The 230,686-nt window shown below is 54.3% G+C and carries 218 protein-coding genes, 3 tRNA genes, 2 pseudogenes and 1 other annotated feature (2 of these 224 only partly in view); of the genes and pseudogenes, 88 read left to right on the top strand and 135 right to left on the bottom strand.

From position 1 onward, the window contains the following. The 4 genes in view from BFG58_RS02195 to BFG58_RS02180 are tightly spaced (at most 34 nt apart) and all read right to left on the bottom strand, a layout consistent with a single transcriptional unit that may run on beyond the window. Nucleotides 1–1,305, bottom strand: partial view of a DUF4055 domain-containing protein gene (locus BFG58_RS02195; protein ID WP_069719110.1) — the 5' portion only. It extends 84 nt beyond the left edge of the window; the window shows 1,305 of its 1,389 coding nt (coding positions 1–1,305); the start codon lies at nt 1,303–1,305; the stop codon falls past the left edge of the window. A gap of 1 nt (nt 1,306) precedes the next feature. Continuing rightward, a complete protein-coding gene (locus tag BFG58_RS02190) occupies nt 1,307–2,614 on the bottom strand; it encodes a terminase family protein (RefSeq protein WP_069719109.1) in 1,308 nt (435 codons plus the stop codon). Then, the gene (locus tag BFG58_RS02185; RefSeq protein WP_069719108.1) at nt 2,592–3,581 is read right to left on the bottom strand and encodes a terminase small subunit; all 990 of its coding nucleotides are present in this window, start codon (nt 3,579–3,581) and stop codon (nt 2,592–2,594) included. Before BFG58_RS02185 ends, BFG58_RS02190 begins: the two co-directional genes overlap by 23 nt. 34 nt (nt 3,582–3,615) lie before the next feature. Then, entirely contained in the window at nt 3,616–3,819 is a 204-nt protein-coding gene (locus tag BFG58_RS02180) for a hypothetical protein (RefSeq protein ID WP_048244212.1), read from the bottom strand. Nucleotides 3,820–4,234: 415 nt separating this feature from the next. Between BFG58_RS02180 and BFG58_RS02175 the strand changes: the two genes are divergently transcribed. Continuing rightward, nucleotides 4,235–4,597: a hypothetical protein gene (locus BFG58_RS02175; RefSeq protein WP_083261448.1), complete on the top strand. Its 363-nt coding sequence runs from the start codon at nt 4,235–4,237 to the stop codon at nt 4,595–4,597. Nucleotides 4,598–4,624: 27 nt separating this feature from the next. Here the strand turns inward: BFG58_RS02175 and BFG58_RS02170 are convergent, their stop codons facing one another. From BFG58_RS02170 to BFG58_RS02120, 12 genes are all read right to left on the bottom strand, one after another. After that, on the bottom strand, nt 4,625–4,918 hold the full coding sequence (locus tag BFG58_RS02170; protein WP_069719107.1) for a hypothetical protein: 294 nt from the start codon (nt 4,916–4,918) through the stop codon (nt 4,625–4,627). Nucleotides 4,919–5,000: 82 nt separating this feature from the next. After that, nucleotides 5,001–5,462, bottom strand: a complete 462-nt coding sequence (locus tag BFG58_RS02165) for a lysis protein (RefSeq protein WP_069719106.1) — start codon at nt 5,460–5,462, stop codon at nt 5,001–5,003. Next, nucleotides 5,459–5,953, bottom strand: a complete 495-nt coding sequence (locus BFG58_RS02160; RefSeq protein ID WP_069719105.1) for a lysozyme — start codon at nt 5,951–5,953, stop codon at nt 5,459–5,461. Before BFG58_RS02160 ends, BFG58_RS02165 begins: the two co-directional genes overlap by 4 nt. Continuing rightward, nucleotides 5,931–6,155: a class II holin family protein gene (locus tag BFG58_RS02155; RefSeq protein WP_069719104.1), complete on the bottom strand. Its 225-nt coding sequence runs from the start codon at nt 6,153–6,155 to the stop codon at nt 5,931–5,933. Before BFG58_RS02155 ends, BFG58_RS02160 begins: the two co-directional genes overlap by 23 nt. A gap of 668 nt (nt 6,156–6,823) precedes the next feature. After that, nucleotides 6,824–7,015, bottom strand: a complete 192-nt coding sequence (locus BFG58_RS02150; protein ID WP_069719103.1) for a hypothetical protein — start codon at nt 7,013–7,015, stop codon at nt 6,824–6,826. A gap of 89 nt (nt 7,016–7,104) precedes the next feature. Next, nucleotides 7,105–7,178 (bottom strand) — tRNA-Arg (locus BFG58_RS02145). Between the two features lie 342 nt (nt 7,179–7,520). Further along, nucleotides 7,521–8,354: an antitermination protein gene (locus BFG58_RS02140; protein ID WP_069719102.1), complete on the bottom strand. Its 834-nt coding sequence runs from the start codon at nt 8,352–8,354 to the stop codon at nt 7,521–7,523. Further along, complete coding sequence (rusA, locus tag BFG58_RS02135) at nt 8,351–8,713, bottom strand: crossover junction endodeoxyribonuclease RusA (protein ID WP_069719649.1); 363 nt, start codon at nt 8,711–8,713, stop codon at nt 8,351–8,353. The genes BFG58_RS02140 and rusA overlap by 4 nt, the downstream gene beginning before the upstream one ends. 2 nt (nt 8,714–8,715) lie before the next feature. After that, on the bottom strand, nt 8,716–8,916 hold the full coding sequence (locus BFG58_RS24245) for a hypothetical protein (RefSeq protein ID WP_083261447.1): 201 nt from the start codon (nt 8,914–8,916) through the stop codon (nt 8,716–8,718). Nucleotides 8,917–8,920: 4 nt separating this feature from the next. Continuing rightward, complete coding sequence (locus BFG58_RS02130; RefSeq protein WP_069719101.1) at nt 8,921–9,523, bottom strand: DUF1367 family protein; 603 nt, start codon at nt 9,521–9,523, stop codon at nt 8,921–8,923. A gap of 388 nt (nt 9,524–9,911) precedes the next feature. Then, entirely contained in the window at nt 9,912–10,136 is a 225-nt protein-coding gene (locus BFG58_RS02125) for a DinI-like family protein (RefSeq protein WP_069719100.1), read from the bottom strand. A 375-nt stretch (nt 10,137–10,511) separates the two neighbouring features. Continuing rightward, nucleotides 10,512–10,961, bottom strand: coding sequence for a VOC family protein (locus tag BFG58_RS02120; RefSeq protein ID WP_069719099.1), 450 nt, complete (start codon nt 10,959–10,961; stop codon nt 10,512–10,514). 487 nt (nt 10,962–11,448) lie between these two features. Between BFG58_RS02120 and BFG58_RS02115 the strand changes: the two genes are divergently transcribed. Together BFG58_RS02115 and BFG58_RS02110 are read left to right on the top strand one after the other, a co-directional pair. Next, nucleotides 11,449–12,630 (top strand): diguanylate phosphodiesterase, encoded by a 1,182-nt coding sequence (locus BFG58_RS02115; RefSeq protein ID WP_069719098.1) that lies wholly within the window; start codon nt 11,449–11,451, stop codon nt 12,628–12,630. A 270-nt stretch (nt 12,631–12,900) separates the two neighbouring features. After that, complete coding sequence (locus BFG58_RS02110; protein WP_069719097.1) at nt 12,901–13,557, top strand: TetR/AcrR family transcriptional regulator; 657 nt, start codon at nt 12,901–12,903, stop codon at nt 13,555–13,557. 45 nt (nt 13,558–13,602) lie between these two features. On the opposite strand, the gene BFG58_RS02105 is transcribed toward BFG58_RS02110, so the two are convergent. Further along, nucleotides 13,603–14,592, bottom strand: a complete 990-nt coding sequence (locus BFG58_RS02105; protein ID WP_069719096.1) for an MDR family oxidoreductase — start codon at nt 14,590–14,592, stop codon at nt 13,603–13,605. A gap of 422 nt (nt 14,593–15,014) precedes the next feature. Here BFG58_RS02105 and BFG58_RS02100 point away from each other — a divergent pair, with 422 nt between their 5' ends. Continuing rightward, nucleotides 15,015–16,607, top strand: coding sequence for a sensor domain-containing diguanylate cyclase (locus tag BFG58_RS02100; RefSeq protein ID WP_069719648.1), 1,593 nt, complete (start codon nt 15,015–15,017; stop codon nt 16,605–16,607). Between the two features lie 218 nt (nt 16,608–16,825). Here BFG58_RS02100 and BFG58_RS02095 read toward each other — a convergent pair whose 3' ends face one another. Continuing rightward, a complete protein-coding gene (locus BFG58_RS02095) occupies nt 16,826–17,872 on the bottom strand; it encodes a GlxA family transcriptional regulator (RefSeq protein WP_069719095.1) in 1,047 nt (348 codons plus the stop codon). A 71-nt stretch (nt 17,873–17,943) separates the two neighbouring features. Here BFG58_RS02095 and BFG58_RS02090 point away from each other — a divergent pair, with 71 nt between their 5' ends. Genes BFG58_RS02090 through BFG58_RS02080 form a run of 3 tightly spaced genes read left to right on the top strand, consistent with a single transcriptional unit; the run spans nt 17,944 to nt 19,696 of the window. Further along, nucleotides 17,944–18,723: an alpha/beta hydrolase gene (locus BFG58_RS02090; protein WP_069719647.1), complete on the top strand. Its 780-nt coding sequence runs from the start codon at nt 17,944–17,946 to the stop codon at nt 18,721–18,723. A 25-nt stretch (nt 18,724–18,748) separates the two neighbouring features. Beyond that, nucleotides 18,749–19,384, top strand: a complete 636-nt coding sequence (locus BFG58_RS02085; protein ID WP_069719094.1) for an FMN-dependent NADH-azoreductase — start codon at nt 18,749–18,751, stop codon at nt 19,382–19,384. Nucleotides 19,385–19,387: 3 nt separating this feature from the next. Next, nucleotides 19,388–19,696, top strand: a complete 309-nt coding sequence (locus BFG58_RS02080) for a YciI family protein (RefSeq protein WP_069719093.1) — start codon at nt 19,388–19,390, stop codon at nt 19,694–19,696. A gap of 119 nt (nt 19,697–19,815) precedes the next feature. On the opposite strand, the gene BFG58_RS02075 is transcribed toward BFG58_RS02080, so the two are convergent. The 4 genes from BFG58_RS02075 to BFG58_RS02060 all read right to left on the bottom strand — a co-directional run bounded on the left by BFG58_RS02075 (nt 19,816) and on the right by BFG58_RS02060 (nt 22,282). Next, a complete protein-coding gene (locus BFG58_RS02075) occupies nt 19,816–20,502 on the bottom strand; it encodes a replication protein P (protein WP_069719092.1) in 687 nt (228 codons plus the stop codon). Next, on the bottom strand, nt 20,499–21,416 hold the full coding sequence (locus BFG58_RS02070) for a replication protein (RefSeq protein ID WP_069719091.1): 918 nt from the start codon (nt 21,414–21,416) through the stop codon (nt 20,499–20,501). Before BFG58_RS02070 ends, BFG58_RS02075 begins: the two co-directional genes overlap by 4 nt. 84 nt (nt 21,417–21,500) lie before the next feature. After that, entirely contained in the window at nt 21,501–22,052 is a 552-nt protein-coding gene (locus BFG58_RS02065) for a toxin YdaT family protein (RefSeq protein WP_069719090.1), read from the bottom strand. Nucleotides 22,053–22,054: 2 nt separating this feature from the next. Then, nucleotides 22,055–22,282 (bottom strand): YdaS family helix-turn-helix protein, encoded by a 228-nt coding sequence (locus tag BFG58_RS02060; protein WP_069719089.1) that lies wholly within the window; start codon nt 22,280–22,282, stop codon nt 22,055–22,057. A gap of 102 nt (nt 22,283–22,384) precedes the next feature. Here BFG58_RS02060 and BFG58_RS02055 point away from each other — a divergent pair, with 102 nt between their 5' ends. The 11 genes and pseudogenes from BFG58_RS02055 to ttcA all read left to right on the top strand — a co-directional run bounded on the left by BFG58_RS02055 (nt 22,385) and on the right by ttcA (nt 31,662). Continuing rightward, entirely contained in the window at nt 22,385–22,759 is a 375-nt protein-coding gene (locus tag BFG58_RS02055) for a helix-turn-helix domain-containing protein (protein WP_069719088.1), read from the top strand. Nucleotides 22,760–23,022: 263 nt separating this feature from the next. Beyond that, nucleotides 23,023–23,319 carry a hypothetical protein gene (locus BFG58_RS02050; protein ID WP_069719087.1) on the top strand — a complete coding sequence of 99 codons (297 nt, stop codon included), beginning with the start codon at nt 23,023–23,025 and terminating at the stop codon, nt 23,317–23,319. 4 nt (nt 23,320–23,323) lie between these two features. Then, the gene (locus tag BFG58_RS02045; RefSeq protein WP_139125287.1) at nt 23,324–23,848 is read left to right on the top strand and encodes a hypothetical protein; all 525 of its coding nucleotides are present in this window, start codon (nt 23,324–23,326) and stop codon (nt 23,846–23,848) included. A 346-nt stretch (nt 23,849–24,194) separates the two neighbouring features. Beyond that, nucleotides 24,195–24,350 (top strand): annotated as a pseudogene (locus tag BFG58_RS24235) (hypothetical protein); the annotation flags it as partial. Then, on the top strand, nt 24,343–24,507 hold the full coding sequence (locus BFG58_RS24055; protein WP_050736725.1) for a YdaE family protein: 165 nt from the start codon (nt 24,343–24,345) through the stop codon (nt 24,505–24,507). The pseudogene BFG58_RS24235 and the gene BFG58_RS24055, both read left to right, overlap by 8 nt. A gap of 140 nt (nt 24,508–24,647) precedes the next feature. Then, nucleotides 24,648–27,785, top strand: a complete 3,138-nt coding sequence (locus tag BFG58_RS02035; RefSeq protein WP_069719085.1) for a RecE family exodeoxyribonuclease — start codon at nt 24,648–24,650, stop codon at nt 27,783–27,785. Nucleotides 27,786–27,794: 9 nt separating this feature from the next. Beyond that, entirely contained in the window at nt 27,795–28,880 is a 1,086-nt protein-coding gene (locus tag BFG58_RS02030) for a RecT family recombinase (RefSeq protein WP_069719084.1), read from the top strand. Nucleotides 28,881–28,918: 38 nt separating this feature from the next. After that, nucleotides 28,919–29,161, top strand: coding sequence for a DUF4060 family protein (locus tag BFG58_RS02025; RefSeq protein WP_069719083.1), 243 nt, complete (start codon nt 28,919–28,921; stop codon nt 29,159–29,161). Nucleotides 29,162–29,225: 64 nt separating this feature from the next. Then, the gene (gene xisR / locus BFG58_RS22950; RefSeq protein WP_072060267.1) at nt 29,226–29,438 is read left to right on the top strand and encodes an excisionase family protein; all 213 of its coding nucleotides are present in this window, start codon (nt 29,226–29,228) and stop codon (nt 29,436–29,438) included. Nucleotide 29,439: 1 nt separating this feature from the next. Continuing rightward, complete coding sequence (locus BFG58_RS02020; RefSeq protein WP_063149584.1) at nt 29,440–30,678, top strand: site-specific integrase; 1,239 nt, start codon at nt 29,440–29,442, stop codon at nt 30,676–30,678. A gap of 48 nt (nt 30,679–30,726) precedes the next feature. Further along, on the top strand, nt 30,727–31,662 hold the full coding sequence (ttcA, locus tag BFG58_RS02015; protein ID WP_048223561.1) for a tRNA 2-thiocytidine(32) synthetase TtcA: 936 nt from the start codon (nt 30,727–30,729) through the stop codon (nt 31,660–31,662). Between the two features lie 42 nt (nt 31,663–31,704). Here ttcA and dbpA read toward each other — a convergent pair whose 3' ends face one another. From dbpA to BFG58_RS02000, 4 genes are all read right to left on the bottom strand, one after another. Next, on the bottom strand, nt 31,705–33,078 hold the full coding sequence (gene dbpA, locus BFG58_RS02010) for an ATP-dependent RNA helicase DbpA (protein WP_069719082.1): 1,374 nt from the start codon (nt 33,076–33,078) through the stop codon (nt 31,705–31,707). A gap of 27 nt (nt 33,079–33,105) precedes the next feature. Further along, nucleotides 33,106–33,270: a hypothetical protein gene (locus BFG58_RS24230; RefSeq protein WP_304665500.1), complete on the bottom strand. Its 165-nt coding sequence runs from the start codon at nt 33,268–33,270 to the stop codon at nt 33,106–33,108. 291 nt (nt 33,271–33,561) lie between these two features. Next, a complete protein-coding gene (zntB, locus tag BFG58_RS02005; protein ID WP_023292275.1) occupies nt 33,562–34,545 on the bottom strand; it encodes a zinc transporter ZntB in 984 nt (327 codons plus the stop codon). 165 nt (nt 34,546–34,710) lie between these two features. Continuing rightward, on the bottom strand, nt 34,711–35,853 hold the full coding sequence (locus BFG58_RS02000) for a methyl-accepting chemotaxis protein (protein ID WP_069719081.1): 1,143 nt from the start codon (nt 35,851–35,853) through the stop codon (nt 34,711–34,713). A gap of 457 nt (nt 35,854–36,310) precedes the next feature. Between BFG58_RS02000 and BFG58_RS01995 the strand changes: the two genes are divergently transcribed. From BFG58_RS01995 to BFG58_RS01980, 4 genes are all read left to right on the top strand, one after another. Then, complete coding sequence (locus BFG58_RS01995) at nt 36,311–38,434, top strand: bifunctional diguanylate cyclase/phosphodiesterase (RefSeq protein ID WP_045908853.1); 2,124 nt, start codon at nt 36,311–36,313, stop codon at nt 38,432–38,434. A gap of 92 nt (nt 38,435–38,526) precedes the next feature. Then, complete coding sequence (locus BFG58_RS01990) at nt 38,527–39,759, top strand: sensor domain-containing diguanylate cyclase (protein WP_069719080.1); 1,233 nt, start codon at nt 38,527–38,529, stop codon at nt 39,757–39,759. Nucleotides 39,760–39,833: 74 nt separating this feature from the next. Then, nucleotides 39,834–39,974, top strand: a complete 141-nt coding sequence (locus BFG58_RS24050) for an Ecr family regulatory small membrane protein (RefSeq protein ID WP_045909000.1) — start codon at nt 39,834–39,836, stop codon at nt 39,972–39,974. 217 nt (nt 39,975–40,191) lie between these two features. Beyond that, the gene (locus BFG58_RS01980) at nt 40,192–40,758 is read left to right on the top strand and encodes a DJ-1/PfpI family protein (RefSeq protein ID WP_083261465.1); all 567 of its coding nucleotides are present in this window, start codon (nt 40,192–40,194) and stop codon (nt 40,756–40,758) included. Between the two features lie 133 nt (nt 40,759–40,891). On the opposite strand, the gene BFG58_RS01975 is transcribed toward BFG58_RS01980, so the two are convergent. The 3 genes from BFG58_RS01975 to BFG58_RS01965 all read right to left on the bottom strand — a co-directional run bounded on the left by BFG58_RS01975 (nt 40,892) and on the right by BFG58_RS01965 (nt 45,619). Next, on the bottom strand, nt 40,892–41,230 hold the full coding sequence (locus BFG58_RS01975) for an STAS domain-containing protein (protein ID WP_069719078.1): 339 nt from the start codon (nt 41,228–41,230) through the stop codon (nt 40,892–40,894). Between the two features lie 91 nt (nt 41,231–41,321). Next, nucleotides 41,322–43,739 carry a glycogen/starch/alpha-glucan phosphorylase gene (locus tag BFG58_RS01970; protein WP_069719077.1) on the bottom strand — a complete coding sequence of 806 codons (2,418 nt, stop codon included), beginning with the start codon at nt 43,737–43,739 and terminating at the stop codon, nt 41,322–41,324. A 263-nt stretch (nt 43,740–44,002) separates the two neighbouring features. Continuing rightward, on the bottom strand, nt 44,003–45,619 hold the full coding sequence (locus BFG58_RS01965) for an ABC transporter substrate-binding protein (protein ID WP_045908857.1): 1,617 nt from the start codon (nt 45,617–45,619) through the stop codon (nt 44,003–44,005). 185 nt (nt 45,620–45,804) lie between these two features. Here BFG58_RS01965 and mpaA point away from each other — a divergent pair, with 185 nt between their 5' ends. Further along, complete coding sequence (gene mpaA / locus BFG58_RS01960) at nt 45,805–46,518, top strand: murein tripeptide amidase MpaA (protein ID WP_045908858.1); 714 nt, start codon at nt 45,805–45,807, stop codon at nt 46,516–46,518. Here the strand turns inward: mpaA and ycjG are convergent. Beyond that, entirely contained in the window at nt 46,509–47,474 is a 966-nt protein-coding gene (gene ycjG / locus BFG58_RS01955; RefSeq protein WP_069719076.1) for an L-Ala-D/L-Glu epimerase, read from the bottom strand. The genes mpaA and ycjG overlap by 10 nt on opposite strands. Nucleotides 47,475–47,581: 107 nt before the next feature. Between ycjG and tpx the strand changes: the two genes are divergently transcribed. Both tpx and BFG58_RS01945 read left to right on the top strand, forming a co-directional pair. Further along, on the top strand, nt 47,582–48,088 hold the full coding sequence (gene tpx, locus BFG58_RS01950; RefSeq protein ID WP_023335907.1) for a thiol peroxidase: 507 nt from the start codon (nt 47,582–47,584) through the stop codon (nt 48,086–48,088). A gap of 276 nt (nt 48,089–48,364) precedes the next feature. Then, a complete protein-coding gene (locus BFG58_RS01945) occupies nt 48,365–49,573 on the top strand; it encodes an aldose 1-epimerase family protein (protein ID WP_069719075.1) in 1,209 nt (402 codons plus the stop codon). Nucleotides 49,574–49,617: 44 nt separating this feature from the next. Here the strand turns inward: BFG58_RS01945 and tyrR are convergent, their stop codons facing one another. The 3 genes from tyrR to BFG58_RS01930 all read right to left on the bottom strand — a co-directional run bounded on the left by tyrR (nt 49,618) and on the right by BFG58_RS01930 (nt 53,718). Further along, on the bottom strand, nt 49,618–51,159 hold the full coding sequence (gene tyrR, locus BFG58_RS01940; RefSeq protein ID WP_008501254.1) for a transcriptional regulator TyrR: 1,542 nt from the start codon (nt 51,157–51,159) through the stop codon (nt 49,618–49,620). 112 nt (nt 51,160–51,271) lie between these two features. Continuing rightward, on the bottom strand, nt 51,272–52,324 hold the full coding sequence (locus BFG58_RS01935; protein ID WP_069719074.1) for a YcjF family protein: 1,053 nt from the start codon (nt 52,322–52,324) through the stop codon (nt 51,272–51,274). Beyond that, complete coding sequence (locus tag BFG58_RS01930; protein WP_069719073.1) at nt 52,321–53,718, bottom strand: YcjX family protein; 1,398 nt, start codon at nt 53,716–53,718, stop codon at nt 52,321–52,323. The genes BFG58_RS01935 and BFG58_RS01930 overlap by 4 nt, the downstream gene beginning before the upstream one ends. A 155-nt stretch (nt 53,719–53,873) precedes the next feature. Here BFG58_RS01930 and BFG58_RS01925 point away from each other — a divergent pair, with 155 nt between their 5' ends. Continuing rightward, nucleotides 53,874–54,884 carry a LacI family DNA-binding transcriptional regulator gene (locus BFG58_RS01925; RefSeq protein ID WP_032674909.1) on the top strand — a complete coding sequence of 337 codons (1,011 nt, stop codon included), beginning with the start codon at nt 53,874–53,876 and terminating at the stop codon, nt 54,882–54,884. Between the two features lie 34 nt (nt 54,885–54,918). On the opposite strand, the gene BFG58_RS01920 is transcribed toward BFG58_RS01925, so the two are convergent. From BFG58_RS01920 to pspA, 15 genes are all read right to left on the bottom strand, one after another. Beyond that, nucleotides 54,919–55,833, bottom strand: a complete 915-nt coding sequence (locus BFG58_RS01920; RefSeq protein ID WP_045908864.1) for an OmpG family monomeric porin — start codon at nt 55,831–55,833, stop codon at nt 54,919–54,921. A gap of 66 nt (nt 55,834–55,899) precedes the next feature. Next, nucleotides 55,900–56,982: an ABC transporter ATP-binding protein gene (locus BFG58_RS01915; RefSeq protein WP_048223583.1), complete on the bottom strand. Its 1,083-nt coding sequence runs from the start codon at nt 56,980–56,982 to the stop codon at nt 55,900–55,902. Between the two features lie 13 nt (nt 56,983–56,995). After that, nucleotides 56,996–57,661: a beta-phosphoglucomutase gene (gene pgmB, locus BFG58_RS01910; protein WP_069719072.1), complete on the bottom strand. Its 666-nt coding sequence runs from the start codon at nt 57,659–57,661 to the stop codon at nt 56,996–56,998. Then, nucleotides 57,651–59,930, bottom strand: a complete 2,280-nt coding sequence (locus tag BFG58_RS01905) for a glycoside hydrolase family 65 protein (protein WP_069719071.1) — start codon at nt 59,928–59,930, stop codon at nt 57,651–57,653. The genes pgmB and BFG58_RS01905 overlap by 11 nt, the downstream gene beginning before the upstream one ends. Beyond that, nucleotides 59,924–60,982 (bottom strand): Gfo/Idh/MocA family protein, encoded by a 1,059-nt coding sequence (locus tag BFG58_RS01900; protein WP_139125286.1) that lies wholly within the window; start codon nt 60,980–60,982, stop codon nt 59,924–59,926. Before BFG58_RS01900 ends, BFG58_RS01905 begins: the two co-directional genes overlap by 7 nt. Nucleotides 60,983–60,993: 11 nt before the next feature. Continuing rightward, nucleotides 60,994–61,782, bottom strand: coding sequence for a sugar phosphate isomerase/epimerase (locus BFG58_RS01895; protein ID WP_069719069.1), 789 nt, complete (start codon nt 61,780–61,782; stop codon nt 60,994–60,996). Nucleotides 61,783–61,799: 17 nt separating this feature from the next. Then, nucleotides 61,800–62,852 carry a zinc-binding alcohol dehydrogenase gene (locus tag BFG58_RS01890; protein ID WP_048029783.1) on the bottom strand — a complete coding sequence of 351 codons (1,053 nt, stop codon included), beginning with the start codon at nt 62,850–62,852 and terminating at the stop codon, nt 61,800–61,802. A 28-nt stretch (nt 62,853–62,880) separates the two neighbouring features. Continuing rightward, complete coding sequence (locus BFG58_RS01885; protein WP_008501243.1) at nt 62,881–63,723, bottom strand: carbohydrate ABC transporter permease; 843 nt, start codon at nt 63,721–63,723, stop codon at nt 62,881–62,883. Next, the gene (locus BFG58_RS01880; RefSeq protein ID WP_045908871.1) at nt 63,710–64,591 is read right to left on the bottom strand and encodes a carbohydrate ABC transporter permease; all 882 of its coding nucleotides are present in this window, start codon (nt 64,589–64,591) and stop codon (nt 63,710–63,712) included. The genes BFG58_RS01885 and BFG58_RS01880 overlap by 14 nt, the downstream gene beginning before the upstream one ends. 22 nt (nt 64,592–64,613) lie before the next feature. Further along, a complete protein-coding gene (locus BFG58_RS01875) occupies nt 64,614–65,906 on the bottom strand; it encodes an ABC transporter substrate-binding protein (protein WP_069719068.1) in 1,293 nt (430 codons plus the stop codon). Between the two features lie 14 nt (nt 65,907–65,920). Next, nucleotides 65,921–67,618: an alpha-amylase family glycosyl hydrolase gene (locus tag BFG58_RS01870; protein WP_069719067.1), complete on the bottom strand. Its 1,698-nt coding sequence runs from the start codon at nt 67,616–67,618 to the stop codon at nt 65,921–65,923. Nucleotides 67,619–67,814: 196 nt separating this feature from the next. Further along, nucleotides 67,815–68,039: a phage shock protein PspD gene (gene pspD, locus BFG58_RS01865; protein ID WP_069719066.1), complete on the bottom strand. Its 225-nt coding sequence runs from the start codon at nt 68,037–68,039 to the stop codon at nt 67,815–67,817. A gap of 12 nt (nt 68,040–68,051) precedes the next feature. Then, nucleotides 68,052–68,411, bottom strand: a complete 360-nt coding sequence (pspC, locus tag BFG58_RS01860) for an envelope stress response membrane protein PspC (protein ID WP_023617934.1) — start codon at nt 68,409–68,411, stop codon at nt 68,052–68,054. Beyond that, entirely contained in the window at nt 68,411–68,635 is a 225-nt protein-coding gene (gene pspB, locus BFG58_RS01855; protein ID WP_023312045.1) for an envelope stress response membrane protein PspB, read from the bottom strand. The genes pspC and pspB overlap by 1 nt, the downstream gene beginning before the upstream one ends. A gap of 49 nt (nt 68,636–68,684) precedes the next feature. Next, nucleotides 68,685–69,353: a phage shock protein PspA gene (gene pspA, locus BFG58_RS01850; protein WP_023617933.1), complete on the bottom strand. Its 669-nt coding sequence runs from the start codon at nt 69,351–69,353 to the stop codon at nt 68,685–68,687. A 166-nt stretch (nt 69,354–69,519) separates the two neighbouring features. Here pspA and pspF point away from each other — a divergent pair, with 166 nt between their 5' ends. Both pspF and BFG58_RS01840 read left to right on the top strand, forming a co-directional pair. Continuing rightward, nucleotides 69,520–70,497: a phage shock protein operon transcriptional activator gene (gene pspF / locus BFG58_RS01845; protein WP_045410368.1), complete on the top strand. Its 978-nt coding sequence runs from the start codon at nt 69,520–69,522 to the stop codon at nt 70,495–70,497. A gap of 81 nt (nt 70,498–70,578) precedes the next feature. Further along, entirely contained in the window at nt 70,579–70,854 is a 276-nt protein-coding gene (locus BFG58_RS01840; protein WP_063621854.1) for a hypothetical protein, read from the top strand. A 62-nt stretch (nt 70,855–70,916) separates the two neighbouring features. Here BFG58_RS01840 and BFG58_RS23690 read toward each other — a convergent pair whose 3' ends face one another. Further along, nucleotides 70,917–71,465: a hypothetical protein gene (locus tag BFG58_RS23690; protein WP_139125285.1), complete on the bottom strand. Its 549-nt coding sequence runs from the start codon at nt 71,463–71,465 to the stop codon at nt 70,917–70,919. Nucleotides 71,466–71,842: 377 nt separating this feature from the next. Between BFG58_RS23690 and sapA the strand changes: the two genes are divergently transcribed. From sapA to BFG58_RS01810, 6 genes are all read left to right on the top strand, one after another. Beyond that, nucleotides 71,843–73,483, top strand: a complete 1,641-nt coding sequence (gene sapA, locus BFG58_RS01835) for an ABC transporter substrate-binding protein SapA (RefSeq protein ID WP_069719065.1) — start codon at nt 71,843–71,845, stop codon at nt 73,481–73,483. Continuing rightward, a complete protein-coding gene (gene sapB / locus BFG58_RS01830) occupies nt 73,480–74,445 on the top strand; it encodes a putrescine export ABC transporter permease SapB (RefSeq protein ID WP_069719064.1) in 966 nt (321 codons plus the stop codon). The genes sapA and sapB overlap by 4 nt, the downstream gene beginning before the upstream one ends. Further along, entirely contained in the window at nt 74,432–75,322 is an 891-nt protein-coding gene (gene sapC / locus BFG58_RS01825) for a putrescine export ABC transporter permease SapC (RefSeq protein WP_045908876.1), read from the top strand. The genes sapB and sapC overlap by 14 nt, the downstream gene beginning before the upstream one ends. Further along, nucleotides 75,322–76,314 (top strand): putrescine export ABC transporter ATP-binding protein SapD, encoded by a 993-nt coding sequence (gene sapD, locus BFG58_RS01820; protein ID WP_008501228.1) that lies wholly within the window; start codon nt 75,322–75,324, stop codon nt 76,312–76,314. The genes sapC and sapD overlap by 1 nt, the downstream gene beginning before the upstream one ends. Before the next feature lies 1 nt (nt 76,315). Continuing rightward, nucleotides 76,316–77,122: a putrescine export ABC transporter ATP-binding protein SapF gene (gene sapF / locus BFG58_RS01815; RefSeq protein WP_008501227.1), complete on the top strand. Its 807-nt coding sequence runs from the start codon at nt 76,316–76,318 to the stop codon at nt 77,120–77,122. Nucleotides 77,123–77,270: 148 nt separating this feature from the next. Beyond that, nucleotides 77,271–78,212: an ATP-grasp fold amidoligase family protein gene (locus BFG58_RS01810; RefSeq protein ID WP_069719063.1), complete on the top strand. Its 942-nt coding sequence runs from the start codon at nt 77,271–77,273 to the stop codon at nt 78,210–78,212. On the opposite strand, the gene BFG58_RS01805 is transcribed toward BFG58_RS01810, so the two are convergent. Together BFG58_RS01805 and BFG58_RS01800 are read right to left on the bottom strand one after the other, a co-directional pair. Then, a complete protein-coding gene (locus BFG58_RS01805; protein ID WP_069719062.1) occupies nt 78,193–79,257 on the bottom strand; it encodes an ATP-binding protein in 1,065 nt (354 codons plus the stop codon). The genes BFG58_RS01810 and BFG58_RS01805 overlap by 20 nt on opposite strands. Next, a complete protein-coding gene (locus tag BFG58_RS01800; RefSeq protein ID WP_069719061.1) occupies nt 79,254–79,958 on the bottom strand; it encodes a response regulator in 705 nt (234 codons plus the stop codon). The genes BFG58_RS01805 and BFG58_RS01800 overlap by 4 nt, the downstream gene beginning before the upstream one ends. A gap of 271 nt (nt 79,959–80,229) precedes the next feature. On the opposite strand from BFG58_RS01800, the gene BFG58_RS01795 reads away from it, so the two are divergent. The 6 genes from BFG58_RS01795 (at nt 80,230) to pdeR (ending at nt 90,345) form a co-directional block, all read left to right on the top strand. Further along, nucleotides 80,230–80,616, top strand: a complete 387-nt coding sequence (locus BFG58_RS01795; RefSeq protein ID WP_069719646.1) for a transporter — start codon at nt 80,230–80,232, stop codon at nt 80,614–80,616. Between the two features lie 95 nt (nt 80,617–80,711). Continuing rightward, a complete protein-coding gene (locus BFG58_RS01790; protein WP_069719645.1) occupies nt 80,712–83,807 on the top strand; it encodes a multidrug efflux RND transporter permease subunit in 3,096 nt (1,031 codons plus the stop codon). Between the two features lie 270 nt (nt 83,808–84,077). After that, nucleotides 84,078–84,866, top strand: coding sequence for an enoyl-ACP reductase FabI (gene fabI / locus BFG58_RS01785; protein ID WP_003856831.1), 789 nt, complete (start codon nt 84,078–84,080; stop codon nt 84,864–84,866). 154 nt (nt 84,867–85,020) lie between these two features. Continuing rightward, nucleotides 85,021–86,007 carry a CMD domain-containing protein gene (locus BFG58_RS01780; protein ID WP_069719060.1) on the top strand — a complete coding sequence of 329 codons (987 nt, stop codon included), beginning with the start codon at nt 85,021–85,023 and terminating at the stop codon, nt 86,005–86,007. 88 nt (nt 86,008–86,095) lie between these two features. After that, nucleotides 86,096–88,030, top strand: a complete 1,935-nt coding sequence (locus tag BFG58_RS01775) for an exoribonuclease II (RefSeq protein ID WP_032647557.1) — start codon at nt 86,096–86,098, stop codon at nt 88,028–88,030. A gap of 323 nt (nt 88,031–88,353) precedes the next feature. Then, nucleotides 88,354–90,345 carry a cyclic di-GMP phosphodiesterase gene (gene pdeR, locus BFG58_RS01770; RefSeq protein ID WP_045908882.1) on the top strand — a complete coding sequence of 664 codons (1,992 nt, stop codon included), beginning with the start codon at nt 88,354–88,356 and terminating at the stop codon, nt 90,343–90,345. Here pdeR and BFG58_RS01765 read toward each other — a convergent pair. After that, nucleotides 90,342–91,211 carry a crotonase/enoyl-CoA hydratase family protein gene (locus BFG58_RS01765; protein ID WP_032674921.1) on the bottom strand — a complete coding sequence of 290 codons (870 nt, stop codon included), beginning with the start codon at nt 91,209–91,211 and terminating at the stop codon, nt 90,342–90,344. The two genes, pdeR and BFG58_RS01765, sit on opposite strands and share 4 nt — an antisense overlap. 193 nt (nt 91,212–91,404) lie before the next feature. Between BFG58_RS01765 and BFG58_RS01760 the strand changes: the two genes are divergently transcribed. The 3 genes from BFG58_RS01760 to osmB all read left to right on the top strand — a co-directional run bounded on the left by BFG58_RS01760 (nt 91,405) and on the right by osmB (nt 92,863). Beyond that, complete coding sequence (locus BFG58_RS01760; RefSeq protein ID WP_045908883.1) at nt 91,405–91,587, top strand: hypothetical protein; 183 nt, start codon at nt 91,405–91,407, stop codon at nt 91,585–91,587. 44 nt (nt 91,588–91,631) lie between these two features. Further along, nucleotides 91,632–92,384, top strand: a complete 753-nt coding sequence (locus BFG58_RS01755) for a DNA-binding transcriptional regulator YciT (RefSeq protein WP_045908884.1) — start codon at nt 91,632–91,634, stop codon at nt 92,382–92,384. A gap of 260 nt (nt 92,385–92,644) precedes the next feature. Further along, complete coding sequence (osmB, locus tag BFG58_RS01750; protein WP_008501216.1) at nt 92,645–92,863, top strand: osmotically-inducible lipoprotein OsmB; 219 nt, start codon at nt 92,645–92,647, stop codon at nt 92,861–92,863. Between the two features lie 105 nt (nt 92,864–92,968). Here the strand turns inward: osmB and yciH are convergent, their stop codons facing one another. The 5 genes from yciH to pgpB form a co-directional block, all read right to left on the bottom strand. Beyond that, a complete protein-coding gene (gene yciH / locus BFG58_RS01745) occupies nt 92,969–93,295 on the bottom strand; it encodes a stress response translation initiation inhibitor YciH (RefSeq protein ID WP_045908885.1) in 327 nt (108 codons plus the stop codon). Further along, on the bottom strand, nt 93,295–94,032 hold the full coding sequence (gene pyrF / locus BFG58_RS01740; protein ID WP_045908886.1) for an orotidine-5'-phosphate decarboxylase: 738 nt from the start codon (nt 94,030–94,032) through the stop codon (nt 93,295–93,297). Before pyrF ends, yciH begins: the two co-directional genes overlap by 1 nt. Before the next feature lie 185 nt (nt 94,033–94,217). Then, complete coding sequence (gene lapB, locus BFG58_RS01735) at nt 94,218–95,387, bottom strand: lipopolysaccharide assembly protein LapB (protein WP_063621868.1); 1,170 nt, start codon at nt 95,385–95,387, stop codon at nt 94,218–94,220. 6 nt (nt 95,388–95,393) lie between these two features. Next, entirely contained in the window at nt 95,394–95,702 is a 309-nt protein-coding gene (locus BFG58_RS01730; RefSeq protein WP_008501212.1) for a LapA family protein, read from the bottom strand. 148 nt (nt 95,703–95,850) lie between these two features. After that, the gene (pgpB, locus tag BFG58_RS01725) at nt 95,851–96,618 is read right to left on the bottom strand and encodes a phosphatidylglycerophosphatase B (RefSeq protein ID WP_048029766.1); all 768 of its coding nucleotides are present in this window, start codon (nt 96,616–96,618) and stop codon (nt 95,851–95,853) included. Nucleotides 96,619–96,815: 197 nt separating this feature from the next. Here pgpB and ribA point away from each other — a divergent pair, with 197 nt between their 5' ends. Further along, complete coding sequence (gene ribA, locus BFG58_RS01720) at nt 96,816–97,406, top strand: GTP cyclohydrolase II (RefSeq protein WP_008501210.1); 591 nt, start codon at nt 96,816–96,818, stop codon at nt 97,404–97,406. Nucleotides 97,407–97,441: 35 nt separating this feature from the next. On the opposite strand, the gene acnA is transcribed toward ribA, so the two are convergent. The 5 genes from acnA to topA form a co-directional block, all read right to left on the bottom strand. Next, nucleotides 97,442–100,117: an aconitate hydratase AcnA gene (gene acnA, locus BFG58_RS01715; RefSeq protein WP_032674926.1), complete on the bottom strand. Its 2,676-nt coding sequence runs from the start codon at nt 100,115–100,117 to the stop codon at nt 97,442–97,444. A 161-nt stretch (nt 100,118–100,278) separates the two neighbouring features. Next, nucleotides 100,279–100,377 carry a small membrane protein YmiC gene (gene ymiC / locus BFG58_RS24225; protein WP_069719644.1) on the bottom strand — a complete coding sequence of 33 codons (99 nt, stop codon included), beginning with the start codon at nt 100,375–100,377 and terminating at the stop codon, nt 100,279–100,281. A gap of 310 nt (nt 100,378–100,687) precedes the next feature. Further along, nucleotides 100,688–100,828, bottom strand: coding sequence for a YmiA family putative membrane protein (locus BFG58_RS01700; RefSeq protein WP_213327741.1), 141 nt, complete (start codon nt 100,826–100,828; stop codon nt 100,688–100,690). Nucleotides 100,829–101,166: 338 nt separating this feature from the next. Beyond that, entirely contained in the window at nt 101,167–102,141 is a 975-nt protein-coding gene (cysB, locus tag BFG58_RS01695) for an HTH-type transcriptional regulator CysB (protein ID WP_008502814.1), read from the bottom strand. Between the two features lie 187 nt (nt 102,142–102,328). Then, the gene (gene topA / locus BFG58_RS01690) at nt 102,329–104,926 is read right to left on the bottom strand and encodes a type I DNA topoisomerase (RefSeq protein ID WP_059365098.1); all 2,598 of its coding nucleotides are present in this window, start codon (nt 104,924–104,926) and stop codon (nt 102,329–102,331) included. Nucleotides 104,927–105,325: 399 nt separating this feature from the next. On the opposite strand from topA, the gene BFG58_RS01685 reads away from it, so the two are divergent. Further along, nucleotides 105,326–105,577: a YciN family protein gene (locus tag BFG58_RS01685; RefSeq protein ID WP_003856804.1), complete on the top strand. Its 252-nt coding sequence runs from the start codon at nt 105,326–105,328 to the stop codon at nt 105,575–105,577. Between the two features lie 34 nt (nt 105,578–105,611). On the opposite strand, the gene sohB is transcribed toward BFG58_RS01685, so the two are convergent. Beyond that, the gene (gene sohB, locus BFG58_RS01680; RefSeq protein WP_063621870.1) at nt 105,612–106,658 is read right to left on the bottom strand and encodes a protease SohB; all 1,047 of its coding nucleotides are present in this window, start codon (nt 106,656–106,658) and stop codon (nt 105,612–105,614) included. Between the two features lie 250 nt (nt 106,659–106,908). Here sohB and BFG58_RS01675 point away from each other — a divergent pair, with 250 nt between their 5' ends. Both BFG58_RS01675 and cobO read left to right on the top strand, forming a co-directional pair. After that, the gene (locus BFG58_RS01675; RefSeq protein WP_069719059.1) at nt 106,909–107,670 is read left to right on the top strand and encodes a YciK family oxidoreductase; all 762 of its coding nucleotides are present in this window, start codon (nt 106,909–106,911) and stop codon (nt 107,668–107,670) included. Further along, the gene (cobO, locus tag BFG58_RS01670) at nt 107,667–108,257 is read left to right on the top strand and encodes a cob(I)yrinic acid a,c-diamide adenosyltransferase (protein ID WP_069719058.1); all 591 of its coding nucleotides are present in this window, start codon (nt 107,667–107,669) and stop codon (nt 108,255–108,257) included. The genes BFG58_RS01675 and cobO overlap by 4 nt, the downstream gene beginning before the upstream one ends. A gap of 35 nt (nt 108,258–108,292) precedes the next feature. Here the strand turns inward: cobO and rluB are convergent, their stop codons facing one another. The 3 genes from rluB to rnm all read right to left on the bottom strand — a co-directional run bounded on the left by rluB (nt 108,293) and on the right by rnm (nt 110,763). Further along, the gene (gene rluB / locus BFG58_RS01665; protein ID WP_008502809.1) at nt 108,293–109,168 is read right to left on the bottom strand and encodes a 23S rRNA pseudouridine(2605) synthase RluB; all 876 of its coding nucleotides are present in this window, start codon (nt 109,166–109,168) and stop codon (nt 108,293–108,295) included. Between the two features lie 96 nt (nt 109,169–109,264). Beyond that, nucleotides 109,265–109,885: an L-threonylcarbamoyladenylate synthase gene (locus tag BFG58_RS01660; RefSeq protein ID WP_003856793.1), complete on the bottom strand. Its 621-nt coding sequence runs from the start codon at nt 109,883–109,885 to the stop codon at nt 109,265–109,267. Next, nucleotides 109,882–110,763: an RNase AM gene (gene rnm / locus BFG58_RS01655; protein ID WP_069719057.1), complete on the bottom strand. Its 882-nt coding sequence runs from the start codon at nt 110,761–110,763 to the stop codon at nt 109,882–109,884. Before rnm ends, BFG58_RS01660 begins: the two co-directional genes overlap by 4 nt. A 139-nt stretch (nt 110,764–110,902) precedes the next feature. On the opposite strand from rnm, the gene trpL reads away from it, so the two are divergent. The 9 genes from trpL (at nt 110,903) to BFG58_RS22930 (ending at nt 119,663) form a co-directional block, all read left to right on the top strand. Beyond that, nucleotides 110,903–110,947 carry a trp operon leader peptide gene (gene trpL, locus BFG58_RS24420; RefSeq protein ID WP_106993556.1) on the top strand — a complete coding sequence of 15 codons (45 nt, stop codon included), beginning with the start codon at nt 110,903–110,905 and terminating at the stop codon, nt 110,945–110,947. Next, nucleotides 110,924–111,017: a sequence feature (Trp leader region), on the top strand. It overlaps the preceding gene by 24 nt. 25 nt (nt 111,018–111,042) lie before the next feature. Beyond that, complete coding sequence (locus tag BFG58_RS01650) at nt 111,043–112,605, top strand: anthranilate synthase component 1 (RefSeq protein WP_069719056.1); 1,563 nt, start codon at nt 111,043–111,045, stop codon at nt 112,603–112,605. Then, the gene (gene trpD, locus BFG58_RS01645) at nt 112,605–114,200 is read left to right on the top strand and encodes a bifunctional anthranilate synthase glutamate amidotransferase component TrpG/anthranilate phosphoribosyltransferase TrpD (RefSeq protein ID WP_069719055.1); all 1,596 of its coding nucleotides are present in this window, start codon (nt 112,605–112,607) and stop codon (nt 114,198–114,200) included. The genes BFG58_RS01650 and trpD overlap by 1 nt, the downstream gene beginning before the upstream one ends. 3 nt (nt 114,201–114,203) lie before the next feature. Further along, nucleotides 114,204–115,562, top strand: coding sequence for a bifunctional indole-3-glycerol-phosphate synthase TrpC/phosphoribosylanthranilate isomerase TrpF (gene trpCF / locus BFG58_RS01640; protein WP_063621874.1), 1,359 nt, complete (start codon nt 114,204–114,206; stop codon nt 115,560–115,562). A 10-nt stretch (nt 115,563–115,572) separates the two neighbouring features. Beyond that, nucleotides 115,573–116,766 (top strand): tryptophan synthase subunit beta, encoded by a 1,194-nt coding sequence (trpB, locus tag BFG58_RS01635; protein WP_024907111.1) that lies wholly within the window; start codon nt 115,573–115,575, stop codon nt 116,764–116,766. After that, nucleotides 116,766–117,575 (top strand): tryptophan synthase subunit alpha, encoded by an 810-nt coding sequence (gene trpA / locus BFG58_RS01630; RefSeq protein ID WP_023312082.1) that lies wholly within the window; start codon nt 116,766–116,768, stop codon nt 117,573–117,575. Before trpB ends, trpA begins: the two co-directional genes overlap by 1 nt. A gap of 181 nt (nt 117,576–117,756) precedes the next feature. Next, nucleotides 117,757–118,968 carry a selenium metabolism membrane protein YedE/FdhT gene (gene yedE / locus BFG58_RS01625; protein WP_069719054.1) on the top strand — a complete coding sequence of 404 codons (1,212 nt, stop codon included), beginning with the start codon at nt 117,757–117,759 and terminating at the stop codon, nt 118,966–118,968. Next, entirely contained in the window at nt 118,965–119,198 is a 234-nt protein-coding gene (gene yedF, locus BFG58_RS01620) for a sulfurtransferase-like selenium metabolism protein YedF (RefSeq protein ID WP_003856774.1), read from the top strand. Before yedE ends, yedF begins: the two co-directional genes overlap by 4 nt. Nucleotides 119,199–119,324: 126 nt before the next feature. Then, the gene (locus BFG58_RS22930) at nt 119,325–119,663 is read left to right on the top strand and encodes a hypothetical protein (RefSeq protein WP_083261444.1); all 339 of its coding nucleotides are present in this window, start codon (nt 119,325–119,327) and stop codon (nt 119,661–119,663) included. Between the two features lie 46 nt (nt 119,664–119,709). On the opposite strand, the gene ompW is transcribed toward BFG58_RS22930, so the two are convergent. Then, complete coding sequence (gene ompW, locus BFG58_RS01610) at nt 119,710–120,342, bottom strand: outer membrane protein OmpW (RefSeq protein WP_032674934.1); 633 nt, start codon at nt 120,340–120,342, stop codon at nt 119,710–119,712. A 282-nt stretch (nt 120,343–120,624) separates the two neighbouring features. Between ompW and BFG58_RS01605 the strand changes: the two genes are divergently transcribed. The 4 genes from BFG58_RS01605 (at nt 120,625) to yciA (ending at nt 122,894) form a co-directional block, all read left to right on the top strand. After that, nucleotides 120,625–121,029, top strand: coding sequence for a YkgJ family cysteine cluster protein (locus tag BFG58_RS01605; protein ID WP_032674935.1), 405 nt, complete (start codon nt 120,625–120,627; stop codon nt 121,027–121,029). A gap of 25 nt (nt 121,030–121,054) precedes the next feature. Beyond that, entirely contained in the window at nt 121,055–121,798 is a 744-nt protein-coding gene (locus BFG58_RS01600; RefSeq protein WP_033145752.1) for a YciC family protein, read from the top strand. A 56-nt stretch (nt 121,799–121,854) separates the two neighbouring features. Further along, on the top strand, nt 121,855–122,394 hold the full coding sequence (locus BFG58_RS01595; protein ID WP_069719052.1) for a septation protein A: 540 nt from the start codon (nt 121,855–121,857) through the stop codon (nt 122,392–122,394). A gap of 104 nt (nt 122,395–122,498) precedes the next feature. Next, on the top strand, nt 122,499–122,894 hold the full coding sequence (gene yciA, locus BFG58_RS01590; RefSeq protein ID WP_008502796.1) for an acyl-CoA thioester hydrolase YciA: 396 nt from the start codon (nt 122,499–122,501) through the stop codon (nt 122,892–122,894). A 38-nt stretch (nt 122,895–122,932) separates the two neighbouring features. On the opposite strand, the gene tonB is transcribed toward yciA, so the two are convergent. Next, nucleotides 122,933–123,655 carry a TonB system transport protein TonB gene (gene tonB, locus BFG58_RS01585; protein ID WP_023617069.1) on the bottom strand — a complete coding sequence of 241 codons (723 nt, stop codon included), beginning with the start codon at nt 123,653–123,655 and terminating at the stop codon, nt 122,933–122,935. A 220-nt stretch (nt 123,656–123,875) separates the two neighbouring features. Between tonB and BFG58_RS01580 the strand changes: the two genes are divergently transcribed. After that, nucleotides 123,876–124,172, top strand: a complete 297-nt coding sequence (locus BFG58_RS01580; RefSeq protein ID WP_023327637.1) for a YciI family protein — start codon at nt 123,876–123,878, stop codon at nt 124,170–124,172. 40 nt (nt 124,173–124,212) lie between these two features. Here BFG58_RS01580 and BFG58_RS01575 read toward each other — a convergent pair whose 3' ends face one another. The 3 genes from BFG58_RS01575 to BFG58_RS23680 all read right to left on the bottom strand — a co-directional run bounded on the left by BFG58_RS01575 (nt 124,213) and on the right by BFG58_RS23680 (nt 126,180). Next, a complete protein-coding gene (locus tag BFG58_RS01575; RefSeq protein ID WP_069719051.1) occupies nt 124,213–125,166 on the bottom strand; it encodes a helix-turn-helix domain-containing GNAT family N-acetyltransferase in 954 nt (317 codons plus the stop codon). Nucleotides 125,167–125,259: 93 nt separating this feature from the next. Continuing rightward, a complete protein-coding gene (gene leuE, locus BFG58_RS01570) occupies nt 125,260–125,895 on the bottom strand; it encodes a leucine efflux protein LeuE (RefSeq protein ID WP_069719050.1) in 636 nt (211 codons plus the stop codon). A 111-nt stretch (nt 125,896–126,006) separates the two neighbouring features. Next, complete coding sequence (locus tag BFG58_RS23680) at nt 126,007–126,180, bottom strand: YciY family protein (protein ID WP_021240326.1); 174 nt, start codon at nt 126,178–126,180, stop codon at nt 126,007–126,009. Between the two features lie 144 nt (nt 126,181–126,324). Here BFG58_RS23680 and cls point away from each other — a divergent pair, with 144 nt between their 5' ends. Then, the gene (cls, locus tag BFG58_RS01565; RefSeq protein ID WP_008502791.1) at nt 126,325–127,785 is read left to right on the top strand and encodes a cardiolipin synthase; all 1,461 of its coding nucleotides are present in this window, start codon (nt 126,325–126,327) and stop codon (nt 127,783–127,785) included. A 33-nt stretch (nt 127,786–127,818) separates the two neighbouring features. Next, entirely contained in the window at nt 127,819–128,148 is a 330-nt protein-coding gene (locus BFG58_RS01560) for an HI1450 family dsDNA-mimic protein (protein WP_006810881.1), read from the top strand. 31 nt (nt 128,149–128,179) lie between these two features. Here the strand turns inward: BFG58_RS01560 and BFG58_RS01555 are convergent, their stop codons facing one another. The 7 genes from BFG58_RS01555 to BFG58_RS01525 all read right to left on the bottom strand — a co-directional run bounded on the left by BFG58_RS01555 (nt 128,180) and on the right by BFG58_RS01525 (nt 136,065). Then, nucleotides 128,180–129,049, bottom strand: a complete 870-nt coding sequence (locus BFG58_RS01555; RefSeq protein WP_175430160.1) for an ion transporter — start codon at nt 129,047–129,049, stop codon at nt 128,180–128,182. Between the two features lie 14 nt (nt 129,050–129,063). Further along, nucleotides 129,064–130,068, bottom strand: a complete 1,005-nt coding sequence (oppF, locus tag BFG58_RS01550; RefSeq protein ID WP_008502789.1) for a murein tripeptide/oligopeptide ABC transporter ATP-binding protein OppF — start codon at nt 130,066–130,068, stop codon at nt 129,064–129,066. Then, complete coding sequence (locus BFG58_RS01545; RefSeq protein WP_024907097.1) at nt 130,065–131,078, bottom strand: ABC transporter ATP-binding protein; 1,014 nt, start codon at nt 131,076–131,078, stop codon at nt 130,065–130,067. Before BFG58_RS01545 ends, oppF begins: the two co-directional genes overlap by 4 nt. 11 nt (nt 131,079–131,089) lie before the next feature. Next, on the bottom strand, nt 131,090–131,998 hold the full coding sequence (gene oppC / locus BFG58_RS01540) for an oligopeptide ABC transporter permease OppC (protein WP_008502787.1): 909 nt from the start codon (nt 131,996–131,998) through the stop codon (nt 131,090–131,092). Nucleotides 131,999–132,010: 12 nt separating this feature from the next. After that, the gene (gene oppB / locus BFG58_RS01535; RefSeq protein WP_008502786.1) at nt 132,011–132,931 is read right to left on the bottom strand and encodes an oligopeptide ABC transporter permease OppB; all 921 of its coding nucleotides are present in this window, start codon (nt 132,929–132,931) and stop codon (nt 132,011–132,013) included. 84 nt (nt 132,932–133,015) lie between these two features. Beyond that, a complete protein-coding gene (gene oppA, locus BFG58_RS01530) occupies nt 133,016–134,647 on the bottom strand; it encodes an oligopeptide ABC transporter substrate-binding protein OppA (protein WP_008502785.1) in 1,632 nt (543 codons plus the stop codon). A gap of 770 nt (nt 134,648–135,417) precedes the next feature. Then, nucleotides 135,418–136,065: a YchE family NAAT transporter gene (locus BFG58_RS01525; protein WP_008502784.1), complete on the bottom strand. Its 648-nt coding sequence runs from the start codon at nt 136,063–136,065 to the stop codon at nt 135,418–135,420. Nucleotides 136,066–136,543: 478 nt separating this feature from the next. On the opposite strand from BFG58_RS01525, the gene adhE reads away from it, so the two are divergent. Further along, the gene (gene adhE, locus BFG58_RS01520) at nt 136,544–139,222 is read left to right on the top strand and encodes a bifunctional acetaldehyde-CoA/alcohol dehydrogenase (protein WP_028013432.1); all 2,679 of its coding nucleotides are present in this window, start codon (nt 136,544–136,546) and stop codon (nt 139,220–139,222) included. A 68-nt stretch (nt 139,223–139,290) separates the two neighbouring features. Here adhE and tdk read toward each other — a convergent pair whose 3' ends face one another. After that, the gene (gene tdk / locus BFG58_RS01515; RefSeq protein ID WP_021240332.1) at nt 139,291–139,905 is read right to left on the bottom strand and encodes a thymidine kinase; all 615 of its coding nucleotides are present in this window, start codon (nt 139,903–139,905) and stop codon (nt 139,291–139,293) included. Between the two features lie 549 nt (nt 139,906–140,454). Here tdk and hns point away from each other — a divergent pair. Then, complete coding sequence (gene hns / locus BFG58_RS01510; RefSeq protein WP_008502781.1) at nt 140,455–140,868, top strand: histone-like nucleoid-structuring protein H-NS; 414 nt, start codon at nt 140,455–140,457, stop codon at nt 140,866–140,868. 202 nt (nt 140,869–141,070) lie between these two features. On the opposite strand, the gene galU is transcribed toward hns, so the two are convergent. From galU to rssA, 3 genes are all read right to left on the bottom strand, one after another. Further along, complete coding sequence (gene galU, locus BFG58_RS01505) at nt 141,071–141,979, bottom strand: UTP--glucose-1-phosphate uridylyltransferase GalU (RefSeq protein WP_008502780.1); 909 nt, start codon at nt 141,977–141,979, stop codon at nt 141,071–141,073. A 200-nt stretch (nt 141,980–142,179) separates the two neighbouring features. Continuing rightward, complete coding sequence (gene rssB, locus BFG58_RS01500) at nt 142,180–143,193, bottom strand: two-component system response regulator RssB (RefSeq protein WP_032647605.1); 1,014 nt, start codon at nt 143,191–143,193, stop codon at nt 142,180–142,182. A gap of 91 nt (nt 143,194–143,284) precedes the next feature. Then, nucleotides 143,285–144,187, bottom strand: coding sequence for a patatin-like phospholipase RssA (rssA, locus tag BFG58_RS01495; protein WP_045908968.1), 903 nt, complete (start codon nt 144,185–144,187; stop codon nt 143,285–143,287). Between the two features lie 114 nt (nt 144,188–144,301). Between rssA and BFG58_RS01490 the strand changes: the two genes are divergently transcribed. The 4 genes from BFG58_RS01490 to BFG58_RS01475 all read left to right on the top strand — a co-directional run bounded on the left by BFG58_RS01490 (nt 144,302) and on the right by BFG58_RS01475 (nt 146,011). Then, nucleotides 144,302–144,760: a YchJ family protein gene (locus tag BFG58_RS01490; protein ID WP_069719048.1), complete on the top strand. Its 459-nt coding sequence runs from the start codon at nt 144,302–144,304 to the stop codon at nt 144,758–144,760. Between the two features lie 46 nt (nt 144,761–144,806). Then, entirely contained in the window at nt 144,807–145,649 is an 843-nt protein-coding gene (gene purU, locus BFG58_RS01485) for a formyltetrahydrofolate deformylase (RefSeq protein WP_023312104.1), read from the top strand. Nucleotides 145,650–145,806: 157 nt separating this feature from the next. Then, a tRNA-Tyr gene (locus BFG58_RS01480) sits at nt 145,807–145,891 on the top strand. A gap of 35 nt (nt 145,892–145,926) precedes the next feature. Continuing rightward, nucleotides 145,927–146,011, top strand: a tRNA-Tyr gene (locus BFG58_RS01475). A 77-nt stretch (nt 146,012–146,088) separates the two neighbouring features. Here the strand turns inward: BFG58_RS01475 and BFG58_RS01470 are convergent. Then, nucleotides 146,089–146,532: an Lrp/AsnC family transcriptional regulator gene (locus BFG58_RS01470; RefSeq protein WP_069719047.1), complete on the bottom strand. Its 444-nt coding sequence runs from the start codon at nt 146,530–146,532 to the stop codon at nt 146,089–146,091. Between the two features lie 107 nt (nt 146,533–146,639). Here BFG58_RS01470 and BFG58_RS01465 point away from each other — a divergent pair, with 107 nt between their 5' ends. After that, complete coding sequence (locus BFG58_RS01465; RefSeq protein WP_069719046.1) at nt 146,640–147,536, top strand: DMT family transporter; 897 nt, start codon at nt 146,640–146,642, stop codon at nt 147,534–147,536. Here the strand turns inward: BFG58_RS01465 and narI are convergent. The 5 genes from narI to BFG58_RS01435 form a co-directional block, all read right to left on the bottom strand. Next, nucleotides 147,533–148,210 (bottom strand): respiratory nitrate reductase subunit gamma, encoded by a 678-nt coding sequence (gene narI, locus BFG58_RS01460; protein WP_023312107.1) that lies wholly within the window; start codon nt 148,208–148,210, stop codon nt 147,533–147,535. The genes BFG58_RS01465 and narI overlap by 4 nt on opposite strands. Next, nucleotides 148,210–148,920 carry a nitrate reductase molybdenum cofactor assembly chaperone gene (gene narJ, locus BFG58_RS01455; RefSeq protein ID WP_045908972.1) on the bottom strand — a complete coding sequence of 237 codons (711 nt, stop codon included), beginning with the start codon at nt 148,918–148,920 and terminating at the stop codon, nt 148,210–148,212. The genes narI and narJ overlap by 1 nt, the downstream gene beginning before the upstream one ends. Continuing rightward, nucleotides 148,917–150,452 (bottom strand): nitrate reductase subunit beta, encoded by a 1,536-nt coding sequence (narH, locus tag BFG58_RS01450; protein ID WP_048223640.1) that lies wholly within the window; start codon nt 150,450–150,452, stop codon nt 148,917–148,919. The genes narJ and narH overlap by 4 nt, the downstream gene beginning before the upstream one ends. After that, a complete protein-coding gene (locus BFG58_RS01445) occupies nt 150,449–154,192 on the bottom strand; it encodes a nitrate reductase subunit alpha (protein ID WP_069719045.1) in 3,744 nt (1,247 codons plus the stop codon). Before BFG58_RS01445 ends, narH begins: the two co-directional genes overlap by 4 nt. A gap of 379 nt (nt 154,193–154,571) precedes the next feature. Then, nucleotides 154,572–155,969 (bottom strand): NarK family nitrate/nitrite MFS transporter, encoded by a 1,398-nt coding sequence (locus BFG58_RS01435; RefSeq protein ID WP_045908975.1) that lies wholly within the window; start codon nt 155,967–155,969, stop codon nt 154,572–154,574. Between the two features lie 309 nt (nt 155,970–156,278). Here BFG58_RS01435 and narX point away from each other — a divergent pair, with 309 nt between their 5' ends. Both narX and narL read left to right on the top strand, forming a co-directional pair. Continuing rightward, nucleotides 156,279–158,075 (top strand): nitrate/nitrite two-component system sensor histidine kinase NarX, encoded by a 1,797-nt coding sequence (gene narX / locus BFG58_RS01430; protein ID WP_048223642.1) that lies wholly within the window; start codon nt 156,279–156,281, stop codon nt 158,073–158,075. Further along, nucleotides 158,068–158,718, top strand: a complete 651-nt coding sequence (gene narL, locus BFG58_RS01425; protein ID WP_008499531.1) for a two-component system response regulator NarL — start codon at nt 158,068–158,070, stop codon at nt 158,716–158,718. Before narX ends, narL begins: the two co-directional genes overlap by 8 nt. A gap of 3 nt (nt 158,719–158,721) precedes the next feature. Here narL and BFG58_RS01420 read toward each other — a convergent pair whose 3' ends face one another. Further along, entirely contained in the window at nt 158,722–160,128 is a 1,407-nt protein-coding gene (locus BFG58_RS01420; protein ID WP_069719043.1) for a YchO/YchP family invasin, read from the bottom strand. Between the two features lie 177 nt (nt 160,129–160,305). Between BFG58_RS01420 and BFG58_RS01415 the strand changes: the two genes are divergently transcribed. The 3 genes from BFG58_RS01415 (at nt 160,306) to BFG58_RS01405 (ending at nt 163,001) form a co-directional block, all read left to right on the top strand. Continuing rightward, on the top strand, nt 160,306–160,659 hold the full coding sequence (locus BFG58_RS01415; RefSeq protein WP_069719042.1) for a DsrE/DsrF/TusD sulfur relay family protein: 354 nt from the start codon (nt 160,306–160,308) through the stop codon (nt 160,657–160,659). Between the two features lie 106 nt (nt 160,660–160,765). Then, nucleotides 160,766–162,550 (top strand): methyl-accepting chemotaxis protein, encoded by a 1,785-nt coding sequence (locus BFG58_RS01410; protein ID WP_069719041.1) that lies wholly within the window; start codon nt 160,766–160,768, stop codon nt 162,548–162,550. Between the two features lie 211 nt (nt 162,551–162,761). After that, nucleotides 162,762–163,001 carry a DUF1883 domain-containing protein gene (locus BFG58_RS01405; protein WP_013096243.1) on the top strand — a complete coding sequence of 80 codons (240 nt, stop codon included), beginning with the start codon at nt 162,762–162,764 and terminating at the stop codon, nt 162,999–163,001. 30 nt (nt 163,002–163,031) lie between these two features. Here the strand turns inward: BFG58_RS01405 and BFG58_RS01400 are convergent, their stop codons facing one another. Beyond that, nucleotides 163,032–163,727: a gamma-glutamylcyclotransferase gene (locus tag BFG58_RS01400; RefSeq protein WP_023618421.1), complete on the bottom strand. Its 696-nt coding sequence runs from the start codon at nt 163,725–163,727 to the stop codon at nt 163,032–163,034. A 177-nt stretch (nt 163,728–163,904) separates the two neighbouring features. Continuing rightward, a complete protein-coding gene (gene chaB, locus BFG58_RS01395) occupies nt 163,905–164,135 on the bottom strand; it encodes a putative cation transport regulator ChaB (RefSeq protein ID WP_045908986.1) in 231 nt (76 codons plus the stop codon). A 270-nt stretch (nt 164,136–164,405) separates the two neighbouring features. Between chaB and chaA the strand changes: the two genes are divergently transcribed. Continuing rightward, nucleotides 164,406–165,506, top strand: coding sequence for a sodium-potassium/proton antiporter ChaA (gene chaA, locus BFG58_RS01390; protein ID WP_024907071.1), 1,101 nt, complete (start codon nt 164,406–164,408; stop codon nt 165,504–165,506). A gap of 115 nt (nt 165,507–165,621) precedes the next feature. Here the strand turns inward: chaA and kdsA are convergent, their stop codons facing one another. The 6 genes and pseudogenes from kdsA to hemA all read right to left on the bottom strand — a co-directional run bounded on the left by kdsA (nt 165,622) and on the right by hemA (nt 170,666). Further along, nucleotides 165,622–166,476, bottom strand: coding sequence for a 3-deoxy-8-phosphooctulonate synthase (gene kdsA, locus BFG58_RS01385; RefSeq protein ID WP_023312123.1), 855 nt, complete (start codon nt 166,474–166,476; stop codon nt 165,622–165,624). A gap of 36 nt (nt 166,477–166,512) precedes the next feature. Then, nucleotides 166,513–167,322: an invasion regulator SirB1 gene (sirB1, locus tag BFG58_RS01380; protein WP_024907069.1), complete on the bottom strand. Its 810-nt coding sequence runs from the start codon at nt 167,320–167,322 to the stop codon at nt 166,513–166,515. 29 nt (nt 167,323–167,351) lie between these two features. Continuing rightward, nucleotides 167,352–167,474, bottom strand: a pseudogene (locus tag BFG58_RS24220) (siroheme synthase); the annotation flags it as partial. Then, a complete protein-coding gene (prmC, locus tag BFG58_RS01375) occupies nt 167,456–168,286 on the bottom strand; it encodes a peptide chain release factor N(5)-glutamine methyltransferase (RefSeq protein ID WP_069719040.1) in 831 nt (276 codons plus the stop codon). The gene prmC and the pseudogene BFG58_RS24220, both read right to left, overlap by 19 nt. Continuing rightward, the gene (prfA, locus tag BFG58_RS01370) at nt 168,286–169,368 is read right to left on the bottom strand and encodes a peptide chain release factor 1 (protein WP_021240360.1); all 1,083 of its coding nucleotides are present in this window, start codon (nt 169,366–169,368) and stop codon (nt 168,286–168,288) included. The genes prmC and prfA overlap by 1 nt, the downstream gene beginning before the upstream one ends. Before the next feature lie 41 nt (nt 169,369–169,409). Beyond that, nucleotides 169,410–170,666: a glutamyl-tRNA reductase gene (hemA, locus tag BFG58_RS01365; protein ID WP_024907067.1), complete on the bottom strand. Its 1,257-nt coding sequence runs from the start codon at nt 170,664–170,666 to the stop codon at nt 169,410–169,412. A 201-nt stretch (nt 170,667–170,867) separates the two neighbouring features. Between hemA and lolB the strand changes: the two genes are divergently transcribed. From lolB to dauA, 4 genes are all read left to right on the top strand, one after another. Beyond that, nucleotides 170,868–171,479 carry a lipoprotein insertase outer membrane protein LolB gene (gene lolB, locus BFG58_RS01360; RefSeq protein ID WP_063621904.1) on the top strand — a complete coding sequence of 204 codons (612 nt, stop codon included), beginning with the start codon at nt 170,868–170,870 and terminating at the stop codon, nt 171,477–171,479. Beyond that, nucleotides 171,476–172,345, top strand: coding sequence for a 4-(cytidine 5'-diphospho)-2-C-methyl-D-erythritol kinase (ispE, locus tag BFG58_RS01355; RefSeq protein WP_069719039.1), 870 nt, complete (start codon nt 171,476–171,478; stop codon nt 172,343–172,345). Before lolB ends, ispE begins: the two co-directional genes overlap by 4 nt. A gap of 125 nt (nt 172,346–172,470) precedes the next feature. After that, on the top strand, nt 172,471–173,418 hold the full coding sequence (prs, locus tag BFG58_RS01350) for a ribose-phosphate diphosphokinase (protein ID WP_003856663.1): 948 nt from the start codon (nt 172,471–172,473) through the stop codon (nt 173,416–173,418). Nucleotides 173,419–173,542: 124 nt separating this feature from the next. Beyond that, nucleotides 173,543–175,222, top strand: a complete 1,680-nt coding sequence (gene dauA, locus BFG58_RS01345; protein ID WP_069719038.1) for a C4-dicarboxylic acid transporter DauA — start codon at nt 173,543–173,545, stop codon at nt 175,220–175,222. Here the strand turns inward: dauA and BFG58_RS01340 are convergent. Together BFG58_RS01340 and ychH are read right to left on the bottom strand one after the other, a co-directional pair. Further along, on the bottom strand, nt 175,208–176,266 hold the full coding sequence (locus BFG58_RS01340) for a MerR family transcriptional regulator (RefSeq protein ID WP_069719037.1): 1,059 nt from the start codon (nt 176,264–176,266) through the stop codon (nt 175,208–175,210). The two genes, dauA and BFG58_RS01340, sit on opposite strands and share 15 nt — an antisense overlap. A gap of 120 nt (nt 176,267–176,386) precedes the next feature. Next, a complete protein-coding gene (gene ychH / locus BFG58_RS01335) occupies nt 176,387–176,662 on the bottom strand; it encodes a stress-induced protein YchH (RefSeq protein ID WP_024907062.1) in 276 nt (91 codons plus the stop codon). A gap of 274 nt (nt 176,663–176,936) precedes the next feature. Here ychH and pth point away from each other — a divergent pair, with 274 nt between their 5' ends. After that, on the top strand, nt 176,937–177,521 hold the full coding sequence (gene pth, locus BFG58_RS01330) for an aminoacyl-tRNA hydrolase (RefSeq protein ID WP_023336005.1): 585 nt from the start codon (nt 176,937–176,939) through the stop codon (nt 177,519–177,521). Between the two features lie 126 nt (nt 177,522–177,647). Beyond that, nucleotides 177,648–178,742 (top strand): redox-regulated ATPase YchF, encoded by a 1,095-nt coding sequence (ychF, locus tag BFG58_RS01325; protein ID WP_003856650.1) that lies wholly within the window; start codon nt 177,648–177,650, stop codon nt 178,740–178,742. A gap of 76 nt (nt 178,743–178,818) precedes the next feature. Here the strand turns inward: ychF and comJ are convergent, their stop codons facing one another. The 32 genes from comJ to BFG58_RS01155 all read right to left on the bottom strand — a co-directional run bounded on the left by comJ (nt 178,819) and on the right by BFG58_RS01155 (nt 217,780). Continuing rightward, complete coding sequence (gene comJ, locus BFG58_RS01320; protein ID WP_032652283.1) at nt 178,819–179,301, bottom strand: competence protein ComJ; 483 nt, start codon at nt 179,299–179,301, stop codon at nt 178,819–178,821. Next, nucleotides 179,301–183,644, bottom strand: coding sequence for an RHS repeat-associated core domain-containing protein (locus BFG58_RS01315; protein WP_083261443.1), 4,344 nt, complete (start codon nt 183,642–183,644; stop codon nt 179,301–179,303). Before BFG58_RS01315 ends, comJ begins: the two co-directional genes overlap by 1 nt. Before the next feature lie 3 nt (nt 183,645–183,647). Next, nucleotides 183,648–184,088 (bottom strand): DcrB-related protein, encoded by a 441-nt coding sequence (locus BFG58_RS01310; protein WP_069719036.1) that lies wholly within the window; start codon nt 184,086–184,088, stop codon nt 183,648–183,650. Nucleotides 184,089–184,161: 73 nt separating this feature from the next. Continuing rightward, the gene (locus BFG58_RS01305; protein ID WP_069719035.1) at nt 184,162–185,238 is read right to left on the bottom strand and encodes a hypothetical protein; all 1,077 of its coding nucleotides are present in this window, start codon (nt 185,236–185,238) and stop codon (nt 184,162–184,164) included. A 3-nt stretch (nt 185,239–185,241) separates the two neighbouring features. Beyond that, complete coding sequence (locus tag BFG58_RS01300) at nt 185,242–185,796, bottom strand: hypothetical protein (protein ID WP_254665182.1); 555 nt, start codon at nt 185,794–185,796, stop codon at nt 185,242–185,244. Nucleotides 185,797–185,871: 75 nt separating this feature from the next. After that, nucleotides 185,872–186,369 (bottom strand): hypothetical protein, encoded by a 498-nt coding sequence (locus BFG58_RS01295; protein ID WP_254665181.1) that lies wholly within the window; start codon nt 186,367–186,369, stop codon nt 185,872–185,874. Continuing rightward, entirely contained in the window at nt 186,362–188,284 is a 1,923-nt protein-coding gene (locus BFG58_RS01290) for a type VI secretion system Vgr family protein (protein WP_069719033.1), read from the bottom strand. The genes BFG58_RS01295 and BFG58_RS01290 overlap by 8 nt, the downstream gene beginning before the upstream one ends. Nucleotides 188,285–188,347: 63 nt before the next feature. Then, a complete protein-coding gene (locus BFG58_RS01285; protein WP_244940610.1) occupies nt 188,348–188,785 on the bottom strand; it encodes a hypothetical protein in 438 nt (145 codons plus the stop codon). Nucleotides 188,786–189,149: 364 nt separating this feature from the next. Next, nucleotides 189,150–190,220: an ADP-ribosylarginine hydrolase Tri1 gene (tri1, locus tag BFG58_RS01280; RefSeq protein ID WP_069719031.1), complete on the bottom strand. Its 1,071-nt coding sequence runs from the start codon at nt 190,218–190,220 to the stop codon at nt 189,150–189,152. 315 nt (nt 190,221–190,535) lie between these two features. Next, nucleotides 190,536–190,946 (bottom strand): hypothetical protein, encoded by a 411-nt coding sequence (locus BFG58_RS01270; RefSeq protein WP_223539133.1) that lies wholly within the window; start codon nt 190,944–190,946, stop codon nt 190,536–190,538. A gap of 233 nt (nt 190,947–191,179) precedes the next feature. Beyond that, on the bottom strand, nt 191,180–192,598 hold the full coding sequence (locus tag BFG58_RS01265) for a serine/threonine-protein kinase (RefSeq protein WP_069719029.1): 1,419 nt from the start codon (nt 192,596–192,598) through the stop codon (nt 191,180–191,182). 24 nt (nt 192,599–192,622) lie between these two features. Beyond that, the gene (gene tssH, locus BFG58_RS01260) at nt 192,623–195,238 is read right to left on the bottom strand and encodes a type VI secretion system ATPase TssH (RefSeq protein ID WP_069719028.1); all 2,616 of its coding nucleotides are present in this window, start codon (nt 195,236–195,238) and stop codon (nt 192,623–192,625) included. A 38-nt stretch (nt 195,239–195,276) separates the two neighbouring features. After that, nucleotides 195,277–196,320 carry a type VI secretion system baseplate subunit TssG gene (gene tssG, locus BFG58_RS01255; protein WP_069719027.1) on the bottom strand — a complete coding sequence of 348 codons (1,044 nt, stop codon included), beginning with the start codon at nt 196,318–196,320 and terminating at the stop codon, nt 195,277–195,279. After that, a complete protein-coding gene (gene tssF / locus BFG58_RS01250; protein WP_069719026.1) occupies nt 196,317–198,188 on the bottom strand; it encodes a type VI secretion system baseplate subunit TssF in 1,872 nt (623 codons plus the stop codon). Before tssF ends, tssG begins: the two co-directional genes overlap by 4 nt. 2 nt (nt 198,189–198,190) lie before the next feature. Further along, a complete protein-coding gene (gene tssE / locus BFG58_RS01245) occupies nt 198,191–198,754 on the bottom strand; it encodes a type VI secretion system baseplate subunit TssE (protein ID WP_024909842.1) in 564 nt (187 codons plus the stop codon). Then, nucleotides 198,747–199,559 carry a type VI secretion system accessory protein TagJ gene (locus BFG58_RS01240; protein ID WP_069719025.1) on the bottom strand — a complete coding sequence of 271 codons (813 nt, stop codon included), beginning with the start codon at nt 199,557–199,559 and terminating at the stop codon, nt 198,747–198,749. Before BFG58_RS01240 ends, tssE begins: the two co-directional genes overlap by 8 nt. Before the next feature lie 9 nt (nt 199,560–199,568). Beyond that, nucleotides 199,569–200,567: a hypothetical protein gene (locus tag BFG58_RS01235; protein ID WP_069719024.1), complete on the bottom strand. Its 999-nt coding sequence runs from the start codon at nt 200,565–200,567 to the stop codon at nt 199,569–199,571. Nucleotides 200,568–200,583: 16 nt separating this feature from the next. After that, the gene (locus BFG58_RS01230) at nt 200,584–201,381 is read right to left on the bottom strand and encodes a PP2C family serine/threonine-protein phosphatase (RefSeq protein ID WP_069719023.1); all 798 of its coding nucleotides are present in this window, start codon (nt 201,379–201,381) and stop codon (nt 200,584–200,586) included. Beyond that, nucleotides 201,378–203,141 carry a type VI secretion system-associated FHA domain protein TagH gene (gene tagH / locus BFG58_RS01225; RefSeq protein ID WP_069719022.1) on the bottom strand — a complete coding sequence of 588 codons (1,764 nt, stop codon included), beginning with the start codon at nt 203,139–203,141 and terminating at the stop codon, nt 201,378–201,380. Before tagH ends, BFG58_RS01230 begins: the two co-directional genes overlap by 4 nt. A gap of 86 nt (nt 203,142–203,227) precedes the next feature. After that, entirely contained in the window at nt 203,228–203,644 is a 417-nt protein-coding gene (locus BFG58_RS01220; protein ID WP_083261442.1) for a hypothetical protein, read from the bottom strand. Next, nucleotides 203,638–204,627 carry a hypothetical protein gene (locus tag BFG58_RS01215; RefSeq protein ID WP_069719021.1) on the bottom strand — a complete coding sequence of 330 codons (990 nt, stop codon included), beginning with the start codon at nt 204,625–204,627 and terminating at the stop codon, nt 203,638–203,640. The genes BFG58_RS01220 and BFG58_RS01215 overlap by 7 nt, the downstream gene beginning before the upstream one ends. A gap of 593 nt (nt 204,628–205,220) precedes the next feature. Further along, on the bottom strand, nt 205,221–205,703 hold the full coding sequence (locus BFG58_RS01210) for a type VI secretion system tube protein Hcp (protein WP_008502640.1): 483 nt from the start codon (nt 205,701–205,703) through the stop codon (nt 205,221–205,223). Between the two features lie 180 nt (nt 205,704–205,883). Then, nucleotides 205,884–206,321, bottom strand: a complete 438-nt coding sequence (locus BFG58_RS01205; RefSeq protein WP_229226048.1) for a T6SS amidase immunity protein Tai4 family protein — start codon at nt 206,319–206,321, stop codon at nt 205,884–205,886. A 321-nt stretch (nt 206,322–206,642) separates the two neighbouring features. Then, a complete protein-coding gene (tssC, locus tag BFG58_RS01195; RefSeq protein WP_021240385.1) occupies nt 206,643–208,142 on the bottom strand; it encodes a type VI secretion system contractile sheath large subunit in 1,500 nt (499 codons plus the stop codon). A gap of 3 nt (nt 208,143–208,145) precedes the next feature. Then, nucleotides 208,146–208,670, bottom strand: coding sequence for a type VI secretion system contractile sheath small subunit (gene tssB / locus BFG58_RS01190; protein WP_008502644.1), 525 nt, complete (start codon nt 208,668–208,670; stop codon nt 208,146–208,148). A gap of 75 nt (nt 208,671–208,745) precedes the next feature. Further along, a complete protein-coding gene (tssA, locus tag BFG58_RS01185) occupies nt 208,746–209,762 on the bottom strand; it encodes a type VI secretion system protein TssA (RefSeq protein ID WP_069719019.1) in 1,017 nt (338 codons plus the stop codon). Nucleotides 209,763–209,773: 11 nt separating this feature from the next. Next, the gene (gene tagF, locus BFG58_RS01180) at nt 209,774–210,490 is read right to left on the bottom strand and encodes a type VI secretion system-associated protein TagF (protein ID WP_045908265.1); all 717 of its coding nucleotides are present in this window, start codon (nt 210,488–210,490) and stop codon (nt 209,774–209,776) included. A 16-nt stretch (nt 210,491–210,506) separates the two neighbouring features. After that, nucleotides 210,507–214,127 carry a type VI secretion system membrane subunit TssM gene (tssM, locus tag BFG58_RS01175; protein ID WP_069719018.1) on the bottom strand — a complete coding sequence of 1,207 codons (3,621 nt, stop codon included), beginning with the start codon at nt 214,125–214,127 and terminating at the stop codon, nt 210,507–210,509. A gap of 3 nt (nt 214,128–214,130) precedes the next feature. Beyond that, nucleotides 214,131–215,369, bottom strand: a complete 1,239-nt coding sequence (locus BFG58_RS01170; protein ID WP_069719017.1) for a DotU family type VI secretion system protein — start codon at nt 215,367–215,369, stop codon at nt 214,131–214,133. A gap of 17 nt (nt 215,370–215,386) precedes the next feature. Beyond that, the gene (tssK, locus tag BFG58_RS01165; RefSeq protein ID WP_029740099.1) at nt 215,387–216,730 is read right to left on the bottom strand and encodes a type VI secretion system baseplate subunit TssK; all 1,344 of its coding nucleotides are present in this window, start codon (nt 216,728–216,730) and stop codon (nt 215,387–215,389) included. A 28-nt stretch (nt 216,731–216,758) separates the two neighbouring features. Further along, a complete protein-coding gene (gene tssJ, locus BFG58_RS01160) occupies nt 216,759–217,262 on the bottom strand; it encodes a type VI secretion system lipoprotein TssJ (protein ID WP_069719016.1) in 504 nt (167 codons plus the stop codon). Between the two features lie 23 nt (nt 217,263–217,285). Then, nucleotides 217,286–217,780, bottom strand: coding sequence for a hypothetical protein (locus BFG58_RS01155; RefSeq protein WP_023344390.1), 495 nt, complete (start codon nt 217,778–217,780; stop codon nt 217,286–217,288). Nucleotides 217,781–218,782: 1,002 nt separating this feature from the next. Here BFG58_RS01155 and BFG58_RS01150 point away from each other — a divergent pair. Both BFG58_RS01150 and BFG58_RS01145 read left to right on the top strand, forming a co-directional pair. Beyond that, a complete protein-coding gene (locus tag BFG58_RS01150; RefSeq protein WP_069719015.1) occupies nt 218,783–221,071 on the top strand; it encodes an FdhF/YdeP family oxidoreductase in 2,289 nt (762 codons plus the stop codon). Nucleotides 221,072–221,093: 22 nt separating this feature from the next. Beyond that, entirely contained in the window at nt 221,094–221,990 is an 897-nt protein-coding gene (locus BFG58_RS01145; RefSeq protein WP_048223686.1) for a LysR family transcriptional regulator, read from the top strand. Here the strand turns inward: BFG58_RS01145 and BFG58_RS01140 are convergent. Together BFG58_RS01140 and BFG58_RS01135 are read right to left on the bottom strand one after the other, a co-directional pair. Continuing rightward, nucleotides 221,969–222,727: a phosphate/phosphite/phosphonate ABC transporter substrate-binding protein gene (locus BFG58_RS01140; protein ID WP_069719014.1), complete on the bottom strand. Its 759-nt coding sequence runs from the start codon at nt 222,725–222,727 to the stop codon at nt 221,969–221,971. The two genes, BFG58_RS01145 and BFG58_RS01140, sit on opposite strands and share 22 nt — an antisense overlap. Further along, complete coding sequence (locus tag BFG58_RS01135) at nt 222,720–223,691, bottom strand: fatty acid desaturase (protein WP_069719013.1); 972 nt, start codon at nt 223,689–223,691, stop codon at nt 222,720–222,722. Before BFG58_RS01135 ends, BFG58_RS01140 begins: the two co-directional genes overlap by 8 nt. A gap of 149 nt (nt 223,692–223,840) precedes the next feature. Here BFG58_RS01135 and BFG58_RS01130 point away from each other — a divergent pair, with 149 nt between their 5' ends. Continuing rightward, entirely contained in the window at nt 223,841–224,821 is a 981-nt protein-coding gene (locus BFG58_RS01130; protein ID WP_069719012.1) for a GlxA family transcriptional regulator, read from the top strand. Between the two features lie 78 nt (nt 224,822–224,899). Next, a complete protein-coding gene (gene gap / locus BFG58_RS01125) occupies nt 224,900–225,910 on the top strand; it encodes a type I glyceraldehyde-3-phosphate dehydrogenase (RefSeq protein WP_048223692.1) in 1,011 nt (336 codons plus the stop codon). 41 nt (nt 225,911–225,951) lie between these two features. Here gap and BFG58_RS01120 read toward each other — a convergent pair whose 3' ends face one another. After that, nucleotides 225,952–227,139: an MFS transporter gene (locus BFG58_RS01120; RefSeq protein WP_069719011.1), complete on the bottom strand. Its 1,188-nt coding sequence runs from the start codon at nt 227,137–227,139 to the stop codon at nt 225,952–225,954. Between the two features lie 115 nt (nt 227,140–227,254). Here BFG58_RS01120 and BFG58_RS01115 point away from each other — a divergent pair, with 115 nt between their 5' ends. Beyond that, nucleotides 227,255–228,211 (top strand): AraC family transcriptional regulator, encoded by a 957-nt coding sequence (locus BFG58_RS01115; protein WP_048029460.1) that lies wholly within the window; start codon nt 227,255–227,257, stop codon nt 228,209–228,211. Between the two features lie 13 nt (nt 228,212–228,224). On the opposite strand, the gene BFG58_RS01110 is transcribed toward BFG58_RS01115, so the two are convergent. Then, entirely contained in the window at nt 228,225–229,562 is a 1,338-nt protein-coding gene (locus BFG58_RS01110; protein ID WP_069719010.1) for a carbohydrate porin, read from the bottom strand. Between the two features lie 425 nt (nt 229,563–229,987). Here BFG58_RS01110 and BFG58_RS01105 point away from each other — a divergent pair, with 425 nt between their 5' ends. After that, nucleotides 229,988–230,686: the 5' portion of an alpha,alpha-trehalase gene (locus tag BFG58_RS01105; protein ID WP_069719009.1), read on the top strand. 987 nt of this gene lie beyond the right edge of the window; only the first 699 of its 1,686 coding nucleotides appear in the window; it begins with the start codon at nt 229,988–229,990; its stop codon lies off the right edge, out of view.

Here is a 230,686-nt window from a genome sequence, read left to right as displayed (position 1 = left end):
TTTCTGCAGTGCGCGAATCATATCGCTATCGCGCAGCGCACCGGACTGCCAGGCGTTGACGATTGCCGTCACCATGCCCGACTCGGCGACCTTCGCTATGAATTCCTGATTGATGGTGTAACTCGTCGTTTCGCCCTTGATGCCGAGGTATTTCGCACACCATCCCAGCGCCAGCGTATAGGCCTCAGAAACGTTCGAAACGCAGATACCGAGCACCGATGTGGAAGATGTTTGCTCACCACTCGCCTGCGTCGCAGTCTTCGCCGTGGCGTTCTGCTCAATCAGTCGGGCGCCCAGTTGCACCATGTAATCGCGCTTACTGTCCATGGCCTCTTTAGCCAGCATGTTCGGCTGCGCCTGGGCATAGCCAAACGAGCCCTCCTTGGGAAGCAAAAGCGGTGATCGGGAACCAATTTTCACGCCCTTCTTCTCGAGGTGATCGCGCCAGCCGGTATCGAGCCCGGTCATGTACGGCTGCACCTGGCCACAGAACCACACGCTGTCCTCATAGTCAGCACTGTTTCGGTAATGACCGTGGTTTATCTCCACCAGTGCAGCCAGCGGTGAATCATCGATAGTGGGATCGTTGTTCTGAGCGCCGACGAAGGTAAACGGAATTTCATCCCAGTAGTCCTTTCCTTTAGGCTTCGGATGATATTCGCTGTCAACGGTGTAGGTTCCGCTTGCAGTGCCACCAGCCCGGCGCCATACGCGGCATATGAACCGCCCTTCTTCCAGCGCCAGCTCGCGGTACTGTATTTCATCCTTGTAAGCATAACCATCCGGCTCTTCTACGCATTCGCGCAGGACCACCAGCACCAGCTGATCGCGTCCGTTAATTCGCTTTGTTCGCCAGTTAATAATGTTCTCTGCCGGATAGCGGAGGATGATCGCTTCATCGGAGGCTTCAGCGTAATCGACATAAAGCCCCTCACGCGCAACTTCCAGCACGTTCTCAGCCACCAGCTGTGACTGCTGATAGATGCTGGTTCCGGCCCCGTCAGCATTGTCCAACAGGTACTTCAGCTTCTCAGGACCGTTAAACGTGGGGTCCTTGCGATACGCCATCCCAAGCATGCCGATCTTCGTATTGCCGGCAATGGCGTAGAACACCGCTCGGCTCAGATAATCTTCGTTGCGTTTGCGGTTGCGTGTGGATTTATCGGTTGGGTCGAGATAAGGCAGATATTTATTACCCGCCGCCTTTACGGCCTCAGCTCCTTTGCAGAAGTCCCTGTATTTCCTCCAGGCAGCAGAAGCCGCCCGGTGTTCTGGTCGAACCCAGGTGATGTCGTCGTTTGCCATATCAGAAAGTGGTGTCCATGGTGATTGAGTATGCCGGTTTCACGATCGGGTAATCCTTCACGATGAAGTACCCACCAGCATCATTGGGGTGATCGTTATCTGCTGATTTGTCCGGTTCGCCATTGGCCGCCCAGATTTGCTGCTCGAGACTTTCGGTGTAAACCGGGCAATTCTGCACATTCACCAGGTAGCGACGCTCGCCGTTCGCATTGCAGAACATGGCGTTCATCGAGTTGATGCGGTCCTTAACCGGCGGGTTGGCATCATCAACAATGACGCTGAATCCAGCATCGTTAAGCTGAGCAATATCGGTCTTGCTAGCATTCTGCGATTTGCGGGAGTCGCCAGAGGCATCCGGATAGATATAAATCTCCCGGCTCTTCACGTAGCGACCGTCCTCATAGCGCCAGAACTCTTCCTGAATGCGCTTAATCATCGCCGGAGTATCGTAGACCTTCACTAACTCACGAACAGCGCGCGGCAGACCGTTACGCTTTACGTGAACAATCGCGGCCATTTTCCCCACGTTGAAGTCCATGCCGATAAACAGCGGATCCCCATCCTGAACCTCATCAGAACAGTTATTCAGCTTACGGTTGAAGGTGTGATAAATGGTCCCGCTGTTGAGGTTCGTGAACTTCCCTCGCAGGTATGCCTGAATCAGTTCGTCAGGGTAAGAGCTCAGCAGCGATGGGATGTAATCAGGCGGTAGATTCTTTGCATTGTCGAACGTGCTGGCCTGAATCAGTCCGTATAGAGCCGCAAGCTCTGGCTTTTCACGTACCGCCTTCACGAACTGCTGGTAGACGAACTTGAACCCTTCCGGCGTGGTCGTGACGTCAATTCCATTTCTCAGACCGGGAATGTTGTAACGCATACGGGCGATGATTTTTCGCCACGCCTGCTGCGCTTTGGCAGCCGCCATGACGTCCAGCTCATCCACCATCGCGTTACCGATTTTGAAACCGACTATCGAGCCGGGTTTCTCCATCGAACGGCAGATGGTTGTCCCACGGTAGCGCCGCCCCTCGTAAAAGTGAACCTCTTTGTTCCCCTCATTGATTTTGACGTTCAAGCCCCAGTCAAAGGCCACCTCTTCAATCGTCGGGTAGAAGATGTCACGAATCTGCGGGTACGTCGGCGCGAAATAGCCCTGGTTAATTTTCGGATGCTCCCACATCCCCTTACAGATGCCGCCACAACCCACCCACGTCTTACCGGAACCGAACCCGGCGACATAGGCTTTGAATTTGTGCTGCATCGCGAGAAAGCGCGCCTGAGGAATGTTAAGTGTCGGGCTGATCCCCATCATCTGCCCTCGCGTCCACTACGTTGATATTGATCTGCACTGGGGTTGGTTCATCGTCCTCACCATCACCGGCCAGCTCTTTACGGAGTTTCTCAACCTCCAGCTGCCGACGTTCGATTTCAATCTGCTGCAGGCGCTGCGCGAACTCGCTATCGGCCAGGCCGAGTCGTTTCATTACCGCTTCGAACATTTTTTCGCGGCTGATGGCTGTAATTTCGACGCCGTTCTTGCCAACCTTCACGCCGGAGTAAGCGAGACGGGAAGCTGCCGGAAGTTTGCGAGTATCAGGGAAATAAGGCTGGCCGATGCCATCGCCATTGCAGCGCGGGCATTCGGGGTTTGGTTCTCGATTGTGGTCGTAACCGTAACCGCCGGAATCTTCGGGTTCACGTCTGTCACGCTCAACAGCCTCGAGTCTTTTCTCTTCAAACTCAACTGCATCCCGCCACTGGTAGTGATGACCGAAGCCCCAGCAGTAACGACAGGCACCGCGGCGGAATTGTGAGAGTTGGTTTGCATCGAAAGTGGCGAGCTGCCACATCTGGGCGAGGACTTCATCGGCACTGCCAAGCATGCGCACAATGGAGGCTTTCTGCTGCTGCGCAATAGCCTGCGCAACGTTAGGATTCGCTATGAGCTGACGACCATAGTTTGGATCACTATAACCAGCACGTGCAGCGGCGGCAGTAGCGTTGTTGTCCTTCAGGTACTCCGCGACAAATAAGCGCTGCTGAGTTGTAAGTCCATCATCATCCACCAGCTGCTCTGCGCATTTTTCCTTTTGCGCAGTGCGCATTTTTTTATGAGCAGATTTGTAAGCAATTTGCGCAGAAGATTTTTTGATGTATCGGCGGGCAGTCGCATAGTTCAGTCCCTGCGCTTCACACCATTCCTTCGGGGATACGCCGGTTGCGGCATGTTCGGACAGGAACCGTTGCTGAAGCTCGCCCCAGTCCGGTTTTGCCATTGCTTACTCCAATAAAAAAACCGCCCTGAGGCGGTTAAACTTTGTTGAATGCTACGCACTGTATCCAGAGGTTTTCTCGCAGCCTCTGTTTTTCAGCCATTAAGGACTCGAATATTTCACCTGAGGATTGTCCACCATCGCAACTGTAGACTTCACCATACGAATACGCCGGTAAGTGCTCCCATGTGGTTGCATCGTAAGCATTCCATGAAAAAAACCACTGCTCTTTCTCTTCCATAACCCCTCCATATGACGAGGAGTTATTGTGCATTATCACAGGCACTCAGTGAATGCCTGCTGTAATGCCTGCCAAACTCTCGCAGTGGCTGCGCTCATGCCCTTGAGTTGCTGTCGCTTCATCGCCGCTTATAACCGATGCGCGTATGGCGTACGTGCTGCTTTACCGGAGCATGTTCCCTTATTTATTCTCACATCGGTCTGCTATAACTGCTCGCCATTACGCGACTCGGGGCAGCTTAATGACTGCTGCATTGCCTTTCGGCTACGGACTATCCGCTTCAGTGCTTCATGGGCTTACCCTCATGTGGGGATATCATTGTCGTTATCCCTTATCATGGATATTACCCTAACGATGGATCTCTCCGGGTGGATTGCAATAATATGCTTACCTTGAAAAAAACCATGGAGGTGACATGTTTTCCTTTCTCAATACATTTAAGCGGCTCATAAGTAAGCAGCAGGAAGCTCCAACCACTCAGCCGGAGTATTCAAATGAACAGCTTTTGCAATGGGCCACAGGATGCATGCTAGAGGGTTTACCCGACACGTTTTACGAAGCGAGGATTACCTGTTTTCGGAGCATTGACTATGACGGGCGTACAGCAATTGCGGCTATACATGACTTCAAGTTAACTAGTGAAAGCGAATATATCTCTTTCACTCCACCAGATGGCCTTTACGCCACACACTGCATAGAGAAAATTCTTGCTGGAAAAAACTGGAACCAAGCCACCATAACTTTCACGCCACAAACGACACGATTCCTGTGGCAATAAAAAACCGCCCGTAGGCGGTTACAGTTACTACAGTCTGTCTCGATGTTCCTGAAGTCGATCTGTAATGGTGTTTTCAAAACCTGGATCCGCGTTCATTTTCACAATCGATCGATCACCGACCTGATATCTTGCATTGTATTCAGCACGAGTTATTTGGAACTCGGCAACTTGAGAAATTAAATCTGGTGTTGAAATCCCGTGCTGCTGATTGTCGAACACCTTCACGTGGTAAGTGTCGGAGTCAATACTAATTACGTCGTAACGCATTAAGTTTGCATCAGTCTTGCTGTTGATGTAGTAGGTGGTCACATCATAAATCATTGTTATTGTCCTTTTTTAACATGTGAACCTACATCATGGGGGCGGTCGAAATGCGATCAAGACACAAAAACTTTTTTTATGGCTATTTGAGACATTGCTCACTAATGTAATCCTGCAGATAGCCAACCTGCTTCGTTACAGTAACGATTCGCTTTCTGAGGGTGAAATAATCCCGTTCAGCGGAGTCAGTAAGTCTGGGGCCGGAAGCATTGCCCATGCCGCCGGTGCCGGCCGTTCCGTTCGCGGGACATCTGGCGTTGACGTGCAGCCCACACTTGCCAGAGCTAACGCAACGCTGCAGATCTTCAAGCTGAGATTTCGCATCGGCTAATTCCTTTGTGTATTTAGCATCCAGCGCAGCGACATCTCGCTGGCGGGTCTGCATGTCTTTGATGGTGGCGTTCGCCAGGATGAGCTGTTCAGTGAACCTATCGCGCTGGTTTTTATAAGCGATGGCGTTGTCGCGGTAATGGTTTATCGCCCAGGCCATGGAAATCAGCAGGCAGATAACGACAGCACAGATGATGGCTGTTATTCGGCTCATTTCTGGCCCCACTCGCAAACTTCACGCTCAATCTCGCGCCGGGTGATCAGCCCCTTCCACTCCTTGCCACCGGCATACGTCCAGCGCTGCAGCTCTTTGCATGCTCCCGGAACATCACCGGCATTCAGTTTCTTCAGCAGCGTCGATCTGCTAAATGCGCCCGCTCCTGCGTTATACGTGAAGGAGTAAAGCGCGGCGCGGGTAGGTTCAGGGATGTGGACCTTAATCAGCGGGTCGATAGCTGCAGCTACCTTGCGCAGGTCAGATTGAAGCAAAGCGTCACATTCGTTATCGGTGTAACGGTGACCGCGGCGAATGTCAGTACCGGTGTGGCCATCGCAAACAGTCCAGATGCCGACCACATCCTGATAGGCGTAATAACGTCGCCCTTCAAGACCATCTGCATTGCCCAACATTACGGCAGCAATAGTGATTGCTCCGGATCCGCCGACAATTGCACCCACCAGCTTATTTCTGAGTGTCGTATTCATCTCGGTTCCTACTGCGGCGGTTGTCTTCTCGGATCTTGAAATAGAGATTTGTCAGGTACGTTAGTACGGCAACGATGATACCCACCAGCACGCCGATTGCGTTCCATTGCTCGGGACTGTAGGTATTCAGCACGCCGTTAAGGATGCTACCAGCTGAAGCGCCGTATGCAGCGCCGGTGGTTAATTTGTCCATGCGATACATGCTCTCACCTCGCTTTGTGCGGGTGTTGGGTGGAGGAAATAAAAAAGGCCGCCGAACGACAGCCTAGTGATGATTTTTACTTTCCGTAGCTACTTTCTAGCTAGGAAAGCAAAAAATTAAAGGATCCTTAAGAAGAGCCATTTACATGAGAAAATAATTAACTATCCACATAGTTTAAAAATGTTATTATTTACATTAAGGCATGACTTTAGCTTAAGTGGATAAAAGAAAGACAATCGGGCAGAAGATGGAATTATTTTTGCGGAGAGGAGTGATGTCGTTCTCCGCGCTTTTTTGTTTCATACGAGCATGTAATGTTTCGAGGATCGTTTTGCTAAAACACGTACTGAGGTTTAGCACCCTTTCTTAGCCCTGAGGTCTCTTACAAAACACAAGGGAAAAATAAAAAAAAACCTGCTCGGACAAGCAGGCATAAATAGCTTAGTTGGCAATAACTGAGGGAGTGGTGCCGGGTGCCCCCCGGTGGAAATGATCACAGCATTCATTTCCGCGCGCTGGTTGGACACTCTGGAGAAATGTCCTGCTGAACCGCCCCTCCGCTTAGGGGGAGCCACCAAAAAAACGCTTTCAGAAACATCCATACCGAAGGATGTTTAAGAAGCATATGTGCAATATGAAGAATCTGCCACGTAATCAGATGAATATATTCATTTAAATGGTACAGGCAGAGGGCCTTCAATCACCTCGGCCTCTCCGTTGTCGCAGATGTCGTCACCCTGTGTTAGGTGCCAAATACCATTAAAAGTAAGTCCCGTCTCAAGGTCTTCAGTAACACCATTGCTGAAGTAAGCAACCTGTACTCTGCCGTTGTGTTGAATCCAGTAAAAGCCTTCTTTCATTGCTACACCTCCGTTAGGTAAACAGAGTTTAGCTTTATCCGCATCGTTATAGCGTTAGAAATACTAAATAAAAATTAAGTATGCGCTGATCCGCCATCGAGGATTCGAACCCCGAACCACAGAGGTAGAAGCTCCGTGCTCTCTCCCGTTGAGCTAATGGCGGAAAAAAAAGACCAGTTGGAGAGCACTGGTCAACGGGTCATGCAGTTGTCTCTGCGATTTGGGCTTACACCCAGATAAATCTAGTTATGGTATCGAGAGCATTATCAAATGCCTTTTAAAAAGTAGCAGTTGAAATGAAATTTATGATACTGAGATAAACCATAAGCAGCCCTTTAGGATTTTTCTTACCAATGGCCTTTTCATAAAAGAAGAGTCTTTGTGCAGCGATAAAAAAAGCCCCACGGTGAAAACCGCAGGGCTTTAAACGAAGGCAATAATCCATCGTTAGAGCAAAATTACCACAGTTTCGGGAAAAGTAAATAGCTCACGATAAAATAACACCCTATTTTGTTAGCTGCTTAAGCTGCGCATCAGCCCAGGCTTCTTCGATATCAAACTTGGTGATGAGCTGGTCGTAGAATGGCTTAACAGACTTCTTCCAGGTATCGAGGCTGATTGCATCCGTTATCTCCCTTAAAGCTGCATAAGCCTCCGTTGATGGAATTCGCTCAAACCCCCGCCCACTGCAGCGCTTGCAATCAGCCAGTACCGGAACGCCCTGCTGCTCTGTAAGAGCCTGATTAACAGCTTTCCCGCGGCCATGACAATCTCTACAGGCACAACTAACAACCTTCTTCCCCTTACACTGAGGGCAGAGAACGCGTGCTACCTCCCTGACCTGCCTCCGTACCTCATACTCAGAAGGTCGAATATTTTCGACACCCATACTCAGCGACATCTTCACGAATTTCTTCTCTTTTGCCGGAGTGTGGGACTTCATGCTGAAAACCTCAGCGTCAATAATCCCTTCCCCATTGCAGCCATCGCACTGCTTCACACTGGCGGCGCTGCGGGAATAGTCCTCGAACGCGAAGGTGGCCAGTTGGTGCATTACCAGTGGTTTAACCACTGCATCAAGCTTTCGTAATGCCGCAACCCGATCGCACTTAGTCAACGCGTACTGGGCCAGGAGCTCGATCGCCCTCTCCCGGTCATTGTTGCTGATCCCCATCTTTCCGAGAAAAGCGCTGTATCCCAAAGCTGCCCGTTCCTGCGTCATGCCCATCGCAGCCATGATATCCGTTCCGGTTAATGCATCTGATGCCGTAGCGCGCGGAGAGTCGCTAATCATCGTCGATTTGGCGAAGTGATATTTGAGTGTATTTTCGAGATTCATGCGGTCTCCAGTTCGGTAATGGTGAGTTCTAATTTCCCGCCCTTAACGACAGGCATTTTCACAACGCGATAATCCACAATCTGGCAGTCATCCAGCCAGAATCCCGCCTTGGTTAAAGCGTCGAATGCAGCTTTCTGCAGGTTATCCAGATCGCGGCGCCGGCGGTCGGGCATGTGACATTCAATTAGGATTTTGAGTGGTGCAGCCGTCCGGATATTAAGACGAGCGCTTCGAATGACACTGGCCACCGCATAGCGATACGCGACACCATCAGCGCTAATGTGCGTGCGCCCGCGGTTGTGCCGGTAATACCGGTTATTGCTCGGCGGCCAGGGTAAAGTGATTTGATATGTCTTCACGTTCACCCCCACACCCGGTTTCGCCAGCGGCTGTCCGGGCGCGCTGGAGTATTTGAGGTCGGCAAGAATGCACTGACAGTCCATGTCACGTAGTCAGGGTTAAGGCTACGCTCAACTAGTATCCCGCGGGCCTTGTAACGCTTAACCAGTTCGTCGGCCTGTTCGGTGCTGCAATCGGTGTGGTGGAACCAGGTCTTCTTCATTCCATCACCCCGCAAAGCCAAGCAGCTGAGCGGCGACATTTTCGGCCTCATCGCGACTGCGGAATGAACGGGACAGAACCCAGCGCCAAAGAACATCGAGCGCGGCCTTATAGAGTTGCTGAAACTCGAGCTCGTCCATGTTGGCAAACGAGATGCTGCGAGGATGCTTTTTGAGTGTTCCGTCTGGCAGCTGAATGGCATCAAAGTGCCCTGCCTCAACGATTACCCATGAGCGGTAAGCATCGAAGGATTTGCACAGGCTAATGCCATTCGTGACGCGCCGGTAAGCAACCTGCTCAAGATACTGTTCAGCAGCATCGATAAGCGCGCCCTCATTCCCGCCATAAGAAGCCAGGAATTTTGCGTAGCCGGTGATCAGCTTCCTCTCGTTACTCGAGATAGCCCCTCCGGTTGGTTTCCAGTATTCAAAACCGAGATTGAGAAGAGCGAAAAAGCGCCGGTGAAATGCTGGGTTACGGACCCGCCTAAACTCGGCAACAAGAACATCACCGAGCCGGGTTTTGGATTGCAGAATATCGCTGGTCTCGGGCGTAGCCGGGATCAGTATTCCTGAGTGGTGTTTGATAAGTTGTAATTCTAGCGCCATGGTTCTCTCCGTGGCGCATCAGGTATAGGGTGTTCAGGCCTATGAAAGAATAATATCAGACGGTGGTGTAATTCGGTACCCAAGCCGTTTTGCAAATTGCATAAATCCGTTGAGAGTGAATATTTCTTCCTCTTCGAGTAACGGTCTTAATGAAACTATTCCATTTACTCGATAAACCAGATATCTCCCTTCCGCCGGGAAGCTATAGATAACTGCTTTATCGGCCCTTCTGACCACGTCGTACCATTGATCATCTGCATTAAAGGCATCTGCACTACACACTATTTCCCCCAGAGCGACTTATTGACGCGGTAAACAGGAATCGGGAACAGCCAGGGGAACGCAAACAGCGATACTCTTTGAAACTGCTCCAGTGAAATTCACGCGATTAATAAAACCACTCGTCCGCGCTTTCCCAGGTCTCCTGCACAATATGTTCGACCTCTTTCTTGTCGCCCCCGAAAACATTCAAACTGTCATTACTGGCACGCTTAATCGTAAGCTGGCAATTGTCGAACTGTTTACTGAGCCTTTTGAACAGTTCTGACTCGAGTGCAGGTATAGCTTCATCAGGAAGTTTCTTCATGCGATCAATGGTTAACTCGATTTTCATTTTCCCCTCCGCAACGAACAACTGTATGCATATACAGTATATTTATAAACGTATCTCACGGATTTTGCAACGATTAAAGAGTGTTAGCACTATGGAGCTCTTGCAGGCTTGCAGGCTTGCAGGTATCTGTATTAAGGACACTATGGGAGGGAACTCAGATTTGGTCGTCAACAATCAACAGTTATGTTGAATAGCTTTCACCAGAGTTTTGTGCAGTTTCGCTACTAAATTTTGATTTTGAAATGAAATTAATAAGATGAAAATTTGCAAAGGCGATTATGGAGCTTGCTGTTACTAAGAAAAAATTAGTCAGCAAGCTCTAAAACGACATGAAACATTACCAAAGCGTAATGTAATCCAACCGGTTATCGAAATTTACTGAGATGCAGGCACTCTATCATCTTGACGGAAAGCCTCGATCCCGACTTTCTGACCATAAGAAAGTTCAAGTGTGTTGCCATCAGGATCAGCGAAGAAGACATAATAACCTACCGGTTCGCCTGCCTGAGTCGGTTCTTTTCGCAAGATGCCTTCCATTCTGGCCATCGCTACCTTATTGTCGATTTCTTCAATGCTTGAACAAGCTACTCCCAAGTGACCAAAATTACCTAAAGGGGTGTCAGTCACAGCATCAACCTGGACAAGGACAAGCGCAAAAGGGCGAGTTCGGTCACTTAACCATGCGACTCTACGTGCCTCCGGAAGGTCAGGCTCTCGACTGTGTACGACTTCCATGCCAGCATAACGGCCGTAAAAATCGATACTTTTTTCCAAATCTCTAACAACAAACGCAACGTGCGTAAAACCGACATCAATCTCTTTCATTAGGCTAATCCTTTAACTATCTCCAGAATCGCCATCTTAAAAGCTCAAGTTAACTTGAGGTCAAGAGACTTTCAATCAGTGATTTTGCTGGATTTCTTGCACGTATTGTTCAATGTCGTTCAGGGTTGCAGCCTATGCTAACTAACTCCAGCAAAATGAAGATAAGGCCCGCTACACACAGAAGAAAAGATAAAGTTAAAGCCGCAATAAAAACCATTCGAAACTCCATGTAATCATTTTCACTACCAAAATCTTAGAATCAATTTTTACTTTGTCACGTGCGCATACCAGGCAATTTTTATGTTGCAGAGCCAAACATATCTCGCGGGCTTTAACCACGGTTATTGAATGGTTTTTTGTGAAGCATTTTACTCTTCATGGACAATTTTAATGTTACCGGACTCTTTTTTGTAAATTTTTCAGTTAAATAGCCCTAACTGACCTTTCGCATGCTACTTTAGTAGAAAATCCTTTAAAGTGTGCAACTATGCTTACCACTCTCATCTACCGAAGCCACCTGCGAGCTGATACACCAATTCAATCCATAGTTGACATGGTTAGTGAAGCCAATTCCCGAAATGAACGTGCGGGGGTAACTGGTGTTTTACTTTTTAATGGCGTTCATTTCTTACAGCTTCTGGAAGGAGATGAAATCGCTGTAATGCAAATCTATAAAAAAATTTGTATGGATGCACTTCACTTTAACATTGTAGAACTCTTATCCGATTATGCCCCCTATCGACGATTTGGTCGCTCAGGCATGGAATTAATTGATATAAGACTATTCAGTAAAGAAGAGTGTCTGGACAGGGTTCTTCAACGTGGAACAACCCAACATAAATTGCTTTACAACGACAGAGCATTACGGTTTTTCCGTACATTTATAGATTCTGCTGAGACAGACAGCTATTATGAACTTCCTGATAGATTCAGTTGGTTTTTTTCATCCGATCAAATAAATGTATCATCGGTTGATCCCGATATTATCGAAGACATGCATGCAGTTATAGACCCTCTGGCTGCTCAAATTCATTCTTTTGTCTTGAGTGCAAAATCAGATAAAGACGATATAAAAGCCAATAATTTATTTTTTGATTTGGAATCGAAGAGAGACTTGTTAAAAATCGCAGGGAGTTTCATTACCTCTTCACAACGAGTATCAATAACACTCCTGCCTTTAACCTTACTGAGGGTACCTAATGCGATTGAGATATTGCTCGATTACATCAGAGAAAGTAACTTATACCCAGAACAAGTTATAGTTGAGTTTTCAGAGAGCGAAATAATCCCTGAAGTTGATGAGTTCGCGCATTCAGTGCAGATACTCAAAAGTTGCGGTTTAAGCGTTGCTATTAATGACTTTGGTGTAGGAAATGCAGGTTTATTGTTTCTTTCAAAATTTCAGCCTGAGAAGCTAAAAATACACCCTCAACTAATCCAAAACATACATAAAGACGGTTCCAAACAGGCGATACTGCAAAGCTTAATACGTTGCGGCGAACTTTTAGAGATAAGGATTTGTGCAACAGGTGTCGAACAACCAGAAGAATGGATGTGGTTAGAATCCGCTGGGATATTTTGCTTCCAGGGCAATCTTTTTTCAAAATATGATAAAAATGGATCTTTAACGATCTTCTGGCCAGAATCTAATGAGTTTAAAGAATGTTAAAATGAAACTTTAGACATTCTTCTGTGATAAGCAAAGTGTAATGTCCGATAAGTACACAAAGCGGGCGCAGCCAATTCGTTGCTGCACTCACTAATAAAATTTGACATGAGGGACAGCAAGGTCGCTCAAACGCGCTGCAGTTGAATTAAGTAGGACGGTATTAAGACTTGTAGTTGGCAACGGTCCCCTTCAAAATGCCGAGGTGAAACTGGTTGTAGCTCTTAGGCAAAATCACTTATTCTTTGCCGCTAACCATGTAGGAGAAGATCCATGACCAGTGAAATCCGCAGACGGGGAAGACCACGGAAAACAGAGAGCACCTATGCAGATACTCGTAATGATCTGATCCGCAGCGGTCTTGAGTTGCTGACGCAGAATGGTTTTCTTGCAACTGGAGTCGATGCCATTGTCAAAAATGCCGGTGTTCCTAAAGGCTCGTTTTATTATTACTTCAAGAGCAAAGAGGAGTATGCGCAGGCCGTCCTCCATGCCTATGACAGTTTCTTCGAGCATAAACTTAAAAAACATCTTCATGAACCTTTATGCCCACCAATGTTACGGCTGGAAAATTTTATCCACGATGCCTGCAACGGGATTAAAAAGTACAATTTTACCCGAGGCTGCCTTGTTGGAAATATGATGCAGGAAAGTCCGGGACTGCCACAATCCTTTATCCAGCAGCTACAAGATGTTCTTGAGAACTGGCAAGAACTTGTTGCTTCCTGTCTGTCCGATGCACTAACTTCAGGCGAAATTTGCTCCGAAATGAACGACAAACAACTGGCAGCAATTTTCTGGAGTGGCTGGGAAGGTGCCGTTATGCGTTCCAAACTTTATAGTTCAACCCAACCTGTGTACGATTTCTGGAACTATTTCAAAGCATCTGTCCGTTACCAGTCGTCGCAGGAAGCAACTGAAGCACAGTAAAAGAGGAGCCGGTAGCGGCCCCTCGTTCGATCTGCAACTCCGTATCTATATTTGGCTACATTCAATTACCGCTCGGCCGCGAATTCCGCCATTCAGAAGTTTTTCGGCTACAGTGATGGCCTCACTTAGCGGATATACAGTCGTCAGGCTATCCAGCCTGGACTCTGGCAAATGCTTTAACGCCTGCTGCCAGATCGCCGCTCTTTTCTCTTTCGCGAACATGACACTGTCAATCCCTTTCAGCGTAACACCACGCAGAATAAACGGAGCCACATTTCCCATCAACTCCATACCCTGAGCCATGCCACAGGCTGCAACAATACTGCCATAGCGTACCCCTGCACAGGCGTTACAGAGCGTGTGGCTGCCGACTGTATCAATGGCAGCAGCCCAGCGTTCTTTTTGTAACGGTTTGCCCGGGCTTGAAAGCTCAGCCCGGTTAATGATGTCGTTCACCCCGACCGTTTTATATAGCCACGAGGATTCTTCCGGCCGACCGGTAGAAGCAGTCACATGGAAGCCCATAGACGAAAGGATCATGGCCGCAATACTACCGACACCTCCGCTGGCACCGGTAACAAGTACGGACCCATCTTCAGGCTTAACACCATGATTGAGCAGCGCGTCGACACACAACATCGCGGTAAACCCAGCCGTCCCGATAGCCATGACGTGTTTGCTATTTGCGCCTGCCGGAAGCGGCGTCAGCCAGTCGCCTTTCACTCGCGCTTTTTCAGCCAGCCCACCCCAGTGCTTTTCCCCCACACCCCAGCCGGTCAGCAGGACTTTATCACCGATCCGAAAATCAGGATGTGCGCTGTCAGACACGGTACCAGCAAAATCGATGCCTGGAACCATCGGGAAATGGCGGACAATGGGGCCGCGTCCGGTAATTGCCAAAGCATCTTTGTAATTGATTGAAGAGTGATCAATGTCGACCGTAACATCTCCTTCAGGGAGTTCACTCTCGGCGATTTCAGCAATCTGAGTAGTGTATCGATCTTCGGTGCGGTTGATGACTAGCGATTTAAACACTTTTACCTCGTCTTTCGGGTTGAATGATGACTCATTTTCCGGAGTCTAGAATAATATTGACCGATCGTCTAATAATCAGCGACACTATCCCTAAGTTTCAGTAAAAATCAATTATTTTTATGTTTTTCAGAAAGAAACAGAGCGCGGGGTTGATATACATCAAGAAATTCACGACCTGGTTACGAGAGTAAAGGGGTTCAATGAATCATGCAGAATTGCTACCAGTTGGAGATTGCTCGCTTGAACATAATGAGCCTCACCTGAGCCCTTATGCATTATGAGGTTGAGCCTTGGTCAGGTATGCTTTCAGCGCAATAAAGTGCTGATTTGTGCTGTTGAATGCTCCTTTCAACCCGATGATAGTTTGTGAAAAGGATGAACTTGTTTACACTGTTACCTCCTCCTCTGATGTGCTGACTCTCATGCGAAAAAAACAATTTCGTTTCAGGACTTTGATGTTGATTCTCTCTGTAGGAGGGATATTACTCACCTCTTTATTGTTGTTGAGCGCTTTGACTATCTTCCAAAATGCAAATATTGAAGAAAGCCTGCTTAAGAGCAATGTGGCCTATGCACGAAAACTGGCCGATACGACCGATCAATATTTAAGCACCGCTCAGCAGGAGCTTTCTTACAGTGCTGGATTGATTAAAGATCTTCATGACCGAGTCCGGTTACAGGGAGAAGCTGATCGACTTCGTCTTCAGTCTGGTTTTTTCAATTCTGTCGTCATTGTGACAGCCAATGCAGTAGTTGCCGCAACCTCTCCAGAAAGCCTGAAATTACTTGGTGTAAAACTGCAATCAGAGGCCAGTCGTCAAGCCATCACTACCCAAAAAGCATTTATATCCCAGCCATTTATTTCAGCTGCAGGCAACTATGTCGTTTTTCTTTCACAACCAATTATTTCAACTGATGGAAAATATCTCGGTTATCTGGGCGGCACAATTTATTTGAAAAAAAAGAGTATGCTTAGCGATCTTCTCGGCCAACACTTTTATGGAAATCAAGCCGATGTAAGTATAGTCACTAAAGACGGCCTCGTTATTTTTAACAAAGATCCTAAATTGATTGGTAAAGTTATAGATTTTGAACCTCTATCTCAAGTTCGTTTGACACAAGAAGATAATGGTTATTTCACAGAGAGTGAAAAAGGAAAACAAAATCTAATTGGCTACGCAAGCATGCAGAAAGCCGAATGGAAAGTATTCATCTCAGGAACTTCGGATAATGTGTCCCGCATTCTATTGGAAACCATTATAAATGCATTCTGGTTTACTCTTTTCATCCTTATACTGACGACAGGAACTGTAATTTTCTTTTCTGGTGTAATATCCCGCCCCCTTGAAAAACTGGCCAGTTATACACGAACTAATGACAGTGAAAAAGCGCTAATGAATCTTGCTCGCCTTAATACTGGTTATCAAGAAGCCGAACAAATCAGGGAAGCTTTCAGTCAACATTTAATAATGATGACCAAACAGGTGAGTCTCTTGAGTGATGAGGCGATGACCGATCAACTGACAGGACTATATAACAGAAAAGGTTTCTATTCCCGAATCAAAAGACATGAACTAACGGATAAACATGCAGTGATTGCCATCGACATTGATCACTTCAAAAGAATCAATGATCGCTATGGCCATGAGGGTGGCGATTCAGTCTTGGTGAATCTGAGTAAAATGCTCCGACTGTTAACAAGTCAAGATGACATCCTCTGTAGATTCGGTGGTGAAGAGTTTATTATTTTTCTGCCTAATGTGACTCTGGAGGAAGCCTCGACTGCGGCAGAACGTATCAGAGGACTCGTAGAGAATACAACCTTCCCGGGCGCTATAAAAATCACACTATCCGCAGGAGTTGCCGAGTTATCACAGTGTCGTGGTGACATTAAAAGAGCCCTTCATTGTGCTGATTTAGCTATGTATGCCGCTAAAATGGCCGGGCGTAATTTGGTGTTCTATAGTGATCATGATAGTACCCATATTTACGATAAACTTGGTAATGGTGATTAGGCAACATTGACTAAACTCGAGAGCTGCTAAATCACCTGAAGGTAGAATTTACGGTCATACACAGGCTGAGACGTCAGCTTTGTGCCAGTAGCGGACAGTCCCGGATTAAAGGTATGTTGCTCTGCATACCGGTCAGAAATTAAACTCGTTCAGATCGGCAACTGAGCAGAACATCATCGTGAGGTGAAAGTTCAACGCGTTCATTCGCAACTCGAATGTCACGTGCTCTTTATTAAAAGACGCTTTCTGAAACTTCCAGGGGACATCCCCATTATGGTGCTAAAGGCGCGCCTGAACGCTGTTTCATCGCCGTACCCGCATGCACTTGCGATCTGAGAAATAGTTTTTCCCGGGCTTTCCAGCAGCACGGATGCCGTTTCAATACGAACTCGGGTAATGAAGTCTTTTGGGCTTTCCTGGACGAGTATTTTCATTTTACGGTTTAGAGTCCGGGTGGTCATATTCAGAGCTACAGCAAGTTGCTCAACCGTCATTGCAGGATTTTGATAACGAAGCAGGTTCTCTGCTTTTGTCAGCAAAGGATGTCTTGAATTGAGGAAACCTGCGGGCGCATAAATTTGCTGTGACAGAGGCTGGCTGTCAGCAACGGCCATGTCAGCTGTTAACTTTGCCAGCTCATTACCTGCGTGTTTGCGAACGAGGTATATGACCAGATCAACCCATGAAAGTGGTCCACCCACAGTGACCACATTGTCCTGCTCGGCCAGGGTTTTTCCCCATACAGGTTTTGCCAGTGGATAGCGTTCAGCGAAAGTGGGATATAACCACCACGTTGTGGTGCAGACCCGTCCGTTGAGTAAACCAGCTTCTCCCAGTACAAAACCGCCTGCACAGGTTGAGGCAATACAGCTTCCCTCTGAATACTTCACTTTCAGCCACTCGGCTGCATTTGATACAGCGACTCTGTCAACGGGAAATCTATGCTCATCCAGCTGCATACCGCTGGCAATAATCACCCCAAAGGTATCAGGTTCACTAAATGCGCCATCACTTTCAATACTGCGTCCCTGAACATCCCTGACCGGCTGACCATCAGCGGTAATCGTCCTGACGTCGAATAAAGGAACATCTCTGGATAACTCAGGATTTACCGTAGGGTTCATTCTGACCACCTGATTCGCCAGCCAGAACATATCAGCCAGCCCCGCAAGCGCCGAACGCATGCTGCCTGGAAGAGCTAGTAACGCAACGCGCATGTTTAACCCCGTCATGAAGAATGTCTGATTTCGCATGTTACCTGTCATTAATGACACTTCATACCCTCTGTAAGGCGGATTACAGTGCGTGAAACGAAAAAACTATGGGAAATACAGTCATGCGTATGAAAAATTTAATGTCAGGCGCGCTGCGAAAAGGAACATTTGCTTTGTGTCTTTTATTTATGAGTAATCCGCCGCTTATGGCACAGGATTTGGGTATAAAAAATATCGTACTGGTTCACGGTGCCTTTGCTGACGGTTCGAGTTGGTCAACCGTCATCGCCCTCCTTCAGGAACGGGGCTACCACGTTACTGCTGTTCAGAATCCCCTAACTTCATTAAAAGATGATGTGGCTGCAACAGAGCGTGTACTTAAGCGCCAGAACGATAACGTTCTGCTCGTTGGCCATTCATGGGCAGGGGCGGTGATCACCCAGGCTGGAAATGCGACGAACGTAAAGGGACTTGTCTATTTGTCCGCCCTTGTTCCGGACAGCAATCAGTCAGTTTCTGACGCACTTGCACGCTTCAATGCCCCTATGAAAGGTATGGAAGCCGATAATAACGGTCTTATCTGGCTTGATAAGCCAGAGTTGTTTCATCAGGTTATGGCTAATGAGCTGAGCATAAAACAGAGCCTTCTGCTTTCATCCGTGCAACAGCCTATCGCCGCTGCCGCTTTTAACGAAAAAGTGAATTCAGCAGCCTGGCGAGAGAAACCCTCTTGGTATCTCATCACAGAAAACGACAACGCGCTGGCCCCGTCCGTGCAGGCAGATTTTGCCCGTGAAGCAGGTGCACACATCACGCGAATTCACTCAGATCATCTGTCCATGATTTCTCATCCCAAAGAGGTTGCCGCACTGATTATAAAGGCGGCGCAGAGTATCCATTGATCCTTACAGACCAGGAATGTATGCAATGAAAATTCTCCATCTTGATTCCAGTATAAACCATGAATTTTCAGTAACCCGACTGCTGTCGGCTGAAATAGTGAAGCAGTTGATGGCAACCGGTCAGGAGCATCAACTGACTTACCGAGATCTTGTGAAAGACGAAATCAGTCATCTTACCGGGGAGATTGCTTCAGGATTCAGGCCTGTTGCCGGACGGCCGATAACTACAGATGAGCTGGAGTTTGAGCGACAATTATCAGACGCTCTGGTCTCAGAGTTTCTTGAAAGCGAGATGATTGTTGTCGGCGCGCCAATGTACAACTTTTCTGTGTCCAGCCAGCTGAAGGCCTGGATGGACAGAATTGCTCAGCCAGGGAAAACCTTCAGCTATACCCCAACTGGGCCCGTTGGTCTTGCGGGGAGCAAAAAAGTCATCATCGCCTCAGCGCGGGGCGGTTTTTATGCTGGTACGGGACTGGAAGATATGGATTTTCAGGAGCAGTTCCTGCGCAAGTTTCTGGGCTTCCTGGGCATCTCGTGTGTTGAATTTGTCCGTGCTGAAGGCGTGTCGAAAGGTGAGGACGTAAAGCTCAGAGAAATTTCCCGTGCTTTGTCCTTAATTCCACAGGCCATTAATGCGATTTCTGCCGCTAAGGAATGAACCATGCTGTACGCCGTAACGCTGACTTACCTGACACAACCCGATGCAATTTCTACTCATCTTGACGCACATAAGCAATGGCTGGTCAGGGGTTTTAAAGAAGGCAAAATCCTTTTTGCAGGCCCCCTCAGCAATCATACCGGCGGCTACATACTTTTTAAAGGAGGCAATACAAGTGAAATTCAACACTGTCTTCAGGATGACCCCTTCATCATGCATAACATTGCCGATGCAGAAATAATGGGCATTGAGCCAGTGCTATGTGCGCATGGATTCCCTGAGACATGGGCAGGGAAAGCCCGTTTCATTTGACTATTAATCGCTGTAAAGCGCCCTGCATCCTGTGAAATGACCCCGTTAGAGTTATTTGGAGGGCGCTTTAACTTATCATTTTAATGTCCGCTTTTCGCTCATAGCAGACTAATTCATCCCTATACCCTCCCATCGGCCTTCATCCGCTCGTATTTGGCTTTGAGAAGCTCTGCTGGTGTCGGTCCCTTCGACGATACTGGTGCTACCAACGCTCTACGAACTGGCGGGATTGGCTTCCCGGCCAGCACCCGCTTTTCCCACATATCCAGAATATCACCGGCCTCACGCTCAAGCTCTTTGTGACTGAGTTGGCCATCAGTTCCGCGCCGCCGCAGCTCGAGGCAGATGTGGTAATAAACCGGTTTCGGCCACGGATACTGCTCGCTGTTCGGATAACGAAATACCAGCTTACGCCACTTCCAGTATTCAGCCATCACGTCAGCGGTGGTGATCCCCAAAACACAGCGCCCTTCCCTGCACCACTTGATGAACTGGCCTGGCGACGGTAAGAATGGACGATCCTGGCGACGCACCATGCGCATACCAGCTTCAACTTGCTCAATGGTATTAATCCCGTTTTCTTTAAATGCCAGCACCCATTGCCGGCGGATCTCGTTCACGTCTTCCTGGCTGCGATTAACCAGGCTTGCCGGAAACGCGGCCGCCAACTGTACGAATAACCCGTTGATAATCTGCGCCACCTGCTGCGTTTGTTCGCGTTCGGTGTACTGCTCAGGCATGTTGTGTGCCACACGGCGTGCCTGTTCCCGGTCAAAATCGCGAATACTCTCGGCAAGGTTTTTCATTTCAGCACCCCGTCAATCCAGTCGGTGTTATGCAGGTCAATGCCGCCCCGGGATGGCTTTGCCGTTCCGGTTGCGCGCAGCCGCTTGGTGGTGAGCTGATCCCACTGCTTGCGCAGACTGGAAGGACTCAGGATGTTGTCTTTCCAGAACTCGTCCCGGTTAGCCCACTGGAACAGGTCACAGATTTCGTAGTGAGTACGCTTGTCCTGGACACGCATCAGCCTGATGGTATTTGCCCATTCAGCCCAGTTTGGTTCGGATAGCGAAGCGTTGACGGTGAGAAGCCTGTCGTAAATCCAGTGAGCGGCCTTGAGGTCGTCAGCGGATCCCCATGATTTACCTGCCGGGGTGTATATCCCGGCGGCAGCTTCAGGGTGGCGTGAGAGAAACTTTTGAGTTTGCTGGTTTCGGGATTCGGCAGAATTCCGAGACGAGGATCTTTTAATATTGTTCTTGTTATAGTCTTGGGTGTCTACCGTTTCCGGGAAGGTTTTTCCCGTTTTCGGTAACACTTTTCCCGATTTCGGGAAGACTTTTCCCGTTTTCGGTTTGTCTAAAATCCAGGCTGAAAGGTCAGTATTTATACCGACCGTTTTCATCACGCCCTGCTTCTGACTGAAGATAATTTTGCGTTCTGCAAGTGATTTGAGCGCATCAGAAACGTGGGAATCACTCAGCCCAGTAAGCTCGGCGATCACCGTGTTCGTAACGCGGTCCTGCTTCTTGTTCCAGCCGTAGGTAAGCCAGATCACCGCCTCAAAACATTGCCACTCCCGGCCTGACATTCTCAGACGAGGCTTAAGCTGTTGGATCTCGTTAGCGACCTTGGTATACCCGTTCGACAGGTCGGCCATACGACCTCCCGGTTGTTCGGTTCTGTTGGGGAAATTGATAATTTCAGCCGTGTTTGACATACTTAGCTCCGCAATTACACTCCGTTTTTGCACCTGAAAGCCGTTGGTGTTCGAGCACCGCGGCTTTCGCCTTTTCTGAAGTATTCACATTGCCCCCAGCATGGTTGTGACCATCGCCAGTAAAGGCGCCGTAAGGTCCGGATCGACTCTGAACATTTCAAAAATCCCCTCGCCTAACTCCTTCAGTTTTTCCTTCTTCGGTGCATCGAGCATCAGAGCTTGCTTCGCCTCACTGACTTCTTTTTCTAATCTGGCCATGCGATACGCAAACGAGTCGTTCTTTACGACGCGGTCGCGGTACCGAAGCGGTAATACAGACATGATCGCGGGCACCAGCTGTTCGACGTTCTTTCGGTAAGATGCGGAGTCTTCTTTGTTGTCCAGCCATCGGAACAACTTCACGTTCCAGACATCGGCCTGGCCTGAGAAGTCCACGCCATTAAGCTGAAGTTCTTTTGCCGCTTCTTGGATTTGAAGTGCTACAGCTACGCGCCCTTCTGCTGCCGCCCACGCCCGGACCGCAGAGCAGAGGTCACGATGAACAATATCCTGCGCTGTAGATTCGCTTTGTTGACACTGGAATATCAGAGGATTAGAGGAAGCTCTGCTACTTTGTTGAAATGAAACAGTTTGCATAGTTAAGGCTCCTGTTTAGGTAAACCGTCTGTTGGGTTTGGGTAGAGATCTGGGCGCAGTTCGTGGGGGGTTATGCCTGTCAATTTAAAAATGGGAAAGACGTAGTTTGGTGGGACGATCCCGCGATCACGATTTTTCCAATGACTTACGGACATACTTGTCACGCCCAGCACGGTGCTGAGCTTTCTGGCTGAGCCAGCGGCTTTAATTGCTTTATCTAGTGGGGACATATATTTCTCCTGTGTAATGACAATAGGAGTAAACCACAGATTTACAATCCATGCAAACCTTGGATTTATTGCGTGTATAAACCAAATATTTAGAATGATTCTATGAGAAAAGAAGAACCTAACTTAGTTCTGGTAGAGCGCCTGACTGAGATCGCTGAACGCGGTGTTACCAAAGCAGACATGGCTCGTATAGCTGGAGTCACCCCTCAGGCCGTAAACGGTTGGTTCAAAAAAGGGGTTATAAGTAAAAAATCAGCCCTAGCTATCGCTGATGCAGTTGGCATTTCTGTCGCCTGGCTTCTTGGTGAGGACGTGGGTGAGAAAGATGGACTTAAGCCGGACGAGCAGCGTCTTTTGGAGCTTTATCGTCAACTCCCTCAAGATGAACAGCAAAACATGCTTCGGGTCTTTGCGCTACGTTTAAAAGAGTTGGATACCCTTTATGACAAATACATAAAGGGCCGGATTAAAAATTAGGTGTATGCTCTCTTATGTCATTCTTACACATCATCTTTTTTAACTCCCTTGCTTTAAATTGAGCGTCTTGGAATTTAATGTGTTTTTCACCACCACTAGGTCAACCTACTGATTAGTTAGCATTATCAAGGACTTACCCTGTTTTTTTAGTTTTTGCTGGCATAACATCTAAAAAATTTAAGACTAATTTTTGTCAACGCTCATAAAGCATTGAAAATAAACCAATTGATTAATCACACAGTAAATACGGATGATTCAAACGCATGAAAATTGTAAATGAAGATTTAAAGTCATTAGAAATTCCAACGTTTGCAACTACTGCTGCGGCCGCTAGCTATAAAGTAGGTACTGAAGGATATGTTGATCTGATGTTCATGAGATCTCATTTTATCATAGATAATCAGGATGATTCGTCACCTGTTGTTGGTAAGCAAGATCTACATGAACAAAGGGCGAGCCTTGTTTTTTCCAGAGTAGCAGCCGTAACCATGACTGCTGAGCAAGCGAAAGCATTAATTGCTAACATAGAGTTGCAACTTAACAATCTCGAAAAGGTCTAAAATAGTGATGGAACTTGACTTGATTTCCCCTGTCAAACCATCTAATAAATTGATTGTTGCATCGTCCTCGCCCACTGTCGCAATACAAGTTGATATCCCATCAGAAATCGATGCTGGTAACTACATAACTTATCTAATGTCACGTATAGCTAGTGACTTTGAGATAATTAACACTAGTATTAAAGCAGTGGAACAAGCTACAATTTCATCGAAGCATGAGGATGCAACCTCATTTGGAGTGGAAATGAGCGAAAGAATTGCCAAAATTGAGACAAGCTTAGAGCATCTCTCGGCAACTATGAAAGCAATGGATGCTAAGCTTGATAAGTTGATCGCTGTAGCAGGCGATGAGAAAAAAGTTAATGCTGTCATGTTGGATAAATTCTCTGAATATGACAAAAAACTAGATAAGAAACCCAGTAAAGATGAAGTCGGCAAACTGATTGCAGAAGCAACCAACAAGCAAATTCTTTGGACTATCGCGACCATCATTGCAGTTGCGCTTATCGTTTACAAGTTGTTAACTTAGCTATAGTAGTAATTTACATTTAACGAATGACCCGGCCGCAGTGCCGGGTTTTTTTATATCCCACTTCTGCCAGTTCCATCCCGACTCCCCATCCTCTCACTCTCCTAATGAGAATGTGGAGCCGAACCTTTTCCTACGTTTCGTCTGTTAACTCACAAAAACCAACGATATAAACCACTCCTTCACAACCAAAACAAACCACAGATTGACATATATATAAACCAGTGATTTAATTCATTCCATCAAGACGCACTACAAACCACCAAGGCAGGACGCCCACGAAGTAGCCGCCGACGGCATACGAATAGTCGGATGAGGTGGAGAGATTAACGCGCATCAGGTGTAAACGTTCCGCTGGCCGGCGATAAGGCAAACGAGGGTGAGAATGATTGATTTCGCACGCAAACCAGGACGGCAGCAGGCCGTAAAGCTGAACTTCTTCGAGGTGATTCTTCGCCGCTTGTGCTACCTGCTGGCGCAAAAGGGGAATCCAGATGTGTAACTCAACGAAATGCGGGTACTGCGGCAAGCCGGTTGAACCGGAGAAAGTAGTAAAAAGTACCCTTCTCTATCGCAACGGCTCACAGCTGGCGCGCAAAGAAAAAGAATACTGCTCTGAACGTTGTGCTTCGTACGACCAGATGGCCCACGAGGCATAACGTAAAAGCCGCGCAAGGCGGCCCGTACGTCCGGTGCTCCCGACCAAAGTTACACCGGAAAACTACTTAAAAAACCAAAGTTCACCCAATGGGCGCTATCTCTGGCCCGGGGATCTTACATCCAAAAAAGAGGATCTCACATGGAATTTTTCTATGTAGTGAAGGCTACGCAGAAATCTGGCAAAGAAGACGCAGTGATTTGGTTCACTGCGAAATCAGAAGCCCGTGCAAACCTGCAGCTCGATGTCGAGCTGGAAGATGCTGGTATTGAAACCGGACGCGGTAAGGATTACGCCAAACCGGTTCGCACCGATTTCCCGGTGTATAACGACCTCCCGGAAGAAAGCACCGTGGATTACACCTGGTACAAACGCTACGAACTGCAGGACGATGGACGCACCTGGCTGCCAAAGGCTGGTGCTGAGTCTACTGGAGCCATGGACAACACAGCGGCACCGGAAACGTCCGTTAAAGTCGAAACTACCGTCGAGAGTGTCCCGGTTGAGAACCGCACTCCAGCAGTTCGTTATGCCGTCCACCTGACCAGCGACAAATACCAGTCACATATCAATAAAGAGCAGCAGCTGGCTGCCAGCGAAATGTCACTGGATGAAGACAACACCTATCTCCAGAACCTGCTACAGGCGAAGAACGATATCCCTGAAGTTGACGAACTCAGCCTGAACGCTGAGTGGAAACTGGTTCAGGCGATTAAGCAGGTATTTGCGCCAGATGAAGAGCACGAAGTAAAGCTACTTGCTGCTTTCATGGCCGACTGGTTGAGAGTAAATGCAGGTGACCGCAATGAGTTAGTTAGGGAGTGGAGAAGCGGAAAGCTTACACTTCTCAAATCAGAAAGCACCAGCAACTCCGACGTTACAACCGATCAGGTTCTGGAACCTGATAACGGTATCCAGATTGACGAGAATGATGACGAAACCACTCGTTATCCAGTCGTTCGTATGCCCTTCCGGAAGCAGCTACTCGCCCAGTTCACCGCCGACGAACTGCGCCACCACTTAACCCGCGAAGAATACGAAGGTATCAGCGCGCTGGAGATGGACACTGACAACAGCTATGTCCAGAACCTGCTGCTGGCGGCAGAAAACTGCGAAGAGGTTAAGGGTTACGACACCAAAGACCTGTGGCGCTATACCGACGCCATTCGCAAGGTGTTTAGCCAGGAGAAGCGCCACGAACTCGCTTTGGTTCTCCGATTCACCAGAATCTGGGCGGCGACTGATTACATAGACCGCGGCATTCTCGTTCGCGAATGGGCTGCAGGTAATCGCATCAGTAATGTTCAGCGTACTGATTCTGGTACCAATGCAGAAGGTGGCTATGTGACGGATCGCGGCGAAGGCGCGCACCACACTCTGGACACTCTCGATCTTGAGATCGCCTGTGCCCTGCTGCCTATGGATTTCCATCACTTTGAAATCCCCTCAAGCGTTTTACGTCGCGCCAAAGAAATCGTGGCGAAGAAAGAAGAACCATGGAAATCATGGAGCGCCATCCTGCGTAATCAGCCCGGCGTACTGGCGGTGAACCGTGCGGCAATCTTCAATCTGATCCGCATAGCGCCGGAAAACATCCACCACACGCCAGCGGCTCATCTTGAGTTTGTGAATAAAACCATGACTGCTGAGTTTAACTCTGCTGTGGAGTTACTGCCGTTGCCTACCCCTGCAGTTGAGACTGAAGCCCCAGGTGAACAACCGCAGGTTGAAAATCTCGGCAGCGGCGTGTTCTCCATCGATGGCCTGATGGGTGGAAATACCGATCCGGTCATCAACACCACCTCAAATGAAGTCGAAAAAACGGAAAACGCAGCGGAGACCACCAACGATGTGCAGATGGAAACGGCTAAGCCAGAGAAAGACGAAGATGTTGATTCGGTACAACCAGGCGAAGGCGCTGATGCAGCTAATACGCAAACAGTTACCGTAGCGCCGGAAGATCAGCAGTCAGAGCCAGTAATCGAATACCCGGCTTACTTCGAGCCTGGCCGCTACGAAGGTCTGCCGAATGATGTTTATCACGCAGCAAACGGTATTAGCTCAACCCAGGTAAAAGATGCCCGCGTCAGCCAGATGTACTTCAACGCGCGCCATGTGGCTAAAACTATCCCGCGCACAGCATCCAAAGTGCTGGACATGGGAAACCTGGTGCACGCCCTTGCATTGCAGCCGGAAAACCTCGAAGTAGAGTTCAGCGTAGAACCGGAGATCCCTGAAAATGCATTTACGACCACCGCTACTCTGCGTGAGTTCATCGACGGGTACAACGCAAGCCTGCCGGCGCAGCTAAGCGCTGACGAGATTAAAGCGTTGCTTGAACAACATAATGCATCCCTTCCCGCTCAAGTGCCGCTTGGCGCTAACCTGGAAGAAACCGCGCAGAACTATATGGCGCTGCCAGCTGACTTCCAGCGTATTGATGGTGACCAGAAGCAGACAGCTACGGCAATGAAGGCATGCATCAAAGAGTACAACGCCACCCTGCCCGTACCGGTTAAAACCAGCGGCAGCCGTGATGCGTTACTCGAGCAATTAGCAATCATCAATCCAGACCTGGTGGCGCAAGAAGCACAGAAACCGACACCGCTGAAGGTATCGGGTTCCAAAGCAGACATGATCCAGGCAGTTAAATCAGTTAAGCCCGATGCCATATTCGCCGACGAACTGCTGGATGCCTGGCGCGACAACCCTGGCGAAAAGATTTTGGTTACCCGCCAGCAGTTGGCCACCGCGCGAGCAATTCAGTCCGCACTACTGGCGCACCCGACCGCGGGCATGCTGCTGACACATCCAAGCCGCGCCGTTGAAGTGAGCTATTTCGGTTTCGACGACGAAACCGGATTAGAAGTGCGTGTACGCCCGGATCTCGAGATTGAACTGGACGGCGTGCGAATTGGCGCCGACCTGAAAACCATCAGTATGTGGAACGTGAAGCAAGAAAGCCTACGCGCCAGACTGCACCGGGAAATCATTGACCGGGACTACCACCTCAGTGCGGCTATGTATTGCGAGACCGCGGCGCTGGACCAGTTCTTCTGGATTTTCGTCAACAAAGACGAGAACTACCATTGGATCGCCATCATTGAGGCATCCACCGAACTGCTGGAACTGGGCATGCTTGAGTACCGCAAAACAATGCGCGCCATCGCCACAGGTTTCGACACGGGCGACTGGCCAGCGCCGATCACTACCGATTACACCGATGAACTGAACGACTTTGACCTGCGCCGCCTCGAAGCGCTGCGCGCTCAGGCTTAAGGGGGATTTATGCATAACACTAACGTTACCGTTGCTGACCAGAACACCGTTATTAACTCCAACGTGGCTCTGTTCGATTCCCAGTATCTGAACGCCATCAGCACATTTGCGCAGATCATGGCGCAAGGCACCGCTACCGTTCCTAAACACCTGCAGGGCAACCAAGCCGACTGCATGGCTGTCGCGATGCAAGCAGCACAATGGCAGATGAATCCCTTTGCCGTGGCGCAGAAAACGCACCTGATTAACGGTGTGCTCGGGTATGAAGCGCAGCTGGTTAATGCCGTCATTTCACGAAGCGGCGTGCTGGCCAGCCGCTTTGAGTATGAATGGTACGGGCCATGGGAAAAGGTCGTTGGAAAATTCAATATCCGTAAAGGCGACAAAGGCGAGTACCGCGTTCCGGGTTGGACCCTGGCTGACGAAGCCGGGATCGGCATCATTATCCGCGCAACGCTTAAAGGTGAAGATCAGCCAAGGGAACTCGATTTGCTGCTGGCTCAGGCACGAACCCGAAACTCTACCCTGTGGGCTGATGACCCACGTCAGCAGCTGGCATATCTGGCTGTCAAACGCTGGGCCAGACTGTTCTGCCCGGATGTGATTCTGGGCGTTTACACCCCTGATGAACTGGATGATCGCCGAGAAGAACGAGAGGTAAACCCGGCACCGGCGCAGCACGTTAGCCTTGCAGTCATTTCAGGTGACAACGTCACTACGACTCAAACGGCTCAGGAATCAGCTCAAAATATTGATGCACTTGCTGATGATTTCCGTGACCGCATCGAGGCGGCTCAGGATGTGGATAGCGCTAAAGCTCTGCGCGCAGATATTGAAACCGTGAAAGCAACGCTGGGTTCTGCCCTGTTCACTGAGCTGAAAAACAAGGCCGTGAAGCGTTATTACCTGGTTGATGCTCGCAACAAGGTGGAAGCGGCAATCAACTCCCTGCCTTCTCCAGATGAACCCGGTGCAGCAGAACGCTTTGGCGAAGCTGAACGCGTGCTGGCATCTGTGAAACGCCATTTAGGAGAGGAACTGCATGGTCAGTTCAGCATCACCCTGGCGGATATGAAACCGGAATACGTGGACTAACGAGATCGGGAGGGGAAACCCTCCCTCAAGGAGAAGAAATGCGACTGATTAATCGAGGCAGTAAGCAATCCCCTTTGGCTCGCCAGGCATGTGAAATCGCACTCGCAACCCACCAGCAAAGATACGGTGACTATGGGCGCAGCAAGATGAAAGAGACTTATACGGTGAGAGTGGAAGGTGTGAAGGTCTGGGTTGAAGTGGTCAACCGCAAGGCAAGCTACGTGGCCACAGCAATGACCGGCATGCGCCGACTGCGTTCCCTGCCCGGCCAGGCAAACTGAAACTGAAATATCAACGACTACAGACCGGCATATCTATACTCATGCCGGTTACCTGAGGTGAACCATGTCGCAGGTAATTTTTAACGAAGAATGGGTTGTTGGCGCAAGGCTCACAGAAAAAACAGGCCTGACCGAACGACAGATTGAGAAGTATCGCCAGGGCTGTTGGGTGGAAGGTATCCATTTTAAACGGGTTTCTCCTTCCGGAGAAAAAACCTTGCGTGGCACAACCTGGTACAACTATCCGAGAATTAATCAGTTAATAAGGGATGCGTAATATGGCAGCTTTGCCTACAGGTGTCGAAATCAGAAACAATAAGATTTGTATCTGGTTTATGTACCGGGGAAAGCGTTGCCGCGAAATTCTCAAAGGTTGGATTAACACCCCGGCGAACATCAAAAAAGCCGGGAATCTTCGGGCTGTGATCGTTAGTGAGATCAACCTTGGAGAGTTTGATTACCACCAGCGCTTTCCTTCATCGTCCAGAGCAAAAAAAACCGTAACCACTGTTTCAGTTCAAACCTTTTCAGAGCTGTGTGAACTGTGGACGAGCATTAAAGAAACCGAAATTAGCGCGAATACCATGCGTAAGACGCGCTCACAACTCGGTACGTTAATGCACATCATTAACGGAGATACGCCTGTTTCAACTATACGCCACAGCGACATTCTTAAATACAGAAAGGAGCTGTTGAACGGTGAGACACTTTACCTGGCAAATCCGAGAAGTAACAAACAGGGACGCACTGTGCGTACCGTGAATAACTATATATCGCTTCTGTGCTCCCTTCTTCGGTTTGCACACAAATCTGGCTTTATCAGTGGCAAACCCTTTGAAGGGATCAAGAAACTACACAAAGGGAAAGTAAAACCGGATCCTTTAACGAAGCAGGAGTTTAGTTTGCTTGCGGAATCCGAGCGTGGCCAAAGCCTCAATATGTGGACGTTCGCAGTTTATACTGGTGTCCGTCATGGAGAGCTTGCAGCTCTTGCCTGGGAAGATATCGACTGGGAAAAAGGTACGGCTCATATACAGCGCAACCTTAATGCGCTAGGAATGTTCGTCCCACCAAAAACCGATGCAGGTGATCGAGTTATCACGCTATTAGAGCCAGCACTAGAGGCCTTAAAGGCACAGCGTACGCTGACTTCGTTACAGCCCAAAACCGAGATTGTTTTTCATCACCGCGAGTATGGTGCGATGGAATATCAGAACCTTCGGTTTGTTTTCATGCCCAGGATGCGCAAGGGCATACAGAAGGCCTACTACTCTTTATCGAGTATCGGCTCCAGATTTAACGCAGCTGTAAAACGTGCTGGTATTCGCCGCCGGAATCCGTACCATACGCGGCATACTTTTGCCTGCTGGCTTTTATCTGCCGGCGCTAACCCGTCTTTCATAGCCAGCCAGATGGGGCATGAAAACGCGCAAATGGTTTATGAAGTCTACGGTGCGTGGATTGAAGAAATGAATGGCGAACAGGTGCTGATGCTTAACGATAAGCTGGCACGCTGAAAAATTTTGCCCCTATTATGCCCCTATTGGCTCCGAAGGTAGTAATAAATGCAAGAAAATCAATCAAATACAAAGAAAGAGCAATACAACCTGAACAAACTGCAAAAGCGACTGCGCCGTAACGTGGGCGAAGCCATTGCAGACTTCAACATGATTGAAGAAGGCGACCGCATTATGGTTTGCCTGTCAGGGGGTAAAGACAGCTACACCATGCTGGAGATCCTGCGTAATCTTCAGCAAAGTGCGCCGGTGAAATTTTCCCTGGTGGCGGTCAACCTTGACCAGAAACAGCCGGGCTTCCCGGAACACATTCTGCCGGAATACCTCGAGAAGCTGGGCGTTGAGTACAAAATCGTCGAAGAAAATACCTACGGTATTGTGAAAGAGAAAATCCCGGAAGGGAAAACCACCTGTTCTCTGTGCTCTCGTCTGCGCCGCGGCATTCTGTATCGTACCGCGACGGAGCTGGGCGCGACCAAAATTGCGCTGGGCCATCACCGCGACGATATTCTGCAAACGCTGTTCCTCAATATGTTCTACGGCGGCAAGATGAAAGGTATGCCGCCTAAGCTGATGAGCGATGACGGCAAACACATTGTGATCCGCCCACTTGCCTACTGCCGTGAAAAAGACATTGAGCGTTTCTCACAGGCGAAAGGGTTCCCGATCATTCCATGTAACCTCTGCGGCTCTCAGCCGAACCTGCAGCGTCAGGTGATTGGCGACATGCTGCGCGACTGGGATAAGCGCTATCCGGGTCGTATCGAAACCATGTTCAGCGCCATGCAGAACGTCGTCCCTTCCCATCTCGCGGATGTGGAGCTGTTCGACTTTAAAGGCATCAACCATGACTCAGACGTGGTGAATGGCGGCGATCTGGCGTTTGACCGGGAAGAGATCCCGATGCAGCCAGCAGGCTGGCAGCCGGAAGATGATGACAATCAGTTTGAAGAGTTGCGTCTGAACGTGCTTGAAGTGAAGTAAGCGATTAGCGTCTCAGAAACACCTTCTGAGACGCTTCATGCTCTATTTCAGCAGACGTACGCGGCAGGTTTTACCCTTAATTTTCCCGTTTTGCAGCTGCTTCCATGCCTTATGGGCAACCGCCTGGCGAACCGCGACGTAGACATGCGCCGGATGGACAGCAATCTTACCGATATCCGCCCCGTCCAGACCCACATCCCCGGTCAGTGCACCGAGAACATCACCAGGACGCATCTTGGCTTTTTTACCGCCATCGATGCACAGGGTCGCCATTTCGGCCTCGAGCGGCACAAGGCTGACGCCGGCTGGGGGATTCATCCAGTTCAGCTTAATCTGCAGCATCTCAGAGAGAATATTGGCGCGCTGCGCCTCTTCAGGTGCGCAGAAGCTGATCGCCAGACCGCTGTTTCCTGCGCGCGCGGTACGGCCAATACGGTGCACGTGTACTTCCGGATCCCACGCCAGCTCAAAGTTCACCACCAGCTCAAGCGATTTAATATCCAGACCGCGCGCAGCAACGTCGGTCGCAACCAGCACGCGGGCGCTGCCATTCGCGAAACGGACCAGCGTCTGATCGCGATCGCGCTGTTCCAGATCGCCATGCAGCGACAGCGCGCTCTGCCCGGCGGCATTCAGGGCATCACAAACCGACTGACAGTCTTTTTTGGTATTACAGAACACCACGCAGGAGGCAGGCTGATGCCGGCTCAGCAATTTCTGCAGGAGCGGTATCTTCCCCTGCTGCGAGGTTTCAAAGAACTGCTGTTCGATCGCGGGCAGCGCATCTACGCTGTCAATTTCAATGGTAAGGGGATTTTTCTGCACGCGGCCGCTGATGGCGGCAATGGCTTCCGGCCAGGTTGCGGAGAACAGCAGCGTCTGGCGATCGGCCGGTGCAAAACGGATCACCTCGTCAATGGCATCGCTGAAACCCATGTCCAGCATGCGATCGGCCTCATCCATGACCAGCGTTTGTAACGCATCCAGCGAGACGGTGCCCTTCTGCAGATGATCGAGCAGACGGCCAGGCGTCGCGACAATAATGTGCGGGGCATGCTGGAGTGAATCACGCTGGGCGCCGAACGGCTGCCCGCCGCAGAGGGTTAAGATCTTGGTATTGGGCAGGAAACGCGCCAGGCGACGCAGTTCACCCGCGACCTGGTCTGCCAGTTCGCGGGTCGGACACAGCACCAGAGACTGGGTCTGAAAAAGCGCCGCATCGATATGCTGCAACAGGCCAAGGCCGAATGCCGCCGTTTTTCCACTGCCCGTTTTCGCCTGCACGCGCACGTCACGGCCCTCGAGAATGGCAGGTAAGGCGGCCGCCTGAACAGGCGTCATCGTCAGGTATCCCAACTCGTTGAGGTTATCGAGTTGGGCGGCGGGCAGAACATTCAGGGTAGAAAAAGCGGTCACTGTAGTCTCTCGTGGTGATCTTTGCAGTCAGATGGCGCGTATCCTCGCAGATCTCGCGGTTCGATGCGACAATTTAATCGGTTCTTCATCGGGTGGCGGGTCCGGCATCGGCTGCGGACGCGGGATGGGATCGGGCATGGGTACCGGATCGCTGGGGATAGGATCGGACTGACGCGATTGTGGCAGTAGCAGAGCGTTAAGGATGCTCATCATTCCCTCCAGAATTTGCTGTCGTCCCTTTTAGGGTAGACGCTGAGAATCTGGAGGCAAAAAAAAGCCGACTATGAAGTCGGCGTCGTACGAATCAATTGTGCTATGCAGTAATTCAAAAAAGGAAGTAAGACAATATGGAGCGCAACGCCCATCGCTTGACGTTGCATTCACCTGCGGGAGTAATATTGCACCTTACGGGGTAGATGTTTATTGACTTCGCTCAATTAAAAGAGCGTTTTAATCCCGGAAAAAGATGAAAAAAGCGTAAATTTACAGCCATTTACTACGATGCAACCACCATGCAACACCCCCAATCAAAACAACTAACATCACGCAAAAGGCCGTAAAGCCGTAGCGATAAGCGCCCCCGGGAATTCCCCCCAGATTGACGCCAAACAGCCCGGTCAAAAACGTGCTGGGTAAAAACACCATCGCCATCAGGGACATCGTATAGGTTCTTCGCGCCAGCGACTCCTGCATCACCTGCGCGATTTCGTCCGCCATCACCGCCGTTCTGGCAATACAGGAATCAATTTCATCCAGCCCGCGGCCCAGCCTGTCGGCAATATCCTGCATTCTGCGTCGATGGTCGTCGTTCATCCAGGCGAGCCTTTCGCTGGCCAGCCGCGCATACACGTCGCGCTGCGGCGTCATGTAGCGGCGCATAACAATCAGCTGTTTACGCAATAAGGCCAGAAAACCGCGCGGCGGGATCTGCTGATCGAGCAGGTTATCTTCCAGGTCGATGATTTTGTCGTGCAGTTCTTCGATAAACTCGCTCGCGTGATCGGTAAGCGCGTCACAGACGTCCACCAGCCAGCTGCCGCAGTCGATCGGCCCGGTGCCCTCTTTCAGATCGTTGACGATGTCATCCAGCGCCAGAACCTTACGCTGTCGGGTGGAGACAATCAGCCCATCGTCCATATAGACCCGCATCGCAACCAGCTGATCCGGACGTTCATCCGTGCTGCCGTTAATACAGCGCAGGGTGATCAGCGTCCCGTCCCCCATTCGGCTCACGCGGGGGCGCAGGCTTTCACCGGCCAGCGCATCGCGCACATTGTTAGGCAAGAGCGGGGTCGACGCCAGCCAGTCAGCGCTGTCCGGGTGGGTGTAGTTCAGATGCAGCCAGCAGGGATGCGCACTGTCGATCACATCATTGTCTTCCAGCGGCCGGGCACCGCCGCGACCGTCCAGCACCCACGCAAAAACTGCGTCTGGAACGTTTAGTTCAGATCCTTTAATGCTTTCCACAGCTCCTCCGCCTTTTAGCTCTTTCGGTGTCAGTCTAGCTTTCATCAGGGGTTAAGCAACAACTATGTATCCCATCGCGCTGAAATCGTTCATGAAAGGCAGAGTGTAGGCCGGGTAAGCGCAGCGCCACCCGGCAAGAAATATGGCGAGAATGTTGCGGTTTTGTCAGAGAGAGTGCTCCGGCCGCGGGAGGAAGGATGGCGAGCCGCCAGGTAATGAGGACAACGATCCCTGATCCAGTCTGAAATTACGCGTGCGGGCCTGCAGCTCGATCACCTGATTGCGCAGGACATCAGAGGAGCCGTTGAGTTCCTCCGCCATCGCCACGTTGCTTTGCGTGACCCGCTCCAGCTCCGAAAGCGCCAGCGTGATCTGGGAAATGCCTTTCTCCTGCTCAGAGGTCGACGCGGAAATTTCATCCATCAAGCGGCTGACGTTCCCCGAGCCCGTCACGATTTCATGCATATTCTTCTCTGCCTGTGACACCACGGTCGCACCCTGTGTGACGTTACTGCTAGTGACTTCAATCAGCGCTTTGATATTCTTCGCGGCCTCTGCGCTGCGGTGTGCCAGGTTTCTGACCTCTTCCGCAACGACAGAAAAGCCTTTTCCGTGGTCGCCTGCCCTTGCTGCCTCAACGGCCGCGTTGAGCGCCAGAATATTGGTCTGGAACGCAATGCCGTCAATCAATGAAATAATCTCCGTCATCTGCTGGGCGCATTCGGTAATGGACTGCATATTGTTGGCGACCTGCCCCATCAGCTCCCCGCCCTTGCGCGCCTGCAGCGTCGCCACATTCGCCTGTTCGCTCGCCAGGCGGGTGTTATCGGCATTGTTTTTGGTGCTCGCCGCCATTTGCTCCATGCTGGCTGCGGTTTGCACTAAAGACGCAGACTGCTGTTCGGTTTTTACCGAGAGCTGAGCGCTACGGGCCGAGAGCTGATCCGATAAGGTCATGGCGGTTTGCGACGACGCCCTGATCTCGCGCACCAGCGTCGCAATGTTGCCGGAAAGGCTATTGATCCCGGGAATTAGTCGACCCGCGCAGTTATTGCCAAACTCCGGGATAGAAACCCCAAGGTTGCCTGCTGTCACCTCTTCAATACTTCTCTTTACCGTATTGATCGGCGTCACGAGATAGCGGGTCATATAGACCCAAAGCAAAAATAGCGCAACGAAATTGATAACGTTAAGGGAAATAAAGAGAGAGGACTTGCTGGAAATTAGAACAACGACACCTGCGTTTACCAAAAATAGCGATAAAAGGAACCCGATAATAAAGGTCCTGACACTAATATTTCTTAGCATGATGATACCCACGTTTTATATTTTGGTCGGCATCTAGACTTATAGCATTGGCTCAGACGTTTTTCCTCGCAAACTTCACGGGATTGTTTTTTCGCCGTTAGCAACCTGGGATTTAGCTTAAGTCAGATAAAAAAAGCGTATTAGTGAAAATGTTCTTCGCAGCGTGCTGTGATACTGGTCTGCCGCCACGTTAAGCGATACCATCCGCTGCGGCGCACTGATACAATCGCCGTTATATTTAAGGAGCTTTGCTACTTTTATTCGCTCTTGTTTAGCAATGCTTAATACGTTAACAATGAGAATATATTTTATATTCTTAATACGTTTTAGAGTATTAATATGACTGGTCATTTTACACGATAAAAAACTAATATTGTTTGAAAGCGCATGTTCGTTGCCAGATAAAGATGTGCCCGGCAGGCGAAATCGGTAACCCTCTCAGGCGTGGGATTGCATAATGCTCAATATATCGTGGGACCCTGTGTTAATCGCTATCTCTTATCTGGTGGCGTTTATCGCCTCCTTTGTGGCGCTGGACAGTGCCGGAAAGATTCCCCTTTCCAGCCGAAAGGCTGCCCTGTTCTGGCGTATGGCCGGCGGCATCTCGCTCGGCATCGGCATCTGGTCGATGCACTTTATCGGCATGCTGTCGATGCAGATGCCCATGATGATGCGCTATGATCTCTGGTTAACCCTTGCATCCCTGGGCGTCGCGGTTATTGCGTCGACCACGGCCCTTGATATTGCCGTCGCGGGAAAAAAACGGTCTCTCTTTCGCCCCATCGTTGCCACCGCAATCCTGAGCGCAGGCGTGGTATCCATGCACTATATCGGTATGGCGGCCCTGATGCTGGATGGCAGCATCATCTGGGATCGCCGTATTGTGGGGTTGTCCGTGGTCATTGCCGTGGTGGCTTCCGGCACTGCGCTGTGGCTGGCTTTCCGCCTGCGAGACAAAGGGGTTTTTATTGAGCGCCTTCTCGCGGCCCTGGTCATGGCCGCCGCCATTTGTGCGATGCACTATACCGGCATGAGTGCCGCGCATTACCCGGAAATGTCGCATACCCTTCCCGGTGGGATCGGCGAGCTCGGGTTATCCATCTGGGTTTCGGTCACCACGCTCTGCCTGCTTGGCGTGATGTTAATTATTTCCCTTGTCGACTCTCACCGGCGTACCGGCCGGCTGACGGACAATCTGCGGCAGCTCAATCGGCAGCTTGAGCTGCAGGCGCGCTTTGATGCGCTCACCGGACTCGCGAATCGCCATCAGATGGACATCCGCATGCAGGACTGCCTGCGCAGCGCGTTGCTGAGTAACAGGCAATTTGCCGTCATTTTCCTGAACGTCGATCATTTCAAACGCGTCAACGATACCTGGGGTCACAGCGTCGGCGATGAGTTATTGATCACCGTTGCTCAGCGCATCACTTCCCGTCTCACGCGTGAGATGACCCTGGCAAGGCTGGGAGGTGACGCCTTTATTCTGCTGGTACCGGAATGCGACGACGACAAACTCAACGCCCTGCTCGCGTCGTTGCTTGAGGATGTGCGACGTCCTCTTTCGATCTGTGGTCATACGCTAAGCACGACAATCAGTGCGGGCGTCAGCCTCTATCCTCAGGATGGCGAAACGCTGCATGAGCTAAAGCTCAAGGCGGATGCAGCCCTGCATCACGTCAAAGACGACGGCCGGAACGGCTGGGCGCACTACCGCTCCGAGATGTCGACAGCAATCCCGGCAAAACCCGGTTTTCTGCAGGAACTCTCTCAGGCGCTTGAGCGCGATCAGTTTGAACTCTGGTACCAGCCAACCTGGTATGCACAAGAGAAGACTATCCATGGTTTTGAAGCCCTGCTGCGCTGGCGGCACCCTGAGCAAGGCGTTGTTCTGCCGGGCCTGTTTATCCCCTCGCTGGAACAAACCGGCTTAATTATTCCGGTGGGCAACTGGGCCATTGAAGCGGCATGTCGACAACTGCATTTCTGGACTGAACAAGGGTTCAGCCAGTGGACGCTGTCGCTCAACCTGTCCCCCGTCCAGTTCGAACAGCCGGACATTTTCCACATCGTATCGTCGATGCTGGAAAAATATAGCTTGTCCCCATCCAGGCTGATCCTTGAGGTTACGGAGAGCACCGCGCTGAAAAATCTCGACCGCAGCATTGAGTTACTCAACGCGTTTAATCATGCGGGGATCACCGTCTCGATTGATGATTTCGGTACGGGCTACTCGAACCTGCTGATGCTGAGCGTGCTGCCGGCAAAAGAGCTCAAGATCGACAAAAGCTTTGTAACGTCGATGCTGGAAAATGAAAAAAGCTACAAGCTGGTTGAAACCATCATGAGTATCGCCCGAACCATGGAGATGAACGTGGTAGCTGAAGGGATTGAAACCCAAGAGCAGCAGGAGGTTCTCACCCGTCTCGGCTGCGACTACCTGCAGGGTTATCTTTTCTCCCGCCCCTTACCTGCCGAGCAGGTGCCGTGGCTGCTTCTGCAGATAAACTCCGACAGGCAAATTATACCCATTAATAAAATTCAAACGGACCCCGCATTTATTTCACAAAAAAACCATGCCTGATGGGGTTGAGTAGAGTATGTTTCAAAGCAGTAGACACTCGTCACGTCTGTCATGATTGTCAGGCGCATTGAGCCGATGAACAGGAAATGCCTATGTCGCAAAACGGTTTTGAAGCGCTGAACGTCATTAAAACACCCGTATGGCTGATTTCCCCCGCTTCGGAAGCGATCGTTTTTGCGAATGTGACCGCAACGCAGCTTATGGGAGAGAAGACGCTGAACCAGTTGCGTAAAGGTCTCTATTCCGCGAATGCACAGCACCTCCTGTCGATGTATGTACCTGAACTGAAAACCGGGCAGGAGATCGTCGAAATCTGGACAATAAGCCGGGATGGACAGGATACGCCGCTAAGCTGTCGTCTCTCGCTTGCCCATTATGCCCCCTGGGGAGATGTGATTGTTTTCGAGGGGATCGCCCAGCACATTCTCTCTGGGCTAAAGGCCAGCCGCTCCGCAACCTACCGGCGGAAAAAACAGGGGTTTTACGCCCGTTTTTTTCAGACCAACAGCGCGCCGATGCTGTTAATCGATCCGGCCCGCGATGGCCAGATCGTTGATGCTAACATGGCCGCGCTCAATTTTTACGGTTACTCACATGATGACATGTGCAGTAAACATACCTGGGAAATCAATACCCTGGGGCGAGACGTCTTGCCCATTATGACCGCGATTGCCGCGCTGCCCGGCGGCCATAAGCCGCTCAACTTTGTTCACCGCCTTGCCGACGGCTCTACCCGCCACGTTCAGACGTATGCCGGCCCCATTGAGATCTATGGTGACAAGCTGATGCTGTGCATCATCCACGATATCACCGAGCAAAAAAGACTGGAGCAAGAGCTGGAACATGCCGCACTACGTGACTCCATGACCGGGTTACTTAACCGTCGCCAGTTCTACGCGATTACCGATCCCAACAACCTGAATCATCTTCCTGCCCAACAGCAATTTAGCCTGCTGCTGGTGGATACCGATCGCTTCAAAAACATCAACGACCTGTTTGGTCATCTGAAGGGCGATGAGGTGCTTATCGCCCTCTCCCGAACGCTGGAAGCCTGTAGCCGGGAGAATGACCTGGTGTTCCGCTGGGGAGGCGAAGAGTTCGTTATCCTGCTGCCGCATACCGCTCTCGACATCGCGTTGCAGATTGCCGAGTCGATCCGTGCAGCCGTTGCCCGCATTACGATTCCGGGCTTACCGCGGTTTACCGTTAGCATTGGCGTGGCGCGACATAACCAGGGCGAGACGATTGATGAGCTGTTTAAGCGGGTAGACGACGCGCTGTATCGCGCTAAAAATGACGGACGCAATAAAGTCCTTGCAGCATGAAACTGGAGTATACGGGAAAGCCCCGCTACAATGCCTGCCTCGACTCAATTAACTTCAGGTGGGTAAAATCTGCAATGGGAAAAACAGAAATAATACTCACCTTAATTATTTTGCTCCTTATTATATTTGGCTTATGGTTTATTTTTAGCGGTGAGATCTGGTATCTCGTCGAATTTCTCGAAAATAGTCTTTACCCGACCTTCGATGCACCATAACGCACGTTTAATATCTTGTTTCACCTACTGAATTTGTCAGGTATCTGCAAGCCTGACAGCCGCGTAAGATACGCGCCGTTATCCTCCAACTACGTTGATAACGAATCACTTATTCATTTGCTTATGTTGCCCGTGCTCTGACGGGCTTTTTTATTTCCGGCATTTCAGCCACGCCAGGCTATATCTTAATCATCTTTAATGACAAGGGAGAGGAATGATGAGCAAGAAGATCCTGATGCTGGTGGGCGATTATGCCGAAGATTACGAAACCATAGTGCCTTTTCAGGCTTTGCAGATGATTGGCCATCAGGTGGATGCAGTCTGTCCCGACAAACCAAAAGGCGACTACATCATGACGGCAATCCATGATTTCGACGGCACCCAGACCTATAGCGAAAAACCCGGTCACCGCTTTACCCTCAACGCCGACTTTTCCGCCGTAAAGGAGCAGGACTACGACGCACTGCTCATCCCCGGCGGCAGAGCGCCCGAGTATCTGCGGCTAAATGAGGATGTGTTAAAGCTGGTACAGGCATTTGACGCCGCGCGCAAACCGATTGCTGCAGTGTGCCATGGCCCGCAGCTGCTCGCTGCCGCGGGCATCCTGAAAGGCCGTACCTGTAGCGCCTACCCGGCTTGTGCACCTGAGGTACGCCTCGCGGGTGGACACTACGCCACGATCGGCATCGATCAGGCCCATGTCGACGGCAACCTGGTGACGGCTCCCGCCTGGCCCGCCCATCCGCAGTGGCTGGCGAAGTTTAGTGCGTTATTAGCACAATAGCGCGCCGGTATCAGCCCGGGTGAATACCGTGCGGGTGGAGCGGAGCCATGTTTTCAGGACTGGCGCGAGAATGCGTCAGTTCTCGTTTTAACCGTTGGCACATCCCGCTTTCTCCCCGAAGAGCGCTGTGATATTAGCCCATCAACACCTGCAGGGCATCCTGCCGATTGGCCCTGATAGAAAAAATACGATCCATCCTGGTCAGCTTAAAGAGAGCGTGTGTATTGCTGTTAAGCGAACACAGCACCAGCTCACCCTTGCCGTTTAAACTCTTGAGTATGGATACCAGCGCGCCGAGACAGCTGCTGTCAATAAAATCTACGTGGCTGAAATCCAGCAATATCTTTTTATTACTTTTTTCAATCACCTCCAGCACCTGCTGCTTAAAGGTCTGCTCGACAGAAGCATCCAGCCTGCGAACCAGCGGAACGACAATCTGTACGTCATTTTCACTCTGTATTTCAAAGTTCATAATCAGCCTCGCATCAGGGGCGTAACGTGTTCCCGAATGATGATCATAGTGCACCGATATCGCTCCCGGAAGGCAACCGGAAGCATGACCATCAGCAATTTATTCCCCAAATATCCCTTGCATAGCCCTGAATGGTTCTGTCACTCGAAAACTCTCCCATTCGGCTAATATTTAGCAACGCTTTTCGATGCCACTGGCGGGGATGTTCAAAATCAGCCATTGCCTGACGTTGGGTTTGACTGTAGCTGTCAAAATCCAGCAGATGACAATAATGATCGGCTGTTGTCAACATATGGTGTAGCGGTGCAAAAATTTCGCGATCGGCGCTAAATTCACCTGAAATAAGCGTATCCACTATACGCATCATTCGAGGATCGCTCTGACGATAGAAACGATTATTATCGCCATTTGAACGCATTTCATTGACTTCTTCAGCCGTCGCGCCGAAAAGATAGAAGTTTTCTGCCCCAACAGCATTAAGAATTTCAATGTTGGCACCATCATACGTACCCATTGTTAACGCACCATTCAGCGCGAACTTCATATTACTGGTTCCAGATGCCTCCGTACCTGCTGTGGATATTTGTTCAGACAGGTCTGTTGCCGGTATTATGCTTTCGGCTAAGGAGACTTTGTAATCCTCAAGAAAAATGACTTTCAGCTGTCCGGCAATACGCGCATCGCTGTTGATTTTATTCGCAACAGCATTAATTAACTGAATAATAAGCTTTGCCATTCGATAACCGGGTGCCGCTTTACCTGCAAAAAGATGCACCTTAGGCGCTATGGTTCTCCCATTCTCTTTAATATCAATATAGAGAGAAATGACGTGCAGAATATTCAGAAGCTGGCGCTTGTATTCGTGAATGCGTTTTACCTGGCAATCAAACATTGCCATCGGGTCCAACATAATCCCATAACGATGTGAAACAATCTGGCTCAGCGCGGATTTATTTTTGAATTTAATGCCGCGAATATGATCGATCACCCCCGTATCATCCGCATGCTTCTCCAGCTGTCGAAGCATATGTAAATCCGTCGGCCATCGGGTACCCAATTGCTGATTCAGAAACGCGGCAAGATTTGGGTTAGCCTGCTGCAACCATCTGCGCGGTGTAATGCCGTTGGTCTGATTAATGAATTTATCTGGCGTAATAAAATAAAAATCGGGAACCAGGTGCGTTTTGATAAGCTCGGAATGGAGCATTGCCACCCCATTAACACAGTGACTCCCGACGATGGCCAGATTTGCCATCCTGATGCTTTTCTCGTTGTTCCCCGAAAACAGTGACAAGGAGGTCAATAAGTGCGGTTTGTCTGGCCATCGGGAGGCGACATCCGCAAGAAAACGGTGGTTAATCTCAAAAATAATCTGCAAGTGTCGCGGCAACAATTTTTCGAACAACGCCACTGGCCAGGTCTCCAGAGCCTCGGGCATCAACGTATGGTTGGTGTATGCACAGGTTCTTTGGGTGATATCCCAGGCCTGGTGCCAGGGAAGGCTGTACTCGTCGACAAGTATTCGCATCAACTCGACAACAGCCAGCGCGGGATGCGTATCATTTAGCTGGATGGCGACATGCCGCGGCAGTAACGAAATGTCAGTTTCAATCTCAGCGTATTCGCGAAAAATATCTCGCAAGGTACATGCTACAAGAAAATACTCCTGAGTCAGTCGCAGCTCCTTGCCCGAGAGGATCTCATCAGAAGGATAGAGTATTTTTGAAATATTCTCGGAGGCGATTTTTTCACTGACCGCTTTGATGTAATCGCCATGGTTGAAAATATGAATATCAAAAGAGTTAGAGGCTACGGCACTGTATAAACGAAGCTTATTCGTGGTGCTACCTCTGTAGCCAGAAACGAAACAGTCATTTGGGATACCAACGATGGTATTCCACCCCAACCACATTGGATTATAATTCCCGTCAGCATCATCTGCATGCTCGATATATCCACCAATTGGGATCAGCATTGCCTGGCTATGGTGTTCAACCAGCCAGGGGGAATGCATGGAATGCCAGTCGTCCGGATGTTCGATTTGCTGACCATTCTGAAAAGACTGCCTGAATAAACCATATTCGTATTTTATGCCATGACCTGAGGCAGCAATGTCTAACGTTGCCATTGAGTCAATAAAGCAGGCAGCTAACCGCCCAAGGCCACCATTTCCAAGCGCGGCATCGGGCTCTTCGTCAAGAATACCATCGAAATCAAACCCCAGGTCAGTGACAACCTGACGCATATCATCAAGCAAATTCAGGTTCATCAGGTTATTGCGTAATGACTGCCCAAGCAAAAATTCCATCGAGAGATAATAAACGCGTTTTTTCTTTTCCACGCGTTGCCGGGCCTGACTATCGAGAAAGCGATCTTGCTGAAAATACCGCACTGCCAGCGCCACAGCATTGAATATATCGCCGTTGGTAGCCTTGTCTATGCTAACGCATAACGTATATTTTAATTGTGTTTCGACAAGTTCACGCAACTCTCTGTTAGTGAAAGACATGTTGACCTCACTGGAGTTACTGCATGTTTTTAATATGCAGAACACAAGATATTATTTTGTTCAAGTGTAGACGGCGATATTCAACTCATGCAATTTTTACCCACCATTGCGTATGGTGTTGTTTTTGTATCGCCCGAGAAATATCAGCAGTAAGTATCGTCAGGAAAGTGCGACGTTCTGCTGTGGCGGGAGAGAATCAGAAGGAGCAACTGGCGCTAAGCTCCGCGCCAGTTCTGGATTTGGTAGCAGCGAACCCCTACTCGTCAGTGCTTCTCAATATACATCGTCCGGCTATACGCCACGTCTTCCGGGTTATTAATCGGGTACCCTTTCACCCACGGCTTAATCAGTCGACCGTTGGTGTACTGGTAAATAGGCGCGATAGGTGCTTTCTCCATAAGGATTTTCTCCGCCATGTTGTAGTCGGTGTTACGCGCTTTCGCCGTGGTTTCGAGCGTCGCCTGGTGGATAATTTTATCGTAAGCAGGGTCATTAAAACGCGAGATATTGCCGCTGTGGGTTGAGGTCAGCAGGGACAGGAAGGTCGAGGGCTCGTTGTAATCCCCCACCCATGACGCGCGGATCACATCAAAATTGCCGGTATTGCGGCTGTCGATGTAGGTTTTCCACTCCTGATTTTGCAGCTTGACATCCACACCGAGGTTTTTCTTCCACATGGACGCCACCGCAATAGCTATTTTCTGGTGGTTTTCCGACGTGTTGTACAGCAGGTTCAGCTTCAGCGGACGCTGAGGGCCGTAGCCTGCGGCCTGGAGCAAGGTTTTGGCCTGAGCGTTCAGCTCCTGCTGGGACATCTGCTCGAACGGCGAAGGTTCAGGCGTGAAGCCCGCCGTCACGTCAGGGGTAAAATGCCAGGCCGGTTTTTCGCCGGTACCCAGTACCTTTTCCGCCATAATGCGGCGATCGATAGTCATGCTCAGGGCAAGACGAACCCGGGCATCGGCCGTCGGCCCCTTTTGCGTATTAAACGCGTAGTAGTAGGTCCCGAGCTGAGGCGGCGTATACACCTGTCCCGGAATGTCCTTCAGGAGCTTCTGATACATGTTTTTCGGGAACGATTCGGTAATATCGATATCCCCTGCCAGATAGCGTTTCGTGGCGGACGATTCCTGATTAATCGGAATAAAGGTCACTTTTTGCAGGACAGTTTTCGCATTGTCCCAATAGTGGGTGTTCGGCACGACAACCAGTTTTTCATTCACCACGCGGTCGTTCAGGACGTAAGCGCCATTACCGACCAGCGCTCCCGGACGCGTCCACTCTTTCCCGCTTTCAACGTTCGCTTTTTGCACCGGATAGAAGGCGAAGTTTGCCGTCAGGTTGCTAAACCACGGTAGCGGTTTATCCAGCTGGACGCGCAGCGTCCTGGCATCCACCGCCGTCACGCCCAGGGTATCAGGCGCTGCCTTACCGTCGATGATAGCCTGCGCATTGTTGATACCTGCCAGCGCTGCAAACCAGGCAAACGGAGAGGTCGTTTTTGGGTCAACCAGACGCTGCCAGCTGTAGACAAAATCCTGCGCGGTGACCGGCGTACCGTCAGACCATTTTGCGTTATCACGCAAGGTGAACGTCCAGGTACGGTTATCGTTACTCTGCCAGCGCGTCGCCACGCCCGGGGTCAGTTCCCCTTTCTCATTCTGATTCACCAGCCCTTCGAAAAGATCGCGAATCACCTGAATCTCTGGCAACCCCACCGCTTTTGCCGGATCGAGCGAAGCCGGTTCATCTTTAATATGTCTGACCAGCTCCTGTTTTTGCGCCAGCACCGTGCCCTGTGGGACATCAGCAGCGTATGAGAGTGTAGAGAGCCCGCACAGGCACAGTGCGGTGAAAAGACGCGAAACAGGATGCTTCATAAGATCCCCTTTAAAAAATTCAGGTAACAAGCAGATGCGTAATTATTTGTTTCGACAATAAGAAATGCAAATAACTTACGCCTGAATAGTGATTTAAGGCAATTCTCAGCCGCTACGGAAACTATTTGATTAACAGCGGCTTTTGCACAACACTGCCAGTAGAGACTTCTTTATCAGGATTTCGTATGGCAACCACCCGACCCCGCGCGGAACGCGGCGCCTTCCCTCCGGGCGCTGAACAATATGGCCGCTCATTTTTAGGCGCATCGCTGATCTGGTTCCCGGCACCCGATGCCGATCGCGAAAGCGGTTTGATTATTGCCGGCACACACGGTGATGAAAACTCGTCTGTCGTCACGCTCTCGTGCGCCCTGCGGACATTGACCCCTTCATTACGACGTCATCACGTGATTCTTGCCGTCAATCCGGATGGCTGTCAGTTGGGATTGCGGGCGAATGCGCGGGGCGTCGACCTGAACCGTAATTTCCCGGCAGCAAACTGGCGCGCTGGCGAAACGGTTTATCGCTGGAACAGCTCCGCCGAGGAGCGAGACGTGGTGTTGCTGACGGGAGACAACCCTGGCTCAGAGCCGGAAACGCAGGCGCTGTGCCAGCTTATCCATAAGATCCACCCCGCCTGGGTTGTCTCCTTCCACGATCCGCTGGCCTGCATTGAAGATCCGCGCCACTCTGACCTGGGCGCGTGGCTGGCTCGGGCGTTCGACCTGCCGCTCGTCACCAGCGTGGGTTATGAAACACCCGGATCATTCGGGAGCTGGTGCGCCGACTTAAGCCTGCCCTGCATTACCGCTGAGTTCCCGGCGATCTCCTCCGACGAAGCCAGCGAAAAATACTTAAAAGCCATGATGGAGCTTCTGCGCTGGCAGCCTCAGAGATGAAGCACGCCGCTGGTAAATTTCAGGGCCGGTGAAACGTCAACCGCCAGCCACGTCGGGCCATCCAGATCGGCGAAACGGACCTGATTGACCAGCGGCAGCGCCGCGCCGATCGCCCGGGAAGTGCAAAGCATGCATCCCAGCATCAGGGCGAACCCCTGCGCCCTGGCGTCCGCCGCCAGAGCCAGGGCTTCAGTCAGTCCGCCTGCCTTGTCGAGCTTGATATTGACCATGTCATAGCGGCCCTTAAGCTCGCTCAAATTCTCGCGGGTGTGGCAGCTTTCATCCGCGCACACGGGCAACGGATGGATAAAATTCTTCAGCGCCGCATCCTCTTTTACCGGCAGAGGCTGCTCCAGCATCGCCACCCCCAGATCGGCCAGCAGCTGGCATCGCGCGGCCAGCCCTTCGGGATGCCACGACTCGTTGGCGTCCACAATCAGCGTGGCTGAGGGGACCGCCGAGCGAATGGCGACCATCCGCTCGCTGATCAGACGATCGTCTAGCTTCACTTTTAACAACGTGGCTCCGGCGTCATAGAGCGCTTTCGCACTGGCGGCCATCTGCTCCGGCTCACCAATCACGACCGTTTGCGCGGTCACGATCGATTCGGGCACGACCACGCCCAGCAATGACGTCAGCGATTTTTGCTGCTGAGCGGCTTCAAGGCTCCAGAGCGCACAGTCGATGGCGTTGCGCGCCGCCCCGGCGGGTAAACGCTGCTGTAATGCCTCGCGCGTGAGCCCTTTTTGCAGGTCTGGCACCAGGGTCATGATCTGCGCCATCACAGATGCAAGGCTTTCCCCATAGCGCGGATAAGGCGTACATTCCCCGACGCCTTTCACACCCTCTTCTTCAATTTCAACCACGACCACGCTGGCTTCACTTCGGCTGCCGCGCGAAATCACAAACGGGGTATGCAATGGCCAGGCTTCTTCATAGACCTTAACGCTTCTCATCACTGACTCCTTGCGGTCCGGAAAGGCGAAAAATTTGGTTTGCCGTGTTATCTGCTGATGGCATACACTAGCCACGACGTTAACTATATGTAAACAGGAAGATATCTATGTCACAACTCGTTCATTTCCAGGGCAACCCGGTTGCTGTAGCAGGTTCCATTCCGCAGGCTGGCAGCAAAGCGCAGGCATTTACTCTGGTGGCTAAAGATCTGTCTGACGTCACACTGGCTCAGTTTGCGGGAAAACGCAAAGTGCTGAACATTTTCCCAAGCATTGATACCGGTGTTTGTGCCGCATCCGTGCGTAAATTCAACCAGCTGGCGACTGAAATGGACAACACCGTTGTGCTGTGCATTTCCGCTGACCTGCCGTTTGCCCAGTCCCGTTTCTGCGGTGCCGAAGGCCTGAGCAACGTCATCACCCTCTCCACCCTGCGTAGCGCAGATTTCCTCGAAAAATACGGCGTCAGCATTGCGGAAGGCCCACTGAAGGGTCTGGCAGCACGTGCTGTACTGGTTCTGGACGAAAACGACACTGTCGTCTTCAGCGAACTGGTTAACGAAATCACCACCGAGCCGGACTACACTGCCGCGCTGGACGTGCTGAAAGCATAATAAGTCCTTAGCATTCTATACAACTTATTCTCAACCTCGCTTCGGCGGGGTTTTTTATTATTTCAAAGCTGAATCGTTAAAGCATAAATACTCGCATGTCACATTAATCCTGCAATAATCAGAACACTATGTAACATGATCGTGATCAACAACGCATAATAATCGTTAAAATCCCCTATTTTCATCCCGAGTGAAGCCCATCACATTTCCCTTTTTGTCTAAACATTAGATTTGCTTACGAAAGAAGATAATCGTTTCAGCAAAAAAGGATAAATTATGAAGATCAAATTCGCTTTTACGCTCCTGGCGGTCCTGGTTTCTGGCCATGCCGCGGCTAAAACCTGGGTGCTGACAAGTGCTGAAAGCAGCGTAGAGAAAGGAAACTGGAAGATTTCCAGTGATGAGCTGAAAGTTAAAGATCAGACGTTCAGCATTGAGCAAAAAATCTTACACGGCGGCAAGCAGGAAGGCAGTAAAGTCATCATTATTAGCAGTAAAGATGGCCTGACGATTACCCTGAGCCCGACACGCGGCATGAACCTTCTGCACGTTGAAGGGTTTGGCACCCGACTGGGATGGAATTCACCCGTCAAAGAGGTCGTCAATCCTGCCTACATTAATCTTGAAAGCCGAAACGGTCTCGGCTGGCTGGATGGATTCAACGAGATGATGGTGCGCTGTGGCTACGAGTGGACAGGTCATCCGGTCACCGCAGATGGGCAAATTTACACCCTTCACGGCAGGGCCGGAAATACACCGGTATCGCAGGTGGAAGTTGAGGTGGCGGATACCGCCCCGCATGAGATCCGAGTTCGGGGTTTAATCAAAGAGAGCACGTTCAAAAAAGCGGATCTGCAAACCATGACCGAACTGCGCTACGTTCCCGGAACTAACCAGTTCAGTCTGCATGATGTTCTGACCAACCATGCCGATTACCCTCATGATTATCAAATCATCTATCACAGCAACTTCGGCACGCCGATCCTCGAAGAAGGCGCACGTTTCCTTGCGCCGGCGGTGAGCGTGAGCCCATTCAATGACTACGCCAAAGCGGGCGTAAACGACTGGCAAACCTACGCCGGGCCGACAAAAGGCTTTGATGAGATGGTCTTTAATATTCAGCCGCTCGCCGACAACAACCACGAAACGCTCGCGGCAGTGGTCAATAAAGCCGGTGATAAAGGCGCATCCATCCAGTTTGATACGCGCCAGCTGCCCGTGCTGACCTTATGGAAAAACACTGACACGCTGAAGCAGGGTTATGTCACGGGCATTGAACCGGGCACCAGCTACGCCTACCCCGTCACGATTGAACGCGAACAGAAGCGGGTCAAGCAGCTGCAGCCTGGCGCCAGCGCGCAGTTTGATCTGACCTATACCCTGCTCCACAGCCCGCAGCAGGTGAAAGAGGTTGCAAACAGGATTGCGTCGATTCAGGGCGAGACAAAAACAGACATCGTTAACACGCCGCTGGCGAAGGAATAAATCTAAAGTGAAAAGTAAAAAGCCTCTTTGCAGAGGCTTTTTTGTTATTCGTCACCTTTCTTATGATTCAAACCATATTCACGTAGCTTATTTGCGATCGCGGTGTGCGACACGCCAAGGCGTTTTGCCAGCTTGCGGGTGCTGGGATAGCTGCGGTACAGCTGCGTCAGCACAGAGCGCTCGAAACGGCTGGTGATATCATCCAGCGACCCTTCCATCGCCTCTTCGCCTACGGATACCGTCCCGGCGTCGTAATCCGGCAACAGGATATCCTGCGGACGCAGCTCATACCCTTCAAGCTGGGTCAGCGCACGATAAACGGCGTTTTTAAGCTGACGAATGTTACCCGGCCAGCCGTAGCGCATGAGCACCGTGCCCAGATCGGCAGACAGCTTCGGACGCGGCACACCCTGCTCGTCGGCAAAGCGGGCGACGAACAGCTCCGTAAGCGGCATGATGTCCTGCGGGCAATCGCGCAGCGGCGGAATGTTCAGCGTCAGGACGTTAAGGCGGTAATAGAGATCCTCGCGGAAGATCCCCTTTTGCACCAGTTCCACCAGATTCTTCTGGGTGGCGCAAATGACGCGCACGTCCACATGCACTTCGTGATCCTCACCGACGCGGCGGAACGTGCCGTCATTCAGGAAACGCAGCAGCTTAGCCTGCATACGCGGCGACATTTCGCCGATCTCGTCCAGCAGCACGGAGCCACCGTTAGCCTGCTCGAAGAACCCTTTCTTGCCCTCCGGCGCGTGACCAAACAGCTCACTTTCAACGGCATCTTCCGGGATAGAGGCGCAGTTAAGTGCCAGGTAAGGCTTGGCCGCACGCGGGCTTGCCAGATGCACGGCGTGAGCCAGCAGGTCTTTCCCGGTGCCGGTATCCCCGGTAATCAACAGCGGCGCGGTCAGGCTTGCGAGCTTACGCGCCTGATCAACCACATGACGCATTTTCGGGCTGACGGCAATAATCTGGCTGAATGCGCCAACGTCCTGACTGGAGAGGTTTTGCAGCTGACGACCCATGCGCAGCGTCGAGCGCAGCATGATCACCGCCCCGGTCAACACGCGGGTATTCCCTTCCCCTTTCAGATAGACCGGCGTGATCTCCATCAGGAAATTCTGCCCGTTAATCACCACATGCTCGCTGTGCGTGTTCTGCGGATTGCTGTCCAGCCAGCGCTGGAAGTTAAAACCGGGGATCAGCTGCGCGGCGTGATGATTGCTCAGCTTCTCCTGACTCTGTGCGAAAAGCTGGCAGCTCGCGTGGTTAACGCGCTCAACTTTGCTTTTCAAATCCAGGGAGAGGAACGGTTCAGGCATGGCTTCCAGCAGCGCGCTCAGCGCCAGGTGCTCACGCTCGGACGGCATCCAGGGAATGGTGCGCACATCCGTAACGCCAGCGATACGGCGGATTTCCGCCATCAGGCTACTGAAGGTATTAAATTCAATTTCGGCAAAATTGAGGTAAATTCGCCCGACAGGATCGATCTCAATGCCACGTAAATCAATGCTACGTAAAACAAGAAGATCGAGTAATTCGCGGGTCAGACCGAGACGGTCTTCACAGAAGACTTCAAGACGCATGGGAAATTCACCGTTTTAAGCCAATAACAGTAAAATGATATGTCAGAACACGGTGATCCGGAAGATGGCTGTCAACAAATATTGACAGCCAGCACGATTAGTGAACAAAACCTCATGGCGCAGGTTTTTTATTGAGCGTCTCTTTGAGCTGGCCGATCAGTTCACGCCTGAAATCCCCCAGACGGGGCTTATCGCCATCGATCCACGGCAGCGGACGGCAGACTTCCATCGCTTTAATCCCCAAACGCGCGGTTAATAATCCCGCACCGATGCCCTGAGCCGCACGGGCAGAGAGACGCGCCGCCAGATCCTGCGACATCCAGTCCATTCCCACTTCGCGCACCAGCTCACTCGCCCCGGCAAACGCGATATTGAGCAGGACCAGCTTAAACAGTCTGAGCCGACTGTAGTAACCCAGCTCTATACCGTAAAGGTTCGCGATACGGTTGATCAGGCGCAGGTTACGCCAGGCGATAAAGGCCATATCGACCAGCGCCAGCGGGCTGACGGCAATCATCAGGGTGGATTCCGCCGCAGACCGGCTGATTTCGCGCCGCGCCTGAGCATCCAGCACCGGCTGAACCATGTGGGAATAGAGCGTCACCACTTCCCGGTCATTCTGGGTCTCATGGATGGCGGCGTACCAGCGCTGAAGCGCCGGGTGCGACTGATCGATTCCGGCCTGACTCGCCAGCTTTTCACAGAACGCGCGACCTTTCCCGGTGCCGTGGCTGTGGAGCAGATCCCGCGCTTCATCACGCTCGTGCGCGCGCTGGCGCAAACGCCAGAGCCGACGCCACTCGGTGGCAACCGACCCGACGCCCGCCCCCACAATCAGCGCGCCCGCGGCGCATCCGCCCAGCGCGACCCAGTCCTGAGTTTGCCAGGCATTCATCGTCCACTGCACGCCCTGACCCACCACGCTTACGCCAAACAGCGCCAGACCGGCGGTAACCATCCTGCGCCACAGGCTGCGTTTTGGACGCAGCGCGGCGTCCACGACCGCCTCCGCCGGACCGTCCTCAACAGCGGGCTCGTCCTGCAGCGCCGGGGCAAAGTTATCGGCCTGGGTTCCGCTGAACGTCTGCGCCGTTTTGAACGCCTCCTGAGCGTCCTGCTCAAGCGTTCCGGTAAAGTCAATGCGCGGTTTTAACGGTTCCGTCATCGCAATTTATCTCCAATCAAAAACTCCAGCGCCGCATCCAGACGGATGTGCGGTAATGGCCTGTCGACGCTCATTGCCTGCGGGCGGAAGGCTTCAAACTGGAAGCCCTGATTCTGCCAGAAGGCCTGACCCGGCAGCCGCGCAGGCACTTCGCCCGGATACACGGTAAGCGGTTCACCGTCGCTGAGTCGGTTCCCGCGTAATGCCGGTATTTTCTCGCCGTTAAGGTCAATCAGCCCACTTTGCGTCGCCTGCACCGACGCGAGCCCAAGGCAATCCATGCTGATCCCTTCGAAGGCGGCGTTTTGCCAGGCGTCCTGCACCAGCTGCTGCAGCAGCGACACCATATTGGCATGCTGGTCGACCGTGACGTGATCGGCTTTTGTGGCCGCAAAGAGCAGTTTGTCGATCACCGGTGAGAAAAGACGGCGGAACAGCGTCCGCTGCCCGTAGTGAAAACTTTGCATCAGCTGCGTCAGGGCAAGGCGCATATCGTTGAATGCCTGTGGCCCGCTGTTAAGCGGTTGCAGACAATCCACCAGCACAATCTGACGGTCAAATCGTAAAAAGTGGTTCTTATAAAATCCCTTAACCACTTTTTCACAGTAGTAATGGTAACGCTCGCGCAGCATCCCGGCGTTAGTGTGCTTATCAGCCTGCGCCAGCGTCGACTCGCCAACCCCGTCCACATCTGGCCAGGGGAAAAACTGAAGCGCAGGCGCGCCTGCTAAATCACCCGGCAGAACAAAGCGCCCCGGCTGAATGAAGTGTAACCCTTCCTGTTTACACTGATGTAAATACGCCGTCCAGGCGTCGGCAATGGCCGCCAGACGGTTTTCATCTGCTGGGGCAAGCGGGTCCAGTCCTTCGCACAGCTGCCGCCATTTGGCTGACCACCCGGCGCGCTGCCCCTGCAGCAATCCCGTCATCTGGCGTGACCAGCTGAGGTAATCCTGCGCCAGCATCGGCAGGTCGAGCAGCCATTCGCCGGGGTAATCGACGATTTCAAGGTATAGCGTGGAGGTATCCTTGAAATGGCGCATCAGGGATTCATTCGAGCGGAAACGCAACGCAAGACGAATTTCACTGACCCCTCGCGTCGGCGTCGGCCACTCGGGCGGATCGCCATAAAGCTGCGCCAGCCCTTCGTCATAGGTAAAACGGGGAATACCAAAATCGCGCTGAGGGACGCGCTTAACGCCCAGCAAACGCTCTTCCCGCACCGCGCCAAGCAACGGCAGACGCGCCCCGGCGTGCAGGTTCAGGAGCTGGTTCACCATCGCGGTGATAAACGCCGTCTTACCGCTGCGGCTCAATCCTGTCACCGCCAGTCGCAGATGACGGTCAACGCCGCGGTTTACCAGTGAATTGATTTCGTTTTTAAGTCGCTTCATCGCCGTCCTTCGTTGCCTGGAAGCCTTGAATGCATGGCTTCAGAATACAATAAATGGGGGCAGATCGTTGATTATCAATTCTTATTTATTGCTATTGCCGTTTTTTCTCCAGTAAGATGAACGACATTGCTGTCAGTTCTGAGTGAGTAAGGTGTATGTCACCCACCATTTATGATATCGCACGGGTTGCGGGCGTATCGAAATCAACCGTTTCCCGCGTTCTGAATAAACAAACGAATATTTCTCCCGAAGCACGTGACAAAGTGCTGAAGGCGATTGATGAATTAAATTATCAGCCCAACAAACTGGCTCGCGCCCTGACCTCTTCAGGATTCGATGCCATTATGGTTATTTCGACCCGTTCAACCAAAACCACTGCCGGCAACCCATTTTTCTCCGATGTCCTTCATGCCATTACAGCAAAAGCGGAAGAAGAAGGATTCGATGTTATTTTACAAACCTCAAAAAGCAGTGAAGACGATCTGCTGAAATGCGTGAGTAAAATAAAACAGAAGATGATCAAAGGGATCATCATGCTGAGTTCGCCCGCAAATGAATCCTTTTTCACCACGCTGGATGCGTATGGCGTACCGGTAGTGGTGATCGGTAAAGTGGAAGGTGAGTATCAGAATATTTACTCCGTCGACACGGATAATTTTCATGACAGCGCCACGCTGACGGAAACCTTTATTAAAAACGGCCGCAAGAAAATTGCCTGTCTGCATGCGCCGCTTGATTATCATGTTTCGATCGATCGCCTGGCGGGTTATAAAGCCAGTCTGGAAAAGCACCATATTGCGATGAACCCGGACTGGATCATGGACGGCGGTTATACCCATGAGAGTGCGCTTAAAGCGGCTCTGGAATTGCTCTCATCACCCACGCCGCCTGATGCCGTATTTGCTACCGACAGCATGAAATTACTCGGTCTATATCGCGCGGCGGATGAGTTGAATCTGATGATTCCGGAACAGGTGGTGATAGCCGGATACAGCGACCCGATGCTGTCGCTCATTTTAACGCCCGCACCTGGCGGCTTTGATATCCCCACCCGAAAACTCGGGGAAGAGAGCTGCGATCTTCTCTTCAGGCGTATCGCGGGCCATCCCGCCCCGCAAAAAGTGCTTGTTGATACCCATTTTTTACTGGCGGCTTCGCTGCGCTAAAACCAGGGGCTTGTAGCCCCTGGAAGCCCCTCGGTCAGAACGCGTAATTTACCCCAACGCCCGCATAGTGGAAGCGGTCGTTGTCACCTTCGTCATGGTTTTCCCATTCATAGGCGTATTCAAGCGTCATGGATAAACCGTTGTTGAAGTCATAGGCGTACTGCATACCCAGGCGGTTGAAATCATGCCCCTCACGCTCAGGATCATCCTGCCAGTCCCAGTTCGACCAGCGATCGAGCCCCAGTCGGGTGTAAGGCGTTAAGGTCGTCTGGCCCAACGAAATAGGGAGATAAGCGCGAATTTCCTGGGTGGAGAACTCGCCGTTATTACGTGAACCGTCCATATTGAAACCGCGCTCTAAATAGTAATTTACTTTAGCGGCAAAGGTTTCGTTAATGGTCCAGGTAAAGCCCGTTTCGGTTTCGACGCGGCTGTCCGAATAGCCGGTTTTTTCCAGATCGTTGGCAAACTGATACATGGCAAACCAGCCGCCAAAACGCCAGTCGTCGGTTAATTTTATATCCCAGTCAGGCTGAATTTTGTAGCGCTGCATATTTGCGCTGCCGTCTCTGGCACCGTGTTCATCCTTAAAGTGATAACCATAATTACGGAAGCCGCCGGTCAGACCGAACGTAAAATCATCGGTTCCGATAAAGCGATAGCGTAATTCAAATTCCGGGCGATCAAAATAGGTGCCGCGGGTCATGCTGCTATAATCAACCGGCCCTTCCTGATACATTGCCAGCGAAATAGTCCAGGCATCCCAGGTTGCATTAAACCACACGGAAGGTTCATATAACCCGTCTTTATCCTCCCCCTGGCCTTCGACGTTTTCTATTTCATACATCGCGCCAATATTAAATTCCCACTGTTTAGCCGTTTCTGTTGCATGTGCACAGCTAACCCCTGCGCACAGCACGAGCGCAGCACTTTTTAGTAGAGTACTCATCAAATATTCCCTTTATAAGTAACAAACAAAAAAACCGGAAATGGGTATTTCCGGCGAACACCTTTCTTATCTAATAGCCGCTTCGGTTTCAGCGTCGAAGAAATGGCACTTATTCATATCGAACTGGATGCCGATATTATCCCCCGCGGCATAATCATTCGCGGCTCCCGCGCGAACAACCAGTTCATGGCCGCCAACGGTGGCGTAGAGCATGAACTCTGCACCGGTCAGTTCGGCCACGCTGACTTTTGCCGCGATGTTTTCACCGCTACTCTGCTGGGTGAGAATATCTTCCGGGCGGATCCCAAAGACCACGGCTTTACGCTGATACCCTGCGGCATGCAGTGACGCGAGCTTGTCTTCCGGGATCTCGAGACGCAGCGTTTCCGTGACGAAATAGCGGTCGTCGATGGCGCCACGAACAAAGTTCATGGCTGGCGAGCCAATGAACCCTGCAACAAACATGTTTGCCGGCTCGTTGTATACCTGCTTCGGTGCACCAACCTGCTGAATAATGCCGTCTTTTAAGATCACAATCCGGGTCGCCATCGTCATGGCTTCCGTCTGATCGTGGGTCACGTAAATCATCGTAGTATTGAGCTTCTGATGGAGCTTGCTGATTTCAGCCCGCATCTGCACGCGAAGCTTGGCATCGAGGTTGGAGAGCGGTTCATCCATCAGGAAGACGCCCGCTTCCCGAACTATCGCCCTGCCCAACGCCACGCGCTGACGCTGGCCACCGGACAGCGCGCCGGGTTTACGCTTGAGGTACTCCCGTAAGCCGAGGATCTGTGCCGCCCAGTTAACGCGCTCTTCGATAACCGCCGGGGCGATTTTCTGCATCTTCAGGCCAAAGGCCATGTTGTCGTAGACCGTCATATGCGGGTAAAGCGCATAGTTCTGGAACACCATGGCGATGTCGCGTGACTTGGCGGGCACGTCGTTCATGCAAACGCCGTCGATGACCAGTTCGCCAGCGGAGATCTCCTCCAGCCCGGCAATCATGCGCAGCGTTGTCGATTTACCGCAGCCAGACGGACCGACAAAAACGATAAACTCCTTGTCCTCGATTTCGAGATTAAAATCCTTCACCACGTGGACCTGGTTATCGTAAATTTTCTGAATATGTTTCAGTGACAGTTGTGCCATTTTTAATTCCTTATCAATACGCCCGGGAGGCCCAGAAATCGGTCAGGCATTTCCAGGTCAGTTCCTGCGTTGAATGAAGCTGTAATCCCGCATGGGTCAGGCCTGAGCCAATCCCGACCGACAGCATGCCCGCCGCGTTGATCGCCGCCACGCCTGCGGGCGCATCTTCGACCCCGATGGCCGCATAGGGGCAGACGTTCAGGCCAGCACACGCGGCGAGGAAGATCTCCGGATCCGGTTTTGAACAGACAATGCGGGAGGCATCAGCGCAAAAATCAAAGGCGTCATGAATACCCAGGGCATGCAGTATTCCAGGTGCATTGAGGGAAACGGAGGCGAGCCCAATTTTGACCTCTGCCGCCCGAATGTCCGCCAGCACCTCCCGGATACCCGGCAGCAGCGACGCCTCGGTCAATGACGACAGCGATGCGACATAGAGCGCATTTTTCTTCCCCGCCAGCGCCAGGCACTGTTTATCGTCAAACGCCCCCTCTTTCCCACCGTGTCGCAGGATCCGCTGCAGGGATTCCATGCGGCTAATTCCCTTCAACTCCTCGTTAAACACCTCATCGATAGTGATGCCGATCTCCTGCGCGACCGAACGCCAGGCGAGAAAGTGCAGATGTGCGGTATCGGTGATAACCCCATCAAGATCGAATACAACGGCTTCAGGCTTCATCGCTGGCCTCCGTGGTAGCGGTCCCATTAAAAGATGTAAGAAATTCCCTACGAGAGAATGCCTGCCGCTCCGATACGCAAACCGTTTTTCCCCACAGCGTTAACGTGACGGGCGCGGAGGTATCGATGGTTAAAACGTCATTTTCAAACGAGAAGCGCAAGCGTGCGTTCTGCCAGCGCAGCGGGAAGGCAAGTTTTCGCCAGTGAGCGGGTAGCTTCGGCGCAAGGTGCAGCTCGCCCTCAACAATCTGCATGCCGGCAAACCCCTGAATGACGCCGGACCAGATGGCCCCCGTGGCCGCGGCATGAATGCCGTCATCGCTACTGTGCGGATCGTCGCCCAGATCGATAGCCACGCCAGCGCGCCAGAAGGCGTAAGCCCCTTCCGTATCGCCACAGCGGGCGGCCACAATGCCGTGAATAGCCTTGCTCAGTGAAGAGTCATGGATCGTCCGCGGCTCGTAAAACGCCAGGTTGGCCGCGCACTGGGCTGGGGTAAATTTCTCCGGCAACAGGTAGTTAAGCATCACCACGTCAGCCTGCTTGAGGATTTGCATCTCGTTAACTTCCGCGCGAGAGTAATCCAGCAGGATGGTCTGCTTACCCGCTTTGGCTTTATAGCGGCTTAAATCGATGGCGGGTTTCGCCATGAACGAATCGTCCTGCGGGATCACTCCCCCGGCGTCGGCTTCCGGCAGCCACAAGCGGGCCAGGAAGGTGGTCGCCTTCTCCATGAAGCAGGCCTCTTCACGCTCAAACATCGACATAAACCGGCATGCGCTGGCCACGTTGTGCCAGGCAAGATAGTTGGTGTAGGCGTTGTTATTCACATGCTCGGTGTATTCGTCCGGCCCAATCACATCATGAATTTCCAGGCGCCCGTTGACCTCCGTGGCGCGGCCCATCCAGAACGTTGCCGTCTCCACCAGCAGGGTCAGCCCTTCATTACGCATAAACGCGTCATCACGCGTGGCCTGCCAGTAGGCCACAACGGCCCAGGCAATGTCCGCCACGATGTGGTGTTCGGCCAGGGCGGAGGCCACTTTCTGCCGCATGCCCGTACGGATGTTGATAGCCGCAAACTCCGGCGTCTCCTCTTTGCCGCTCGCGGCACTCTCCCACGGGAACAGCGCGCCCGGCCAGCCGTTGCGGCGGGCTTTTTCCCGGGCCCCGGCCAGGTTCAGCCAGCGATAGCGCAGCAGACTGCGGGCCACTTGCGGACGAGTGAAAAGATGGAAAGGCAGCAGGAATATTTCGGTGTCCCAGAAGACATGGCCTTTATACCCCTCGCCGGTCAAGCCCTTAGCGGCAATGCTGCTCCGCTCATCATGGGCTGGCGTCATGGTGGTCAGATGCCAGACGGCATAGTCCAGCGCCATCTGATCGTCAGGAGATGCAGAAGCCACTTCCACCCTGGCGTCACGCCAGACGTCTTCCCATGCGCAGGCTGAACTTTCCAGCAGCGAGGCATAACCCCTTGCTGCACAAACCTTGAGATCCGCCAGCGCGCCGCGCGCGAAAGATTCCTGTGACAGGGCTTTATCGCTGCGATGGACCACCCAGACAAACTTATCCAGCGTGACAGTGTCACCCTGCGGTATCGTCAGGGAATAGTGAGCAGAGAGCCGACGATTTTTAGCGGTAAAGCAGCTTTCGCTGTCGGCTGATAGCTGACAAAAGGCTGAGATGACAACATCAGCGGCCCGGTCCTGCGTTTCATACACACCCTGCATATAGTGCTGGTCGAACACCCTGACGGAAATTTCATCCAGATGTTGCCGGCCCGTATTGGTTTGTGTCGCATCAATGCCGGTTTTCATCACCACCTGCGAGGCATCATCCAGCGGGGTGATCGCAAGCTGCATGGCCAAAAGCGGCAGCTGATCCAGAGAGACAAAACGACGACTCTCCAGGCGATAGCGCTTTCCGTTGGGCGAACGCCAGACGACGCGGCGATGCAGTTCGCCGTTGGCAAACGCCAGCTCGCGCTGCCACTCAAGAATGTCCCCGGCCAGAAGGGTGTAATTCACCCCGTCCAGCTCAACCTCGATACCGGTGATATCGGGCAAATTGATCAGCTCAGTGGTCTCGTTACGTCCCGCCTGATGATAGAGGCCCGCAAGATACATTCCTCGGGTTTGCTGGGTGTAATCTTCTTCATGCGCAGCGCGAATGCCCATGTAGCCGTTACCGCATGCCATAATGGATGCGTACTTATTCAGACTGTGCGGACAAAAGCCCGGATCGGTTAATACAGACACGCTCAGCATAATGTTACGCTTTCCCCTGTTTCTGCCGATTGATAAAGCGCCGCGACAAGCTGCTGAATCACCAGCCCCTGTTCAGCATCTGCAATCATTACGGGCTCTCCCTGCACGTGGCGGACAAAGGCCTCCAGGCTGCGTAAATGGCGCTGATCGTCAGCCTCTTCACGCTGAACCAGGGTTTGTAACGTCCCGGCGTCATCCTGATAAACGTGGGCCGGGAAAAGCGTCGCCCCCGCCTTTTCACCGCAAAAGGCGACATTCATGATCGACTGCTCGCGGATATTCAGCGCGAACGAGGTGTCCAGACGCAAAATGCCGCCATTGCAGAATTCGATAGTGCCAAACAGGGCATCTTCCACCGTAAACTGTGCGGGATCCCACGCGCCGAACTGGCCGCTGCTTTTTTGGGTTCCCAGCCTCTGGAAGCCGTGCGCCGTGACTCTTTTGACCGCCGGGAAACCCAGTACGTACATCGCGGCATCCAGCATGTGAATGCCAATGTCAATCAGCGGCCCACCGCCCTGCAGCGCTTTGTTAGTGAAGACGCCCCAGCCCGGCACGCCGCAGCGCCGCAGCGCCTGCGCCGAGGTGAAGTAGATTTCGCCCAGCGTTCCGTTCATCACGGCCTCGCGCAGCAGCTGCGTGTCGAGCGCGAAGCGGTGATGAAAATCATATGCCAGCACCTTCCCCGCCTTGCGTGCAGCCATCCGCATCTCATCGGCCTCTTGCGGCGTCATGGCGGGCGGTTTTTCGCACATCACATGACAGCCAGCCTCCAGCGCCGCCATCACATGCTCAAAATGAAATCGGTTTGGCGAACAAACGCTCACCACGTCCGGCTTAACCGCCTCCAGCATGGCGCACGCGTCCTGCCACGCCGACGGTATGGCATGACGCTCCGCAAAAGCCTGTGCCTGTTCGAGGCGGCTGTCCATGACAGCCACCATCTGAACATCACTGCGCGTGGCGTAATACGAGGCATGCACTTTGTCCGCAACCTGCCCGGCGCCAATGATGGCGACGCGCAGTGGCGACGTTGTTGAAGCACTCATCACGCTCGTCATCCTTAGCATTCACGTAAATAAGTGAGGGAATCCCGATAAGCCTGAGCGGGATCTTCAGCACGTACGCGGCACTCGTAAACCACATAGCCCTGGTAATTATCCGCACGCAGCTGATCGAACAGGCTGGCAAAATCGAGGCTACCGCTTCCCGGCTGGTAACGGTGGTTATCAGCGATGTGCACATGGCCCAGCAGATCGCGATGCTGATGCAGCGCCTCCGTCAGCGAATCTTCTTCAATGTTCATATGATAGAAATCACCGATGATCTGCACGTGCTTGAGGGCGTTCTCTTCGATATAGCGTCGTGCGTCAGCCAGGGTGTTGATCATGTGATCCTGATAGCGGTTCAGCGGCTCCAGATAGACGGTGGTTCCGGTGCGCGCTGCCACCTCATCCAGCCGGCGCAGCGAAGCACTTACCGCTTTGCGGTCGCCTTCGAGGCTGCGTGGTGAGGTCATTGGCGGTAAACGGAAGGTGAACATGCCCCAGGCTGCAGGTACGATAATGCCCTTGCCGCCCACTTCGGCCAGCGCTTCCAGAATGCGTTCAATCTGCGCTAAGCCGTTCAGACGACGCTCTTCGATAAAGTCACCAATCCAGCCATCGTATCCGCCGCAGGCGGTCGTGACCGGCAGGCCGGTGGCCTTAATCGCCGCTTTCACCTCGGCGAGGTTTTCCACCAGCACTTTGCCGTCAATTTCATAGCCATCAAAACCCATCGCTTTGATGTACTCGAATTTCTCCAGGATATTGCCCGGGAAAAAGGCCTGATTTTGTGTTGCGATTTTCATGAGTTGCTTTCCTTAGCTTAAAAAGTGACGCCCATTTTGATGCTCAGTTCCGGATGCTGATCCACATATTTCATGTAGCTTTCAGCGCTGCTGGTGAAGGTCACGACCGGGTCGATCAGATCTTCACAATTCAGATAACCGTTCATCAGCAGTTCCCAGCAGGTCTCTTCAATACGCTTGCGGCTCCAGCGCGGGTAGTCCGGGTTTGGCTCACTGCAGGCGCGGGAGAAGACAATCTTCGCGTTGTTGAAGTGCGCTTCACGCCCCAGATTGAAGCCTGCAGCGAACGGTTTAGCGAACGCAACGTAGGAAATGGTGCCGCCGTAGGCGAGGCCGCGCAGTGCGGACTGCAGCGCATCGGCAAAGCCGCTGGTCTCGATGATCACATCTGCGCCCTGCTTTCCGGTCAGCTTTTTAATTTCCAGACCGACATCTGTGCCGATTGGGTTCAGGCAGTAGTCCGCGCCATGACGGCGGGCAATGTCGCAACGGTGTTCGATAGGATCCACGCCGATGACGACTGACGCGCCGGCTTTTTTCGCCAGTTGGATCGCAATCTGCCCAATCGCGCCGAGGCCTACCACCACGACAAAGTCCCCGACCCGCACGTTGGCATCACGCACGCCGCTCATGGCAAACTGTGCCGGATCGTAGCAGACGGCGTTCTTCCAGGAGGCACCCTGCGGCATTTTGCGCAGCTTGTAGTTGTTGACGGCATTCACGATGACCGTCTCCTGGAGCGGCCCGTAACAGCAGACGCGATCGCCCGTCTGGTATTCCGTGACGTCAGCGCCGCATTCGATAATGTCGCCGACAATCATATTGCCCAGCTGGAACTTACCGAATTCTATCCCGCGGGCAGCCCCCTCTTCGCGCGGGGTAAACATCTGCCACTCCGCATTGAACTCTTCATCGATAAACGGACTTGCCGCGCGGAAATCCACCACTTCGGTACCGTGTTTCGGTGCGCCAAAGCAGGCACGAATTTTCACTTCATGTCCCGCAACCGGGCGATCTTCATACTCTACGAGCGCCGCCACGCGTGGCGCTGTCGCAACTAATTTTTTCATGATTGACTCCTTGTTAAAATTGGCCGCCTCAGCCCTTCACGCCACCGGCGGTCAAACCACTTTTAATAAAACGTTCAGACAGGGCGTACATGATGACCACCGGAAGTGCCGTCACCAGCGATGCCGCCATCATGCGACCCCAGATATAATCAGGTGTGCTAAAGAGCGTGTTCAGCCCGACCGGCAAGGTGAAGTTGCTGGCGCTGGACAGGAAAATGGACGCAAACAGGTAGTCGTTCCACGCCACCATGAAGCAGTAGACAAACACCGATACGAGCCCGGATATCGCCAGCGGCACGGTAATACGGAAGATGATTTGCAGGCGGTTAAGGCCGTCCATCATTGCGGCTTCTTCTATTTCGTCCGGGATGGTGTCGAAGTAGCTGCGCAGCATGAACACCGCCGTCGGTAACGTCTGCGTCACCATGGTGATAATCAGCGCCAGCTCGGTGTCGTAGATCCCCAGCGCGGTGATGATTTTGAACAACGGCACCACCAGCAAGATGCCGGAGAACATGTAGACGGTGTAAAAACTCGCATTGATCGTCGTGCGGCCCTTAAAACGCAGCTTGGACAAGGCGTAAGCGCCCAGCGTACCGAGAAACACGGCAATCACCGATGAGGTCAGCGACACCACCATGCTGTTTCTGAAGTAATCCACAAACGGGAAGATCAGCGGGTTAAAGATGTCGATGTAATGCTGCAGCGTCCACGCCTGCGGCAGAATGGTCGGATGGAGCGAGATCGCCTCTTTGGCGCTCTTAAATGACGTCATCAGCATCACGAAGAACGGGAAAAGCGTGATGATCAGAAATACAGCCAGGCCCAGATAAAAACCAATACGGCTCAGTACGCGTTTATTTGTTGCCATTGAGGTTCACCCTTTTTCTGGTCAGCAGAATCACAGCGAAGATAATCACGAACAGCACCACAGAGATCGCCGCTGCTTTGCCCAAATCGTTGAAAGCGAATGCGGTTTTGTAGAGATAGACGCCCAAAATATCGACCTTCGTGGTCAGCAGGTAGACGTCAGCAAACATGTAGAACATCCAGATGGTGCGAAGCGTGACCACCGTGGCCAGCACCGGCATAATCGCGGGCAGCGTGACGATACGAAAACGCTGCCAGGCATTTGCGCCGTCCATTTCCGCCGCTTCATACAGGGATTTATCAATGGTCTGTAAAATCGCCAGGAATGAGATAAACGCGTACGGGAAGTAACGCCAGATCGCGAACAGCACCACCAGTACGAAGCTGCTGTTCGGGTTGTCAAACCACAGCGGCGCCTGGTCATACAGGTGCAACAGGTCTACGCCCAGATAGTTCACGATGCCGTAGCCGTTGTTGAACATGTATTTCCAGGCAAACACCAGCGAAATAGACGGCGTGACGTAGGATAAAATCACCAGTGAACGTGCCGTCTTGCGCAGGCGAAACTCGCGATTGAAGAAGATGGCGACGGCAAGACCCAGCACCGTGCTGCCAATTACGACCAGCGCCGTGTACCAGAAGGTCATCCACAGCGAATGCCAGAAAGCGGCATCGCTGAGAATGCGAATGTAATTGTCCAGTCCGACAAACACGGCGCTAATGCGCGGATTGAGCGGCAAGCGTAAAAAACTGATTTCAATATTGGAAATCATTGGCCAGGCCACAAGGCCCCCCAGCAGAATCAGGCTGGGGGCCAACAGCAGCATGGCGAAAGGCATATCTGAACGACCAGAAAACAACGTCTTCATAATTTCCTTCCGCAGAGCGCTCCTATCGTTGTGTAATGAGATCAGTCAGTCGCTTCTGGCTGCTGCTTAACGTTGTGTTAAGGTCCTTCTGCCCCACCGTGACGTTATGCACCATGGAACTGATAATGCCGGAGCCCGTCACGTCGCCCATGCGGGTGAAGTTTTTATCCCCCACGGCGCCAAACACCTGCACGTTCGGGAACTGCGCAATCAGCTCATAAGGCAACTGCCCAAACGCTTTAATCACGTCGTTGTTTTTCCAGGTCTCCGTGCCCACCACCAGTTTGTTTACCGGCAGCGCCGCGCCCGGCGACATCATGACCCAGTCCGTCGCGTTTTGAGCCTGTTCCATCCAGGTAACAAACTTCTCGGCCGCTTTGGTCTCCGCTTCGGTTTGTCCGGTGGTGATCGTGAGCGAGGTGATCATGCCGTACACCGCCGATGACGTTTCAGTCGGGACAACGAAGCCCAGATTAGAAGGGTTTCCGTCCTTGTAGACGGCAGGCAGGATGTAGGTGGAGTAAACCGCCATCGGCGCAGAACCGTTCATGAAGGCGTCTTTGATCTCCATGACATCGTTCGAACCCGGCATGGTGGTCGCAGCCAGCGCTTTATAAAACGCCAGCGCTTTTGCCATTTCCGGGGTATCGATATCGACATTGCCTTTTGCATCAAACACGTTCGCGCCACCGGAAAGGGCAAACTGAGAGAATGACTGCTCGGTCATCACGCTTTCCGCCGTCGGCAGCGCGATGCCGTAATGCTTTTTAGCCGGGTCGTTCAGACGCTGGCTGGCTTGCAGAAGCTGTTCCCAGTTATGCGGCTCCTCAATGCCCGCCGCGGCCAGCACATCTTTGTGATACCAGACGCCGGAAAGCCAGGCGCTAACCGGCACGCCCGTCCAGGCTGCGCCATCTTCCGTACGGACTACGCGTAAGATTCCGTCATAGAAGGTGTTTTCCCCCACCGCCTTAACGGCTTTAGCGATAGCGTCACGATCCAGAAGCTGTTCTTTATCCATTACTTTTGCGTAGTCATGGCTGACCTCAATCACTTCAGGCAGCGCGCCGGTTCTTGCCAGCGTAATCACCTTGGTGTTGTAGGCATCCTCTTCCACCGGTACCTGTTTTACCGTGATGTCAGGGTTCTCTTTCTCGAATTTTTCGATCAGTTTCGTAATAACGGCCTGACGCTCCTGCTCTACCGACGAGTGCATAAACTCAATGGTGACAGAGGACGCTTTGTCATCCTTACAGCCTGATAACAGGGCGCACGAAACCAGTGCTGATATCAGCACAATTCTGGGTGTTTTCATGTTTAAGGTCCTTTTTAGTTTTCTTTAATCCACAAAACCTGCCATGGATTTAGGGTCAGAGTCGTATCGGTAATATCTTCTCCGCTAATCAATTCCCTTCCGGCGTGAATATCAGTTCCAACCGTTTGAGGAGCATCACTGAAATTAAATAGCGCTGTTATTTTTTCACCACAATCCGCCACGCGAACAATTTTTAAAACATGCTCACCTGACGTGCTAAAATAAGCCTGACTGTCAGGGTGAAATGCTTTTTCCGCACGACGCAGTACGATTAACTGGCTTAACGCACAATAGACCTGATAACGCAGACTATTTTTATCTTCAAGCGCACTATCAATTTGTCCTGCGGTATATTTTTCGCGATTTATCGCACGGTTATATCCCAGACGCTCTACGCCGTCATAATCATTACGGGAGCCGAGAATACTCTGGATATAAATCGCAGGCACACCGGGGAAGCTTAAAAGGACGGCATGGGCCAGAATAAACCGGGCAATGCGATCGCTATCATGACTTTCTCGCGTACTTAATGCATCCAGATAGGTCACATTAATTTCATAAGGGCTTCGTGTGCCATCCGGATTATTTTTCCAGTTAACCAACGCGCCTTCAGACTGAAGCTTCTCTACAAGCGAGAGGATCTCCGACTCAGGTAATATTCCGCGTAATGGGTTAAGACCAATGCCATCATGCGAGGCCAGGAAGTTGAACCAGGTGGTTTTGGTGGAAGGCAACGCCAGCGACGCCGCCCACTGGCTCAGCGTGCGCACATTCTGACAATGCATCGCATGCAGCACCAGCGGGGGCAAAGAGAACTGATAAACCATCTGCGCTTCATTTTCGCCGTTACCGAAGTAAGAGACGTTATCTTTATGCGGAACATTCGTCTCGGTGATTATCACCGTGCCGGGGGCAACCGCCTCGGTAATGGCGCGGAAAAGTTGGATGAGCTGGTGGGTTTGCTCAAGGTGAATGCAGCTCGTTCCCGGTATTTTCCACATGAACCCAACGGCATCCAGTCGAATATATCGCGCCCCTTCAATAAGGTAATGCAGCAGCACGTCGACCATCGCAATCAGCACCTGCGGAGAGGCGAAGTTGAGATCAACCTGGTCCTCACTAAAGGTGGTCCACAAATGTCGCACGCTGCCATCATGAAGCGTGAAAGGCGTAAGAAGCGGTAAGGCACGCGGACGCGTCACCGCGGATAAATCTGTTTCAGGATCGACAGAAATAAAGAAATCATCATACCCTGGCATTTGCTTCAGGTAATTAGCAAACCAGGCACTTTTGGCCGACATATGATTGCAGACGAAATCAAACATCAGGCTGGCTGACTGTTTTAATTCAGCAACATCTCGCCATGTTCCGGTTTCAGGCGCAACTTCATGATAATCAATGACAGAAAAGCCGTCGTCTGAGGACCACGGATAAAAAGGCAAAAGATGGACATGAGAAAAAGAACGCGAAAGCCATTTGTTATAAAAACGTGTAAAAACAGGGAGTGCTTTCTCCCCTTTCGCTGAAAACTGGTCGGCATAGGTTATCAGAACGACATCTTTTTCATCCCAGCCCATTTTACGCTTTTCTGTAATAACAGAGGCGGCCTTTTCAATATTTTCCAGCAACACATGAAGATGTGCTTCAGAAAACGTTTTTCCATAAACAAGATTAATGAGTGCTTTAATTTTTTCGTTCACTTGATTTTCCATGGTAGCGGTCCCACGGAGTGGCAATCTACTCCCATGAAAAATATCTGTCAACGGACCGGGCAGGAGAAAAACACGATTGCAAAGCAGCTCAGCACAATATTGTGAGCTGCCGCAAAGAAAGCAGGGTTAACGAGGAAGTGCGGTTAATCATCGCCAGCCCCTCTCCTGGAAGAGTAAGGGCTAACGCGTGAGGGAATTACTGGGACAAGTAGCGGCGCGACAGCCGTTTTGCCACTTTTTGCAACAGCGGTTCGAGCGCCACGGCCAGAACCATTCTGACCGGCTTGCGGGCAACGGATTTTATCGCCCACCCCGCCACGCCTGCCGGGCCGAAACGTAACGCGGTCAGCAGGACCAGTTTACCTGCGATTTTGAGGCCGGGTTTAACCTTCTGACCGGCCTGTTGCCAGTGTTTTTTCATCTCTTCTCTCTCTTAAAGCTGACGAAAACGACTTCTCAGCGTAAAAGTATCCGACGTGACATAGCGTTCCATTTCCCGTAACCGCTTCTCCCCGGCAGCGAGTTGTTCATCAACAGCATTAAGGAGATCGCTGCTGGTGGGGGCGCCTTCCGCCGCCAGTTCTCCTTCCGGCATCGGGTCAAGAACAAACGACAGCACGATGTACGCGACCAGGGTAATAAATGCCAGACCAAAGAAGATCGATAGCACCGTCACCACGCGTACCAGCTTAACCGGGACGTCAAGATAATGAGCCAGCCCGGCACAGACGCCGCGTACCATGCCCTGCTGTGGAATTCGCCACAGCTTTTTGTTCAGATTCAGTCCAGACATTAACGGTCCCTCCAGTTTGGATGTTCAGCATCCAGGATGGCTTCCAGCGCCTGAATGCGTTCGCGCATTTTGTTCGCCTCGTCGGAGAGCTGTACCAGACGCTGTTGTTCACTCTGGGAGAGTTCACCCCGTGAGGAACGGTTGCTGTAGTGCAGCCATAGCCAAATCGGCAAAACGAACAGCACGAAAATAGTCAGGGGAATAGCCAGAAAAAGCGCGCTCATGTGTACTCCTTGTCTTACGATGCGGCACGTTCAGGTGCCGCACGAATTATTATTGGTTATCTTGCTTCATTTTGGCTTTCAGTGCCGCCAGCTGCTCGCTGATTTCATCATCGGCCTTGAGGTCAGCAAACTGCTGATCCAGCGACTTCTGCTTACCGATACCGTGACTTTCGGCTTCCGCTTCCATCTGGTCGATACGACGCTCAAACGACTCAAAACGGGCCATCGCTTCATCCAGCTTACCGCTGTCAAGCTGGCGACGCACGTCGCGGGAAGAGCTCGCCGCCTGGTGACGCAGGGTCAGCGCCTGCTGGCGCGCGCGGGTTTCGCTCAGCTTGTTTTCCAGCTCGCCAATCTCTTTCTTCATGCGGGTGAGCGTGTCATCCACCAGCGTCACTTCATGCTCGAGCGTCGCGACCATGTCTGCCAGCTTCTGTTTTTCGATCAGCGCCGCACGGGCCAGATCCTCTTTGTCTTTGCGCAGCGCGAGTTCTGCTTTTTCCTGCCATTCGTTCAGCTGAGCGGTGGCCTGTTCAATACGACGCGTAAGCTGTTTTTTCTCCGCCAGCGCGCGGGCGGAGGTAGAGCGGACTTCAACCAGCGTGTCTTCCATTTCCTGAATCATCAGACGCACCAGCTTCTGCGGATCTTCCGCTTTCTCCAGCAGTGAGTTGATGTTGGCGTTCACGATGTCGGCAAAACGAGAAAAAATACCCATAATTGACTCCTCATAGTTCTGTTATCGGGCGATGCCCTGCTGCACAGATAATACAAATCTCATGCCAACTTTTTATCTTATTGATTTAACAGGCCATGGTTGATTTTCATGCAGTGAAGAACTATTCTTGCCTGGTGAATATCGCTAAGGAGTGGTTAATTTCATCATGCCTGGATACAAAGACAATTTACTCGGCGAAGCAAACAGTTTTCTGGAAGTGCTGGAACAGGTTTCTCGCCTGGCGCCGCTCAATAAACCGGTGCTGATTATCGGCGAGCGCGGTACGGGTAAGGAACTCATCGCCAACCGTCTGCACTACTTATCCGGGCGCTGGGACGGCCCCTTCATTTCCCTTAACTGCGCGGCGCTGAATGAAAACCTGCTCGATACCGAGCTCTTCGGCCATGAGGCGGGCGCGTTTACCGGCGCCCAGAAACGCCATCCCGGACGCTTTGAGCGCGCCGACGGCGGTACGCTGTTTCTTGATGAGCTGGCCACCGCGCCCATGCTGGTGCAGGAGAAACTGCTGCGTGTGATTGAATACGGCGAGCTGGAGCGCGTCGGCGGTAGCCAGCCGCTGCAGGTGAACGTGCGCCTGGTGTGCGCCACTAACGCCAACCTGCCGGAGAGGGTGGCGGAGGAAAAATTCCGTGCCGACCTGCTCGACCGCCTGGCCTTTGACGTCGTGCAGCTTCCTCCGCTGCGCGAGCGAAGAAGCGACATTATGCTGCTGGCAGACCAGTTTGCGATTCAGATGTGCCGCGAGCTCGGACTGCCGCTGTTCCCCGGCTTCAGCGATTATGCACGGGAGACGCTGCTCGCGTACCACTGGCCGGGCAATATCCGCGAGCTGAAAAACGTCGTGGAGCGCTCCGTCTATCGCCACGGCAGCAGCGAGACGGAGCTGGACAACATCATTATCGATCCTTTTCAGCGCAGCGCCCCGCCCTTGCCCGCACCAGCATCTCCAGGCGACGCCCCTGCTCTTCCCCTTGATCTGCGCCAGTTCCAGCACGACCAGGAGAAACAGCTGCTGGAGCAAAGCCTGAAGATGGCGAAATACAACCAGAAACGGGCAGCTGAACTGCTGGGTCTGACCTACCATCAGTTAAGGGCATTGCTCAAAAAGCATCAAATGCGATGACAGTGTCTATCACTTTAAAATTCACTTATTTTATGAAAAAAAAGCAATAGATGAATCAAGAAGAATAAGGATATTATTAAGATGGCTATTTTAGATTTTTTGATTTCTCTCGCATTCTGCTTAGGCGGTATTTTCTACATCTGGCATACAAGTAAAGCTCTGAGGACAGGAGTTTTTATTGGCTGGCTCAACGGAACCTATGAGAAGTATTATGTTCATTGCTCTAAACACCCCTGGAAATTCTATTTTAACCTTTTAACCATGGCGAGCGGTGGTTCGTTACTTTTAGCTGTCGGCATCATTTCACTTGATCAAAAAAACTTTATTTTCAAGACACTAAGCTCACTATTCCAGTGATGCGCTTGCTTCTGGGCACTATTATTATTCATTATGTAGCTATCTCAGGACACTCTTTTGAATTAGTGAATTGCCTCATGGCTTATTATTTTACCGCCGTGAGCATTGACTTTTTTGACTACACGAATAGAGTCTGTGTAGAAAAAAGACGAAGCGTCATCCCACTGGCAGAATTCAATTTCACGCTTTAAGAATTCGTCATAATAGACAACCCCAGCCTTGCAACGGCAATGTTTTCCGCATGAAGGTCCTGGGTAGTTCATCCTGAAAGGGTAAGTTCCGCTAACTGTTTGCGTTGCACTTGAAACGATGATTGCTTCAGTGCTTTCCCAGAGTGTGAAAGATACGACACCCACTACAAACACAAAACAAGCCAGGAAAAACTTAACGCGCTCCAGTTTACCCTCTTTGCTTTTGACGCGTGACGAAACGCGCCATGATGCAAAGGCACCTATAGCGACTGAAATCAAGATAATTGGACAATAAACAGAACCTGGTTCTATCAAGTACGCATCGCTTGTATAGATGTCAAGCCGACACATCCCGTAAAACCATAATCCCAGGCAAAAGTATGCAAACACTTCGCGTTTGGCGGGTAGTTTGAATGCCATAACTTGTTTTACTTTAGTAAAAAATCATAATATATCAGACACATATTAGAATTAAAATGATATCGCACCTGGAATGTACCCTGCATTCCTGTCATTTTACCCAGCGAAGACGTAACTATACCGACTGACTTTGCGAAACCCTGTCTGCCGGGTTAAATCCTTCGTTTATAGCGAGTCAGATACGCCACGAAAATGCTAAGATAGTCCATGAGGTATATTCAAAGTGGATTGCAGGTATGAACGTGCATCGGGTTGTGACGCTGAGTGACCGACTGCAAACGTTACTGCCCCCATTATGCCCTCAGGCTTAAACGATACTGGATAATGTCGTTTAAAATTAGTAGGATAGCCACTTCATATTTAATACCTTAAAAATTATGCGTCTGGTTTTATCGTCCTTTTTTGCACTTGGTCTGTTTAGCAGCCAGGCCTTTGCCGCGCCCGGGCAAACGCCGCAGCCTGACATTCGTGACAGCGGCTTCGTCTATTGCGTAAGCGGCCAGGTGGATACATTCAACCCGCAAAAAGCGGGCAGCGGCCTGATCGTGGATACCCTTGCCGCGCAGCTTTATGATCGTCTGCTTGATGTTGATCCGTACACCTACCGTCTGGTGCCCGAGCTTGCGGAAAGCTGGGAAGTGCTGGATAACGGCGCAACCTACCGTTTTCACCTGCGCGATGATGTCGCGTTTCAGCGCACGCCGTGGTTTACCCCCACGCGCAAGCTGAACGCAGATGACGTGGTCTTCACCTTCCAGCGTATCTTCAACCGCAACCATCCGTGGCATAACGTTAACGGCAGCAATTTCCCCTATTTCGACAGCCTGCAGTTTGCCGACACCGTGAAAAGCGTGCGTAAGCTCGACAACCGCACGGTTGAATTCACGCTGACGCGCCCGGACGCCTCCTTCCTCTGGCACCTGGCAACCCACTATGCATCCGTCATGTCGGCCGAATACGCGGCTCAGTTGACGAAAAAGGATCGTCAGGAACTGCTCGATCGCCAGCCGGTTGGCACCGGTCCGTTCCAGCTGGCCGAATATCGCGCCGGTCAATATATTCGTCTGCAGCGCCATGAACACTTCTGGCGCGGTACGCCGCTGATGCCGCAGGTGGTGGTCGATCTCGGCTCTGGCGGAACGGGGCGGCTCTCGAAACTGCTCACTGGGGAATGTGACGTGCTTGCCTGGCCCGCGGCCAGCCAGCTCACGATTTTGCGCGACGATCCGCGTCTGCGTCTGACGCTACGCCCGGGGATGAACATCGCGTATCTGGCCTTTAACACGGATAAGCCGCCGTTGAATAACCCTGCCGTTCGACATGCTCTGGCGCTGGCCATTAACAACCAGCGCCTGATGCAGTCGATCTACTACGGCACGGCGGAAACCGCCGCCTCAATTTTACCGCGCGCCTCGTGGGCCTACGACGGTGAGGCTAAAATTACGGAATACAATCCGGCAAAAGCGCGTGAACAGTTGAAGGCGCTGGGGGCGGAAAACCTGACGCTGCAACTTTGGGTGCCCACCAGTTCCCAGGCGTGGAACCCCAGCCCGCTCAAGACCGCCGAACTGCTACAGGCAGATATGGCGCAGGTAGGCGTCAAAGTGATCATCGTACCGGTAGAGGGCCGTTTCCAGGAGGCGCGCCTGATGGATATGAATCATGATTTAACCCTCACCGGCTGGGCCACCGACAGCAACGACCCGGACAGCTTCTTCCGGCCGCTGCTGAGCTGTGCGGCGATAAACTCGCAGACCAACTACGCCCACTGGTGTAACCGGGAGTTTGACGCCGTGCTGCAAAAAGCGCTGGCTTCCCAACAGCTGGCCTCGCGCATCGACGCCTATGATGAAGCGCAGAAGATCCTTGCTCAGAAACTGCCGGTGCTGCCGCTGGCCTCTTCCCTGCGCCTTCAGGCGTATCGCTATGATATTAAAGGCCTGGTGCTGAGCCCGTTTGGCAACGCCTCGTTCGCCGGCGTGTCGCGTGAAAAAGAACAAGAGGTGAAAAAACCATGATTATTTTTACCTTGCGTCGGCTCCTTTTGCTGCTGGTGACGCTCTTTTTCCTGAACTTTGTCGGCTTTAGCCTGAGCTATTTCACGCCCCACGCCCCGCTCCAGGGATCGTCGCTGTGGGATGCCTGGCTCTTCTGGTTTAACGGGCTGCTGCACTGGGATTTCGGCGTATCCAGCATTAACGGGCAGCTTATTTCCGATCAGTTGAAAGAGGTTTTCCCGGCCACGATGGAATTGTGCATTCTGGCCTTCGGTTTTGCCCTGATGGTCGGGATCCCCGTGGGCATGCTAGCCGGGATATATCGCAACAAATGGCAGGATAAGTTTATCAGCGCCCTCGCCCTGCTCGGCTTCTCCATCCCGGTCTTCTGGCTGGCGCTACTGCTGACGCTTTTCTTCTCGCTGACGATGGGCTGGCTACCGGTTTCTGGCCGTTTTGACCTGCTCTACACGGTTAAAACGGTGACGGGCTTTGCCATCATCGATGCGTGGCTGTCTGATTCGGTGTGGCGTCACGAGATGATCGTCAGCGCCCTGCGCCATATGGTATTGCCGGTGCTGACGCTGGCGGTTGCGCCAACAACCGAAGTGATCCGCCTGATGCGCCTGAGCACCATCGAGGTGTTTGACCAGAACTATGTCAAAGCCGCCGCCACGCGCGGACTGTCGCGCCTGACCATCCTGCGCCGCAACGTCCTGCACAACGCGCTGCCGCCGGTTATTCCGCGTCTGGGATTACAGTTTTCCACCATGCTCACGCTGGCCATGATCACCGAGATGGTCTTTAGCTGGCCTGGCCTGGGACGGTGGCTGATTAACGCTATCCGCCAGCAGGACTACGCCGCGATTTCCGCAGGCGTGATGGTGATTGGTTCGCTGGTGATTATTGTCAACGTGTTGTCCGATATTTTGGGTGCCATGGCCAACCCATTGAAGCATAAGGAATGGTATGCCTTACGATAGCGTATACAGTGAAAAGCGCACGCCCGGTGTGCTGCGTACCGTGTGGCGTAAATTCTATGGCGATACCACGGCAATGATCGGCCTTTATGGCTGTGCCGGTCTGGTGTTGCTGTGCGTCTTTGGCTCCTGGTTTGCGCCGTACGGCATTGACCAGCAATTCCTTGGCTATCAGCTGCTGCCGCCGTCCTGGTCCCGCTACGGGGAAGTCTCCTTCTTCCTGGGAACGGACGACCTCGGACGTGACGTGTTGAGCCGCCTGCTGAGCGGTGCGGCCCCGACGGTGGGCGGCGCGTTTGTGGTGACGCTCGCGGCCACGATCTGCGGGCTGGCGCTGGGTATTTTTGCAGGATCCACGCATGGCCTGCGCTCGGCGGTGCTTAACCACATTCTGGATACGCTGCTGTCGATTCCCTCTCTGCTGCTGGCGATCATTGTGGTTGCCTTTGCCGGTCCGCACCTGTCGCATGCCATGTTCGCCGTCTGGCTGGCTATCCTGCCCCGCATCGTGCGCTCGGTTTACAGCATGGTGCATGACGAGCTGGAAAAAGAGTATGTCGTCGCTGCGCGTCTGGACGGCGCGACCACCTTCAACATCCTGTGGTTTGCCGTGCTGCCTAACATCGCGTCCGGGCTGGTCACCGAGATCACCCGCGCCCTGTCGATGGCGATTCTGGACATCGCGGCGCTCGGCTTCCTCGACCTCGGCGCGCAGCTGCCGTCGCCTGAATGGGGTGCGATGCTCGGTGACGCGCTGGAGTTAATTTACGTGGCGCCGTGGACGGTTATGCTGCCGGGTGCGGCCATTATGGTGAGCGTGCTGCTGATCAACCTGCTGGGCGACGGTATTCGCCGTGCAATTAACGCGGGGGTGCAATAATGCCGCTTCTTGATATTCGCAACCTCACCATTGAATTCAAAACCGGTGAAGGTTGGGTTAAAGCCGTCGATCGCATCAGTATCACCCTCGCGGAGGGTGAAATCCGCGGGCTGGTGGGGGAATCCGGCTCAGGCAAAAGCCTGATCGCCAAAGCCATCTGCGGCGTGGCGAAAGATAACTGGCGCGTGACCGCCGACCGTATGCGGTTTGATGATATCGACCTGCTGCGCCTCTCTCCCCGCGAAAGGCGTAAGCTGGTCGGTCATAACGTCTCGATGATTTTCCAGGAGCCGCAGTCCTGTCTCGACCCGTCCGAACGCGTGGGCAAACAGTTAATGCAGAACATCCCCGGCTGGACCTATAAAGGCCGCTGGTGGCAGCGCGTTGGCTGGCGCAAGCGTCGTGCCATTGAGCTTTTACACCGCGTCGGGATCAAAGATCACAAAGATGCGATGCGCAGCTTCCCGTACGAGCTGACCGACGGTGAATGTCAGAAAGTGATGATTGCCATCGCGCTGGCTAATCAGCCGCGTTTGCTGATTGCGGATGAACCGACGAACGCGATGGAACCCACCACGCAGGCGCAAATCTTCCGCCTGCTGTCGCGTCTCAACCAGAACAACAACACCACCATTTTGCTGATCAGCCATGACCTGCAAATGCTCAGCAAATGGGCGGATAAAATTGACGTGATGTACTGCGGACAAACGGTCGAAACCGCGCCGAGTGAAGACCTGATCACCGCGCCGCACCACCCGTATACGCAGGCGCTAATCCGCGCGATTCCCGATTTTGGCAGCGCCATGCCGCATAAGAGCCGCCTGAATACCCTGCCCGGGGCGATTCCGCTGCTGGAATCGTTGCCGATAGGCTGTCGTCTGGGGCCGCGTTGCCCGTATGCTCAGCGTAAATGTATCGAGACGCCACGCCTGACCGGGGCCAAAAATCATCTTTACGCCTGTCATTTCCCGCTGAACATGGAGAGAGAGTGAAATGGTCGAAACCTTGCTTGAAGTCCGCAACCTGAGTAAGACCTTTCGCTACCGCACGGGGCTGTTTCATCGTCAAACTGTCGACGCGGTAAAACCGCTCAGCTTTACCCTGCGTGAAAAACAGACCCTGGCGATCATCGGCGAGAACGGTTCCGGGAAATCAACCCTGGCGAAAATGCTTGCTGGCATGGTTGAACCCACGGCTGGCGAAGTATTGATTGACGATCACCCTCTGACGTTCGGGGATTACTCTTTCCGCAGCCAGCGCATCCGCATGATCTTCCAGGATCCGTCGACCTCGCTCAATCCGCGCCAGCGCATTTCGCAGATCCTCGATTTTCCGCTGCGTCTGAACACCGACCTGGAGCCCGAGGCGCGCCGTAAGCGTATCTTCGAAACCCTGCGCATGGTTGGGCTATTACCGGACCACGAAAGCTACTACCCACACATGCTGGCCCCCGGCCAGAAACAGCGTCTGGGTCTGGCGCGTGCGTTGATTTTGCGCCCGAAAGTGATCATTGCTGACGAAGCGCTTGCCTCGCTGGATATGTCGATGCGTTCGCAGCTGATTAACCTGATGCTGGAGCTGCAGGAAAAACAGGGCATCTCGTATATCTACGTCACCCAGCATCTGGGGATGATGAAACACATCAGCGATCAGGTGATGGTTATGCACCAGGGTGAAGTGGTCGAGCGCGGCAGCACGGCGGATGTAATGGCCTCCCCGCTTCACGAGCTGACAAAACGGCTGATAGCCGGTCATTTCGGTGAAGCACTCACAGCCGATGCGTGGCGCAAAGACCGGTAAACAAACGTTGCACCGCTTAATAAGGATTAAATAGCCTTAATACGCTGTTTAATCCTTAACTTTTTCATCTCCATTGCTGCTCCATACTCTCAGCAAAATACATCAACAGTTCTTCTCCAGAATATCCGGACATTACGGAGGAGAAGAAATGAACAACGCCACTTACATTCTCAAATATACCGAGTATCTCATCAGAAAATGTCGTTCATTTTTAATGACAGACCTGTACTTTCATACTGTGAGGCTCAAGAAAACATCGGGGCAGCATCCTGACATTAAATCCCCCACGACGTTGAGTGAAAAAATATGTCATCGTCTGGTTTATGACCACAATAACGTCTATACCCTGCTTGCCGATAAACTCGCCGTTCGGGAATACGTAATCTCCAGAACAACGCGAGTCAAAACGGTGCCATTACTCGGCGTCTACAGTAAGGTGTCCCAGATTGATTTTTCGACGCTCCCTGAAAAATTTGTCCTTAAGTGCAACCATGACAGTGGCAGCACAATAATATGTACAAACAAAGCGCAATTTAACGTCAGGGAAGCGTGTAAAAAACTCAGTCTCGCGTTAAAGAAAAATATGTACTACACCACGCGCGAATGGCAGTACAAAAACATTACGCCAAAAATACTTTGCGAACCGTATGTCGATCTCTTCGATGATGCAGACAGGAACACAGCGCCCGAAATGCTGAGGTTCCATTGCTTTCATGGCGTTGCCCACTATGTTGAAGCGGATTTTACCGATGACAGCGGCAAAGGTTTCATCAACGTTTACGACAGGTACTGGAACTTACAACCCTTTCAGATGGAATATCCGAATACACCGTTGGCACCAGGCGAGCCGGCCTTGTTCCGACAAGCGTTGCTGGCATCCCAGGAGCTGGCGGATGGCATTGACTACTGCCGCGTTGACCTCATGCTAAAAAAAGATGAAATCTATTTCAGTGAAATAACCTTAAGCCCGAGACGCGGTAAACTGTCGATTACCCCGCAGGAATGGGATGCTAAGCTAGGAAAAATATGGCATTTACCGCCGGCAGGCACATTTGACCTGCCGCTGACGCTCACGAGTCGGGCCAGGTGAGTTTAAATATCGAGTGGTTTTGCGTGGATAAGGTATAGGTAACATCGCCACCATGCGCCAGCATGATGGCTTTTACCACCGACAAGCCCAAACCACAGCCTTCCGGGTTCAGCTGTCTGGCGCCGTTATCGCGCTGAAAGGGCTGAAACAGGAAGTCATGAAACTCCCTGGGAATACCCGGTCCCCCATCCTGAATCAGGATAAAATTGCCTTTATCCGAAACACCATTTTTTACCGTGAGCTTGCGCGAAGTTGAATAGTGTAAGGCATTGTCAAATAAAACGGTCAGACACTGATTGATGCGTAAGGGATCGAATACGCACTGCTGCTCCCTCAGTTCAATATGGACGGTAAATGCCTTACGGTTGAACTCGGGCATGAAGGTATCGAGCGCGTCCTGTATTGTCCCTTTCAGATCCGTTCTGGCCTGGTATAACGTGTATCCTGCCCCGCCATCCGAACTGATAACCCGGAGATCTTCAATCAGACGGGTTAATCCTTCCGTCTGTTTGAGGAGGTTAGTAAACAGCACCGGGTCCGGGGTAAACACCCCGTCAACCAGCCCCTGAAGCCTTCCGCGTAAAATGGTGACCGGGGTTCTGAGTTCATGCGCAATCGCAGCATTCCAGGATTTCCGCTGGATATCCAGCGTTTGCAGCTTTTCTGCCATTTCATTGAAATCCGTAACCAGGTGATTGATCTCTCCCAGCCGGGAACTGGCACAGAATGCTCTGGCGTCCAGATTGCCCTGAGAAATTTTTTTCAGGCTGGACGCGACCGCGTTTAGCGGGGTGAGTATTCGCGATGAAAGTTTGACCGTAAAGAATACGGCAATGATCAGGCTGATCGTTGTCGCGGTCCCAATCCATACCCAGTCCCACATCGTCATCTGCTCGTCATCACCCGCAGCAGGGCCGCCGGGAAGATGATCCAGAATAAAGGAGTAAAAAAACCAGGAGCCCAGTATGGCGATGCCAATTATCGTAAACGTCAGCAACAGCATATACGTTAAGATCTGACGACTCAGGACAGATTCTTTATTCATTTCTTTTCCCCAAGCCGGTAACCCATGCCCCTGATGCTCTCGGGAACGCCATAAAGACCGGCCAGCTCCAGTTTTTTTCGCAGCTTGCTCATATGGCTGTCGACGGTTCTGTCGAGCGTATCGCCTTCCGGCAAACACGCGTTAAGCAACTCTTCACGGGAACAGACCTTGCGCGGATACCGCACCAGGTAAGATAGCAATTTAAATTCGGTCGTCGTTAAGACCGGGGAGATAACCTCGGGCCCCGCAGTAACCTCCACGTAGAAATCATCCGGATAGACCGTAATGAATGGCGTTCTGAGCGGCAGGGCCCCCGCCTGCTGAAGCGCAGGCTTTGTTCTACGTAGCACCGCCTCAACCCGTGCGACAACTTCCGAAGGGTTGAAGGGTTTGATGACGTAATCATCCGCGCCGAGCCTCAGACCCATAAGTTTATCGACGTCCTGATCGAGAGCGGAAACCATAATGACGGGGACAGTACTTTCATGGCGGAGCGTGGTAAGCACGCTCCAGCCGTCACACACGGGCAGGTGAATGTCCAGCAAGATGAGATCCGGTTTATGGAGGCGATTGAGCGTTATCGCCTGCTCGCCCTGCCTGGCCCTGAGCGTTTTCATTCCCGAACGCTCTAAGTAGCTCATCAGTATATCGGCGATTTCGTCTTCATCTTCAACAACAAGGATCAGCGTATTTTTGTTCATATTATCTCCGCGGGTGAAATCCCTTTAAGCACGCTATCAGATATCTTGAGCACAATAAGACACAGCCTCCGGGAAAAAGTGCCGTAGTCACGAAAATTTCCCGGTTGGTTTAAATGCCCGGTTATTTCTCCACACAGCCTACACATTCAGTCAATAAAGACTCGACAATGTCCGTTCAAAATCGCTAATGAGGCATAACGCGTTGTGCATTGCGCGCTGCAAATTACCACTGTTTCTTAAAGATTTTATGAAGTTGGCTGAAATAATGAACATGGAATTTTCCAAATATTTTTCTCCTCAAAAACTGGGCATATATTTCCTGTTTCTGCTGCTGTCGTGGGGATTACTTTATACCTGGCTGGTGCTGGTACACAGAATGGATGAGAAAGTCGCCTCGACGCTGCTCTCCTCACCCCTTATCTATGGCTGCATCGCATTGTCAGTGGTTTTTCTGGTCATACAAAATAAAGCCGGCGCGTTCATTGAGCTACTTATCATCGCCTTCTGGCTGATGGTGATTTTTGTTTATCTCATTATTACGTTCACCGTGCTGTTAAACGCGATGCCCGATATTGAGGATCTGATCTTTTACTATGAATGTTATTTGATCATTTTTTTTGGTGGAGCACCGCTGTACCTCATTATGAGAATGATCTGAGCCCTTGCTCCACACGGCCTCCATAAACCGCCCACTTCCGCTAAACAGGTGCGCGGTAGAGTCTCTGCCTCACTCTTTTGCACAAAAATAACCCAATGCCTCATTTTTTTATCGAACGTCCCATTTTCGCCTGGGTTGTGGCGCTGTTTATCGTCCTGACGGGTCTCCTGTCTATTCCTCGTTTGCCGGTTGCGCAGTATCCGGCGGTGGCTCCGCCAGGCATTATTATTTCCGTCAGTTACCCGGGGGCCAGCCCCGATATCATGAATACGTCGGTGATATCGTTAATCGAGCGCGAAATCTCTGGCGTAGATAATTTGCTCTATTTCGAATCATCCAGCGACACAACCGGTTCGGCATCGATTACCGTCACGTTTAAACCCGGCACGGACATCAAGCTGGCACAGATGGATCTGCAGAATCAGATAAAGATCGTCGAGCCTCGTCTTCCTCAGGCGGTAAGACAAAACGGCATTAACGTGGAGGCCGCTAATTCCGGATTTTTAATGATGGTGGGGCTGAAGTCCACCAGCGGTCAATTCGAGGAAGCCGACTTAAGCGACTATTTTGCCCGAAACGTCAGTGACGAGCTTCGTCGCGTGCCCGGCGTAGGGAAAGTTCAGCTGTTTGGCGGCGAAAAAGCGCTGCGTATCTGGCTGGATCCGATGAAGCTCCACAGCTACGGCCTTTCGGTGAGCGATGTGCTTACTGCTGTTGGCCAGCAAAATGCCCTGGTTTCGCCCGGCAAAACGGGAGATGAGCCAGCATCTGCGGGACAAGGCGTAACATATCCCATCACCGTGAAGGGGCAACTCACTTCGGTAGAGGCGTTCAGAAACATTACCCTGAAATCAGATGCATCGGGCGCGAGGCTGAAACTGTCCGACGTCGCGCGCGTTGAGTCCGGCCTGCAAAGTTACGCTTTCGGTATCCGCGAAAATGGCGTGCCCGCAACGGCTGCGGCAATCCAGCTCTCGCCGGGTGCCAACGCAATGAGTACGGCTTCAGGCGTACGCGCGCGCATCGACGAGCTTTCCCAGGTATTACCGGAAGGAATGACGTTTACGGTTCCCTTCGATACCGCGCCGTTTGTGAAACTGTCTATCATGAAGGTGGTTCAGACCTTTGTAGAAGCGATGGTCCTGGTCTTCCTGGTGATGCTTCTGTTTCTGCATAAGATACGCTGTACGCTTATCCCGGCGATTGTTGCTCCCGTCGCACTTCTTGGCACCTTCACGGTGATGTTATTAAGCGGATACTCCATCAATATTCTGACGATGTTCGGCATGGTGCTGGCGATAGGGATTATCGTTGATGATGCCATTGTGGTTGTGGAGAACGTCGAACGACTGATGGCGGAAAAAAGCCTCTCGCCACGGGACGCTACCCGGCAGGCCATGCAGGAGATCACCCCGGCGATTATCGGGATCACTCTGGTGCTCACTGCCGTCTTTATCCCCATGGGGTTTGCTGAGGGTTCGGTCGGGATTATCTATCGACAATTTTGTATTTCTATGGCGGTCTCCATACTGCTGTCCGCGTTTCTAGCCCTGACACTAACGCCTGCCCTGTGCGCCACGTTACTCAAGCCGCACAAGGCAGGAAAGAGCGGAAGTGGAAGGTTCGCGGCCAGGTTTAACGCGCGCTTCCGTTTGCTCACCATCTGTTACGAAGCCGGGCTGGGTGCCGTTCTGAAGCGAACCGGGCGTATGCTGCTCCTGTACGTTGCGCTTTGCACAGCGCTGTTTGTTGGATTGTCTTCGCTACCGTCGTCCTTTCTGCCGGATGAAGATCAGGGCTACTTTATGTCCTCTATCCAGCTGCCTTCTGATGCCACGATGCAGCGCACCCTCAACGTGGTTAAAAAATTTGAAGCGGAAATTGCGGCCCGGCCGGACATTGAAAGCAACATTATGATCCTGGGGTTTGGTTTTTCAGGTTCAGGACCGAATTCGGCCATGGCCTTCACCACGCTGAAGGACTGGAAAAATCGGCAGGGCTCGACGGCTCAGGATGAAGCCGACCACATACAGGCCAGCATGACGAACGTCACTGATGCCGTCACAATGAGCCTGCTCCCGCCGGCCATTTCGGATCTGGGCACCACCTCGGGCTTCACCTGGTACGTTCAGGACAGAGCGGGAGCGGGCTATGAGGCTCTGAAGAGGGCCGCCGACGCGCTGGTTCTGCAGGCTAATCAACGCCCTGAACTCAGTGATGTCTATATAGACGGTCTGCCGGAAGGAACCAGCCTTGCGCTTCTGGTTGACCGGGAAAAGGCGGAAGCGATGGGCGTCTCATTCGATGAAATCAACCAGACGCTTTCCGTCACCCTGGGCTCAAATTACGTCAACGACTATACGAACAACGGCCGCGTTCAACAGGTGATTATGCAGGCCGATGCCCCCTACCGAATGCAGCCTGAGCAGATACTGAAACTATCAGTGAAAAACCGGATGGGTGAGATGGTGCCGGTATCAACGTTTGCGACGATCTCCTGGAAGGTTGCGCCGCAGCAGTTGACGCGATACCAGGGTTATTCTGCTATACGGATTACCGGAAGTGCGGCGTCAGGCGTATCCAGCGGCACCGCAATGAAGATCATGGAGGGTTTGTCCAGGAGCCTGCCTCAGGGCATGGCGGGTGAGTGGGCCGGGAGTTCGTTGCAGGAGAAAAAATCGGAATCCCAGCTTCCGGGCCTGATCGCCCTGTCGATACTGGTCGTGTTTATGGTGCTCGCCGCCCTGTATGAGAGCTGGTCTATTCCTTTTGCGGTCATGCTGGTTGTTCCACTGGGCCTTATCGGGGCGGTGATAGCGGTGTTTGTTGCCGGCATGACCAATGACGTGTTCTTTAAGGTCGGTCTGATTACGCTTATCGGCCTGTCGGCCAAGAACGCCATTCTGATTGTGGAGTTTGCCAGGCAGCTGCATCGCGAAGGGCAACCCCTGCTGGCGGCGACCATTCATGCCGCCAGTCAGCGCCTGCGCCCCATTCTGATGACATCGTTAGCCTTTACCTTAGGGGTTGTTCCTCTGATGCTGGCCAGTGGTGCAAGCGACAGTACGCAGCATGCCATCGGTACCGGCGTATTTGGCGGCATGATTAGCGGTACGCTTCTCGCGATCTTCTTCGTACCGATTTTCTTTATCGTTATTGCGCGCTTCATCAGCAACATCAGGAAAGCGTGAACACCCTTGCGGGATCGCGCCTCCTCGCTGGTTGGATGAGGCGAAGCTGTTGCCGGGTGATATACTGGACGAATGCTGAAATTTCGCGCCCCCGCGTGTCCGCGACGCATTCTTCGGGACATGCGACTTCGGAGAAGTGCGAGAAATATCGTGACACAAGGGGCTGTGAGTGGGCTATAATTTCGAGCTAATTTCGAATGATTTTGAAATACTGCCTGTAACGCTATGAATTACAAGGCAAAATAAGCAATGAATATAAGGATTAAAGCTATGGGTTTTCTTTCCGGTAAGCGCATTCTGGTGACTGGCGTTGCCAGCAAACTGTCCATCGCATACGGCATCGCACAGGCAATGCATCGCGAAGGCGCTGAGCTGGCGTTCACCTACCAGAACGACAAGCTGAAAGGCCGTGTTGAAGAGTTTGCCGCGCAGCTGGGTTCCAGCATTGTTCTGGAATGTGACGTTGCACAAGACGAAAGCATCGACGGCATGTTTGCTGAACTGGCAAAAGCATGGCCGAAATTCGACGGTTTCGTTCACTCCATCGGCTTCGCTCCTGGCGACCAGCTGGACGGCGACTACGTGAACGCGGTAACCCGTGATGGCTTCAAAATCGCGCACGACATCAGCTCCTACAGCTTCGTTGCGATGGCGAAATCCTGCCGCGCGATGCTGAACCCGGGCGCAGCCCTGCTGACCCTGTCCTACCTGGGCGCTGAACGTGCTATCCCTAACTACAACGTTATGGGTCTGGCTAAAGCGTCTCTGGAAGCCAACGTACGCTACATGGCGAACGCAATGGGTCCTGAAGGCGTGCGTGTTAACGCCATCTCTGCGGGTCCTATCCGCACCCTTGCCGCTTCCGGTATTAAAGATTTCCGTAAAATGCTGGCACACTGCGAAGCGGTTACCCCGATTCGTCGTACCGTTACCATTGAAGATGTGGGTAACTCTGCAGCATTCCTGTGCTCTGACCTTTCCGCAGGTATCTCCGGCGAAGTGGTTCACGTTGACGGCGGCTTCAACATCGCTGCAATGAACGAGCTGGAAATTAAATAAGTTGTGACTCTCTTCCCGCCCGGGAAGAGAGTATTTCCCCCCGCGTCACCCCTTCGTTATTCCGTTCTGCTATTTGTTATCACCTAACAATATTTTTCCCTTTATCTGCCTTACGCCAGGATATTGATCGCCATTTTGAGATCAAGGAACGCACATGGAACAACGCCGTTTTTCCGGCAAAGGCCACTGGTATCATGAAACCCAGTCAAACCACGCGCAGACGGATGTTCTGCCCCTGGTGCCCGAAGCCGCTAACGTCGACGATCGTTTTTTGCTCGATTTAGCCCTGCCTGATGAGATTGTCGCCGCCTGTTCTGGCTGGCTTACTCCTGCCAGAGCCTTATGCCACCAGCTGTTTCCACTCTCAATTCCCGTGAACCGACTGCATACGCTCAGCGCTTACGATCGGCTCAGTACCGCATTAACGGTCGCACAGGCCTGCGGCGTTCAGCGGCTCTGTAACCACTACGCCGCCCTCCTCGCCCCGCTTCCCGGCCCGGACTCCTCGCGCGAAAGCAACCGCCGCCTGGCGCAAATCACCCAGTATGCCCGCCAGCTCGCCAGCTCACCTGATGTCATTGATGATAAAGCCCGAAACCAGCTTGATGAGGTGGGCCTGTCCACGTACGACATCGTGGTAATTAACCAGATTATCGGCTTTATCGGTTTTCAGGCGCGCGTGGTCGCGATTTTTCAGGCGCTATTGGGACACCCTGTTCGCTGGTTGCCGGGGCATCATATTCAGCCGCACACGCTTCCCGCGAGCCACGATGCGTGGATGCCGCTTTTACCCGTCGTCGAGCTGCGCTACGCGAATGCGCATCAGCTGGAGTCCCTGTCCCGCTGGCAGTCCGAACCCGCGCTCGAGGCGTTGACGCCGGTGCTTTGTCATGAGCCGACGCTGCTCGACCTGACCGGAGAAATCCTGTTAAACAGCCGCGCGGAGATCCCGCAGACCTCCCCCGCACTTTCGGCAGCGGTCGAACTGCTGACCCGCTCTCCGGACCGCTTCAGCGCCGCGCAGTTTACCCCGCTCACGGATCAAGGACTCCAGGGCGAATATGCCATCACGCTGCTTACCCAAAGTGCGTTTGATGGCTGGCTCAATCGTCTGAAAGTGGCGTTTGGTAAAGAGGAATAACCACACTCATTACCCAAAGACCGCTTGCTGAGACAGTGAGAATCGCGTAAAACTGTCAGCCGCTCAATGGCTACGAAAATAGAACATTATGTTTCAGGACAACCCGCTGCTAGCGCAGCTTAAACAGCAACTGCATTCCCAGACGCCGCGTGCAGAAGGGGTCGTAAAAGCCACGGAAAAGGGCTTTGGCTTCCTTGAAGTTGACGCGCAGAAAAGCTACTTCATTCCGCCACCGCAGATGAAGAAAGTGATGCATGGCGATCGCGTCATGGCCGTCATTCATACCGAGAAGGATCGCGAGTCCGCCGAACCGGAAGAACTGATCGAACCGTTCCTGACCCGTTTTGTGGGTAAGGTGCAGCGAAAAGACGATCGTCTTTCTATCGTGCCGGATCATCCTCTGCTGAAAGATGCCATTCCCTGCCGCGCCGCCCGTGGTGTTGAGCATGATTTTAAAGAAGGTGACTGGGCCGTAGCAGAAATGCGCCGTCATCCTCTGAAAGGCGATCGCGGTTTCTATGCGGAACTGACCCAGTTCATTACCTTTGGCGCCGATCATTTCGTGCCATGGTGGGTCACGCTGGCACGCCACAATCTTGAAAAAGAAGCGCCGAACGGCGTGGCAACCGAGATGCAGGACGAAGGTCTGACGCGTCGCGATCTTACCGCGCTGGAGTTTGTCACCATCGACAGCGCCAGCACCGAAGATATGGACGATGCGCTCTACGCTGAAGAGAGTGCCGACGGCAAACTGCACCTGACCGTTGCCATTGCCGATCCCACCGCCTGGATTGTTGAAGGCAGTAAGCTTGACGAAACGGCGAAAATCCGTGCGTTCACGAACTACCTGCCGGGCTTCAACATCCCAATGCTGCCGCGCGAATTGTCAGACGATCTCTGCTCGCTGCGTCCGAATGAAGTGCGTCCGGTCCTTGCCTGCCGCATGACCATTGCTGCGGATGGCGCGATTGAAGACGATATCGAGTTCTTTGCCGCCACCATCGAGTCGAAAGCCAAGCTGGCCTACGATAACGTCTCCGACTGGCTGGAAAATACCGGTAGCTGGAAACCTGAATCAGACGCCATTGCCGCGCAGATCCGTCTGCTGCATCGCATCTGTCTGAACCGCGGCGAGTGGCGTCAAACCCATGCGCTGGTGTTCAAAGATCGCCCGGATTATCGCTTTGTTCTGGGTGAGAAAGGCGAAGTGCTGGATATCGTGGCCGAACCGCGACGCATTGCGAACCGCATCGTTGAAGAGGCGATGATCTCCGCCAACATCTGTGCCGCACGCGTGCTGCGCGACAAGCTGGGCTTTGGCATTTACAACGTTCATACCGGCTTTGATCCGGCGAATACCGAAGCGCTGGCAGCCCTGCTGAAGAATCACGACGTGCACGTCGATCCGGAAGAAGTGCTCACGCTGCCGGGCTTCTGCAAGCTTCGCCGCGAACTGGACGCGCAGCCATCGGGCTTCCTGGACAGCCGCATTCGTCGCTTCCAGTCCTTCGCAGAAATCAGCACTGAGCCTGGCCCGCACTTTGGTCTCGGCCTCGAAGCCTACGCGACCTGGACGTCACCGATCCGTAAGTATGGCGATATGGTTAACCACCGTTTGCTGAAAGCGATTATCAAAGGCGAAACCGTTGCCCGTCCTCAGGAGGACACCACGCTGCAGATGGCCGATCGCCGTCGTCTGAACCGCATGGCGGAACGTGACGTTGGCGACTGGCTGTACGCACGCTTCCTGCAGGATAAAGCCGGTACGGATACCCGTTTCGCCGCAGAAATCATCGATATCAGCCGCGGAGGGATGCGCGTCCGTCTGGTCGATAACGGTGCTGTCGCGTTTATTCCTGCGCCATTCCTGCATGCTGTGCGCGATGAAATGGTCTGTAGTCAGGAAAACGGTACGGTGCAAATTAAAGGTGAAACAGTTTACAAAGTCACCGACGTGATTGACGTCACCATTGCTGAAGTCCGTATGGAAACCCGCAGTATTATCGCGCGTCCTGTCGCCTGATAACCTGTTCAATTGTCGGTCATTTCCTTTCCGGAAGGGCCGACAATTTTTCTTTTTACCCCCGCCACAAAAGCATTATTTTTTCTTACTATTTTCAGTCTCCCATCGCCCAAATTCGCCATAATTATCTACAGTAAAAGAGTGTCGTTATATTCGGTTACGTGAATTTTTATACGTTCAGTATCCTTTTTAACCTGACTCGTTTTATTATCAGAAATCAGGGAAAAACAATAAGTTCACTTCGGTTTTACCGCTGTTTCTCAACGGAAAAGTCGACTGCAAATGAATAATTTGTGCGCTAATGAACAGCTGCGGGAGAAAACATGATGGACGATCTGGAGCAGAATTTGCTGTTTCGCTACATGGGGACTCACAGCCCATGGTGGCGTTTGTCAGCTGACAGCAATGCTCTGCACCTTGCCGCCAGTGAAAATGCCGATGTCACTCAGGTGATTGCGCTGGACGACGATCAGGCCGACCTTATCCGTCACTTAACCGTGATTACCTCCAGCATTTCCATGACGCTCTCGTTATTCGGGGAAGACCTCCCGGTTCACCTTGTTGGGCGGAAAATTACGCGTAACGAGTGGGCCGGTACCGCTTCCGCCTGGCATGATACCCCCTCCGTGGCGCGCGACCTGGCTCAGGGACTCTCTTTCGCGGAACAGGTCGTTTCAGAGGCTAACTCCGTCATTGTGATCCTCGATCAGAACGGCAATATTCAGCGCTTTAACCGACTAAGCGAAGAATATACCGGCCTGAAAGAGCAGGAAGTGATTGGCCAGAACGTGTTTAAGCTGTTTATGAGCCGCAGCGAAGCGGCAGCCTCAAAGCGCAATATTTCCGGTTTCTTCCGCAACGGCAGTTCCTACGAAGTCGAGCGCTGGATCAAAACGCGTAAAGGGCAACGACTGTTTCTGTTCAGAAACAAATTCGTTCACAGCGGCAGCGGTAAAAATGAAATTTTCCTTATCTGTTCCGGTACCGATATTACCGAGGAACGCCGCGCTCAGGAACGGCTGCGCGTGCTGGCCAATACCGATACCATCACTGGCTTGCCAAACCGCAATGCAATCCATGACCTGATTTCTGACGCCATCACTCACCGCGGCGACACGCAGGTTGGCGTGGTGTATCTCGATCTGGACAACTTTAAAAAGGTCAACGACGCTTACGGGCATATGTTTGGCGATCAGCTGTTACAGGCTGTCGCGCTCGCCATTTTGAGTTGTCTGGATGAGGAACAGGTGCTGGCACGACTTGGCGGTGATGAGTTTATCGTCATGGCCACCAATACCTCTCAGGGCTCTCTGGAAGCGATGGCGTCGCGCATTTTAACCCGCCTGCGCCAGCCGTTCCGAATCGGTCTGATTGAAATTTACACCGGCTGTTCCCTGGGCATCGCCCTCGCCCCGCAGCATGGCAACGACCGGGAAAGCGTCATTCGCAACGCCGATACCGCCATGTACACCGCCAAAGAGAACGGCCGGGGCAAGTTCTGCGTCTTCTCGCCTGAGATGAACCAACGCGTGTTTGAGTATCTCTGGCTGGATACCAACCTGCGTAAAGCGCTGGATAACGATCAGCTCCTGATCCACTACCAGCCAAAAATCACCTGGCGCGGCGAGGTCAGAAGCCTGGAAGCGCTGGTCCGCTGGCAATCACCTGAACGCGGTTTGATCCCACCGCTGGAGTTTATCTCTTATGCCGAGGAGTCGGGGTTGATCGTGCCGCTAGGCCGCTGGGTGATGCTCGATGTGGTTCGCCAGGTGGCAAAATGGCGCGATAAGGGAATAAACCTGCGCGTGGCCGTGAACGTCTCTGCGCGTCAGCTGGCCGACCAGACTATCTTTAGCGACTTAAAGCAGGCGCTGAAGGATCTGAACTTTGAATACTGCCCGGTGGACGTCGAATTAACCGAAAGCTGTCTTATCGAGAACGAAGAGCTGGCGCTCTCCGTGATCCAGCAGTTCAGCCGGCTGGGGGCGCAAATTCATCTCGACGATTTTGGTACCGGCTACTCTTCCCTTTCGCAGCTGGCCCGCTTCCCCATAGACGCCATAAAACTCGATCAATCGTTTGTCAGGGATATTCATAAGCAGTCCATCTCCCAGTCACTGGTGCGCGCCATCGTTGCGGTGGCGCAGGCGCTAAACCTGCAGGTGATTGCCGAAGGGGTCGAAAATGCGAAAGAAGACGCCTTTCTGACCAAGAACGGCGTCAACGAACGGCAGGGTTTTCTGTTTGCTAAGCCGATGCCCGCTGCCGCATTCGAGCGATGGCTAAAACGCTATCAGGCGCGAAAACAGCATTAACTGGCTTTACGCAAGCCCGCCGCGTGATGGCGGTTTTGCAGCATCACCAGACGCTCCATATAGGCGATATCTTTCGGTTCAAGGCAGAAAGCCGCGTCTACCCAGTCCTCCGTGATGTCCATCAGTTCACTGCGCGGCAATTGCAGAACGCGCGTCCGGGCGCGCAGCATCGCCCTCACGCCATTCAGTTTTGGCCGTAGCGTGTCGATGAAGGTTCGGGTGGAGACATAGCTTTGTCCGGGTTCAAACAGGAGATCCACCAGGCCGTGCTGTTCGTACCATTCCGCCGTATGGGATTCCCCTTTGTAGATGAGCTCCTCTGCCAGCTTCATGCCTGAACGGCGTGCAACAAGGGAATATCCCCCCATGCCCGGAAACAGGTTAAAGGCAATTTCGGGGAAACCTAAACGGGCATCGCGCTGAGCCAGAACGAAATGGTGCGCAAGAGCGGCCTCAAACCCGCCCCCTAACGCGCTGCCTTCAACCATGGCCAGAGAGATGGCCCCCGTATCAAATCCCCGCGAGGCCGCATGCACGCAATCAACGCAGGCGCGCGCATAGGCCCGTAACGCTTCACGTCGACCGTGCTGAATGCACTCAACGAAGAACTGCAGGTCACCGCCCGCGTTATACATTTCGGGAACCAGCGATCCGGTCACCCAAAAATCAACCGCAAAACCAGACTGGCGGACGAGCCATGAAAAATTCATGATCTCCTCTATCAACGCATGGTTGAAGCAAGGCCGTGGCTGAGCCCGTAACATCATCCAGACGGTATGTCGCTCCGCCTCGTAATACCCTGACAGCTGGGTGAACCGTTCAGTATCGGTAAACAGTGTACAGGTAGGCTGATTGATAACTGTCATAGTCTACTTCCTCCTATAAAAAAGCGCGTTGCGCGCAGTTTTAGACTAATCCACTCAATAAGCCCGCTGTATGAGGGGGAATAATTTTATCACTTCCGTTTATGTAATTTAGTTATTGCATTTTTTCCCTTCTCTTTTGAACCCAATTTCTGCATCATTGAAAATATTAACTTTTCGCGCCTGGGGTGAGATTATGTCTACGATTGACGCACAAGCTGTAGCACAACGAATTGATACCGTGCTGGATATCCTGGTGGCGGGCGATTATCACTCTGCTATCCGTAATCTTGAGATCCTGAAGTCTGAACTTCTTGCTCAGCATGGCGCTGACGCTGCGCCCGAAAACAGACAGCCAAAAGCGCCGTGGGAAGTTTAACGCCCACCGTTTCCGACCTCGTTTCGCTTTATTAAATGGATGCTATGAATTCCCGACAACAACTCATTTTGCAGATGGTCATCGATCAGGGACGCGTAAGCGTAGTCGATCTCGCGAAAACCACTGGCGTTTCTGAAGTCACCATCCGTCAGGATCTTAATCTGCTGGAAAAACAGAGCTACCTGCGTCGCGCGCACGGCTATGCCGTCCCGCTGGACAGTGATGACGTTGAGACGCGCATGATGAACAACTACGCGCTCAAACGTGAACTGGCGGAATTTGCTGCCTCCCTGGTGAACAACGGTGAGACCGTCTTTATTGAAAACGGCAGCAGTAATGCCCTTCTGGCGCGAACACTTGCCGATCAAAAAGACGTTACCATCATTACCGTCAGCAGCTATATCGCGCATCTGCTTAAAGAGACGCGCTGCGAGGTGATTCTGCTGGGCGGTATTTATCAGAAAAAAAGCGAAAGCATGGTTGGCCCGCTGACCCGTCAGTACGTCCAGCAGGTTCATTTCAGTAAGGCCTTTATCGGGATTGACGGCTGGCAGCCGGAGACAGGTTTTACCGGCCGGGATATGATGCGCTCTGACGTGGTCAATGCCGTACTGGAAAAAGAGTGCGAAGCCATTGTGCTCACCGACAGCTCTAAATTTGGTGCCGTTCATCCTTACACGATGGGTCCCGCTTCACGCTTTAGCCGTGTGATTACCGATGATCGTTTGAGCGAAGCGCATCGCAATAAACTCGAAGAGAGCGGTCTGATCGTCAATATTATTGAAACCAGCGCCTGATTTCCCTCCGCGCCCGAATTTCGGGCGCGCATGTTCTTTCTCTGAGATGATTCTTAACCCTGCTTTAAGAGTTTTTACCTGTATAACCTGCCCTAAAGTCGTAAAATTACTGTTAGCGATATAACAGGAAGTGACTATCACCTGCGTGATGAAGTAACGCCTGCGCGACCAGCTTTCACGGGGAAAAGAATTAAGTATTCGATTCGTCTATACTTAACGTGTACATCTTTCCGTGAATCGATAATTCAGGAGAAAGTATTATGACCTTAACCAGCAAAAAATTAGCCGCCGCTGTTCTGGCAATCACTGTAGCAATGTCCCTGAGCGCATGCTCTAACTGGTCTAAACGTGACCGTAACACCGCGATTGGTGCCGGTGCCGGTGCTCTCGGTGGTGCAGTATTAACGGATGGTAGTACGCTGGGTACATTAGGTGGCGCTGCTGTCGGTGGTATTATCGGTCACCAGGTTGGCAAATAATTATTATCTAAGCCTTCCTCGATATTGCGATATTTAAACGCATTTCAGGTCTGACATACGCACGTATATAACACGAGCCACGGCATTTGCCGTGGCTCATTTATTTTAGCCGCCTGCCAGTTTAACTTTCATGCCTTTGGCTTCCAGCAGTGATTTTATTAAATCACGTTTATCACCCTGGATTTCAATAACCCCGTCCTTTACGGCCCCGCCGCAGCCACACTTCTTTTTCAGCTCGGCAGCCAGCTTAGTCAGTTCTGCATCATCCAGATCAATGCCGGAGATAAGGCAGACCCCTTTCCCCTTACGTCCGCTGGTTTGACGCTGAATCCGAACGATACCGTCTCCCTTTGGACGCTCCACTTTGGCTTTCGGTTCGTCTATCCGCCCGGAATCGGTTGAGTAGACCAGACGGCTGTTGGAATCGGTCATTACGCCCCCTTGTTCAGCGATGCATTGATAGCCTTAAGCGTCTCAGCCGGGTTTGCAGACTGCGTCACCGGACGCCCGATAACCATATAGTCAACGCCCGCTGCCAGCGCCTGCTCAGGCGTCATAATGCGGCGCTGATCGCCCACATCGCTGCCCGCAGGGCGAATCCCTGGCGTGACGAGTTTAAAATCCTGGCCCAGTACTGATTTGAAACGTACCGCTTCCTGCGCGGAGCAGACAACACCATCCAGGCCGCACTGCTGCGTCAGACGGGCGAGACGTTCAGCATGTTCCGCAGGTGACAGCGTCACGCCGAGGTCGCGTAAATCACTTTCGTCCATGCTGGTCAGCACGGTGACGGCGATCAGCAGCGGCGCGTCCTTACCGAACGGCAGGAGCGCCTCACGGGCGGCGGTCATCATTCTTGCCCCACCCGACGCATGGACGTTGACCATCCATACACCCAGCTCTGCGGCTGCAGCAACGGCGTGGGCCGTGGTATTCGGAATATCATGGAATTTGAGGTCGAGGAAAACGTCAAAGCCGCGCTGTTGCAGATCGCGAACGATTTGCGGTCCAAACAGCGTGAACATCTCTTTGCCAACTTTCAGACGGCAGCCGCGAGGGTCGATACCGTCGACAAACGCCAGTGCAGCGTCACGCTTATTGTAATCAAGCGCAACAACAACAGGAGAATCCGTAATTACGCGGGAAGTGGAGGATGTAACAGACGTCATGACCAGCCCTTTTCGTCTATGGGCGCGCAGCGGCGCGGAACAGATAAACGGCCAGCATTCTACCTGCCGCCGCCGCAAATTGACAGAAGCCATTTATGTCCCTGCCAGGCTGGCAAACCGCACGGTGTTGAGAAAGTGCTAAAAGCTATCAGTATGTTGTAACTAAAATGAAGGCTTTTAAAAAATCACTGCCCGTCCAGGCCGCGGATTGGCTTGATGGTTGACCAGGCCCGGCATGAAGGACAATGCCAATAGAGGGTATAGGCGGTAAAACCACACTTCTGGCAACGGTAGCGCGGCTTGCTGCGCACCTGTTCGCCAACCATGTCGCGCAGCACCATCAGGCTCTCTTTGGCGCGCCCTTCTTCCGCGTCGTTCAGGTGGTAATCCATCAGCTTATGGAAGACCCGCATCGTCGGATGACGCTGAAGCTGTCGGGTGATATAGACCTGCGCGGTGTCGCCACCCTCATACTGCTCAACAACGTCAGCGAGCATCAGTTCCGCGGTTGCGCCGGTATTCTCTTCCACGCAGCGACGCAGGAACGCCACCCATTCTTCCTGCTTGTCCAGCTGTTGATAGCAGGTTTGCAGCATCTCCAGCGTTTCACTGACCAGCTCTTTGTCCTGATCGATAACCCGCAGCAGGCTTTCAACGGCTTTGGCGTAGTCGCCATTCGCCATAAAGACGCGCCCCATCATGATAGAGATACGGGCGCTGTTGCGGTCCGCGGCGGCACCTTTCTTCAGCAACGTCATGGCTTTATCCATGTCGTCGTTGCCCATCTGCTGAAGGGCAAGTTCACAGTAGAAATGGGCTATCTCAACGCGCTGCTTATCTTTACCCAGCTTCACCAGACGTTCGGCCGTATCAATGGCTTTTTGCCAGTCGCTGGTGGCCTGATAAATCTGCAGGAGCTGCTGCAACGCGCCGATGCGGAAATCTGTTTCATCCACCAGCTGAGCGAACATATCTTCAGCGCGATCGTATAACCCCGCGGCCATGTAATCTCGTCCCAGCTGTTGTACGGCCAGGAGTCGTTGATCGTAGGTCAGCGAGGCGCTTTCCATCAGGGTCTGGTGAATACGAATGGCGCGGTCAACCTCGCCGCGCGAGCGGAACAGGTTACCCAGGGTAAGATGCGCTTCAACGGTCCCCGTATCCTCTTTCAGCATGTCGAGGAACAGGTCCACCGCTTTGTCCTGCTGATTGCTCAGGAGGAAGTTGACCCCCGCAACGTAGTCGCGGGAGAGTCGGTTGGCCTCATCCTGTTTTGTTTGTTGCGCACTTCTGCGGCCCATATACCAGCCATAGGCTGCGGCGACAGGCAAAAGCAGAAACAACAACTCCAGCATCGTCGATTATTCCTTCACGACCGGCACGCCAGAGCTTTCCGGCATGTCGGACGCAGGCGCAATGTGATGTTCGAGTCGTTTGATTTTACGTTCTGCGCGCGCAAGCGAAACACGGACTTTTAACCAGAACAAACCGCAAACCAGCCAGCCAATGGCAAAGCCTGCAGCAAATAAGACCGCGAGCAGGCTCGACACACGGTATTCACCCTGAGCCAGCAGATAGTTAAACGTCACCTGCTGATCGTTTTGTGCACCCAATGTGACTGAAATGACAAAAATCGCCAATACCAGTAAGAAAATGAGTAAATATTTCACATTACTTCCCGTTATGTGGTTCAAGCGAATAAAGTGTGTTCAACTTACCGCAATCAGCCTTATAAACTACCATTTTAGTGACGGGCGCGAAACGGAAAAAGTGACGCGCACGTCATGGATCTATGGGCAAAATGCGGAATATCAACCGTCAGGCGTCCGTTTGGTCCCTTTCGGCTATTTCTTCTTTCTCTTCCGGCGGTGGCGTTAGCGGGCCGCAGAATCGTTCAGCCAGCCAGGTCGCCAGCATCACCAGCAGCCACGAGATGAGCGTGGCAACGACCAGATCCCGTGGCCAGTGCATCCCCAGCAGTAAGCGGCTGCCCATGACCGCCGTCGCCCAGACCAGCAGAATCACGATGGTGACCGTACGACGTCTTGGCCAAAGCAGCCCAACCCCCAGCAGCGCCCAGCTGGCGGCAAACATGGTATGGCCAGAAGGAAACGCGAACCCGGTCTCTTTCTGCCAGTGTTTTCGCAAGAATTTCGGGATATCTTGCTGTTCCGCAAGCTGTTCTTTGACCAGCGCGCCGCGATCTTTACGCTTTAAAGTGTAGAACTCATCCACCGGAACATGGTGCGTTTTTTCCAGCCAGACGACAAAAGGACGCGGCTCCTGAACGCGATCTTTCACCCAGGATTTTACGCCCTGACCGATAAGGATAGCCCCACCGAGGATAGCAAAGAGCATCAGCGCCGCGCGCAGACGAAAGCGCAGGCACCACAGAAACCAGGCGCAGAGGAGAACGTGGGTAATTATTCCCCAGGGTTGGGTGACCGTTTCCGTAATCCAGTACAACGTTTTCAGCCACGTGGTGTTCTGCCCGGGCTGCCACATCCACCCGGAAAGCCATACGGCCAAAGGCATAATCAGTAAAATGGCCGCACCTGCTGCCGTACGTCTGGCGATTGAATGCATGTCTTCTCCTTTTTCGCTAAGCGTCACAATCATAACTGAAATTTATTCACCTGGTGGAGATGTCGGATCGTGCGTTTAACGTTCATATAGCATGGTGCCCATTAGGCGAACATGCTGAGCTTGTGGCAAAATAAACTGATACAGAAAGCAAAACAGGGCACAGGCACGAAACGTGTCAGCCTACTCTGGAGAATCACATGCAGCTTAAACGTGTGGCAGAAGCCAAACTGCCAACCCCATGGGGCGATTTCCTGATGGTGGGTTTTGAAGAACTGGCAACCGGACAGGATCATGTCGCCCTGGTGTATGGCGACATTTCAGGGCAGACACCGGTGCTGTCCCGCGTCCATTCAGAGTGTCTCACCGGCGATGCGTTGTTCAGCCTGCGCTGTGATTGCGGTTTCCAGCTGGAAGCAGCCCTTTCTCATATTGCTGAAGAAGGCCGCGGCGTGCTGCTTTATCACCGTCAGGAAGGGCGTAATATTGGTTTGCTGAATAAAATTCGCGCCTACGCGCTTCAGGACCAGGGCTACGATACGGTTGAAGCGAACCATCAACTCGGTTTTGCCGCCGACGAACGTGATTTCACCCTGTGCGCCGATATGTTCAAGCTGCTGGGCGTGGACGAAGTACGTCTGCTGACCAATAACCCGAAAAAAGTGGAGATCCTGACCGAAGCCGGGATCAACATCGTTGAACGCGTACCGCTGATTGTCGGCCGTAACCCGAAAAACGCCCACTACCTTGATACCAAAGCCGCCAAAATGGGCCATCTGCTGAAAGAATGATGTAAAAAGCCCGGCACGCGTGCCGGGCTCGTTCATCAATCCAGCATCTTACGAATCACGTAATGTAAAATGCCGTCGTTCTGGTAGTAGGTCAGCTCGGTTGCCGTATCAATACGGCACCGGCAATCCAGCACCTCGGTTTTCCCGTCTGCCCGCGTTAACGTTACCGGCACCGTTTTACCCGGCTGCAGGTTTTGCAGGCCGCTAATGTCAATCTGCTCTTCCCCGGTCAGGCCCAGCGTTTTACGCGTCACGCCCTGCGGGAACTCAAGCGGCAGGATCCCCATGCCGATCAGATTCGAACGGTGAATACGTTCGAACGATTCGGCGATGACCACCCGAACGCCAAGCAGGCGCGGACCTTTCGCCGCCCAGTCGCGGCTGGAGCCGGAACCGTACTCTTTCCCGGCAATCACCGCCAGCGGCGTCCCTTCCTGTTGGTATTTAACGGCCGCATCATAGATCGACACGACTTCCGTTCCAGGCAGATGACGCGTCATGCCCCCTTCCACACCCGGCACCATTTCGTTACGAATGCGGATGTTGGCAAAGGTCCCGCGCATCATGACTTCATGGTTACCGCGGCGCGAGCCGTAAGAGTTAAAATCGCGGCGTTCGACACCCCGACTTTGCAGGTAACGGCCTGCCGGGCTATCGGCTTTGATGCTCCCCGCCGGAGAGATATGATCCGTCGTGACAGAATCCCCCAGCATGGCCAGGATACGCGCGCCATGGATATCCTTAAGCGGCGCGGGCTCGGCCTGCATCTCATCAAAGAACGGCGACAGACGAATATAGGTCGAGTCATCCTGCCAACCATAGGTATCCGAACCTGCAACATTGATGGCTTTCCATTCCGGCGTGCCTTCAAAGACTTCCGCGTACTCTTTGCGGAACATCTCGGTAGAGACCTTCTCAACGGCCAGCGCGATTTCTCGCGAGGATGGCCAGATATCTTTCAGATAGACAGGGTCATTCTTGCGATCGTGACCAATCGGATCGGTCACCAGGTTGATATTCATGTTCCCCGCGAGAGCGTATGCCACCACCAGCGGCGGCGAAGCAAGCCAGTTGGTTTTTACCAGCGGGTGAATGCGCCCTTCAAAGTTTCGGTTACCGGAAAGAACGGCGCCTACCGTCAGGTCACCCTGCTTGATCGCCGTTTCGATGGGTTCAGGCAGTGGCCCGGAGTTACCAATACAGGTCGTACAGCCATAGCCCACGAGGTTAAAGCCCAGCTCGTCCAGGTACGGCGTCAGTTTGGCCTGAGCCAGGTAATCCGACACCACTTTGGATCCCGGCGCCAGCGAGGCCTTAACCCACGGCTGAGGTTTTAACCCAAGCTCGACCGCCTTTTTAGCCAGCAGACCGGCTGCCATCAATACGCTGGGGTTGGACGTGTTGGTGCAGGAGGTAATGGCGGCAATAACAACCGCGCCATCCGGAAGCTGATACTGATGCCCGTTCAGAACATAGTCGACGGGACGATGGTCTTTCTGCGCCACGTTCACTTCCAGGGCATTGCTGGCGGCAAACGCTTTCGGCACGTCAGACAACGCAACCCGATCCTGCGGACGTTTCGGCCCTGCGAGGCTCGCTTCGACGCTTCCCATATCAAGTTCAAGCGTGCTGGTGAAAACAGGCTCATCGCCCGGATTGCGCCACATGCCCTGCGCTTTGGTGTACGCTTCCACCAGTGCGACCTGCTCTTCGCTGCGGCCGCTAAGGCGCATGTACTCCAGCGTGACGTCGTCAATGGGGAAAAAGCCGCAGGTGGCACCGTATTCCGGCGCCATATTGGCAATGGTGGCGCGGTCGGCCAGCGGCAGCGAATCCAGACCGTCACCGTAGAATTCAACAAACTTGCCCACCACGCCATGCTTACGCAGCATCTGGGTGACGGTCAGCACCAGATCGGTGGCGGTAATGCCTTCAGAAAGCTTTCCGGTCAGCTTGAAGCCCACCACATCCGGGATAAGCATGGATACCGGCTGGCCGAGCATGGCGGCTTCCGCTTCAATACCGCCGACGCCCCAGCCCAGCACGCCCAGACCGTTGATCATGGTGGTATGCGAATCCGTGCCCACCAGGGTGTCTGGATAAGCGACCCACTCTTTATCCTGCAATTCGCTCCAGACGGCTTTACCCAGATATTCAAGGTTCACCTGGTGACAAATGCCGGTGCCTGGCGGGACCACGCTAAACCGGCTGAACGCCTGCTGTCCCCACTTCAGAAATACGTAGCGCTCGTGGTTGCGCTCCATCTCCAGACGCACGTTTTCGCCAAAGGCGTCATCATCACCGAAGTGGTCAACGGTGACGGAGTGGTCAATGACGAGGTCAACCGGGGAAAGCGGGTTAACTTTAGCCGTATCCCCGCCGAGACGCTTAACGGCTTCGCGCATCGCGGCCAAATCAACCACGGCCGGAACACCGGTAAAGTCCTGCATCAGCACCCTTGCCGGGCGGTAGGCGATTTCTCTGTCGGCATGGGCCTTCTCAAGCCACCCTGCCAGCGCCTGGATATCATCGAGTGTGACAGAGTCACCGTCCTGCCAGCGCAAGAGGTTTTCCAGTAAAACTTTCAATGACTTGGGTAACCGCGAAATGTCCCCAAGCGTTCTGGCAGCCAGCGGCAGGCTGTAGTAGTGCCAGGTTTTATTTTCTGCCTGTAATGTGTCCTTACTGGCTTCGCGTAGGGTTAACGACATAAGCTCCTCCTTAATCACAGAGATGCCCTGACAATCATCAGGGCCGTAATTAAAGATAACACAAAGATGTCGTAACGTTTTGATAACAACCCAAATTGATAAATTTAGGATTGGTCCAGCGCGGGGAAACAAAAAACCCCGCCGTAGCGAGGTTTTACAATTTAGTGGAGCGCCAGCCAGATGAGCTGAATCCAGAACAGAATCGACACGGTAAAAACGCCGATCCACGACCAGTATTTGTGAGACGTCATGTTATTCATCATAGGGACACCAAGCATTATTTATAAAAATTCCGAGGTCGTTCCTCAGTGCTATATTGCTGATGTGTATTTATTAAAGAGTACAAAAGCGCAGAGTCGATATTCAGACTATTTGCATCATTACGCAATAAACTAAATTATTGTTTTTTGGGTTCGTCTTCTGCGAACACATCAATAAAAGCCTGCTGCTGCGGCGTCAGTTTCCAGGACGCGGGTACAACAGTCGCAGGTGCTTTACGCCCTCTGTGGCCGCTGTCACGATGCTGACACATCTGTTTTACCGAAGCTGTACGTACCGTCACTGACATATTTAACCCCAATATTTCCAGGCCAGGAGAGCAACCACCACCCAAAACAGGGTAGAGACGAGAAAGACCGCCAGCCAGGCTTTACGCTTGAGCGCAGGATCCCTTTGCGGTTCTTCACTTCCTGAAGGCATTGCTAACCTCATACAATCGACATCGCTTATCATTTAGGACCAAACAATTGGTACAATTAATCATCTGTTGAGATAAATCCTAAAGAAACTTTAGCCGAAAAGCCAGTGAATTTACGCACCGGGAGGTATGAAATATTCAATCTTTTGACCAGAAATAAATAATTGAAAAGAAAAATTTGCGAAGGCGTAAATTAGTTTCTACTTTTGTCGCCAATTCACGACATTATAACCTTACGCATTAAATGGGTAATGACATTATATGGCAGGGGAATCGCAGATGATGATAATTCTAATTTAGCTTTGAGAGGTTATTTCGGTATCTTTCCCTGGGGGAAAGATACCGGGTGTGATTATTTTTCGGGAAGTTTGATGTCTTTAAACATCTCTTCAATATCTTCATTTGAGCGTAATGCCACGGCGGTATCAACCACATCACGCGTTAAATGAGGTGCAAAGCGCTGAATAAAATCATACATATAGCTGCGCAGGAAGGTGCTGCGGCGGAAACCAATTTTTGTGGTGCTATGGCTGAAAACATCATGCGCATCAAGACGCACCAGGTCAGGGTCTGACACCGGATCCACCGCCATGCTGGCAATGACGCCCACCCCCAATCCAAGCCGGACATAGGTCTTAATCACGTCGGCGTCCGTCGCGGTAAAGACAATGCGCGGCGTTAATCCTGCCCGGTTAAAGGCCGTATCAAGCTCAGAACGCCCGGTAAAGCCAAAGGTATACGTCACCAGAGGATACTGGGCCAGCTCTTCGATAGTGACCGACCCTTTACCCGCCAGGGGGTGATCGGGGGTCACCACAATAGAACGGTTCCAGTGGTAGCACGGGAGCATGACCAGATCGTCATAGAGGTGAAGCGCTTCGGTGGCGATGGCAAAGTCTGCATTCCCCTTGGAGACGGCTTCAGCGATTTGCGTTGGCGAGCCCTGGTGCATATGCAACGAGACGCGAGGATAACGCTCGATAAAGCCTTTGATCACGCCGGGCAGCGCATAGCGCGCCTGCGTATGCGTGGTGGCAATATACAGCGAGCCTTTATCCGGCCAGGTATGCTCCCCCGCCACAGACTTAATCGCATCGACTTTGGAGAGGACTTCCCGCGCAATGCGGATGATTTCCTGTCCCGCAGGCGTCACCTGGGTGAGATGCTTACCGCTGCGGGCGAAGATCTGAATGCCTAACTCATCCTCCAGCATACGAACTTGTTTGCTGATGCCCGGTTGCGAGGTATACAACCCCTCGGCGGTAGAAGAGACGTTAAGGTTATGATTCACCACCTCAACGATATAACGAAGCTGCTGTAATTTCATGCCAGACCATCCGATTTAGCGCATGCGGTCAATCGCTTAAGACGATTTAATAATAAGAAACAGGTTAACTATAACCACTATATCATTTATAGCCTGACTGTATAGTACGGAACAAAAAATAATAACAAGGTAATAAAAAAGGGCCGGAAATCCGGCCCTTTCACAGGTAAGTTACGATTAGGGAAGATTATTTCTTGCCTTCAACCCATTTGCCATCGACAAAGAAGGCTGACCATCCGGTCGCTTTACCCTCTTTCTCTGCCGCAACGTACTGCTGCTTAGTTTTACGGCTAAACCGCACCACGGTTTTGTTGCCTTCCGGATCCTGCTGTGGCGCATCGGCCAGATAACGCAGTTTCTCCGGCAGACGATCGCGGAAGCGATGCAGCTCTTCCACCAGCGGCGCGCGGGTTTCACGCGATTTCGGGAAGGTGTTGGCGGCCAGGAAGACACCTGCCGCACCGTCACGCAGCACGAAGTACGCGTCGGATTTCTCACACGGCAATTCTGGCAGCGGAACCGGATCTTCCTTCGGCGGAGCCACTTCACCGTTACGCAGAATTTTGCGCGTGTTTTTACATTCGTCGTTGGTGCAGGCCATGTACTTACCGAAACGCCCCATTTTCAGGTGCATTTCAGAACCACACTTCTCGCACTCCACAATCGGGCCGTCATAGCCTTTAATGCGGAACTCGCCCTCTTCGATCTCATACCCGTCACACGTTGGGTTATTACCACACACGTGCAGCTTGCGTTTTGGATCGATCAGATAGCTGTCCATTGCCGTGCCGCATTTTTTGCAGCGGCGCTTGGCACGCAGAGCGTTAGTTTCCGCATCGTCACCTTCCAGCACGTTGAGAACTTCGTTCTCCGGCACCAGGTTGATGGTGGTTTTGCAGCGCTCTTTTGGCGACAGCGCATAGCCGGAGCAGCCCAGGAACACGCCCGTGGTGGCAGTACGGATCCCCATCTTGCGGCCACAGGTTGGGCAGTCGATGCTGGTCAGTACCATCTGGTTAGGCAGCATGCCACCCTCTTCAGGGTCTTTCTCCGCTTTTTCAAGCTGGTCGGTGAAATCGCTGAAGAAGCTGTCGAGGACCTTTTTCCATTCCGCCTGGTGGCTGGCAACCTGGTCGAGACTGTCTTCCATTTGCGCGGTGAAATCGTAGTTCATCAGCTCGCGGAAGTTGGCTTCCAGACGATCGGTGACGATCTCCCCCATTTTTTCCGCATAGAAACGACGGTTTTCAACACGGACGTAACCGCGATCCTGAATCGTCGAGATAATTGATGCGTAGGTCGACGGTCGGCCAATACCGCGTTTTTCCAGCTCTTTTACCAGAGATGCTTCACTGAATCGTGCAGGTGGCTTGGTGAAGTGCTGAGCCGGGATCAGCTCAACCAGAGACAGTTCATCACCTTTGTTCACCGCAGGCAGCGTTCGATCTTCATCACCTTTACGCAGCGCAGGCATCACTTTCGTCCAGCCGTCGAAACGCAGAATACGACCGCGCGCCTTGAGACGGAAATCACCCGCCCCGACGGTCAGCGTGGTGGAGTCGTACTGGGCCGGGGTCATCTGGCACGCCACAAACTGACGCCAGATCAGCTGATACAGCTTCTGCGCGTCGGCTTCCATATCTTTCAGTGATTCAGCGAGCACAGAGACATCAGAAGGACGAATCGCTTCGTGCGCTTCCTGAGAATTCTCTTTGCTGGCAAACTGGTTAGCGCTTTCCGGCAGGTATTTCTTACCGAAGTTGTCGCTGATGTAGCCACGCACCATGTTGACCGCGTCCTGACTCAGGTTGGTTGAGTCGGTACGCATATAGGTGATGTAACCTGCTTCATACAAGCGCTGGGCCATCATCATGGTTTTCTTCACGCCGTAACCCAGACGGGTGCTTGCCGCCTGTTGCAGGGTGGAGGTGATAAACGGCGCACCAGGCTTGCTGCTGGTCGGTTTGTCTTCACGTTCCAGTACCTGATAGCGTGCCTTTTCCAGCAGCGCCACGGCGGCCATTGTCTGGTCGCGGTTTTCCGGACGGAAAGGCTTATCGTTCTGATGGCTTACCTGCAGCGGCAGAGCGTCACCGCCCGGCGTGGTCACATTGGCATCAACTTCCCAGAACTCTTCCGGCACGAAGGCTTTAATTTCGCGCTCACGCTCAACGACCAGACGCACGGCGACGGATTGCACGCGACCTGCGGACAGGCCACGGGCAATCTTCTTCCACAGCAGTGGAGAAACCATGTAACCCACGACGCGGTCCATAAAGCGACGCGCCTGCTGGGCGTTGACGCGGTCGATATTCAGCTCGCCCGGCTTCTCAAACGCCTGACGAATCGCATTCTTCGTAATTTCGTTAAACACTACGCGGCTGTAGCGTTTGTCATCACCCCCGATCACTTCCCGCAGGTGCCACGCAATGGCCTCCCCTTCGCGGTCAAGGTCGGTTGCGAGATAGATGTGGTCTGCTTTTTCAGCCAGCTGCTTCAGCTCGTTAACGACTTTTTCTTTCCCTGGAAGCACTTCATATTGTGCATCCCAGTTATGCCATGGGTTAACACCCATGCGGTTGACAAGCGCGCTACGTTCATCCTTTTTAGGCTTTTTAGCCCCTTTGGTGGAGGTAGAGTCTGCGCTCTTTTTGCTGGCTGAGCCACTGGTCGGCAAATCGCGGATATGACCAACGCTGGACTTAACCACGTAGTCATTACCCAGATACTTATTGATCGTTTTGGCTTTTGCCGGGGACTCAACGATGACGAGAGCTTTACCCATATTCACCTTTACCTAATTTAATTCTTCCAGGAATACGCCGCACGTTGATTTCCCTTCCGCTGACGACGAGCCAATGATATTGCGACTGCGTCAGGAGATATCAACCCCTTTGTCTTACCGGGCGTTAAAGAAAAGCCGCCCAGGTGATTGAGTTCTCGGGTATTTTTCTCACATCTCGTGTAATTCGTGACGAATTCCCGGTTGAATGTCAAGCAATTCTGTTGCCAGAATGACGAAAGCGCACACTCTACCTGATAAAATTCGTTACGCAACTTTATTAGCATGCAAAAGCAAATCCTGCCAGCCAGGCCCCTGCACCTTATCCCCTCACAATACAGGGAAAATTTGCCCCCAAAGCGCCCTCGGCGTAGACTATTGTCACTGTTTAAGGAGTGGATTATGCAGAATACGACCCAACCTATTGACCGAGCCTCTCTGCTTATCGAAGCAAACAAGCTTATTCGTGACCATGAAGATACTCTGGCAGGCATTGAAGCCACCGGCGTAGAGCAGCGAAATGGCGTGCTGGTTTTCAGCGGCGAATACTTCCTTGATGAACAGGGCTTGCCGACCCCGAAAAGCACCGCCGTGTTTAACATGTTTAAATACCTGGCGCACACGCTTTCCGAGAAATATCACCTGGTCGATTAACGCAAAACGCGAGGCATAAGCCTCGCGTTTTTGTTTACAACAGCGGTTTTTGTCCGCGCTGTAGCCAGCGGAGCAGCAGGCGGTCCGCGCTTTCTGCGGCACTGTTGGTAAAGCGGTCAAGGAGTCGCTTGCGCTGGGCAAAGCGGACGCCTACCAGTTCCCGGCCTTCCATCAGGTTGAGCAGCAGATCGTCACTGGTTCCGACTTCATCCACCAGCCCTTTCTCCTGCGCCTGAACGCCGTACCAGTGCTCACCCGTCGCGACCTGCTCAATGTCCAGCGTCGGGCGCATACGGTGCACAAAGTCTTTAAAGAGATGATGCGTTTCGTTGAGATCCTCACGGAATTTTTGGCGCCCTTCTTCCGTGTTTTCACCCAGCAGCGTCAGGGTGCGTTTGTACTGACCCGCCGTGTGAAGTTCGATATCAATCTCTTTATTTTTCAGGAAGCGGTTAAAGTTCGGGATCTGCGCGACCACGCCGATCGAGCCAATAATAGAAAACGGTGCGGCCACAATTTTGTCTGCCACGCAGGCCATCATGTAGCCACCGCTCGCCGCCACTTTATCTACGGCAACGGTCAGCGGGATCTGTTTTTCACGCAGGCGCTGTAGCTGAGACGCGGCCAGGCCGTAGCCATGCACGACACCTCCCGGGCTTTCAAGACGAACAACGACCTGATCCTGCGGCGTCGCCACGGCCAGAACGGCCGTCACTTCCTCCCGCAAAGAGGACACTTCATGCGCATCCATGCTGCCCTTAAAATCGAGCACGTAGACGCGGGGCGCGACCTTATCCTGTGGCGTATTGAGCTTCGCCTTTGCCTTTGCCGCTTTGGCTTCCTGTTTATGCTTTTTCTTCTGCGCTTTGAGCCACAGTTTCTGTTGATGACTGTCAAGCAGCGCCAGAGACATCTCTTCCTGCATCTCTTTATACTGCTCGCTCAGGCGGGTGATGCGTAACTCCCCACGCTGACGCTTGCGCTGCGTCAGGTTGACAATCAGAACGGCAACCACCGCAATGGCAATCACCACCGTCGCGATTTTCGCCAAAAACAACCCATATTGAGAAAGTAATTCCACGCGTTCCACCTTGATTTAACCACGAATCTTTCACGGCAGTGTACAACAGCCCTGCCCATGCGTCTCGCTCGTGACATTACCTCTGCGAGGCGCCTTCAGGAATCCCGGTCTGGCGTTTAAATATTTGCAAATTGTTAATTTTACAGCAATGCGTCCTGTAGACTGATTGAATTATCAGGCGAATTCGGGCATAAAGCCGAAAAGTCACAAAAGAAGGCGTCTTTGAGTCACCGTGCGCCGAGGAGTCACCTTGCATTATCAACCGCAAAAAAATCTGCTGCAGAACCGCATCATTCTTGTCACTGGGGCCAGCGACGGGATTGGCCGTGAAGCGGCGCTGACCTACGCTGAGTATGGCGCGAGCGTCATCCTGACCGGCCGCAACGAAGAAAAACTTATAGGGGTGGCGCAGGAGATTGAAGCCGCAGGTGGGATTCCTGCTCGCTGGTACACGCTCGATCTGCTCACCTGCACGCCCGCGTCATGTCAGGAGCTTGCTCACCGCATCAGCACCCATTATCCGCGTCTCGACGGCGTGCTGCACAATGCCGGCTTGCTTGGCGAAGTTCGCCCGATGGATGAACAGGATCCTGAGATCTGGCAGGAGGTCATGCAGGTCAACGTCAACGGGACGTTTTTCCTGACCCAGGCACTGCTTCCTTTATTACTCAAATCGGATTCGGGTTCACTGGTATTCACCTCCTCCAGCGTAGGCCGTGAGGGGCGTGCAAACTGGGGTGCCTATGCCGTATCAAAATTCGCGACCGAAGGCATGATGCAGGTGCTGGCAGAGGAGTACCAAAGCCGCCATCTGCGCGTAAACTGCATTAACCCGGGCGGTACGCGCACCAAAATGCGCGCCAGCGCCTTCCCAACGGAAGATCCGCAGAAGCTGAAAACGCCGGCAGACATTATGCCGCTCTATCTCTGGCTAATGGGCGACGACAGCCGCCGCAAAACCGGGATGACCTTTGACGCCCAGCCAGGCCGTAAACCAGGAATATCGCAATGAGTGAAGAACGTCACCAGCAGCGCCAGCAGCGTCTGAAGGAACAGGTCGATGCGCGCGTCGCGGCCGCTCAGGATGAGCGCGGGATCGTCATCGTCTTTACCGGCAACGGCAAAGGGAAAACCACGGCCGCATTCGGCACGGCGACACGCGCCGTCGGCCACGGGCAGAAGGTCGGCGTTATCCAGTTTATTAAAGGTGAGTGGCCTAACGGCGAGCGTAATCTGCTTGAGCCCCACGGCGTTGAGTTCCAGGTGATGGCGACCGGATTTACGTGGGACACCCAGAACCGCCAAACCGATACCGCAGCCTGTCTGGCCGTCTGGGAGCACGCTAAAAGAATGCTGGCCGATCCTTCACTCAATATGGTTCTGCTGGATGAGATCACCTATATGGTCGCCTACGACTATTTGCCGCTGGAAGACGTGCTTAATGCACTGAAAGACCGTCCCGCCCATCAGACGGTTATCATCACGGGCCGCGGGTGCCATCGGGATATTCTGGAGCTGGCAGATACCGTCAGCGAGCTGCGTCCGGTAAAACATGCGTTTGATGCGGGCATCAAAGCGCAAATGGGGATTGATTACTAAAGAAAAAAGCCCGGTGTCTTCACCGGGCTTTTACATTAACCGTTGTTATTACGGCTGCCAGAGCGGCGGTTGCTGCTCACCTGGCTGTGACGCTTCACCGCACGGCGAATCTGGTTCGCCTTCATGCGGCGACGATCTTTTTCCACCGCCACTTTAGAGGTGGTTTCCGGCGTCAGGCCGACCAGCTCGCGCAGATAGTTGGTCTGGGTCAGATCCAGTTCAGTATATCCCCCACGCGGCAGGCCTTTTGGCAGCAGGATGTCGCCGTAACGGACACGGATCAGGCGGCTAACCTGCACGCCCACCGCTTCCCAGAGACGACGTACCTCGCGGTTGCGCCCTTCGGTCAGGGTCACGTTGTACCACTGGTTGATGCCTTCCCCACCGGTAAATTTGATGGTTTTGAACGCCGCAGGACCGTCTTCCAGCTGAACGCCACGCGACAGGTCGCGCAGTTTATTCTCGTCAACCTGGCCAAACACGCGCACGGCGTATTCACGTTCCACTTCACGGCTTGGATGCATCAGACGGTTTGCCAGTTCACCATCGGTGGTAAACAGCAGCAGACCGCAGGTATTCACGTCAAGACGACCAACGGCAATCCAGCGAGCGCCACGCAGTTTAGGCAGACGGTCAAACACCGTCGGGCGACCTTCCGGGTCATTGCGGGTACACAGCTCGCCTTCCGGCTTGTAGTAAGCCAGCACGCGGCAGATTTGTTCAGCAGACTCTTTCACGGAGATAAGATGACCGTCGATACGGATCTTCAGCCCCGGTACGATTTCTACGCGGTCACCCAGCGTGGCGATTTTACCGTCCACACTCACGCGGCCCGCTTCAATAATGGCTTCGATTTCACGGCGTGAACCGTGGCCGGCACGCGCCAGCACTTTCTGTAACTTCTCGCTCATTGAGCTTCCTCAGGTGTCGCCTTCACAGGCGTCGAATCAGGTCAAAAGAGGGCTGAGCCCTGCTTTGATGGCCGCGTAGTATATCTGCTTATACCATTACAAGAAAGGCTTTACGTCACCCACGCCTTCTCGAATCACTTCCGGTGCATCTTCGGTTAAGTCGACCACGGTGGTCGGCTGCTGGCCGAGATAACCGCCGTGAATAATCAGCTCGACCACCTTCTCCAGACGATCTTTGATCTCTTCCGGATCGGACTCGGTAAACTCGCTGCCCGGCAGCATCAGCGAGGTAGAGAGCATCGGCTCGCCGAGGGTTTCCAGCAGCGCCTGCGCAATCGGGTTCGACGGCACGCGCATGCCGATAGTCTTACGCTTTTCCTGCAGCAGGCGGCGCGGCACCTCTTTCGTCCCTTTCAGGATGAAGGTGTAGTTACCCGGCGTGTTGTTCTTAATCAGGCGAAACGCCACGTTATCCACATAAGCATAGGTGGACAGCTCAGAGAGATCGCGGCACATCAGGGTAAAGTTATGGCCGTCCGGCAGCTGGCGAATACGGCAAATGCGTTCCATCGCCCCTTTATCTTCAATTTTGCAGCCCAGCGCGTAGCCGGAATCGGTCGGGTAGACAATCACGCCGCCTTTGCGGACGATCTCCACGGCCTGGTTAATCAGACGTGGCTGCGGGTTGTCCGGATGGATATAGAAAAACTGACTCATACTTCCCTCTCTTCAATTTGCTGCGGCTGTTCCCAGAGCTGCCAGACCGGATCAACGCCAGCGGGCAGCCAGAGCTTGCGCCCCAGTTCGATCCAGGCGCAGGGCTGATGGAAATCAGAACCCTGTGAGCCAAGCAGACCGTACTGTCGGGCATAGGTCGCGAGCTGCGCGCGCTCATTGGGCGCCTGCTGACACTGGGCGACTTCCATCGCCTCACCACCGTTTTCGGCAAAGTGCGCCAGCAGCCTTTTCAGCCATTTAGCAGAAAGATTATACCGCCCCGGATGGGCCAGCACGGCCTTACCGCCAGAATGATGAATCACATCAATAGCTTGTTTTATTGTACACCACTGTGGCGGAACGTATCCGGTTTTCCCGCGCGCCAGATACTTTTTAAAGACATCCGCCATCGTCGTGGCTTTACCCGCCTCTACCAGAAAACGGGCGAAATGACCGCGCGTGACCGCCCCGCCGTTCGCCAGCTTTTGGGCACCTTCCAGTGCGCCCGGAATATGCGCCTTTTCCAGACGCTCGCCGATCATCTCTGCGCGCTGGTTGCGGCGCGTTTTTTGTTCTTGCAAAAAAGCAGTCAGTGCCGGATGGTCTATATTGATGTTCAGGCCAACGATATGAATCTCATGGTTTTCCCAGACGGTCGAAATTTCGACACCGGAGACCAGATTAAGCGCCAGCCCGCTGCGGGCGATCTCGGCGCGCGCCGCCGGAATGGCATCCGTCGTATCGTGATCGGTTATCGCCAGCGTACCGACGCGCATTTCAACGGCACGATGAACCAGAGCTTCGGGTGTCAGCAGGCCATCAGAGGCCTGAGTATGGCTGTGTAAATCATAAATAATAGCGTAGGTGGTATCGCTCAAAGCACTTCCCATAACAGGTTGGAGACATCCGAAACCATCATGATACCGACTTATATCGAAATTCTGAAATCAAGGGTTGACAATACGCCATCGAACTAGTTAACTAGTACGCAAGTTCACACGAGAAAGGTATCTGAAAATGACAGCACATTTCACTCTGCACGGTTGGTGGCGTACTTCCTGATCATCGGGCAGTGTCACGCGTCTGCGAAATGCAAACAGATACCCGCCCGCTACCCAGCGGGCTTTTTTTTGAACAGAATAAATGAGAACACCAACATGCAAACAGCCAAACCCCATCTCGAATTGCTGACCTGCGAGGCGGCCTATCGCCACAACCCGACCGCGCTGTTTCATCAGGTGTGCGGGGCACGCCCGGCAACGCTGCTGCTGGAATCTGCGGACATTGACAGCAAGGACGATCTCAAAAGCCTGCTGCTGGTCGACAGCGCGTTGCGCATTACCGCTCTAGGTGACACTGTCACAATCAAGGCCTTATCAGACAACGGCGCCTCGCTGCTGCCACTGCTGGATGCCGCCCTGCCTTCAGGCATCGAAAACGAACGTCATCCAGAAATGCGTATTCTGCATTTCCCGCCGGTTAGCCAGTTGCTGGATGAAGACGCGCGCCTGTGCTCCCTTTCCGTCTTCGATGCCTTCCGCCTGCTGCAGAACCTGGTTACCGTTCCACACGATGAGCGTGAAGCGATGTTCTTTGGCGGGCTGTTTGCCTACGACCTGGTCGCCGGATTTGAAGATTTACCGGAAACCGACCAGGGCAATCGCTGCCCGGACTATTGCTTCTATCTGGCCGAAACCCTGCTGGTGATCGACCATCAGAAACAGTACACCCGTATCCAGGCCAGCCTGTTCACGCCTTCGACCGCTGAGAAAAACCGTCTTGAGCACCGCATCGCGCAGCTTCAGCAGCAGATGACGGAAGCGCCACCTGCACTGCCGGTACAGCGCGTGGAAAAAATGACCTGCGATGTGAACCAGACCGACGATCAGTACGGTGCCGTGGTTCGCCAGATGCAAAAAGCGATTCGCGCCGGGGAAATTTTCCAGGTTGTACCGTCCCGTCGCTTCTCTCTGCCCTGCCCGTCTCCGCTGGCCGCTTACGACGTGCTGAAAAAGAGCAACCCAAGCCCGTACATGTTCTTTATGCAGGACAACGACTTCACGCTGTTCGGCGCCTCGCCGGAAAGCTCGCTGAAATATGACGCCGCCAGCCGCCAGATTGAGATCTACCCGATCGCCGGAACCCGTCCACGTGGACGTCGCGCAGACGGCTCGCTGGATCGCGATCTTGACAGCCGCATCGAGCTGGAAATGCGCACCGACCATAAAGAGCTCTCCGAGCATCTGATGCTGGTTGACCTGGCACGTAACGACCTGGCTCGTATTTGCACCCCAGGCAGCCGCTACGTGGCGGACCTGACTAAAGTCGACCGCTATTCGTTCGTGATGCACCTGGTCTCCCGCGTGGTCGGTGAGCTGCGCCAGGACCTCGACGTGCTGCACGCCTACCGCGCCTGCATGAACATGGGCACCCTGAGCGGTGCGCCGAAAGTGCGCGCTATGCAGCTGATTGCCGCCGCCGAAGGGCGTCGTCGCGGCAGCTACGGCGGCGCGGTGGGTTACTTCACCGCCCATGGTGACCTCGATACCTGCATCGTGATCCGCTCCGCCTATGTCGAAGACGGTATTGCCACCGTCCAGGCGGGTGCCGGGATTGTTCTTGATTCTGTTCCGCAGTCTGAAGCTGACGAAACGCGCAGTAAAGCCCGTGCGGTCCTTCGCGCCATTGCTACCGCACACCACGCACAGGAGATTTTCTGATGGCTGACATTCTGCTGCTCGATAATATCGACTCCTTTACCTATAACCTGGCAGATCAGCTGCGTGCGAATGGCCATAACGTCGTTATCTATCGCAACCACGTACCGGCGCAGACCCTGATTGACCGTCTGGCCACCATGCAAAACCCGGTGCTGATGCTCTCTCCGGGGCCAGGCGCACCAAGCGAAGCAGGCTGTATGCCGGAGCTGCTGACCCGTATGCGCGGCAAGCTGCCGATTATCGGCATCTGCCTCGGTCATCAGGCGATTGTTGAAGCCTATGGCGGCTACGTTGGCCAGGCGGGTGAAATCCTCCACGGTAAAGCGTCCAGCATCGAACATGACGGCCAGGCGATGTTTGCCGGGCTGCCGAATCCGCTCCCGGTCGCGCGCTACCACTCGCTGGTCGGCAGCAACATTCCCGCCGGGCTGACGATCAACGCCTCGTTTGAAGGGATGGTGATGGCGGTACGTCACGACGCGGATCGCGTCTGCGGGATGCAGTTCCATCCGGAATCCATCCTGACCTCCCACGGTGCCCGCCTGCTGGAGCAGACCCTCGACTGGGCGTTACAGAAGCTGGAGCAGACCAACACCCTGCAGCCGATTCTGGAAAAACTGTATCAGGCGCAAACCCTGAGCCAGCAGGAGAGCCACCAGCTCTTCTCCGCCGTGGTTCGCGGCGAACTGAAGCCGGAACAGCTGGCGGCCGCGCTGGTGAGCATGAAGGTCCGCGGTGAAAGCCCGCAGGAGATCGCCGGTGCCGCCACGGCCCTGCTGGAAAATGCCGCCCCGTTCCCGCGTCCGGACTATCCGTTTGCCGATATCGTCGGCACCGGCGGTGACGGCAGCAACAGTATCAATATTTCAACCGCCAGCGCCTTTGTGGCCGCAGCGTGTGGTCTGAAAGTGGCGAAACACGGTAACCGCAGCGTGTCCAGCCGGTCAGGCTCGTCTGATTTACTCGCGGCATTCGGCATTAATCTCGATATGAACGCCGAACGTTCCCGTGAAGCGCTGGATGACCTGGGCGTCTGCTTCCTGTTTGCGCCGAAGTATCACACCGGTTTCCGCCACGCAATGCCGGTTCGTCAGCAGCTTAAAACCCGCACGCTGTTTAACGTGCTCGGCCCACTGATCAACCCGGCCCATCCGCCGCTGGCGCTGATCGGTGTCTACAGTCCGGAACTGGTCCTGCCGATTGCAGAGACGCTGCGCGTGCTGGGTTACCAGCGTGCCGCTGTGGTGCACAGCGGCGGAATGGATGAAGTGTCACTGCATGCGCCGACGCTGGTAGCCGAACTGCACGACGGTGAAATCCTGAGCTACCAGCTGGAAGCCGCTGACTTTGGTTTAACCCCGTATCACCAGGAAGCGCTGGCCGGCGGTACCCCGGAAGAAAACCGTGACATTCTGACGCGCTTATTACAAGGTAAGGGAGAGGTTGCCCATGAGGCCGCCGTTGCTGCCAACGTCGCCATGCTGATGCGTTTGCACGGCGAGGAAGACCTGAAGGCCAACGTTCAAAAAGTTCTGGATGTACTGCGCTCCGGTGCAGCTTACGATCGCGTTACCGCACTTGCGGCAAGAGGGTAAAGAATGCAGACCGTTTTAGCCAAAATCGTTGCCGATAAGGCCATCTGGGTGGAAGCCCGCAAGCAACAGCAGCCGCTTGCCAGTTTTCAGAATGACGTCGTCCCGAGCAGCCGTCGTTTCTATGACGCCCTGCAGGGTGCGCGCACCGCGTTTATTCTTGAGTGCAAAAAAGCGTCTCCGTCTAAAGGCGTTATCCGTGACGATTTCGACCCGGCGCGTATTGCCGGCATTTATAAGCATCATGCGTCAGCCATCTCCGTGCTGACGGATGAGAAATATTTTCAGGGCAGCTTCGATTTTCTGCCGATCGTCAGCGGTATCGCGCCGCAGCCGATCCTGTGCAAAGACTTTATCATTGATCCGTATCAGATCTGGCTGGCGCGCTTTTACCAGGCTGACGCCTGCCTGCTGATGCTCTCGGTGCTTGACGACGAGCAGTATCGCCAGCTCTCTGCCGTCGCGCACAGCCTGAAAATGGGCGTGCTGACCGAAGTGAGTAATGAAGAAGAGCTGGAGCGCGCGATTGCGCTGGAAGCCAAAGTGGTAGGCATTAATAACCGCGATCTGCGTGACCTGTCCATTGACCTGAACCGCACGCGCCAGCTGGCGCCGCGTCTGGGATCTGGCGTCACGGTGATCAGTGAATCCGGCATTAACAGCTACGCCCAGGTGCGCGAGCTGAGCCACTTCGCCAACGGTTTCCTGATTGGCTCCGCCATGATGGAACATGACGATCTCAATGCGGCAGTACGTCGCGTGCTGCTGGGTGAAAACAAAGTCTGCGGCTTAACCCGTGAACAGGACGCCCAGGCCGCGTATGAAGCCGGAGCGATTTATGGCGGGCTGATTTTTGTGGATTCCTCTCCTCGCGCGGTCAGCGAAGAGCAGGCGCGTAAGGTCATCGCCGCGGCACCACTCAGCTATGTTGGCGTGTTCCGCAATGCAGATATCGCAGAGGTGGTTGAAAAAGCCGACGCGTTATCCCTGAGTGCGGTGCAGCTTCACGGCGATGAAGATCAGGCCTATATCGATGCCCTGCGCGCCACGCTGGCACCGCAGGTACAGATCTGGAAAGCGCAACGCGTTGACGATACGTTGCCCCCGCGTAACCTGAACCACGTGGATAAATACGTCCTCGATAACGGCCAGGGCGGAACCGGCCAGCGTTTTGACTGGTCTCTGCTGAACGGCGAAAAGCTGGACAACGTCCTGCTGGCGGGCGGATTAAGCCCGGACAACTGTGTAGAAGCCGCGAAAACCGGCTGCGCAGGCCTCGATTTCAATTCAGGCGTAGAGTCCCAGCCGGGTATTAAAGATGCCAGCAAACTGGCCTCGGTTTTTAAAACTCTGCGTGCATATTAAGGAAGAGAAGATGACGACATTACTTAACCCGTATTTTGGTGAGTTCGGCGGGATGTACGTCCCGCAAATCCTGATGCCCGCGCTGCGCCAGCTGGAAGAAGCGTTTGTGAGCGCACAGAAGGATCCGGCATTTCAGGCCGAATTTACCGACCTGCTGAAAAACTATGCAGGCCGCCCAACGGCCCTGACCAAATGCCGCAATCTGACGGAAGGCACGAAAACCACGCTGTATCTTAAGCGTGAAGACCTGCTGCACGGCGGCGCGCACAAGACTAACCAGGTGCTGGGCCAGGCGCTGCTTGCGAAGCGTATGGGCAAAACCGAAATCATCGCCGAAACCGGCGCAGGCCAGCACGGCGTGGCCTCGGCGCTCGCCAGCGCCCTGCTCGGTCTGAAATGCCGCATCTATATGGGGGCGAAAGACGTTGAGCGTCAGTCTCCAAACGTTTTCCGTATGCGTCTGATGGGTGCAGAAGTGATCCCGGTGCACAGCGGCTCCGCGACGCTGAAGGATGCCTGTAACGAAGCGCTGCGCGACTGGTCTGGCAGCTACGAAACCGCGCACTATATGCTCGGTACCGCGGCGGGCCCGCACCCGTTCCCGACCATCGTGCGTGAATTCCAGCGCATGATCGGGGAAGAGACCAAAGCGCAGATCCTCGAAAAAGAGGGTCGTCTGCCGGATGCGGTCATCGCCTGCGTCGGCGGCGGATCTAACGCCATCGGCATGTTCGCAGACTTTATCGACGACACCAGCGTGGGTCTGATTGGCGTCGAGCCTGCGGGTCACGGCATTGAATCGGGTGAACACGGCGCGCCGCTGAAGCATGGCCGCGTGGGGATCTACTTCGGCATGAAATCCCCGATGATGCAGACCGATGAAGGCCAGATTGAAGAGTCTTACTCTATCTCTGCCGGCCTCGACTTCCCATCCGTCGGGCCGCAGCACGCCTATCTGAACAGCACTGGTCGTGCGGACTATGTCTCCATTACCGATGACGAAGCGCTGGAAGCGTTCAAAACGCTGTGCCGCAGCGAAGGGATCATCCCGGCGCTGGAGTCTTCACACGCTCTGGCCCATGCGCTGAAAATGATGAAAGACAATCCGGAAAAAGAGCAGCTGCTGGTGGTCAACCTTTCCGGACGCGGTGACAAAGATATCTTCACCGTTCACGATATTCTGAAAGCACGAGGGGAAATCTGATGGAACGCTACGATAACGTATTTGCAGAACTGAAATCCCGCCAGGAAGGCGCGTTCGTTCCCTTCGTCACCCTGGGCGATCCGGGCCCTGAACAGTCGCTGAAGATCATCGACACCCTGATTGAAGCCGGTGCCGATGCGCTGGAGCTGGGGATCCCGTTCTCTGACCCGCTGGCGGATGGCCCGACCATCCAGAATGCGACGCTGCGCGCATTTGCCTCGGGCGTCACGCCGACCCAGTGCTTCGAGATGCTGGCGGCGATCCGTCAGAAGCACCCCACTATCCCGATTGGCCTGCTGATGTACGCCAATCTGGTGTTCAACCGCGGTATCGATGAATTTTACGCCGAGTGCGCACGTGTGGGTGTCGACTCCGTTCTGGTCGCCGACGTGCCGGTTGAAGAGTCCGCGCCGTTCCGCCAGGCTGCGATGCGTCACAATGTCGCCCCTATTTTCATCTGCCCGCCAAACGCGGACGATGAGCTGCTGCGCCAGATTGCCTCTTACGGGCGCGGTTATACCTACCTGCTCTCCCGCGCAGGCGTGACCGGTGCCGAGAATAAGGCCGCATTGCCGCTGCATCATCTGGTGGAGAAGCTGGCCGAGTACCATGCCGCACCGCCGCTGCAGGGCTTCGGGATCTCCTCTCCGGATCAAGTCACCGCGGCGATTGACGCGAAGGCTGCGGGTGCCATTTCCGGCTCTGCGATTGTGAAGATCATCGAGAAGAACGTGGACAAGCCCGAGCAGATGCTGGCCGAGCTGAAGGCGTTTGTGACCGCCATGAAGGCGGCGACGCGTAAAGCCTGACCCCTCCACCGTCTGGCATCCCTGCCAGACGGTTACCCTTTATTCCCCGCCATCAACAAAGGATGACGTTAAAATTGATCCTTTCGATATTTTCGGTGTGAATGGCTTTTCAAACCGTCATGTAAGCGTATGATCTGGACTCTTTTTTATCTTTAATCCTTCTGAGTTCAGAGGCTTATTCATGTCATGGCAATCCTTCAAACAGGCTTACCTGGTTAAGTTCTGGTCACCCGTTCCGGCCGTTATCGCGGCAGGCATTCTCTCTACTTATTATTTTGGCATTACCGGCACCTTCTGGGCCGTGACCGGCGAGTTTACCCGCTGGGGTGGACAGCTGCTGCAGCTCGCAGGCGTGCACGCCGAAGAGTGGGGATACTTTAAGCTCATCCACCTCGACGGTACGCCCCTCACCCGTATTGACGGGATGATGATCATCGGCATGTTCGGCGGCTGCTTCGCTGCCGCGCTGTGGGCAAACAACGTTAAGTTGCGTATGCCCAAAAGCCGGATCCGCATTGTGCAGGCGGTTGTCGGCGGCATGATTGCCGGATTCGGCGCGCGTCTGGCGATGGGGTGTAACCTTGCCGCCTTCTTTACCGGGATCCCGCAGTTTTCGCTTCACGCCTGGTTCTTTGCCGTCGCCACGGCCATCGGCTCTTACTTTGGCGCAAAATTCACCCTGCTGCCGCTGTTTCGTATTCCAGTGAAAATGACAAAAGTCAGCGCAGCATCTCCGTTAACCCAGAAGCCCTCTCAGGCCCGCCGCCGTTTTCGCCTCGGAATGCTGGTCTTTTTCGCCATGGTGGCATGGGCGCTCTGCACCGCCCTGAACCAACCTAAGCTCGGTCTGGCGATGCTGTTCGGTGTGGGTTTTGGTCTGCTCATTGAACGCGCGCAGATCTGCTTTACCTCCGCGTTTCGCGATATGTGGATCACCGGGCGCACGATGATGGCGAAAGCGATTATCGCCGGGATGGCGGTCAGCGCCATCGGCATCTTCAGCTATGTTCAACTGGGCGTCGAACCAAAAATCATGTGGGCCGGTCCTAACGCGGTCATTGGCGGCCTGCTGTTCGGCTTCGGGATCGTGCTGGCTGGCGGGTGTGAAACCGGCTGGATGTATCGCGCCGTCGAAGGCCAGGTGCACTACTGGTGGGTGGGTCTGGGAAATGTGATTGGCTCGACGATCCTGGCGTACTACTGGGATGACGTGTCTCCCGTCCTGGCCACCAACTGGGACAAGGTCAACCTGCTGAATACCTTCGGGCCTCTCGGCGGCCTGCTCGTCACCTACGCTCTGCTGTTGGTCGCTTTTTTACTGGTCGTCGCACAGGAGAGACGTTTCTTCCGCCGTGCGAGCGTTAAAACAGAAACGCAGGAGAATGCAGCATGAAAGAGATTGTGCCTGATTATCGTCTGGATATGGTTGGCGAGCCCTGTCCATATCCGGCGGTGGCTACGCTTGAAGCGCTGCCGCAGCTTAAGAAAGGTGAAATTCTGGAGGTGGTCAGCGACTGCCCGCAGTCCATCAACAACATACCGCTGGATGCGAAAAACCACGGTTATACGGTGCTGGATATCCAGCAGGATGGCCCAACCATTCGCTATCTGATTCAAAAATGATCGTTAAGGGCCTCGTCAGGGGCCTTTATCGTATTGAATTATAAGACATCTTGATCCACGGCAAAAACGTGATTTTTGACTTAAGTAAAATCTCATTTCCCTTTTGAAGGAGGTTTTCGCGGTTTGATGTATTTACGAGCTTTACTGGTTTTCGCCTTATTGATTCCCTTCCATGCGCTGTCCCTGAATTTCTCTTCTACTTTCCTGAGCCTTAATTGTCCGCAAAGAGGACTTGTCGAGGTTATTCTTCACGTTTATGACCACACCCAGGAACGGTGGCACGGTCATTTTGAAACCGGCGCGGGACATAAACGTGCGGGTGATACTGAAATTATCCCGTTTGCCAACGGCGATATTCTCTTCCATTCCCTGTCCAGCGACGCTTTCAGCTATTTATATGATGGGGAAACGATCCTGAGGCACTGCGTAAAGCTTGATGAGCGACCAGTTTATCCGTCGTTTTGATGTGAGCAAAGCAAACTGGCCACCCTGTGGCCAGTTTGACGGGGGATCAGAAACGATAACCCGCAGAGAACATAAACACCCACGGATCCAGGCGAGTATTGATACTTTGCTGCTGACCGCCCGCCTTGAAGCGTACGTCCGTATCAATATCCATATACCAGACCGAGGCGTTGATCAGCCAGTCGCGATTAATCAGGTAATCCAGACCGACCTGTCCCGCCATGCCCCACGAATCTTTCAGGCTGAGGTCCGTCAGACCCGCCTCTTTACCGGTATCGTTGAATTTCTCATCAAAGAAGGTGGTGTAGTTCACACCGGCGCCAATATAAGGACGCACCTTGCTGCTTGAGTCGCCAAAGTACCATTGCGCCATCAGCGTTGGCGGTAAATGGTGAACCGTGGCGATATCACCGGTTGGTCCTAAACCGACGCGATGACGGAACGGCGTTGCGGCCAGAAGCTCAACGCCCACGTTATCCGTCGCCATCCAGGTAAAGGTTAAACCTAACTGGGTGTTATTACTGACGTTAAAACCGCCCATTCCCAGCACGTTATCCGATCCTTCAGTTGGGCGAACCGTAGCCGAACCGGCACGAATAAAGAATTCGCCTGCTTCATGCGCATACGCGCCGCCAGAGAGACTGCTTAATACAAGGGCTGCCACCGCTAATTTTTTCATATCCGCTCCATCGTTGTGGTTTTAATCGCGGATGAGAATATACTCACAAAAGGGTAATAAGTGATCTGCCACAGATCACATTAAAACCAGTAACTTAACATTCATTGATCTGGATTAATTTTTTGTTACGCATCCAAAACCAATAAGTTGTTTCCATGTCAATTTTTGGCATTTCACGGTTACAAAATTTTCCCTTTTCCCCCTCTTGCTCTTCCTCTGGCGGCTGGATAATTTATCGCTCTTACAAGTTGATTTGATGCGTTCTTCTTTTGCAGGTGTGCCATGAGTGATATTAACCCGTGCATGACGTGCGGAGCCTGTTGTGCGTATTTTCGAGTCTCTTTCTACTGGGCCGAAGCCAGCGATGGCGGCGGTACCGTTCCGGTTCATCTTACCGAGCCGTTAACCCCCTTTCTGCGCTGCATGAGCGGCACGAACCAAAAGCAGGCCCGCTGTGTGGCGCTACAGGGTGAGCCTGGGGTCGCGACCCGCTGTTCCATCTATGAGGATCGCCCCAGCCCGTGCCGGGAATTTGCCATGTCGGGGGAAGATGGGCAGGTCAACGAAGCCTGTAACCGCGCCCGCGCCCGCGTTGGATTACCGCCGCTTTACAAAGATATGCTTTTCCATACAAGCCTTGATGCTGCCACAGCAGGTGCATCCGGTGTACAATTGCCGGCTAATTAACACCTGCAATACTCAAGGAGAGTGCATGTCTATCACGGCGAAGTCTGTCTACCGTGACACGGGAAACTTTTTCCGCAATCAGTTCATTACCTTTTTACTGATCGCGTTGCTTTGCGCCTTTATCACGGTGGTGCTGGGTCATGCGTTCTCACCGAGTGAAGAACAGATTGCCAGCCTGAGCCAGGGCGACCATCTTGCGGGTAGCGTGGGGTTGTTTGAGCTGGTGCAAAACATGACGCCGGAGCAGCAGCAAATTCTGCTGCGCGCTTCTGCCGCGTCCACGTTCTCAGGCCTGATTGGTAATGCGGTTCTGGCGGGCGGCGTTTTGCTGATGATTCAGCTGGTATCGGCGGGTCACCGGGTCAGCGCCTTACGGGCGATTGGTGCCAGCGCGCCGGTCTTACCTAAGCTGTTTATCCTGATCTTTTTGACCACCCTGCTGGTGCAGATGGGGATTATGCTGGTCGTGGTGCCGGGGGTATTACTGGCTATCGTGCTCTCATTTGCCCCGGTAATGGTCGTGCAGGATAAGATGGGTATTTTTACCGCGATGCGCAGCAGCATCAGACTGGCATGGGCTAATATGCGTCTGGTGGCGCCCGCCGTGATCGGCTGGCTGCTGGCCAAAACGCTGCTGTTATTGTTTGCACCGAATTTTGCGGTTTTAACGCCTAATGTTGGCGCCGTGGTGGCGAATACGCTGAGCAATCTCATTTCAGCGGTACTGCTCGTCTATCTGTTCCGCCTGTATATGTTAATTCGTCAGTAATCCCGAGGCGGGGGGCATCGCTGTCTCCCGCCCCGCTCAGAAGATGGAATCACAGAATGAAGCAGTTTCTTGATTTTTTACCGCTCGTGGTCTTTTTTGCTTTTTATAAGCTGTACGATATTTATGCCGCGACCACTGCGCTGATCGTTGCGACCGCCGTCGTACTGATTTACAGCTGGGTTCGCTATCGTAAAGTCGAAAAAATGGCGCTGGTCACTTTCGTCCTGGTCGCCGTTTTCGGCGGGCTGACTCTGTTCTTCCACAACGATGAGTTTATCAAGTGGAAGGTGACCGTGATTTACGCGCTGTTTGCAGGCGCACTGTTAATCAGCCAGTGGGTGATGAAAAAGCCGCTGATCCAGCGCATGCTGGGCAAAGAGCTGACGCTGCCTCAACACGTCTGGTCCCGTCTGAATATCGCGTGGGCGGTCTTCTTTATTCTCTGCGGTCTCGCTAACATCTATATTGCCTTCTGGCTGCCGCAGAATATCTGGGTCAACTTTAAGGTCTTTGGCCTGACCGCGCTGACGCTTATCTTTACGCTGTTAAGTGGTGTATACATTTATCGCCATATGCCGCAGGACGATAACCACTGATTAATGACTGACCAGAACGTCAACGACAGGCGTTCTGGTCTATTCTCTCCACACGCGAATCATAGTAGCATCCCGCCTGAAGTCTTCCGTTACGAGTTAAAACAATGACAACAACTAACGCCCCTCAGGGCGAACTGGTTTTACGCACACTGGCAATGCCCGCTGACACCAATGCCAATGGCGATATTTTTGGCGGCTGGCTGATGTCGCAGATGGATATGGGCGGCGCAATTCTGGCAAAAGAGATTGCCCACGGGCGCGTGGTCACCGTGAGAGTGGACGGCATGACCTTCCTGCGCCCGGTTGCGGTGGGTGATGTGGTTTGCTGCTACGCGCGCTGCGTGAAACGCGGTAATACCTCCATTTCCATCAATATCGAAGTCTGGGTGAAGAAAGTCTCTTCTGAGCCGATTGGGCAACGTTATAAGGCCACTGAAGCGCTGTTTATTTATGTCGCCGTGGACAGCGAGGGTAAACCTCGTCAACTTCCACAGGCCTGATCGACAGGCAAAAAAAAGCCTCCTTTCGGAGGCTTTTTTTATTCCATCTGCGCCCCGCCGTTCAGGCGGAAAACAATATTGACGATCAATCCGCTACCCGGCTTGCCTGGCTCATAGCGCCATCTGCGCATGGCAGATTTCACTTCGCGCTCAAACATATTAGAAGGTTGCGCAGATAAGATTTCCACGTTATCCACGCGGCCATCCGCAGTGACATCAAATTTCACCCGTACGCGGCCTTCAATACGCAAGGCCTGAGCTCGCGCCGGATACTGAGGCTGATTGCGGCTTACGGCTCGAGGGCCCGCTGGCGCGGTAACCGTTGGCTTTGACGTCGTTGCCGTATTGTTCATCACCGGACGTGAAGGCGCTGCATTTTCTACCGGCTGGGTCGCGCGCGGTTCAACCGGACGTTCCTCGCGTTTCGGACGCTCTTCAACCTTCTTCACCGGCTTTGGCTTCGGCTTAGGTTTTGGCTTCGGTTCAGGTTTGTGGATCACCACCGGGGCTTCCTTCGGTGGCTCCGGAACGGGTTCGGGTTCTGGCTCCGGTTCAGCCACCGGCTGTGGCGGCGGAGGGGCAACCTGCGGCGGTTCAAGATCCGCTGGCGATACCATCGTCACGGAAATCGGCTGCGCGGGCGCGGGCATTTCAATAACCTGATGAACCGAGGTATACAGCAGACCCGCCACAACGGCACCGTGAATCACGACAGAAAGCAGCGTCGGCCAGGGAAAGCGGCGAGGTAAATCAAGGGTCATCGAAGTCATAGTCATCAACGTTAAAAAACCGAACCCTGATTTTAAATGCAAATAGCAATCATATTCAATAAGACACTTTGCTCTGGCGCAACTTTAGGGCCTGAGAGGCCAAAAAAGGCGCATTCAGATCAGGGTATTAACATTGTTTTTATTTTACATTGCAGTCGATTGCCCTTTCACATAACGTAACTGACACTTTTACCGGTTAAGGAGCTTCGCCGTGTTTTACGTGATTTACTCTGAAGATGTTGCTGATTCGCTCGAAAAACGCCAGTCTGTGCGCCCTGCGCATCTGGCACGTTTGCAGTTGCTTCAGGATGAAGGCCGATTACTGACCGCTGGCCCCATGCCCGCAGTAGACAGCAACGATCCGGGTGCTGCCGGTTTTGCAGGCTCCACGGTTATTGCTGAATTTGAATCCCAGGAAGCCGCTCAGGCCTGGGCTGACGCAGACCCGTACGTTGCAGCGGGTGTGTATGCAAAAGTGACGGTCAGACCGTACAAGAAAGTGTTCTGATACCAAAGCGGCTCCGAAAGGAGCCTTTTTTTAGGCGCGATTACGCGCCTCTGTACCGGGTAAACTGCTGCTCTGTAATCAGGCTCCCCCACTGGTCGCCTTCCCATTCTTTTACCAGCGTAAACCCAAACGACTCGTACAGACGCCGGGCGGCGGTCAGCTTATTGAACGTCCAGAGGTGCACGGCAGAAAAACCGACACTGTCGCAGAACCGCATCGCTTCATTCAGCAGTTTTTTCCCCACGCCGTGTCCCCGGCAGCCATCATCAAGAATAAACCAGCGAAGATGGGCTTCACCCGGCGCCAGATCCTCGCCATCGATTGCCACCGAGCCGACAATTTTGTCGTTGAGTACTGCCAGCCAAATCTGGTTACAGGGCTTCTCCAGTCTTTCACTGAACTCGGCCAGCCCTGAAGCCACTTTGGCCTCGAAGAAGCGACCAAAGTTATGTTCCCGCGAATAATAGCTGCCATGCATCTCCGCGATACGGCCAATCATGCCGGGGATATACCCCTGCACTATCTTCAGCTCGTCGGGCTGCATATCGTTGCCCGCCTCGCGGCATGCCAGCAGCGCGTTGGCATAAAGAGAGAGCCCCTCAGAGATGGTCTGCTGCTGGGCAGGAGCAAGACGCTTTATTGCTGTGACCACGCGCTCATTGCTGAAGGCATTAATTTTGCTGACCGTCTCGTGACCTTTCGCGGTCAGCCTGAGGCTCTTTGCTCTCGCATCCTCAACAGAAATGACTTCCTCAAGTTCGCCTGCGGCAATCAGGCGAGCCAGCATCCGGCTGACGCTGGACTTTTCCAGGCCCAGCAGTTGCACCAGCTGGCTTGCCGTCATCTCTTGGCGCAGGGCGATTTCGACAAGGGTATGGACGGCCGAAGGCGAGTAATTCGTTGAGGCCAGGGTAGACCCCATAAATCCTAACTCTCGCACCATCAGGCGCGAGGAACGTCGAATAACACTGACTACCGGGGTTTCGCTGTGCATGTTGTGTCCTCATCATTTAGTTGTACTATACAACTAAATGATGAGGGATTGTCAAACAGAATAAAAAAGGCTCCCGCAGGAGCCTTTCATCAATCAATGCAGCGACGCTAACCTCGCCGCAAACCCGACAAACAGCAGCCCTATCAGCCCGTTCCCCAGCTTTGCCAGTTTCTTTTTCGTTTTGAGATAACGCGTGACAAACGCACCGGAGAAGATCAGGAAACTCATGTACATGAAGCTGATTAACTCAAGCGTCGTCGCGAGGATCAGGAAAGAGGTGCCAGTGCTCTGTGCGTTCACGTCAATGAACTGAACGAAGAACGATACGTAGAACAGAATCGCTTTTGGATTCGTCAGGCTCAATACCAGCGAACGTTTCATGATCATACTGGCAGGTTCGGGGCCGCTCTCATGCGCGTTTTTCTGACGGTTCACCACCGACCAGAGCATTTTGCCGCCCAGCCACAGCAGATAGAAGGCGCCGAGATAGCGCACGATATTAAACAGTACCGGCGTGGTCTGGATTAATGCCGCGACGCCCGCCCAGGCCAGAAACATCAATACCGCATCGCCGATAAATACGCCCGACGCGGCAAGATACCCTTTTTTAACGCCGTGTCCAATTCCGGTTTTAAGCACAAACAGGGTATTCGGCCCCGGTACGAGCACGATAAAAAACGCGCCAACAACATACGTCCAGAAATTCAGTACGCCAAACTCCGCAAACACTTCTTCTCCCTCCTTTTGCTCAATACAGCAGGAATAGCGCTGCAAATACGCTACTCCTAAAAATCAGACTCTATAAAATCAGCGGGCACCATTACGGTGCCCTCATGGTACTCAGATATCCTGGACGGCGAACAGCAACGCGTTGCGATGCCGGGTCATTCCACATTTTCTGATGGCGTGAATACGCATATTGCGGCGGGATTGTGCTTCCAGCCAACGAGCCTTGCGACGACTCACCTGTCGCAACATGCGCCAGCGCCCTACTTCTGTTCTACTGCGCTTCATGTCTACAACTCTTTCTCTAACAGAGGCGACATTATAAACCCATGCTGGCAGCAAACCAGCGCTTTTACCTGGCGTTTTTATTTGCCAGATGAATCCTGATGCGTACACTCATAACAATACGCTTTCAAAAGGATTTTTTTACCTATGACAACCTTCTACACCGTGGTGAGTTGGCTGGTCATTTTAGGATACTGGCTGTTAATCGCGGGTGTGACGTTACGCATCCTGATGAAGCGCAGAGCCGTACCCTCTGCCATGGCCTGGCTTCTGATCATCTACATCCTGCCGCTGGTGGGAATTATTGCCTATCTCTCTTTCGGTGAGCTTCATCTCGGCAAACGCCGCGCCGAGCGTGCCCGCGCCATGTGGCCCTCAACCGCAAAGTGGCTAAACGATCTTAAGGCCTGTAAGCATATCTTTGCCGAGGAGAACAGCAGCGTCGCCTCGTCACTGTTTAAGCTGTGCGAGCGCCGTCAGGGGATTGGTGGTGTTAAAGGCAATCAACTGCAGCTGCTGACCTCGTCCGACGACGTCATGCAGGCATTAATCCGCGATATCCAGCTGGCGCGTCATAATATCGAGATGGTTTTTTATATCTGGCAGCCTGGCGGGATGGCTGACCAGGTCGCTGAATCGCTGATGGCCGCGGCGCGACGCGGCATTCACTGCCGTCTGATGCTTGACTCCGCAGGCAGCGTGGCATTTTTCCGTAGCCCCTGGGCGGGCATGATGCGCAATGCCGGTATCGAGGTGGTTGAGGCGCTGAAGGTCAATCTCCTGCGCGTGTTTCTGCGCCGGATGGATCTCCGTCAGCATCGCAAAATGATCATGATCGATAACTATATTGCCTACACCGGCAGCATGAACATGGTTGATCCGCGCTTCTTCAAGCAGGACTCGGGCGTGGGCCAGTGGGTGGATTTGATGGCGCGAATGGAGGGGCCGATTGCCACCTCGATGGGCATCGTTTACTCCTGCGACTGGGAGATAGAAACCGGCAAACGCATTCTGCCGCCACCGCCGGACGGCAATATTATGCCGTTTGAAGAGGCCAGCGGTCACACCATTCATACCATTGCTTCCGGGCCGGGCTTCCCGGAGGATTTGATCCATCAGGCGCTGCTGACGGCGACGTACTCGGCGCGTGAATACCTGATCATGACGACGCCCTACTTTGTCCCCAGCGATGACCTCCTCCACGCGATCTGTACCGCGGCGCAGCGCGGTGTCGATGTGAGCATTATTTTGCCGCGCAAAAATGACTCCCTTCTGGTGGGCTGGGCCAGCCGGGCATTCTTTAGCGAACTGCTGGCTGCAGGGGTGAAGATCTATCAGTTCGAAGGCGGATTGCTCCACACCAAAAGCGTGCTTGTCGACGGCGAGTTAAGCCTGGTGGGGACAGTGAACCTGGATATGCGCAGCCTGTGGCTCAACTTTGAAATCACGCTGGTTATTGATGATGCCGGCTTTGGCGGCGATCTCGCGGCGGTGCAGGATGATTATATCTCCCGCTCGCGGCTGCTGGATGCCAGACTGTGGGTAAAACGTCCGCTGTGGCAGAGAATTGCCGAACGACTGTTTTACTTCTTTAGTCCGTTGCTGTAAAACGTGCCCAACGATGTTAAACAGGTAGTCATCATGGAAATGGATCTGAACAATCGCCTGACCGAAGACGAAACGCTCGAGCAGGCCTATGACATTTTTCTCGAACTGGCGGTTGATAACCTCGATCCCGCAGACGTGATCCTCTTTAATCTGCAGTTCGAAGAGCGCGGCGGTGCCGAACTGTTCGACCCTTCAGAAGACTGGGCTGAGCATGTGGATTTCGATCTGAATCCTGACTTCTTTGCCGAAGTGGTCATCGGGCTGGCCGATGAAGACGGTGGCGAGATTAACGATATTTTCGCCCGCGTCCTGCTCTGTCGAGAGAAAGACCACAAGCTGTGCCATATTCTCTGGCGCGAATAATAAAAAAGGCTGCGATTGCAGCCTTTTTTATTTACTCCGGCAACGCACTTCCGCAGCGGTTACAAAACCGCGCGTTAAGGTCATGTTCACCCTGGTGACATGCCGGACATTTGCGCTGCTGCTTGCGGTTCTGAAATGCGCTGCTCATGTGCGTGGTAATAAGCCCGGTCGGAATAGCAATGACCGAATAGCCAATCAAAATCAGCACTGAGGCCACAATGCGGCCCAGCGGCGTATGGGGCGTTATATCACCGTACCCGACGGTCGTCACGGTCACTATCGCCCAATAAACGGACGCATTGAGCGTCGTGAAACCATATTTCGGCCCCTCTATCAGATACATCAGCGCGCCAAAAACGATCATGACGATGGCAATAAACGAGTAGAAGAGAATAAGCTGATGCCGCGCGCTGACGATAGCGCTCCAGAACACGCGCAGTGAGGGCATAAAGCGCAGTAATTTCAGAATACGTAATACGCGAATAACGCGCATCGCTCGCCAGGCAAAGACATAGCTCAGGCTGATTTCCGGCCACAGCCACATGACGTAGAGCGGCAGAATGGTGGCTAAATCAATAAATCCCCAGAAGCTGAAAACATATCGGGCCGGGTTGGGCCAGGCAATTACTCTGAGCAGATATTCAGCGGTAAAAACAAGTGTTATCGCCAGCTCAAGCCAGACAAAGACATGCCATTCGTCAAACGTCAGGTGGTATTGCGTCCCGGCGCCTGACTCAATAAAGATGACCACCACGCTGAGGAGCGCAAATAAACCGCAAAGACCTTCGAAGCGTCGCCCGGATACCGTTTCAGGATCGAATAAAACATGATAAAGCCGCCGACGGGCTGACGTGAATAAACGCGACACAGTGACCTCGCAAAATATAAGGGCTGACATCATGTCAGCCCTTGCGATTATAACGGGTCTACTTTCAGGCAGGAAACCGCATGTCGGAAACTGCCTTCCAGAACCGGTCGCGTTTTCGCACATTCCGGCCCGGCCATTGGGCAGCGCGTGCGGAAGACACAGCCCGACGGCGGGTTAATCGGTGAAGGCAATTCCCCTTCCAGAAGCTGGATGGTCTTATTCTTTTCCAGATCGGGATCGGGGATCGGCACTGCCGACATCAGCGCTTTGGTGTAAGGGTGCAGCGGATTGTGGTACACCTCGTCATAGGTGCCCAGCTCCACGGCGTGCCCCAGATACATCACCAGCACGCGGTCAGAGATGTGTTTCACCACGGCCAGGTCATGCGCGATGAAGATCAGCGACAGCCCCATTTCGCGCTGCAGCTTCTGCAGCAGGTTAACCACCTGCGCCTGAATGGAGACGTCGAGCGCGGAAACCGGCTCATCACAGATAATCAGCTTCGGTTCGAGGATCAGGGCGCGCGCAATACCAATACGCTGACACTGACCGCCGGAGAACTCGTGCGGATAGCGGTTGATGAGGTTAGGCAACAGCCCGACTTTCAGCATCATCGCCTTAACGCGATCGCGCACTTCCTGACGGGACATCTTCGGATGATAGGTCCGCAGCGGCTCGGCAATAATCTCACCGATGGTCATACGCGGGTTTAACGACGCCAGCGGATCCTGGAAAATCATCTGGATATCGCTGCGCACGTCGCGCCACTCGTCGGGTTTCATGCCCAGCAGATCTTTACCCAGCCAGGCCACTTTGCCGTCGGTGGCTTTCACCAGACCGATAATGGCGCGCGCAAAGGTCGATTTACCGCAGCCGGACTCGCCCACCACGCCCAGGGTTTCCCCCTCATACAGGCGCAGCGTGACGCCGTCCACCGCTTTCAGGGTCTTCGACGGCTGCCAGAACCACTGTTTGCCGTCTTTGATGTCGAAATGCACCTTAAGGTCAGCAATCTCGAGCAGCACGTTGCGTTTTTCATCTAATGCGTTCATACCAGCTCCTCCTGCGGCTTAAAGCAGGCGCGCAGGCGGCCTGGTGCAAACTCTTCCAGCGGCGGTGCGCTGTTGCAGATTTCCATCGCGTGCGGGCAGCGCGGCTGGAACGGACAGCCTTTCGGCAGGCGCAGCAGGTTTGGCGGGTTGCCCGGAATGGTGAGCAGGGATTCCCCTTCCGCATCGAGACGCGGTACCGCGTTCAGCAGGCCAATCGAGTAAGGATGCGCAGGCTGATAGAATACGTCACGCGCTTTGCCGTATTCCATGGTACGGCCGGCATACATCACCAGCACTTTGTCACAGATGCCCGCCACCACGCCCAGGTCGTGGGTGATCATGATAATCGCCGTGTTGAACTCACGCTTCAGCTCGTTCAGCAGGGTCATGATTTGTGCCTGAACGGTAACGTCCAGCGCGGTGGTCGGTTCGTCGGCAATCAGCAATTTTGGCCGGCACAGCAGCGCCATCGCAATCATCACGCGCTGACGCATACCGCCAGAGAACTCGTGCGGGAACATTCGCATGCGCTTGCGCGCTTCCGGCATTTTCACCGCATCGAGCATTTTGACCGACTCTTCAAAGGCTTCGGCTTTGCCCAGACCTTTATGCAGCATCAGGACTTCCATCAGCTGCTCACCGACGCGCATATACGGGTTCAGCGAGGTCATCGGATCCTGGAAAATCATCGAGATCTGCTCGGCGCGCAGCTTGTTCAGCTCGTGCTCCGGCAGGTTGAGGATTTCACGACCGTTGAATTTCGCGGAACCGCCAATCACACCGTTAGCGGCCAGCAGGCCCATTAGCGCAAAGGCTGTCTGGGACTTCCCGGATCCGGATTCACCCACGATGCCGAGCGTTTCGCCCGCGCGCAGGTTGAAGTTGAGATCGTTCACGGCGGTCACATCCCCGTCCGGGGTCTTAAAGGTGACGCGAAGATCTTTTACGTCCAGCAGAAGGTCGCTCCGCTGCTGCGCCTGTGGCGCGGTTGCCGTTTCAATCATTGTCATGACGGCGCTCCTTAACGGTCTTTCGGGTCGAGGGCATCACGCAGGCCATCGCCGATAAAGTTAAAACAAAACAGGGTAACGACCAGGAAACCCGCCGGGTATAACAGCAGCCACGGTGACACTTCCATTGAGTTTGCACCGTCACTCAGCAGCGCGCCCCAGCTGCTCAGCGGCTCTTGCGTACCCAGACCGAGGAAGCTCAGGAAGGATTCAAACAGGATCATGCTTGGCACCAGCAGTGAGGCATAGACCACCACCACGCCCAGCACGTTAGGAACGATATGGCGAACCACGATATTCCCGGTAGAGACACCGCCGACCTGCGCGGCTTCGATAAACTCTTTGCGTTTGAGACTCAGCGTCTGGCCGCGAACAATACGCGCCATATCCAGCCATGACACCATCCCGATGGCCACGAAGATCAACAGGATATTCTGACCGAAGAAGGTCACCAGCAGGATGACGAAGAACATAAACGGGAAGGAGTTCAGGATTTCCAGCAGACGCATCATCACCGAGTCCACTTTACCGCCAAGGTAGCCGGACAGTGAGCCATAGAGCGTCCCCACGATCACCGCCACCAGCGCGGCAGCAATCCCGACCATCAGCGAGATACGCCCCCCGATAGCGACACGCACCAGCAGATCGCGTCCGGAAGAGTCCGTGCCGAAATAGTGGCCAGACTCCATATCCGGCGCGCTGGACATCATGCCCCAGTCGGTGTCGAAATAGGTAAATTGCGACAGCATCGGCGCCAGGGTCACAAACAGTGCGATGATCACCAGAACCACCAGACTCGCCACCGCCGCGCGGTTGTGCATAAAGCGACGACGCGCGTCCTGCCAGAGGCTACGACCTTCCACTTCCAGTTTTTCACTGAAGTTTTCCAGCGCCTCGCTGTTTTTCTTACTCAACATCATGGCGTGCTCCAGTTAGTAACGGATTTTCGGGTCGATGACGGCATACAGCACATCGACGATAGCGTTAAAGAGAATGGTCAGCGCACCGACGAGAATGGTCAGGCTCAGTACCAGCGAATAGTCGCGGTTGAGCGCGCCGTTAACAAACAGCTGACCGATGCCTGGCAGGCCGTAGATTGTTTCGATAACCATCGAGCCGGTGATGATCCCGACGAATGCCGGTCCCATGTAGGAGAGCACGGGCAACAGCGCCGGTTTAAGCGCGTGGCGGAAGATAATCCGACGCATCGGCAGCCCTTTCGCGCGCGCGGTACGAATGAAGTTCGAGTGCAGCACTTCGATCATTGAACCACGGGTGATACGCGCGATACTGGCGATGTACGCCAGAGATAATGCCACCATCGGCAAAATCATGAACTTGAGTGCCCCGCCGTTCCAGCCGCCGCCAGGCAGCCACTTCAGCGTGATGGCAAATATCATCACCAGTAATGGCGCGACAACAAAGCTGGGTATGACTACCCCGGTCATTGCCACCCCCATTACGGCATAATCCCATTTGGTATTTTGTCTGAGCGCGGCGATGACGCCAGCGGTGACCCCGAAAACGATCGCCAGAATGAATGCCGCAGCACCCAATTTCGCCGACACCGGGAAGCTGGACGCCACCAGGTCGTTAACGGAATAGTCTTTATATTTAAATGACGGTCCAAAATCACCGTGCGCCAGCTGCTTCAGGTAGTTGAAGTACTGGGTGGAGATAGGATCGTTTAAGTGGTATTTCGCTTCGATATTCGCCATAACTTCTGGCGGCAACGTACGCTCACCGGTAAATGGACTTCCCGGCGCAAGGCGCATCATGAAGAAGGAAATCGTGATGAGAATAAATAGCGTTGGAATCGCTTCCAGACAGCGACGTAGGATAAATTTCAACATTGCCCGTACCTTCTGGCGTGTGCCTATATAATGTGACGTTGGTTAGACACCGTGGGGCGAGCACGCCCGCCCCACTCATTGCCATTAATGCTTGATAATATACAAGTTTTTAACGTAGATATTATCCATCGGGTCTTTACCGGTATATCCACCTACCCACGGTTTCACCAGACGGGCGTTAACGTAGTAGTAAACCGGAACGATCGCGGAATCTTTATCCAGCTGCTGCTCAGCTTTAGAGTACAGTTCAGTACGCTGTGCTTCGTCAGTGGTTTTCAGCGTGTCGGCGATCAGCTTGTCAAACGCCGGGCTCTTATAGTGCGCGGTGTTGTTTGAGCTGTCACTCAGCATGGTGTTCAGGAAGGAGGTCGGTTCGTTATAGTCCGCACACCAGCCAGCACGCGCCACGTCAAAGGTGCCCTGATGACGGCTGTCGAGGAAGGTTTTCCACTCCTGGTTCTCCAGCTTCACGTTCGCGCCCAGGTTCTTTTTCCAGATCGAGGCAACGGCGATAGCCAGTTTTTTGTGCAGATCGGAGGTGTTGTACAGCAGGCTGAAGGTCAGCGGCTTATCGGCGGTATAGCCCGCTTCGGCCAGCAGTTTCTTCGCTTCTGCGTTACGCTGTTCCTGCGTCTGTTTGAACCAGTCTGGCTCGGTCAGTTTTGCGCCATCGGTGTATGGAGGGGTATAGCTGTATGCCGGCAGATCGCCCTGGTTTTTCACTTTGTTCACGATGATATCGCGATCCAGTGCCAGCTTCAGCGCCGTACGAACGCGTACGTCGGTGAACGGTGCTTTCTGGTTGTTGATTTCATAGTAGTAGGTGCACAGGTACGGGTCGACGTGAACTTCTTTAGGGATCTCTTTCTTCAGTTTCTGGAACAGTTCAATCGGCATGTTGTTATAGGTCATGTCGATTTCGCCGCTGCGGTAGCGGTTAACGTCAGTCACTTCGGACGAAATTGGCAGGTAGGTAACCTGATTAATCACGGTTTTCGCGTTGTCCCAGTATTGCGGGTTACGCTCAAGTACCATACGCTCGTTGACCACCCAGTCTTTCAGCTTGTAGGCACCGTTGGTCACGATATTGGCAGGCTGGGTCCATTTTTCACCAAATTTTTCCACGGCGGATTTTGGTACCGGGGAGACGGACGGGTGAACCAGCAACTTATAGAAGTACGGAACAGGTTCGCTCAACGTGACTTCGAAGGTATTGGCATCGATCGCCTTAACGCCCAGATCGGTGATCGGTTTTTTGCCCGCGATGATGTCATCAATATTGGCAATATGGCCATATTGCAGGTAGCTCGCATACGGAGAGGCGGTCGTTGGATTCGCCAGACGCTGCCAGCTATAAACGAAATCTTCAGCCGTCACCGGCGTACCGTCGGACCATTTCGCATCTTTACGCAGATGGAAGGTCCAGACTTTGAAATCTTTGTTTTCCCATTTTTCTGCCACGCCCGGTGCCGGGTGGCCGTCTACGTCCGTTACCAGCAGACCTTCGAACAGATCGCGGTTGACGTTAGACTCAGGAACACCTTCAATTTTGTGCGGGTCGAGAGACTGAACTTCCGCACCGTTGTTACGCACCAGCGTTTGCTTCTCCGCCAGCTGAACACCTGCAGGAACGTCCGCAGCCATTGCAGCGTTTCCCGCGATTAGCGCAGTTAAAATCCCCGCCGCTACCAGATTTTTTTTTGTGATGATGGACATTGTGTTGGTACTCCACTCATTATAATGACTGGCCTTCGCCAGCTGTGTAATCCCCTGTTGGGGCCTGTACAGCGCAGGAGTTTTTTTTGCTGCTGTCAGGTTCTTCTTTTACTGCTTGCTATCACCGACTTTTTTATTACTGACCGCTCGTATGGCCGTCTTGCGTCGATTCTTTACAGGCCTCCCCTGTTTGAGGCCTGCGCTGGATATCTGAGAAGAGAACTATATGAAAATAATTCTCATCTGATTGTTTTATGCTGCAAAATATTAGGCCGGAWAGTATCAAATGGCGTAAACGTGCGCCAATACATTTTGCAAATTTGTTAAGCAATTCTCTTTTACGGTGAGTACCGTATCGTTGAGGGCAGCCCTGCCAGACATCGAACATCAGTAAAACAACATGATATTCAATAGGATAGAGAAAATTTTCTCTCCAAGCGCGTCGCTGCGCTATCATCGAGTGATTTTGTACAAAAATTTAACAACTGGTTATTATTTAGCACATTCGTCTAGGGGAATGTTGAAATTACTAATATCATTTCGGTTATCTCTCAGCAAGCCCAAGAGTATCATGTGAGTAAAATAACAGAGCGATCGAAGATTTTCTGTGCAGGCGGGTTGAAGCGGAATTAATAACCTATTGAAATACAAGCAATGAACATTATTAGTAGAATTTATTATGATATGTGAGCATTTCAACTTTAGTTATATGATTTGCTGATAATCACGTAAAAAAACGGAGCCGTCGCTCCGTCCTTTCATATGAAGTATTAATGCAACAAACCGGGGAAAATGCTTTTAATACCCGTGACGATGAATTCGATCCCTAATGCCATCAGCAACAGGCCCATGATACGCGTAATGACGTTGATGCCCGTTTGACCCAGCAAGCGCACCAGCCAGGGTGCCATGCGGAACACACCCCAACAGCAGAGCGCAAAAATGGCAATAGCCACTGAAAAGCCAATCAGGTGCATCAGGCTATGGTAACGCGTCCCCCAGACGATGGTTGAACTGATGGCACCCGGACCGGCCATCAGCGGTAAGGCCAGCGGCACTACGCCAATGCTTTCGCGGATAGCGGTTTCTGACTTCTCTTGTTTATTCTGCTTATCCTCGCCCAGCTTACCGCTGATCATGGACATGGCGATGGTCACCACCAGGATCCCGCCGGCAATACGGAATGAATCAATGGAAATCCCGAACAGCTGAAGAATCGTGTCGCCGAGAAAAAGAGAGGTCAACAATATGATCGCTACCGACAGGTTAGCGGTGAGGTTGGTTTTGTTCCTGGCCGCCGCTGTCTGGTAACTCGTCATACTAATGAAGACAGGAATGATCCCCACCGGGTTGACCAGGGCAAACAAACCAATAAAAAATTTAAAATACGTTGGAAAATCAAAGAGCGTTTGGATCACGTTTTGCTCCGCTTATACACATGCCCTGGACTGACAATTTGTCGTGAGAAATCGCGCTGAAGATACCCTTTTTATCAGCATACTTCACTTGAAATCTGTACCAAAACGTTATCATTTCAGGATGTTAAACATATGTATAATCAATGATAGCGCTGCTTCCAATACTTACGTAATTATTTAACACTGGAAAAATCAGCACGAAATAACCCTGCTGAAAGGTATCAGCTTGGGGGAAAATTGACACAGATCATGATTTTCGTACTCAGAAGTGAGTAATCTTGGTTACACCCCCAGGGAGGTCACCTGACAAAAAGGGATGATGCTAAGGTAAGGCTCTTTTAGTAAATTAGTGTGCTGACTCAGAAAGTAACTCTTTGTTTTACTTTGTGTTACGCAAGTCGTATCGGCTCTGTCTATACTGTGTGACGTATCGAGCGCTGGTTTACTAAAAGAGTTTAAACATTATCAGGAGAGCATTATGGCTGTTACTAATATCGCTGAACTGAACGCCCTCGTCGAGCGCGTTAAAAAAGCCCAGCGTGAATATGCCAATTTCACCCAAGAACAGGTTGATAAAATCTTCCGCGCGGCCGCACTGGCTGCTGCAGATGCTCGAATCCCTCTCGCTAAAATGGCCGTTGCCGAATCCGGCATGGGTATCGTGGAAGATAAAGTGATTAAAAACCACTTCGCTTCCGAGTATATCTACAACGCCTATAAAGATGAGAAAACCTGTGGCGTGCTGTCCGAAGACGACACCTTCGGTACCATCACCATCGCTGAACCTATCGGCATCATCTGCGGTATTGTTCCGACCACTAACCCAACGTCTACTGCAATCTTCAAATCACTGATTAGCCTGAAGACCCGTAACGCAATCATCTTCTCTCCACACCCACGTGCGAAAGACGCGACTAACAAAGCTGCAGATATCGTCCTGCAAGCGGCTATCGCAGCGGGTGCACCAAAAGACCTGATCGGCTGGATCGACCAACCTTCTGTTGAGCTCTCCAACGCGCTGATGCATCACCCGGACATTAACCTGATTCTGGCGACCGGTGGTCCAGGCATGGTTAAAGCCGCATACAGCTCCGGTAAACCTGCTATCGGCGTGGGCGCGGGTAACACCCCTGTTGTTATCGATGAAACCGCTGATATCAAACGTGCTGTCGCGTCTGTGCTGATGTCTAAAACCTTCGATAACGGCGTGATCTGTGCATCTGAACAGTCTGTTGTGGTCGTGGATTCCGTATATGACGCGGTTCGCGAACGTTTCGCCAGCCACGGCGGCTACCTGCTGCAGGGCAAAGAGCTGAAAGCGGTTCAGGACATTATCCTGAAAAATGGCGCGCTGAACGCCGCTATCGTGGGTCAGCCAGCCTACAAAATTGCTGAACTCGCAGGCTTTACCGTTCCGGCAACAACCAAAATCCTGATCGGTGAAGTGAAAGTTGTTGACGAAAGCGAGCCGTTTGCTCACGAAAAACTGTCTCCTACGCTTGCCATGTACCGTGCGAAAGATTTCGAAGACGCGGTTGAGAAAGCAGAGAAGCTGGTTGCCATGGGCGGTATCGGTCACACCTCTTGTCTGTACACTGACCAGGACAACCAGCCAGAGCGTGTTGCTCACTTCGGTCAGATGATGAAAACTGCACGTATCCTGATCAACACCCCTGCTTCTCAGGGTGGTATCGGTGACCTGTACAACTTTAAACTCGCACCTTCCCTGACTCTGGGTTGTGGTTCCTGGGGTGGTAACTCCATCTCTGAAAACGTTGGTCCTAAACACCTGATCAACAAGAAAACCGTTGCTAAGCGAGCTGAAAACATGTTGTGGCACAAACTTCCGAAATCTATCTACTTCCGCCGTGGCTCTCTGCCAATCGCGCTGGATGAAGTGATTACTGATGGCCACAAACGTGCGCTCATCGTGACTGACCGTTTCCTGTTTAACAACGGCTACGCTGACCAGATCACCTCCGTGCTGAAAGCGGCTGGCGTCGAAACTGAAGTATTCTTCGAAGTTGAAGCTGACCCAACACTGAGCGTTGTACGTAAAGGTGCTGAACTGGCTAACTCCTTCAAACCAGATGTGATTATCGCACTGGGCGGTGGTTCCCCAATGGACGCCGCGAAAATCATGTGGGTTATGTACGAGCATCCAGAAACGCACTTCGAAGAACTGGCGCTGCGCTTTATGGACATCCGTAAACGTATCTACAAGTTCCCGAAAATGGGCGTAAAAGCGAAAATGATCGCGGTCACCACCACTTCCGGTACCGGTTCAGAAGTTACGCCATTCGCGGTAGTAACCGACGATGCAACAGGTCAGAAATACCCACTGGCTGACTATGCGCTGACGCCAGACATGGCCATCGTTGATGCGAACCTGGTCATGGAGATGCCGAAGTCACTGTGCGCGTTCGGTGGTCTGGATGCGGTGACTCACGCCCTGGAAGCTTACGTTTCTGTGCTGGCGTCTGAGTTCTCAGACGGTCAGGCCCTGCAGGCTCTGAAACTGCTGAAAGAAAACCTGCCAGCGTCTTACAACGAAGGCTCTAAAAACCCTGTAGCACGTGAACGTGTCCACAGTGCAGCAACCATCGCCGGTATCGCGTTTGCCAACGCCTTCCTGGGTGTCTGCCACTCAATGGCGCACAAACTGGGCTCACAGTTCCACATTCCTCACGGTCTGGCGAACGCCCTGTTGATCAGCAACGTTATCCGTTATAACGCTAACGACAACCCAACCAAGCAGACAGCTTTCAGCCAGTACGACCGTCCACAAGCACGTCGTCGCTATGCTGAAATCGCTGACCACCTTGGTCTGAGCGCACCGGGCGACCGCACTGCTGCGAAGATTGAGAAACTGCTGGCATGGCTGGAAAGCCTGAAGGCTGAACTGGGTATTCCTAAATCAATCCGTGAAGCGGGCGTACAGGAAGCTGACTTCCTCGCTCACGTAGACAAGCTATCTGAAGATGCATTCGATGACCAGTGTACTGGTGCTAACCCGCGCTACCCACTGATCTCCGAGCTGAAACAGATTCTGCTGGATACCTACTACGGTCGTGAGTTCAAAGAAGGTGACGTTGCCGCTGTGAAAACAGAAGCCCCAGTCATCAAAGCTGACAAGAAAGCGAAGAAAAGCGCTTAATTGACAGCAGCAGATGAAAAACCCGCCTTAATGGCGGGTTTTTTTATGTCTGAATAATAAGACTGACGTTATTTTCTGTTGTCGTGCTGAATCGCCGTCAGCGAGCCTACAGACAACGCTTCTTTATAATGCTTACGGCAGACCGAAACATAGCGTTCATTGCCGCCTATCACCACCTGCTCGCCATCTGCATAAGGTTTCCCGGACTGGTCGAGACGAAGCACCATACTCGCTTTACGACCGCAGAAGCAGATCGTTTTCAGTTCGACAAGTTTATCCGACCAGGCGAGCAAATACTGGCTCCCTTCAAAAAGCTCCCCGCGGAAATCCGTACGCAGGCCGTAACAGAGCACGGGGATATCAAGCTCATCGACTACCTCTGACAGGGCATGGACCTGTTCACGCGTCAGAAACTGGCTCTCATCGACCAGTACGCAGTGAATGGGCTGTGCCGCATGTTCTGCACGAATGTCTTCAAACAGATCGGTTTTCGGGTTAAACAGCCTGGCAGGCGACGAGAGCCCTATTCTGGAGCTCACCTTCCCTGCGCCAAAGCGATCGTCAATTTCAGCCGTATAAACAACGGTACGCATCCCGCGTTCCTGGTAATTGTACGAGGATTGCAGCAGCGCGGTGGATTTCCCGGCATTCATTGCCGAATAGTAGAAATAAAGTTGTGCCATTGGCCGTAAAACCCTAATCAATGTGTAATATTCCCGATGAGTCATTGTACCATATTTTGTCCGGTCATCAGCGATGCAGCGCACAGAGGATGCGGTTCAGTGCCGCGTTCAGTACCTTCTGTTTATGAAAATAACCCGTTAAAACATGAAGTAAACCCATTCAGCCACGCCAATATGTTATAAGTTAAGCCAAACATAACACTTCTTTTTATAGTGGAATCCCGGCCCTTTAAAATTCACTATTTATTAACTATTTCAGGCTTAACACCAGGGGTGAGAACTAATACAAAAGGCTGATATTTCTCCGCCGCAACTATAATTCCTGCGGGAAATGTCACAAAAAAAAGACGCAATCGACCGGGTTAAGCAGGTTCCGGTGATAACAACCGAGACAGCTGGGTGGTGGAATTTAAGTTAGCGTAATTAATAATAGCGGCATTATTTAGTATTTTTTGAATTCCTTACATTCCTGGCTATTGCACATCTGAATTTATGGCTCTATTATTAGGTCAACAAACCACCCCCCATTATAAGTTTGAGATTACTACAATGAGCGAAGCACTTAAAATTCTGAACAACATCCGTACTCTTCGTGCGCAAGCAAGAGAATGCACCCTCGAAACGCTTGAAGAAATGCTGGAAAAATTAGAAGTTGTAGTTAATGAACGTCGCGAAGAAGAAAGCGCTGCTGCGGCTGAAATCGAAGAACGTACTCGTAAACTGCAGCAATATCGTGAAATGCTGATTGCTGATGGTATCGATCCAAATGAATTGCTGAACAGCATGGCTGCCGCTAAAACCGGTACTAAAGCTAAGCGTGCTGCCCGTCCTGCTAAATATAGCTACGTTGATGAGAACGGCGAAACTAAAACCTGGACTGGCCAGGGTCGTACTCCTGCTGTTATCAAGAAAGCGATGGATGAGCAGGGTAAACAGCTGGACGACTTCCTGATCAAGGATTAATCGAGCCTCATTCAGAAAAATCCCGCATATTGCGGGATTTTTTTTAACCTAAATTTGCCACAAACATCCTCTTACACTCTGTCATAAAGCATTATTTAGCAATTTCATCGACTGTACTTTCAGACAGGTTTTCGGGAGTGTTATGGGCATAAAAAAACCGGTGGGCAACGCCTCACCGGTTTCGAACATTTACAACCGTGGCTTATTTCTTAATACCTACGCTCTCTTTGAGCCAGGTTTTAAATTCTTCGCCAAGGGTATTGTGACGGATACCATATTCAACAAACGCCTGCATATAACCGAGCTTATTACCGCAGTCATGGCTCTTACCTTTCATATGGTAGGCCTCAACGGTCTCTTTCTCGATCAGCATATCGATGGCATCCGTCAGCTGGATCTCATCACCCGCTCCTGGAGGCGTTTTAGCCAGCAGAGGCCAGATTTCAGCACTCAGGACATAGCGACCTACAACAGCAAGGTTTGAAGGCGCGACATCGGCTTTAGGCTTCTCTACGACGCCCACCATTGGCACACTCTCACCCGGCTCCAGGTTAACGCCTTTGCAGTCAACCACACCGTATGCCGTTACGTCTTCAACAGGCTCAACCATAATCTGGCTGCTGCCGGTTTCGTCGAAACGTTTGATCATTTCAGCCAGGTTATCCTGAGAAAGATCGGATTCGTATTCATCCAGAATAACGTCAGGCAGAATTACCGCTACAGGCTCATCCCCCACGACAGGGTGCGCGCACATAACAGCGTGGCCCAGACCTTTAGCCAGCCCCTGACGAACCTGCATAATGGTGACGTGTGGAGGGCAAATAGACTGAACTTCCTCTAACAACTGACGCTTAACACGTTTTTCCAGCATGGCTTCAAGTTCAAAGCTTGTATCGAAATGGTTTTCGATAGAGTTTTTAGATGAATGCGTAACCAGCACAATTTCAGTGATGCCGGCTGCGATACATTCATTCACGACATACTGGATTAATGGCTTATCAACCAGAGGCAGCATCTCTTTAGGAATCGCCTTAGTTGCTGGTAACATCCTGGTCCCCAATCCCGCTACCGGGATAACGGCCTTTCTGACTTTCGAATTTAGGGCAGCCATTCAAATTCTCCTGAGCTGTTCAAGTTTTGAACTTTTATGCAATAAATAACGCGTTGAGTATATCAGCCTCACCCCGCAGTCCGGGTCTGAAAAGAACGCGTTGCCGATCAATTAGGATAAATACGCATGAAACCGGGCAGCGATAGTAGCACTCCCCGTAAAACACAGGTAAAGCAATCTTAAAATGACGATCCAATTGCTTATTCCGTGGACAACATTAAGCGTAACCGTCCCCCGGCACCCCAAATTTGGCACTGCCACGAGGAACAGCGGTGGCTAATTTGATTAAGATACGCCGTTCCCAACGTCCCAAGCGGTACACCGTTACTCACCTGAATATGGTGTTCACCGGTATTCAGTGATGCATTGAGACCGGCTGAAACGAGGATCAGATTTTTTAAACCGCTATGGTAATAGCCAACCAATAGCGGGAACTGTCCAGGCAGATTGGCCTGACGAAAAAGCTGGTTTACCTGTTTGAGTAAACTGCCTAACTCTGGCAACCGTTGCCCCTGATGGGATAACTGTTCCTGCAACAAACCATTAAATAGCGCACGAAGAAGTAACGCCGCTAATACACCGTTATCCCCCGCCCGGGTGACATCCAGAGAATAAAACGCAAGGTCGGAATCTGACAGTGGCGCAATATCCAGCACCAGTCCTGGCTGGTCAGCGGCCACCAGCTGGCGATAATTTACGCGACAGTGTGAAATAGTTTGCTGGACGGGCGGCTGGAGTTCTTGCAACAGTTTCGCCGCGGCAGGCGGATTACTCACCAGAGCGTCCCAGTCCTGGAAAAGACGCTCCTCTTCCTCTACCCGGGAATTAAACATATTCGGATAAAGGCACGCCAGGACCGTTTCTCGCAGCCGGTGCAAATCCTTAACCGGCTTAAGCAGAATATCCTGTACCCCAAGACGTAATGCTTTTGCGATGTCCGCCATGTTCTCGGTGGCAGAGATCACCAGAATCGGCGTCTGATTGCCTTCGTTACGCAGATGTTCAACCAGCTTTAGTCCATTCATGCGCGGCATCGCAATGTCGCAAATCATCAAATCGGGCGTAATGCTGATCATTTTTTCCAGGGCGTCGATGCCATCTTCAGCCAGTGACGTCATTGCGCCCAGCGAGGATAACCACGAATCCAGTAGCGATCGGAAAACGGGCTCGTCTTCAACAATCAAAATGTGTTTTCCGGCCAATGGCTGCGTCATGGTTCCTCCCCTGGCTGACAGTAACTAAATAGTGGCATGCGATCGGCACTATCGCCTGTCAGATTTTGCTGAAGTAGTCAAAAAAAGGTGCTTAACGTGCGGTCTGCACAAAAGGCAACAATTCGTCCATTTTCTTTTCGACGGCTAACGAGCCCGCTGCGATGGCGGCCTCAGCCCGATGGAAATCAAGGGTAGAGATTTGCGGACAGTACGGCTGAATAAGAATATCCGGAGGATCGCCTGCCATACGGTTACGTTTAAGGCGGTTCTCGAGAACCTGAATTGACGTGGTCATGATTTCTATCGCCGTCGGCGCGGCAACCGAACGACGCGCGGCCAGACGCCCGATTCTTCCGCGCAGGCGTTCATGCCAGGCCAGTTTCTCGCCCTCAGCATCTTCGCTCTGGAGATTGACCGGCATGAGATCCTGTTGCATCAGGTGGGCATCGTGCTGCAAGTCGACGGCAATCACAATGTCCGCCCCCATAGCACGCGTCAGAGAGATGGGAACCGGGTTAACGACGCCCCCATCGACAAGCCAGTAACCGTTGTGTGGGACAGGCGCCATGAGTCCCGGCATACTGCAGGAGGCACGCACGGCAAGATGGATATCGCCTTCGGTGAGCCAGAGCTCGCGTCCTGTGCTGAGGTTTGTCGCGACGGCGCCGAAAGGCATCTGACAATCAGTGAAGTCTTCGAGAGGCATAACCTGGCGGAACTGGTTAAAGACGCGTTCGCCGCGCAGCAGTCCACCACGCTGCCAGGAGAGGTCCATCAGACGCAGCACGTCCCAGTAGCTGAAGGAGCGCACCCATGTCTCGAGCTCCGGAAGCTTCCCGCACGCGTAAGCGGAGCCGACAAGCGATCCGATTGAACACCCTGCAACAATATCGACGGTAATGCCCATCTGATTTAAGGCATTAATCACGCCGATGTGCGACCATCCCCGGGCGGCCCCTGAACCCAGCGCCAGCCCAATTTTAACCTTTCTCATTAGTCCTGTTTTACTTCCCCTGGATTCCTGACATAGCGTCAACGCAACGCCTCAGTTAACATAGTGCTACCCGAAGCGTTTTACGCCTTTATATTTTGTTCCAGGAAGAGAATCGTGTCTCAACTCTGCCCTTGTGGTAGCGCTCTGGAGTATAGCCTATGTTGCCAGCGATATCTTTCTGGCGATCAGGTTGCACCAGACCCGTCACACCTTATGCGTTCACGGTACACTGCTTTTGTGATCAAAGACGCAGACTATCTGATTAAAACCTGGCATCCATCCTGCCGCGCAACCGATTTCAAACAGGACATCGAAGCCGGGTTTGCGAACACGCAGTGGCTCGGCCTCACCGTCTATGAATCCTCTCCAGGCAGTCATGTGGATGAAGGTTACGTCAGTTTTGTTGCCCGTTTTACCGAGAATAATAAACCGGGTGCCATTATCGAGCGTTCCCGGTTCTTCAAGGAAAGCGGGCAATGGTATTATATTGACGGAACGCGCCCACAGTTTGGTCGTAACGATCCCTGCCCGTGTGGTTCAGGTAAAAAATTTAAAAAGTGTTGCGGGCAGTAATGCCTGACAACCCAGACTTCGCAAATACAAACAGGATTTCCCGGCGATGCAATCATTACAACGTAAAGTTCTGCGCACCATCTGTCCCGATCAAAAAGGGCTGATCGCACGAATTACCAACATTTGCTACAAACATGAACTGAATATCGTGCAGAACAACGAGTTCGTTGACCACCGTACCGGCCGCTTCTTCATGCGTACCGAACTGGAAGGTATTTTCAACGACACCACGCTGCTGGCCGATCTGGACAGCGCGCTTCCGGAAGGCTCCGTGCGCGAATTGACCCCTGCGGGTCGACGCCGCATCGTGATCCTGGTGACCAAAGAAGCACATTGCCTGGGTGACCTGCTGATGAAAGCCAACTACGGCGGTCTGGACGTTGAAATTGCTGCCGTGATTGGCAACCACGAGACGCTGCGTACGCTGGTCGAGCGCTTTGATATTCCGTTCGAGCTGGTCAGCCATGAAGGTCATACCCGTGAAGAGCACGACGATTTGATGGCGCAGGCCATTGAAGCGCATAACCCGGACTACGTGGTGCTGGCGAAATACATGCGCGTGTTAACGCCATCTTTCGTGGCGCGTTTCCCGAACAAGATCATCAACATCCACCACTCGTTCCTGCCGGCCTTTATTGGCGCGCGTCCATACCACCAGGCCTACGAGCGCGGCGTGAAGATCATCGGCGCGACAGCCCATTACGTGAATGACAACCTGGACGAAGGTCCCATCATCATGCAGGACGTGATTCATGTAGATCACACCTACACCGCTGAGGACATGATGCGCGCAGGCCGTGACGTTGAGAAGAATGTGTTAAGCCGCGCGCTGTATCAGGTGCTGGCTCAGCGAGTCTTCGTTTACGGTAACAGAACCATCATTCTTTAATCTTTCGGAAAATGAATTGATTAGCTTTGCGCCTTTACGGATAAAAAGCAGGCAAACAACTTCGTTTCCCTAAAGGAATGCTTTACAGGGGCGTCTCATTTGATATGATGCGCCCCGCTTCCAGCAGGAAGCAGGCCAGTAAAAAGCATTACCCCGTGGTGGGGTTCCCGAGCGGCCAAAGGGAGCAGACTGTAAATCTGCCGTCATCGACTTCGAAGGTTCGAATCCTTCCCCCACCACCATCTCTCAGCACGACCTCAAAATTTGAATTACCCCTGGTGGGGTTCCCGAGCGGCCAAAGGGAGCAGACTGTAAATCTGCCGTCATCGACTTCGAAGGTTCGAATCCTTCCCCCACCACCATCACTTCCCCAACATAAAAAAACCAAGTCCGCCTTTGTAGGTCGGGTAAGGCGCAGCCGTCACCCGGCGAAAAATGGCTACATTGGCGGCAAACGACGCCTGACCGGCGAACTCTTCACAATCGACGTATTACACTGAGCATGCTCTGCCAGACCGTCCAGCAGCGCATCCAACTGCTCTATCGATCGCACCACCAGCCTAATCACAAAGCAATCTTCCCCGGTCACTTTGTCGCTCTCAATACACTCCGGCATCGACTGAATGTACTTATCCACCTTATGCAACAGACCCGGTAAGGGGCGAACCCGTACCAGCGCCTGCAGCGTATACCCCAGCGCCGCCAGATTCACCCGTGCACCATAACCCTGGATCACACCGCGCTCTTCCAGCCTCTTCAGGCGTTCTGCCGTGCTGGGGGACGTCAGACCGATGCGGCCGCTGAGCACCTTCAACGACATGCGCGCATCCTCAACCAGACAGGCTAAAATTTGTCGGTCGATATCATCGATAAGGCATTCCATTCTTTTCACCTAATTTTAAAAAGTCATTTACCTTTTCAACCTTATATCACCCCTGTAAAACCCGACAGCGATTTTCGACAATAGCGTCATTAATCAGGAGGTGGAAGATGCGTGATTTACATAAAGGCGTCTGGCAAATGAGCCTGGCGATGTTAATTTCCGGCTCTATCGGCGCGTTTGTTTTGCTCTCCGGTCTGCCGGTGACGGAAGTGGTGTTCTGGCGCTGTCTTATCGGGGCTATGGCGCTTTTTATTTTTATCCGGGTCAGTCAAAAGCCCTTTAGTCCCCTCACCCGCACCACGCTGCTGCTGGCTATTCTCGGCGGCATGGCGCTCGTGGTGAACTGGCTGCTGCTCTTCGCAGCCTATGAGCGGATCTCGATTGGCCTTTCGACCGTGGTCTATAACACCCAGCCGTTTATGCTGGTCTTGATGGGGATGTTTTTAGGGGAACGCGTCAGCCTGGTGAAATGGGGCTGGCTGTTACTCGCCTTTGGCGGCGTGGTGATACTGCTGTCCAGCGAGCTGGCCGGCGCACATGGCGGTGAATGGCTCGCCGGAATCGGTCTGGCCATGGCCGCGGCCTTCTTCTACGCACTAACGGCCATGATTGCCCGCAAGCTGAAGTCCATCGCACCGCAGCATATTGCCTTTATCCAGGTGCTGACAGGCGTCGTGATGCTTTTGCCGTTTGCCAGCCTGCCGTCATTTTCCGGTGATTTCCCCTGGCCGATCCTGCTCACGCTGGGCATTGTCCATACCGGCATTATGTACCAGCTGCTCTACAGCGCGATTCAGAAGCTGCCGACGCCCATTACCGGCTCCCTGTCGTTTATCTATCCGGTGGTAGCAATTGTGGTTGATAATCTGGCGTTCGGACACGCGCTGAACCTGACGCAGCTGGCGGGTGGCGCGCTTATCCTGTTTGCTGCCGCGGGTAACAACCTGGGCTGGGGCGAAAAAAAACCCCGCGAGTGCGGGGTTGGTATCAAAACGGCAAATTAGCGACGGGCGCGTACTATCTGGTATTTGCGCGTCAGGTACTCCACCGGCGCGCTCCAGATATGCACCAGGCGGGAGAACGGGAACAGCACAAACAGCGTCATCCCAAGCACCAGGTGAACACGGAAGATAAACGCTACGCCGTCCAGGTGCGCAGACGCACCGCCGTGGAAGGTCACCACGGACTGCGCCCAGCCCACCAGCTTCATCATTTCACTACCGTCCATATGCTGCGCCGAGAACGGAATGGTCAACAGACCCAGCGCGCACTGCACCATCAGCAGGGAGAGGATCAGGATGTCCGCAGCGGTCGTGGTAGCACGCACGCGTGGGCTGAACAGACGACGTTTCAGCAGCAGCAGGCCACCGACTAAGGTCATCACCCCGCAGGCACCGCCGGCGATCATCGCCATCTTCTGCTTCACCTCAATCGGTAGCCACGCTTCATACATCCAGTGCGGCGTCAGCATCCCGAGGAAGTGACCGGCAAAAATGCCCAGAATACCGATGTGGAACAGGTTAGAGCCCACATGCATCCCTTTGCGATCCAGCATCTGGCTGGAGGCGGCACGCCAGGTGTACTGACCGTAGTCATAACGCAGCCAGCTTCCCACCAGGAACACGGTGCCCGCGATATACGGGTAAATGTCAAAGAAGAACATATTCAGGAAGTGCATTAGTGCCGTCCTCCGTTAGAGATATTCAAATATTGCGGGGCCACGGCACCGGCAAAACGACGCTGATGCGCTGAGATTTCTGATTCCCCGCAGTTCTGGTCAGCGAAGAATTTCACCTGCTCTTCTTCCCATACCGCATCCAGCGCCTGTGGCGTATCGTCACGGGCTTCATCGGCGATTTTCTCCGCCACTTTTTCACTGTCGACCGCGGCGTTGGCCAGCTTCACCAGCAGATCGAACAGCACCGCATAGCGGCTCTCACGCTGCTGAAGACGCGCGCCGAGCAGCGCCAGGATCGGCGCGATGTCCTGCAGACCACCCAACGCCTCCTCTTTCGGCAACTGCGCCAGATACTCCAGATAGAGCGGCAGATGGTCCGGCAGCTCGCGGCTGTCGAGCTGCAGGCCGTGCTGTTCGTACTGGGCCATCAGATCCACCATCGCCTGACCGCGGTCACGGGATTCACCGTGGACGTGTTCAAACAACAGCAGGGACGTTGCACGTCCACGGTCAAACAGCTGGCTGTAGTCCGCCTGTGCGTCCAGAAGGTCGCGCGCTAACAGGTCACGGAGGAAAACGCCAAGCTTCTGGGCATCCTCTTTATCCAGGTTTTCTGAAGACGCGAGTGCATCAAAGAGTTCTTGCTGATGCTGCGCTAGCGCCGCATCCGGGTACTCAAGCAGTCGAGAAACAATGACAAGTTCAATCATGAGTGCGGCTCCGTTTTACTGGTCACATCCATGGCGTCGATGCGGCGGCTGTTGAACAGGTTGAATTTGCTGTCTGACCCGTGGCAACCGTCGCCGAAGCTAAAACCACAGCCGTTTTTCTCCGGGAAGGCTTCGCGGGCCAGCTCACGGTGGCTGCTCGGCACCACGAAACGGTCTTCGTAGTTGGCAATCGCCAGATAGCGGTACATCTCCTGCGCCTGCGCTTCGGTCAGACCAACCTCTTCCAGCGCGCGGGTATCGGTCACGCCGTCCACGGTTTCGGCACGCTTGAAGTGGCGCATCGCCAGCATTCGTTTCAGCGCCAGCAGGACCGGCTGGGTATCCCCTGCGGTCAGCAGGTTTGCCAGGTACTGCACCGGAATGCGCAGGCTCTCCACATCCGGCAGAATGCCGTTGCTGCCCAGCTCGCCCGCGTCAGCGGCAGACTGAATCGGCGACAGCGGCGGCACGTACCAGACCATCGGCAGCGTGCGGTATTCCGGATGCAGCGGCAGGGCCAGCTTCCAGTCCATCGCCATCTTGTACACCGGCGACTGCTGCGCGGCGTCAATCACGCTCTGCGGAATGCCGTCCTTCAGCGCCTGCTCAATGATCTTCGAATCGTTCGGATCGAGGAACACGTCCAGCTGACGCTGATACAGATCTTTCTCGTTCTCGGTGCTCGCTGCGTTTTCAATCGCGTCCGCGTCGTACAGCAGCACGCCGAGGTAGCGAATACGGCCTACGCAGCTTTCGGAACAGACGGTCGGCATACCGGCTTCGATACGCGGGTAGCAGAAGATGCACTTCTCAGACTTGCCGCTCTTCCAGTTGAAGTAGATCTTTTTGTACGGGCAGCCGGTGATGCACATACGCCAGCCGCGGCACTTGTCCTGGTCGATCAGCACGATGCCATCTTCTTCACGCTTGTAGATGGCGCCGCTCGGGCAGGTCGCCACGCACGCCGGGTTAAGGCAGTGCTCGCACAGGCGCGGCAGATACATCATGAAGGTGTTTTCGAACTGGCCGTACATCGCCTTCTGCATGTTCTCGAAGTTCTGGTCTTTGGCGCGTTTCTCAAACTCGCCGCCCAGAATCTCTTCCCAGTTTGGACCGCTGGTAATTTTGTCCATGCGCTGACCGGTGATCAGCGAGCGAGGACGGGCGATCGGCTGGTGTTTGCCTTCCGGCGCGTTGTGCAGGTTCTGGTAGTCGTAATCAAACGGCTCGTAGTAATCATCGATGCCCGGCAGATGCGGGTTAGCGAAGATTTTTCCCAGCAACATCGCACGGTTACCCATGCGCGGCTGCAGCTTGCCGTTGATTTTGCGGATCCAGCCGCCCTTCCACTTCTCCTGGTTTTCCCAGTCGGTCGGGAAGCCGGTGCCCGGCTTGCTTTCCACGTTGTTGAACCAGGCGTATTCCATACCTTCACGGCTGGTCCAGACGTTTTTACAGGTGACCGAGCAGGTATGGCAGCCGATGCATTTATCCAGATTCAGCACCATGCCGACTTGTGAACGAATTTTCATTTTACGCTCTCCTGTACCTGGTCATTACCTTCGCCGTCTAACCAGTTAATATTCTTCATCTTACGTACCACCACGAACTCATCGCGGTTCGATCCTACGGTGCCGTAGTAGTTAAAGCCGTAGGCCAGCTGCGCATAGCCACCGATCATGTGGGTCGGTTTCGGCGTAATGCGGGTCACGGAGTTGTGGATCCCGCCGCGCTGCTCGGTGATCTCTGACCCCGGCAGGTTAACGATACGTTCCTGCGCGTGGTACATCATGGTCATCCCGGCCGGTACGCGCTGGCTCACCACTGCACGCGCCGTCAGGGCACCGTTGCTGTTGAACACTTCGATCCAGTCGTTATCTTCAATACCCAGATCTTTGGCATCCGTTTCGCTCATCCAGACAATCGGACCGCCGCGCGACAGGGTCAGCATCAGCAGGTTGTCGCTGTAGGTGGAGTGGATCCCCCACTTCTGGTGCGGCGTCAGGAAGTTCAGCGCCTTCTCCGGGTTACCGTTCGATTTCGCGCCCATCACCGCTTTCACGGAGCGGGTGTCGATTGGCGGACGGTACACCAGCAGGCTTTCACCGAAGTCGCGCATCCACTGGTGATCCTGATACAACGACTGGCGGCCGGACAGGGTGCGCCATGGGATCAGCTCGTGAACGTTGGTGTAGCCGGCGTTATAGGACACATGCTCGTCTTCCAGGCCTGACCAGGTCGGGCTGGAGATAATCTTGCGCGGCTGGGCCTGAATATCGCGGAAGCGGATTTTCTCTTCCTCTTTATTCGTCGCCAGGTGCGTATGGTCACGACCGGTGAACTCGCTCAGCGCTGCCCAGGCCTTCACCGCCACGTGGCCGTTGGTTTCCGGTGCCAGGGTCAGGATCATCTCTGCCGCATCAATTGCCGTGTTGAGCATTGGCTGGCCTTTCGCTGGACCGTCCGCTTTGGTGTAGTTGAGCTTGCGCAGCAGGTCCATTTCGCTCTGGGTGTTCCAGGCGATCCCTTTCCCGCCGTTACCGATTTTCTCCATCAGCGGGCCGATAGAGGTAAAGCGCTCGTACGTTGCCGGGTAGTCACGCTCAACCGGAATGATGTGCGGTGCGGTCACGCCCGGGATCAGATCGCATTCGCCTTTTTTCCAGTCCTTCACGTCCAGCGGCTGCGCCAGTTCGGCGGCAGAGTCGTGCTGGATGGGCAGCGTCACCACGTCGGTCTCTTTGCCGAGGTGCCCCACGCAGACTTCGGAGAATGTCTTCGCGATGTCTTTGTAGATCTCCCAGTCGCTTTTCGATTCCCACGCCGGGTCAACGGCCGCAGACAGCGGATGAATAAACGGATGCATATCCGAGGTATTCATGTCGTCTTTTTCATACCAGGTGGCGGTAGGCAGCACGATGTCGGAGTACAGGCAGGTACTGGACAGACGGAAGTCGAGAGTGACCACCAGATCCAGCTTGCCGTCGAGACCGTTGTCTTTCCACTCCACCTCTTCCGGCTTCACGCCGCCCTGCTTGCCGAGATCTTTCCCCTGGATACCGTTTTCGGTACCAAGCAGGTATTTCAGCATGTACTCGTGGCCTTTACCGGACGAGCCCAGCAGGTTGGAGCGCCAGATGAACAGGTTACGCGGGTGGTTTTTACCGTTCTCCGGCTGTTCCGCCGCGAAGCGGATTGAGCCATCCTTCAGCGATTTCACGGTGTAATCCACCGGTGACATGCCCGCCTGCTTTGCCGCTTCCGCGATGCGCAGCGGGTTAGTGCCCAGCTGCGGCGCAGACGGCAACCAGCCCATGCGCTCGGCGCGCACGTTGAAGTCAATCAGGTGGCCGCTGTAGCGGGATTTATCCGCCATCGGCGACAGCAGCTCCTGCGCGGTGACCGTCTCGTAGCGCCACTGGCTGGAGTGGTTATAGAAGTAGGAGGTGCTGTTCATGTGGCGTGCCGGACGCTGCCAGTCGAGGGCAAACGCCAGCGGCTGCCAACCGGTCTGTGGACGCAGTTTTTCCTGGCCCACATAGTGTGCCCAGCCGCCGCCGCTCTGACCAACGCAGCCGCAGAAGATCAGCATGTTGATCAGGCCACGGTAGTTCATATCGAGGTGATACCAGTGGTTCAGACCCGCACCGACGATGATCATTGAACGACCATGGGTTTTGTCGGCATTTTCCGCGAACTCGCGGGCGATACGCACGATCTGCGCGCGTGGAACGCCGGTGATCTGCTCTGCCCATGCCGGGGTGTAGGCTTTCACATCGTCATAGCCGGTGGCGCAGTTTTCATCGCCCAGACCACGTTCCAGGCCGTAGTTCGCCATGGTCAGGTCATAGACGGTGGTGACCAGCGCGGTAGACCCGTCGGCCAGCTGCAGGCGTTTTACCGGCAGCTTGTGCATCAGTACGTTTTTCAGTTCAACCTTGTTGAAGTGCTCGGAACCTTCACCGCCGAAGTACGGGAAGCCCACCTCGGCGATCTCGTCCTGGCTTCCCAGCATGCTCAGGCGCAGCTCCGTCTCTTCACCGGTCGTGCCGTTACGCTGCTCAAGGTTCCACTTGCCCTTCTCGCCCCAGCGGAAGCCGATAGAGCCGTTTGGCGCCACCAGCTCGCCGTTGCTGTTATAGGCAACGGTTTTCCACTCTGGGTTATTTTCCTGGCCCAGCGCGTCCACCAGATCGGCGGCGCGCAGCGTACGGCCTGCGGCATAGTACCCGTCACGCTCTTCCAGCATGACCAGCATCGGCATGTCGGTGTAGCGACGGACGTAGTCGGTGAAGTACTGGCTTGGTTTATCCAGGTGGAACTCGCGCAGCATGACGTGGCCCATCGCCATCGCCATCGCCGCATCGGTACCCTGCTTCGGTGCCAGCCACAGATCGCACAGCTTGGCGATTTCGGCGTAGTCCGGGGTCACCGCCACGGTTTTGGTGCCTTTGTAACGGACTTCGGTAAAGAAGTGTGCGTCCGGCGTACGGGTCTGCGGCACGTTAGAGCCCCAGGCGATGATGTAGCTGGAGTTGTACCAGTCCGCAGACTCCGGCACGTCGGTCTGCTCGCCCCAGGTCTGCGGAGACGCCGGTGGCAGGTCGCAGTACCAGTCGTAGAAGCTCAGGCAGGTACCGCCGATTAAGGAGAGATAGCGCGCGCCGGAAGCGTAAGAGACCATCGACATCGCCGGGATCGGCGAGAAGCCCGCCACGCGGTCAGGACCGTAGGTTTTCACGGTGTAGACGTTGGAGGCGGCAATCAACTCGTTCACCTCTTTCCAGGAGGAACGCACAAAGCCGCCGCGGCCGCGAGCCTGCTTGAAGCTTTTCGCTTTATCCGCGTCTTCAATGATAGAGGCCCAGGCATCCACTGGATCGCTGTGTTGCACTTTCGCTTCACGCCACATTTTCATCAGGCGCTTGCGCATCAGGGGGTATTTCAGACGGTTCGCGCTGTAGAGATACCAGGAGTAGCTGGCGCCACGCGGGCAGCCGCGCGGTTCGTGGTTCGGCATATCCGGGCGGGTGCGCGGGTAGTCGGTCTGCTGCATTTCCCAGGTCACCAGACCGTTCTTAACGAAAATCTTCCAGCTACATGAGCCGGTGCAGTTCACGCCGTGGGTCGAACGGACGACTTTGTCATGTTGCCAGCGCTGGCGGTAACCGTCTTCCCAGTCCCGGTTGGTATCCAGAACCTGGCCGTGCCCATCGGCAAACGTTTCGCCCTTCTGCTTGAAGTAGCGAAACCGGTCCAAAAATTTGCTCATCGGGTATCTCCTGTGTGGAGCCTGTGGCTCTCTAAATCGACATTGCTGATTTGCAGCGAAGGTAACGCCCTGAAAGAGGGGGAGAATTGATAACGATCAAGACGACGAGGGACTTTCAGGCGAGGGGTTACACCGAATACCACCAAAGCGGTATCATTTAAAATTTCATATCCATATGAAATATATCGTTATTTTTAATTTATCGTACAAACCGCCAGGCAAAATTTAACCTCGCAGGTATTAAGGGGTAGAGCGCCCTGTAAAGCGATGGCGATCACAATGCTGCCTGCGGATTTCCTCTGCATGCCAACCAGTATGTTGTAACTATTTTGACGCCAAAAAAACGCGGCCCGAAGGCCGCGTAAACGGATAATCATACTTACTTATTTTTCTTGGTATTACGGCCATATACCAGCCACGTAATCACGACGCAGGCGATATAGAAGACGAGGAAGACTTTCATGGCACCGGCTGGAGAGCCGGTCAGGTCCAGAGAGATACCGAACGCTTTCGGGATAAAGAAGCCGCCAATTGCGCCGATGGCGGAGATGAAGCCCAGCGCCGCAGCCGTATCCGTCGCCGCTTCGCGCATGGCCTGTTCTTCGCTTCCGCCCTGCGCTTTTACGCGGTCCATGGTCAGCTTACGGAAGATCACGGAGATCATCTGGAAGGTGGACGCGCTCCCCAGCCCGGCCGTCAGGAACAGCACCATAAACACGCCGAAGAAGGCGATGAAGTTACCGCCCTGTCCGTCGGCCGGCAGCGTGAGGAACAGCAACGCACAGAAGACCGCCATCACGACGAAGTTAACCAGCGTCACGCGGGTACCACCCAGACGGTCAGACACCATGCCACCCAGCGAGCGAGCAAGGGCGCCAATAAATGGGCCGAAGAAGGCGAATTGCAGGATCTGCACGTCCGGGAATTGCGTTTTCGACAGCATCGCGAAGCCCGCCGAGAAGCCGATAAACGAACCGAAGGTCGCCAGATACAGCAGCGCCATCACCCAGAGGTGTCCACGCTTCAGCACCGGCAGCTGTTCGCTCAGCGACGCCTTCGACGCGGACAGGTCATTCATAAAGAACCAGGCTGCGAGGGTGAAGACCACGAGGAACGGTACCCAGATCCAGGCTGCGTTTTGCAGATAGAGGGAAGAACCGTCCGCCTGCTCAACGCCACCGCCGCCAAAGGCTGCAAAAATAGAGACCGAGATCGCCAGGGGAGCGATCAGCTGCATCACGCTCACGCCCATATTGCCCAGACCGCCGTTAATCCCCAGCGCGCCGCCCTGCTTCGCTTTCGGGAAGAAGAAGCTGATGTTGGCCATGCTGGAGGCAAAGTTCGCCCCGGCAAAGCCGCACAGCAGGGAGATAATCACGAACACGCTGAACGGCGTGGAGGTATCCTGCACCGCGAAGCCCAGCCACACGCAGGGGATAATCATGATGCCCGTACTGAACGCCGTCCAGCGACGGCCGCCAAAGACCGGCACCATAAACGCGTAAGGGACGCGCAGCAGCGCGCCTGACAGCGACGGCAGCGCGGTCAGCATAAACAGCTGATCGGTCGTGAACGTAAAGCCGACTTTGGGCAGATTTACCGCCACCGCGCTAAACAACATCCATACGCAAAACGCTAATAACAAACACGGCACGGAAATCCACAGATTCCGGCTTGCTACACGATGGCCGCGCTGTTGCCAGAACGCCGGATCCTCTGGACGCCAGTCAGTAATAACGGCACCATTTTCCCTTTCGGGAGCGGATGAGTGACTCATAGACACCTCTGATTCTCGAATGATGCTGCAAACATTAGGGTTTTAGGGCGGCGGTAAGTTGATATAAATCAAAGGAAAAGTGGGAGGATTTGCGGCACAAAAAAAGGTGTTATCCTTAGTGAGTAGGCTAATTCGGTAAAAAAGACGTGATTTTTCACGGCACTGACGATTCCCTGCAACGCCCACCTCTTGCCCCCTACTCCGTTGGCAATTTAGGGGTAATACTTTATTGGTATGGGTATACTCCAGGGTATGCACCAGAATAGCGCCATTCCTGCAAGCAGGCCACGTCAGGAGCACGCCCACTCAATGTTAAAAAGATGCTTATCTCCGCTAACGCTCGTGAATCAGCTCGCCCTGATTGTTTTGCTGTCCACCGCCATTGGCGTGACCGGCATGGCGATCTCCGGCTGGCTGGTACAAGGGGTACAGGGTAATGCGCATGCCATCAACGAGGCAGGCTCACTACGCATGCAGAGTTATCGCCTGCTTGCGGCGGTTCCCCTGACGCAGGACGATCGGCCTTTAATCGATGAAATGGAGCGCACGGCGTTCAGCCCCGAACTGGAAAATGCCGCCATCCGCGCCGGCCAGCAGTCCCAGCTTAAGGCCCTTCAGGGGTACTGGCACACCCAGCTGCAGCCCGGCCTGAAACAGGCGCGCAGTACAGAAGCCGTTGCCCAGGACGTGGCGGGATTTGTCTCCCGCATTGATGCGCTGGTCTCCGCTTTTGACCAGACGACCGAATTACGCATTGACCGGGTGGTGATAGTACACCGGGCCATGGCCCTGTTTATGGGCCTGCTGCTGATCTTCACCATCGTCTGGCTCCGCGCGCGGCTGTTGAATCCCTGGAAACAGCTGCTGGCAATGGCCCGCGCGGTGACCGCACGCGATTTTACCCAGCGCACGCACATCAGCGGGCGCAACGAGATGGCCATGCTCGGCCAGGCACTCAATACCATGTCGGCAGAGCTCTCCGAGAGCTACGCGGTGCTGGAACAGCGCGTTCAGGAAAAAACGGCCGGGCTGGAGCAGAAAAACGAGATCCTCTCCTTCCTCTGGCAGGCCAACCGTCGGCTGCACATGCAGGTGCCGTTGTGTGAACGTCTTTCGCCGGTGCTGAACGGCCTGCAAAATCTGACCCTGCTGCGCGACCTGGAGCTACGGGTCTACGATGTGGAAGACGAAGAGAACCACCAGGAATTTACCTGTCAGTCCGATATGTCCTGCGATGACAAAGGCTGCCATCTTTGCCCTCGCGGCCTGCCGCCGCTGACCTCCGGCGGCACGACCCTGAAGTGGCGCCTGACGGACAGCCACACCCAGTACGGCATTCTGCTGGCCACCCTGCCAACCGGACGCCACCTGAGCCACGACCAGCAGCAGCTGGTGGATACGCTGGTTGAACAGCTGACGGCCACGCTGGCGCTCGACAGGCATCAGGAAAAACAGCAGCAGCTTATCGTCATGGAAGAGCGCGCGACCATCGCCCGCGAGCTGCACGATTCCATCGCCCAGTCTCTCTCCTGTATGAAAATGCAGGTGAGCTGCCTGCAGATGCAAGATGCGGAGATGCCCGAAAGCAACAAGCAGCTGCTCAGCCAGATCCGCAACGAGCTAAACACCTCCTGGGTGCAGCTGCGCGAGCTGCTGACCACCTTCCGCCTGCAGCTGACCGAGCCGGGCCTGCGCCCGGCGCTGGAATCCAGCTGTCACGAATTTAGCGCCCGACTGGGGTTCCCGGTGAAGCTGGATTACCAGCTGCCGCCGCGGTTTGTCCCTTCCCATCAGGCCATCCATCTACTGCAGATCGCCCGTGAAGCGCTGAGCAACGTGCTTAAACACGCTGAAGCAACGGCGGTCACGGTCACCGTCAGCCAGCACGATAATCAGGTGAAACTGACGGTTCACGATAACGGCCGCGGCGTGCCAGAAAATGCCGAACGCACTAACCACTATGGTTTAATCATTATGCGAGACCGCGCTCAAAGCCTGCGCGGTGATTGCCAGGTTCGCCGGAGAGAAACGGGCGGCACGGAAGTTGTCGTCACCTTTATTCCCGAGAAACCGCTCACAACTGCTCAAGGAGAAACCCATGACTAATCAGGAACCGGCATCCATCCTGTTGATCGACGACCATCCGATGCTGCGTACTGGCGTGAAACAGCTGGTCAGCATGGCACCCGATATCACCGTGGTGGGCGAAGCCAGCAACGGTGAACAGGGCATTGAGCTTGCCGAATCCCTCGATCCCGATCTGATCCTGCTCGATCTGAATATGCCGGGCATGAACGGTCTGGAGACCCTCGACAAGCTGCGGGAAAAATCGCTTTCCGGGCGCATCGTCGTCTTTAGCGTGTCGAACCATGAGGAGGACGTAGTCACGGCGCTGAAGCGCGGTGCGGATGGCTATCTGCTGAAAGACATGGAGCCGGAAGATCTGCTTAAGGCGCTGCAGCAGGCGGCGGCGGGCGAGATGGTGCTGAGCGAAGCCTTAACGCCGGTTCTGGCCGCCAGCCTGCGAGCCAACCGCGCCACCTCTGACCGTGACGTCAGCCAGCTCACGCCGCGCGAGCGCGACATTCTCAAGCTCATTGCCCAGGGGCTGCCGAACAAAATGATCGCTCGCCGCCTGGACATCACCGAAAGCACGGTGAAAGTGCACGTGAAGCATATGCTGAAGAAAATGAAGCTAAAATCCCGCGTTGAAGCCGCCGTATGGGTGCATCAGGAACGCATTTTTTAAGGGCTACTCATCCGGCAGCAGCTTCCAGCGCGGATCGTCGTCAGGCAGTGCGACCAGCGGCTGCACCACGGCCAGCGTGATCTCATTGGACGAGACGCGCTGGCCTTTCTCATCTTCCACCACCGCCGACAGGTGCCAGCGGTTTGTCGCCCCTTCCCGATCATCCCAGGCAGGGATAATCACGCTCCAGCCGTCACTGCTGTTGCTTTTCGCCGGCGACGTCAGGCTCAGTGCCTGCGTATCCCCCTGCCAGTGGATCTGACGGATACCGTACGTGCTGCGAACCTGCAGCTTCAGCATCACGGTCTCACCCCCTTTCAGATCCCACGGCGGCGTGGCCAGCCAGACGGACAGCGTTTTACGCTGGCGGAACTCCATCACCGGCAGGCTGGTGCGCTCCGGTGAATCGTAGCGGCTGCCGCGCAGGGATCGCGTGGCGGCGACCTCATCGGCGGATAGCTGCTTTGCCAGCGGCACGCCAAAGCGGTAGTTGAGCTTCAGTCCAAGGTTATTCTGGCTCTCGCCGCTTTCGCCCTGCTTGTGCCCGGCGGTCAACGTCACCAGCGGAACGGGGGTATAGTTAAGCCCCAGATTGACCGCAACCGGGTTGTGGTAGCCGGTGCCGCTGTTGAACAGGTCGACGTTATCGCCAAAATATTGCTCAAAGCTGACGCTGGTATTCAGATGATGGAACCATGGCAGCCAGGCTTTAGCGGTCACGTCATATCCGCGCGCCATGCGCTGCTCCTGAACGTCAGATCGCGCGCGCCATCCGGCAAAGGGCTGATAATAGTTCGCTGACAGGCGCAGATTTTCCCCCCACGCTTCCGCCCCCAGCCCGGCACGCTGCAGGTTTTCATCCAGAAGATTATCGTAAAAGGTGTTGTAGCCCAGCAGCCACTTCCCGGCGACCCAGCGCTGACCGATTCCGGCATTGCTGACCAGGCCATCCGTCTGCTGCGTCAGGCCAAGCTGGCTCCAGCTCAGGTAGCGGTTAGTATCATTCCACGGGATAAACCAGCTCCCGCTGCTGCCGTTAAATTTGCCGTCTTTATCCACCAGCATGTTCACGCTGGCGTTTCCCCAGGGCGACAGCCAGGACTCAATCTGCTGGTTCACTTCCCCGCTTACCGCGTCGCGCACCTGACCAAAGGCAAACTGACGCGCCTGCTCGCCGGTCGTCAGCCCGTTGTCGGTCATGCTGGCTTCACCAAAGGCTTTCGCCATTTCGGCCAGGTGTTTTTCCCCTTCGCCGGTGGGCGCCGCCATGCCGAGATCGGGCAGACTATCCCCATTATTATCAAAGGGGTTCTGGGCCTGATGCATAAAGGAATTCGGCGCACCGTGAACGGCTCCGGCCGACAGAAGGGAGAGTAATAGCAGAGAACGAATGCGAGACGATACAGCCATCAACGTCGGGATTTGCGCCTGAGTTTTGTAAAAGACGCTCTTACCTTAACGCTATTAAGAAAGAATTGCAGCCTTACGGGAAATTTCAGGAATATCCTGAAGTTTATTGACGGCTGCAGGCAGCGTAAACTCGGTAAACCCTATATTATTCGAGCCTTTATAAGAACAGGAGTCAACATGCAGAAGATTGTGATCATCGCCAACGGTGCGGCCTACGGCAGCGAATCCCTTTTCAACAGCCTGCGCCTGGCCATTGCGCTGCGCGAAAAAGAGAGTGACCTCGCGTTACGACTCTTTTTAATGTCGGACGCGGTCACCGCCGGGCTGAAGGGACAAAAACCGGCCGAGGGCTATAACATTCAGCAGATGCTGGAGATCCTGACCGCGCAAAACGTGCCGGTGAAGCTGTGCAAAACCTGCACCGAAGGGCGCGGTATCACCGGGCTGCCGCTGATTGATGGCGTAGAAATTGGTACGCTGGTTGAGCTGGCCGAGTGGACGCTGTCCGCCGATAAAGTATTAACTTTTTAATAATAAACCCGTAAAAATATTATTTTCTTATGGACGCGGTTTCAGCATCAAGTTTACCTGCGGGGTTGCCGATAGGCATGGAAACAACACAGCAGGTATTTCACTTATGTTCAGATCGATTCGTGCACGCATCATCGCCGCGACGGCAGGCTGTCTGGTCGTCGCCCTTCTCCTCAATACCGTTATTAACTTCCAGGTCACACGTCAGGATAACCAGCAGTCACAGCGCGATATCCTGACCAGCACCAGCGCAAGCCATAACATGGCGATTGCCGACTGGGTCAAAAGCAAGATGACGGTGATTGCCTCTGCCCAGACCGTTGCGCTGAGTGACGATCCGGTTCCGGTGTTTAAACAGCTTGCGCAGGCGGGTGGATTCACCAACGTTTATGTGGGCTACGCCAGCAAAACGGCGAAATTCTCTGAGCCCGTGGGTGTCCCGGCGGATTATGACCCGACCATTCGCCCCTGGTATCAGCAGGTGGTCAGCACGGATGGCCCGGTCGTCACCGCGCCTTACGTTGATGCAGGTACCGGTAAACTGGTGGTGACCTTCGCCGTGCCGGTGAAAGAGAATGGCGCCCTGAAAGCCGTGGTGGCGGGCGACGTGGCCATGGACAGCGTGGTGGCGAACGTGCGCGGGATCCATCCAACTCCGTCCAGCAGCGGCTTGCTTCTGAACAGTGACGGCAGCGTGATAGCGGCTAACGATCCGGCGCTGACGCTTAAACCGTTTGCTGAGACCATCAAAGGCATCGATTTTGCTGCGCTGAAAAGCGGTAACCTTGTCGACGGTACGCTTAACGACGTCGAAAAAACCTTCGTGGCGACAGCCGTGCCGGGCACAAACTGGCTGCTGGTCGTCGCCCTCGACAACGGTGACGCCACCTCCGGCATGCGTTCCCTGCTTAAGGCATCGGCGATTTCACTGGTGATCCTGGCGCTGCTGAGCGCGGCCATTGTTCATCTCCTGATTGCCCGTCTGCTGAAGCGCTTGTCTGACATTCGCGACGCGATGCACAACATTGCCAACGGGACTAACGATCTGTCGCAGCGTCTGCCGGACAGCGGCGAAGACGAGGTGGCGCAGATTGCCCAGGCCTTTAACGCCTTCAGCGATAAGCTGTCGGTGGTGATGGTGCAGCTCCGTGATGCCAGTGAGTCGGTGAAAAACGCCGCCCAGGAGATTGCGGCGGGTAACCAGGATCTCTCCGGACGTACCGAGCAGGCAGCATCCAGCCTGCGCGAGACGGCCAGCGCCGTGGAGCAGATCACCGCCTCCGTGACCCAGTCGAACGAGTCGGCGGCAGAAGCGAATGACCAGGCGAGCAAGGCCTCTGCGGCCGCTGCGCGCGGCGGCGAAGTCGTATCCCAGGCGATCAGCACCATGCAGTCCATCGAAGTCGCGTCGGCTAAAATTGGCGACATCACCAGCGTGATTGACGGTATCGCGTTCCAGACCAACATTCTGGCGCTGAATGCCTCCGTCGAGGCGGCCCGTGCCGGGGAGCAGGGGCGTGGGTTTGCCGTGGTGGCAGGCGAAGTGCGTAACCTGGCGAGCCGTAGCGCCCAGGCGGCGAAAGAGATCAAATCGCTGATCGATTCCACCACCGACAGCGTGGCCACCGGCTCCCGCTACGTGCATCTGGCCGGGGAAAGCATGGACGAGATCCGCTCCAGCATCGGCAGCGTCTCCGGCATCATGCGCGAAATCTCCATCGCCACCAGCGAGCAGATGAAAGGCATTCACGAGATCAACCACGCGGTGACCCATCTCGACCGCATGGTCCAGCAGAACGCCGAACTGGTGGTGCAATCCGCCGCCGCTGCGGGCGCTCTGCAGAGCCAGGCGGGCGACCTTGCTGAAACCGCCGGCCATTTCCGCATTTAATTTTCTACTGGCGCGCGTTTAGCGGGTAAAACGCGCACCAGAGGAAATTTTGAGGGATTTTGTCATTTTTGTTTAATCGTTATGCCATTTTTTGATCAAAATCAGCATCCCACCCCCTCCCCTTTGGTGTTATGCCATGAGTGAATTGTGAACAACATCACGCTCGGATATGGCAGCAGGGAGAGCGTTGTTTAAGACTACGGGGTAAAAAATGGCACTGGTAAAAACAAGTTTGAAGCTGTTTGGCGGGGATACGGTTGTGGTGCGTTGCTCAGAGCGCTGTCGTATTCATCTCATGAGTGCGAAAGCACAAAAACAATCCCAGGCGGATATTCTGACCGTGCAGGACGATAAGGCCTGGCTTACCGTGCCATATACCGGCACGTGGGATGTGCTGATCGACAGCCACAGCCAGTCGCTGGAGCATTCCGTCAGTTACGTAGCAGCATAACGTCAAACGCCCGGCAAGCCGGGCGTATTTTCAGGCAAAACCCGGTCGCAGCGTGCCGTTGAGCGGGTTTCCTTCCAGCAGCGCCTTCACCTTCGCCACCAGCTCATTCAGACAATCGTCCTGCATGCCGAGGCGGGTCAACTCCTGATCGAGGGAGAAGAGATACTGCGCGTTAGTTCCCAGCGGTCCGCTGGCGGCAGCAATCAACGGGGCAATGACCTGCGTGCGGGTGTCCGCTTCATACAGCGGATGGCGCGGGTCCATGATAAACACCAGCGCATTGACGGTGCGACCGTCGTCCAGCTCCAGCTTGCACCAGCTCGGCATATAGCAGCCGGTGATCATCTCACGCTTCCAGAGCAGCGTAAGCTCCTCTTCCAGCGTGGCATCCGGGAGGCGATACGCCACGCCCGTGGTGCGCCCGCCCTCTTTCAGTGCAAGCATACGTCCGGGTTGGCACGCGCTGCCGCGTCCGGCCGTCAGACGCAGGCAAAATGCGCGGTGCCAGCCAGGCAGCGTTCCCGTTGCCGATTCGACAAATTCCAGAGCCGGGTTCCACATCAGGGAGCCGTAGCCAAAAATCCATACCGGGCCATCATCCGGGCGGCAGGCAAGCGTGGCAGCAAGCGACGCCGCACGTTGTTCAGCTGACCAGAGAAGCGATTCCTCAATAGCACCAAATGCCGTCTTACAATCTGCCTTCATTAAGAAATCACGCGTTAACACTTTCCACCTCCGCCACTGCATGCTTCCTTGCGACATCTGTAATTCGCCTTCCGGGCCTTAGGTGCTGGTCATTTTGCCAGCAGTTAAATAACGATAAGCAATTAGCGGACCAGTTGCAATACAACGGCAGTTCAACCGCCTGAAAAGTCAAAATGAAGGCAGCGAATTATTTCACGGCTATTTCTTTTTGTGCCATTTATCGTCGTCTCCTTTTTCATATTCATGTTTTACGGCGGCCCAGGCGACTTTGTGTGCCGTCTCTTCACGACTGGCATCATCCCGGCGATCCTCCTTATCTTTGTACTGATCCCAGGCACTGTTAAACGCCTCTTTGTAGATATCCTGCGCGTGAGCGGGCAGCACGTTTTGCACGTTATCGGGTAATTCGCGTTTCGTTTTATATGGCATCACTCACCTCTCTTTTGCTTAAAGAGATAAGTGTGGACGACGATATGCCAGCGTGCCACCCGGTCTTAATTTATGGATTAACTTTATATCTAATTAATTGTTATTTAATAAATATTATGTGAAAACCGCCAATTACAGGAGTCAGATATTAAATTTATGACAAAGGGTAAAATTAAGTAAAAAATTAAGGGTATATAACAGAGATCTGTTAATTTAATGCCCTCAAAAATCTATCTATAATTACAAGCACCTGCATTGATGGAGAAGCACATGACAGCAACACACGAGGCGGTAAAAACCCGCCACAAGGAGACGTCTCTCATTTTCCCGGTTCTGGCACTGGCTGTGCTGCTCTTCTGGGGAAGCAGTCAGTCACTGCCAGTGGTGGTTGGTATCAATATTCTTGCCCTGGTCGGTATCTTAACCAGCGCATTTAGCGTCGTTCGCCATGCGGACGTACTGGCCCACCGTCTGGGCGAGCCCTACGGATCGTTAATTCTCAGCCTTTCCGTCGTTATTCTCGAAGTCAGCCTGATTTCCGCGCTCATGGCGACCGGCGATGCCGCACCGACGCTGATGCGCGACACGCTTTACTCGATCATTATGATTGTGACGGGCGGCCTGGTGGGCTTCTCTCTGCTGCTGGGCGGGCGTAAATTTGCGACCCAGTATATGAACTTGTTCGGCATTAAACAGTATCTAATTGCCCTCTTCCCGCTGGCGATTATCGTGCTGGTCTTCCCGATGGCGCTGCCGGGTGCAAACTTCTCCACCGGTCAGGCGCTGCTGGTCGCGCTGATTTCCGCAGCCATGTACGGCGTGTTCCTGTTGATTCAGACCAAAACGCACCAGAGCCTGTTTGTGTATGAGCATGAAGACGACAGCGACGACGATGACCCGCACCACGGTAAGCCGTCGGCCCACAGCAGCGCGTGGCATACGGTTTGGCTGATAGTGCATCTGATTGCGGTGATTGCCGTCACCAAGATGAACGCCAACCCGCTGGAAACATTGTTAACCGAGCTGAACGCGCCGGTAGCCTTTACCGGCTTCCTGGTGGCACTGCTGATCCTGTCTCCTGAAGGGCTGGGCGCGCTGAAAGCCGTCTTAAACAATCAGGTACAGCGCGCAATGAACCTGTTCTTTGGCTCCGTGCTGGCGACCATTTCACTCACCGTGCCGGTGGTGACGCTGATTGCCTTTATGACCGGTAACGAGCTGCAGTTTGCGCTGGGCGCGCCGGAGATGATTGTGATGGTAGCCTCGTTGCTGCTGTGCCAGATTTCGTTCTCAACCGGGCGCACCAACGTGCTTAACGGGGCAGCGCATATGGCGCTGTTTATTGCGTACTTGATGACGATTTTTGCGTAGCCTTTTTGCCCAGCGGCGCTTCGCTTGCAGGGCCTACGGGTTTTGTAGGCCGGGTAAGCAAAGCGCCACCCGGCAATATGCCCCATAAAAAAACCCGCCGAAGCGGGTTTTTTTATTATTTGCTGGTATCCAGCTCGTCGAAGCTCTTCACCAGATCGTCAATCGCTTTGATCTGTTTCAGGAACGGCTCCAGCTTATCCAGCGGCAGCGCGGATGGGCCGTCGCATTTTGCGTTATCCGGATCCGGGTGCGCTTCAATGAACAGACCCGCCAGACCGGTTGCCATACCGGCACGCGCCAGTTCGGTCACCTGAGCACGACGTCCACCGGACGCGGCGCCAAACGGGTCGCGGCACTGCAGCGCGTGGGTCACGTCGAAAATCACCGGAGACTGGCCGGAGACATTTTTCATCACGCTGAAGCCCAGCATGTCCACCACCAGGTTGTCGTAACCGAAGTTAGCGCCACGGTCGCACAGGATCACCTGATCGTTACCACCTTCGATAAACTTATCGACGATGTTACCCATCTGACCCGGGCTCACGAACTGTGGTTTTTTCACGTTGATCACGGCACCGGTTTTCGCCATCGCGGCAACCAGGTCGGTCTGGCGAGCCAGGAATGCCGGGAGCTGAATCACGTCTACCACGTCTGCCACCGGCTGCGCCTGAGAGGCTTCATGCACGTCGGTGATCACTTTCACGCCAAAGGTCTGCTTCAACTCCTGGAAAATCTTCATCCCCTCTTCCAGGCCCGGGCCACGGTAAGAGTTGATGGAGGAGCGGTTGGCTTTGTCAAAAGAGGCTTTAAACACGTACGGGATGCCCAGCTTCTGGGTCACGGTCACGTAGTGCTCGCAGATACGCATGGCGAGGTCGCGGGATTCCAGCACGTTCATGCCGCCAAACAGCACGAAAGGCAGGTCGTTTGCTACCTTGATATCACCAATGCTAACCACTTTTTGTTTCATAGGATCGCCTTATTCAGGTGTGAATCGGAATTAAGATTAATGCAGTGTAATTTGCTTGTGCGAGATCGCGTTGATCTGCGCACGAATCATTTCGCTAATGGGGTCTTCCGGACACTGCTCAACGAAATAGCTCAGATCGTTTAGCGCCACGTGTTCGCAGTCGAGCTGGGCATAGATCAGCCCGCGGTCGCGAATTTCGTACGGGTCTTCCGGATTAAACTGCAGCAGCACTTCGCTGGCGCGCAGGGCCAACTCCATCTGACGCTCTTCCATTAACGCTGACTTCAGCGTATCGAGCAGCTTGCGGATCACTTCTGCGTTATCCGCCTCGTCGAGATCTTCGTTGAAGAGCTCAGCCACCGGGCTGATGTTGCCTTTCAGCCACACGTCCAGCGTATGTTCATCCAGCGTGTCGCCGTTGAAGGGATTAATGAGCCACATCTCGCCGTCCAGCCACTCCGCACGCAGGATCATCTGCGTCGGGAAAATAACCGGCACCAGCGGAATATCCAGGCGATGCGCGACCCACAGTAAAATAGAGCCCAGCGCAACGGCGCTGCCCTGACGATTTTTTAAGACCTGGTCCAGCCATAATGCGTCAGACAGGCGATACACGCCCCGCGTGTCGCAGAAACCCCATTCGCCGTAGAAAAGCTCAAGCAGCTTCTCTAATTGCCAGTCTTGCGGGCGCGCCTGATTAATCTCTTCACGCGCCAGGCTGACCAGATTCTCCAGCTCATCGTAGACAAACTGCGACGTAAAATCGTCGCGAATCATCTCAGAAATCAGGATCATGCCATCGCAAAGCGGCACTTTATTAAATTCGAAATCGGCTAAGGACCTCATGACTTACCCCAGTAACGACCGAGCGCACAGCGACGCCCGGACGAGATAAAACTCAAAACGATGTAGATGATAACGCCAAACCGCCTTTCAGTCAGCCTTACGCCTTTATCAGTAAATGGCAGATAGCCTGCACTCATAGCCACTGCCCCAGCGTCAGGCGTTCGTTGCCGCCGTAGTCGCGGCAGGTTTTGACGTCGGCATAGCCCGCCTGGGTAAACAATGCCCGCACGCTTTCTCCCTGCGTCCAGCCATGCTCCACAAGAAGCCAGCCACCGGAAAGTAAATGTTGTCGTGACATTGTCACAATGTGATCGAGGTCGGCTAAACCTTCCCTGGCGGCGACCAGCGCCGTCAGCGGTTCGAAGCGCACATCCCCCTGCGCAAGGTGCGGGTCATGCTCGTCAATATAGGGTGGGTTACTGACAATGATGCCGAACGTCTGGTTCTCCAGCGCGCTAAACCAGCTACTTTGCTGCACCTTTACGTTGGTCAGGCCAAGACGTTCCACGTTGCGCTGCGCCAGCGCCACCGCGTCGGGCATCACATCTACCGCCGTCACCGCGCAGTCGGGTCGTTCGCTGGCGAGCGCCAGCGCGATGGCCCCGGTGCCTGTACCGAGATCGAGAATGCGGCAGGCCGCCGTCGGTAAACGCGCCAGCGCCTGTTCGACCAGACACTCGGTATCGGGACGCGGGATCAGCGTCGCCGTCGAGACGTAAAGCGGTAACGACCAGAACTCGCGCTCACCGACAAGGTGCGCCACCGGCTCGCCGTGCTTACGGCGGGCAAGCAGCGTGGCGAGCCGTGCTTCCTGCTCAGCGGTCAGTTCGGTTTCACCGAAGGCCAGCAGGTACGTGCGGGCTTTGCCCGTCACATGCTCAAGCAAAATTTCGGCATCGCGTTTCGGGCTTTCGCTTTCGGAAAGCTCACCGGCAGCCTCACGTAACCAGCGCTGAAAATCCATTATTCCTGCTCGGACAGTGCCGCCAGCTGGTCGGCCTGGTATTCCTGCACGATAGGCTCAATCAGCATATCCAGCTTGCCTTCCATCACTTCATCCAGACGATACAGCGTCAGGTTGATGCGGTGGTCGGTCACGCGCCCCTGCGGGAAGTTATAGGTGCGGTTACGGTCGCTGCGATCGCCGCTCCCCAGCAGGTTACGACGCGTAGACGCTTCCGCCTGCTGGCGTTTCGCCATTTCAGCCGCGTGGATACGCGCACCCAGCACGGACAGCGCTTTGGCTTTGTTTTTATGCTGGGAACGTTCGTCCTGACACTCCACCACGATACCGGTTGGCAGGTGGGTAATACGGATGGCGGAGTCGGTGGTGTTAACGTGCTGACCACCCGCCCCGGAGGAGCGGAAGGTATCAATACGCAGGTCCGCCGGGTTGATGTCCGGCAGCTCCGCTTCCGGCAGCTCCGGCATCACCGCCACCGTACAGGCGGAGGTGTGGATACGGCCCTGAGATTCGGTGGCCGGAACGCGCTGCACGCGGTGACCGCCGGATTCAAATTTGAGACGACCATATACGCCGTCGCCGCTGATCTTGGCGATAACCTCTTTGTAGCCACCGTGTTCGCCTTCGTTGGCGCTCATGATCTCCACGCGCCAGCGACGCGACTCGGCGTAGCGGCTGTACATGCGGAACAGATCCCCGGCAAACAGTGCCGCTTCGTCACCGCCGGTCCCGGCGCGGACTTCCACAAACGCGTTACGCTCGTCGTCCGGATCTTTTGGCAGCAGAAGCACCTGAAGCTGCTGCTCCATCTCCTCAGAACGCGCTTTCGCATCCTGCAACTCTTCCTGCGCCATCTCGCGCATTTCAGGATCGTCGAGCATCATCTGCGCGGTTTCGATATCTTCCTGAACCTGTCGCCAGTCGGTAAAGCATTTAGAAACATCACTTAACTGCGCGTATTCACGTGAGAGCGCGCGAAAACGCTCCTGGTCCGCAATGGTCCCGGCATCGCCGAGCAGCGCCTGGACTTCTTCATGGCGCTCGTGCAGAGCTTCCAGTTTAGCGACGATAGAAGGCTTCATAGGCGTAAGTGCACCTTGTCTTAGAAAATGGGTATAGGGCGCTATTCCAGCCCGAGGCTGTTGCGCAGAATAGTCAGGCGTTCATCATCCCCGTCACGGGCAGCCTGCTGAAGAGATTTGGTTGGCGCATGGATCAGGCGGTTGGTCAGTTTCCACGCCAGATCCTGCATAATTGCATGTGCGTCGCCGCCCTGCTCCAGGGCCGCTAACGCTTTGGCAGTCAGGTCGTCACGCACCTGCTCCGCCTGTCCGCGATACTCGCGGATGGTCTCGCTGACGCTTTGCGCGCGCAGCCAGGCCATAAACTCACTGGTTTCCTGCTCAACAATGGTTTCCGCCTGCACCGCCGCCGCTTTACGCTGGGCGAGGTTGTGCGAAATGATGCTTTGCAGGTCATCCACGCTGTAGAGGTAGGCGTTAGGCAGTTTGCCCACTTCCGGCTCAACATCGCGCGGGACGGCAATATCCACCAGCAGCATCGGCTGATTACGACGGGACTTCAGCGCACGCTCCACCATCCCTTTGCCGATAATCGGCAGCGGACTGGCAGTCGAGCTGATAATAATGTCCGCCTCTTTCAGACGTTCATCGATGTCGCTCAGGGCAACCACCTCTGCGCCCACTTCATCCGCCAGCACCTGCGCGCGTTCGCGGGTGCGGTTAGCGATAATCATCTTTTTCACTTTATGCTCGCGCAGATGGCGCGCCACAAGTTCGATGGTTTCGCCCGCGCCCACCAGCATCACGGTGACGGTGGAGAGGGATTCAAAGATTTGGCGCGCAAGGGTGCAGGCCGCGAAAGCAACGGAAACCGCACTGGCACCAATGTCGGTTTCGGTTCGCACACGCTTCGCCACGGAGAAAGACTTCTGGAACATACGCTCCAGCTCGCTGGCCTTCAGATGCCCTTTTTGCGAATCCGCAAAGGCTTTTTTCACCTGACCCAGAATTTGCGGTTCGCCGAGCACCAGCGAATCCAGCCCGCTGGCCACGCGCATCAGATGGCTGACGGCATCGTTGTCCTGATGCCAGTACAGGCTGTTGCGCAGCTCGTCTTCATTGAGATTGTGGTAGTCGCATAACCAGCGGATCAGCGCTTCGTGCAGGTTATCCTGCTCTTCCACGCTTAAATAGAGCTCGGTACGGTTGCACGTCGAGAGCACCACGCCACCCTGCACCATAGGCTGTGCAAGCAGGCTGTCCAGCGCCAGGTCGAGCGTATCTGGCGAAAACGTTACGCGTTCTCGCAGCGAAACCGGGGCCGTTTTGTGGTTGATGCCGAGTGCTAATAGGGTCATGTTGAGCGGGAGTAGTACCAGCGTTAATAAGGTTAGCAGAACGCATCATACAGGATGCGCGAGATCAATAAAAGAGACAGCCCCCTTTCGGAGTAATAGGTTACACAACGCTTTGAGATAATTTGAACGTAGACGGTAGCCCCCTTCGACGCTAGCATTAACAGTTATAACTGCAACGTATCTCAAGGATTTGTCCTCATTATGACCCGACTGATTCGCCTGCTGCCCCTGGCGGCACTGGTTCTGACCGCGTGTACCGTCACTCAACCAAAAGGCCCGGGCAAAAGCCCTGACTCGCCACAGTGGCGTCAGCACCAGCAGGACGTCCGTAATTTGAACCAGTACCAGACCCGCGGCGCGTTTGCTTATCTCTCAGATGAGCAAAAAGTGTATGCACGCTTCTTCTGGCAACAAACGGGTCAGGACAACTATCGCCTGCTGCTGCTGAACCCGCTGGGCAGCACCGAGCTGGAGCTTATCGCGAAACCGGGCGAAGCGCAGATCACCGATAACAAAGGCCAGCACTACACCGCAACCGATGCCGAAGAGATGATTGGCAAGCTGACCGGAATGCCTATCCCGCTCAACAGCCTGCGCCAGTGGATCCTCGGCCTGCCGGGTGACGCCACCGACTATACCCTGGACGATCAATATCGTCTGAGCCAGGTGAACTACACCCAGAACGGCAAGACCTGGAAAGTGGTGTACAGCGACTATGACAGCAAGAGTAAACCGTCGCTGCCATCGAATATGGAACTGACCCAGGGCAGCCAGCGCATCAAGCTGAAAATGGACAACTGGATCGTTAAATGATGACCCACTGGCCCTCTCCGGCAAAACTGAATCTGTTTTTATACATTACCGGCCAGCGCGCTGACGGCTATCACACCCTGCAGACGCTGTTTCAGTTTATTGACTATGGCGACACGATCTCCATTGAACTGCGCCAGGACAGGCAGATTTGCCTCCTGACGCCGGTCGACGGCGTGGCGCATGAGGACAACCTGATTGTGCGCGCCGCGCGTCTGCTGATGAACGCCGCAGCGGAATCAGGTCGTCTGCCTGCGGGAAGCGGTGCGGATATTCGTATCGAGAAACGTCTGCCGATGGGCGGCGGTCTGGGCGGCGGCTCATCTAACGCCGCCACGGTGCTGGTTGCCCTGAACCACCTCTGGGGCTGCGGGCTGTCGCAAGACGAACTGGCCGCCCTGGGCTTGACGCTGGGCGCGGATGTTCCGGTGTTTGTTCGCGGTCATGCGGCCTTTGCCGAGGGCGTGGGGGAAATCCTCTCCCCGGTCAACCCGCCGGAAAAATGGTATCTGGTTGCTCACCCCGGCGTGAGCATTCCGACCCCGGTCATCTTTAAAGATCCTGACCTGAAAAGAAATACCCCGATTCGGTCAATAGAAACGTTATTAAATTGTGAATTCAGCAACGATTGCGAGGATATCGCAAGAAAACGTTTTCGCGAGGTTGATGCGGTGCTTTCCTGGCTGTTAGAATACGCGCCGTCGCGCCTGACTGGTACAGGGGCCTGTGTCTTTGCTGAATTTGACACCGAATCCGCCGCTCGTCAGGTGCTTGAGCAAGCGCCGGTTTGGCTGCATGGTTTTGTAGCGCGTGGGATGAACATTTCCCCCCTACAGCAGGCCATTCTGGCGCAGACTGAGTTTCGGTGACAACGTCACCCTGTTCCAGACGTTGCATCGCGCTCTTTAATACACCGCCTGGATAGCCTTTGCCTGGCCCGCACAGTTTACGGCGAACGCTATCCACCACTGGACGCATGCCTGAGGTTCTTCTCGTGCCTGATATGAAGCTTTTTGCTGGTAACGCCACCCCGGAACTAGCACAACGTATTGCCAACCGCCTGTACACTTCCCTCGGCGACGCCGCCGTAGGTCGCTTTAGCGACGGCGAAGTCAGCGTACAAATCAACGAAAATGTACGCGGTGGTGATATTTTCATCATCCAGTCCACCTGTGCTCCAACGAACGACAACCTGATGGAACTGGTTGTTATGGTCGACGCCCTGCGTCGCGCTTCCGCAGGCCGTATCACTGCTGTAATCCCTTACTTCGGCTATGCCCGCCAGGACCGTCGCGTCCGTTCCGCGCGTGTGCCAATTACCGCGAAAGTTGTCGCTGACTTCCTGTCCAGCGTTGGCGTTGACCGCGTACTGACCGTTGACCTGCACGCAGAGCAGATCCAGGGCTTCTTCGACGTCCCGGTTGATAACGTATTCGGCAGCCCAATCCTGCTGGAAGACATGCTGCAGCTGAACCTGGATAACCCAATCGTGGTTTCACCGGACATCGGCGGCGTGGTACGTGCCCGTGCTATCGCTAAGCTGCTGAACGATACCGACATGGCGATCATCGACAAACGTCGTCCGCGCGCTAACGTTTCTCAGGTGATGCACATCATCGGTGACGTGGCTGGCCGCGACTGCGTGCTGGTTGACGACATGATCGATACCGGCGGTACGCTGTGTAAAGCGGCTGAAGCGCTGAAAGAGCGTGGTGCCAAGCGCGTATTCGCGTACGCGACCCACCCGATCTTCTCCGGCAATGCCGTAAACAACCTGCGCAACTCCGTGATTGACGAAGTTGTGGTATGCGATACCATCCCACTGAGCGACGAGATCAAGGCACTGCCAAACGTGCGTACCCTGACCCTGTCCGGGATGCTGGCCGAAGCGATTCGTCGTATCAGCAACGAAGAATCCATCTCTGCAATGTTCGAACACTGATCGAGCACGGCCAAAAAACCCGCTGCGGCGGGTTTTTTTGTCTCTGGGTTTTATTTGTATGATTAATGCCTCCTTCACCTGCCATTCATATGACAGATGATGCGCATACGGATGATAGATAATTGTGAAAAACGTAGCCTCCTCACATGTTCTGCCCTTTCGCGCCCTCATCGACGCCTGCTGGAAAGAGAAGTACACCTCCTCACGCTTTGTGCGTGACCTGATTGCCGGGATCACAGTCGGCATTATTGCCATCCCGCTGGCGATGGCGCTGGCGATTGGCAGCGGCGTTGCGCCGCAGTACGGCCTGTACACCTCAGCCGTGGCCGGGATCGTCATCGCTCTGACCGGCGGCTCGCGCTTCAGCGTCTCCGGCCCGACTGCCGCCTTTGTGGTGATCCTCTACCCCGTTTCACAGCAGTTTGGTCTGGCAGGCCTGCTGGTCGCCACCCTGATGTCCGGGGTCTTTTTGATTCTGTTTGGCCTGGCCCGTTTTGGGCGGCTGATTGAGTACATCCCCCTTTCCGTGACGCTGGGGTTCACCTCGGGGATTGGGATCACCATCGGAACCATGCAGATCAAGGATTTCCTCGGCCTGCAAATGGCGCACGTCCCTGAACACTATCTGCAAAAAGTGGGCGCGCTGTTTATGGCGCTGCCGACTGCGAACCTTGGCGACGCCGCCATCGGGATGGTGACACTGGGCACGCTGATCGTCTGGCCTCGTCTGGGCATTCGACTGCCGGGCCATCTGCCCGCGCTGCTGCTGGGCTGCGCGGTGATGGCTATCGTCAATATGTTCGGTGGTCATGTCGCGACTATCGGCTCACAGTTCCACTATGTTCTGGCGGACGGTTCACAGGGCAGCGGCATTCCGCAACTGTTGCCGCAGCTGGTGCTGCCGTGGGATATGCCCGGCTCCAGCTTTACCTTAAGCTGGGACTCCCTACGCGCCCTGCTTCCCGCCGCGTTCTCGATGGCGATGCTGGGGGCGATTGAATCCCTGCTCTGCGCCGTCGTTCTGGATGGGATGACCGGCACCAAGCACAAAGCTAACAGCGAACTGGTCGGTCAGGGACTGGGGAACCTCGTCGCGCCGTTCTTTGGCGGTATTACCGCAACGGCAGCCATCGCCCGTTCCGCGGCCAACGTGCGTGCGGGGGCAACGTCACCCGTTTCGGCAGTTATCCATTCCGTACTGGTGATCCTCGCCCTGCTGATCCTCGCCCCGCTGCTCTCCTGGCTACCGCTTTCCGCCATGGCCGCCCTGCTGCTGATGGTGGCCTGGAACATGAGTGAGGCGCACAAGGTGGTAAACCTGCTGCGTCGTGCGCCGAAAGACGACATCATTGTGATGCTGATCTGTATGTCGCTGACCGTGCTGTTCGATATGGTCATCGCCATCAGCGTCGGGATCGTGCTGGCGTCCCTGCTGTTTATGCGCCGTATCGCGCAGATGACGCGCCTCTCCCCGGTCAACGTAGAGGTGCCTGACGATGTGCTGGTTCTGCGCGTGATTGGCCCGCTGTTCTTCGCCGCGGCGGAAGGTCTGTTCAGCGATCTGGAATCCCGCATCTCGGGCAAGCGGATTGTGGTGCTGAAATGGGATGCCGTGCCGGTGCTGGATGCGGGCGGACTGGACGCCTTCCAGCGCTTTGTGAAACGTCTGCCGGAAGGCTGCGAGCTGCGGGTGAGTAACCTCGAATTCCAGCCCCTGCGCACCATGGCGCGGGCGGGCGTGCAGCCGATCCCTGGCCGCCTTGCCTTTTATCCTAACCGTGAAGCCGCGTTAGCGGATCTGTGAATTGCCTGATGCAGAGGAACGTCTCTGCATCATCACCCCAATCGCCTGCTGAAGCCACCCAAGCACGGCAGGCGTCATCCATGTACCCTTCATCAGATGCGGCTCCTGCTGCATGGCCGTGCGAAACTTTTGCTGGGTCTCCGGGCTGGTGCCTGCATACGACTGGAATAATGCCAGCCAGTTTTCAGCCAGCTTTTGCGCCTCCTCCGATGCGGGATCGCGATTTTCCCGCTGCGCCTGATGCAGTTTTGCCACCAGCGGCGGCCACTCCATCATGCGGTCAAAGTAGTGCTTCCGGGTAAAGGCCATCTCCTCGGCGGAAAGATATTTTTCCCAGATAATCAGCTTCGACTCGGCGAACGCTCGCGTAATGTAATCGGTCATTTCCGGCGTGATGCCGGTCTGCACCTGCATCTGTGGCTCCACGCTGTGCATCTCGTTCAGCCGGGTGAGAAACTCCGGCTTGCCCGCCGTGTCCTGCTCCAGGCGTTCCATCCAGCGCGTCGCCAGGTCCATCGCCCGCGGGTCCGTGACGGGTATGTGCTGTTTCAACAGCGTGTTTGCTTCCGTAACCAGCCCTGACCAGATAGCCGTCAGCGCATCCTTCTGCACCGCAAACGGCAGCTGCTGTAACTCTTCTTTGCTAAACCAGCGATCGTACATATTCATTAACTCCAGAGTCTGTAGCCAGGATTCCAGATCCGGCGTCGCATCGTTGAGCAGCCCGGTGCGCAGTTCGACCAGCCGGTCGCGCAGCGTATGTATGCTGCGCAGCTGTTTATCCAGCAGCGTGATTTGCGCATCGAGTAACTCGGTTAACGACAGCGACTCCTGTTCCAGGAAATCCCTGATTTCAGCAAGTTCCAGCCCCGCCTTTGCCAGCGCCTGGATCATATGCAGACGCTGAACATCCGCCAGGTTGTAGAGCCGGTAACCTGCTGCGCTTCTGGCAGAAGGCAGCAACAACCCTGTTTGCTCATAGTGATGCAATGTGCGTACGGTGATCCCGGCCCGTTTTGCCAGCTCACCCACCTGAATCAACATAACTGCTCCTTTTACTTTGCCAGTGCCGCTACTCTGGAGCCTTACGTTACGTGAGGGTCAACCCTTGATGCAAAAAAAACGACTCCCTGAGGAGCCGTTTCGGTATTCTTTAACGTAGCGTCAGCTGTGCTTATGCTGATCGCGACGACAGCGTTTGTCGTAGTGGCGCACCCACCAGTATTTGTCACACACTTCCTCATGGCCGCTCACGCGTGCTCCCGCCAGCCACAACACTGCACCAATGAAGATGCTCAATATCGCGCCATGCGCAAAGTATTGCGGGAGATCAAGCTGCGGCAGCTGGTTTAAAATTGAATAACCCACGCCGGCAACCATCACGAACAGCCCCAACCCCATCAGCACGTTACCGAGTAACGAAGCGTTTTTGCGTTTCATGTGTCACCTCCGGAACTTTGGGTTGTCAGGGGAAAAGCCCCTAATCCTTGTGTGTAAAGTATAGACAACGCCCCTTTTATGAGTTGCGTGAATGATCACAATTACAGATAACTCCCAAACAAAAGTTTACAAATAACACGTTGAACAGCTTGAAATTCTAATTGTTCAGATAAGTAATTATTCGTATTTCGCTGCGACGATCGCAGAATTTTGTCAAGCGGCGCGCCAGACAGTAAACTACGCGCCAGATCTGGAACCCATTAGGAATTGAATCGTGACGATTAAACTGATTGTCGGCCTCGCCAACCCGGGCGCAGAATATGCGGCCACCCGCCACAATGCCGGGGCATGGTACGTCGATCTGCTGGCCGAGCGGTTACGTGCTCCCCTGCGTGAAGAACCTAAATTCTTCGGGTATACCTCACGTATCAACCTTGCTGGCGCGGACGTTCGCTTACTGGTGCCTACCACCTTTATGAACCTGAGCGGTAAAGCCGTAGCGGCGATGGCAACGTTTTATCGCATTAATCCGGATGAAATTCTGGTCGCCCACGATGAGCTGGATCTTCCCCCAGGCGTGGCAAAATTCAAGCTGGGCGGCGGGCACGGCGGCCACAACGGCCTAAAAGACATCATCAGCAAGCTGGGCAATAACCCGAATTTCCACCGTTTGCGCGTGGGAATCGGCCATCCGGGCGATAAAAACAAAGTTGTCGGTTTCGTGCTCGGTAAGCCACCGGTTTCTGAGCAGAAACTGATTGACGAGGCGGTAGACGAGGCGGCACGCTGCACGGAAATCTGGCTGAAAGACGGCTTAACCAAAGCGACAAACCGCTTACACGCTTTTAAAGCGCAATAATCCGCCCGATACGGCTTTTTTACCGCGCGTCATGCGGGTTACGTGTATAATAGGCGTAGTTATTTACTTTTCATCAATCGGTTATCGTTAACGGATTGATTATCAAGATATTAAGGTGATTTAGAAATGGGATTCAAATGCGGTATCGTCGGTCTGCCAAACGTGGGCAAATCCACCCTGTTTAACGCGCTTACCAAAGCGGGTATCGAAGCGGCGAACTTCCCGTTCTGTACCATCGAACCTAACACCGGCGTTGTGCCAATGCCTGATCCGCGTCTGGACCAGCTCGCGGAAATCGTGAAGCCGCAGCGCATTCTGCCAACCACCATGGAATTCGTGGACATCGCGGGCCTGGTAAAAGGCGCATCCAAAGGCGAAGGTCTGGGTAACCAGTTCCTGACCAACATTCGTGAAACCGAAGCGATCGGCCACGTTGTGCGCTGCTTCGAGAACGACAACATCATCCACGTTAACAACAAAGTGGATCCGGCTGACGACATCGACGTTATCAACACCGAGCTGGCGCTCTCTGACCTCGACACCTGCGAACGCGCGATTCACCGCGTGCAGAAGAAAGCCAAAGGCGGCGACAAGGACGCGAAAGCGGAACTGGCTGCGCTGGAAAAATGCCTGCCACAGCTGGAAAACGCCGGCATGCTGCGCGCGCTGAAAAACCTGACTGACGAAGACAAAGCGGCGATCAAATACCTGAGCTTCCTGACCCTGAAGCCAACCATGTACATCGCCAACGTTAACGAAGACGGTTTCGAGAACAACCCGTACCTGGACAAAGTGCGTGAAATTGCCGCGGCGGAAGGTTCTGTGGTTGTGGCGGTTTGCGCGGCCGTTGAATCCGACATCGCCGAGCTGGACGACGCCGACCGTGAAGAGTTCATGGCCGAGCTGGGTCTGGAAGAGCCGGGCCTGAACCGCGTGATCCGCGCGGGCTATGAGCTGCTGAACCTGCAGACCTACTTCACCGCTGGCGTGAAGGAAGTGCGTGCGTGGACCATCCCTGTGGGTGCGACTGCGCCTCAGGCTGCTGGTAAGATCCATACCGACTTCGAGAAAGGCTTTATTCGTGCGCAGACTATCGCGTTTGAAGACTTCATCACCTACAAGGGTGAGCAAGGCGCGAAAGAAGCAGGCAAGATGCGTGCGGAAGGGAAAGATTACATCGTTAAAGATGGCGATGTGATGAACTTCTTGTTTAACGTTTGATTCGTCTTGAATGAAAAAAATCCACGCTTTGGCGTGGATTTTTTTTCCGAAATAAATTTCCCAGATAGTATTAAATTTAAAAAATACCTTCTTTGAGAGGATGGTCTTTTATTCCTCCCCAAGGGTCATCTAGCAAAAACTTAGCATCAATAGCTTCTTTTGCCGGTACAAGAGTGAAATTATAGTAAATTTCATCTCCTTCACAGATCTCATAAAAGAGTGAATAAACTTTATCGTTCACATCTATATTTAAATCAAATTTCTCAGTTGCAGAAGCGATTTGCAGCTTATCTTTATCCGTAATGAAAAATGGCACAACAATACAGCGCTGAGCATTTTCATCCATTTTGAAAGCATTCTCTTTTTTGATATTGACGTTTGCTCCAAACGCGTCCTCTGGTAATGGATCGAATATAACATAATCCTTGTGTAGAACAGCACCTTGAGAAACATTGCCTTTTCCCCACTGACTCAGCTTTTCGTCATAATCTCGGGATCGTAACAATATTTGACTATGCGAAATAAGTAGATCTACTGTTTGCATGCTCTTATCACTCATTATATTACCTCGACTTTTATTCTTGTTCCATCTGGCAGTTCTGATAAAACATTACCAATACTTGAACCTGCACCACGGTTGTCACTAGGATCTATATATCTTACGCTAGCGCCATCACCGCCTTCTTTAAACATCGCCATAGGCCATTCATCACGATCATAACCAGGCTTTGTTTTGATATTTTTTAGACTCGTTTTCCTGTTAGCTTTCGCAGTGCCTCGTTGAATTGTTACAACCTTTGCATGTCCTAAATCGATCGCGTCTGATATGTGACCAAACGTTGCAGGATATTCAGAGCGTTTCAGTTTCAAAACGTATTCGTAATTTTTTGACTTCGATTTTGTTAAAGTGCAACCAGCTAAACCCAGAGGATCTATCCAGGTAAGAGGGTTAACAGTATATTTATATAAGTTTATCCCCCCCGCCAGCCCTATCGGGTCCTGCTGCGTAAACCGCCCGCAGTCCGGGTCATAATACCGGAACAGATTGTAGTGCAGCCCTGTCTCACGGTCCAGGTATTGCCCCTGCATGCGCAGGTTCTGAGAATATCCTGATACCTGCGTCTCGCTTTCCCGCAGCAGCTTGCCCCAGGCGCTGTTCACCCCTTCCCAGCGTACCTGCCCTTCGATATCCGTCATCCGCTCCGGCGTGCCGTTGGGCTGGCAGTGGAACCAGAAAATCTCCGGGGCATCAACGCCGTCAATACGCGCCAGCGGGTCGTAACTGTCCTGATCGCTGTAAACGTAGGTCAGCGGCACATCCCCGTGCACCTCCTGCAGCAGGCGGAACCCTTCCCAGACAAACCGGGTGGTGACCGGCTTGCCGGTTGGCTGTCCGCCCAGCATCTGGCGGCGCGTTTTGCTGATGCGGCGACCGAGCGGATCGTAGCGGAAGCTGACCTGCGTCTGCGGTTTGTTGCGGTCCCGCGGCTGGCTGATGACTTCCGTCAGGCGATGTTCGCCGTCGTAGCGGTAGTGCCAGCGGGTCTGGCCGTTATCCTTCTCCACGGTGCGGCCGTGGATGTCATAACGCCAGCGAATGCCGTTCAGCTGCGTCAGGCGGTTGTGCGTGACCTTCTCAGCAGATCCTTCGAGCGGGTTACCGGCTGCATCCCAGCGCCACTGCTCCTGGCCAGGCAGCGTGCCGTCCTGAACGAGCAGGCGCCCGGCGCTGTCGTACTGCCAGCGGTACCAGCTGAACGGGTTATCGTCCCGCTCTTCGCGCACCAGATTATTGCGGTAGTCGTAATCCCAGCGGCGGGACCAGCGGCGCGGCGACGGGCGTTGCGCATTGCCGGTAAAGACGTCCCGGCGGTGCAGTCGGCCGAGGCGGTCGTACTCGCTGCGGGTGGTCAACAGCCCCTGGGTGCGGCTGGTCTCACGGTGGAGTTCGTCGCGAGTAAAATCGGAGACCGACAGCTTATCGAGAGCAATGCTGAGCAAATGCCCGCTGCCGTAGTAGAACTGCTTCAGCTCGCGACCATCGGGCAGCGTGACGGAGGTGCGGTTGCCCAGCGCGTCATACTCCCACGCCAGCTCACCGTGCTCGCCCGCTTCGCGCGTCACGCGACCGAGCGCGTCATACTCAAAGGCAAGCTCCTGCTCTGCCTCGGTGGTCCACGCGTCGGGTGAAAGCGCAGGATGCAGACCAATCCGGCTTAATAGCCCGGACGGCGTGTAATGGTAGCGGGTCTGCCCTTCCGGTGTGGTGCGGGCGACCAGCTGGCCGCTCGCGCTCCAGGCGAAGGCGTGGGTGATAGCCTCCGGATGACCGGCGGCAAAGGTGCGCGCAATCGTGCGCCCGCAGGCATCATAGCGATAGTGCGAGGCTACGCCATCGAGCCCCACCTCTTCCAGCAGCAGCGAGTCTGGCCCCCAGCGGAACTGATACGCTTCGCCGTTCTCGTTTTCCAGGGCAATCAGACGCCCGCGGCTGTCCCAGCGGCGGCGCACTTCTTCACCCTGCGTATTACGGGTGGCGATTAAGCGCCCCGCCTCGTCGTATCTGAACTCACTTTCTTTCCCGTCAGCGCCCGCATGCTTCACCGGCAGGCCACGTTCGTTCCATTTGAGCGATTCCGTCCAGCCTTCCGGGCGATCGAGCTGCACCGGACGCCCTGCGGCGTCGTAGCGGTAGCGCGTCTCTTCACCGTCGGCGCCAGTCTCAGCCACCAGCCAGCCCAGCGGATGATAGCGATAGCGGGTAATACGCCCGGAACAGTCCGTCGAACGGACAATCTGCCCGGCCTCGTTGTACTCCTGGTAGCGGCTGTTGCCAGCGGCATCGACCTCTTCAACGACCTGGCCAAACTCGTCCCGGCGCAGCTGCGTCGTCTGCCCCATCGGGTCCACCACGCGCTTCAGCCCGTGATGTTCGTCGTACCAGAACCGGGTGGCGCTGCCGTCGGCTTCGATAATGGCCGCGGGAAGCGCGCGGTGCTCCAGCCAGGTAGTGGTGCGGGTATTGCCGTCGGCATCGGTCTCCTGCACCCGGTTGCCCATCTCGTCGTAGACGAAGGTGACGGCGTTGCCGAGCGGATCGATGCGACGCGTCAGAAGCTCGTTATCATCCCACTCGTAGCGCCAGTTTTCACCGCGCTCGTCAACGTAGCGGACAATCAGATTCTGCGCGTTCCAGTAGTGGCAGCGCGTCTGACCATCGTAGTGCTCGACGGTCGTCAGACCGGCGGCCAAATCGTAGCTAAAGCGACAGCCGTCGCCGGTGCTGGTGCGATTTTCCACCACGCGCCAGTGGTCGAATTTTTGCCAGCGGTATTCGCTCTCCAGCCCGCCCGGCATCCGGTGCCAGACCATCAGGCCGTGGTCGTTGTAACGGTATTCACGCGTCACCACGCCGGAGGCGTCCGTCGCGCTCGCCAACTGGCCGCGCGCATCGTAGCCCCACTGCATCAGCGGCCAGGTTTGGTTGCCGTCGAAATGGCTGGCTGCGGTCACGCGCAGCGGGAAGCGCTCATCTTCATAGCGCAGGGTGACGTCTATCGCCCGCGGCTCATCATGGATACCAATCAGCCTGCCGTGCTCGTCCCACGCCGTCAGCAGCGCGTTGCCGTATTCATCGCTAAGGGAGGCCAGACGCAGGATAGAAGGATTCATGCGGGTCGGTTTGTACAGACGCCACACCGCGCCGTCATCGTCGGCAATCGCCACGTCGCCGCTCTCATTGCGGCGGATAATGATGCCTTCGCTGATGCTGTAAAACGCGCGGTCGACAGGCGGCAGCTCAAAGCTCAGCTCGCGCCCGGTTTCGTCGAACCAGGTCGCATTGTTATCTTCCAGCGTCAGATAGCTGTCAAAAGTCGTTGCCCAGCCCAGACCAAACAGCCCTTCGCGGGTGGTCAGGCTGTTGTAGCTGCGCTGCCAGCGAAGCGGGAAGCGCCCCGGCAGCGAGAAGTCGAGCTCATCGTCGTCGTTCAGCACCTTCACGCCGGTGGCGGCGTGAACCGGGTGCGAGGAGCCAAACACGGCGTTGACGGCCATATCCGCCAGCATCCCGCCGCCGGCCGCCGCCAGCGCGCAGGGCATGTTTTTCAGGATCTTGCCCGGACGCCCGCGCAGCAGGGAGAGCGCAATCATCCCCAGCGCCAGACCCGGCGTTTTACCGCTTTTGATATCGCGGACCGTGAGCGTGTCCCCGCCGATGATCACGTTCGGGGAGACGTCGTCGGAAACGGTGCCTTCGCAGGTGGTGCGATCTTTCGCACGCACCGCGGGCTGGCCATTGATGAAGACGCTTTTGGAGCCTTCCGCAAGATATTGCGGCCCGGAGTGCTTTTCACACGCCACCTTGTCCTCTTCCAGCGGCGAGGTCCCCGCGGCGGCAGAGGCGACACTCGGCTGCCACATTTCGCTGCCAAACTGTCCGGCGGCGGAAAGCAACATGCCCGCGTAATCAGCAAAGCTGCCCGGCGACTGCGGTTCAGGGGACGGTGTATCGGCGGGAGTCAGCGTGCCTGCCGCACGTGCGGCGGGGATTGCGTTGGTCAGCACGTTGTTTGAACCGGTGGTAATTTTACCCGCAGGCGACGGCGGGAAAAGCGCATAGCCTAACCCTTCCGCGGCGTTGCTGATATCGTCGGTGATCCCCGCCACGTTCGCCAGCACGCCACCGATAATCCCGCTTAACAGACAGCTGGACCCAATCGCCGCCACGCCCGCTGCGGCGGCTCCGGCACCGAGGAGTGGCGCGGCGGCCGTAGCCGCCAGCCCCACCGCCGCGCCGATCACCGCATAGGCGGCACCTTCCGCCACGATGCTGGTGATGTCAGCAAAAATGCTGGAGTGAATAATCTCGTCGCCCTTACGGGCCGCGTTGTTATCGCTCATGCCTTACACATTCCGGTTGTCGTTTAGCGTCAGACTCTGCTTAAGCGCGCTCCAGCGCACCTCGTCCTCTTCGGTAAAGGCTCTTAATGCCGAGAGGGTAAAAATCATCAATACCGGTTTGCCCGGCATCTGCAAGGCCAGCTGTTTTTGCCACAGGCGTTGCCCGTTACGGTCAAACGTGGTCTCAACTTCCAGCCCGTTAATTTTTCCGTCAGGCCCGGCGTTTACGTTCCTAAATTCGCTCTGGGCAATCTCACCCATCTGAGGACGCAGCACATTCCACTGGCGGTGAAACTCTTGTTCGTAGTCGCTGCCATCGGGAATCACGCCGCGGCTGACCACCACGGACAGCCCGCTTTCGTCATCGCGAATGATGTTCATGCTGTTATCCTGCCAGGCAGCAGGAAAAAGGGAAAATGAACCTTCCTGGAGGGTGTATTTCATAAGTGAACTCGGGATGATTAATATTGAGAGAAACATGAAGGCCAATCGATGCTGGCCTTTTGGCTGGCTATAGTTATTTAAGCCACTGGCCTGATTGTTCGACTAAAACATGGCTGCCTTTGCTGACAAGCAATTTCACGGGTGCATACGTCACGGTATAAGCGATCTCGCCATTCTTGTACGTTGAGCCGATTATTTTACCTGCGGAGTCGTGTAACGTTTTTCCCTTTAAGGAGATCGTACTGTTATCGCTTTTGCGCACGCCGAGATAAAACATCTGGTCACATTCGCTCTCGAAACGCCCGCACTTGTTTATCAGAGAGATAGTGAACTTTTCGGTGTCCAGTTTTCTGGTTTCAGCGTGATGAACCGAAGCGGCTTTACGTAACGTATAACGCAGCGGAGTATAATCATTTCCTTTTTGTGGAGGCGTTACCAGACGCCATTCCATTTCACTCCCCTTTATTTCCAGAACAGCCCGTCCGCCTGCGCCGCCAAACGATGAGTTGAACTCTACGTTTGCACGGTTTCTCGCGATCGTACCGCTAAGATTTCGCTCATCTTCTTCCGGGCAGTCAATGTGATTCCCTCTCTGGGAGATATAGCAATAAGACCCTGTGATACGGTTGCCTGATTCAGCTAACTGCAGGGTTAACGTCGAGTCGTTGCCAACCCCGCCTGCCCAAACCCCGTCAAACGCAGATCTCGATTGGCTGTTCGTTGCAAACTGCATCGTATGGAATCTGGCGGCCCATTGCTGGATATCAGCATTAATACCCGGGCTATTATCAGAGGATTGGTAATGGATTACGTCCGACTCCGGAACCACCCAGGCCGCAAAGATTTTGCCGTCAGGATTGATAACCAGCGCTGACGCGTTCTCCAGATAAAGATCTTTTAGCCAGCCTTCAACAAACAATCCTCCACCAGTGGTGGTATGCGGTTCGCCGAAGACGTCAAAGTTATCAATAAAGGTTTGATAATGATTTCCCAACAGCGTCCTGAGATTGTCTGTCACTTCACTGTCGTTAAGGATGCGACTTACCGTATCGAGCTTATTGTATTGCGATAATTCAAGTGCCGATGACGTTTCAACGACGCCTGTCAATAAAGCCGTGAACAATACGACTGCAACATATTTTTTGGTCATAAATTATTCTTGAGAATCATTGTTGTAATTCATCGTTATTTTTATAACGTTGTCGTCTTTTATCTCAAAAGAAAGCACTTTTTTATCCAATTCGTAGGTAATCCACTGCTCCCCCGCATCATTGTCGACCTGACCGGTACCGTATGCGCTGTTCAGTTCCTTTCTCGTTGAACCCACATGGACACCACGCGGCGTTGCGAAGTCTTCGGCAGTCAGCGTAATCTGCGACACGATATAATCATCAACGCTTCGTTCAGCTTTATCCCACCAGAGATTGGAACTGAATATTTCTAACCCAGCCCTTTGATGCTGGTAGAATTTATAGTTCGTTCCGTCAAAAGAAACCTCACCGACAAAGTTGCCTTCCAACGGCACATCAATTTTACCGGCACTATCAGGAGACCATCGGTCGCCCAATGCGACAGGCTGGTCTTTGATCTGCACAGAAAAGTCCCGTTTTGTCAGAACGGGAGGCATTACCTGAGCCAAAACCACATTGCTGCCGAGACAGGTAAACATCAGGATGGAACAAAGAAATATCGGCGTGTGTTTTTTCACGTTAATCGTCATTTATTGAATGTGTATTGCAGTTATCACCCTGAAGAAACCGCCAGGACATGAGTGCAGTATTTCTTAGTCTGCGCTAATGACGACTGAACCCAGACAGTGAGGATTTTTCACGGTGAAACTGAAGCTCACCTTTTGTCCATTCATATCTTTTCGGACTGTATAGCTGGTCACTTCGTTCTCCGAGCGGCCTCGTGGATAATCAGTTAACGTCAGCTGCGGATAATGCTTTTTAACGGTATCAAGCGTTATGCATTGACCTGAGAAGGGTGAAAAATTCAGTAAAGGCGCCATGCCGTCGTTATCTTTGCTTAAACGTAACCCAATTGCGGTTATGTTCGTTCCATCAGCGAGTTTGATATCGTCGGCATTGTAGAAATTGATATATTCATTTTGCCTGGTCATTTTAAACGATAACGGCGCATTACTAAGGGTTGTAACGGATAACGTCTTAAGCGATGCACTCATCCCGGAAATAAACATCCAGAGATCCTTTTTCTGCGCGTCTCCTTTAGCCATTCCCGTCGTTAATAATGCGATAAGCACCGCACCGGCCTTACTCATCTTTTGGCGTAAACTTCGCCTGCACCGCCGCATCAATATCCCCTTTATGTCCCGCCCCCGGTGCCGTCGTGCCCGGCTTGGTGCCAGAGGTATTCAGGTGCAGCTTACCGCCCGTGGTGATATACCCATCCCCTTCCACGAAGAAGTTAAACTCTTTGCCGATGAGGTTAATCTTGCCGTTAGCATTCAGCTCAATGGCGCTTTCCCCTGAGACCAGCCGCAGCTTCGTCCCGGAAGCAATGACGTACTGCTCCACCGCCGCATCCAGCTTGCCTTTCCCCGTCAGGATCTCGGTGCCACCTTTCACGGCCTGAGTCTGGTTCGCTTCCACGCGATGCAGTTCATTTTTCTTAACGTAATGGCTGCGCTCGCCGCCGACGCTGTGCGTTTCATCATTTTTAACGCTGGTGTCCATGTTACGCTCGGCCTGGATCCATACCTGTTCTGCGCCCGCTTTATCCTCAAACCGCAGGGCATTGGCATTGTCCACGGAACCGTCTTTCGTGCGGCTCATAAAGCCCATCTGCGTCGCCGCTGCCGGCAGCGCCCATGGCGGCATGCTCGCGTCGTTGTACACGCGACCGGTAATGATCGGACGGTCCGGGTCCCCGTTGATAAAGTCCACCACCACCTCATCGCCGACGCGCGGGATTTGCACCCCGCCGTAGCCCTGGCCCGCCCACGCGCTCGACACGCGCACCCAGCAGGAGCTGGTGTCATCGCCCTTCGCCAGCCGGTCCCAGTGGAACTTCACCTTCACCCGACCGTATTTGTCCGTCCAGATACTTTCCCCGCTCGGCCCCACCACTTTCGCCGTCTGCGGGCCGTAGGTGCGCGGCCACGCCGTGGTCTGCGCCGGACGGTACACCACCGCCGACGGGATGACCGTGAAATCGGTCCGGTGTATGGTTTCCCCCTCGCCGCTGGCGTAGCGGTTCTCTTCGAAGTGGTAGCCCGCCGCCGTCACCAGATACTCCCCGTTGTCGCTGAAGAACGGCGCGTTGGTTAAGGTGAAGGTGTGACCGGGCGCAATCCCCGCCGCCGTCGCGGTGGCCTGAATCTGCTGATGCTCCACCTGCCAGCGCTCCTGACGGATGCGGGCATAAAACTCCCCGTGCCCCTTGTCCACAAAGCGACCCGGCCAGTCGTACACGTCGATGCTGCCCGGCTTCGGCGACGCCGGGTTCTGCTGGGCCTGGAACAGCCACGCGTTCGGCTTGCGGAAGTCATAGTCGTCGAGGCTGTAAATCCCCGGCGTCACGCTGTCCTCCAGCGCCCACTGGCTGATGCCCTCTTCGTCCGTACTGCCGCCCGACGGCGTCTGGTGGTAAGGAATGACCTCATAGCCGCTGAACGGCTGGTACTGCGTGGCGGCGTCGGTGAGCACCAGGGTGTGCTTGTCCGCCTCATGGCGGAAGTGATAGGCAATCCCCTCCAGCTCCATCAGGCGGCTGACGAAGTCCAGGCTCGACTCCTGATACTGCACGCAGTAGTCCCACACCCGGTAGCTGCCGGTGAGTTTGTCCTCAACGTTGACCTGATGCTCACCCAGCAGGGTTTTCACAATCTGCGGCACCGTCTGCCCCTGGAAGATACGCAGGTTACGGTCGCGCTTCATCGGCCACAGGTCCGGCTCCACCGTCAGCTGGTACACCGCATAGCGGGTGCCCGTCAGCTCAACGGCGCTGACCGCCACGCGGGTAATCTTGCCGTTAATATAGCGGGACGTCAGCAGGCTCTGCGTCGGGATGGTCACCGTGACCGGCTGGCCCAGCAGCTTACTGCGGTCAATGCGCGCGTCCGTGCCGAGCACGGTCAGCGTCAGCGCGAACGACTCGGACATCGCCTCGCGGCCCGTCAGTTTCCAGAACAGAAGCCCCTCCACCGGGAGCTGAACGGTAATTCGGTTGAGCATAATCTTTATTCCACTATGGACTAATCTCAGTATTGATTGAGATATTTTTATTTAATATCGTGCTTATTTAAGCCATAAACCTGAAAACATAAGGACGCTACCCAGGGAAACTACGCTTTTAACAACGATAAGTAAGCCAGGCGCAACGACGCGTGTTATAGACGATATCGCTTCATAATTTTCAGCATTGTATTTTTTGTGCCCCCTTATAATCCCGGAAAAGATCGTGCAGAGCAGCACAACGGTAACTTTTAGTCCCCATACGCACAGGAAAGACATGGAAAAGATAATCGAATATTGTTTCGCCGTTGCGACGGAGAATAATGACATTGACTGCGCGAGCCATTTCAACGTAAAACCAATAACAACCGTAACCACTAGCACCAGAACGAACATCAACCCAGCAAGGAACCACTGTTTTTTACTGAATAAGTCTTTTCCATTCCAGATAAGCGCTAGTGTCCAAATCATAAAGAGAATAAAGAAAAGCCATTGAATCATAACGTACCACATTTATACAGGTTGTTCTCCAGGCATTGTCGTGTCGTCATCTCACTTCGCATCACACTTCTTTTCCAAACCAAATACCATAAAAAAACAAGATACAGCTTAACGCGGCGAGAGATTTTGCTACCAGGCGTAAAATTGGCCCGAACCGCTGATTGACAATATCAGTGACGCCATTAATTCAACCCAACTCAATATAATTTTCTTTATCCACAAACCATGGTCACCACATCTTCTCTTCTCGAAGAATGTGTATTGTCCAATTTTTGAGACGCCGGGACGCTTTTAACTAACAAACCATTAGGGACAGACAAAGAAAGAGGCACGGTACAATACCCGTGCCATATGACTAATATAATTATAAGAAATTATCCTCTGGAGCTCTATCGAACAGTTCACCTGCCATTTTGGCGATACGTTCGTGCTGTACGAGTTTGTTTTTCCACTCCTGCGGAATACCGGAATAACCATATAATGCTCCAGCTATTTGTCCCGCCGTCGCCGCAACGCTGTCAGCGTCATCGGCAAGATTGGCGGCCAGTAGAATTGCATCACGGAAATTATTCGTATTCCATACGGACCACATCGCGGCCTCAAGCGTATCAATAACGTAACCACTTGAACGAATCTGGTCGCGAGTTTTTTGCTTATACTCACCCGCGTTTATGATCATTACACGCGCGCACAGTGGGAAAACATGAGGCGAAAAAGCTTCTTCTTTTTGATAACCGTTGATTAAATAGTGCAATACCAATCCGAGAAATTGACATGCGTTAATTGATTCTACCGCGCCATGCGTTGCTCGACTCTGAGCCTGTGATTCGAAGTAAATCGCACGCAGCGATTTTCGACGAAAGATAGACACAGGTGCTTGACGAATAACCCCAGCATTACCAGCAGTATGTTTCTCTGTATTACCATACCAGGAAGGTCCCACACGCATATACTGTTCAAGCGCGAACCGCGTCGTATTCCCGATATCGAAGCACCGACCATTACTGCTATTATCTCCGTCAAGATACCATTTCAGGAGATATTTTCTAAGCACATCGGTGTGCATTCTGTTTTCTGAAAGATAAGTCTCTGCCAGACATAATGCCATGGACGTATCATCTGTCCATTCACCAGGTTTTAATTGAAAAGGCCCGCCACCAATCATATCTGCTACATGTTCACTGTCTCTTTTCTTAAACTCAAGAGTGGTGCCGACGGCGTCCCCAACAGCCAATCCCACAAACGCCCCAAGCGCTTTATCACGTGAAACATCTTTAGTCGTAATTAAAGGTAAAGTTGCATCCCAGACTTGTGAAGAACTCAAATTATCAATACTGTTGCTTCTTATTGCCTTACGGACATTAACTGGCATGTATGTATGATAGCGATCAGCATAATGATTGATTACTGAGTCTTCGGAATGAAGGTCGATCATGGTATTTCCTTTAATTCTATATTCGTTATCCCAAGTTCATCTGACCTGCTGATAACCTCAAACGATGTATTCGGCTTAAACAGCACTTCAGTCTCTGTTGCATTGAACTCTGAAAGGAAGTCAATTTTCCTACCGGAAAAACCTTCAATACGCATTTGGATAGGACCGCTGAAGCCTCGATTAACATCAGTACTAAGAAAGACGGGATCGATAACAGTTTTGCCCGGAGTATATCCTTCCAATATGTGCGAAGGTAGGCTGTTCATCCCGCGGTATGTCTTTCCACTAAAGTTCGCATCTGTGATAAAGCGTCATTCAAGAAAGGGGCTTTTCCCTCTTGATCATCCAAAAAACAAGAGAGTAGATTTTCAGTGACTCTGATGTGACAAATAAACCTACATTCAACCAGATGTTTGAAATATCAAACATACTTACTAAAAGAGGGAACAATGAGACCGAACATCTGAATGAAATCAAGCGAAATAATTCCTGAGCAAGGGCAAATTTAACCGCTCCAATCTTTCGCTTGAAGAATAACCAGGCCGAAGTAAACAAAGAGAGTAATAAAAGTAAGTCAAGCACAAAAAAAAGCATGACCAAAATGCTGAAACCATCACCTGCATAATAATGCAACGAATCACCAAACGCTTTTGCATCAGAAATGAATGGAATTCTGTCGTGGCGAACTGAATTCACGCAATAAAGTAACATTGCGAGAAGATCCATGCTTCCCCAGAAATACCATAGATTGCTATTTAAATGAGCGAGGTTGTTTTGTGTACGCCCGATATTATTATTTACAAAAATGGGGAGGCACATGTTGGCTTCAACTCAACTCTCCAGATTAGGGTTAAATTCAAAACGCATAAACAGGAGAGACAACCTTCTCACATTCCTTTGGATGTGAAGCCTCTGGCTTCGAAGATTGTACACTTCCATAGTATCTCCTGTTTATATTCCTACGGATTCACCAGCCAGGTGCCCGGCTTGGCAATATCCAGCGTCTGGCCACGCGTTCTTCCGTTGCCCTGCAGTTCAATCTTCGCCTCACCGGCCGGCAGCTTGAGCGATGCATAACCGTTGGTTCCCGGGCGCAGCGCTTTTGGCTCGCCGTTTACTTTCAGCGTTTCGCCGTCGAGGATGCGGATATAGACCAACGCAACAGGGCTCGCGACAGGCGGTGGCGTCTGCTGTGCCGTCGCCGGTTCGCTCACCTTCGCCGTTTCTGGCTTCACGTCTGGGGCGTTCGCGGCGGTTTCGGTTGGACGCGTCTCTGCCGGTGCCTGCGCAGCCTGCTCTGGCGTATCTTTGCCGCCGCTAAACAGCATCGCGCCAGCGACAACGCCGACCAGCACGCCTGCGGCAACCATGCCCGGGATCCTATAGCGACGCCAGTCGAGCAGCGAAGCAGGTTGTTCCTCCTCCACCGGTACCAACATCGTGCCGGGCTTTTTCGCCGTCAGCACATCGTTGATACCCGCGACCGGCATCTCAATCAGCGCGGCGAACTCGTCGATGGACTGCGGACGATCCTCCATGTGCAGCGCCAGCGCGCGGTCAATGGCCTGCAGCAGTGGAATGGAATAGCCCTGCGGCATGATTTCCACCAGCGGTTTGCAGGTATCCTGAATAGAGCGCACCACGCTGACCGGCGGCGGAGAACCCACAATCAGGGTACGCAGCACGGCGCCGAGGGCGTAAATATCCGTCCACGGGCCCTGCTCGCTTTCGTTGTCGTCGGTGTACTGCTCAATCGGCGCAAAGCCCGGACGCAGCATGGTTTCTGTTTCGTCGGATAGGTTACCAATCGTGCGGCGCGCGGAGCCGAAATCGAGCAGCACCGGCAGGCCGTTATCCTGAATCTGGATGTTATCCAGAGAGATATCGCGGTGCAGGTAGCCTTCGTCGTGGATGGTCTTGATCGCACCGAACAGCATCGGCAGCGTGCGGCGGATCCAGGCTTCGTTGATCAGCTCCGGCTTTTCTTCACGCAGGCGTGACAGCGTGGTGCCGCTGTAAAACAGCGTCCCCATGTAGGCCGTGTCGTTTTGCACCCAGAAGCGCAGGACGTGCAGCAGGTTCGGGTGGTTAAAGCGCGCCAGCAGACGCGCTTCCTGAATGAAGCTGTTCAGGCCCGCGGAGAACGCTTTGCCAAAGCGCTCGCTGCGCAACACCAGGGTCATGTCCTCGCCGCGTACGGCGAGCGAGGAAGGCATAAATTCTTTGATAGCGATAGTGCGTTCGAGCTGGTGATCCCACGCGCGATAGACAATGCCAAAACCGCCGCCGCCGATCACCTCTTTGATTTCAAACTCGTTGAAGCGGTACCCGACCGGGAGCGCGTTTGGGACAGTCCGATTGTTATCATTATCCGTCATCTTTTACAGTTCTCTTGATGATTATTACGCGGCAAACTGACAGTGAAACTCGCCCTGCTCGCAGGTGACGTGCAGACGTCGGTACTGCTCGTCGCTGCGGCTGGCGGTAAGTAATATCTGGCTCATCTGAGGCAGCAGGGTGTTAGTCAGAATAGCGTCCACCATGCGGCCGCCGGACTCCACCTCGGTACAGCGCTGAACAATTTGTTCCACCACGCTGTCGTCAAACTCAGAAATAATGCTGTGATTCTCTTCCAGACGACGCTGAATGCGCCTGAGCTGCAGGCGAACAATCTGCCCCAGCATCTCGTCGCTGAGCGGGTAATACGGCACCACCAGCAGGCGGCCCAGCAGCGCGGGCGGGAAGACCTCCAGCAGCGGCTGGCGCAGGGCACCGCTTAACGCGTCCGGCTCCGGCATCAACTCCGGATCGGCGCACATGGCGCTAATCAGCTCGGTGCCGACGTTAGACGTCAGAATAATAATGGTGTTGCGGAAATCAATATGGCGCCCCTCGCCGTCCTCCATCCAGCCTTTATCAAAGACCTGGAAGAAGATCTCGTGGACGTCCGGGTGCGCTTTCTCAATTTCGTCCAGCAGCACGACGCTGTATGGACGGCGGCGGACGGCCTCGGTTAATACCCCGCCTTCACCATACCCTACGTACCCTGGAGGCGCACCTTTTAAGGTGGAGACGGTGTGCGCTTCCTGGAACTCGCTCATGTTGATGGTGATGACGTTCTGCTCGCCGCCGTACAGGGATTCGGCGAGCGCCAGCGCGGTTTCGGTTTTACCGACCCCGGATGGGCCGCACAGCATAAAGACGCCCACCGGCTTGTTCGGGTCGTCCAGCTTCGCCCGCGAGGTTTTCACACGGCGGGCAATCAGATCCAGACCGTGACGCTGGCCGATAACGCGCTGGTTTAGCGTGTCGGCAAGGTTGAGTACCGCGTCGATCTCGTTTTTCACCATCCGGCCCAGCGGGATCCCGGTCCAGTCAGAGACCACCGCAGCAACCACGTTTTCATCCACCGCGGCAAAGAGCAGCGGCTCGTCACCCTGTAAGGCGTTCAGCGCTAGCTGCTGTTCCGCCAGCTGGCCGCGCAGCTCAGCGGTATCTTCCTCGCCCGCCGCGAACAACGCGGCGCGCAGGCGGATAATCTCCTGCACCAGGCTGCGTTCTTCTTCCCAGCGCTCGGCCAGGGCTGCGCGTTTTGTCTCATACGCGTCTCGTTCGGCGCGTAATGCCGTGACGCGCTCGGCATCACCGGCCCCCACGCGCGCTTCGCGTTCGGCAATCTCAATTTCCACATCCAGCGCGGCAAGATGGCGCAGGCAGTCTTCCAGCTGCGCCGGCGGCGCGCTCTGGCTGACCGCGACGCGGGCGCAGGCGGTATCGAGCAGCGCAACGGCTTTGTCCGGCAACTGACGCGCCGGAATGTAGCGATGCGACAGCTTTACCGCCGCGCTGACCGCTTCGTCGAGCAGCAACACCTGGTGATGCGTCTCCAACGGCGACACGGTGCTGCGCAGCATCAGAATGGCTTTCGCTTCGTCCGGCTCGTGTACCTGCACCGTCTGGAAACGACGGGTCAGCGCCGGATCTTTCTCAATGTACTTTTTGTATTCTGCCCAAGTGGTGGCCCCGATGGTGCGCAGCTGGCCGCGCGCCAGAGCTGGCTTCAGCAGGTTCGCCGCATCGCCGGTCCCCTGCTGGCCGCCTGCGCCAATCAGGGTGTGGATCTCATCGATAAACAGAATGATCGGCGTGGCGCTGGACTGGACTTCATTAATGAGCGCCTGCAGACGGGCTTCAAACTCGCCTTTCATGCCTGCACCGGCCTGCAGCATGCCGATATCCAGCAGCCACAGCTGAATGTTCTGCAGCGGCTCCGGCACGTCGCCGTCGGCGATACGCAGCGCCAGACCTTCCACCACCGCCGTTTTGCCGACCCCGGCTTCCCCGGTCAGCAGCGGGTTGTTCTGACGACGGCGCATCAGGATATCGACCATCTGGCGGATCTCCTCGTCGCGCCCGACAACCGGGTCAATCTTCCCGTCGCGGGCACGGGCGGTCAGGTCCTGACCGTACTGGGCCAGCGTCCCCTGCGCAGCCGGTACCGCACCCGCCGGTGCATCGACGGCAGCAGCGGCCTGCTGCGTCTCTTTACTGTTGGCGCAGATGGTATCGAACTGCTCAATCAATACCTCGACGTTAAGGCGGGTAAACTGCGCCGAAATGCTTTTCAGCACGTTGGCCAGATTCCAGGTTTTCAGCATGCCGATCAGCAAATGGCCGCCGCGAATGCGGCTGACGCCAAACTTCAGCGAGCCGAAGACCCAGGCGCGCTCCACGGCGCTGTCGATATGCTCGGAGAGATCGGAAACGGAACTCGCCCCGCGCGGGAGCACATCCAGCGCGGCAACGATATCGCGCGTCAGCTGCTGTTCATCAAGGGCAAAGTGGCGGATGACCTGCTGCAGATCGCCATCCTGCTGCTGCATCAGCTGATGCAGCCAGTGCACCAGCTCAACATAGGGGTTGCCGCGCAGCTTGCAGAACGCAGTGGCGCTTTCCAGAGAGGTAAATAACAGCGTATCCAGTTTGCCGAAAAGCACGGCACGGCTAATTTCTGACATGTTAGTTTCCATTAACAATGATTCGGTATACGGAAGGATTACCGCTCTGCGCGATACACCAGATCGCCGCGCGGGACAGGCTGCGGCTGAAGGCCCAGCCAGGTGTTATAGCCTAATCGCGCATGACTGCCGAGCGTGGCGCCCTGCACCGCGTCTGCCCGCAGGATCACCCGCGTTTCCCACTCAAACTCCACTCCAGCGTACTGACGCACCCAGTCGCGCAGCTCGGTGACCCACGCTTCACCCGGCAGAAAGCGGTTGTACTCCTCCGCGCTCAGCGGGCCAATCTCGATGCGAAACTTATGCTGCACGTCGCGGACGGCGACGCCGAGAAAGGCGGATTCACCCATGCGCGGCATGCGGCGTCCTGCTCCCAGTTGCGCCTGCTCGCGCGTGGAGAGCGGCATCCACTGCGGCACGTTGCTGACCAGTTTGACCGGCGCCTTAAAATAGCTGCGCAGGATCTTCTCCAGCCCCTCCGGATCCCGCCCGTGACGGGTCAGGTGCCCGGCGTGGGTAAAGCGCGCGTGTGAGCTCAGGCTGCCGTTGTCCATCTGACCCGGCTGGCCCATACCAATCAGCGACGCCAGATAGCCCTCAAAGCGCTTGTTATCGGCGCGGTCCAGCGAGACGGTCGGCTGCGCATCCGCCCAGGCGCGGTAAAACAGCAGCGCCAGACGATGGTGGAACAGATCGGCAAACGCGCTCAGGCTGGTGTCCTGATGATGATAAATACGCTCGCGGGCGTACTCGGTCATGTGGACCGGCAGCGGACCGTTCGGGCCAAACAGGCCGAAGCTGAGGATAGACACCTCATGCAGCCCGCTCTCTTCCCGCTGACGCACCCTGGCCAGCGTCGACGGGGCAAAACTCATCGACGGCTGCTGGCCGATGCGCAGCGGTTCAAATTTTGGCAGCGGCGCGCGGCCCAGCGGGTAGCGCTCGCCGCCCTGGGCATCAATGCGCCTTAACAGCTGAAACAGATCGTAGCGCCAGGGCGTCTCACGGACGCCGTGCCAGAACGCATCCGGCAGCTTCGTCAGGCGATGCACGCGCAGCGGTGCAGTGGCGGCGTCACTCATATCAGCGCCCTTTTACCCATGCGCGGCGCCCAGTAGCCAATCTCGCCGCGCTGCTGACTTTTCAGGGAGAACTCCGTAAAGCTGTTGATAGAGACCAGACGGGCAAAAAGACGCTCCATCACGCTGCCGAAGAGCCACGGACTGGCCCCCGAAAAGGCTCGCTCATCCACCGTCAGTGTAATGCCGATCCCGCGGGCGAACACCACCGGGCCGGGTTCAGGCACGCGGCGGTGAACCGGCTCCAGCACGCAGTGACGAACGCCTTCCACCTGACGCGCCACGGGCGTTTCGGCCAGGTTGGCGTACAGCCCTAACAGCTGGCGCAGCGCGGCAGCCCCCTCCTCATTGTCACTGTCCATCAGGCTGAGGTAGTTCATCTGCAGCTGGCTGATAAGCCGCCAGGTGCTGAACCCTTCCGCCAGCGCCGGACGCGGTGGCGTCGGGCCTTTACGCAGCGTGAGGGATTTCACCGGCATGGAGTCCGCCATAATGAACTGCCCGAGCTCCTGCTGCAGCATCAGCGGCAGGTCGCGGCTGGTGCAGAGCACCTCGGCAGAGATATAGCGCAGGTTTTCCTGCCAGGGTGCGTGCTGTTCATCCACCAGCGAGACAAAGACCTCCGAGCCGATATAGCCGGTACGGGTGCCGTAGCGCAGGGCATGCTCGGACAGCACGCGCTGTTCACGGCGCAGGGAAAAATAGGCTCCGTAGTTGCCCGCATCACCGCTCCAGGTACTCCAGAACGGGCGAAACGTCTTGTCATCGCGCTGACCATCCGCGCTGCCATAGATTTTTTTGACCGCGTAAATCTCATAATCCAGCGGACGGATGTTATCGACCACCAGATGGTATTCATGTTGGCCTTCATTCAGCTTCTGACGCGCCGCGACCTTTGGGAACAGGTTGATGACCGGGGTGCAGTGCAGCGCCAGGTGGCTGGCATCGACCACGCGCTCCAGTTGTTCATCCGACTTATCCAGCAGGATGAAGATGTCGAAGGCTTTTTCGCCTTCACAGCGCTGGATCAGCGTGCTCAAGCCGCTGAGGCTAATGAAGCGGAAACGGGCCGGAAAGGCGAAATACTCCTGCAGCAGACGATAGCCGTCAAAGTTGCGCAGATCGTCCGGAAGCAGCGCCTGGTCAGGCTCAAAGCCCTCCTGACGCAGCGCGTCCGACGCCAGCAGCTGTCGCTGCGGCTGCGGGCTGACCGTCTGACAGACGATCCCGGCGTGGTGCTCCATCACCAGCTCCAGCAGCTTCAGCGCCTCGATATCCGGACCGGCGAGGAAAAATTCCAGACGGTCGAAATCCAGGTGCCCGAGATTTTGCGGGCCGTCGCAGGCGATGCGGATCCGCAGGGCGCTGCCGATCCCCCGCTGACTCAGACCCAGCTGTGCGAGCGGCAAATCGGCGGGGACACCGCCCAACTCGACCTTGTCGATTTTCAGCGGCAGCAGGTTGACCTCGTGCGCCGTGGTATAGCTGCAGGTCACGCCGGTTTTTTTCAGCGCCAGGCTGTCCATCATGGTACCGCGCGGCACAATGAATCCCTTGCTCAGGTCGCCCCGGCTGCTGTCGGGCTGAATCTCCGCAATCGCCATCGACGGCGTGGGCGCAAGATAGTTCGGCGCAATCATCTCCAGCAGACGCTGGGAGAAGCGCGGAAACTCCGCGTCCATTTTCATCTGCACGCGGGAGGTCAGGAAGGCGAACCCTTCCATCAGGCGTTCGGTATACGGGTCCGCCACGTCGATGCCGCGCATGCCCAGCCGTCCGGCGACTTTAGGGTAGCGTTCGGCAAACTCGGCCCCCATTTCGCGCAGGTAGGCCAGCTCACGGTTGTAGTATTCGAGCAGTTTACTTTCCATGATTACCCCGCATCTTTCAGTTCAAAATGGCCGTTTTCCAGATCGACATCGGTACGAAACAGAAACTCCAGCGGGTACGGCACACACCATAAACGCCCTTTTATCTCGATGGAGAGCACGTTGTGCAGATCCAGCGAGGAGGTATCCGACACGCAGCGGACCTGCAGCCCCTGCGGCAAAATGCGTGGTTCAAAATTAATGATGGCCTCGGTGAGCTTGCGCTGAATGTCGTGCCATTCGATGTCCGACATTCTTTTCCCGGCCAGCGGCGCGACGCCGAAGTTAACCACCGAGCGGCTCACGTGCGGTAACGCGCTCAAATCACCGGAGGCATCGTGGTTGATGGTATTAAACAGCCACTGCAGATCCCGCAGCACATTGCGACGCAGGGCGGCGTGGGTGATCAGATTGCTGTTGGCCGACTCGCGTTTTTTTTCCGGATCGTTATCGGTGAGGCGATCGAGCAGCGAGGGCTGCATTTTGTCGCGCGCCCCCACCTTTTCCTGCTTGCTGCGGGCTTGCCAGCCGCTGCGCAGCAGATCGCCTTCGCCAGCGGGATTACTCATCGGCTCCATCCGTCGCGAACGTCACGAGGCTCAAGGACAGCAGCGGGCTTTCGCTTTGCTCGCTCAGCCAGGCCTTCTGGCCCTGGCCTTCATACAGCGTGCCGTCAGTATCGAGCGGGTGCCAGTCGGTGGTGCGCCCCAGTTTGACCGCATCGGAAGCATCGGCCGCAAAAGGATAGCGCGCCGGGATCTGACACACCTGCTCCGTTCCGTCGGTCAGGCGCACCAGCGCGTGACGCCAGACCAGATCGGTGACGCTGGCAGGCGCCTGGAAACGGATCTCCGCGATGGCGTTAAACGGCAGCCAGAAATAGCGGCCGTTGACGATGGTTTCGCACACCGGGCCGAGACGGGCATCGCCGTCCATCAGCCAGTCAAAGGCCTGCGTCTCGTCGTTTTCAAGGGTGACACTACCAGGGTTTGCCTGCGCCTGTTCAAGGGCTTCCAGACGCAGCGCCTGCGCGCGCTCGCCCTCCTCGCTCAGCGCCGCGGCAAGGGTGGTCAGCCACGGCCACTGGGTTTCAGGCATCGCCGGACGCGCCTGTCCCGCCATCACCTGCGCGCGCTGCAGCTCGCCCTGAATGGACTGCTCCAGCAGCGTGACGGTGGGCTTAGCCTGCGGCTTCAGCGCCAGCCAGCTTTTTAGCTGGGTCAGGGCACGCGTCCAGTTGCCGCTAAGGGTTAAAAACTGCACGAACGCGGCGCGGAGGTCGGCATCTGCCGGACGGGCTTTGATTTCTGCTTCCAGACGTGCGAGCGCATCGTTAAGCGACTCACCCGCCAGGTGTTGATAGAGCGTATTCATTGCCATTCCTTAATTTGCCGCGCGCCATGCGCCGACGGCCGGATCGCGCAGCTGAGGACGCAGGGTGTCAATCAGAACGATATTCAGCGGAGTGCCGGGTGCCACCCAGGCGCTCCAGGTTTTTTTCACCGCCGCGATACGCGCCTGCAGTTTTGCATCATCGCTGGCGGTTTCACGGGAAATCTCCACCGCGACCGTGCCGTTGCTCTTCCAGCTGTTCAGGGCGTTGTCGTAAGGCAGGATCATCCAGCTCTGGTCGCTGTTTGGAGTGCTGAATACCATGCGCTCTTTGTTGACGGAGGTGATCAGCGCGTTTTCCGGGTCGGCGCTTTGATTCAGCCCGGTGACCGGGAAGCCATGAATGTATGTCACCGCCATCTCTTTCTGCCCGCCGTTGCGGGACTGCGACACAACGGTGTGTCCGCTCAGCCAGCTGCCGTTCCCGCAGCGGGTGGTGTCAGAATCCGGAATAAAGAGCGCCGGTGCAGAAGCGCCCCCTTCCCAGAAGGTGCGCAGGTGGCAGCCGTCCTGAAGCGTAAACTCCTGCCACGGCGTACGGTCGGCGGCAACGGTGCGGGAAGCCACGTTCTGATCGGGCGGCAGTAACGCGCCGCTGGCTGGGGTAGCGGTGACGGTCGCGGCAGACGCGGCCTGCTCCTGTTTCACCACCAGCGCCCAGTCCTGCGCTTTGCCAGCCGTGCCCTGCGCCAGCGTGGTACCCGCCGGATCGTTGAGCATCCAGCTGAGTTTATTCACTTTGCTGCACTGGTGTTCCAGCAGTGAGCCAAGACGCGGCACAAAGTTCTCCAGCACGGAGACGTCTTTCTTGCCGTTCGCCACAATACGCAGCGCCACCTCAGGCTTACACCAGCTCTGCGGCGTGTTGTCTTTGATGTTGTCGATCCAGATATCCAGCTTCTGCGCAGGAGACTGCACGATGCGGAAATTTTCAGCCTGCGCGGTGGAGGTCGCCGCCAGAAGTGCCAAACCCGATAGCCAAAGTTTCATATCGTTCCTTGTGTGTCTAATCAGTTCCGCAGGGAAGAAATTGTGCTGCGTCAGAGAGGGTGTGCAGCAAAGTGGTGTCCTGAGGGTTGCCCATCCATACCGCCAGGGCAGTATAGTTATCCTGAGCATTCCCCTCCTGCTCGCCATTCTTTTGAATGATTTGGTTCATTAAGGTCAGCCACTCCTGCGGCGTATTCACCATGTGCAGCGACTGCTTCATTTGCTCTTCGCTGACGCCGTGCCAGAATCCGTCGGTGCAGAGTAAGAATGCATCGCCGTCTTCAACCTGCACCACGTCGCTGTAGCTCGCTTCCGGCCCGCCGTTTTCAATCCCGAGCGCCAGATAGAGCAGATTACTGTTCAGGTTGTCGGTCTGGTGCCCGGCATCTTTCATCTGCTGCACCAGGCTGTGGTCAGTGGTCACATGCCACAGCCATCCGCGGCGGAACAGGTACAGGCGGCTGTCTCCGGCATGGGCCCAGTAGGCCAGCCCGTAATCACGGTCAATGAACAGGCTGACCAGCGTCGTGCCCATCCGGCGATAGTCCTGAACGGCCTGCTGTTCGCTGAGAATGGTGCGATTCGCCGTCTGCACGTAGTCACGAATATGCTGCGCATTAAGATGTTTGTCGCCATCGAAGCGGGAGATAATGCTGTTGCGGGCCAGCGCTGCGGCCACCTCGCCGCCCGGCAGCCCCGCGATGCCGTCGCAGACGACAAAGCAGGCTGAACGTTTCCCTATGGTTTCTCCCGTCTGATCCTGGTTGCTGGCGCGCGTCCCCTGGCGGGAGAGAGAAGCCGTTGCGATATTCATTTGTCTTCCGATCCGCTCTGTGAGTCTTTGTACTGATTGACCTCCATGTCATAGGCATGAAGGAAGGCCTCGCCGAACAGGGTGTGGAAGTCGTCCTCAATCTCGCCCGCCGTCTCGCCATAGCTGCGAACAAAGTAGTCCCACAGGGCGGCTTTGCGGCTGCCCGGCAGCGCCAGACGCGAGGTCATACCGTTCTGCTTCGCCTGCTCTTCCAGCTGCTCCGGGTTAAAGGACTGCAGCATCGCGGCAATGATGGCGCGGATGCCGGAGATCATACCCAGCTGGTGCGCCTGCAGATCGATCAGCGCGTCGCGCACGGATTTGGTCGGCGGCATAAAGCCCGGCATCGGGGTGCCGAACATTTGGATTAACACGGTTTTGCCGGTCGGCAACAGCTTGAACGGGTTGTTGGCATCGTCGAGCACCATGGTCATGTCGGCTTTTACGCCGCGCTTGAGGATAGAGCGCGAGGAGAGCAGCGCCACTGTCCCCTGAGAGAACATACCGAGGATCTGCCCCAGCTGACGCATATTTTCACGGTCAAACTGCGGAACGGGCTGCATTTCACTGAGCCCCATCCCCTCCAGCAGCGCTTCCAGCAGCTCGCCCTGCAGCACTTCGCCCTTCTCACCGCTGTTTGCCGTGGCGGCTGGCGAGGCGGCGTTATTGACCGGGTCGATGCGCAGGCGGCCCTTCGGGGCCTGCGCGCTGCTGCGCGCAACGGCCTGCGGCGTAGGCATGGTGAAGCCCGCGTAATCCGGTCGCGCGGGTTCTTCTTCAGCACGCGGTTCTTCCTGCGGCTCAGGGGCGAACAGCGGGGAATCGGCCAGGACATCCTCTTCCTGCTCAGGTTCCGGCACGGGGGCAGGCTTCTCGTTGATAATGTCATCCGGATGGGTTAACGGCGCGCCGCCCATCAGCCCGAGCGGGTCGTCATTGCGCGCGGCTGGCGCGCTGGACTTACCGCCAAACAGGGCCAGCGGATCGAGCTCATCGGTTGCCTCTTCTTCTGGCTTAACGGGGCTCGTCTCGCCCGGCGGCACCAGGGTTGACGGGGTGACGTCGTCAAAAATACTCTCTTTTTTGAACAACGCTTCATCGCTGAACAGCGTATCCGGATCAACATGTTTACGCTCAAGCTTTGGATCGCTGTCGTTGAACATCGCCAGCGGATCTTCGGCGTTTCGCTCCGGAGCCGCAGGCTGGGAGAACGGATCGTGCGATGCAGCAGGCTGCGGTTTTGTACGGTTGCTGGAGATGCTGTCGGAGATGGAGAACTCCTGCATCAGGCTATCCCAGATCTCCGTTGGCACGGCGGTCGGCTCGGTTTTCCCGCGCGGTGCGGCGCTCGCCGGTTTCGGCTGCTGCGCTGGCGCAGGAGCGACCGTCGGACGCGCCTGCTGGTGCAGGCTGGCCGCCATGCGGCTCACGGGCTGTGTATCGTGGATCAGTTCGGTCACTTCAATACGGTAGTCATCAATACCGAGAATATCACCATCCTGCAGCTCAACCTGACGTCCCCGCTCCAGCGGAATGTCATTTAATACCACACGGGTGACGCTGCCGCGGTTGGTGACGCGGCATTCGCCCTGAGCGTCAACGTGAACAATCGCCTGCAGACGAGAGATGGTGCGGTCATTGTCCGGCAACACCAGATTGTTATCCGTACCGCGCCCAATGGTGCCGCCCGGGGCGTAAAAATCACAGCTGCTTTGCGGCGGCTGATGACCGGGTTTCGTAGAAATAATCGTGAATCGCATGGCGTATTCCTGCTGGTATGATTAGCGCTCAAACGCTGCCGCTCTCGGAGCGAGAACGGCGGCGTTTGAGAAATTGAATATCAAAACTATTTAATGAAGATGATAAAATATAATCCAACAATGAGCCATAGAGTGAATATTAACGCCTGTAACTTATAACGGCGATGTAACTTTAGTATCCAACCAATTTTTTCTTCTGGTAACGACTGTACATATTTATAAGCATCTTCCTGAACAAGCCGTTCACGCGTAAATTTCATTTTAACGCCTTTATAAAGGCGAACAAACCAAATTATTTTTTGATAATTGGCCAGAGAACCAAAAAAAGAAGCATAGTCGGTTACAAGATCCAGATCATATCCCTTGTGCCGATAGTCTGAAAGTAACTGATTATAATCAGCCTCGTGTTTTTTGAAATAACGAGAACTGCGCAGGTCCATAATTACAACAATCAGCAATAAAACCACGATAAGTAGTAATAGTAAGTTCTCTATATTCACCATATTTTATCCATCATATACTCAGTCGCTCCGCCCGCTATCTCGCCACCAACGTATCCTCCTGCAGCAGCCCCGACAATGGAGCAAGCGAGCAGTCCTGCGCCCCCCGTCGCAACACCAAGCGCAACGCATACACCAGCACCTGCCATGGCTCCGTATTTACCACCGTAAATACCCCCTGCCAGGCTTGCACCAAAGCTGCTGTATTTTTTCACAGCGACTTTAGAGCAACTCTGCTCTCGTCCCGCGGTGCAGGCATTGTAAACTTCATTAGTGGTATTTGCACCTGCAAAACCTATTGCAAGCCACCCTCCCGCTTTAAGAAAACGAGCAGCCTTAGAGGCATTATCGATATAAGTTGAATAACCACGAATAGAAGCGACTCCGGCTGTACTCCATTCATGTACAATGGATCTGCTTGACAAGCCTAATGCATGCTTCAATTCGTTATAGGGTTTCATCTTTAAGGTCAGTCGGGACAATTTGTTCAATAAACCATCCAACTCAGAAAAGAGGCGCTGACGCTCAACAAAAAACTGTTGGCTTATCAATGTCCCTTGTGCTCTGTACTGATTCTGGTAAGCCAACTCAATGGATTTAAGATTTTTTTCTATTTCGCTAAAATATTTTTCGCCTGCATCAGCAACGACACCAAGGGACTTATCCATAAAATTAGTGACAGCAGCAATGGTACTAAAATGTTGATTAAAGAAATTCGCTTCTCCAGAGTTAAGATCGGCCAGAGCACCATTGACTTTCTTTTTAGCAAGCTGTAATTGCTTAAGCTGCACAGAATTATTACTTCCCGGTGCACCAAGAATCAACATCTGCCCAGGTTTTGACCACTGCACATCACTATTAACCTTCATGAAATAACGCGCAGCATCACTATTTGGATCGTTGAATAAAAGCCTTGTCTGGAAATCTAGGGTTCCGGGTTGCTGAACAATACAATATCCCGGATTAACTAATGATTGGTTAGCCATATTCATTCCCTTTGATTTTTGCAAAAGCGCTCACAAATAAGCATACCCATTTAAATAAAAGCGGAGTTGTATTAATATCCAAAGGTTGACACTTCCTTAAAGACATCAACATTTGAAAACGCTTCTATTCTATTCTAGCCAGCGATAATTCGCCTCTGGAACTTACACTTAGAATAAAGCGAGTAGCATATCGAAAAATAGTATTGTGATTTCTCGATTGTAAAACCACATCATACTCCCCTGACTGCCAGTCTACTTTATCCCAGCGTAGGCACTCTTCAGATTTCAAAAAGCGGCTGGAAGGAAATGCTCCTGGAGAGAAGATGCTTTCCCATTCGTTACCTACACGTCGAGATATCGAGGGTTCATAAACTAACACAGCCTCATCTGGTTCAGTGTCATTCGAAACGCCAAAACAGGGGGCATTTTTTTCCACCTTAACAGTTAAACTCTGAAACTGAGCAGGGTGGGATATGCAGGCGCTACATGATAATACAATGGGTATTAACGTTAACGCTCTTTCCATCGCAAATACACGCCGAATAGTGAAGCAACCATAATGACCGGGGAAAACTCCCCGGCCACATACGCAATTACGCTTCTTTGTTCTCTTTGATGTTCCAGCCAGCGCTGCTTTCAGCACCTTTACCACCCGACGTGGTCTGCTCCCAGTACTGCTGTTTCACTTTCGCAGCCTGGAATGCGTAGGTCACACCAACGGTATCGCCGTTGTCTGCACCAGTGTACTGAACAGAGGTCACCAGCACATCTTCCAGCGTGATGCGGGAGTATTCCACCTGCTGGCCGCCCGCTTTACAAACGGACAGTTCAACTTTAGTCAGGTGTTTACCGCTGGCGCAGTGTTTCAGGATAGCGGTGGTGGATTTGTCGATCAGCGCGTTAACGTGCAGGTCGTTAAAGTTAACTTTACCGGCACCGCCGCCACCGCCAACGCTCATATTACCTGGCTGGGAAGCGCCCCAGGAGAAGGAGGTAATATCAGTCCAGCCGGTGTGGTTAGAATCTTTAGATTCGCCCGTAACACCCTCGACCTTCAGAAACATATCAATAGCCATAATATCTACTCTTCGTGGATGAACAATATTGCTTTCGAAAAAGCACTTATATGGCAAACAGGAAAGCATGGGGCTGAATAAAACCGTCCATATTTTACCTCTGCCTCATATCAAATGACCCGTGTCATTTGACAGTCTTACATTCTCCCTGAATGAACGGAAAGAATGTGAAGTCTTTTGCTACTGCGGATTATCCTGAATCCAGGTACGTTCAGGATCGCCTATGATGACCTGCGGAACCAGTTTGTTCAGCTCATCGCTATGATAAAGACGTAAACAGTTTAAGGTTACGCCTTTGACATCGGGTTTTCGCTCTGAATGAAAACCGTTAATTTGATTTTTATATTTTCCGATGAGGGCATCCACTTTATCAGTGCCATTTTCGGCATCAAAAGGTATCCACTCAATGAATGCACTCGCACTGCGGGCCGCATCAGCAGAAAACTGGCTGCCTTTATCTGCCACCTGCGCGAGGCATCGCGCCAGAACTAAATCTTTTAAAACCTGCCGGTATGTTTGCTGATGATAAAAATCAGGATAGTTATTTCCGGCACACACATAAGAGGTCATAAATACGAGGAAAAAACAGAAACGTTTCACCTTAATATCCTTTGCCATAGGATCCGCAGCGCATCAGTCCGCGTAAAATACTAATTTTTCTCTTTCCGTTTTTCTGCGACAACATATATCCCTATCGCTAATGCATTAAGTCCAGCGCATAGAAATGCATGCATTGCGATTCGCGGGAAATCTGCCGGCCAGTCAAAGATAAACAAATAGTAGCCAGATACCGTCACAAACAGCATGAATGAAATTATTAGCAATGTATAAATGGCTAAATAGCTGATGAATTTTCGTATTAACGCTGTCATAGTCAAATTCATTAGCTATCTCATATTCACCGAAATGTAGCCGGCCCTCCAGGGCCGGCACTCATCATCACGCGTCTTTCGTCTTCAGCGACGGCAGCTTAGAAACCAGACGCAGAGAGACGGTCAGACCTTCCAGTTGGTAGTGAGGACGCAGGAAGAACTTCGCGGCATAGTAGCCTGGGTTGTCCTCAATCTCCTGCACCTGCACTTCCGCAGCTGCCAGCGGTTTACGGGACTTGGTCTCCTGAGAGGAGTTCGCCGGGTCACCGTCGACGTAGTTCATGACCCAGTCGTTCAGCCAGCGTTCCATCTCTTCGCGCTCGCGGAAGGAGCCGATTTTGTCGCGCACAATGCACTTCAGGTAGTGGGCAAAACGGCAGCAGGCGAACAGGTACGGCAGACGTGATGCCAGGCGCGCGTTGGCGGTCGCATCCGGATCGTGGTACTCCGCCGGTTTCTGCAGGGACTGCGCGCCGATGAAGGCGGCAAAGTCGGAGTTTTTGCGGTGAACCAGCGGCATAAAGCCGTTTTTCGCCAGCTCGGCTTCACGACGATCGCTGATGGCAATCTCGGTCGGGCACTTCATGTCCACACCGCCGTCATCGCTCGGGAAGGTGTGGCACGGCAGGTTTTCCACCGCCCCGCCGGACTCCACGCCGCGAATCGAGGTGCACCAGCCGTACTCTTTGAAGGAGCGGTTGATGTTGGCGGCCATCGCGTACGCGGCGTTCGCCCACGAGTAGCTGTTGTGGTTCGCGCCGTCGGTCTGCTCTTCAAAGTCAAAGCTGTCGACCGGGTTGGTGCGAATACCGTACGGCAAGCGCGACAGGAAGCGCGGCATCACCAGGCCAAGATAGCGGGCATCTTCCGATTCACGCAGCGAACGCCAGGCGGCGTATTCGGTATTCTGGAAGATCTTGGTCAGGTCGCGCGGGTTAGCAAGCTCCTGCCAGGACTCCATCTGCATCACGCCCGGTGCGGTACCGGTAATGAACGGACAGTGCGCCGCAGAACCGATGCGCGCCATTTCGCCCAGTAGCTCAACGTCCTGCGGGCTGTGGTCGAAGTAGTAGTCGCCGACGATGCAGCCAAACGGCTCGCCGCCGAACTGACCGTACTCCTGCTCGTAGATTTTTTTGAAGATCGGACTCTGGTCCCAGCCCACGCCCTTGTAGCGTTTCAGGGTGCGGCCCAGCTCCTGCTTGGAGATGCTCATAAAGCGGATCTTCAGCATCTCGTCGGTTTCAGTGTTGTTCACCAGGTAGCTCAGACCGCGCCAGGCGCTCTCCAGCTTCTGAAACTCTTCGTGGTGAATGATCTGGTTCACCTGCTGCGACAGCTGCTCATCGATACCGGCAATCAGGTTCTGAATAGTGCGGTAGGTATCGTTCGAGAAGGTGACGGTATTTTCCAGCGCCTGCTGCGCCAGGGTTTTGACCGCGCTTTCTACCGCGGAGCGGGCCTGGTCGGTTTTCGGGCGGAACTCTTTGTTCAGCAGCGCGCTGAATTCATCCTGGCTGAACGCCTGACCCGCCTGCTGCTCGTGTTGTTGAGTCTGGTTGCTCATCGATTATTCCTCGCTACCTTTCGCGCTTTCGTCATTTTTCGGCAACTGGCTCAGGGATTTGAGCAGCGTCGGATCCTGCAGAATTTTTGCGATCAGCTCTTCCGCACCGTTTTTACCGTCCATATAGGTCAGCAGGTTGGAGAGCTGGGTACGCGCTTCCAGCAGCTTGTTCAGCGGCTCAACCTTGCGGGCTACCGCGTCCGGCAGGAAGTCGTCCATGCTGTCGAAGGTCAGATCCACGTTGAGCTTACCTTCGCCGGTCAGGGTGTTATCCACCTGGAACGCCACACGCGGCTTCAGCGCCTTCATGCGTTCGTCAAAGTTGTCGATGTCAATTTCCAGGAATTTACGCTCGTCGACGGCCGGCAGGTTTTCCACCGGTTTGCCGACCAGATCGGCCATAACGCCCATCACAAACGGCAGCTGAATTTTACGTTCTGCACCGTAGATCTCTACGTCATACTCGATCTGCACGCGGGGGGCACGGTTACGTGCGATGAATTTCTGCCCACTGTTACTCATTGCCATGATGTTCTCCATCAAAGATGCGCGGTGAAGGTGAAACGCCAGGCTCCATGCCTGACGTCATAATGCCTGGACGCGCTATTCGCGGCGCCCAAAGATGTTTTCCAGTTGGTTAACGCCGTCTGGCGCCAGGTCGCGAATAATGTCCATAAAGTTAAGTTCTGACAGCCGCTGCACCCGTTCAATCATCAGCGGCGCGGGGTGGCTCGGTTCGTACTGTGCAAAATACTGCTTCGCTTTTTCCAGCATCAGCTGGGCATCGGCGCGGCTGGTGACCTGCACGCTGCGCCAGTCGGAGACCGGCTGAACGGGCTGCGTTGCCGCTGATGGCGGCTCCGCCTGTGGGTCCGCCTGCGCCTCACGGTTCGGCAGCAGCTTGCTGATGTCGGTCACCTGACAGGCGCTGGCCACCAGCCCCACGGTTTTCAGCAGCTGCTCCATCTCGGGCACGCCGCTTTCACCGAGATGCCCGGTGAGCAGCTCGCGAATCGCCAGCAGACGTTCGTTAATGACGATAACCGCTGCGGTTCCCGGCTGGTCGCCGCCGGCCAGCTCGTCAATCAGCCGTGGACGGCCGCCGGGATAGTCGGGACACTCCGTCTTACTGCCGTCCAGCAGGGCCTGGGCATCCCTGAGCGAAATTTCATCGCCGTTTGAACGCAGCAGCGAGGCGTTACGCACGGCGACGGTGAGGTCAGACTTATCGCTCAGCCCTGCCAGGGCGTTAATGCGGTAGAACGGATCGGTTTCGCCATACTCTTCCAGCAGCGGATAGAGCGGCTCCCAGTAACGGGCGATCGCCTCCTGCACCAGCAGCAATCCGTCCGCGTAACCCGCCAGCCCGCGACGGCGGGTCCAGGCATGGGTTAACGCCAGCAGGACGCGAAGATCTTTGGTGCGGGTCAGCAGGCTGGTGGCGTATTTTTCGACCGTGTTCCAGTCAGCAGGCTCCGCCGGGATAATGGTGTCGCCAAACTGCTGTTCCGCTTTTCCAAGGCTTGCCTGGTTCATCGCCTGAAAGTCGGCGTCGTACTCCAGATTTTCGCCGCAGGGCTTGTCGGCGCTTATCGGCGCGAGAAATTCTTCGATATTCATGAGATCCCTGCTTATTCAAACATAGGCGGATAGAGACCGTGACGGCCCGGACGGGCCCCCCCTGCCGGATCGAACAGCAGGGTGAAAAGCTGCCCGGTGAAGTTACCGCTGTGAACGTGGGTGTACAGCGGGTAACCGTCGCAGCGGTTGGTCCACCAGTAGCTGGTCTGACGCAGCGGATCAAAACACTCTGCCGCCTGCGGCCAGCCCAGCGTGCTCTGACCGTCCTCGTCATAGCCAATCACATCCAGGATGTCGGAGCGCTTTTGCGGCTCGACCGGCTGCGGCGCCGGAATGGTCATCAGCATCTCATCCAGCTGCGAGGCGGAAAAACTGTTGCGCACCGCGTGCAGCCCCAGGCGCCCAATCTGCTGATACCAGCTTTCGGCCTGGCTGAGCAGGCTGGTCGACCATTCGGACGGCGCGAAGCTCAACTGAAGGCAAACCGGGTATTGTCGTCCAACGCTGTCGCGGCCGGGCAGCAGACAGCCCATCTGGATCATCTGGCTGCCCAGCATGGGCGGTACCACAAAATTCCAGACTGGCGCTTTCTGAAACGGGCGCTCGCCGCTGCGCTGCTCTTCCTGCTGCCAGGCCAGCAGACCGACCTGGAACCAGTGCGACCACTGGCGCTGTAAGGTGTCAGGAAAGCGACGCTGCAAAAAATCTCCGGCGCTGGGTAACTTGCCATACCAGCTGTAGCGGTTCATCGCAGGGGTATTCGTCATACGGCTGTCCTTGCGGTTATGGGCATGAGAAACGGGGAAGCTGGAACGGGTTACGAATGCTGTTCGGCGCAAACTCCAGCGTGACCTGATGTCCGTCGACGTTGAAGGTGGCCTGACGGCTCAGGCTACCCGAGCCCGGACTGGTGCTCGCTTTATCGAAAAAGCGGTTCAGCGCCCAGGCGCCGTTGGTGACCAGCGTCGCCGTACTGCCGTTCGCCAGCCCCAGCTGCATACGGACCTGGTTGGTGCCGCCCGGCCCCGGCCAGTTCATGATCTGCACGGCCTGTGGGCCGTGGCTGTAGCGCAGCAACTGACCGTCAACGTCCAGGGTCAGGTTCAGAATGGTGTTATCCATTCGCACGGTGCGAACCGTCACCTTGAAAGACGGCGTGGTTGCGCCGTTAGCAAAGAAGGCGTCGCGAATCGACTGGGCCTGCTGGAACGGTCTCAGCAGCCCTTCACTTCCCGGCAGCGTTTTCCCGTCAATGCCCGGCATAAAGCGCCAGTTGGCCTGCGTGGTATCCACCTTGTTGGTCAGATTGTCGCGGAAGAAGGCGTCCATCAGCCCGGTTCCCGGCGCAAACATGCGCGCGAGATCGTCCGGCGTCACCTCGGTGCTGGCGCTGCGCACCAGCGGGTAGCGACCGGCAATTGCCTGACGGCAGAAACCACCCACTTCAACGTTAATGCGCTTACGAACGTTTTCCAGGTCACGACGCTGGGTATCGCTGCTGGCGCCTACCGCCATGTTGCTGAACATGGTTTGCAGCCCGCCCGGCAGACGACCGGCGCTGGCCTGCAGACGGCTGATCGCCTCCCCGCCCGGCGCAGGCATGCCGCTGTTGGCCGCATCCTGAACGGCGGTCAGGTAGCGATAGAGTTCATCCACTTGCTTGAGAAAATCATCAAACACGATGGTCTTTCCGCCCTTCTCCAGCGGCTGCGCCAGCTCAATCATCGGCGCATAGTGGTCGGTCACCAGCTGTTCCGGTGCCTGCGTGACCACCGCGGCCTGCGTCGGCGCAGCGTCGTTGTTGCTGAACAGGGCTTCCAGCGTACGGGTGGCGCGGTTGCTTTGATCCTGCGCTTTACCCGCATCTTCTGGCGCTGGCGTATTACGTGAGAGCGTCAGGACCTGGCTCAGGTTCTGCACCAGACGGCGCAGCGGCGAGTTGGCGCCGGAGAGCAGGCGCGCGGTGTTGATGCGCTGGGAAAGGTCGGCGCTGTTATTGAGCTGGATGTCGGCGAGGAAGCGATCCCAGTTGGCGATAAAGTCGCGCATATAGAGCTGGCGCACGGCGTTATCGATCTGCTGTTTATCTTCCTGCGCGGTGGCGGCCCCCAGCACCCAGGCGTCGTCCTCGTGCAGCGCCGTGGTGACGCTGTCAATCTGGCCGTTAAAGCTTTTCCAGTAGCCGTCCGGCGTATAGAGACCCGGTACGCCCTCGCTCACCGGCTTGCCGCTTTTGCGCGAAAACACCAGTTCGCTCTGCGGTCCGCCGAGGTCGGAAAGGGAAACCGGCTTCAGGTTGTCATCATGTTCCAGCAGGCGCTTGAGGCGGCCATAGACGCGCGTGGAAAGCGGCGGCTGGTTAATCATCGCTCTTTCGCGTGCGACCAGGGATTCGTCCTGCGCGTACGGCGAGGCCTGAATTTTCGGTTCCAGCAGCTGCGTCAGATGCCATTCAAGCTGCTGCAGCTGCGCCTTCGTGACGTTCTGCGGCAGGTTACGCTGCAGGTTGAGCATCACCCATGAATGCAGGAATTTGCCGTCATAGTGTTTCGGCTGATACAGCATCTGATAGGCTTTCAGCGCTTCATAGCTGTATTCCACATCGCTGCCGTTGTCGTTGCGCAGCCAGGTGGTGATGTGCATGGCGACGGCAGGGAGCAGCATCTGATCCAGCGCTTTCTGGTACAGGGACTGGGAGGCGTCGCTGACGTCATCCCCGCGATAAAGCCCCATGCGGCGGGAGATCGGCGGATCGTTCACATCAAAGGCGTCGCTTTTCGGCAGATCCACCAAGCTATTCAGCAGCGGCAGCAGTTCGAACAGGTCACGCTGAGTCTGGTTCTGTAGGGCTTTGCTCTGCTGGTCGAGCAGCGGAACCTTCGCATCCACTTCTTCCAGATAGGCCTTGTTTTTGGCATAGCTGGTGAGCCACAGCCCGCCCAGGATCACGAGCATGGCCAGCAGCGCCGCATAGCCTGACCAGATCACCGCCCGGTTGCGCAGCTCCCACCAGCGGTTTTCCCCGGCGATCCCAGCTTCCTGGAAGATGACGTTTTGCAGCAGGTTCTTGATGAAGAAACTCTGGCCTTTTGCGCCCGGGATTGGCGCTTCTTTGCTGACCGAATCCCAGTTATCGCTCTCTGCCCCTTCCGGCAGCGACAGGGCGCGGTTCAGTTCGCCCATCACGCGGTCGAACGGCATGCCTTCCTGCGTCCCGCTGGCGAAGTAGATCCCGCGCGGGGAGAATTCGGTTTCGAAGTTGGAGCGGGCGAAGACCGTGCTCAGGTAATCCGCCAGCAGCGGACGCAGCGCGGCGAACTCCTGCGGGAAGAGATACGCTTCGGCGCGGGTTTTCGCGTCATGCTCTTTGAGCATGGTTTCCGGCAGCCCGGCGTCGAGGCGCTGCTGCAGCAGCGAAAACTCCTGCTGGAAGTTGCCCATCAGGTCGTAATCGGCGTGTTTAGTTTGTTCCCACGGCAGCGTGAAGCCCCAGATCTGGTCGCGCTGCGCTTTGTCGTAGTCGGCAAACCAGGCGCGGAAGCCCTTAAGCAGGTCGGCTTTGGTCACCATCACGTAGACCGGGAAGCGGATACCCAGCTGTTCATGCAGCTCGGACAGACGCTGACGCAGGTTTACCGCCTGCTGGCGGGACGCCTCGGCAGACTGGGTAAGCAGGTCAGAAATGCTGATGGTAACGATCACGCCGTTGATCGGCTGGCGGCGGCGATACTTACGCAGTAACCCCATAAACTGCAGCCATTCCCCGGCGTCCTGCACCTGCTCGCTCTCCTGGGTGGTATAGCGACCCGCGGTATCCAGCAGCACGGCCTCGTTGGTGAACCACCAGTCGCAATTACGCGTGCCGCCAATACCCCGCAGGGCGGTCTTACCGAAACGGTCGGCCAGCGGGAACTGCAGCCCGGAGTTGACCAGCGCAGTGGTTTTACCGGATCCCGGCGCGCCGATAATGACGTACCACGGCAGCTGATAGAGGTACTGCGTGCTGAAGCGCTGCGTCCACTGGGCGCCCTGTCCCGCCTTGCTGAAGTGCGCTTTTTTCAGCATCTGCGCAGCTTCATCAAAACGGCTGGCGAGGATCTGCTCCTCGCTGTTCAGTCGCTTCTGCGGATCCGCCGCTTCCGGGCTGGCGGTATTCTCTTTGAGCTTGTCCATCAGTTTACGGTTCAGCCAGGCGTTGTACAGGCGCGGCAGAATATGGCCCTGCGCCCAGAGCAGATAGACCACGGCGATACTGATGATGCGGTTCTGTTCCGATTCAAGCGGTCGGGTGTCCACGATGGACAGCAGCGGTCCAATCATCCAGATCACCGCCGCCAGCGCCGTGACGCCGAGGAAGCTCCACAGAATGCGGTTAGTCAGTATGGAAAGAAGAGTCGTCAGCATTCCTTAGTTTCCTTGCGGCAATCCGTTCAGCTCGGCCTGGGTATTTTCAGGCGACACCAGCAGAGTAATTTCCACACGGCGGTTACGGGCGCGGTTTTCAGGCGTCGTGTTCGGCGCTACCGGGTTACTCTCGCCCCGCCCTTCCGCTTTCACGCGGCCAGGCTGAGAGAGACTTCCCTGCAGCATTTTCTGTACCGAGCGGGCGCGTTCCAGAGAGAGTTCATAGTTAGAGGCAAAGCGCGCGCTGCGGATCGGCACGTTGTCGCTGTAGCCCACCACCAGAATTTTGCCGCTCACGTTATTCATCGCCTGCGCGATGCGGTGGATGACCGGTTCATAGCGGTCACGCACGACGGTCGAGGCAGAGGCAAACAGCCCGTCGCCTTTCAGGATAACCACGCTGCGATCCGCTTCATCTTTCACCGCGACGAGGCCAGCCTCGATTTCCGGTTTCAGGAAGCCGCGCAGGTTCAGCACCGCCGGAAGCTGACGCGCCGGCTGCTGAATAGTGGTTTCCGGCAGCTGGGACTGGTAAATCTTCGCCAGCACCGGGTTGGTGCTGTCGCCAAGACGCCAGTTAAGCACGATATAAAACAGGCAGGCGATAAAGCCGGCCAGCGCCACGCAGGCCCACAGGGGAACCATGGGCCGCCAGAGCTTGCGCAGCACCGGACGATCTTCCGGATGAGGAGAAAGCGGCGGCGGATAGCTGCCGCGCACGCCGCGGATCATCTGCCACAGCCGCTGCTTGATGGTCTCAAGCTGGGTGCGGCCATTGTCCAGCACCCGATAGCGCCCTTCGAAACCGAGCAGCAGACAGTAGTTGATCATCTCCAGCAGCAGAATGTGCTCGCGCGGGTTTTGCGACAGGCGCGCCAGCAGCTGGAAGAACTTCTCGCCGCCCCAGGTTTCGTTATGGAACGTCACCAGCAGGCCATTGCTTGACCAGACCCCGCTGCTGCCCCAGGGGGTGAGCGCGGCAGCCTCATCGAGCGCCGTACACAGGCAGTAGCGTGCCCCGACGATCACTTCGTAGGGCAGCCCCGCCTGCTGGCAACGGACTTCAAAACGGCGAATTTCATCGATCAGGCGCTGGCGTAGCGCCACCTGATCGTCATGCGATACCGAATGACGGATCTGCGGAATCGCATTGAGCAGCGGATTGGCGGCCGCCACCAGCTGATTGTTGCTACTGGCCCCGGTGAACGCGGCATCGCTGCCGGTATCCTGTCGTTCCTGCATATTAAGCGCTCGCTTTATTATTCTGTCGGGCTACGGATGGCCCAAAACTCCATATCCAGCCCCGGGAACTCCCCTGCAAGGTGCAGGGCGAATGCGCCGGACTTATCCATCTCGTGCCACAGCTCGCTGCCCTTCTCGAGCTCGAAGTAGCTGTAGCCGGCATGCCACGGGATCTGCGGCGGTGCGACCGGCATGGCGCGCAGCATAATGCCCGGCAGCTGAAGCTGAACCAGATCGCGGATTTTCGACACCGGTGCGACCTTCATCTGCGCCGGGAAATGGGTTTGCAGGTGTTCGCCCGGCACATTGGCTTTGACCGCCAGCACGAAGCCGAACTCACGCACCATGCTGGTTTCAGGCACCGTGGCGATGTTGAGGCCGTGAGAGCGTTCGTTAAGTGGCAGCTGGATCGCATGGTCTTCCATCACCAGCGACAGCCCCTGACGCAGCATCAGCATCAGCTTGCTGAAGCAGTTTGCCAGATCGTCATGATCGTAAATCGGCAGCACGCTTTCAGCGGTTCGCTGCGATGTCCAGGTGGCAAGTTCGGTCGCGAACGGCAGCCAGCTGCGCCAGAGCGTTTCCGGGTGCAGCAGCGGAAGGGTTTTTAAATGAGACACCTCGCCAAGGTGACGGTTAACCAGCGACAGCAGCGTGAACTCAATCAGTTCGGAGGTATTAAAGCGGCCGGGCTGGCGCAAACGGCCGCCAATTTGCTGGCTGCGCTGCACCAGCAAGCCGTGCAGATCGTTGATCATGCTGTAGATCTGCGGGCTGTTATTGGCATTCAGCATCGGCGGGATGTAGCTGTTGTCGAGCCGCACGTGGTTGTCGTTACGCTTCTCGGTCACAAACGCCACGCCGATGGCGGTCCACTCTGCCGTGAGGTCTTTTTCGAGCATCAGGGTCAGACGCAGGCGGCCAAACTGGACGGTGGCATCCCCCACCGACATGGCGTTATCGTCTTCCACCTCTTGCTCAAACGCGATAAAGCGCGCCAGCGAGGCTGGCTCTTCGCTGAAAATCACCTCTTCTCTCTCGCCCCGACGAACCGGCAGTGCGAGCACCACTTTTTCGTTGGTGAGATTGTCAGGAATTTTCAACGGTACAGGACCGTTGCGCCCGTTACGGACCTGGAAAAAGGTGCCGTCCGGCAGCAGCCCACTGCAGTAGCTCAGGGCTATGCATCCCTGACGAAGCATCGCTTCATCCAGTTCTACGTCGAGAAAGCCCCAGAGATACGATCGCTGCAGCGCGCCCCATTCACGAACATGGTTGAGCAGATAGCTTTCAGTCCGCTGAAAATGGTGTGGACGCAGGAACATGCCTTCGGTCCAGACGACCTTTTCTGCTTTCGTCATGATGATGTGTTTCCTGTTTTGAAGCGCGTTACTGGCTGATGACCCGAATGCCGTTCACGTCGAGAAAAACGTTGGCCTGAAGTTCATCTGCGGACCATTTCCAGAACTGGTAGATATGATTTTCGCCAGGCACGGGCAGAGGGAGTGAAACGCGCCATTTTTTGCCATCCAGCACCTGATACTCCGCCATCACGCCGATGTAGCGAGCCTCCGGCGAGCTTTGCCCGCTGAGGGTTTTTGACAGCTGTCCCGGCATCAGGAAGAACACATCGCTGTTCAGCAGATTCGCGCCAAGCGTAGCTGACGCGTTGTTCTGCAGGGAGTAGAAGTCGCTGGACATGAAATCCGCATCGGATTTCAGCAACAGTACCCGGACCTTAAGCGGCGCAGATTCATTGATTTGTGGATGAGCCTGAAACTGCAGATTGTAGCGGGAGGGGTCGCTGTGTGAAGACGACGTACAACCACTGACCAGCGCGAGAATCATCGCGTAAAAGGGTAACCACAGCTTATGAAAATTTTTATGATTCATAAAAATGCGCTCATGAAAGCCGTTTAGTTCAGGATCCAGGTACCGTTAGCGCTGTCTTTGCAGGCTTTGCTGTTACCGTCGACATCAACACAGGTCGCTTTTTTACGCGCCTTTGGACGAATAGCCTGTTTACGCACGGTGGCTTCGTACTGGTCGGCCTTGATAACAGCGCGCATCGGAACGTAACCAATCAGCTGTTCGTTACCTTCATCGGCAAGCGCCATCCAGTAGTGTTCAACCTGCCCCAGCACCACGTACGTTTTTCCGGTCTCGAGAGTGCGGATAACTTTACCGCCAAAGTCAGGACGGCTCATCAGGGAGGCCGGATACATGGCACGATACGGCTCGTTAACCGGGTTGAACTCCGTCGGCGCCGTCACGGCGTGACGGTGGGTTAAGGTGACGCCGTTGACCTGGCTGGTCTCGATCGTATCGTCGTTGATCACAGGTTTCTGCGGTGCTTTACAGCCCGCCACCGCCATTACAAACAGAAGTGAAAACAGTACGCGCATTTTCATATGCTTTTCCGTAGCGATATTTCGATGATGGAGATAAGGGGATGAAGTTTGACTTAAGTGCTATTGTTAAAATAGCCAGGATATTTTCGGGGCGTTACTACTTTAAGGGCATAGCTACCGCACGAGCCTTTCAGAATAAGGCCCAGTGTCTTCCTGACATATTTTGACAAACGGTAAACAAGTTTACATGAGCTTCGTATCAATTCAATATTTACCGCCGCGTAACTGTTGGTAAATGAAGCAGTCGGAAAATTATAGGATTAATCCTATGATAAAAAACGTTATGGCCCACCCTTTCTTATTTCTTCACCACAAAACGACATAACTTTATGTTTTATATATTAAAAAACATAAAGGAGAACCACTTTCATTAACGCAATCACGCTATTATCGCCACTACCATAATTAGTAGAATTCGCGTTTTTTGATGTCAAAGGAATATATCTCTGATGAATTATTTGTTGCACTAACAGGGTATCTTTAATATTGAAGACGCTTCATCGCCTGGGTGAGAATATTTCACTTATGCAGCCAGACGTTAATTTCATGCCGCAAAAAAACTGTATATTCACTCGGTGATAATTTCGCTGTCCGGTATACCTTATATCTATTATTCATTAAGCGTGAGTAAACCTTCCTGCCATTCTCTCAATTGAATAATGCCTCCAGCAGCCCACCAGCCGCGAATCGTGGCGATATCCCCAGCGCATCAGCTTCATTCGAAGTTTTACTGGCGCTACATATTTTCCTGCTCACCGCCATCTATCTCGCCTACCGGACGATAGATAAGATTTATTATTAAAATGATAAAAATTCGTTATAATTTCTTTAAATATTTAAACACCAGACCAGATAAATTGCTGTAATAAAAAGAGTTTGCGTTAAGGCACTTTTCCGTTCCGTATGTGCGTTGCCATTCGGTCGTCATTGCTTTCACCTATTGCTCTCGTCAGTGATTTTTTGAGCTCAGGCGTTGTGTGATCGAACAAATCAGGAGTGGGTATGAACAAGAAAAGACGCTCGGTGCCAGGCATCAGACACTATGACGGCCCTGCTGGCGGCTGGGGCGCATTGAAAGCAACGGCCATTGCGGTACGCACCCAAATGGATACCCTTGACGCCCCCGCGACGCTGCTGCGCACCAACCAACCTGACGGCTTCGACTGCCCGGGCTGCGCGTGGCCTGATAAAGAACACAAATCGACGTTCCAGTTCTGCGAAAACGGCGCCAAAGCGGTGACCTGGGAAGCGACCAGCAAACGCGTCACCCCCGCGTTTCTGGCCGAAAACAGCGTCTCCTCGCTGCTGGCAAAATCGGACTTTGAGCTGGAAGGCTACGGTCGACTCACGCACCCCCTGCGCTATGATCGGGCGAGTGACACCTTCCGCCCCGTCGACTGGGACGCGGCGTTTCAACGCATCGGCGAAGTATTGCGCGGGCTCGAGCCGGACCAGGTCGAGTTCTATACCTCCGGACGCGCCTCTAACGAAGCGGCTTATCTGTTCCAGCTGTTTGCTCGCGAATACGGCACCAACAACTTCCCCGACTGCTCGAATATGTGTCACGAGGCCACCAGCGTCGGTTTGCCCCGTTCGATCGGGATTGGGAAAGGGACCGTCTCGCTGGATGACTTTGATAAGACTGAACTGGTGATCTCTATCGGCCATAACCCCGGCACTAACCATCCGCGCATGATGGGGACCCTCCACGAGCTGGCCCGCCGCAACGTGCCGATTATCGTCTTTAACCCGCTGCGCGAGCGCGCCCTGGAACGTTTTGCGGATCCGCAGAGCGTGATTGAAATGGCGACCTACAGCTCCACGGATATCGCCTCGACCTATTTCCAGGTGAAGGCCGGAGGCGATGCCGCCGCGCTGAAAGGGATTGCCAAACACCTGCTGGAAATGGAGGCCGAACGCGGGGACGTGCTCGATCGCGCGTTTATTGCCGAACACACCCAGGGCTTTGAGGACTTTGCCGACGATATCGCACAAACCCGCTGGGACGACATTGAGCGCGAGTCGGGTCTGAGCCAGGCGGCGCTCAAACAGGTGGCTGAGGCCTATGCGAAATCGAATGCCACCATCATTACCTACGGGATGGGCATTACCCAGCACAATAAAGGGACGGCCAACGTCCGCCTGATCGCTGACGTGCTGCTGATGCGCGGGAATATCGGTAAACCCGGCGCGGGAATATGCCCGCTGCGCGGTCACTCAAACGTGCAGGGGAACCGTACCGTCGGGATTAGCGAGAAACCCACGCCAGCCTTCCTGAACAGTCTGAAGGATGTATTCGGCTTTGAGCCACCGTCTCACCACGGCCATGACGCGGTGCAGGCCACGCAGGCGATGATCGACGGCCGCGCAAAAGCGCTCATTTGCCTCGGCGGTAATTTTGCGGTGGCGATGCCCGATCATGAACGCGGCTTTCCGGCCATGGGCTCCCTCGATTTGAGCGTTCACGTCGGGACCAAGCTGAACCGTACCCATTTGCTGGTGGGCAAAGAGACCTTTATTTTCCCGTGTCTTGGCCGTACCGAGCTGGATATTCAGGCCACCGGCCGCCAGTCCATTACCGTCGAAGACTCGATGTCGATGGTCCATGCCTCATCCGGCAAGCTAAAACCCGCCTCGCCGTTGCTTCGGTCAGAACCCGCTATCGTCGCGGGCATGGCGAAAGCCACCCTGCCGGATACCCGCGTAGACTGGATGACGCTGGTTGAGGATTACGACCGCATCCGCGATCTGATCGAGCAGACCATTCCGGGCTTTGAGAACTACAACGCGCGGATCCGCGTTCCCGGCGGCTTCCGTATGCCGCTGCCGCCAACGCAACGTCTCTGGCCAACGGCGACGGGAAAAGCGATGTTCTCGGTCTTCGACGGCGTACACGAGAACGCCAGCGGTGAAGGTGAGCACGTTCTGCGCTTGATCACGCTGCGCAGCCACGACCAGTACAACACCACCATTTACGCGCTGGATGACCGCTACCGTGGCGTGTTTGGCCGTCGCGACGTGCTGTTTATGAACGAAGACGATATGGCGCAGTCAGGGCTGGAACACGGCGACCGCGTGGATATCGAAACCGCCCTGCCCGGCAACGGACAGCGTCTGGAAGACATTACCGTGGTGGCGTACAACATCGCGCCGGGGACCGTCGGGGCCTATTATCCGGAGGCCAACGTGCTGGTCCCGCTTGATTATCTGGATAAGGACAGCGGTACGCCGTCGTATAAATCCGTTCCGGTTCGCATCACCCTGCGCTCAAAAGAGATCCGCATGCTGTAAGGCTGTTCGCGCAAAGAAAAAGATGGATATTAAACAGTTAAAATATTTAATCGCGCTCGACGAGACCCGCCATTTTGGCAAGGCGGCCTCGCAGTGCAACATCACCCAGCCGACCCTCTCCATGCGCATCCGCAGCCTGGAAGAGGAACTGGGGCTGGTGCTGATTGTGCGCGGGCAGCGCTTTGAAGGGTTTACGCCGGAGGGTGAACGCATCCTCGCATGGGCCCGCGCGCTGCTGGCCGCGCACGACGGGCTACAGGCGGAAGCCGCACTGTGCAAAGGCCAGGTGGTGGGGGAACTCCGTCTGGGGATGGTGCCGCTGGCGAGTGTGGATCCGATGATCTTTATTCGCCTGCTGACGCAAAAATACCCGGAGCTGACCTATAGCCTCTATTCCATGTCCTCCGCGCAGATTGCCGACGGCGTCAGCCGCAATCAGCTTGAGCTGGGGATTTGCTATCTCAACAGCATCGACACCAGCCAGTTCGATATTATCCAGCTTCCCAAAACGAAGATGGGCCTGCTGCACGACGTCCGCCATTTCCAGCTCGGCCAGGAGAAATTGACCTGGCGCGACCTGACGGATTTTCCGCTGGGGTTTCTGACCAAAGGGATGCATTACCGGGCGCATATGGAGGCCAGCTTTCAGTCTGCTGGCATTGAACCGAGGTCCGTTTTCGAGAGCGACTCCACGTTCCAGATCATTCAGGCGGTGCAAAGCGGCGTATGCTGCGCCGTGATGCCGCTGAACAACGGACTGGAAGATCTGAACAGCCATTTCAGGATTGTCCCCATCGCCGATGCGAACATTGAGGCCCCTGTCGGCCTGATTATGCGCAGGCAAAAACCGGTCTCCTCGCTGGCGCTGCGCTGCTTTACCGACGCGCAGGAGATTTATTACGCCAGCAATGAGGCGTAGGCCTGACGCGTCACGGCGCTAAACCCCTCAATCAGTACCGCGTCGCAAACGGCCCGGTGTTCCGGCAAACTCACCAGCGCGTGGAGCGCATCGCGAAGGGCGTTCAGGGTGTCAGGCGAAGTGTGGGGCGAGGTAATGAGCGGCAGCCCTGGCGTCAGCGGGGTACGGTCAATGACCGCCAGCCCCGTCAGACTTTCCGGTTCGTGACGCTGCAGCAGTGCCCAGGTGACACAGTCGATGGCCGCGATATCCCCTGCTCCGCGTTTGACATCCTTCAGCGACTGGCGATGGCTGCCGCTAAAGGACGTTTGCGCGAAAAACGGACCGTCCGCCGCCAGAGGCGCTACTTTTTTTCGCAGCGCATTGTAGCCGGACTGCGAGTCCGCAGAGTTACAGACCGCCCGTCGGCCGCGAAAATCCGCCAGCGTGAGATGCCGATCCTCCTCGCGCACCACCAGAAAGCTGCGGTACTGGATCCCTTCGCAGCCCGGGGCCGCGTAGTGAAAACAGCCGACAACCTGCACGTCCGGAAGCTGCGTGACCAGCGGGTAACCGCAGGTCTGGCTGAGGATAAGCCAGGGCTGTTGCCAGTGCGTGAGCAGATCGGACTCCGGCCCGTCGGGGACATCATCGACGGGCACACCGCGTGCGGCCAGCAGCCCCTTTACCGCCAGCCAGAGCGCACGCGTGTCGGCGCGATCCACCGCATACATGGGAAACGCCAGCAGGTTACTCATACCCTTCTCCCTGTTGCTTTCCGGGGTGTACGGTGACGTCGACGGGACTGAGCCAGAACCGGCGCAGCCATTCACCGTAGCCCCTGACCAGAAAACCGCGGTTTCGCTCCCGGTACGCCTCCCGGTTTTGCTGGTAGATCGCCTTCAGTCCGTACCACGGCACGCCCGGTAGATCATGATGTACTGAATGATAGTTGAGATTCAAAAACAGTATCCGCCAGAACAGCCCGGCCTCGTTAATGACGGAGCGCGCCAGCGGATCGTCCGCCGCACGATGTTCGAAAAACGATCGTACCTTGGTCAGCGCCAGCGCCGGATAACTGACCGCCAGCACAAACCAGACGGGTGAAAAACCGACGTGCGTCATCCAGGCGAAGAGTGCCGCCAGCAGCGTGATGTGAACCAGCCACATCGTCATCGCCCGCAGGTGAAGATGACGAAACGCCGCCACGGCGCTGCCCAGCGTCTGGACGATATCCAGCAGCGGCGCCAGCAGAAGCCGCCCGGCAAAGGTATTTCGGGCCCGGATCAGGCGCTTCTGCCAGGGGGAAAAGCGCGCCCAGCTCGCCTCGGTAAAATAGTACGACTCCGGGTCATCCACCGGATGGGTCAGGCTATCGTACCGATGGTGGGCCAGATGGGAATCCCGGTACAGGCCGTACGGGTACCAGACCGCCAGCGGGAGCGTGCCGAACAGCTGGTTAAGCCAGGCAAAACGGGTGGGATGCCCGTGGATCAGCTCATGCTGCAGGGACATATACCAGGCGGTAAACCCGATGAGCAGCAGCGTGGCGGGCAGCAGGCCGAGCGTTTGCCAGAACGCCAGCGTGGCAAACCAGCCCGTATAAATCGTGAACATTACCAGCCAGGTGGGCAGTTCGCTTCGCCACAAGAAACCCGACGCGAGGCGGTGGATTTGATTGCGTTGTTGTGGATGTAAATAGAGGGAGCTTCGTTTACCCATTCCTTCAGACGCCGTTTCTCCAGAGACAGAGCCCTGAAGATCGGGGATTACGCCTGAAATAACAAAGAACTTAAATCGCTTTGCTTTGCCAGAAACACAGAGCGCACGCGTCGCTTGACTTATTCTGTATTAAAGGTACTTTTCAGGACATGAAGAAGATCCTGATTATCGTTCCCGACGGCGGCATGCTGTTTGAAGCCGCCGGTATCGCCGACATTCTGATGCAGGCCAACCGGCTGCATCCGGAAGGGCTTGCGCAGCCCCGCTACCGGATTATCATCGCCACCACGCAGCCTCACCAGGTAATCCACGGCCAGTCCGGTCTGAACCTGCTGGCGGACTATCGGCTTCCGGAGCTGGATCCGCGCGAACCGCTGGACACCATTATCATCACCGGACGCGGTATGAACGAGCAGGAGAGCATAGCCGTAGTCGACTGGCTGCACCTCGCTGCGCCGCACGCCAGGCGGATCGCCTCTATCTGCGGCGGCGCGATGCTGCTGGCCCAGACCGGCTTGCTGGACGGTCGTCGCGCCACCACCCACTGGCGGCTGCTGGAGACCATGCAAGCCCAGTACCCGTCAATCCAGGTTGAAGGCGGCCCACTCTACATTCAGGACGGCCCCATCTGGACCTCCGGCGGCGTGAGTTCCGGGTTCGACCTGACCCTGGCGCTGGTGGAGGACGACTACGGATTTACCCTCGCCCGCGACGTGGCGCAGGATATGGTGATGTATCTGCGACGTCCCGGCGGACAGCTGCAGTTCAGCCGCTACAGCCTGCAGCAGCCCGGCACTGCAGGGCCAATTGGCGAGGTGCAAAGCTGGATCCTGCAGAACCTCACCGCCAATCTGTGCGTGGAGAACCTGGCCGAGAAAGCGGCGATGAGCCCGCGTAACTTCACCCGCGTGTTTACCCGCGAGGCCGGGATCTCGCCTGCCCGCTACGTGACCGAGGCGCGTCTGGCCGCCGCCCGCCAGCTGCTTGAACAGACCCGCGATCCCCTTGAGCGCGTTGCTGAGCAAAGCGGCTTTGGTACCAGCATTAACTTGCGCCGCATCTTTGAGAAACAGCTTCACCTCACGCCCGGCGAATACCGCCAGCGCTTTCACTGCCGCAAGATGGCGTAATCTGATCCTTTTTTGTCGTTTACGCCAAGCGACCCGACGCCTACAGTGACTCCAGACAACAGAGATAAGGAGTGCACCATGGTTAAGGTCGGTATTAACGGTTTCGGCCGTATCGGACGTAATGTCCTGCGCGCGGCGCTGGGCAACCCGGCGCTTCAGATTGTGGCCATCAACGATCTGACAGACAGTAAAACCCTCGCCCATCTGCTGAAACATGATTCCCTTCTGGGCAAGCTGCCCGCGCCCGTTGAAGCGGCTGACGGCGCGCTGCAGGTAGACGGCCAGCGGATCGCCGTATTTAGCGAACGCGATCCGGCGAATATCCCGTGGCGTGATGCCGGGGTAGACGTGGTGATTGAGGCCACCGGCTTCTTCACTGAACGGGAGAAAGCGGCGGTGCATATCACCCACGGCGGCGCTAAGCGCGTCATCATTTCCGCTCCCGCGAAAAACGACGACCTGACGATTGTGATGGGCGTCAACCATGATCAGTACGATCCCGACCGGCACGCGGTGGTGAGCAACGGGAGTTGCACCACGAACGGTCTGGCACCGGCCGCTCAGGTGCTGCACCAGCAGTTCGGGATTGAGCATGGCCTGATGAACACGACGCACGCCTACACCAACAGCCAAGCGCTGCACGATCAGCCGGAAAAAGATCTGCGCGGCGCACGCGCGGCGGCGCTGTCGATTGTGCCCTACTCCAGCGGCGCGGCGAAAGCGCTGGGGAAAGTGATCCCCTCCCTGGACGGCAAGCTGACCGGGTACTCCCTGCGCGTGCCGGTGCCGGTGGTATCGATTGTCGATTTAACCGTGACGCTGAGCCGCAACGTGACCGCCGAAGAAGTGAATGACGCGTTCCGCAACGCGGCCGCCAGCGGCCCCCTGAAAGATATCCTGGGTTATAGCGATGAACCGCTGGTCTCCAGCGATTACCAGGGCGACCCGCGTTCGTCAATTATCGACGGGCTTTCCACGCTGGTCATTGGCGGAAACATGGTGAAGATCCTGGCGTGGTATGACAACGAATGGGGCTTCTCTAACCGCCTGGTGGATCTGGCGGTGCTGATGGATAAGAAAGGGCTGTAAGCCTGAGGCTGGGTGGCGCGAACGCTCACCCGGCTAAAAAATCACTCCGCTTTCACTTTCACACCCATGAACACAATCACCATCGCCGTCACCAGCAGGAAACCGCTGCCCGCGAACACGCCGCTGGCACCGTTAAGATCAAACACTGCCCCACCTCCGGCCGCACCGGCGCTTATCGCCAGCTGGATTGAGGCCACCAGCAGCCCCCCTGCACTTTCGGCTTCATCCGGAACGGTGGTCGCAAGCCAGGTGGACCAGCCCACCGGAACCAGGCCAAATGCAAAGCCCCACAGCGCAACCAGCAGCCCGTCCAGCATGGCCAGATGACCAAAGGCGACCATCATGAGCGCTAGAACGCCCATCGCAAACGGCACCAGCGCCAGCGTCAGGCGCAGATTACGTGCCAGCAGATGCCCGGCCACGGAGGTGCCCACAAAGTTGGCGATACCAAAGCCCAGCAGGATCAGTGAAATGGTCTCCACGCTCGCCTGGCCCACCGTCTCCAGGAACGGACGCAGGTAGGTAAAGAAAGCGAAATGGCCGCTGAAGATCAGGATGGTTGCCAGCATGCCGCCGATCATCCCCGGACGGCGCAGCACGCGGAACAGCGTACTCAGGCTACCGCTGCTCTCCGGCTTCATGGACGGCAGCACCCAGAGCTGCCACAGCAGCGCCAGCATGCTCGGCAGAATGCAGAGTACAAAGACGTTGCGCCAGCCGATCAGGCTGCCCAGATAGCTGCCCAGCGGGGCCGCGACCACCGTGGCAATTGATACGCTGGAGAAGATTACCGCCAGCGCTTTCGGCACTTTATCCGCCGGAACCAGACGCATCGTTGTCGCCGTCGACATGGCCCAGAATCCCCCGATGGCTATCCCCAGCAGCAGACGCCCCATGAGCAGGACGTGCAGGTTGGGCGCAAAGGCCACCAGCAGGCTGGAGATAATTTGCAGCACCGAGAAAAACATCAGTACCCAGCGGCGGTCGATACGCCTGGTTGCCGGGGTGATCAACAACCCGGTGACCAGCGCCACCAGCGCGGTGGCGGTGACAGCCTGTCCGGCCATCCCCTCGGTCACGCCCAGGCTCGCGGCCATGGGTGTTAACAAGCTGGCGGGCAGAAATTCTGCCGTAATCAAACCAAATACCCCCAGCCCCAGTGAATAGACGGCCCGCCAGGCGGGTTTTGCAGGCGCTACCGCCTCGCTTGCCGCGACACATGAACTCATCTGTTGATCTCCCGTTATAAAAATGTGACTACTGTCGCAAAAGAATAGAAGGTTCACCCTGGACGATCTATGACATATAATCTCCACTTATTGATTATTCGTCCGGAGTTGCGCCATGACCGTACAGTCACCCGATTTGATCAGCGAACTTTTACGGGGCATGCGCCTGTCAGGCGTGAAATACCGGCGGATTGAAGCCAGTGCGCCCTTTGGCGTCGCGTTTCATCAGGCTCCCGGCCGGGCACAGTTCCATTTTGTGAGCCACGGTAGCGCCCTGCTGCGCATGGAGAGCGGCGCAACGTTCGAACTGAGCGGTGGCGACGCCCTCTTTATTCCCGGCGGGAATTCCCACGCTTTGCTCTCTGACGAGCAGGCCACCCTTACCCCGGTCAACGCCTTCCCGAGCGAGCCTATCTGCAGCTCGGTCTGCGCCATTACCTGCGAGCCCTGCCCGGAGAGCGAGAACACCCTTATTTTTAGCGGGTGCATGGATTTTGAGCTGGGCGGGATGCAGCCGCTGATCAAGGCGATGCCGGAAGTGATGATGGTCAGTCGGCTGATGTCCACCTGGCCGGAAATTCATCCGCTGCTGGCGGCAATGGAGCGGGAATCCGCGGCGCGTCAGGCTGGTTATGCCGGGATCCTTGCGCGGCTGGCCGATGTGGTGGCGGCGTTAATTGTGCGGGGCTGGGTTGAAGGCGGCTGCGGCAAAGCCACTGGCTGGGTGCAGGTGCTGCGCGACCCGCGCCTGAGCCGGGCCATTTACGCTATGCACCAACAGCCTGGCCTGAACTGGAGCGTCGCCGATCTGGCAAAAGAAGCCGGGACTTCCCGATCCGTTTTCGCGGAACGGTTTCTCGCGGCGACGGGAACGACACCGGCAAAATATCTCAGCGAGCTGAGAATGCGGCTGGCCATTCAGTATATTCGTCATGAAAACCAGCCGATCGAAACCGTCGCGCTGCGGCTGGGTTACGGATCGCTGGCGGCTTTTAGCCGGGCATTTAAGCGCATCATTGGCCATGCGCCGGGCACGCTGCGGGAAGCCAGCCAGACTCCGGAAGAAGCCTGACTGGCGTACGGCATCAGAAATAGTATTTAAAGCGTACGCGTCCGCCGTAGCGATCGTCGTTTTTATTGTCACCCTCTTTTGGAGAGGCGTTGACCCAGGACGCATACGCGCCCAGATAGATGTTGAAGTTTTTCATCTTCATGACGTTCGGAATGAGGTACGACGTATGGATGGTATGAATGTCGTACTCGCCCGGGTCGCTGATCCAGCAGTCGTTTTCACACTCGGCGTCAAAGGTTGAGGTATTAAACTCGTCGATTTCGTTATGAGCATAGATATAGCCCAGCTCAAAATTACGCCAAAGGGCATTGATGCCTGAGGTAAAGTCGGTTTCGCCCGTCGCGTCCAGGTAAGCCGTGTTGAAGTTCATGACCACCCCGTTCTCCGGATCGGTTTTAAGTCCGTCCCAGGTCATAGTAAACCCGTAGCCGGTCCGGTCTGACTGATCGACCCAGCGCCCGGCATCGTCACGATAGCCGTAAGCGTTGTTTACCAGGTTGGTCTCCATAGCGAACGCGGTTGAAAACGGTCCGCTCTGCCATGAGACAACCGGGCGCACGTAGGCGACGTTTTTATCGTTCTCAAGCTCCGCGCCGTGATAACGCTGGTCGACGTACAGATCGCTGCCGTCCTTAAACAGGGTATTCAGTTCGAAATACCAGTTGTCCAGCGTCTTGCTCACCAGGAAGTTACCGCCGCTGTCGGTTCGGCCACGTCCCTCTTTCAGCATATAGATATAGCCGTAGCCGTCGCTGTAAAGGTCGTCTGCCGTATTGCCCGAGTATTCCACAAAGGTATCCTGATTGAGCGGAAACATATCATACGCTTCGAAGCGGCCAACCTTAATTTCCCAGTCTTTTTCAGAGCCGAAGAAAAATACGGCGTCATCCAGATACATTTGCCCAGCAAGATCGCCGAGCGGCTGAACGGAGAATCCGGCATAATTTCCGTTATTCATTTTACGATAACCATCAAAATCCAGCAGAATACGGCCATTAATATCCCAGCGTTCTTTGTCCCCGGGTGCCCAGTCGTTATTAGCGCTTTGCTTAACAGACGTCAGGCTACCCGTTTTACTGGCAGCATCCATATTAAGCTCAACGTCACCATAAAATTTAATATCGCCAAAACCTGACAGCGTCAGTTTCGGCGGCGCCTCGTTGTTGACCGGCTCCTCTGACTGCACGGTGACCGTCGCTGCCTGCTGTACCGTCGCCTGTTGCTGCTTAAGCACTTCGATTTGCGCTTCCAGCTGCGCCAGCTTTTCCTCCACGCTTGCTGAGGACTGGGCGGCTAAAAGCGCCCCGGAATAGAGCGCACCTGTCAATATGACCATTTTCTTTAATTTCATAGATTCCGTCCTGATTAAAAAGGAAATACCCAATAATTGAGTTTCGCCATTTCGTACAAATACAGGCAGGAACGCTATTATGTTTTTTGATAACTGAATTACGAATTTTAACTTGTGTGAACCGGACAGAATAATTCCTTTATTATTAACGAGAGAAACACAACCCGCCTCACATTATTATTTCATCGACTTTCCCGACGTTAATTATATAAAATACAAATATAATTATTTAAGATAATAATTAGACCGGTTTCATTCCCACAACAAATTATCAAACGTCCTGCAGCCTGCCTGAGAACGCGGTAATTTGTCTGGTTCTGCGCAAAATGGGATATTCAACACGCGAAGCGGGCAATATTCGTCTAAGGTTTTCAGGTGATTGACAACAGCGGTCACGCTGCCCGGTAAAGACAGGAGACGAAAAGATGATAAAACCTCGTACATTGCGCCCCGCTTGTTTACATCTCGCGCTGGGAGGCGCGCTGCTCGGTGTCGCAACGTTTGGCTATGCCAACGAACAGCCTGCGACTCAGACAACCCCGCCCGATATTTTACTGGGGCCCCTCTTCAATGATGTGCAAAGCGCTAAACTGTTTCCCGATCAAAAAACCTTTGCGGATGCAGTCCCCAAAAGTGACCCGCTGATGATTCTGGCGGATTACAGGATGCAGCACGCGCAGTCCAGCTTTGACCTGCGCCATTTTGTCGAGATGAATTTCACCCTCCCAGAAGAGGGAGAAAAGTATGTTCCACCGGCGGGGCAATCGTTACGTGAGCACATTGACGATCTCTGGCCCGTACTGACGCGCACCACCGATAAAGCCAGCAACAAATGGGATTCCCTTCTGCCGTTACCGAAGCCTTACGTTGTGCCCGGCGGTCGTTTCCGCGAGGTCTACTACTGGGACAGCTATTTCACCATGCTGGGCCTGGCTGAGAGCGATCATTGGGACAAAATCAGCGACATGGTGGATAACTTTGCGTATGAGATCGACACCTTCGGCCACATTCCCAACGGCAACCGCAGCTATTACCTGAGCCGCTCCCAGCCGCCGTTTTTCTCACTGATGGTTGAACTGCTGGCGACCCATGACAGCGACGCGCTGAAGAAATATCGCCCGCAG

The organism is Enterobacter sp. ku-bf2 (assembly GCF_001742765.1).
Lineage (GTDB): Bacteria > Pseudomonadota > Gammaproteobacteria > Enterobacterales > Enterobacteriaceae > Enterobacter > Enterobacter quasiroggenkampii.
Note: the sequence above shows the minus strand (reverse complement) of the source record. Positions and strands in the feature narration are given on the sequence as shown.

Bases quoted from the DNA above. Each gene is read 5' to 3' on its own strand.
- BFG58_RS02190 (WP_069719109.1), bottom strand. From the start codon at position 2,614: ATGGGGATCAGCCCGACACTTAACATTCCTCAGGCGCGCTTTCTCGCG.
- BFG58_RS02185 (WP_069719108.1), bottom strand. From the start codon at position 3,581: ATGGCAAAACCGGACTGGGGCGAGCTTCAGCAACGGTTCCTGTCCGAA.
- BFG58_RS02180 (WP_048244212.1), bottom strand. From the start codon at position 3,819: ATGGAAGAGAAAGAGCAGTGGTTTTTTTCATGGAATGCTTACGATGCA.
- BFG58_RS02175 (WP_083261448.1), top strand. From the start codon at position 4,235: ATGTTTTCCTTTCTCAATACATTTAAGCGGCTCATAAGTAAGCAGCAG.
- BFG58_RS02170 (WP_069719107.1), bottom strand. From the start codon at position 4,918: ATGATTTATGATGTGACCACCTACTACATCAACAGCAAGACTGATGCA.
- BFG58_RS02165 (WP_069719106.1), bottom strand. From the start codon at position 5,462: ATGAGCCGAATAACAGCCATCATCTGTGCTGTCGTTATCTGCCTGCTG.
- BFG58_RS02160 (WP_069719105.1), bottom strand. From the start codon at position 5,953: ATGAATACGACACTCAGAAATAAGCTGGTGGGTGCAATTGTCGGCGGA.
- BFG58_RS02155 (WP_069719104.1), bottom strand. From the start codon at position 6,155: ATGTATCGCATGGACAAATTAACCACCGGCGCTGCATACGGCGCTTCA.
- BFG58_RS02150 (WP_069719103.1), bottom strand. From the start codon at position 7,015: ATGAAAGAAGGCTTTTACTGGATTCAACACAACGGCAGAGTACAGGTT.
- BFG58_RS02140 (WP_069719102.1), bottom strand. From the start codon at position 8,354: ATGAATCTCGAAAATACACTCAAATATCACTTCGCCAAATCGACGATG.
- BFG58_RS24245 (WP_083261447.1), bottom strand. From the start codon at position 8,916: ATGAAGAAGACCTGGTTCCACCACACCGATTGCAGCACCGAACAGGCC.
- BFG58_RS02130 (WP_069719101.1), bottom strand. From the start codon at position 9,523: ATGGCGCTAGAATTACAACTTATCAAACACCACTCAGGAATACTGATC.
- BFG58_RS02125 (WP_069719100.1), bottom strand. From the start codon at position 10,136: ATGAAAATCGAGTTAACCATTGATCGCATGAAGAAACTTCCTGATGAA.
- BFG58_RS02120 (WP_069719099.1), bottom strand. From the start codon at position 10,961: ATGAAAGAGATTGATGTCGGTTTTACGCACGTTGCGTTTGTTGTTAGA.
- BFG58_RS02115 (WP_069719098.1), top strand. From the start codon at position 11,449: ATGCTTACCACTCTCATCTACCGAAGCCACCTGCGAGCTGATACACCA.
- BFG58_RS02110 (WP_069719097.1), top strand. From the start codon at position 12,901: ATGACCAGTGAAATCCGCAGACGGGGAAGACCACGGAAAACAGAGAGC.
- BFG58_RS02100 (WP_069719648.1), top strand. From the start codon at position 15,015: ATGCGAAAAAAACAATTTCGTTTCAGGACTTTGATGTTGATTCTCTCT.
- BFG58_RS02095 (WP_069719095.1), bottom strand. From the start codon at position 17,872: ATGACAGGTAACATGCGAAATCAGACATTCTTCATGACGGGGTTAAAC.
- BFG58_RS02090 (WP_069719647.1), top strand. From the start codon at position 17,944: ATGCGTATGAAAAATTTAATGTCAGGCGCGCTGCGAAAAGGAACATTT.
- BFG58_RS02085 (WP_069719094.1), top strand. From the start codon at position 18,749: ATGAAAATTCTCCATCTTGATTCCAGTATAAACCATGAATTTTCAGTA.
- BFG58_RS02080 (WP_069719093.1), top strand. From the start codon at position 19,388: ATGCTGTACGCCGTAACGCTGACTTACCTGACACAACCCGATGCAATT.
- BFG58_RS02075 (WP_069719092.1), bottom strand. From the start codon at position 20,502: ATGAAAAACCTTGCCGAGAGTATTCGCGATTTTGACCGGGAACAGGCA.
- BFG58_RS02070 (WP_069719091.1), bottom strand. From the start codon at position 21,416: ATGTCAAACACGGCTGAAATTATCAATTTCCCCAACAGAACCGAACAA.
- BFG58_RS02065 (WP_069719090.1), bottom strand. From the start codon at position 22,052: ATGCAAACTGTTTCATTTCAACAAAGTAGCAGAGCTTCCTCTAATCCT.
- BFG58_RS02060 (WP_069719089.1), bottom strand. From the start codon at position 22,282: ATGTCCCCACTAGATAAAGCAATTAAAGCCGCTGGCTCAGCCAGAAAG.
- BFG58_RS02055 (WP_069719088.1), top strand. From the start codon at position 22,385: ATGAGAAAAGAAGAACCTAACTTAGTTCTGGTAGAGCGCCTGACTGAG.
- BFG58_RS02050 (WP_069719087.1), top strand. From the start codon at position 23,023: ATGAAAATTGTAAATGAAGATTTAAAGTCATTAGAAATTCCAACGTTT.
- BFG58_RS24055 (WP_050736725.1), top strand. From the start codon at position 24,343: ATGTGTAACTCAACGAAATGCGGGTACTGCGGCAAGCCGGTTGAACCG.
- BFG58_RS02035 (WP_069719085.1), top strand. From the start codon at position 24,648: ATGGAATTTTTCTATGTAGTGAAGGCTACGCAGAAATCTGGCAAAGAA.
- BFG58_RS02030 (WP_069719084.1), top strand. From the start codon at position 27,795: ATGCATAACACTAACGTTACCGTTGCTGACCAGAACACCGTTATTAAC.
- BFG58_RS02025 (WP_069719083.1), top strand. From the start codon at position 28,919: ATGCGACTGATTAATCGAGGCAGTAAGCAATCCCCTTTGGCTCGCCAG.
- xisR (WP_072060267.1), top strand. From the start codon at position 29,226: ATGTCGCAGGTAATTTTTAACGAAGAATGGGTTGTTGGCGCAAGGCTC.
- BFG58_RS02020 (WP_063149584.1), top strand. From the start codon at position 29,440: ATGGCAGCTTTGCCTACAGGTGTCGAAATCAGAAACAATAAGATTTGT.
- ttcA (WP_048223561.1), top strand. From the start codon at position 30,727: ATGCAAGAAAATCAATCAAATACAAAGAAAGAGCAATACAACCTGAAC.
- BFG58_RS02000 (WP_069719081.1), bottom strand. From the start codon at position 35,853: ATGCTAAGAAATATTAGTGTCAGGACCTTTATTATCGGGTTCCTTTTA.
- BFG58_RS01995 (WP_045908853.1), top strand. From the start codon at position 36,311: ATGCTCAATATATCGTGGGACCCTGTGTTAATCGCTATCTCTTATCTG.
- BFG58_RS01990 (WP_069719080.1), top strand. From the start codon at position 38,527: ATGTCGCAAAACGGTTTTGAAGCGCTGAACGTCATTAAAACACCCGTA.
- BFG58_RS24050 (WP_045909000.1), top strand. From the start codon at position 39,834: ATGGGAAAAACAGAAATAATACTCACCTTAATTATTTTGCTCCTTATT.
- BFG58_RS01980 (WP_083261465.1), top strand. From the start codon at position 40,192: ATGAGCAAGAAGATCCTGATGCTGGTGGGCGATTATGCCGAAGATTAC.
- BFG58_RS01975 (WP_069719078.1), bottom strand. From the start codon at position 41,230: ATGAACTTTGAAATACAGAGTGAAAATGACGTACAGATTGTCGTTCCG.
- BFG58_RS01970 (WP_069719077.1), bottom strand. From the start codon at position 43,739: ATGTCTTTCACTAACAGAGAGTTGCGTGAACTTGTCGAAACACAATTA.
- BFG58_RS01965 (WP_045908857.1), bottom strand. From the start codon at position 45,619: ATGAAGCATCCTGTTTCGCGTCTTTTCACCGCACTGTGCCTGTGCGGG.
- mpaA (WP_045908858.1), top strand. From the start codon at position 45,805: ATGGCAACCACCCGACCCCGCGCGGAACGCGGCGCCTTCCCTCCGGGC.
- ycjG (WP_069719076.1), bottom strand. From the start codon at position 47,474: ATGAGAAGCGTTAAGGTCTATGAAGAAGCCTGGCCATTGCATACCCCG.
- tpx (WP_023335907.1), top strand. From the start codon at position 47,582: ATGTCACAACTCGTTCATTTCCAGGGCAACCCGGTTGCTGTAGCAGGT.
- BFG58_RS01945 (WP_069719075.1), top strand. From the start codon at position 48,365: ATGAAGATCAAATTCGCTTTTACGCTCCTGGCGGTCCTGGTTTCTGGC.
- tyrR (WP_008501254.1), bottom strand. From the start codon at position 51,159: ATGCGTCTTGAAGTCTTCTGTGAAGACCGTCTCGGTCTGACCCGCGAA.
- BFG58_RS01935 (WP_069719074.1), bottom strand. From the start codon at position 52,324: ATGACGGAACCGTTAAAACCGCGCATTGACTTTACCGGAACGCTTGAG.
- BFG58_RS01930 (WP_069719073.1), bottom strand. From the start codon at position 53,718: ATGAAGCGACTTAAAAACGAAATCAATTCACTGGTAAACCGCGGCGTT.
- BFG58_RS01925 (WP_032674909.1), top strand. From the start codon at position 53,874: ATGTCACCCACCATTTATGATATCGCACGGGTTGCGGGCGTATCGAAA.
- BFG58_RS01920 (WP_045908864.1), bottom strand. From the start codon at position 55,833: ATGAGTACTCTACTAAAAAGTGCTGCGCTCGTGCTGTGCGCAGGGGTT.
- BFG58_RS01915 (WP_048223583.1), bottom strand. From the start codon at position 56,982: ATGGCACAACTGTCACTGAAACATATTCAGAAAATTTACGATAACCAG.
- pgmB (WP_069719072.1), bottom strand. From the start codon at position 57,661: ATGAAGCCTGAAGCCGTTGTATTCGATCTTGATGGGGTTATCACCGAT.
- BFG58_RS01905 (WP_069719071.1), bottom strand. From the start codon at position 59,930: ATGCTGAGCGTGTCTGTATTAACCGATCCGGGCTTTTGTCCGCACAGT.
- BFG58_RS01895 (WP_069719069.1), bottom strand. From the start codon at position 61,782: ATGAAAATCGCAACACAAAATCAGGCCTTTTTCCCGGGCAATATCCTG.
- BFG58_RS01890 (WP_048029783.1), bottom strand. From the start codon at position 62,852: ATGAAAAAATTAGTTGCGACAGCGCCACGCGTGGCGGCGCTCGTAGAG.
- BFG58_RS01885 (WP_008501243.1), bottom strand. From the start codon at position 63,723: ATGGCAACAAATAAACGCGTACTGAGCCGTATTGGTTTTTATCTGGGC.
- BFG58_RS01880 (WP_045908871.1), bottom strand. From the start codon at position 64,591: ATGAAGACGTTGTTTTCTGGTCGTTCAGATATGCCTTTCGCCATGCTG.
- BFG58_RS01875 (WP_069719068.1), bottom strand. From the start codon at position 65,906: ATGAAAACACCCAGAATTGTGCTGATATCAGCACTGGTTTCGTGCGCC.
- BFG58_RS01870 (WP_069719067.1), bottom strand. From the start codon at position 67,618: ATGGAAAATCAAGTGAACGAAAAAATTAAAGCACTCATTAATCTTGTT.
- pspD (WP_069719066.1), bottom strand. From the start codon at position 68,039: ATGAAAAAACACTGGCAACAGGCCGGTCAGAAGGTTAAACCCGGCCTC.
- pspC (WP_023617934.1), bottom strand. From the start codon at position 68,411: ATGTCTGGACTGAATCTGAACAAAAAGCTGTGGCGAATTCCACAGCAG.
- pspB (WP_023312045.1), bottom strand. From the start codon at position 68,635: ATGAGCGCGCTTTTTCTGGCTATTCCCCTGACTATTTTCGTGCTGTTC.
- pspA (WP_023617933.1), bottom strand. From the start codon at position 69,353: ATGGGTATTTTTTCTCGTTTTGCCGACATCGTGAACGCCAACATCAAC.
- pspF (WP_045410368.1), top strand. From the start codon at position 69,520: ATGCCTGGATACAAAGACAATTTACTCGGCGAAGCAAACAGTTTTCTG.
- BFG58_RS01840 (WP_063621854.1), top strand. From the start codon at position 70,579: ATGGCTATTTTAGATTTTTTGATTTCTCTCGCATTCTGCTTAGGCGGT.
- BFG58_RS23690 (WP_139125285.1), bottom strand. From the start codon at position 71,465: ATGGCATTCAAACTACCCGCCAAACGCGAAGTGTTTGCATACTTTTGC.
- sapA (WP_069719065.1), top strand. From the start codon at position 71,843: ATGCGTCTGGTTTTATCGTCCTTTTTTGCACTTGGTCTGTTTAGCAGC.
- sapB (WP_069719064.1), top strand. From the start codon at position 73,480: ATGATTATTTTTACCTTGCGTCGGCTCCTTTTGCTGCTGGTGACGCTC.
- sapC (WP_045908876.1), top strand. From the start codon at position 74,432: ATGCCTTACGATAGCGTATACAGTGAAAAGCGCACGCCCGGTGTGCTG.
- sapD (WP_008501228.1), top strand. From the start codon at position 75,322: ATGCCGCTTCTTGATATTCGCAACCTCACCATTGAATTCAAAACCGGT.
- sapF (WP_008501227.1), top strand. From the start codon at position 76,316: ATGGTCGAAACCTTGCTTGAAGTCCGCAACCTGAGTAAGACCTTTCGC.
- BFG58_RS01810 (WP_069719063.1), top strand. From the start codon at position 77,271: ATGAACAACGCCACTTACATTCTCAAATATACCGAGTATCTCATCAGA.
- BFG58_RS01805 (WP_069719062.1), bottom strand. From the start codon at position 79,257: ATGAATAAAGAATCTGTCCTGAGTCGTCAGATCTTAACGTATATGCTG.
- BFG58_RS01800 (WP_069719061.1), bottom strand. From the start codon at position 79,958: ATGAACAAAAATACGCTGATCCTTGTTGTTGAAGATGAAGACGAAATC.
- BFG58_RS01795 (WP_069719646.1), top strand. From the start codon at position 80,230: ATGGAATTTTCCAAATATTTTTCTCCTCAAAAACTGGGCATATATTTC.
- BFG58_RS01790 (WP_069719645.1), top strand. From the start codon at position 80,712: ATGCCTCATTTTTTTATCGAACGTCCCATTTTCGCCTGGGTTGTGGCG.
- fabI (WP_003856831.1), top strand. From the start codon at position 84,078: ATGGGTTTTCTTTCCGGTAAGCGCATTCTGGTGACTGGCGTTGCCAGC.
- BFG58_RS01780 (WP_069719060.1), top strand. From the start codon at position 85,021: ATGGAACAACGCCGTTTTTCCGGCAAAGGCCACTGGTATCATGAAACC.
- BFG58_RS01775 (WP_032647557.1), top strand. From the start codon at position 86,096: ATGTTTCAGGACAACCCGCTGCTAGCGCAGCTTAAACAGCAACTGCAT.
- pdeR (WP_045908882.1), top strand. From the start codon at position 88,354: ATGATGGACGATCTGGAGCAGAATTTGCTGTTTCGCTACATGGGGACT.
- BFG58_RS01765 (WP_032674921.1), bottom strand. From the start codon at position 91,211: ATGACAGTTATCAATCAGCCTACCTGTACACTGTTTACCGATACTGAA.
- BFG58_RS01760 (WP_045908883.1), top strand. From the start codon at position 91,405: ATGTCTACGATTGACGCACAAGCTGTAGCACAACGAATTGATACCGTG.
- BFG58_RS01755 (WP_045908884.1), top strand. From the start codon at position 91,632: ATGAATTCCCGACAACAACTCATTTTGCAGATGGTCATCGATCAGGGA.
- osmB (WP_008501216.1), top strand. From the start codon at position 92,645: ATGACCTTAACCAGCAAAAAATTAGCCGCCGCTGTTCTGGCAATCACT.
- yciH (WP_045908885.1), bottom strand. From the start codon at position 93,295: ATGACCGATTCCAACAGCCGTCTGGTCTACTCAACCGATTCCGGGCGG.
- pyrF (WP_045908886.1), bottom strand. From the start codon at position 94,032: ATGACGTCTGTTACATCCTCCACTTCCCGCGTAATTACGGATTCTCCT.
- lapB (WP_063621868.1), bottom strand. From the start codon at position 95,387: ATGCTGGAGTTGTTGTTTCTGCTTTTGCCTGTCGCCGCAGCCTATGGC.
- pgpB (WP_048029766.1), bottom strand. From the start codon at position 96,618: ATGCATTCAATCGCCAGACGTACGGCAGCAGGTGCGGCCATTTTACTG.
- ribA (WP_008501210.1), top strand. From the start codon at position 96,816: ATGCAGCTTAAACGTGTGGCAGAAGCCAAACTGCCAACCCCATGGGGC.
- acnA (WP_032674926.1), bottom strand. From the start codon at position 100,117: ATGTCGTTAACCCTACGCGAAGCCAGTAAGGACACATTACAGGCAGAA.
- ymiC (WP_069719644.1), bottom strand. From the start codon at position 100,377: ATGAATAACATGACGTCTCACAAATACTGGTCGTGGATCGGCGTTTTT.
- BFG58_RS01700 (WP_213327741.1), bottom strand. From the start codon at position 100,828: ATGAGGTTAGCAATGCCTTCAGGAAGTGAAGAACCGCAAAGGGATCCT.
- cysB (WP_008502814.1), bottom strand. From the start codon at position 102,141: ATGAAATTACAGCAGCTTCGTTATATCGTTGAGGTGGTGAATCATAAC.
- topA (WP_059365098.1), bottom strand. From the start codon at position 104,926: ATGGGTAAAGCTCTCGTCATCGTTGAGTCCCCGGCAAAAGCCAAAACG.
- BFG58_RS01685 (WP_003856804.1), top strand. From the start codon at position 105,326: ATGCAGAATACGACCCAACCTATTGACCGAGCCTCTCTGCTTATCGAA.
- cobO (WP_069719058.1), top strand. From the start codon at position 107,667: ATGAGTGAAGAACGTCACCAGCAGCGCCAGCAGCGTCTGAAGGAACAG.
- rluB (WP_008502809.1), bottom strand. From the start codon at position 109,168: ATGAGCGAGAAGTTACAGAAAGTGCTGGCGCGTGCCGGCCACGGTTCA.
- BFG58_RS01660 (WP_003856793.1), bottom strand. From the start codon at position 109,885: ATGAGTCAGTTTTTCTATATCCATCCGGACAACCCGCAGCCACGTCTG.
- BFG58_RS01650 (WP_069719056.1), top strand. From the start codon at position 111,043: ATGCAAACAGCCAAACCCCATCTCGAATTGCTGACCTGCGAGGCGGCC.
- trpD (WP_069719055.1), top strand. From the start codon at position 112,605: ATGGCTGACATTCTGCTGCTCGATAATATCGACTCCTTTACCTATAAC.
- trpCF (WP_063621874.1), top strand. From the start codon at position 114,204: ATGCAGACCGTTTTAGCCAAAATCGTTGCCGATAAGGCCATCTGGGTG.
- trpB (WP_024907111.1), top strand. From the start codon at position 115,573: ATGACGACATTACTTAACCCGTATTTTGGTGAGTTCGGCGGGATGTAC.
- trpA (WP_023312082.1), top strand. From the start codon at position 116,766: ATGGAACGCTACGATAACGTATTTGCAGAACTGAAATCCCGCCAGGAA.
- yedE (WP_069719054.1), top strand. From the start codon at position 117,757: ATGTCATGGCAATCCTTCAAACAGGCTTACCTGGTTAAGTTCTGGTCA.
- yedF (WP_003856774.1), top strand. From the start codon at position 118,965: ATGAAAGAGATTGTGCCTGATTATCGTCTGGATATGGTTGGCGAGCCC.
- BFG58_RS22930 (WP_083261444.1), top strand. From the start codon at position 119,325: ATGTATTTACGAGCTTTACTGGTTTTCGCCTTATTGATTCCCTTCCAT.
- ompW (WP_032674934.1), bottom strand. From the start codon at position 120,342: ATGAAAAAATTAGCGGTGGCAGCCCTTGTATTAAGCAGTCTCTCTGGC.
- BFG58_RS01605 (WP_032674935.1), top strand. From the start codon at position 120,625: ATGAGTGATATTAACCCGTGCATGACGTGCGGAGCCTGTTGTGCGTAT.
- BFG58_RS01600 (WP_033145752.1), top strand. From the start codon at position 121,055: ATGTCTATCACGGCGAAGTCTGTCTACCGTGACACGGGAAACTTTTTC.
- BFG58_RS01595 (WP_069719052.1), top strand. From the start codon at position 121,855: ATGAAGCAGTTTCTTGATTTTTTACCGCTCGTGGTCTTTTTTGCTTTT.
- yciA (WP_008502796.1), top strand. From the start codon at position 122,499: ATGACAACAACTAACGCCCCTCAGGGCGAACTGGTTTTACGCACACTG.
- tonB (WP_023617069.1), bottom strand. From the start codon at position 123,655: ATGACCCTTGATTTACCTCGCCGCTTTCCCTGGCCGACGCTGCTTTCT.
- BFG58_RS01575 (WP_069719051.1), bottom strand. From the start codon at position 125,166: ATGCACAGCGAAACCCCGGTAGTCAGTGTTATTCGACGTTCCTCGCGC.
- BFG58_RS23680 (WP_021240326.1), bottom strand. From the start codon at position 126,180: ATGAAGCGCAGTAGAACAGAAGTAGGGCGCTGGCGCATGTTGCGACAG.
- cls (WP_008502791.1), top strand. From the start codon at position 126,325: ATGACAACCTTCTACACCGTGGTGAGTTGGCTGGTCATTTTAGGATAC.
- BFG58_RS01560 (WP_006810881.1), top strand. From the start codon at position 127,819: ATGGAAATGGATCTGAACAATCGCCTGACCGAAGACGAAACGCTCGAG.
- BFG58_RS01555 (WP_175430160.1), bottom strand. From the start codon at position 129,049: ATGATGTCAGCCCTTATATTTTGCGAGGTCACTGTGTCGCGTTTATTC.
- oppF (WP_008502789.1), bottom strand. From the start codon at position 130,068: ATGAACGCATTAGATGAAAAACGCAACGTGCTGCTCGAGATTGCTGAC.
- BFG58_RS01545 (WP_024907097.1), bottom strand. From the start codon at position 131,078: ATGACAATGATTGAAACGGCAACCGCGCCACAGGCGCAGCAGCGGAGC.
- oppC (WP_008502787.1), bottom strand. From the start codon at position 131,998: ATGATGTTGAGTAAGAAAAACAGCGAGGCGCTGGAAAACTTCAGTGAA.
- oppB (WP_008502786.1), bottom strand. From the start codon at position 132,931: ATGTTGAAATTTATCCTACGTCGCTGTCTGGAAGCGATTCCAACGCTA.
- oppA (WP_008502785.1), bottom strand. From the start codon at position 134,647: ATGTCCATCATCACAAAAAAAAATCTGGTAGCGGCGGGGATTTTAACT.
- adhE (WP_028013432.1), top strand. From the start codon at position 136,544: ATGGCTGTTACTAATATCGCTGAACTGAACGCCCTCGTCGAGCGCGTT.
- tdk (WP_021240332.1), bottom strand. From the start codon at position 139,905: ATGGCACAACTTTATTTCTACTATTCGGCAATGAATGCCGGGAAATCC.
- hns (WP_008502781.1), top strand. From the start codon at position 140,455: ATGAGCGAAGCACTTAAAATTCTGAACAACATCCGTACTCTTCGTGCG.
- galU (WP_008502780.1), bottom strand. From the start codon at position 141,979: ATGGCTGCCCTAAATTCGAAAGTCAGAAAGGCCGTTATCCCGGTAGCG.
- rssB (WP_032647605.1), bottom strand. From the start codon at position 143,193: ATGACGCAGCCATTGGCCGGAAAACACATTTTGATTGTTGAAGACGAG.
- rssA (WP_045908968.1), bottom strand. From the start codon at position 144,187: ATGAGAAAGGTTAAAATTGGGCTGGCGCTGGGTTCAGGGGCCGCCCGG.
- purU (WP_023312104.1), top strand. From the start codon at position 144,807: ATGCAATCATTACAACGTAAAGTTCTGCGCACCATCTGTCCCGATCAA.
- BFG58_RS01470 (WP_069719047.1), bottom strand. From the start codon at position 146,532: ATGGAATGCCTTATCGATGATATCGACCGACAAATTTTAGCCTGTCTG.
- BFG58_RS01465 (WP_069719046.1), top strand. From the start codon at position 146,640: ATGCGTGATTTACATAAAGGCGTCTGGCAAATGAGCCTGGCGATGTTA.
- narI (WP_023312107.1), bottom strand. From the start codon at position 148,210: ATGCACTTCCTGAATATGTTCTTCTTTGACATTTACCCGTATATCGCG.
- narJ (WP_045908972.1), bottom strand. From the start codon at position 148,920: ATGATTGAACTTGTCATTGTTTCTCGACTGCTTGAGTACCCGGATGCG.
- narH (WP_048223640.1), bottom strand. From the start codon at position 150,452: ATGAAAATTCGTTCACAAGTCGGCATGGTGCTGAATCTGGATAAATGC.
- BFG58_RS01445 (WP_069719045.1), bottom strand. From the start codon at position 154,192: ATGAGCAAATTTTTGGACCGGTTTCGCTACTTCAAGCAGAAGGGCGAA.
- BFG58_RS01435 (WP_045908975.1), bottom strand. From the start codon at position 155,969: ATGAGTCACTCATCCGCTCCCGAAAGGGAAAATGGTGCCGTTATTACT.
- narX (WP_048223642.1), top strand. From the start codon at position 156,279: ATGTTAAAAAGATGCTTATCTCCGCTAACGCTCGTGAATCAGCTCGCC.
- narL (WP_008499531.1), top strand. From the start codon at position 158,068: ATGACTAATCAGGAACCGGCATCCATCCTGTTGATCGACGACCATCCG.
- BFG58_RS01420 (WP_069719043.1), bottom strand. From the start codon at position 160,128: ATGGCTGTATCGTCTCGCATTCGTTCTCTGCTATTACTCTCCCTTCTG.
- BFG58_RS01415 (WP_069719042.1), top strand. From the start codon at position 160,306: ATGCAGAAGATTGTGATCATCGCCAACGGTGCGGCCTACGGCAGCGAA.
- BFG58_RS01410 (WP_069719041.1), top strand. From the start codon at position 160,766: ATGTTCAGATCGATTCGTGCACGCATCATCGCCGCGACGGCAGGCTGT.
- BFG58_RS01405 (WP_013096243.1), top strand. From the start codon at position 162,762: ATGGCACTGGTAAAAACAAGTTTGAAGCTGTTTGGCGGGGATACGGTT.
- chaB (WP_045908986.1), bottom strand. From the start codon at position 164,135: ATGCCATATAAAACGAAACGCGAATTACCCGATAACGTGCAAAACGTG.
- chaA (WP_024907071.1), top strand. From the start codon at position 164,406: ATGACAGCAACACACGAGGCGGTAAAAACCCGCCACAAGGAGACGTCT.
- kdsA (WP_023312123.1), bottom strand. From the start codon at position 166,476: ATGAAACAAAAAGTGGTTAGCATTGGTGATATCAAGGTAGCAAACGAC.
- sirB1 (WP_024907069.1), bottom strand. From the start codon at position 167,322: ATGAGGTCCTTAGCCGATTTCGAATTTAATAAAGTGCCGCTTTGCGAT.
- prmC (WP_069719040.1), bottom strand. From the start codon at position 168,286: ATGGATTTTCAGCGCTGGTTACGTGAGGCTGCCGGTGAGCTTTCCGAA.
- prfA (WP_021240360.1), bottom strand. From the start codon at position 169,368: ATGAAGCCTTCTATCGTCGCTAAACTGGAAGCTCTGCACGAGCGCCAT.
- hemA (WP_024907067.1), bottom strand. From the start codon at position 170,666: ATGACCCTATTAGCACTCGGCATCAACCACAAAACGGCCCCGGTTTCG.
- lolB (WP_063621904.1), top strand. From the start codon at position 170,868: ATGACCCGACTGATTCGCCTGCTGCCCCTGGCGGCACTGGTTCTGACC.
- ispE (WP_069719039.1), top strand. From the start codon at position 171,476: ATGATGACCCACTGGCCCTCTCCGGCAAAACTGAATCTGTTTTTATAC.
- BFG58_RS01340 (WP_069719037.1), bottom strand. From the start codon at position 176,266: ATGTTGATTCAGGTGGGTGAGCTGGCAAAACGGGCCGGGATCACCGTA.
- ychH (WP_024907062.1), bottom strand. From the start codon at position 176,662: ATGAAACGCAAAAACGCTTCGTTACTCGGTAACGTGCTGATGGGGTTG.
- ychF (WP_003856650.1), top strand. From the start codon at position 177,648: ATGGGATTCAAATGCGGTATCGTCGGTCTGCCAAACGTGGGCAAATCC.
- comJ (WP_032652283.1), bottom strand. From the start codon at position 179,301: ATGAGTGATAAGAGCATGCAAACAGTAGATCTACTTATTTCGCATAGT.
- BFG58_RS01315 (WP_083261443.1), bottom strand. From the start codon at position 183,644: ATGAGCGATAACAACGCGGCCCGTAAGGGCGACGAGATTATTCACTCC.
- BFG58_RS01310 (WP_069719036.1), bottom strand. From the start codon at position 184,088: ATGAAATACACCCTCCAGGAAGGTTCATTTTCCCTTTTTCCTGCTGCC.
- BFG58_RS01305 (WP_069719035.1), bottom strand. From the start codon at position 185,238: ATGACCAAAAAATATGTTGCAGTCGTATTGTTCACGGCTTTATTGACA.
- BFG58_RS01295 (WP_254665181.1), bottom strand. From the start codon at position 186,369: ATGAGTAAGGCCGGTGCGGTGCTTATCGCATTATTAACGACGGGAATG.
- BFG58_RS01290 (WP_069719033.1), bottom strand. From the start codon at position 188,284: ATGCTCAACCGAATTACCGTTCAGCTCCCGGTGGAGGGGCTTCTGTTC.
- BFG58_RS01285 (WP_244940610.1), bottom strand. From the start codon at position 188,785: ATGATTCAATGGCTTTTCTTTATTCTCTTTATGATTTGGACACTAGCG.
- tri1 (WP_069719031.1), bottom strand. From the start codon at position 190,220: ATGATCGACCTTCATTCCGAAGACTCAGTAATCAATCATTATGCTGAT.
- BFG58_RS01270 (WP_223539133.1), bottom strand. From the start codon at position 190,946: ATGGATCTTCTCGCAATGTTACTTTATTGCGTGAATTCAGTTCGCCAC.
- BFG58_RS01265 (WP_069719029.1), bottom strand. From the start codon at position 192,598: ATGACGGATAATGATAACAATCGGACTGTCCCAAACGCGCTCCCGGTC.
- tssH (WP_069719028.1), bottom strand. From the start codon at position 195,238: ATGTCAGAAATTAGCCGTGCCGTGCTTTTCGGCAAACTGGATACGCTG.
- tssG (WP_069719027.1), bottom strand. From the start codon at position 196,320: ATGAGTGACGCCGCCACTGCACCGCTGCGCGTGCATCGCCTGACGAAG.
- tssF (WP_069719026.1), bottom strand. From the start codon at position 198,188: ATGGAAAGTAAACTGCTCGAATACTACAACCGTGAGCTGGCCTACCTG.
- tssE (WP_024909842.1), bottom strand. From the start codon at position 198,754: ATGAGTAATCCCGCTGGCGAAGGCGATCTGCTGCGCAGCGGCTGGCAA.
- BFG58_RS01240 (WP_069719025.1), bottom strand. From the start codon at position 199,559: ATGAATACGCTCTATCAACACCTGGCGGGTGAGTCGCTTAACGATGCG.
- BFG58_RS01235 (WP_069719024.1), bottom strand. From the start codon at position 200,567: ATGAAACTTTGGCTATCGGGTTTGGCACTTCTGGCGGCGACCTCCACC.
- BFG58_RS01230 (WP_069719023.1), bottom strand. From the start codon at position 201,381: ATGAATATCGCAACGGCTTCTCTCTCCCGCCAGGGGACGCGCGCCAGC.
- tagH (WP_069719022.1), bottom strand. From the start codon at position 203,141: ATGCGATTCACGATTATTTCTACGAAACCCGGTCATCAGCCGCCGCAA.
- BFG58_RS01220 (WP_083261442.1), bottom strand. From the start codon at position 203,644: ATGGTGAATATAGAGAACTTACTATTACTACTTATCGTGGTTTTATTG.
- BFG58_RS01215 (WP_069719021.1), bottom strand. From the start codon at position 204,627: ATGGCTAACCAATCATTAGTTAATCCGGGATATTGTATTGTTCAGCAA.
- BFG58_RS01210 (WP_008502640.1), bottom strand. From the start codon at position 205,703: ATGGCTATTGATATGTTTCTGAAGGTCGAGGGTGTTACGGGCGAATCT.
- BFG58_RS01205 (WP_229226048.1), bottom strand. From the start codon at position 206,321: ATGGCAAAGGATATTAAGGTGAAACGTTTCTGTTTTTTCCTCGTATTT.
- tssC (WP_021240385.1), bottom strand. From the start codon at position 208,142: ATGAGCAACCAGACTCAACAACACGAGCAGCAGGCGGGTCAGGCGTTC.
- tssB (WP_008502644.1), bottom strand. From the start codon at position 208,670: ATGGCAATGAGTAACAGTGGGCAGAAATTCATCGCACGTAACCGTGCC.
- tssA (WP_069719019.1), bottom strand. From the start codon at position 209,762: ATGAATATCGAAGAATTTCTCGCGCCGATAAGCGCCGACAAGCCCTGC.
- tagF (WP_045908265.1), bottom strand. From the start codon at position 210,490: ATGACGAATACCCCTGCGATGAACCGCTACAGCTGGTATGGCAAGTTA.
- tssM (WP_069719018.1), bottom strand. From the start codon at position 214,127: ATGCTGACGACTCTTCTTTCCATACTGACTAACCGCATTCTGTGGAGC.
- BFG58_RS01170 (WP_069719017.1), bottom strand. From the start codon at position 215,369: ATGCAGGAACGACAGGATACCGGCAGCGATGCCGCGTTCACCGGGGCC.
- tssK (WP_029740099.1), bottom strand. From the start codon at position 216,730: ATGACGAAAGCAGAAAAGGTCGTCTGGACCGAAGGCATGTTCCTGCGT.
- tssJ (WP_069719016.1), bottom strand. From the start codon at position 217,262: ATGAATCATAAAAATTTTCATAAGCTGTGGTTACCCTTTTACGCGATG.
- BFG58_RS01155 (WP_023344390.1), bottom strand. From the start codon at position 217,780: ATGAAAATGCGCGTACTGTTTTCACTTCTGTTTGTAATGGCGGTGGCG.
- BFG58_RS01150 (WP_069719015.1), top strand. From the start codon at position 218,783: ATGAACAAGAAAAGACGCTCGGTGCCAGGCATCAGACACTATGACGGC.
- BFG58_RS01145 (WP_048223686.1), top strand. From the start codon at position 221,094: ATGGATATTAAACAGTTAAAATATTTAATCGCGCTCGACGAGACCCGC.
- BFG58_RS01140 (WP_069719014.1), bottom strand. From the start codon at position 222,727: ATGAGTAACCTGCTGGCGTTTCCCATGTATGCGGTGGATCGCGCCGAC.
- BFG58_RS01135 (WP_069719013.1), bottom strand. From the start codon at position 223,691: ATGGGTAAACGAAGCTCCCTCTATTTACATCCACAACAACGCAATCAA.
- BFG58_RS01130 (WP_069719012.1), top strand. From the start codon at position 223,841: ATGAAGAAGATCCTGATTATCGTTCCCGACGGCGGCATGCTGTTTGAA.
- gap (WP_048223692.1), top strand. From the start codon at position 224,900: ATGGTTAAGGTCGGTATTAACGGTTTCGGCCGTATCGGACGTAATGTC.
- BFG58_RS01120 (WP_069719011.1), bottom strand. From the start codon at position 227,139: ATGAGTTCATGTGTCGCGGCAAGCGAGGCGGTAGCGCCTGCAAAACCC.
- BFG58_RS01115 (WP_048029460.1), top strand. From the start codon at position 227,255: ATGACCGTACAGTCACCCGATTTGATCAGCGAACTTTTACGGGGCATG.
- BFG58_RS01110 (WP_069719010.1), bottom strand. From the start codon at position 229,562: ATGAAATTAAAGAAAATGGTCATATTGACAGGTGCGCTCTATTCCGGG.